213 protein-coding genes, 2 tRNA genes, 6 pseudogenes and 1 riboswitch (2 of these 222 cut by a window edge) are annotated in these 226745 nt (G+C 64.7%); of the genes and pseudogenes, 96 read left to right on the top strand and 125 right to left on the bottom strand.

What is annotated here, in order from left to right; translation table 11 throughout:
* Positions 1-459: the start of a LysR substrate-binding domain-containing protein gene (locus CRO48_RS01575; RefSeq protein ID WP_097135760.1), read on the bottom strand. 474 nt of this gene lie to the left of the window's left edge; 459 of the gene's 933 nt are visible here — the first part of the coding sequence; the start codon lies at positions 457-459; its stop codon lies beyond the left edge, outside the window.
* Between the two features lie 140 nt (positions 460-599).
* On the opposite strand from CRO48_RS01575, the gene CRO48_RS01570 reads away from it, so the two are divergent.
* Positions 600-797 (top strand): hypothetical protein, encoded by a 198-nt coding sequence (locus CRO48_RS01570; RefSeq protein ID WP_097135758.1) that lies wholly within the window; start codon positions 600-602, stop codon positions 795-797.
* A gap of 94 nt (positions 798-891) precedes the next feature.
* Here CRO48_RS01570 and CRO48_RS01565 read toward each other — a convergent pair whose 3' ends face one another.
* The 3 genes from CRO48_RS01565 to CRO48_RS01555 all read right to left on the bottom strand — a co-directional run bounded on the left by CRO48_RS01565 (position 892) and on the right by CRO48_RS01555 (position 3456).
* Positions 892-1512 carry a glutathione S-transferase family protein gene (locus CRO48_RS01565; RefSeq protein WP_097135756.1) on the bottom strand — a complete coding sequence of 207 codons (621 nt, stop codon included), beginning with the start codon at positions 1510-1512 and terminating at the stop codon, positions 892-894.
* Between the two features lie 218 nt (positions 1513-1730).
* Positions 1731-2120, bottom strand: a complete 390-nt coding sequence (locus CRO48_RS01560) for a VOC family protein (protein WP_097135754.1) — start codon at positions 2118-2120, stop codon at positions 1731-1733.
* A 328-nt stretch (positions 2121-2448) separates the two neighbouring features.
* Positions 2449-3456 (bottom strand): asparaginase, encoded by a 1008-nt coding sequence (locus tag CRO48_RS01555; RefSeq protein WP_097135752.1) that lies wholly within the window; start codon positions 3454-3456, stop codon positions 2449-2451.
* Between the two features lie 84 nt (positions 3457-3540).
* Here CRO48_RS01555 and CRO48_RS01550 point away from each other — a divergent pair, with 84 nt between their 5' ends.
* Together CRO48_RS01550 and CRO48_RS01545 are read left to right on the top strand one after the other, a co-directional pair.
* A complete protein-coding gene (locus tag CRO48_RS01550; protein WP_097135749.1) occupies positions 3541-4278 on the top strand; it encodes a DUF3750 domain-containing protein in 738 nt (245 codons plus the stop codon).
* Positions 4279-4459: 181 nt separating this feature from the next.
* Positions 4460-5881, top strand: a complete 1422-nt coding sequence (locus CRO48_RS01545; protein ID WP_097136062.1) for an MFS transporter — start codon at positions 4460-4462, stop codon at positions 5879-5881.
* Between the two features lie 19 nt (positions 5882-5900).
* Here the strand turns inward: CRO48_RS01545 and CRO48_RS01540 are convergent, their stop codons facing one another.
* On the bottom strand, positions 5901-6902 hold the full coding sequence (locus CRO48_RS01540) for an NAD(P)H-quinone oxidoreductase (protein WP_097135747.1): 1002 nt from the start codon (positions 6900-6902) through the stop codon (positions 5901-5903).
* Positions 6903-7207: 305 nt separating this feature from the next.
* Between CRO48_RS01540 and CRO48_RS01535 the strand changes: the two genes are divergently transcribed.
* Positions 7208-7483: a DUF1344 domain-containing protein gene (locus CRO48_RS01535; RefSeq protein WP_097135745.1), complete on the top strand. Its 276-nt coding sequence runs from the start codon at positions 7208-7210 to the stop codon at positions 7481-7483.
* Between the two features lie 128 nt (positions 7484-7611).
* Here the strand turns inward: CRO48_RS01535 and CRO48_RS01530 are convergent, their stop codons facing one another.
* The 4 genes from CRO48_RS01530 to CRO48_RS01515 all read right to left on the bottom strand — a co-directional run bounded on the left by CRO48_RS01530 (position 7612) and on the right by CRO48_RS01515 (position 11112).
* Positions 7612-9411: a GGDEF domain-containing protein gene (locus CRO48_RS01530; protein WP_097135743.1), complete on the bottom strand. Its 1800-nt coding sequence runs from the start codon at positions 9409-9411 to the stop codon at positions 7612-7614.
* A 117-nt stretch (positions 9412-9528) separates the two neighbouring features.
* Positions 9529-9966, bottom strand: a complete 438-nt coding sequence (locus CRO48_RS01525; protein ID WP_097135741.1) for an EamA family transporter — start codon at positions 9964-9966, stop codon at positions 9529-9531.
* Positions 9963-10349 (bottom strand): fluoride efflux transporter CrcB, encoded by a 387-nt coding sequence (crcB, locus tag CRO48_RS01520; protein ID WP_097135739.1) that lies wholly within the window; start codon positions 10347-10349, stop codon positions 9963-9965. The genes CRO48_RS01525 and crcB overlap by 4 nt, the downstream gene beginning before the upstream one ends.
* A 91-nt stretch (positions 10350-10440) precedes the next feature.
* Positions 10441-10502: riboswitch (Fluoride riboswitch) on the bottom strand.
* A gap of 58 nt (positions 10503-10560) precedes the next feature.
* Positions 10561-11112 (bottom strand): HdeD family acid-resistance protein, encoded by a 552-nt coding sequence (locus CRO48_RS01515; protein WP_097135737.1) that lies wholly within the window; start codon positions 11110-11112, stop codon positions 10561-10563.
* Positions 11113-11261: 149 nt separating this feature from the next.
* Between CRO48_RS01515 and betI the strand changes: the two genes are divergently transcribed.
* The 4 genes from betI to betA all read left to right on the top strand — a co-directional run bounded on the left by betI (position 11262) and on the right by betA (position 16808).
* Positions 11262-11966, top strand: a complete 705-nt coding sequence (betI, locus tag CRO48_RS01510) for a transcriptional regulator BetI (RefSeq protein WP_097135735.1) — start codon at positions 11262-11264, stop codon at positions 11964-11966.
* 57 nt (positions 11967-12023) lie between these two features.
* Positions 12024-13553 carry a choline-sulfatase gene (gene betC, locus CRO48_RS01505; protein WP_097135734.1) on the top strand — a complete coding sequence of 510 codons (1530 nt, stop codon included), beginning with the start codon at positions 12024-12026 and terminating at the stop codon, positions 13551-13553.
* A gap of 1 nt (position 13554) precedes the next feature.
* Positions 13555-15018 (top strand): betaine-aldehyde dehydrogenase, encoded by a 1464-nt coding sequence (gene betB / locus CRO48_RS01500; protein ID WP_097135732.1) that lies wholly within the window; start codon positions 13555-13557, stop codon positions 15016-15018.
* 137 nt (positions 15019-15155) lie between these two features.
* Positions 15156-16808 carry a choline dehydrogenase gene (betA, locus tag CRO48_RS01495; protein ID WP_097135730.1) on the top strand — a complete coding sequence of 551 codons (1653 nt, stop codon included), beginning with the start codon at positions 15156-15158 and terminating at the stop codon, positions 16806-16808.
* Positions 16809-16930: 122 nt separating this feature from the next.
* Here the strand turns inward: betA and CRO48_RS01490 are convergent, their stop codons facing one another.
* Together CRO48_RS01490 and CRO48_RS01485 are read right to left on the bottom strand one after the other, a co-directional pair.
* The gene (locus CRO48_RS01490) at positions 16931-17401 is read right to left on the bottom strand and encodes a DUF6644 family protein (protein ID WP_097135728.1); all 471 of its coding nucleotides are present in this window, start codon (positions 17399-17401) and stop codon (positions 16931-16933) included.
* A gap of 3 nt (positions 17402-17404) precedes the next feature.
* Positions 17405-17788, bottom strand: a complete 384-nt coding sequence (locus CRO48_RS01485; protein ID WP_097135726.1) for a DUF6152 family protein — start codon at positions 17786-17788, stop codon at positions 17405-17407.
* Positions 17789-18086: 298 nt separating this feature from the next.
* Here CRO48_RS01485 and CRO48_RS01480 point away from each other — a divergent pair, with 298 nt between their 5' ends.
* Complete coding sequence (locus CRO48_RS01480; protein ID WP_097135724.1) at positions 18087-19424, top strand: chloride channel protein; 1338 nt, start codon at positions 18087-18089, stop codon at positions 19422-19424.
* 33 nt (positions 19425-19457) lie between these two features.
* On the opposite strand, the gene CRO48_RS01475 is transcribed toward CRO48_RS01480, so the two are convergent.
* From CRO48_RS01475 to CRO48_RS01460, 4 genes are read right to left on the bottom strand one after another with little or no spacing between them, the layout of a single operon-like run.
* Positions 19458-20489, bottom strand: coding sequence for a sulfate/molybdate ABC transporter ATP-binding protein (locus CRO48_RS01475; RefSeq protein WP_097135723.1), 1032 nt, complete (start codon positions 20487-20489; stop codon positions 19458-19460).
* Between the two features lie 44 nt (positions 20490-20533).
* On the bottom strand, positions 20534-21388 hold the full coding sequence (cysW, locus tag CRO48_RS01470) for a sulfate ABC transporter permease subunit CysW (protein WP_097135721.1): 855 nt from the start codon (positions 21386-21388) through the stop codon (positions 20534-20536).
* The gene (gene cysT, locus CRO48_RS01465) at positions 21378-22238 is read right to left on the bottom strand and encodes a sulfate ABC transporter permease subunit CysT (RefSeq protein WP_097135719.1); all 861 of its coding nucleotides are present in this window, start codon (positions 22236-22238) and stop codon (positions 21378-21380) included. The genes cysW and cysT overlap by 11 nt, the downstream gene beginning before the upstream one ends.
* A 38-nt stretch (positions 22239-22276) precedes the next feature.
* Positions 22277-23296 (bottom strand): sulfate ABC transporter substrate-binding protein, encoded by a 1020-nt coding sequence (locus CRO48_RS01460; protein WP_245423380.1) that lies wholly within the window; start codon positions 23294-23296, stop codon positions 22277-22279.
* A gap of 563 nt (positions 23297-23859) precedes the next feature.
* On the opposite strand from CRO48_RS01460, the gene CRO48_RS01455 reads away from it, so the two are divergent.
* The 4 genes from CRO48_RS01455 to CRO48_RS01440 all read left to right on the top strand — a co-directional run bounded on the left by CRO48_RS01455 (position 23860) and on the right by CRO48_RS01440 (position 27572).
* Positions 23860-24609: a phosphoadenylyl-sulfate reductase gene (locus CRO48_RS01455; protein ID WP_097135715.1), complete on the top strand. Its 750-nt coding sequence runs from the start codon at positions 23860-23862 to the stop codon at positions 24607-24609.
* A gap of 40 nt (positions 24610-24649) precedes the next feature.
* Positions 24650-25603, top strand: a complete 954-nt coding sequence (gene cysD / locus CRO48_RS01450) for a sulfate adenylyltransferase subunit CysD (protein ID WP_097135713.1) — start codon at positions 24650-24652, stop codon at positions 25601-25603.
* A gap of 1 nt (position 25604) precedes the next feature.
* Positions 25605-27083 (top strand): sulfate adenylyltransferase subunit CysN, encoded by a 1479-nt coding sequence (cysN, locus tag CRO48_RS01445; protein WP_097135711.1) that lies wholly within the window; start codon positions 25605-25607, stop codon positions 27081-27083.
* A gap of 270 nt (positions 27084-27353) precedes the next feature.
* Positions 27354-27572 (top strand): hypothetical protein, encoded by a 219-nt coding sequence (locus CRO48_RS01440; RefSeq protein WP_097135710.1) that lies wholly within the window; start codon positions 27354-27356, stop codon positions 27570-27572.
* 76 nt (positions 27573-27648) lie between these two features.
* Here CRO48_RS01440 and CRO48_RS01435 read toward each other — a convergent pair whose 3' ends face one another.
* Positions 27649-28728 (bottom strand): D-alanine--D-alanine ligase family protein, encoded by a 1080-nt coding sequence (locus CRO48_RS01435; RefSeq protein WP_097135708.1) that lies wholly within the window; start codon positions 28726-28728, stop codon positions 27649-27651.
* Between the two features lie 350 nt (positions 28729-29078).
* Here CRO48_RS01435 and CRO48_RS01430 point away from each other — a divergent pair, with 350 nt between their 5' ends.
* Positions 29079-29807, top strand: a complete 729-nt coding sequence (locus tag CRO48_RS01430; RefSeq protein ID WP_176526619.1) for a DUF1194 domain-containing protein — start codon at positions 29079-29081, stop codon at positions 29805-29807.
* Positions 29808-30117: 310 nt separating this feature from the next.
* Here the strand turns inward: CRO48_RS01430 and CRO48_RS01425 are convergent, their stop codons facing one another.
* From CRO48_RS01425 to CRO48_RS01415, 3 genes are all read right to left on the bottom strand, one after another.
* Positions 30118-31413: an HlyD family type I secretion periplasmic adaptor subunit gene (locus CRO48_RS01425; protein ID WP_097135704.1), complete on the bottom strand. Its 1296-nt coding sequence runs from the start codon at positions 31411-31413 to the stop codon at positions 30118-30120.
* A gap of 39 nt (positions 31414-31452) precedes the next feature.
* Positions 31453-33192 carry a type I secretion system permease/ATPase gene (locus CRO48_RS01420; RefSeq protein ID WP_245423379.1) on the bottom strand — a complete coding sequence of 580 codons (1740 nt, stop codon included), beginning with the start codon at positions 33190-33192 and terminating at the stop codon, positions 31453-31455.
* A gap of 219 nt (positions 33193-33411) precedes the next feature.
* Positions 33412-33933, bottom strand: coding sequence for an MgtC/SapB family protein (locus CRO48_RS01415; RefSeq protein ID WP_176526618.1), 522 nt, complete (start codon positions 33931-33933; stop codon positions 33412-33414).
* Positions 33934-34111: 178 nt separating this feature from the next.
* Here CRO48_RS01415 and CRO48_RS01410 point away from each other — a divergent pair.
* A tRNA-Pro gene (locus tag CRO48_RS01410) sits at positions 34112-34188 on the top strand.
* Positions 34189-34415: 227 nt separating this feature from the next.
* On the opposite strand, the gene CRO48_RS32030 is transcribed toward CRO48_RS01410, so the two are convergent.
* Positions 34416-34613: a hypothetical protein gene (locus CRO48_RS32030; protein ID WP_176526617.1), complete on the bottom strand. Its 198-nt coding sequence runs from the start codon at positions 34611-34613 to the stop codon at positions 34416-34418.
* Between CRO48_RS32030 and CRO48_RS33225 the strand changes: the two genes are divergently transcribed.
* Both CRO48_RS33225 and CRO48_RS01400 read left to right on the top strand, forming a co-directional pair.
* Positions 34528-36207 carry a choice-of-anchor L domain-containing protein gene (locus tag CRO48_RS33225; RefSeq protein ID WP_097135701.1) on the top strand — a complete coding sequence of 560 codons (1680 nt, stop codon included), beginning with the start codon at positions 34528-34530 and terminating at the stop codon, positions 36205-36207. The two genes, CRO48_RS32030 and CRO48_RS33225, sit on opposite strands and share 86 nt — an antisense overlap.
* A gap of 221 nt (positions 36208-36428) precedes the next feature.
* Positions 36429-36650 (top strand): hypothetical protein, encoded by a 222-nt coding sequence (locus tag CRO48_RS01400; RefSeq protein WP_097135700.1) that lies wholly within the window; start codon positions 36429-36431, stop codon positions 36648-36650.
* Positions 36651-36869: 219 nt separating this feature from the next.
* On the opposite strand, the gene CRO48_RS01395 is transcribed toward CRO48_RS01400, so the two are convergent.
* The 4 genes from CRO48_RS01395 to CRO48_RS01380 all read right to left on the bottom strand — a co-directional run bounded on the left by CRO48_RS01395 (position 36870) and on the right by CRO48_RS01380 (position 39498).
* On the bottom strand, positions 36870-37055 hold the full coding sequence (locus CRO48_RS01395; protein WP_097135698.1) for a hypothetical protein: 186 nt from the start codon (positions 37053-37055) through the stop codon (positions 36870-36872).
* Positions 37056-37182: 127 nt separating this feature from the next.
* Positions 37183-37518, bottom strand: coding sequence for a hypothetical protein (locus CRO48_RS01390; RefSeq protein WP_097135696.1), 336 nt, complete (start codon positions 37516-37518; stop codon positions 37183-37185).
* 188 nt (positions 37519-37706) lie between these two features.
* Complete coding sequence (locus CRO48_RS01385) at positions 37707-38918, bottom strand: DUF3095 domain-containing protein (protein ID WP_097135694.1); 1212 nt, start codon at positions 38916-38918, stop codon at positions 37707-37709.
* A gap of 121 nt (positions 38919-39039) precedes the next feature.
* Positions 39040-39498, bottom strand: coding sequence for a YbaK/EbsC family protein (locus CRO48_RS01380; protein ID WP_097135692.1), 459 nt, complete (start codon positions 39496-39498; stop codon positions 39040-39042).
* Positions 39499-39728: 230 nt separating this feature from the next.
* Between CRO48_RS01380 and CRO48_RS01375 the strand changes: the two genes are divergently transcribed.
* The 3 genes from CRO48_RS01375 (at position 39729) to CRO48_RS01365 (ending at position 41459) form a co-directional block, all read left to right on the top strand.
* Entirely contained in the window at positions 39729-40076 is a 348-nt protein-coding gene (locus CRO48_RS01375) for a hypothetical protein (protein ID WP_097135690.1), read from the top strand.
* Positions 40077-40236: 160 nt separating this feature from the next.
* The gene (locus tag CRO48_RS01370; RefSeq protein ID WP_097135688.1) at positions 40237-40992 is read left to right on the top strand and encodes a class I SAM-dependent methyltransferase; all 756 of its coding nucleotides are present in this window, start codon (positions 40237-40239) and stop codon (positions 40990-40992) included.
* 140 nt (positions 40993-41132) lie between these two features.
* Positions 41133-41459 carry a sunset domain-containing protein gene (locus tag CRO48_RS01365; RefSeq protein ID WP_176526615.1) on the top strand — a complete coding sequence of 109 codons (327 nt, stop codon included), beginning with the start codon at positions 41133-41135 and terminating at the stop codon, positions 41457-41459.
* Positions 41460-42334: 875 nt separating this feature from the next.
* Here CRO48_RS01365 and CRO48_RS01355 read toward each other — a convergent pair.
* Positions 42335-42409 (bottom strand) — tRNA-Gln (locus tag CRO48_RS01355).
* A 177-nt stretch (positions 42410-42586) separates the two neighbouring features.
* Between CRO48_RS01355 and CRO48_RS01350 the strand changes: the two genes are divergently transcribed.
* Entirely contained in the window at positions 42587-42883 is a 297-nt protein-coding gene (locus CRO48_RS01350; RefSeq protein WP_097135682.1) for a cupin domain-containing protein, read from the top strand.
* On the top strand, positions 42880-43803 hold the full coding sequence (locus CRO48_RS01345; protein WP_097135680.1) for an MBL fold metallo-hydrolase: 924 nt from the start codon (positions 42880-42882) through the stop codon (positions 43801-43803). The genes CRO48_RS01350 and CRO48_RS01345 overlap by 4 nt, the downstream gene beginning before the upstream one ends.
* A 76-nt stretch (positions 43804-43879) precedes the next feature.
* Here CRO48_RS01345 and CRO48_RS01340 read toward each other — a convergent pair whose 3' ends face one another.
* Positions 43880-44782: a DUF1499 domain-containing protein gene (locus CRO48_RS01340; protein ID WP_097136059.1), complete on the bottom strand. Its 903-nt coding sequence runs from the start codon at positions 44780-44782 to the stop codon at positions 43880-43882.
* Between the two features lie 215 nt (positions 44783-44997).
* On the opposite strand from CRO48_RS01340, the gene CRO48_RS01335 reads away from it, so the two are divergent.
* Both CRO48_RS01335 and CRO48_RS01330 read left to right on the top strand, forming a co-directional pair.
* The gene (locus CRO48_RS01335; RefSeq protein ID WP_245423378.1) at positions 44998-45396 is read left to right on the top strand and encodes a hypothetical protein; all 399 of its coding nucleotides are present in this window, start codon (positions 44998-45000) and stop codon (positions 45394-45396) included.
* A gap of 114 nt (positions 45397-45510) precedes the next feature.
* On the top strand, positions 45511-45771 hold the full coding sequence (locus tag CRO48_RS01330) for a hypothetical protein (protein WP_097135678.1): 261 nt from the start codon (positions 45511-45513) through the stop codon (positions 45769-45771).
* Positions 45772-45794: 23 nt separating this feature from the next.
* On the opposite strand, the gene ppdK is transcribed toward CRO48_RS01330, so the two are convergent.
* From ppdK to CRO48_RS01305, 5 genes are all read right to left on the bottom strand, one after another.
* Complete coding sequence (ppdK, locus tag CRO48_RS01325) at positions 45795-48479, bottom strand: pyruvate, phosphate dikinase (RefSeq protein WP_097135676.1); 2685 nt, start codon at positions 48477-48479, stop codon at positions 45795-45797.
* Between the two features lie 195 nt (positions 48480-48674).
* A complete protein-coding gene (locus tag CRO48_RS32020) occupies positions 48675-48821 on the bottom strand; it encodes a hypothetical protein (RefSeq protein WP_097135674.1) in 147 nt (48 codons plus the stop codon).
* Positions 48822-48950: 129 nt separating this feature from the next.
* Complete coding sequence (locus tag CRO48_RS01315) at positions 48951-52415, bottom strand: chromosome segregation SMC family protein (protein WP_097135672.1); 3465 nt, start codon at positions 52413-52415, stop codon at positions 48951-48953.
* A gap of 192 nt (positions 52416-52607) precedes the next feature.
* Positions 52608-53417 (bottom strand): DsbA family protein, encoded by an 810-nt coding sequence (locus CRO48_RS01310; RefSeq protein ID WP_097135670.1) that lies wholly within the window; start codon positions 53415-53417, stop codon positions 52608-52610.
* 117 nt (positions 53418-53534) lie between these two features.
* Complete coding sequence (locus tag CRO48_RS01305) at positions 53535-54062, bottom strand: DUF721 domain-containing protein (RefSeq protein ID WP_245423377.1); 528 nt, start codon at positions 54060-54062, stop codon at positions 53535-53537.
* Between the two features lie 100 nt (positions 54063-54162).
* Between CRO48_RS01305 and mutY the strand changes: the two genes are divergently transcribed.
* Together mutY and CRO48_RS01295 are read left to right on the top strand one after the other, a co-directional pair.
* Complete coding sequence (mutY, locus tag CRO48_RS01300; RefSeq protein WP_097135666.1) at positions 54163-55284, top strand: A/G-specific adenine glycosylase; 1122 nt, start codon at positions 54163-54165, stop codon at positions 55282-55284.
* Complete coding sequence (locus CRO48_RS01295) at positions 55281-55895, top strand: HAD family hydrolase (RefSeq protein WP_097135664.1); 615 nt, start codon at positions 55281-55283, stop codon at positions 55893-55895. The genes mutY and CRO48_RS01295 overlap by 4 nt, the downstream gene beginning before the upstream one ends.
* 245 nt (positions 55896-56140) lie before the next feature.
* Here CRO48_RS01295 and CRO48_RS01290 read toward each other — a convergent pair whose 3' ends face one another.
* Both CRO48_RS01290 and CRO48_RS01285 read right to left on the bottom strand, forming a co-directional pair.
* Positions 56141-56329 (bottom strand): hypothetical protein, encoded by a 189-nt coding sequence (locus CRO48_RS01290; RefSeq protein ID WP_097135663.1) that lies wholly within the window; start codon positions 56327-56329, stop codon positions 56141-56143.
* Positions 56330-56622: 293 nt separating this feature from the next.
* Positions 56623-57750, bottom strand: coding sequence for a site-specific DNA-methyltransferase (locus tag CRO48_RS01285; protein WP_097135661.1), 1128 nt, complete (start codon positions 57748-57750; stop codon positions 56623-56625).
* 146 nt (positions 57751-57896) lie between these two features.
* On the opposite strand from CRO48_RS01285, the gene CRO48_RS01280 reads away from it, so the two are divergent.
* The 3 genes and pseudogenes from CRO48_RS01280 to CRO48_RS32755 all read left to right on the top strand — a co-directional run bounded on the left by CRO48_RS01280 (position 57897) and on the right by CRO48_RS32755 (position 58539).
* Positions 57897-58193 carry a nucleotidyltransferase family protein gene (locus CRO48_RS01280; RefSeq protein ID WP_097135659.1) on the top strand — a complete coding sequence of 99 codons (297 nt, stop codon included), beginning with the start codon at positions 57897-57899 and terminating at the stop codon, positions 58191-58193.
* A gap of 32 nt (positions 58194-58225) precedes the next feature.
* A pseudogene (locus CRO48_RS33360) lies at positions 58226-58306 on the top strand (hypothetical protein); the annotation flags it as partial.
* 104 nt (positions 58307-58410) lie between these two features.
* Positions 58411-58539 (top strand): HepT-like ribonuclease domain-containing protein, encoded by a 129-nt coding sequence (locus CRO48_RS32755; protein ID WP_245423376.1) that lies wholly within the window; start codon positions 58411-58413, stop codon positions 58537-58539.
* Between the two features lie 7 nt (positions 58540-58546).
* Here CRO48_RS32755 and CRO48_RS01270 read toward each other — a convergent pair whose 3' ends face one another.
* Complete coding sequence (locus CRO48_RS01270; RefSeq protein WP_097135657.1) at positions 58547-58897, bottom strand: antibiotic biosynthesis monooxygenase family protein; 351 nt, start codon at positions 58895-58897, stop codon at positions 58547-58549.
* Positions 58894-59223: an NIPSNAP family protein gene (locus tag CRO48_RS01265; protein ID WP_097136057.1), complete on the bottom strand. Its 330-nt coding sequence runs from the start codon at positions 59221-59223 to the stop codon at positions 58894-58896. The genes CRO48_RS01270 and CRO48_RS01265 overlap by 4 nt, the downstream gene beginning before the upstream one ends.
* Positions 59224-59299: 76 nt before the next feature.
* On the opposite strand from CRO48_RS01265, the gene CRO48_RS01260 reads away from it, so the two are divergent.
* A complete protein-coding gene (locus CRO48_RS01260) occupies positions 59300-60016 on the top strand; it encodes an ArsR/SmtB family transcription factor (RefSeq protein ID WP_097135655.1) in 717 nt (238 codons plus the stop codon).
* A gap of 24 nt (positions 60017-60040) precedes the next feature.
* Here CRO48_RS01260 and CRO48_RS01255 read toward each other — a convergent pair whose 3' ends face one another.
* From CRO48_RS01255 to CRO48_RS01245, 3 genes are all read right to left on the bottom strand, one after another.
* The gene (locus CRO48_RS01255; protein WP_097135654.1) at positions 60041-60478 is read right to left on the bottom strand and encodes a DUF1284 domain-containing protein; all 438 of its coding nucleotides are present in this window, start codon (positions 60476-60478) and stop codon (positions 60041-60043) included.
* Positions 60475-61059: a biotin transporter BioY gene (locus CRO48_RS01250; protein ID WP_097135652.1), complete on the bottom strand. Its 585-nt coding sequence runs from the start codon at positions 61057-61059 to the stop codon at positions 60475-60477. Before CRO48_RS01250 ends, CRO48_RS01255 begins: the two co-directional genes overlap by 4 nt.
* A 213-nt stretch (positions 61060-61272) precedes the next feature.
* The gene (locus CRO48_RS01245) at positions 61273-61941 is read right to left on the bottom strand and encodes a GntR family transcriptional regulator (protein WP_097135649.1); all 669 of its coding nucleotides are present in this window, start codon (positions 61939-61941) and stop codon (positions 61273-61275) included.
* 172 nt (positions 61942-62113) lie between these two features.
* Here CRO48_RS01245 and CRO48_RS01240 point away from each other — a divergent pair, with 172 nt between their 5' ends.
* Positions 62114-62803, top strand: a complete 690-nt coding sequence (locus CRO48_RS01240; protein ID WP_097135648.1) for an HAD family hydrolase — start codon at positions 62114-62116, stop codon at positions 62801-62803.
* A gap of 179 nt (positions 62804-62982) precedes the next feature.
* On the opposite strand, the gene CRO48_RS01235 is transcribed toward CRO48_RS01240, so the two are convergent.
* The gene (locus CRO48_RS01235) at positions 62983-63531 is read right to left on the bottom strand and encodes a hypothetical protein (RefSeq protein WP_097135646.1); all 549 of its coding nucleotides are present in this window, start codon (positions 63529-63531) and stop codon (positions 62983-62985) included.
* Positions 63532-63888: 357 nt separating this feature from the next.
* Here CRO48_RS01235 and thrC point away from each other — a divergent pair, with 357 nt between their 5' ends.
* The 4 genes from thrC to CRO48_RS01215 all read left to right on the top strand — a co-directional run bounded on the left by thrC (position 63889) and on the right by CRO48_RS01215 (position 70378).
* Positions 63889-65286 carry a threonine synthase gene (gene thrC / locus CRO48_RS01230; protein ID WP_097135644.1) on the top strand — a complete coding sequence of 466 codons (1398 nt, stop codon included), beginning with the start codon at positions 63889-63891 and terminating at the stop codon, positions 65284-65286.
* A 20-nt stretch (positions 65287-65306) separates the two neighbouring features.
* Positions 65307-66602 carry a M16 family metallopeptidase gene (locus CRO48_RS01225; protein WP_097135642.1) on the top strand — a complete coding sequence of 432 codons (1296 nt, stop codon included), beginning with the start codon at positions 65307-65309 and terminating at the stop codon, positions 66600-66602.
* Positions 66603-66807: 205 nt separating this feature from the next.
* A complete protein-coding gene (locus tag CRO48_RS01220) occupies positions 66808-67458 on the top strand; it encodes a GNAT family N-acetyltransferase (protein WP_097135641.1) in 651 nt (216 codons plus the stop codon).
* A gap of 7 nt (positions 67459-67465) precedes the next feature.
* Positions 67466-70378 carry an EAL domain-containing protein gene (locus CRO48_RS01215; RefSeq protein WP_097135639.1) on the top strand — a complete coding sequence of 971 codons (2913 nt, stop codon included), beginning with the start codon at positions 67466-67468 and terminating at the stop codon, positions 70376-70378.
* A gap of 47 nt (positions 70379-70425) precedes the next feature.
* Here CRO48_RS01215 and CRO48_RS01210 read toward each other — a convergent pair whose 3' ends face one another.
* Entirely contained in the window at positions 70426-71487 is a 1062-nt protein-coding gene (locus tag CRO48_RS01210; protein ID WP_097135637.1) for a zinc-binding metallopeptidase family protein, read from the bottom strand.
* Positions 71488-71721: 234 nt separating this feature from the next.
* A complete protein-coding gene (locus CRO48_RS01205) occupies positions 71722-72327 on the bottom strand; it encodes a YqgE/AlgH family protein (protein WP_097135635.1) in 606 nt (201 codons plus the stop codon).
* A 190-nt stretch (positions 72328-72517) separates the two neighbouring features.
* On the opposite strand from CRO48_RS01205, the gene CRO48_RS01200 reads away from it, so the two are divergent.
* The 3 genes from CRO48_RS01200 to CRO48_RS01190 all read left to right on the top strand — a co-directional run bounded on the left by CRO48_RS01200 (position 72518) and on the right by CRO48_RS01190 (position 74495).
* Positions 72518-73345: a protein-disulfide reductase DsbD domain-containing protein gene (locus tag CRO48_RS01200; RefSeq protein WP_176526614.1), complete on the top strand. Its 828-nt coding sequence runs from the start codon at positions 72518-72520 to the stop codon at positions 73343-73345.
* Positions 73346-73412: 67 nt separating this feature from the next.
* Positions 73413-73898: a peroxiredoxin gene (locus CRO48_RS01195; protein ID WP_097135630.1), complete on the top strand. Its 486-nt coding sequence runs from the start codon at positions 73413-73415 to the stop codon at positions 73896-73898.
* A 69-nt stretch (positions 73899-73967) separates the two neighbouring features.
* Entirely contained in the window at positions 73968-74495 is a 528-nt protein-coding gene (locus CRO48_RS01190) for a GrpB family protein (protein WP_097135628.1), read from the top strand.
* Here the strand turns inward: CRO48_RS01190 and rnhA are convergent.
* The 11 genes from rnhA to coxB all read right to left on the bottom strand — a co-directional run bounded on the left by rnhA (position 74482) and on the right by coxB (position 83873).
* Entirely contained in the window at positions 74482-74922 is a 441-nt protein-coding gene (rnhA, locus tag CRO48_RS01185) for a ribonuclease HI (protein ID WP_097135626.1), read from the bottom strand. The genes CRO48_RS01190 and rnhA overlap by 14 nt on opposite strands.
* Positions 74919-75887 (bottom strand): homoserine kinase, encoded by a 969-nt coding sequence (locus tag CRO48_RS01180; protein WP_097135624.1) that lies wholly within the window; start codon positions 75885-75887, stop codon positions 74919-74921. Before CRO48_RS01180 ends, rnhA begins: the two co-directional genes overlap by 4 nt.
* Positions 75888-76025: 138 nt before the next feature.
* Positions 76026-77033: a 4-hydroxy-3-methylbut-2-enyl diphosphate reductase gene (gene ispH, locus CRO48_RS01175; protein ID WP_097135622.1), complete on the bottom strand. Its 1008-nt coding sequence runs from the start codon at positions 77031-77033 to the stop codon at positions 76026-76028.
* Positions 77034-77172: 139 nt separating this feature from the next.
* Positions 77173-77937 (bottom strand): SURF1 family protein, encoded by a 765-nt coding sequence (locus tag CRO48_RS01170; RefSeq protein ID WP_097135620.1) that lies wholly within the window; start codon positions 77935-77937, stop codon positions 77173-77175.
* Entirely contained in the window at positions 77906-78289 is a 384-nt protein-coding gene (locus tag CRO48_RS01165) for a DUF983 domain-containing protein (protein ID WP_097136056.1), read from the bottom strand. Before CRO48_RS01165 ends, CRO48_RS01170 begins: the two co-directional genes overlap by 32 nt.
* Positions 78290-78588: 299 nt before the next feature.
* The gene (locus CRO48_RS01160) at positions 78589-79467 is read right to left on the bottom strand and encodes a cytochrome c oxidase subunit 3 (RefSeq protein ID WP_097135618.1); all 879 of its coding nucleotides are present in this window, start codon (positions 79465-79467) and stop codon (positions 78589-78591) included.
* A gap of 61 nt (positions 79468-79528) precedes the next feature.
* Positions 79529-80134: a cytochrome c oxidase assembly protein gene (locus CRO48_RS01155; protein WP_097135616.1), complete on the bottom strand. Its 606-nt coding sequence runs from the start codon at positions 80132-80134 to the stop codon at positions 79529-79531.
* Positions 80135-80136: 2 nt separating this feature from the next.
* Positions 80137-80277, bottom strand: a complete 141-nt coding sequence (locus CRO48_RS32015) for a hypothetical protein (protein WP_097135614.1) — start codon at positions 80275-80277, stop codon at positions 80137-80139.
* Positions 80277-81221, bottom strand: coding sequence for a heme o synthase (locus CRO48_RS01145; protein WP_097135613.1), 945 nt, complete (start codon positions 81219-81221; stop codon positions 80277-80279). The genes CRO48_RS32015 and CRO48_RS01145 overlap by 1 nt, the downstream gene beginning before the upstream one ends.
* 84 nt (positions 81222-81305) lie before the next feature.
* Entirely contained in the window at positions 81306-82970 is a 1665-nt protein-coding gene (gene ctaD / locus CRO48_RS01140) for a cytochrome c oxidase subunit I (protein WP_097135610.1), read from the bottom strand.
* Between the two features lie 18 nt (positions 82971-82988).
* Positions 82989-83873: a cytochrome c oxidase subunit II gene (gene coxB, locus CRO48_RS01135; RefSeq protein WP_097135608.1), complete on the bottom strand. Its 885-nt coding sequence runs from the start codon at positions 83871-83873 to the stop codon at positions 82989-82991.
* Positions 83874-84266: 393 nt separating this feature from the next.
* On the opposite strand from coxB, the gene CRO48_RS01130 reads away from it, so the two are divergent.
* Entirely contained in the window at positions 84267-84800 is a 534-nt protein-coding gene (locus CRO48_RS01130; RefSeq protein WP_176526613.1) for an invasion associated locus B family protein, read from the top strand.
* A gap of 357 nt (positions 84801-85157) precedes the next feature.
* Here CRO48_RS01130 and CRO48_RS01125 read toward each other — a convergent pair whose 3' ends face one another.
* Entirely contained in the window at positions 85158-86195 is a 1038-nt protein-coding gene (locus tag CRO48_RS01125) for an aldo/keto reductase (protein WP_097136053.1), read from the bottom strand.
* Positions 86196-86321: 126 nt separating this feature from the next.
* Here CRO48_RS01125 and CRO48_RS01120 point away from each other — a divergent pair, with 126 nt between their 5' ends.
* The 3 genes from CRO48_RS01120 (at position 86322) to CRO48_RS01110 (ending at position 89585) form a co-directional block, all read left to right on the top strand.
* Positions 86322-86876, top strand: a complete 555-nt coding sequence (locus CRO48_RS01120; RefSeq protein ID WP_097135606.1) for a TetR/AcrR family transcriptional regulator — start codon at positions 86322-86324, stop codon at positions 86874-86876.
* Positions 86877-87012: 136 nt separating this feature from the next.
* Positions 87013-88428: a metalloprotease TldD gene (gene tldD, locus CRO48_RS01115; RefSeq protein WP_097135604.1), complete on the top strand. Its 1416-nt coding sequence runs from the start codon at positions 87013-87015 to the stop codon at positions 88426-88428.
* Positions 88429-88529: 101 nt separating this feature from the next.
* Positions 88530-89585 (top strand): polysaccharide deacetylase family protein, encoded by a 1056-nt coding sequence (locus tag CRO48_RS01110; RefSeq protein WP_097135602.1) that lies wholly within the window; start codon positions 88530-88532, stop codon positions 89583-89585.
* 277 nt (positions 89586-89862) lie between these two features.
* Here the strand turns inward: CRO48_RS01110 and CRO48_RS01105 are convergent, their stop codons facing one another.
* The 3 genes from CRO48_RS01105 to pdxH form a co-directional block, all read right to left on the bottom strand.
* Positions 89863-90360: a hypothetical protein gene (locus CRO48_RS01105; protein WP_097135600.1), complete on the bottom strand. Its 498-nt coding sequence runs from the start codon at positions 90358-90360 to the stop codon at positions 89863-89865.
* Positions 90361-90545: 185 nt separating this feature from the next.
* The gene (locus CRO48_RS01100) at positions 90546-91736 is read right to left on the bottom strand and encodes a DUF937 domain-containing protein (protein WP_097135598.1); all 1191 of its coding nucleotides are present in this window, start codon (positions 91734-91736) and stop codon (positions 90546-90548) included.
* Between the two features lie 269 nt (positions 91737-92005).
* A complete protein-coding gene (pdxH, locus tag CRO48_RS01095) occupies positions 92006-92635 on the bottom strand; it encodes a pyridoxamine 5'-phosphate oxidase (RefSeq protein WP_097135596.1) in 630 nt (209 codons plus the stop codon).
* A 92-nt stretch (positions 92636-92727) separates the two neighbouring features.
* On the opposite strand from pdxH, the gene CRO48_RS01090 reads away from it, so the two are divergent.
* From CRO48_RS01090 to CRO48_RS01075, 4 genes are all read left to right on the top strand, one after another.
* Complete coding sequence (locus tag CRO48_RS01090; protein ID WP_097135594.1) at positions 92728-93135, top strand: RT0821/Lpp0805 family surface protein; 408 nt, start codon at positions 92728-92730, stop codon at positions 93133-93135.
* A 185-nt stretch (positions 93136-93320) separates the two neighbouring features.
* Positions 93321-94421: a DnaJ C-terminal domain-containing protein gene (locus tag CRO48_RS01085; protein WP_097136052.1), complete on the top strand. Its 1101-nt coding sequence runs from the start codon at positions 93321-93323 to the stop codon at positions 94419-94421.
* Positions 94422-94542: 121 nt separating this feature from the next.
* Positions 94543-95361: an enoyl-ACP reductase FabI gene (gene fabI / locus CRO48_RS01080; RefSeq protein ID WP_097135591.1), complete on the top strand. Its 819-nt coding sequence runs from the start codon at positions 94543-94545 to the stop codon at positions 95359-95361.
* A 23-nt stretch (positions 95362-95384) separates the two neighbouring features.
* Positions 95385-95966 (top strand): histidine phosphatase family protein, encoded by a 582-nt coding sequence (locus CRO48_RS01075; RefSeq protein ID WP_097135589.1) that lies wholly within the window; start codon positions 95385-95387, stop codon positions 95964-95966.
* Between the two features lie 87 nt (positions 95967-96053).
* Here the strand turns inward: CRO48_RS01075 and CRO48_RS01070 are convergent, their stop codons facing one another.
* On the bottom strand, positions 96054-96314 hold the full coding sequence (locus tag CRO48_RS01070) for a DUF1344 domain-containing protein (protein WP_097135587.1): 261 nt from the start codon (positions 96312-96314) through the stop codon (positions 96054-96056).
* 337 nt (positions 96315-96651) lie between these two features.
* Between CRO48_RS01070 and CRO48_RS01065 the strand changes: the two genes are divergently transcribed.
* The 3 genes from CRO48_RS01065 to CRO48_RS01055 all read left to right on the top strand — a co-directional run bounded on the left by CRO48_RS01065 (position 96652) and on the right by CRO48_RS01055 (position 102646).
* The gene (locus tag CRO48_RS01065; RefSeq protein WP_097135585.1) at positions 96652-100158 is read left to right on the top strand and encodes a bifunctional diguanylate cyclase/phosphodiesterase; all 3507 of its coding nucleotides are present in this window, start codon (positions 96652-96654) and stop codon (positions 100156-100158) included.
* Positions 100159-100308: 150 nt separating this feature from the next.
* Positions 100309-101406 (top strand): chorismate synthase, encoded by a 1098-nt coding sequence (gene aroC, locus CRO48_RS01060; protein ID WP_097135583.1) that lies wholly within the window; start codon positions 100309-100311, stop codon positions 101404-101406.
* A 118-nt stretch (positions 101407-101524) separates the two neighbouring features.
* Positions 101525-102646 carry a hypothetical protein gene (locus tag CRO48_RS01055; protein WP_097135581.1) on the top strand — a complete coding sequence of 374 codons (1122 nt, stop codon included), beginning with the start codon at positions 101525-101527 and terminating at the stop codon, positions 102644-102646.
* 7 nt (positions 102647-102653) lie between these two features.
* Here CRO48_RS01055 and CRO48_RS01050 read toward each other — a convergent pair whose 3' ends face one another.
* Positions 102654-103847 carry a winged helix-turn-helix domain-containing protein gene (locus tag CRO48_RS01050; RefSeq protein ID WP_097136051.1) on the bottom strand — a complete coding sequence of 398 codons (1194 nt, stop codon included), beginning with the start codon at positions 103845-103847 and terminating at the stop codon, positions 102654-102656.
* Positions 103848-103948: 101 nt separating this feature from the next.
* Between CRO48_RS01050 and CRO48_RS01045 the strand changes: the two genes are divergently transcribed.
* The 8 genes from CRO48_RS01045 (at position 103949) to dxs (ending at position 111166) form a co-directional block, all read left to right on the top strand.
* Positions 103949-104629 (top strand): energy-coupling factor ABC transporter ATP-binding protein, encoded by a 681-nt coding sequence (locus CRO48_RS01045; RefSeq protein ID WP_097135579.1) that lies wholly within the window; start codon positions 103949-103951, stop codon positions 104627-104629.
* Entirely contained in the window at positions 104623-105228 is a 606-nt protein-coding gene (locus CRO48_RS01040) for an energy-coupling factor transporter transmembrane component T family protein (protein WP_097135578.1), read from the top strand. The genes CRO48_RS01045 and CRO48_RS01040 overlap by 7 nt, the downstream gene beginning before the upstream one ends.
* Before the next feature lie 41 nt (positions 105229-105269).
* The gene (locus CRO48_RS01035) at positions 105270-105833 is read left to right on the top strand and encodes a biotin transporter BioY (RefSeq protein WP_097135576.1); all 564 of its coding nucleotides are present in this window, start codon (positions 105270-105272) and stop codon (positions 105831-105833) included.
* A 131-nt stretch (positions 105834-105964) separates the two neighbouring features.
* Positions 105965-106891: a histone deacetylase family protein gene (locus tag CRO48_RS01030; RefSeq protein WP_097135574.1), complete on the top strand. Its 927-nt coding sequence runs from the start codon at positions 105965-105967 to the stop codon at positions 106889-106891.
* 2 nt (positions 106892-106893) lie between these two features.
* Entirely contained in the window at positions 106894-107148 is a 255-nt protein-coding gene (locus tag CRO48_RS01025) for an exodeoxyribonuclease VII small subunit (RefSeq protein WP_097135572.1), read from the top strand.
* A 466-nt stretch (positions 107149-107614) separates the two neighbouring features.
* Positions 107615-108007 carry a winged helix-turn-helix transcriptional regulator gene (locus tag CRO48_RS01020; RefSeq protein ID WP_097135570.1) on the top strand — a complete coding sequence of 131 codons (393 nt, stop codon included), beginning with the start codon at positions 107615-107617 and terminating at the stop codon, positions 108005-108007.
* A 91-nt stretch (positions 108008-108098) separates the two neighbouring features.
* On the top strand, positions 108099-109022 hold the full coding sequence (locus CRO48_RS01015; protein WP_097135567.1) for a pirin family protein: 924 nt from the start codon (positions 108099-108101) through the stop codon (positions 109020-109022).
* A 224-nt stretch (positions 109023-109246) separates the two neighbouring features.
* Positions 109247-111166: a 1-deoxy-D-xylulose-5-phosphate synthase gene (gene dxs / locus CRO48_RS01010; RefSeq protein WP_176526612.1), complete on the top strand. Its 1920-nt coding sequence runs from the start codon at positions 109247-109249 to the stop codon at positions 111164-111166.
* A 322-nt stretch (positions 111167-111488) separates the two neighbouring features.
* Here dxs and CRO48_RS01005 read toward each other — a convergent pair.
* Positions 111489-113276: pseudogene (locus CRO48_RS01005) on the bottom strand (methyl-accepting chemotaxis protein); the annotation flags it as partial.
* 272 nt (positions 113277-113548) lie between these two features.
* Here CRO48_RS01005 and CRO48_RS01000 point away from each other — a divergent pair.
* The gene (locus tag CRO48_RS01000; RefSeq protein ID WP_097135561.1) at positions 113549-114304 is read left to right on the top strand and encodes a TlyA family RNA methyltransferase; all 756 of its coding nucleotides are present in this window, start codon (positions 113549-113551) and stop codon (positions 114302-114304) included.
* Positions 114301-115551 (top strand): class I SAM-dependent RNA methyltransferase, encoded by a 1251-nt coding sequence (locus CRO48_RS00995; RefSeq protein WP_097135559.1) that lies wholly within the window; start codon positions 114301-114303, stop codon positions 115549-115551. Before CRO48_RS01000 ends, CRO48_RS00995 begins: the two co-directional genes overlap by 4 nt.
* 18 nt (positions 115552-115569) lie before the next feature.
* Here the strand turns inward: CRO48_RS00995 and CRO48_RS00990 are convergent, their stop codons facing one another.
* The 3 genes and pseudogenes from CRO48_RS00990 to CRO48_RS32750 form a co-directional block, all read right to left on the bottom strand.
* Complete coding sequence (locus CRO48_RS00990; RefSeq protein ID WP_097135557.1) at positions 115570-116319, bottom strand: crotonase/enoyl-CoA hydratase family protein; 750 nt, start codon at positions 116317-116319, stop codon at positions 115570-115572.
* 107 nt (positions 116320-116426) lie between these two features.
* A complete protein-coding gene (locus CRO48_RS00985) occupies positions 116427-118208 on the bottom strand; it encodes an acyl-CoA dehydrogenase (protein ID WP_097135554.1) in 1782 nt (593 codons plus the stop codon).
* Positions 118209-118281: 73 nt separating this feature from the next.
* Positions 118282-118434, bottom strand: a pseudogene (locus CRO48_RS32750) (glycoside hydrolase family 25 protein); the annotation flags it as partial.
* Between CRO48_RS32750 and CRO48_RS00975 the strand changes: the two are divergent.
* Together CRO48_RS00975 and CRO48_RS00970 are read left to right on the top strand one after the other, a co-directional pair.
* Positions 118430-119881, top strand: a pseudogene (locus CRO48_RS00975) (arylsulfatase); the annotation flags it as partial. The pseudogenes CRO48_RS32750 and CRO48_RS00975 overlap by 5 nt on opposite strands.
* 145 nt (positions 119882-120026) lie before the next feature.
* On the top strand, positions 120027-120635 hold the full coding sequence (locus tag CRO48_RS00970; RefSeq protein WP_245423375.1) for a DUF6656 family protein: 609 nt from the start codon (positions 120027-120029) through the stop codon (positions 120633-120635).
* 124 nt (positions 120636-120759) lie between these two features.
* Here CRO48_RS00970 and CRO48_RS00965 read toward each other — a convergent pair whose 3' ends face one another.
* Positions 120760-121422: a peroxiredoxin gene (locus tag CRO48_RS00965; protein ID WP_097135550.1), complete on the bottom strand. Its 663-nt coding sequence runs from the start codon at positions 121420-121422 to the stop codon at positions 120760-120762.
* Positions 121423-121575: 153 nt separating this feature from the next.
* On the bottom strand, positions 121576-122640 hold the full coding sequence (locus CRO48_RS00960; protein WP_176526611.1) for a GGDEF domain-containing protein: 1065 nt from the start codon (positions 122638-122640) through the stop codon (positions 121576-121578).
* Positions 122641-122827: 187 nt separating this feature from the next.
* On the opposite strand from CRO48_RS00960, the gene CRO48_RS00955 reads away from it, so the two are divergent.
* Positions 122828-123802, top strand: coding sequence for an L-threonylcarbamoyladenylate synthase (locus CRO48_RS00955; RefSeq protein ID WP_097135546.1), 975 nt, complete (start codon positions 122828-122830; stop codon positions 123800-123802).
* Between the two features lie 2 nt (positions 123803-123804).
* Positions 123805-125241, top strand: coding sequence for an FAD-binding oxidoreductase (locus tag CRO48_RS00950; RefSeq protein WP_097135544.1), 1437 nt, complete (start codon positions 123805-123807; stop codon positions 125239-125241).
* Between the two features lie 38 nt (positions 125242-125279).
* Here the strand turns inward: CRO48_RS00950 and CRO48_RS00945 are convergent, their stop codons facing one another.
* A complete protein-coding gene (locus CRO48_RS00945; protein WP_097135542.1) occupies positions 125280-127589 on the bottom strand; it encodes a DUF1217 domain-containing protein in 2310 nt (769 codons plus the stop codon).
* 293 nt (positions 127590-127882) lie between these two features.
* Here CRO48_RS00945 and CRO48_RS00940 point away from each other — a divergent pair, with 293 nt between their 5' ends.
* Positions 127883-128449 (top strand): DUF6101 family protein, encoded by a 567-nt coding sequence (locus CRO48_RS00940; RefSeq protein WP_097135540.1) that lies wholly within the window; start codon positions 127883-127885, stop codon positions 128447-128449.
* Between the two features lie 72 nt (positions 128450-128521).
* Here the strand turns inward: CRO48_RS00940 and ubiA are convergent, their stop codons facing one another.
* Positions 128522-129475 carry a 4-hydroxybenzoate octaprenyltransferase gene (gene ubiA, locus CRO48_RS00935; RefSeq protein ID WP_097135537.1) on the bottom strand — a complete coding sequence of 318 codons (954 nt, stop codon included), beginning with the start codon at positions 129473-129475 and terminating at the stop codon, positions 128522-128524.
* Positions 129476-129532: 57 nt separating this feature from the next.
* The gene (locus tag CRO48_RS00930; protein WP_407071878.1) at positions 129533-130342 is read right to left on the bottom strand and encodes a MipA/OmpV family protein; all 810 of its coding nucleotides are present in this window, start codon (positions 130340-130342) and stop codon (positions 129533-129535) included.
* A gap of 197 nt (positions 130343-130539) precedes the next feature.
* On the opposite strand from CRO48_RS00930, the gene CRO48_RS00925 reads away from it, so the two are divergent.
* The 3 genes from CRO48_RS00925 (at position 130540) to CRO48_RS00915 (ending at position 132846) form a co-directional block, all read left to right on the top strand.
* Complete coding sequence (locus CRO48_RS00925) at positions 130540-130749, top strand: hypothetical protein (RefSeq protein WP_097135533.1); 210 nt, start codon at positions 130540-130542, stop codon at positions 130747-130749.
* Positions 130750-130911: 162 nt separating this feature from the next.
* Positions 130912-132183: a phosphoribosylamine--glycine ligase gene (purD, locus tag CRO48_RS00920; protein WP_097135531.1), complete on the top strand. Its 1272-nt coding sequence runs from the start codon at positions 130912-130914 to the stop codon at positions 132181-132183.
* 192 nt (positions 132184-132375) lie between these two features.
* The gene (locus CRO48_RS00915) at positions 132376-132846 is read left to right on the top strand and encodes a plant virulence effector HPE1-like domain-containing protein (RefSeq protein ID WP_097135529.1); all 471 of its coding nucleotides are present in this window, start codon (positions 132376-132378) and stop codon (positions 132844-132846) included.
* A 106-nt stretch (positions 132847-132952) separates the two neighbouring features.
* On the opposite strand, the gene CRO48_RS00910 is transcribed toward CRO48_RS00915, so the two are convergent.
* The 4 genes from CRO48_RS00910 to CRO48_RS00895 all read right to left on the bottom strand — a co-directional run bounded on the left by CRO48_RS00910 (position 132953) and on the right by CRO48_RS00895 (position 138828).
* Positions 132953-133459 (bottom strand): DUF523 domain-containing protein, encoded by a 507-nt coding sequence (locus tag CRO48_RS00910; protein WP_097135527.1) that lies wholly within the window; start codon positions 133457-133459, stop codon positions 132953-132955.
* A gap of 434 nt (positions 133460-133893) precedes the next feature.
* Positions 133894-136188: a glycine--tRNA ligase subunit beta gene (glyS, locus tag CRO48_RS00905; RefSeq protein WP_097135525.1), complete on the bottom strand. Its 2295-nt coding sequence runs from the start codon at positions 136186-136188 to the stop codon at positions 133894-133896.
* Between the two features lie 133 nt (positions 136189-136321).
* A complete protein-coding gene (locus CRO48_RS00900) occupies positions 136322-138265 on the bottom strand; it encodes a DUF2207 domain-containing protein (RefSeq protein ID WP_097135522.1) in 1944 nt (647 codons plus the stop codon).
* Between the two features lie 14 nt (positions 138266-138279).
* The gene (locus CRO48_RS00895) at positions 138280-138828 is read right to left on the bottom strand and encodes a LemA family protein (protein ID WP_097135520.1); all 549 of its coding nucleotides are present in this window, start codon (positions 138826-138828) and stop codon (positions 138280-138282) included.
* 507 nt (positions 138829-139335) lie between these two features.
* On the opposite strand from CRO48_RS00895, the gene CRO48_RS32010 reads away from it, so the two are divergent.
* Positions 139336-140184 (top strand): FkbM family methyltransferase, encoded by an 849-nt coding sequence (locus CRO48_RS32010; RefSeq protein WP_176526610.1) that lies wholly within the window; start codon positions 139336-139338, stop codon positions 140182-140184.
* A gap of 36 nt (positions 140185-140220) precedes the next feature.
* Here CRO48_RS32010 and CRO48_RS00885 read toward each other — a convergent pair whose 3' ends face one another.
* From CRO48_RS00885 to CRO48_RS00860, 6 genes are all read right to left on the bottom strand, one after another.
* Positions 140221-141177 carry a glycine--tRNA ligase subunit alpha gene (locus tag CRO48_RS00885; RefSeq protein WP_097135516.1) on the bottom strand — a complete coding sequence of 319 codons (957 nt, stop codon included), beginning with the start codon at positions 141175-141177 and terminating at the stop codon, positions 140221-140223.
* A gap of 258 nt (positions 141178-141435) precedes the next feature.
* Positions 141436-142503, bottom strand: coding sequence for a dTDP-glucose 4,6-dehydratase (locus CRO48_RS00880; RefSeq protein ID WP_097135515.1), 1068 nt, complete (start codon positions 142501-142503; stop codon positions 141436-141438).
* A gap of 364 nt (positions 142504-142867) precedes the next feature.
* Positions 142868-143059: a hypothetical protein gene (locus tag CRO48_RS00875; protein ID WP_097135513.1), complete on the bottom strand. Its 192-nt coding sequence runs from the start codon at positions 143057-143059 to the stop codon at positions 142868-142870.
* 17 nt (positions 143060-143076) lie between these two features.
* Positions 143077-143949 carry a S49 family peptidase gene (locus CRO48_RS00870; protein ID WP_097136049.1) on the bottom strand — a complete coding sequence of 291 codons (873 nt, stop codon included), beginning with the start codon at positions 143947-143949 and terminating at the stop codon, positions 143077-143079.
* A 126-nt stretch (positions 143950-144075) separates the two neighbouring features.
* Positions 144076-144879, bottom strand: a complete 804-nt coding sequence (locus CRO48_RS00865; protein ID WP_245423374.1) for a tRNA1(Val) (adenine(37)-N6)-methyltransferase — start codon at positions 144877-144879, stop codon at positions 144076-144078.
* Positions 144876-145097 (bottom strand): putative signal transducing protein, encoded by a 222-nt coding sequence (locus CRO48_RS00860; RefSeq protein ID WP_097135509.1) that lies wholly within the window; start codon positions 145095-145097, stop codon positions 144876-144878. Before CRO48_RS00860 ends, CRO48_RS00865 begins: the two co-directional genes overlap by 4 nt.
* A 104-nt stretch (positions 145098-145201) precedes the next feature.
* Here CRO48_RS00860 and CRO48_RS00855 point away from each other — a divergent pair, with 104 nt between their 5' ends.
* From CRO48_RS00855 to moaB, 4 genes are all read left to right on the top strand, one after another.
* On the top strand, positions 145202-146218 hold the full coding sequence (locus tag CRO48_RS00855) for a polyprenyl synthetase family protein (protein WP_097135507.1): 1017 nt from the start codon (positions 145202-145204) through the stop codon (positions 146216-146218).
* Between the two features lie 154 nt (positions 146219-146372).
* Positions 146373-148217, top strand: a complete 1845-nt coding sequence (locus CRO48_RS00850) for a tetratricopeptide repeat protein (RefSeq protein ID WP_097135505.1) — start codon at positions 146373-146375, stop codon at positions 148215-148217.
* Positions 148218-148224: 7 nt separating this feature from the next.
* Complete coding sequence (locus CRO48_RS00845) at positions 148225-149175, top strand: 4-(cytidine 5'-diphospho)-2-C-methyl-D-erythritol kinase (RefSeq protein WP_097135503.1); 951 nt, start codon at positions 148225-148227, stop codon at positions 149173-149175.
* Complete coding sequence (moaB, locus tag CRO48_RS00840; protein WP_097135501.1) at positions 149165-149704, top strand: molybdenum cofactor biosynthesis protein B; 540 nt, start codon at positions 149165-149167, stop codon at positions 149702-149704. The genes CRO48_RS00845 and moaB overlap by 11 nt, the downstream gene beginning before the upstream one ends.
* A gap of 27 nt (positions 149705-149731) precedes the next feature.
* On the opposite strand, the gene CRO48_RS00835 is transcribed toward moaB, so the two are convergent.
* A complete protein-coding gene (locus CRO48_RS00835; RefSeq protein ID WP_097135499.1) occupies positions 149732-150256 on the bottom strand; it encodes a glycosyltransferase family protein in 525 nt (174 codons plus the stop codon).
* Positions 150257-150445: 189 nt separating this feature from the next.
* Between CRO48_RS00835 and CRO48_RS00830 the strand changes: the two genes are divergently transcribed.
* Positions 150446-151603 (top strand): PA0069 family radical SAM protein, encoded by a 1158-nt coding sequence (locus tag CRO48_RS00830; RefSeq protein WP_097135496.1) that lies wholly within the window; start codon positions 150446-150448, stop codon positions 151601-151603.
* Between the two features lie 330 nt (positions 151604-151933).
* On the top strand, positions 151934-152593 hold the full coding sequence (locus CRO48_RS00825) for a ribonuclease HII (protein ID WP_097135495.1): 660 nt from the start codon (positions 151934-151936) through the stop codon (positions 152591-152593).
* Positions 152594-153238: 645 nt separating this feature from the next.
* Here the strand turns inward: CRO48_RS00825 and CRO48_RS00820 are convergent.
* The 12 genes from CRO48_RS00820 to CRO48_RS00765 all read right to left on the bottom strand — a co-directional run bounded on the left by CRO48_RS00820 (position 153239) and on the right by CRO48_RS00765 (position 164627).
* A complete protein-coding gene (locus CRO48_RS00820) occupies positions 153239-153724 on the bottom strand; it encodes a F0F1 ATP synthase subunit B (RefSeq protein WP_097135493.1) in 486 nt (161 codons plus the stop codon).
* A gap of 10 nt (positions 153725-153734) precedes the next feature.
* Positions 153735-154394, bottom strand: coding sequence for a F0F1 ATP synthase subunit B (locus CRO48_RS00815; RefSeq protein ID WP_097135491.1), 660 nt, complete (start codon positions 154392-154394; stop codon positions 153735-153737).
* A 77-nt stretch (positions 154395-154471) separates the two neighbouring features.
* Positions 154472-154699: a F0F1 ATP synthase subunit C gene (locus CRO48_RS00810; protein WP_097135489.1), complete on the bottom strand. Its 228-nt coding sequence runs from the start codon at positions 154697-154699 to the stop codon at positions 154472-154474.
* A 65-nt stretch (positions 154700-154764) separates the two neighbouring features.
* Entirely contained in the window at positions 154765-155517 is a 753-nt protein-coding gene (locus tag CRO48_RS00805; protein ID WP_097135487.1) for a F0F1 ATP synthase subunit A, read from the bottom strand.
* A 56-nt stretch (positions 155518-155573) separates the two neighbouring features.
* Positions 155574-155948: an AtpZ/AtpI family protein gene (locus tag CRO48_RS00800; protein WP_097135484.1), complete on the bottom strand. Its 375-nt coding sequence runs from the start codon at positions 155946-155948 to the stop codon at positions 155574-155576.
* 290 nt (positions 155949-156238) lie between these two features.
* Positions 156239-157399: a cell wall hydrolase gene (locus CRO48_RS00795; protein WP_097135482.1), complete on the bottom strand. Its 1161-nt coding sequence runs from the start codon at positions 157397-157399 to the stop codon at positions 156239-156241.
* A gap of 280 nt (positions 157400-157679) precedes the next feature.
* Complete coding sequence (locus tag CRO48_RS00790) at positions 157680-159581, bottom strand: potassium transporter Kup (protein ID WP_097135480.1); 1902 nt, start codon at positions 159579-159581, stop codon at positions 157680-157682.
* 15 nt (positions 159582-159596) lie between these two features.
* A complete protein-coding gene (locus CRO48_RS00785) occupies positions 159597-160580 on the bottom strand; it encodes a magnesium transporter CorA family protein (RefSeq protein ID WP_097135478.1) in 984 nt (327 codons plus the stop codon).
* A gap of 139 nt (positions 160581-160719) precedes the next feature.
* Positions 160720-161892, bottom strand: a complete 1173-nt coding sequence (gene apbC / locus CRO48_RS00780) for an iron-sulfur cluster carrier protein ApbC (protein ID WP_097135477.1) — start codon at positions 161890-161892, stop codon at positions 160720-160722.
* Between the two features lie 126 nt (positions 161893-162018).
* Complete coding sequence (locus tag CRO48_RS00775; RefSeq protein ID WP_097135475.1) at positions 162019-162771, bottom strand: helix-turn-helix transcriptional regulator; 753 nt, start codon at positions 162769-162771, stop codon at positions 162019-162021.
* Between the two features lie 67 nt (positions 162772-162838).
* Positions 162839-163576: a helix-turn-helix transcriptional regulator gene (locus CRO48_RS00770; protein WP_245423373.1), complete on the bottom strand. Its 738-nt coding sequence runs from the start codon at positions 163574-163576 to the stop codon at positions 162839-162841.
* Between the two features lie 253 nt (positions 163577-163829).
* Positions 163830-164627 (bottom strand): IclR family transcriptional regulator, encoded by a 798-nt coding sequence (locus CRO48_RS00765; protein ID WP_097135473.1) that lies wholly within the window; start codon positions 164625-164627, stop codon positions 163830-163832.
* Positions 164628-164741: 114 nt separating this feature from the next.
* On the opposite strand from CRO48_RS00765, the gene CRO48_RS00760 reads away from it, so the two are divergent.
* The 5 genes from CRO48_RS00760 to CRO48_RS00740 all read left to right on the top strand — a co-directional run bounded on the left by CRO48_RS00760 (position 164742) and on the right by CRO48_RS00740 (position 168816).
* Positions 164742-165512 carry an SDR family NAD(P)-dependent oxidoreductase gene (locus CRO48_RS00760; protein ID WP_097135470.1) on the top strand — a complete coding sequence of 257 codons (771 nt, stop codon included), beginning with the start codon at positions 164742-164744 and terminating at the stop codon, positions 165510-165512.
* Complete coding sequence (locus CRO48_RS00755) at positions 165512-166426, top strand: 2-dehydro-3-deoxygalactonokinase (protein ID WP_097135469.1); 915 nt, start codon at positions 165512-165514, stop codon at positions 166424-166426. The genes CRO48_RS00760 and CRO48_RS00755 overlap by 1 nt, the downstream gene beginning before the upstream one ends.
* 34 nt (positions 166427-166460) lie before the next feature.
* Positions 166461-167099 carry a 2-dehydro-3-deoxy-6-phosphogalactonate aldolase gene (locus CRO48_RS00750; protein WP_097135467.1) on the top strand — a complete coding sequence of 213 codons (639 nt, stop codon included), beginning with the start codon at positions 166461-166463 and terminating at the stop codon, positions 167097-167099.
* On the top strand, positions 167096-167980 hold the full coding sequence (locus CRO48_RS00745) for an SMP-30/gluconolactonase/LRE family protein (RefSeq protein WP_097135465.1): 885 nt from the start codon (positions 167096-167098) through the stop codon (positions 167978-167980). Before CRO48_RS00750 ends, CRO48_RS00745 begins: the two co-directional genes overlap by 4 nt.
* 206 nt (positions 167981-168186) lie before the next feature.
* Positions 168187-168816, top strand: a complete 630-nt coding sequence (locus tag CRO48_RS00740) for a PRC-barrel domain-containing protein (RefSeq protein ID WP_097135462.1) — start codon at positions 168187-168189, stop codon at positions 168814-168816.
* Positions 168817-168888: 72 nt separating this feature from the next.
* Here CRO48_RS00740 and CRO48_RS00735 read toward each other — a convergent pair whose 3' ends face one another.
* Positions 168889-170937 carry an NADH:flavin oxidoreductase gene (locus CRO48_RS00735; protein WP_097135460.1) on the bottom strand — a complete coding sequence of 683 codons (2049 nt, stop codon included), beginning with the start codon at positions 170935-170937 and terminating at the stop codon, positions 168889-168891.
* A gap of 27 nt (positions 170938-170964) precedes the next feature.
* Positions 170965-172515, bottom strand: a complete 1551-nt coding sequence (locus tag CRO48_RS00730; protein WP_097136046.1) for a trimethylamine methyltransferase family protein — start codon at positions 172513-172515, stop codon at positions 170965-170967.
* Positions 172516-172603: 88 nt separating this feature from the next.
* Between CRO48_RS00730 and CRO48_RS00725 the strand changes: the two genes are divergently transcribed.
* Positions 172604-173551 (top strand): LysR substrate-binding domain-containing protein, encoded by a 948-nt coding sequence (locus tag CRO48_RS00725; protein WP_097135458.1) that lies wholly within the window; start codon positions 172604-172606, stop codon positions 173549-173551.
* On the opposite strand, the gene CRO48_RS00720 is transcribed toward CRO48_RS00725, so the two are convergent.
* The 3 genes from CRO48_RS00720 to CRO48_RS00710 all read right to left on the bottom strand — a co-directional run bounded on the left by CRO48_RS00720 (position 173538) and on the right by CRO48_RS00710 (position 177200).
* The gene (locus tag CRO48_RS00720; RefSeq protein ID WP_245423372.1) at positions 173538-173873 is read right to left on the bottom strand and encodes a PilZ domain-containing protein; all 336 of its coding nucleotides are present in this window, start codon (positions 173871-173873) and stop codon (positions 173538-173540) included. The genes CRO48_RS00725 and CRO48_RS00720 overlap by 14 nt on opposite strands.
* Positions 173874-173983: 110 nt before the next feature.
* On the bottom strand, positions 173984-175342 hold the full coding sequence (locus CRO48_RS00715; protein ID WP_097135456.1) for a putative bifunctional diguanylate cyclase/phosphodiesterase: 1359 nt from the start codon (positions 175340-175342) through the stop codon (positions 173984-173986).
* Between the two features lie 127 nt (positions 175343-175469).
* Positions 175470-177200, bottom strand: coding sequence for a response regulator (locus CRO48_RS00710; RefSeq protein ID WP_097135455.1), 1731 nt, complete (start codon positions 177198-177200; stop codon positions 175470-175472).
* A gap of 288 nt (positions 177201-177488) precedes the next feature.
* Between CRO48_RS00710 and mutL the strand changes: the two genes are divergently transcribed.
* Positions 177489-179324: a DNA mismatch repair endonuclease MutL gene (gene mutL, locus CRO48_RS00705; protein ID WP_097135453.1), complete on the top strand. Its 1836-nt coding sequence runs from the start codon at positions 177489-177491 to the stop codon at positions 179322-179324.
* A 157-nt stretch (positions 179325-179481) separates the two neighbouring features.
* Positions 179482-179700 carry a DUF2093 domain-containing protein gene (locus tag CRO48_RS00700; protein WP_097135451.1) on the top strand — a complete coding sequence of 73 codons (219 nt, stop codon included), beginning with the start codon at positions 179482-179484 and terminating at the stop codon, positions 179698-179700.
* 70 nt (positions 179701-179770) lie between these two features.
* On the opposite strand, the gene lpxK is transcribed toward CRO48_RS00700, so the two are convergent.
* The 6 genes from lpxK to CRO48_RS00670 form a co-directional block, all read right to left on the bottom strand.
* Positions 179771-180811, bottom strand: a complete 1041-nt coding sequence (gene lpxK / locus CRO48_RS00695; protein ID WP_097135449.1) for a tetraacyldisaccharide 4'-kinase — start codon at positions 180809-180811, stop codon at positions 179771-179773.
* A gap of 119 nt (positions 180812-180930) precedes the next feature.
* On the bottom strand, positions 180931-181668 hold the full coding sequence (locus tag CRO48_RS00690; protein WP_097136041.1) for an HAD family hydrolase: 738 nt from the start codon (positions 181666-181668) through the stop codon (positions 180931-180933).
* 14 nt (positions 181669-181682) lie between these two features.
* Positions 181683-182993: a lipid IV(A) 3-deoxy-D-manno-octulosonic acid transferase gene (gene waaA, locus CRO48_RS00685; RefSeq protein ID WP_097135446.1), complete on the bottom strand. Its 1311-nt coding sequence runs from the start codon at positions 182991-182993 to the stop codon at positions 181683-181685.
* Between the two features lie 102 nt (positions 182994-183095).
* Positions 183096-183332 carry a DUF4170 domain-containing protein gene (locus tag CRO48_RS00680; protein WP_097135444.1) on the bottom strand — a complete coding sequence of 79 codons (237 nt, stop codon included), beginning with the start codon at positions 183330-183332 and terminating at the stop codon, positions 183096-183098.
* A 58-nt stretch (positions 183333-183390) separates the two neighbouring features.
* Positions 183391-184209 (bottom strand): 3'(2'),5'-bisphosphate nucleotidase CysQ, encoded by an 819-nt coding sequence (locus CRO48_RS00675; RefSeq protein WP_097135442.1) that lies wholly within the window; start codon positions 184207-184209, stop codon positions 183391-183393.
* 131 nt (positions 184210-184340) lie between these two features.
* Positions 184341-185687, bottom strand: coding sequence for a TldD/PmbA family protein (locus tag CRO48_RS00670; protein WP_097135440.1), 1347 nt, complete (start codon positions 185685-185687; stop codon positions 184341-184343).
* 112 nt (positions 185688-185799) lie between these two features.
* Here CRO48_RS00670 and CRO48_RS00665 point away from each other — a divergent pair, with 112 nt between their 5' ends.
* On the top strand, positions 185800-187638 hold the full coding sequence (locus CRO48_RS00665) for a monovalent cation:proton antiporter-2 (CPA2) family protein (protein WP_097135438.1): 1839 nt from the start codon (positions 185800-185802) through the stop codon (positions 187636-187638).
* A gap of 24 nt (positions 187639-187662) precedes the next feature.
* Here CRO48_RS00665 and CRO48_RS00660 read toward each other — a convergent pair whose 3' ends face one another.
* The 3 genes from CRO48_RS00660 to CRO48_RS00650 form a co-directional block, all read right to left on the bottom strand.
* Complete coding sequence (locus CRO48_RS00660) at positions 187663-188541, bottom strand: patatin-like phospholipase family protein (protein ID WP_097135436.1); 879 nt, start codon at positions 188539-188541, stop codon at positions 187663-187665.
* 82 nt (positions 188542-188623) lie between these two features.
* On the bottom strand, positions 188624-189184 hold the full coding sequence (gene rsmD, locus CRO48_RS00655) for a 16S rRNA (guanine(966)-N(2))-methyltransferase RsmD (protein ID WP_097135435.1): 561 nt from the start codon (positions 189182-189184) through the stop codon (positions 188624-188626).
* A gap of 3 nt (positions 189185-189187) precedes the next feature.
* Positions 189188-191173, bottom strand: a complete 1986-nt coding sequence (locus CRO48_RS00650) for a pseudouridine synthase (protein WP_097135433.1) — start codon at positions 191171-191173, stop codon at positions 189188-189190.
* A gap of 73 nt (positions 191174-191246) precedes the next feature.
* Here CRO48_RS00650 and CRO48_RS00645 point away from each other — a divergent pair, with 73 nt between their 5' ends.
* Positions 191247-191699: a nucleoside deaminase gene (locus tag CRO48_RS00645; RefSeq protein WP_245423371.1), complete on the top strand. Its 453-nt coding sequence runs from the start codon at positions 191247-191249 to the stop codon at positions 191697-191699.
* A 71-nt stretch (positions 191700-191770) separates the two neighbouring features.
* Here CRO48_RS00645 and CRO48_RS00640 read toward each other — a convergent pair whose 3' ends face one another.
* The 9 genes from CRO48_RS00640 to CRO48_RS00605 all read right to left on the bottom strand — a co-directional run bounded on the left by CRO48_RS00640 (position 191771) and on the right by CRO48_RS00605 (position 201224).
* Entirely contained in the window at positions 191771-192544 is a 774-nt protein-coding gene (locus tag CRO48_RS00640) for a GGDEF domain-containing protein (protein WP_097135431.1), read from the bottom strand.
* A 105-nt stretch (positions 192545-192649) separates the two neighbouring features.
* Positions 192650-193132, bottom strand: coding sequence for a GNAT family N-acetyltransferase (locus CRO48_RS00635; RefSeq protein WP_097135428.1), 483 nt, complete (start codon positions 193130-193132; stop codon positions 192650-192652).
* Between the two features lie 5 nt (positions 193133-193137).
* A complete protein-coding gene (locus CRO48_RS00630) occupies positions 193138-193752 on the bottom strand; it encodes a hypothetical protein (RefSeq protein ID WP_097135426.1) in 615 nt (204 codons plus the stop codon).
* A complete protein-coding gene (locus CRO48_RS32005) occupies positions 193743-193901 on the bottom strand; it encodes a hypothetical protein (RefSeq protein WP_176526609.1) in 159 nt (52 codons plus the stop codon). The genes CRO48_RS00630 and CRO48_RS32005 overlap by 10 nt, the downstream gene beginning before the upstream one ends.
* A gap of 22 nt (positions 193902-193923) precedes the next feature.
* Positions 193924-196839, bottom strand: a complete 2916-nt coding sequence (gene ileS / locus CRO48_RS00625; protein WP_097135423.1) for an isoleucine--tRNA ligase — start codon at positions 196837-196839, stop codon at positions 193924-193926.
* Positions 196840-197079: 240 nt separating this feature from the next.
* A complete protein-coding gene (locus tag CRO48_RS00620) occupies positions 197080-198060 on the bottom strand; it encodes a bifunctional riboflavin kinase/FAD synthetase (RefSeq protein WP_097135422.1) in 981 nt (326 codons plus the stop codon).
* A gap of 17 nt (positions 198061-198077) precedes the next feature.
* Positions 198078-198926: a TIGR01459 family HAD-type hydrolase gene (locus CRO48_RS00615; protein WP_097135420.1), complete on the bottom strand. Its 849-nt coding sequence runs from the start codon at positions 198924-198926 to the stop codon at positions 198078-198080.
* Between the two features lie 92 nt (positions 198927-199018).
* A complete protein-coding gene (gene chrA / locus CRO48_RS00610) occupies positions 199019-200455 on the bottom strand; it encodes a chromate efflux transporter (protein ID WP_097135418.1) in 1437 nt (478 codons plus the stop codon).
* Positions 200391-201224, bottom strand: a complete 834-nt coding sequence (locus tag CRO48_RS00605; protein ID WP_097135416.1) for a chromate resistance protein ChrB domain-containing protein — start codon at positions 201222-201224, stop codon at positions 200391-200393. The genes chrA and CRO48_RS00605 overlap by 65 nt, the downstream gene beginning before the upstream one ends.
* 266 nt (positions 201225-201490) lie before the next feature.
* Between CRO48_RS00605 and groES the strand changes: the two genes are divergently transcribed.
* The 3 genes from groES (at position 201491) to CRO48_RS00590 (ending at position 204385) form a co-directional block, all read left to right on the top strand.
* Positions 201491-201787 (top strand): co-chaperone GroES, encoded by a 297-nt coding sequence (gene groES, locus CRO48_RS00600; protein WP_097135412.1) that lies wholly within the window; start codon positions 201491-201493, stop codon positions 201785-201787.
* A gap of 59 nt (positions 201788-201846) precedes the next feature.
* Positions 201847-203484, top strand: coding sequence for a chaperonin GroEL (gene groL, locus CRO48_RS00595; RefSeq protein ID WP_097135410.1), 1638 nt, complete (start codon positions 201847-201849; stop codon positions 203482-203484).
* A gap of 454 nt (positions 203485-203938) precedes the next feature.
* Positions 203939-204385 carry a hypothetical protein gene (locus tag CRO48_RS00590; RefSeq protein WP_097136037.1) on the top strand — a complete coding sequence of 149 codons (447 nt, stop codon included), beginning with the start codon at positions 203939-203941 and terminating at the stop codon, positions 204383-204385.
* Between the two features lie 57 nt (positions 204386-204442).
* Here the strand turns inward: CRO48_RS00590 and CRO48_RS00585 are convergent, their stop codons facing one another.
* The 6 genes from CRO48_RS00585 to hisS form a co-directional block, all read right to left on the bottom strand.
* Positions 204443-207223, bottom strand: a complete 2781-nt coding sequence (locus CRO48_RS00585) for a bifunctional diguanylate cyclase/phosphodiesterase (RefSeq protein WP_097135408.1) — start codon at positions 207221-207223, stop codon at positions 204443-204445.
* Between the two features lie 151 nt (positions 207224-207374).
* Positions 207375-208592: an NAD(P)/FAD-dependent oxidoreductase gene (locus tag CRO48_RS00580; protein WP_097135406.1), complete on the bottom strand. Its 1218-nt coding sequence runs from the start codon at positions 208590-208592 to the stop codon at positions 207375-207377.
* Positions 208593-208689: 97 nt separating this feature from the next.
* A complete protein-coding gene (locus CRO48_RS00575; protein WP_097136035.1) occupies positions 208690-209397 on the bottom strand; it encodes a glutathione S-transferase family protein in 708 nt (235 codons plus the stop codon).
* A gap of 243 nt (positions 209398-209640) precedes the next feature.
* Positions 209641-210336, bottom strand: a complete 696-nt coding sequence (hisG, locus tag CRO48_RS00570) for an ATP phosphoribosyltransferase (RefSeq protein ID WP_097135404.1) — start codon at positions 210334-210336, stop codon at positions 209641-209643.
* The gene (locus CRO48_RS00565; RefSeq protein WP_097135402.1) at positions 210333-211463 is read right to left on the bottom strand and encodes an ATP phosphoribosyltransferase regulatory subunit; all 1131 of its coding nucleotides are present in this window, start codon (positions 211461-211463) and stop codon (positions 210333-210335) included. Before CRO48_RS00565 ends, hisG begins: the two co-directional genes overlap by 4 nt.
* A 184-nt stretch (positions 211464-211647) precedes the next feature.
* On the bottom strand, positions 211648-213168 hold the full coding sequence (gene hisS / locus CRO48_RS00560; protein WP_097135400.1) for a histidine--tRNA ligase: 1521 nt from the start codon (positions 213166-213168) through the stop codon (positions 211648-211650).
* Between the two features lie 162 nt (positions 213169-213330).
* On the opposite strand from hisS, the gene CRO48_RS00555 reads away from it, so the two are divergent.
* Positions 213331-213690 carry a hypothetical protein gene (locus tag CRO48_RS00555; protein ID WP_097135398.1) on the top strand — a complete coding sequence of 120 codons (360 nt, stop codon included), beginning with the start codon at positions 213331-213333 and terminating at the stop codon, positions 213688-213690.
* A 66-nt stretch (positions 213691-213756) separates the two neighbouring features.
* Positions 213757-214149: a CopM family metallochaperone gene (copM, locus tag CRO48_RS00550; RefSeq protein ID WP_097135396.1), complete on the top strand. Its 393-nt coding sequence runs from the start codon at positions 213757-213759 to the stop codon at positions 214147-214149.
* A gap of 59 nt (positions 214150-214208) precedes the next feature.
* Here copM and CRO48_RS32630 read toward each other — a convergent pair whose 3' ends face one another.
* Together CRO48_RS32630 and CRO48_RS00540 are read right to left on the bottom strand one after the other, a co-directional pair.
* Positions 214209-214352 carry a hypothetical protein gene (locus tag CRO48_RS32630; RefSeq protein ID WP_210201967.1) on the bottom strand — a complete coding sequence of 48 codons (144 nt, stop codon included), beginning with the start codon at positions 214350-214352 and terminating at the stop codon, positions 214209-214211.
* Between the two features lie 277 nt (positions 214353-214629).
* On the bottom strand, positions 214630-215280 hold the full coding sequence (locus tag CRO48_RS00540) for a DNA-3-methyladenine glycosylase I (RefSeq protein ID WP_097136033.1): 651 nt from the start codon (positions 215278-215280) through the stop codon (positions 214630-214632).
* A 251-nt stretch (positions 215281-215531) separates the two neighbouring features.
* On the opposite strand from CRO48_RS00540, the pseudogene CRO48_RS33620 reads away from it, so the two are divergent.
* The 3 genes and pseudogenes from CRO48_RS33620 to CRO48_RS00530 form a co-directional block, all read left to right on the top strand.
* Positions 215532-215769, top strand: a pseudogene (locus CRO48_RS33620) (L,D-transpeptidase); the annotation flags it as partial.
* A 65-nt stretch (positions 215770-215834) separates the two neighbouring features.
* Positions 215835-216287: pseudogene (locus CRO48_RS33615) on the top strand (L,D-transpeptidase); the annotation flags it as partial.
* 191 nt (positions 216288-216478) lie between these two features.
* Positions 216479-217186 carry a L,D-transpeptidase gene (locus CRO48_RS00530; RefSeq protein ID WP_097135392.1) on the top strand — a complete coding sequence of 236 codons (708 nt, stop codon included), beginning with the start codon at positions 216479-216481 and terminating at the stop codon, positions 217184-217186.
* 161 nt (positions 217187-217347) lie between these two features.
* Here the strand turns inward: CRO48_RS00530 and glcF are convergent, their stop codons facing one another.
* The 3 genes from glcF to CRO48_RS00515 are packed head-to-tail and all read right to left on the bottom strand — an operon-like array spanning position 217348 to position 221290.
* Positions 217348-218646, bottom strand: a complete 1299-nt coding sequence (gene glcF, locus CRO48_RS00525) for a glycolate oxidase subunit GlcF (protein WP_097135390.1) — start codon at positions 218644-218646, stop codon at positions 217348-217350.
* Positions 218646-219857, bottom strand: coding sequence for an FAD-binding protein (locus tag CRO48_RS00520; protein WP_097135388.1), 1212 nt, complete (start codon positions 219855-219857; stop codon positions 218646-218648). Before CRO48_RS00520 ends, glcF begins: the two co-directional genes overlap by 1 nt.
* Complete coding sequence (locus CRO48_RS00515) at positions 219854-221290, bottom strand: FAD-linked oxidase C-terminal domain-containing protein (protein WP_097135386.1); 1437 nt, start codon at positions 221288-221290, stop codon at positions 219854-219856. The genes CRO48_RS00520 and CRO48_RS00515 overlap by 4 nt, the downstream gene beginning before the upstream one ends.
* A gap of 108 nt (positions 221291-221398) precedes the next feature.
* Between CRO48_RS00515 and CRO48_RS00510 the strand changes: the two genes are divergently transcribed.
* On the top strand, positions 221399-222310 hold the full coding sequence (locus CRO48_RS00510; protein ID WP_097135383.1) for a LysR family transcriptional regulator: 912 nt from the start codon (positions 221399-221401) through the stop codon (positions 222308-222310).
* A gap of 27 nt (positions 222311-222337) precedes the next feature.
* On the opposite strand, the gene CRO48_RS00505 is transcribed toward CRO48_RS00510, so the two are convergent.
* Entirely contained in the window at positions 222338-223615 is a 1278-nt protein-coding gene (locus CRO48_RS00505; protein WP_097135381.1) for a DUF3422 family protein, read from the bottom strand.
* A gap of 142 nt (positions 223616-223757) precedes the next feature.
* Between CRO48_RS00505 and CRO48_RS00500 the strand changes: the two genes are divergently transcribed.
* The 3 genes from CRO48_RS00500 to CRO48_RS00490 all read left to right on the top strand — a co-directional run.
* Complete coding sequence (locus tag CRO48_RS00500; protein ID WP_097135378.1) at positions 223758-224567, top strand: FadR/GntR family transcriptional regulator; 810 nt, start codon at positions 223758-223760, stop codon at positions 224565-224567.
* 135 nt (positions 224568-224702) lie between these two features.
* Positions 224703-225224 (top strand): NUDIX hydrolase, encoded by a 522-nt coding sequence (locus CRO48_RS00495; RefSeq protein ID WP_407071877.1) that lies wholly within the window; start codon positions 224703-224705, stop codon positions 225222-225224.
* Positions 225225-225288: 64 nt separating this feature from the next.
* Positions 225289-226745, top strand: the 5' portion of a protein-coding gene (locus CRO48_RS00490) for an inorganic phosphate transporter (protein WP_097135376.1). 52 nt of this gene lie beyond the right edge of the window; 1457 of the gene's 1509 nt are visible here — the first part of the coding sequence; its start codon is at positions 225289-225291; the stop codon falls past the right edge of the window.

Genomic DNA, 226745 nt, shown 5'->3' with positions numbered 1-226745 from the left:
CGGCCAGGTTCCGGGGCCGATGCGAATGCCAAGATCGACATCGGAGCCGGCGAGATCCGCAAGCGTCGTGGTCGATTCGATCCGCAGGCTGATTTCGGGATGGCGCGCGCTGAACTGGTGGATGCGGTGGATCAGCCAGCGCGAGGCAAGGATCGGTGCGACCGAAATGACGAGAATGGTGTCGTCGCGATGGCGCACGCTGCCGACCGCTTCGGAGAGTTCGCGAAAACCGGCGTTCAGCTTGCGAAGGAACGGTTCGCCGGCGCGCGAGGGCCGCAGGCCGCGTGGCGTGCGCTCGAATATGCTGCGTCCAAGCTGGGTTTCCGCCTTGATCACCTGCTGGCTGACGGCGCCGATGGTCACGCCCAGTTCCTCGGCCGCCGCCTGCAGCGACCCCAGCCGCCCGACCGCCTCGAGGGCACGCAATCCATTCAACTGAACGACATTCAGGCTCTTCATATAGTTTTTCTATAATAGCTCGCTGATCTCCTCAATTGTATTCGCCGGCATCCCGGCGCAATTTCCATTCACAGATTGCTCATTATCCATTGCTTCTTCCGAGAAGCAGACGGCGGCGCAGCGGCGCCGCAGGAGGATCGATGTTCAAGTTTTTCTTGAGCCACGCCGATCGTGCGGGAAATGAAGCGGGGGGCGGCGACGCCGAACCCGGCTGGATCCGCGACCCGCTTTCCCATCCCGATATCGCCGCGATGGACGAACGGCAGCGCGCGGACCTGCCGTTCCAGGGCGTTGCACGGACGCGGCCCCTCGGCGGCAAGGCAGCGCAAGCAACATGACGCTACCGCGGGATCGGCTCGCTGATGCCTGTTCAGGCCCGCCTTCCGGCGGCTTTTGGAGTCAAACGGAGCCGCCTTCCTTTCGCGGAACCGGTCAGGCCTCGGCGCGCTCCAGTGCCCGCTTGACGGCCGGACGCTCGAGCATGCGGGCGCGATGCTCCGCCACCTTCGGAAACAGCGCCGGATCGACACCGTCGCCCTTCAGCCACCCGCCGACCGTGAAAAGATAGGGATCGGCGACGGAATAGGCGGCGCCCATCACCCAGGGACCGGCCAGCATCGCCTCCTCGATCAGACGAAAGCATTCGGCCATGTTCTGCGGCACCTTCGCCTTCATCGTCTCGATTGCAGCCGGGTCGTCCGACCAGCGCGCGCCGCGACGGCTGTGGGCATGGGCGACGTGGACGGTAGAGCAAAGGTAGGAGTTGAACGCCTGCATGCGGGCAAAGGCGAAGGCGTCGTCGAGAGGCGCCAGCCGTCCGCCGGGCGTGATCTGGGCGACATAGGCAAGGATCGCCGGCGTCTCGGTCAGAACACCGCGATCGGTCACAAGCGCCGGCACGCGGCCCTTCGGGTTTATCGCCAGATAGGCCGGCGACCGTTGTTCGGAACTTGCGAAGTCCACCCCGCGCACCTCGAACTGCAGGCCGCTTTCTTCCAGCGCGATGAGCGAGGCCAGCGCGCATGTCTTCGGGGCGATGTGCAGGGTGAGCATGGGATTTCCTCCGGAATCGATTTCACTGCGATACAGCAGACCGCATCACGCCCGGCCTGACAAGCAAGGCCAGGCCCGCGGGGTGACGAAAAGTTCAAAACTGCGGCAGGGATGCCGTTCCGGCGGAGCGAGGCGCGGCATATGCGCCTCGCTCCAGGGTTGCCTCGCAGGGCGCCTCAATCCAGCACCCGCGCACGTGCGCGCTTGCTCCTGCGCGCTTACGCCTGCGCCATGTGCATCATTTCCCAGACGTGGCCATTGATGTCCTGGAAGCTGCAGCCGTACATGGGTCCGAATTCGAGGTTCGGCTTCCACGCGCGCGCACCGGCGGCAAGCGCCTTCGCCTTGAAGTCGTCCACTTCGGCACGGCTTTCGGCGGACAGGCAGGTCAGTACCTGCGTATCCTTCTCCGGATCGCCGACGGCGCCGTTGACGAATTCGCCGAACCTGCTCTCCTCCATCAGCATGACGAAGATGTTGTCGGAGACGACCATGCAGGCCGCCTGCTCGTCGCTGAACTGCTCGTTGAAGGTGAAACCGAGTGCAGCGAAGAAGCGCCGGGTGGCGGCCATTTCCTTGACAGGCAGGTTAACGAAGATCATGCGCATTCGGATTCTCCCTTTTGGATCCGCGGCCGCGTCTGCGGCCGCCCGATGCGACAAGGACGCAACCGTGGAGCGAGTTCCGACATTGGCCTTGGAAAAATGTCGGCGTTGCGCGATCTGGGGAAGTTCCCATGAGATCCGGCTCACCGGATTGCCGCGGTACACGACAAGTTGGGCCTCTCCCCTCATCCGCCCTGCCGGGCACCTTCTCCCCGCAAGCGGGGCGAAGGTCGGGGTGAGGGGCGAACATACAACGCCTATTGCACCGGACTTCACCACGGGGTTGTTTTTCGACGTTGTTCCATGTCGAAGCGATGCCGATCCGAATGCGTCAGGGGGCAAGCGGCCCCGTCACCCTGATGTCGCCGACGTGCATGCCGTTCCAGTTGTGCATCGCCCGGTTGGCCTGGCTCAGCAAGGCGTCGCGCACCGCTTCGTCATGGTCAAAGAAGCGGGCAAGCGTCGCTGCGACCATCGCCTCGGCAGCGCGCGTTGCGCCGTCCTCGCATTTCAGCGCGATGGCAACGCCTTTTTCGGGAACCGCCGCGCAGAACACGCCTTCCGCGCCGGTCTTGGCGAAGATGCGCCCCGGTGCTGTCTGCATCAGGCGGGTGCAGGCGCGCCCGGTACCAGCGACGTAGAAGGGTTCGCCCATGCAGGCCTCGATCAGCCGCCTGGCGGCACGGGCGCGCACGGGCTCCAGCCCCGTCCCCGTCGCCATCTTTGCAAAACCATGGGCAAGCTTGCGCAGCGGCACCGCATAGGTGGGGATCGAGCAGCCGTCGATGCCGCAGTCGTCATGCGAGAGCAAAGCCCCCGTCAGGCTCTCCATGACAGCGCGGATTTCCGCCTGGATCGGGTGGTCATAGCCGACGTAGCCCTTCACATCGGTGCCCGTGTGGCAGGCGGTGCAGACGAAGCCCGCGTGCTTGCCCGAGCAGTTGTTGTGAAGCGCGGTCGGGCGTTCCATCGCCCGCGCCTGTCGGATCAAAACCGGCTGGTCGAAGGCCCAATGGGCGCCGCATTCCAGCGCGCCCGCATCGCGGCCGGCGGCCGCAAGCATGCTTGCTGCAAGCGCCGCATGCTCCGGCTCGCCGCTGTGCGAGGCGCAGGCAAGCGCCAGTTCCCGGTTGCCGAAGCCATAGGCGTCCGCCGCGCCGCTTTCCACCAAGGGCAGCGCCTGCATCGCCTTGCAGGCGGAGCGGGGGAATGTGGCCGCGTCGACGTCACCGCTTGAGAGGATCACCTCACCGTCGCCATCGACGGCAACGACCATGCCGCGATGGCGGCTTTCCACGCGGTTTCCACGCGTCACTTCGACTATTACGGGATGTTCCATGCCATACGCCCTCAAATCTCCAAGATCGCTTGCGGTATTACCCCAGACTGTGTCTGAAATCAGCAACATACGGAGAAGAGCCGGATGAAAGTCGGCAGGAAGGTCCTGATCCTGTTTCTCGCGATCTACCTGATGCCGGCGCTGGCCAGCGCGGGTTACTGGTACCTTCTGGACCGGCCGGCCTCATGGCGGGAGGCGAACTGGTCTTCGGCCGGCATCCTGCCGGCGCCGGCGACGGAACCGCGCGCGACGGTCCACATCTTTTCGGCTGCGACCGGAGGCATGAAAGGCGCCTTTGCCAGCCATGCGTGGATCGTCACAAAGGCCGCGAACGCCTCCGCGTACGAACGCTACGACAAGGTCGGCTGGGGCAGCCCGGTGCGCCGCAACGGCTATCCCGCCGACGCCTTCTGGTATTCCAACCGGCCGCGTGTGGTCGTCTCGCTTGCGGGCGAGGAAGCGGCAAGGCTGATCCCCAAGATCGAGGCTGCGATAGCCGCCTACCCTTACGCGCAGCCGGGCGGCTACCGCATGTGGCCGGGTCCGAACTCGAACACCTTCGTGGCGCATGTGCTGAAGAGCGTGCCGGAACTGGGCGCGGTTCTGCCGCCGGAAGCCGTCGGGCGTGACTTCCTGCCATGGGGCACCTTTTTCGAACTCGCGCCCGATGGCCGCGATTTCCACGTGAGCCTGGTCGGCCTGGTCGGATTTTCCGCGGGCGTTCGCAGCGGCCTCGAATTCCATCTCGCCGGCCTCGTTGCCGGGATCGACGTCGCCCGACCGGGCCTGAAGATCCCGGCGCTCGGGCGCGTGGGCATCTGAGCCCGCGCCCCGTCGCCGCTCAAGGAAAAAGCTGCGATAGCTTCCGCAATGGCAAAGCCGCGTGCGGCGGGTGTCGAGAAACTAGGCAGCGCGCCGTCAATTTCCGGCTGCCGCGAAAGCTTGCCCTTTCGGGCCGGCGGGAAATGTGATCCAGTCGCCCCTTTCCAGAATCGATGCCCGCATGACACACACCGTCCAGCACTCCGACGCGCCGCCGCGCCTTTCAGCGCTTTTCCGTTCCGATAACCTGTTCCCGACGCTGATGCTCGGGGGCGGTATCGCCCTGCATGCGATCGAAACCTACATCACGGCCACCCTGATGCCGTCGATCGTGCGCGACATCGGCGGGCTTGCGCTGTTTGCCTGGGCGACGACGCTCTATGTCGCCGCATCGGTCATCGGGTCGATCTTCGTGGCGGTGCGTCCGGCAAGCGTCACCCTCAATCGCTGCTACGTGGCGGGCGCCGCCCTGTTCGGGCTCGGCAGCCTGATCTGCGCCATTGCGCCGGTCATTGGTGTCGTACTGCTCGGCCGCACCGTGCAGGGGCTCGGCGCCGGCCTTTTGGTGGCGCTCGGCTACTCCTTCATCCGCTTCGTCTATCCCGAGCCGCTCTGGCGAAAGGCGACGACGCTCTATGCGGCGATCTGGGGCGTTTCGACGCTGCTCGGACCTTCCATCGGCGGCATTTTTGCCAATGGCGGCGCCTGGCGCGAAGCCTTCCTGATGCTGGTCCCGATTTCCCTGCTGATGGCCTACATGGCGCCGAGGCGGCTGCCGCCGGGCGAGGACCGTGAAAGTGCTCCTCCCGCCCCGTTCACCCAGATCGCACTGGTGCTGGGCTCCGTGCTCCTGGTCTCCTTTGCCGGCTCGGTAGACGAAGTGGCGCTGCGGGCGGGACTGGCGGGACTCGCCGCTGTCGCGATCGCCGGCATGCTGGCGGTCGAACGGCGCTCCCAGGTGCTGCTCCTGCCGGCGCGGACGGCCAGCCTTTCCTCACCGCTCGGACGCATCTACGCGATCATGGTGCTCCTGATGGTCACCCTGACCTCGGACGTCTACATTCCCTATTTCCTGCAGGAACTGCATGGACTCGACCCGCTGGCGTCCGGATACCTGGTCGCAGTCGTCGCGCTCGGATGGACCACGGCGGCGTTCCTGACTTCCGGGCTGAGCGGGCGGAATGCGATCCGTTCCATAATCGGTGGCACCATCATCGAGGCCGCCTCCACCGGCGCGATGGTGTTCCTGCTCGCGCGGCACAATCCCGAAAGCAGCATTTTGCAGCTCGCCCCGCTGACGGTCGCGATCTTCGGCATGGGATTCGGAGTCGGCATGGGCTGGGCGCATCTGGTGACGCTCGTGCTGCGGCTGGCGCCGGACGACGAGAAGGACAAGGCATCGGCTGCGATCACGACCATGCAGTCGATCGGCAGCGCCTTCGGCGCCGCGCTTTCGGGGGTGCTGGCCAACAGCTTCGGCCTGCTTGACCCCGGTGGCGTCGCCGGCAGCATATCGGCGGCCACGTGGCTCTTCGGCCTGCTGGCGCTGCCGGCTCTGCTGGCCTTCCTGCTTGCGGCAAGCCTGCGCAAGGAGATCTGCTAAGACCGCTCTCCTGCTGTGCTCAATCGAAGGTGATCACGACCTTGCCGATATGATCGCCGTGCTCCAGCATCCGGTGCGCGTCAGCGATTTTCGTGTAGGGCAGCACCGCCTGGACGACCGGCGCGACACGGCCGGAATCAAGCAGGGGCCACGCCTTTTCCAGAAGCTCGTCGCGGATCTGCCGCTTTTCGTCTGCAGTGCGCGGGCGAAGGGTGGAGCCCATCACGCGCAGGCGCTTCAACAGGATCGGCCCAAGATTGACCTTGTCAGCAAAAGCGCCGCCGAGGAAGGCGATGATGGAAAGCCGGCCATCCTGCGCCAGGGATTTCAGATTGCGGTCGAAATAGGCAGCGCCAACCATGTCGAGGATGATGTCCACGCCGCGCCTGCCGGTCTCCTCTGCGATCACCGCGCAAAAGTCCTCATTGCGGTAGTTGATGGCGCGCGACGCGCCGAGGCCGACGCAGGCTTCGCATTTCTCGGTGGTTCCGGCCGTGGCGAAGACCTTCGCGCCGAAAGCCGTGGCCAGCTGGATCGCCGTCGTGCCGATGCCGCTCGTGCCGCCGTGCACCAGCACCGTGTCGCCCGCCTTCAGCCCCGCCATCATGAAGAGATTGGCCCAGACGGTGAAGAACGTCTCCGGCAGGGCTGCCGCCTTGACCGCATCGTAGCCCTTGGGAAAACGCAGGGCCTGGGTCGCCGGCACCGCGCAATACTGCGCGTACCCCCCGCCATTGACGAGCGCACAGACCTTGTCGCCGATCGAAAATCCACTGGCGCCGGGACCAAGGCCCACCACCTCGCCCGCGACCTCCAGCCCTAGGACGGGGCTGGCGCCGGGCGGTGGCGGATAGTCGCCCTTGCGCTGCATGAGGTCGGGACGGTTGATGCCGGCGGCTTCCACCCGCACCAGAATGTCGCCTGCGCGCGGCAGCGGCAGCGGCCCCTGAGCGACCAGAAGATTTTCCACGCCGCCAGGCTCGCTCACGTCGATGAAGGACATGGTTTCGGGCAGCGTCATGGCAGTCTCCTCGTATAGGGTGCGGGCTGTTTTGCGCCCGGCTGTTGCCTAACCATAGCGGAAAGCCTTCCGTCGAAACATTAAATTTGCTTCATCAGGAAGCCTGCCACAATTTGCCACAAATCATTGAAAACATGTGATTTCATGGGGTTGCATAATTACCTATCTTTAATTTGAAGTGGCGCTTGCGCGGCCTTAACGTTCAGGTCGAAGTCGGGAAGCACCGGCGGCCGTGGCCGTGACGCGACGCCTTCCGGACGGCTTCCGAAATGAGGCCCCACAAGGGCCTAACCAGGACTAGTCTCATGCGTGTTCTTCTCTCCAACCTCGCAATCGTCAGCGCTCTGTCTGCGCCGGGCATCGCCTTCGCAGCGGCGGAGACCGTGACCGGGACCGTGAAAACCTACAGCCCGTTGGCAATGACGCCGACGCTGTCGGACGGCACCGCCTACATGCTGCCGAAGGGTTTCAAGGATCCGGGCCTGAAGGCCGGCGAGAAGGTATCGATCTCCTACGACATGGTCGGGAAAAAGCACGAAGCCAAGACTGTGAAGATCCTGCAGCAACCTCAGCAGTCTTGAGCGGTCTGCCCCGACCCAACAACAGCCGCTCAGGATAGGCCGACCAGCTCTGTGTGTACAGCTGGCGGTCGAAAGGGGGCGGATCCGTGGCCGGGTCCGCCCTCCCCTTTTTACCGGCGGCCGCTTCATCAGGCGGCCTCGCGCATCTCTACCGAACACAGCACGACGCCGTTGGCACTAAGCTTGGCCTGGCTCTTGAGCGTTGCGATGCGGGCGCTGATCTGCTGGGGATCGGCGACGAGATCCCCTTCGCCTACGACGAGAACGACCGCCGAGCAGCGCATCAGCGGAAAGTTGCGGGCATTGCCGTCGCGGTCATGCCCCCTGATACCTTCTGCCTGCAGATCCTCCGGCGCATAAAGCTGGCGGGCCTCGCGGGTGAAATCGCCCAGAAGCCGCTGCAGCAGTTGCTCCACCGCGGCGACGTCGCGCCCCGAGATGCCGGCGAAGAAATCATCCCCGCCGAGATGGCCGATGAACACGTCGTCGCCGATGAAGTGGCGGCGCAGCAGCGAGGCGAACAGAAGAATCGCGCGATCCCCCATCTGGAAGCCGTAATGATCGTTGAAGGGTTTGAAGTTGTCGAAGTCGAAGTAGCAGAAGCAGCGCAGTTGGTCGCCGTCCAGCGCCCGGTCCTGCAGATACTCATGGATCGAGCGGTTGCCGAGCAGGCCGGTGAGCGGGTTCTGGTCCTCCGCCGCCTTCAGTTGCTTCTCGCTGATGATCTTGAGCAGCGACGAGGCACTCAGGATGCCGGCATAGCGCATGTTTTCCGTCAGGATCACGCATTCGCTGCCGCCCATGTCGGCGAAGATGTTCAGAAGCTGCTCGGCCGGCGTCTCCAGGTCGGCGACCGGAGCCATCTTGGCGAAATGCGAGAGGCTCTTCTGGTACAGCCTGTTCTTCAGGAGGTCGCGGCCGAAGGGATGATAGCTCAGCTCGCGAACATGATACTCGTGCAGGATGCCGCGCGGCTCGTCGTTGGCGTTCAGGACGGGGAAGAAGGTGCGCTTCGGATCCTTGCGGAACAACTCGAACACGGACTCCAGGCTGTCGGCCTCGTGTACGGCCGGGAGGTGCTCGATCTGGCGGCGGATGAGGATGCTGTCGAGCGACGGCGAATTGCGCCGCCCGGCGGCAGCCCGTGCAATGGGCGTATAGACCGGCTGCAACGCCGACATGTCCGTCTGCGGACGGGAGATGTACCAGCCCTGCACGAGATCGCAGCCAGCATCACGGCAGGCGACGAATTCCGCCTCCGTCTCCACGCCCTCGGCAATCACCCGGATGCCGAGCACATGGGAGACGTTGACCATGTTCTTGACCAGATGGCGCTTGCGGGCATCCGCCTCCAGGCCGGAGATGAAGTGCCGATCGATCTTCAGGTAGTCGATCGGATGATCGCAGAGCACCTTCATGCCGCTGTGGCCGGCGCCGAAATCGTCGACGGCCAGCTTGAACCCTTCCTGGCGCAGCCGCGCCATCAGCACCCCGAAATCCGGCACATCGCTGTGATCGAAGCGCTCGGAGATCTCGAAGCAGATGGACGAGGCAGGGATGCCGGCGCGCTTGAGGTGGCTCGACAGGCGCTCCACGATATCGCCCGCCTGCGTGATAAGGCGGGAGTCGAGGTTGACGAACAGGGTCCGGCTGGCGAAGTCGGGCAGTGTCGCGAAGGCCGCCAGCGCACGGCTGGTGACCATGTGCTCCAGCGCAAGCAACTGCCCCGCCTCGTGGGCACGGTCGAGAAGATGGAGCGGCGAGGAAAAGCCAAGCCGCTCGTGCCCACGCATGAGCGACTCGTAGCCGAAGACCGCGCCGGAGGCCGTTTCCACGATCGGCTGGAAGGCCGTTTCCACGACCAGCTTGGCGAGGGTCACGATCTGATCGTCGCCGAACCGGCGAAGGGTAAGCATATCGGCGGACATTGCTGACTCCGGACAAGAATTGCCGGAAGCATGTTTGTCGATCCTGAAAATTCCGTTTCCCGAATGTGACAGTTTCTTGAAACTTCAACGACTGCAAGCACTTACATGACGATTTCATCATATTCTCATGGTCAGCATCACCGCACCTGTGGCGATGAGCCCGACGGCGAGCCAGTGCATCGCCGACAGGCGCTCGCCAAGGAAGATCGCGGCGAAGGCGGCGACGAGAACGACGCTCAGCTTGTCGACGGGGGCAACCTGCGAGGCGTTGCCGAGCTTGAGCGCGCGGAAATAGCAAAGCCAGGATGCACCGGTGGCGAGGCCGGACAGGATCAGGAACAGCCAGCTCCTGGGCGTCACCGTCGATGGCGCCTGCCAGCCACCGCTCAGCGACAGCATGAAGGCGATCGCGCAAAGGATGACGATGGTGCGGATGAAGGTAGCGAAATCCGAGCCGACGCCCTCGATGCCGACCTTGGCGAAGACTGCCGTGAGTGCGGCGAAGATGGCCGAGCCGACGGCCCAGAACTGCCAGGACAAAAGCAGCGTCTTCACGCCAGCGCCACCGGGAACAGCCGCGCCAGGAACAGGCCGGCAACGACGGCGATCAGCGACAGGACGACGCTTGCGACGACATAGGCGACCGCCATGGCGAGATTGCCGCGCTCCCACAGCAGCGTCGCATCCAGCGCGAAGGCCGAGAAGGTGGTGAAGCCCCCGAGAACACCGGTGGTGAGCAGCAGCCGGATCTCCTGCGGCAGATGGCCACGAAAGGCGAAATAACCGGCAACCAGGCCCATCGCCATGCAGCCGACAACGTTGACGGCCAGCGTTCCGACCGGAAAGCCGGTGCCGAAAAGGCGTGCGGCGAGAACGTTCACGCCATGGCGGCCCGCGCCACCGATGCCTGCACCGAGAAATACGATGAGAAAGTTCATTTGCGTTACCTTATCCACGATGGGGCGGTAACGGAAAACACCCGCGGCCGGCTGCGGACGCAAACCTGCCGCAGGCAACCTTCCGGTCCGCCTTCTGGCAGGAGCTATCAGCCGTTATGGCGGTTGTCGGGGAGCTCCATCCCCATCACACGCGCTCTTCCTATCGCGGAAGCGGCGGCGCTGTCAAACGGCAGCACCGCCATCCCATGCGTCACGCCTTGCGCAGCGCCAGGCCGAAGCCGATCAGCGCCCAGCCCTGCATGGCAAGGTCGAAGGCTAGGAACAGGCCGAGCAGCCACAGGCTGTTGACCGGCCAGCCGATCAGGAAGACCAGGCCCGCGAGTGCGGTGACGATGCCGCCCGCCAGCAGCCAGCCCCAGCCGGCGTCCGGCCGGGTGCGCATTGCCACCCAGATGCGGAACAGGCCGGATACGATCAGCGCCCAGGCCATGAGCAGCGTCAGCACCTTGGCGGTGAGTTGAGGATTGACGAAGGCAAGTACGCCGGCGGCGAGATAGAGCAGCGCGCTCAGCACCCAGTAGATCGTGTCCTTCCATGCCTTCACCTGGAAGGCATGGGCGAGATAGACGGCGCCGCCGATGATCATCAGCATGCCGACATAGTAGACGGTGACGACGGTGGCCCACAGAAGGTTGCCGGCGGCGATGAAGCCGAAGACGAGAAGCGCAAGGCCGAGCGCGACGAACCAGCCCCACTTGCCCCGCACTTCGGACAGGCGCGGTATCGATGATTGAACAGCCATAACAACCCCCAATAGCTGATACAAAGCCATTTGATAGTATCATGAAATCGACAGTTGTCATTCGTGTGAACGACATGATTTCGTTTCGATTTTTTTATTGATTGATGAGTCAATTAAAAATACTGTCTCCTTCGAAGGAGAGACTGGATTTGCCCAAGGTCGGAATGGAGCCGGTGCGCCGCAAGGCGCTTCTCGACGCGACGCTGAAGGCGCTCGGCGACCACGGTTCGCCGGCCGTCACCATGTCGGAGATCGCAAGGCATGCGGGCGTTTCGCCGGCGCTGGCGCATCACTACTTCGGCTCCAAGGAACAGCTGCTGGTCGCCACAATCCGGAATCTTCTCAGGCAGTTGCGAGATGATGTGGTGAAGGCGATTCAGCACGCTCACACGCCGCGCGAACGGCTTTCCGCCGTCATCCGCACCAGCTTTCACGCCGATCAGTTCGCCCCGGAGACGATCGCCGCGTGGCTCGCCTTCTATGCCGATGCGCAGCGATCCGAGGAGACGCGGCGGCTGCTCGTGCTCTATGCGCGACGCCTGCGCTCCAACCTCGTCGCCAGCCTCGCGGCCCTGTGTCCGCGCGAGCACGCGATCCGCATCGCCGAGGGAGCTGCCGCCCTGATCGACGGGCTCTACATTCGCCAGGGCCTGCGCGCCGTCCCGATCAGCGCCGAGGCTTCGATCGCGCTGACGGAAGACTATCTCACTGCGCAATTGCGGGTGTTCGCGGACGTTCCCGTTATCGCGGCCGCCCCTCATCCGCCTGCCGGCACCTTCTCCCCACAGGCGGGGAGAAGGACAGATGCGGCGCCCATCCCCGTCCCCTCTGCCCGCCTGCGAGGAGAGGGATAGAGTGAGGGGCAACCCCACCTTCGCCACCATCGCCCTCGCCTCAAGGAACAGCATCCCGTGACCGCCAGAAAGCCGAACATCCTGATCATCATGGTCGACCAGCTGAACGGAAAGCTCTTTCCGGACGGGCCGGCGGACTGGTTGCATGCGCCGCACATCAAAGCGCTTTCGAAGCGCTCGGCGCGGTTTGCCAACAACTACACCTCCTCGCCGCTCTGCGCGCCCGCCCGCGCCTCGTTCATGGCCGGCCAGCTGCCGAGCCGCACCCAGGTCTATGACAACGCCGCCGAATACGCCTCCTCGATCCCGACCTTTGCCCACCACCTGCGCCGCGCCGGCTACTACACGGCGCTGTCAGGCAAGATGCACTTCGTCGGCCCGGACCAGTTGCACGGCTTCGAGGAGCGGCTGACCACCGACATCTACCCGGCCGACTTCGGCTGGACGCCGGACTACCGCAAGCCGGGCGAACGCATCGACTGGTGGTACCACAACATGGGGTCGGTGACGGGCGCCGGCGTCGCCGAAATCACCAACCAGATGGAATATGACGACGAGGTCGCCTTCCTCGCCAACCAGAAGCTCTACCATCTCGCGCGCGAGAACGACGACCAGGGTCGCCGCCCCTGGTGCGTGACGGTGTCCTTCACCCATCCGCATGATCCTTACGTGGCGCGTAGAAAGTTCTGGGACCTCTACGAAGGCTGCGAGCACCTTCAGCCCGAGGTCGGCATGCTGGAGAAGCAGGACCCGCATTCTGAGCGCATCCTGCATTCCTGCGACTATGCGAGCTTCGGCATCACCGACGAAAACGTCCGCCGCTCGCGCCGGGCCTATTTCGCCAACATTTCCTATCTCGACGAGAAGGTCGGCGAGCTGGTCGACACGCTGAGCCGCACGCGGATGCTGGACGACACGCTGATCCTGTTCTGCTCCGACCACGGCGACATGCTGGGCGAGCGCGGGCTGTGGTTCAAGATGAACTTCTTCGAGGGCTCTGCGCGGGTGCCGCTGATGATCGCCGGCCCCGGCGTCGCCCCTGGCCTGCACCTGAGCCCCGTCTCCAACCTCGACGTGACGCCGACGCTCTGCGATCTCGCCGGGATCTCGATGGACGAGGTGATGCCGTGGACGGACGGCGAAAGCCTGGTGCCCGTCATCAACGGCGGGGAGCGCACGACGCCGGTGCTGATGGAATATGCGGCCGAGGCCTCCTATGCGCCGATCGTCGGCATCCGCGAGGGCAAGTGGAAATACGTCCACTGCGAGCTGGACCCGGAACAGCTCTACGACCTCGATGCCGATCCGCTGGAACTGAACAATCTCGCGACATCCGACAATCCCGTCATCCGGGCGACGCTGGAGGCGTTCCGGCAGATGCGCGAAGCGCGCTGGGACATGGCGGCCTTCGATGCGGCGGTGCGCGAGAGCCAGGCGCGGCGCTGGGTCGTCTACGAGGCGCTGCGCAACGGCGCCTATTATCCCTGGGACCACCAGCCGCTGCAGAAGGCCTCCGAGCGCTACATGCGCAACCACATGAACCTCGACAACCTCGAGGAATCCAAACGCTACCCGAGGGGAGAATGAGATGAGAGCCCAACCGAAAGCCTCCCACTTCATCGACGGCGAATACGTCGAGGACACCGCCGGCACGCCGTTCGAGAGCATCTATCCCGCCACCGGCGAGGTGATTGCGAAGCTCCATGCGGCAACGCCGGCGATCGTCGAGAAGGCGATTGCGGCAGCCAAGCGCGCGCAGCCGGAATGGGCGGCGATGAGCCCGACGGCGCGCGGCCGCATCCTGAAGCGTGCCGCCGAGATCATGCGGGAGAGAAACCGCGAGCTTTCCGAACTGGAAACGCTCGACACCGGCAAGCCGATCCAGGAGACGATCGTCGCCGACCCGACCTCGGGCGCCGACAGCTTCGAATTCTTCGGCGGCATCGCCGCTGCGGGCCTCAACGGCGACTATATTCCGCTGGGCCAGGATTTCGCCTTCACCAAGCGGGTGCCGCTCGGCGTCTGCGTCGGCATCGGCGCCTGGAACTATCCCCAGCAGATCGCCTGCTGGAAGGGCGCGCCGGCGCTGGTCTGCGGCAATGCCATGGTCTTCAAGCCCTCGGAAAACACGCCGCTCGGCGCCTTGAAGATCGCGGAAATACTCATCGAAGCAGGCCTGCCGAAGGGTCTCTACAACGTCATCCAGGGCGACCGCTCGACCGGGCCGCTGCTCGTCAACCACCCTGACGTCGCCAAGGTCTCGCTGACCGGCTCCGTTCCGACCGGCAAGAAGGTGGCGGGTGCCGCGGCTTCCGAACTCAAGCACGTGACGATGGAGCTCGGCGGCAAGTCGCCGCTGATCGTCTTCGACGATGCCGATCTCGAAAGCGCGATCGGCGGGGCGATGCTCGGCAACTTCTATTCGACCGGCCAGGTCTGCTCGAACGGCACGCGCGTCTTCGTGCAGAAGGGCATCAAGCAGAAATTCCTGTCGCGGCTGAAGGAGCGCACGGAAAGGATCGTCATCGGCGAGCCGATGGACGAGGCGACGCAACTCGGCCCGATGGTGTCGAAGGCACAGCGCGACAAGGTGCTGGACTACATCGGCAAGGGCAAGGCGGAGGGCGCGACGCTGCTCACCGGCGGCGGTATCCCGAACCATGTTCCCGGCGAGGGCTATTACATCCAGCCAACCGTGTTCTCCGACGTCACCGACGACATGACAATCGCGCGCGAGGAGATCTTCGGGCCTGTCATGTGCGTGCTCGACTTCGAGCATGAGGACGAAGTGATCGCCCGCGGCAACGCCACCGAATTCGGCCTTTCCGGCGGCGTCTTCACATCAGACATCACCCGCGCGCACCGCGTCGTCGACCAGCTGGAGGCCGGCACGCTGTGGATCAACACCTACAATCTCTGCCCGGTGGAAATCCCCTTCGGCGGCTCCAAGCAATCCGGCTTCGGCCGCGAGAACTCGCTGGCGGCGATCGAGCACTATTCGGAGCTGAAGACGGTGTACGTGTCGATGGGGCCGGTGGAAGCGCCATATTGAAACAGGTCCGTTCGGACCATTCAACCCGCCCCTTACCCTAACCCTCTCCCCGCAAGCGCGGAGAGGGGACGTGGCACACGGGGCGCCCAAATGCCGGCAGGCGGATGAGGGGCAACGAGGGAAAGAAGAGACAGGCAATGCAACAGGCAGATTTCATCATCATCGGGTCCGGCTCGGCCGGCTCGGCGCTGGCCTATCGTCTCTCCGAGGACGGCAGGAACACGGTCCTAGTGCTGGAATATGGCGGGTCGGATTTCGGGCCGTTCATCCAGATGCCGGCAGCACTCGCCTGGCCGATGAGCATGAAACGCTACAACTGGGGCTACCTCTCCGAGCCCGAGCCCAACCTCAACAACCGGCGCATCACCGCACCGCGCGGCAAGGTCATCGGCGGATCGTCCTCGATCAACGGCATGGTCTATGTGCGCGGCAGTGCTGCGGACTACAGCGAATGGGAAGAGCTCGGCGCGCGCGGCTGGGGCTATGCCGACGTCCTGCCCTACTTCAAGCGGATGGAGCATTCGCATGGCGGCGAAGAGGGCTGGCGCGGCACCGACGGGCCGCTGCATGTGCGGCGCGGCAGCTTCAGGAACCCGCTGTTCAAGGCCTTCGTCGAAGCGGGGGCGCAGGCGGGCTTCGAACTAACCGACGACTACAACGGCTCCAAGCAGGAGGGCTTCGGCCTGATGGAGCAGACGGTCCACAACGGAAGGCGCTGGTCGGCCGCCTCCGCCTACCTGAAGCCGGCGCTCAAGCGTCCGAACGTCGAGCTGGTGCGCTGCTATGCGCGGCGGGTCGTGATCGAGAACGGCCGTGCGGTGGGCGTCGAGATCGAGCGCGGCGGCAAGGTCGAGGTGGTCAGGGCCAACCGCGAGGTGATCGTCTCGGCGTCGGCCTTCAACTCGCCGAAGCTTTTGATGCTGTCGGGCATCGGCCCGGCGCAGCACCTGCAGGACATGGGTATCGACGTGAAGGTGGACCGGCCCGGCGTCGGCGCCAACCTGCAGGACCACATGGAGTTCTATTTCCAGCAGGTCTCCACCAAGCCGGTCTCGCTCTATTCCTGGCTGCCCTGGTTCTGGCAGGGGGTAGCGGGCGCGCAGTGGCTGTTGACCAAATCCGGCCTCGGCGTGTCGAACCAGTTCGAATCCTGCGCCTTCGTGCGCTCGGCGCCCGGCGTGAAGCAGCCCGACATCCAGTATCACTTCCTGCCCGTCGCCATCTCCTACGACGGCAAGGCGGCGGCGAAGAGCCACGGCTTTCAGGTGCATGTCGGCTACAACCATTCCAAATCGCGCGGGACGGTGACGCTGCGCTCGCCCGAGGTGAAGGACGATCCGGTCATCCGCTTCAACTACATGAGCCACCCCGAGGACTGGGAGAAGTTCCGCCATTGCGTGCGACTGACGCGCGAGATCTTCGGCCAGAAGGCGTTCGATCCCTATCGCGGCCCGGAGATCCAGCCCGGCGAGGATGTGCAGAGCGACGACCAGATCGACGCCTTCCTGCGCGAGCACCTGGAGAGCGCCTACCATCCCTGCGGCACCTGCCGGATGGGCGACCGCAACGATCCGCTGGCGGTGGTCGATCCCGAAACCCGGGTGATCGGCGTGGACGGGCTGCGCGTCGCAGACAGTTCGATCTTCCCGCACGTCACTTATGGCAACCTCAACGGCCCCTCGATCATGACCGGCGAGAAGGCAGCCGATCATATCCTCGGCAAGCAGCCCCTGCCCCGCTCCAACCAGGAGCCGTGGATTAACCCGCGCTGGGAAACGAGCGACCGGTAAGCTGGGACGGCCGATGTGGGGTGGCGTCGGCGCGGGTGCGGGCGGTCATTGGTGATCTTCTTCGCACTTGAGCCGACCGGTGGGGATCGCGCGCTCCCCTTCTCAACAAAAGCGATGGCGGCTCAAAGAAATCCGATCCAGCGTCCGGCGACGACGGCTGCGATCCAGACGAGAAGCGAGGTTGCGGCTGCAAGGCGGAGCGCCGGTCCGGGGGCGGCGCCGGCCAGAACCGCCCTCCAACCCGCGCCGCGGTGGACGGCGGCGACGTTGGCGAGCCCGAGCGCGATCAGGCCCAGCTTGGCGAGGAAAGCCGGATTGCCGGCATATTCCGCGGGGCGGACCGAAAAGAGACAGAGGCCGGTGACGATTGCAAGGGCGAGACCGGCAGCCGCGACGCGCGACAGGTAGGATGCGACCGACGCGAGAGGGACTTTCGGGGCGAAGCCCAGCAGCCGCAGGTCCAGCGCGAGGATCGCCCCGAACAGGGCGCCGATCGACAGGATATGGGCGGCATTGACGAAGAGATAGAGCGTCGCCGAAGCCTTGAGCGCTCCTGCCAGCTTCGAGGTTGCGATCCAGTCCAGCGCCTCCATGCGCTAGTTGGTCCGGATCCGCTCCGGGTAGATGTCGAACACCTTGCCGTTGACGGTGATGCGCACCGCCTTCATCCGCTTCTCGTTCTGGTCGAGCGACCGGTTGCCGAGGATGACGACCTCGTCGCCCGGCTTGGCGGAGCCCTCGACGAAGCCCGCGCGCTGGGTCTGGCGCGGATTGCCGAGCTCGATCTTCCACAGGCCGTCGCTTGCCGTCTCGACCTGAAGCGATGGATGCGGCGGGGCGATCGTCACCGTGCGGACAATTCCGGTCAATTCGGACTGCTCCTCCTCGGCCCAGGTCCAGCCGTGATGAGCAAGGGCGGCGGTCGCGGCAAACGCCATGATGGCGGCCGTCGCGGCAAGCATGCCGATCGATTTTCGCATGACGCATTCCTTCCGTTTCGGTGGCAGTTGAAAACGAAGGTAGCGTACGCGTCCGCAAAGGCGAGACGGATCACCATTGCTTGAACGCAAGGCGTGATACCAACCTCGGCCGATATTGACCGATCGCGCCGGCGTGGTGAAGCGTCGTCGGCCACTGGAATCCCTGTGGTCAATCAGCGTCCACCGGAGGCCGCATGCCAATCGGCGATCCAGCCTTATAGCGGAGGAAGGCCGGAGCGGAATCATCGCGAAGGACATTTGCGGTTGCACTGCCGGCCCCAGATGTGACATTTGCGGGATGCGTCCGCTTTATACCAAATCCAAGATCCTCAGACGCTCACGTGCGCTAAGAGGATCGCGCGATCAATGGAAGCTTCGACTGGTGTTCTGGATTGGAGCAGTCTCCACCGGCCTCATCAGCGTGCTGTTTGCGAAGATGGCCGATGCAGCACAGCATCTGTTCCATGGCATGCGTGGCGTCGAAGGCTGGGGTTATCTCATGCCGCTGCTCGTCACGCCGGCCGGTTTCATGGCCTGCTGCTATGTCGCGCTCAAGTTCTTTCCTGGCGCGCAGGGCAGCGGCATTCCACAGGCGATCGCGGCGCGCCACCTGGAGGATATGGAGGATCGGACACGGCTCCTCTCCCTGAGAATTGCGATCGGCAAGATCCTCCTGACAGTGGCCGGGCTCATGAGTGGCGCCTCCATCGGGCGAGAGGGACCGACGGTCCAGGTGGGCGCCGCCATCATGATGCAGGCAGCCCGCTGGGGCGGTATCGCCCATGCCCGCGGGCTGATCCTAGCCGGATCCGCCGCAGGGATCGCGGCCGCCTTCAACACGCCAATGGCCGGCATCGTCTTTGCAATCGAGGAGATGAGCCGCAGCTACCAGTCGCGCGCCAATGGCCTTGTGCTGACGACAGTCATACTTTCGGGACTGGCGGCCATGGGGCTGGTCGGCAGCTATACCTATTTCGGCGAGACCGACGAAGTCGCCAGAACGGCGGCGGACTGGTCGATGGTGGCGACTTGCGGCATCGTCGGCGGGGCGCTCGGAGCGGCCTTCAGTGCCCTCGCCCTGCACCTGACCCTGCGAATCCGGCGATGGACGCAGCCGGCAAGGCTCCGCCGTTCACTGCTCCTTGCGGGCTGCTGCGGCCTTTTCGTGGCCGTGGTCGGCATCCTCTCCGGCGGCGAAACCTTTGGAACTGGCTACGAACAGGCACGCGCCGCCCTGGAGGGAGCGCCGGCTTCGCCACTCTACTTCGCCGAGAAGCTGGCCGTCACCTTTGCATCTATGATGTCGGGCATACCTGGTGGGATCTTTGCCCCATCGCTTTCGGTCGGCGCCGGCTTCGGCAGCACTCTGGCGCTCATGCTTGGCGCGAATGTCGGCCTCGGAGCGCTCCTGGGGATGGCCGGCTATTTCGCTGGCGTCGTCCAGGCGCCGATGACGGCCTTCGTCATCATTCTCGAGATGACCGGCAACCACGACAACGTCATCGCCTTGATGACCGCCTCGATGCTGGGCTACCTCACCTCGCGGCTGATTTCCCGCGAGCCCCTCTATCACGGTTTGTCGCGAAATTTTATCGCCGAAGCGATCCGCACGCGGCGGGCACAGCAGCGCGCGTAGGCAACGGCTCGCACCGTCGACCCTGTCCGGCCGTCAGTAGAACAACTTCCAGCGCGTCGGGCGGAACGACAGGACCGAGCCGTTCGAGGCGGCCGCGTCCAGCGGGACCTCGATCTCGACATGACAGGGCTGATCCGACGAGCCGAGTTCCACCTCGGCGATGCGCGTGCCGGCAAGGCGGCGGCTGGAAGTAACCGGCCCGGTGAAACAAGGCCCCTCCTGCGCTAGCGACACGTCCTGCGGGCGGAAGAACAGCCGTGCGGCACCGTCGCGCTGGGCCGAGAGACCGGTCGGCGCGCCGTGGAAAAACACCGCGCCGCCTTCCACCGTCACCGGCAGGTTGGCGCTCTCGCCGATGAAGGAGAAAACGAAGGGCGAGTTCGGCCGGTCATAGACATCGTCGGACGAACCGACCTGCTCGATCTTGCCCTGGCTCATCACCACGACGCGGTCGGCGAGTTCCAGCGCCTCTTCCTGGTCGTGGGTGACGAATACGGTCGTATGGCCGGTCCGGTCGTGGAACTCGCGCAGCCAGCGGCGCAGTTCCTTGCGCACCTTGGCGTCGAGGGCGCCGAATGGCTCGTCGAGCAGCAGCACCCTCGGCTCGATCGCCATGGCGCGGGCGAGTGCCACGCGCTGGCGCTGGCCGCCGGAGAGCTGGTTGGGGAAACGCTTCTCCAGGCCTGACAGCTGCACCATGTCCAGCAGTTCCAGAGCCCGGCGCCGGATCTCGGCTTTCGGCGGGCGCTGGGCCTTCGGCCGGACGGTGAGCCCGAAGGCGACGTTCTCGGCCACCGTCATATGCCGGAACAGGGCATAGTGCTGGAACACGAAACCGACATTGCGCTCCTGCACGGATTTGTAGGAGGCGTCCTCGTTGCCGAAGAAGATGCGGCCCTGGGTCGGCTGCTCCAGGCCGGCGATCAGGCGCAGCAGCGTGGTCTTGCCGGAACCGGACGGCCCGAGCAGCGCGATCAACTCCCCGGACTTGATGTCCAGCGAGACGTCGTGCAGCGCCGGGTAGAGATCGAATTCCTTGCGGATCTTTTCAACGCGAATTTCCATATACGGTCAGCTCTTCCCAGTGTCTTGTCGGTCGTTGTTTCTTGTCAGTGCTTCTGGCCGGCCGACAGTTCGGAACCGTACCGGGTCTCAAGGATCGTGCGCAGCACCAGCGTCAGAAGCGCCAGCAGGGCCAGCAGCGAGGCGACGCCGAATGCACCGACGACATTGTAGTCGTTGTAGAGGATCTCGACGTGCAGCGGCATGGTGTTGGTCAGGCCGCGAATGTGGCCGGAGACCACGGATACGGCGCCGAACTCGCCCATGGCGCGGGCGTTGCAGAGCAGGACCCCGTAGAGCAGCGCCCATTTGATGTTGGGCAGGGTCACGTACCAGAAGGCCTGCCAGCCATTGGCGCCCAGCGAAATCGCGGCCTCCTCGTCGCCTGTGCCCTGGTCCTGCATCAGCGGGATCAGCTCGCGCGCCACGAACGGGAACGTGACGAAGATCGTCGCCAGCACGATGCCGGGAACGGCAAAGACCACCTGGACGCCATAGGATTTCAGGAACGGGCCGAGGAACGAATTGGCGCCGAAGAGAAGTACGTAGACCAGCCCGGAGATGACCGGAGAGACCGAGAACGGCAGGTCGATCAGCGTGATCAGGAAGGCCTTGCCGCGGAACTCGAACTTCGCGATCGCCCAGGAGGCGGCGATGCCGAACAAGAGGTTGGCCGGCACGGCGATGGCCGCCACCAGCAGCGTCAGCCTGATGGCCGAGACGGCGTCCGGCTCCTGCAAGGCGGCGACATATTCGCCCCAGCCCTTGCCGAAAGCCTCCTTGAAGACGATCAAAAGCGGCGTCAACACGAACAGCGCCAGGAAGGCGAGCACGATGAAGATCAGCGTCCAGCGAACGGGCACACTTTCGCTGATCGGGTTCTTGAAGGCCCTACTGCTCATAGCCGAACCTCCGCCTGCTCCAGGCCTGGATGACGTTGATGAGGAGAAGCATGAGGAAGGAGATGATCAGCATGATGGTCGCGATCGCCGTCGCCGATCCATAGTCGAACTCCTCGAGGCGGATCACGATCAGAAGCGGGGCGATTTCCGAAACGAAGGGAATGTTGCCCGCGATGAAGATGACGGAGCCGTATTCGCCGATGCCGCGGGCGAGCGCCAGCGCGAAACCGGTGAGGATCGCCGGTACGAGACCGGGCAGGATGACGCGGAAGATGGTCTGGAAGCGGTTGGCGCCGAGCGAGGCGGCCGCTTCCTCGACCTCCCTGCTGATTTCCTGCATCACCGGCTGGACGGTGCGGACCACGAAGGGAAGACCGATCGCGATCAGCGCGATGACGATGCCGATCGGCGTATAGGCGACCTTGATGCCGAGCGGCGTCAGAAAGCTGCCGATCAGCCCGTTCGGCGCATAGAGCGCCGTGAGCGCGATGCCGGCGACGGCAGTCGGGATCGCGAAGGGAAGATCGACGATGGCATCGACGACCCGGCGGCCGGGAAAGTCATAGCGCACCAGCACCCAGGCCGTGATGACGCCGAAAACGACGTTCACCACCGCTGCGATCAGCGCCGTGGAAAAGGAGACCTTCAGCGCTCCGAGCGTGCGGGCGTCGGTGATCAGGCGGAAGAAGTCGAACCAGCCAAGGGCTGCGGAGCGCCAGCCGAGTGCAGCCAGCGGAATGAGAATGATGAGCGTCAGGTAGGCCAGCGTAAACCCGAGCGTCAGTCCGAATCCCGGAATGACGCTCGGATTTTTCCAGTGCCACCGCGCAGCGCTGCGGGCGGATATCATGTGATGTCAGTTCCCCTCGGTATCAGTTCACCTGGGCATCAGTTCCCGGGCTTGTAGACCTGGTCGAAGATGCCGCCGTCACCGAAGAATTCCGGCTGCGCTTTCTTCCATCCGCCAAAGGCCTCGATCGTCACGAGTTCAAGCTTCGGAAACTTCTCAAGCAGCTTCTGATCGACGACGGACGGATCCGACGGGCGATAGAAGTTCTTGGCCGCCAGATTCTGACCTTCCTTGCTATAAAGATACTCGAGATAGGCATTTGCAAGCTTTTCCGTTCCCTTGGCTTCGGCGTTGCCCTTGACGAGCGCGACCGGAGGCTCGGCATAGATCGACAGCGTGGGGGCGACGATATCGAACTCGTCGGGGCCAAGTTCCTCCAGCGCCAGCCAGGCTTCGTTCTCCCAGGCAAGCAGCACGTCGCCGATGCCGCGCTCGACGAAGGTGGTCGTCGATCCGCGGGCACCGGTGTCGAGAACCGGCACGTGCTTGAAGAGCGTGGTGACGTATTCGGCCACCTTGACCTTGTCGCCGCCGAACTGCTTGTCGGCCCAGGCCCAGGCGGCCAGGAAGTTCCACCGCGCGCCGCCGGAGGTCTTCGGGTTGGGGGTGATCACCTCGACGTCGTCCTTGATCAGGTCGCCCCAATCCTTGATCCCCTTGGGATTACCCTTTCGAACGAGGAAGACGATCGTGGACGAATAGGGCGTGGACTTGTTCGGCAGCAGCGTGCGCCAGTTTTCCGGGATCTTGTTGGTGTGCTCGACGATCGCGTCGATATCGGCCTCGAGCGCCAGCGTCACCACATCGGCCTCGAGACCGTCGATGACGGCGCGCGCCTGCTTGCCGGAGCCGCCATGCGACTGCTGGATCGTGACGTCCTCGCCGGTCTCTGCCTTCCAGTGTGCGGCAAACGCGGCATTGTATTGCTTGTAGAGTTCACGGGTCGGATCGTAGGACACATTGAGCAGCGTCGTCTGCGCCCAGGCGCCCGAAACACTGCCGACCGCAAGGCCGACACCGAGCAGGGCCGCACTTACCCTATTGGAAAAAATAGACATTTGCCACTCCCTCATAGCTTTGATGAATAAACTCTATCTAGTTAGTAGAATTAGTCAACATTGAAGGCGAACTTCGCAAGAGTCGTTCCCTGCAGCGCGCGGGAAGGCAAAACCGTTCCCAGCGAACAGGCGCAGGCGACATGCTTCTGCCGGGAAAACCCCGGCCGGGAGAATGCCGCGGGCACCTCAACGAGCGCCGGCAGCGGTCCATTGTGCATAGTTTCGGCGCGTCTGGAAGGCTTCCACGCCGACGCTTGCGGGTCACCCATTCAACCGCGCACGCGGAAAAGAATGCATCGCCGACCGCGGCGCAGCGAGAGGGCAGACGCCCGCGGGCGACACACACGCGACTGGCGGAGCCGCCGGGCGCAAGGCAGTCGTGCCTGCTGCCAGCTCTGCCGCCAGCTTGAATTCCCGCTTGCGCGTGAGAGCGGCAGGATTTCTGCCGCAGGCGCGAGATGGAGAGATATTTGCTCCGAGCCGAAAGGAATGGAAATCCGTTTTTCTGTCCGGCTGCAAAGGCGCCTGCGATAATCCGGGCAACTTTGGACAGGGCCTTTCCCATGACTGCAGTGACGGAACATAGCGCCGCAAAGACGCTCAACGAACAACTCGGCGAACGCGATCTCGCCGCCCGGCTGGCGCTGGTTGCAAGCCTCGGCGGACGCGCGGTCTTCACCACCAGCCTCGGCATCGAGGATCAGGTCATCACTGCGGCGATCGGCCTGAACCGGCTGCCGATCGACGTGGCCACTCTGGAGACCGGCCGGCTTTTCAAGGAGACGGTGGACCTCATCGACGAGACCGAGGAACGCTTCGGCATCGAGATCACCCGCTTCCATCCGCAGAAGGACGATCTCGACGAATTCATCGCCAGGTACGGCCTGAACGGCTTCTACGAGAGCGTCGAAGCGAGACATGCCTGTTGTGGCGCGCGCAAGCTGAAGCCGCTTGCGCGCGCACTCGAAGGGGCATCCTTCTGGATCACCGGCCTGCGCCGCGGCCAGTCCGGCAACCGGGCAGACACGCCCTTTGCCGAGTACGACGCCGAGCGCAACCTGATCAAGGTGAACCCCCTTGCCGACTGGGACCTCGAGACGATCAACGCCTACGTGGCCGACAACGCCGTGCCGGTGAACCCGCTGCACGCGCGCGGCTACCCGTCGATCGGCTGCGAACCCTGCACCCGCGCCATCAAGCCGGGCGAGCCCGAGCGCGCCGGCCGCTGGTGGTGGGAAAACGACGAGAAGCGCGAATGCGGTCTCCACGTTCCCGAAGCCGCCATACCTTCGCTCAATTCCAGTTCTCTTTGAGGCCGATCGGCCGCACGAATTCTTCCGGAGATAATAACGAATGTCCGACAACCGCAACGAGGCGGAAGCCAGGAGCACAGCGGCTTCGAAGCCGCCGCTCGACCCGCACCTGAAGGCGCTCGAAAACGAGGCCATCCACATCTTCCGCGAGGTCGCCGCCGAATTCGAACGGCCGGTGATGCTCTATTCGATCGGCAAGGACTCATCCGTCCTGCTGCACCTCGCCCGGAAGGCCTTCCATCCCGGCCGCGTCCCCTTCCCGCTGCTGCACGTCAACACGGGCTGGAAGTTTGCCGAGATGATCGCCTTCCGCGACGAGATCGTGAAGCGCTACGACCTCGACCTGATCGAGCACGTCAACCCGCGCGGTGCTGCCGAGAACGTCACCCCGTTTACGCACGGCTCAGCGCGCTATACCGACATCATGAAGACGGAAGCGCTGCGCCAGGCGCTCGATGCCGGCAAGTATGACGCGGCCTTCGGCGGCGCGCGCCGCGACGAGGAAGCCTCCCGCGCCAAGGAACGCATTTACTCGTTCCGCACGCCCGACCACCGCTGGGACCCGCGCAACCAGCGCCCGGAGCTGTGGAACATCTACAACGGCATGATCAACCGCGGCGAAAGCGTGCGCGCCTTCCCGCTGTCGAACTGGACCGAGGTCGACATCTGGCGCTACATCCAGGCCGAGAACATCCCGATCGTACCGCTCTACTTCGCCGAGAAGCGCCCATACATCGAGCGCGACGGCATGATGATCCTGGCCGAGGACCCGCGGCTGGAGCTTCTGCCCGGCGAGACGAAGCAAGAAGGGCTGATCCGCTTCCGCACGCTCGGCTGCTTCCCGCTGACCGGTGCGATTCGCTCCACCGCGACCACGCTGGACGACATCATTTCGGAGCTCGAGACGGCCACCGTCTCCGAGCGCCAGGGCCGCGCGATCGACCGCGACCAGTCCGGCTCCATGGAAAAGAAGAAGCGCGAAGGGTATTTCTGAGATGACCGCATCCGCCACCGCAACCGTTGCCGCCTTTCCGGCCGTCGAGACCGAACGCGCATCGCGCGATTCGCGCCCCTTGCGGCTGATCACCTGCGGCAGCGTCGACGACGGCAAGTCGACCCTGATCGGCCGCCTGCTCTGGGACACCAAGGCCGTCAAGGAAGACCAGGCCGCGACGCTTCAGCGCGATTCCTCCGGCAAGCAGAACGACCTCGGCCTGCCCGATTTCGCGCTGCTTCTCGACGGCCTGCAGGCCGAGCGCGAGCAGGGCATCACCATCGACGTCGCCTATCGCTACTTCTCGACCGACCGTCGCTCGTTCATCGTCGCCGACACGCCCGGCCACGAGCAGTATACCCGCAACATGGCGACCGGTGCGTCTACCGCCGACCTCGCCGTGCTTTTGGTCGATGCCCGCACCGGGATCCTCGAGCAGACGCGGCGGCACGCCACGATCGCGACGCTCATGGGCATCCGCCAGTTCGTGCTGGCCGTCAACAAGATCGACCTGACGGGCTACGACCGCGCCCGCTTCGAGGAGATCAGCCACGAGTTCAAGGAACTGGCGCTGTCGCTCGGCGTCAAGCAGATCACCGCGATCCCGGTCTCCGCACTGAAGGGCGAGAATGTCGTCTATGACGGCCGCGCCTCGATGCCGTGGTACGAGGGCCCGACGCTGGTGGAAACGCTGGAGAAGGCAACCGTCCGCTCCAATCAGACGGTCGGCTTCCGGCTGCCGGTGCAGCGCGTCTCCCGTCCCGGCGAGAGCTTCCGCGGCTACCAGGGCACGGTCGCCGGCGGCGCTGTGAAGCCCGGCGACAGCGTCGTCGTGCTGCCGTCCGGCATGGTCGCCAACGTCAAGCAGATCGTCACCTTCGATCTCGTGCGCAACGCCGCCGTCGCCGGCGATGCCATTACGCTGGTGCTCGACCGGCAGGTGGACGTTTCGCGCGGCGACATGATCGTCTCGATCGACAGCCAGCCGATGACCGGCCGCAAGTTCGACGCCCAGATCGTGGCGATGCAGCCTGAGGGCATCGAGCCGGGCAAGCGCTACTGGCTGAAAAGCGGCAGCCGCCGCCAGCGCGTCACCGTCGCGCCGGCAAGCCAGCTCGATCTGAAGAGCGGCAAGTGGAACGCGGCCGAAGCCCTGCCGATGAACGCGATCGGCAAGGTGGCGCTGACCTTCGACGAGCAGGCGATCTTCGACACCTACGAGCAGAACCGCACCACCGGTGCCTTCATCCTGATCGACCCGGATACGCACAACACGATCGCCGGCGGCATGATCACCGGCCGGCACTCCGAACTGGGCGGCATTCACAAGGGCGATGAGCGGGTGATCCTGTCGCTGCCCGCCGATCTCGCCGACAAGCTGATGGCGACCGAGATCTTTGCCAGCCGCCGTCACGACGCCGAGGTGCGCCACACCAACGCCGGCCGCGCGGCGGAACTTCTGGCCGACCTCGACGAGTGATCTCGGACCAGTCCAGTCGACAGACAAAAGGGGCCCTCGCGGCCCCTTTGCATTTCCGCCCACCTGCGGCGGGCGCGCTCCCCCGTGACATCCGGATCGAAGAAATAGGCGGGCATTTCGTGCAGAGGACCGGCCACAAGCGCTTCGCGATCTTTCCGATTGGCCCCTGACGCATTAGGTCTGCGATTCTACGCATGTCGTTACCGCCAGACCGCCGCGCGGTTCTGCGCGACATGCTCCGGCATTCAAGGCGAGGAAACAGGTGGCAGCATGAGTGAGGACAAACCGGACATCGCCACCCTTCTGAAGGCGATGGCCGAAAGCCCGCGGCGCGACAACAGCACCTATCACAAGGCGATTGCCGAAGCGCGGCAAGCCTTCGAGGACGCCGAAGCGGCCCTGGGCGGGCCGCTGCAGGTGAAGACAAAGACGAAGTTGACCCGCAAGGGCCGCTACGTGGTGAAGTGGACCTTCAGCCGCGCGGACTGAGCGCGCACGCGCCGTTGCGGCTTGCACCGGCAAGGACAGAATTGCCGGAGCAGGCCTCGCCCCGCGAGCACCGTGCTTATGCGGCCGACGTGGCCGCGCGCGCCAGCCCGTGCGCCACCAGCCGGTCTATCAGTTCGGCATAGCCGACCCCGCTTGCTTCCATCGCCTTGGGATACATGCTGATATTGGTGAAGCCGGGGATGGTGTTCACCTCGTTGACGAGGAAGCCGCCGTCCGCCTTGACGAAGAAATCCACGCGCGCCATGCCATCGCAACCGACCGCGCGGAAGGCCCTTGCCGCCATCTCGCGCAGCGCCTTTTCGATGTCGCCGGGCAAATCGGCCGGAACGTTCAGCGCGGCACCGTCCGCGTCGATGTATTTCGCGTCATAGGTATAGAAGCCGTGGCTTGCCGCGGGCACGATCTCGCCGGGGCGGGAGACGAACAGACCGCCCCGCTCGTCCTCCAGAACGCTGCATTCAATCTCCCGGCCGCGGATGAACTCCTCCACCAGCAACTTTGGATCGTGCCGGAAGCCCTCGGCGAGGGCTGTCTCATATTGGGCTTCGCTTTCGACCTTGCTGACGCCGACGGACGACCCCTGCCGGGCGGGCTTGACGAAGATCGGAAGGCCGAGCGTTCGCTGGAGCTCCGCGAAGGTCGGGGTCTGCCCCTGAAAGATCGTGACGGAACGTGCGGCAGGCACGCCCGCCTCGTTCATCAGCCGTTTGGCGATGTCCTTGTCGAGCGCCACAGCAGAACCGAGGATACCGCAACCGACCAGCGGAACGCGCGCCACCTCCGCCAGCCCCTGCACCGAGCCGTCCTCGCCGTAAAGGCCGTGCAGGACGGGAAACAGGATATCGGCCTTCGGCAGTTCCGTGGCAGGCCCGGCGGCGGGTATCGCCAGCATCCGCCCTCGCCCGCCGGGCAGCAGGCAGACCTCGGTGCCGCCGGCAGGCTTTACCAGTTCGCCGTTCGCAAAGCTGCTGAGCAACCATTGCCCGTCGCGGGTGACGAACACCGGCACCGCGTCGTACCGCGCCGGATCCAGCGCACGCATGACATTGGTGGCGGAAAGCACCGACACGTCATGTTCCGACGAGCGCCCGCCGAAGAGCACCACGATGCGCAGTCTGGTTGTCGTTCCGGTCATTCTTGTCCCCCCATGGGTTAAAATCGGTCTCCGCCGCCAGGACGCCGGCGCGATCGGATCCGGTCAGTCTGCCGCTTCGTTTGCGTGTATACGAAAAGCACCCGATGTCTCCAAGCCGATCCGCTCCGGCATCGGATCGATTTGGGGCGAAATTATGCAGCATCCTGAAAGCGTTAAGGCTATCGCCCGAAAATATCGGGTCGGCGCTGCAGTCTGTCGCCAAAGGAGCGAAAGGGCTTTCACGTCCCCATCTCGAAAAAGAGCCACAAGCGCAGGCAATCTATATTTGCATATGCTAATATTCACGCACAGTATCGCTGACACGGACGAACTTTTCGGGGGGACTGGCTTTGAGGGCACCCTTCGCGCACCTGCCTGCGCTGGGCTGCGCGCTGCTCCTGTCGGCAGCCGCGCCAATTTCCCGCGCCGGGTCTTGCATCGATCTCGCTCTGGTGCTCGCCGTTGACGGATCGGGGAGCATCTCGGATGCAGAGTTCGCCTTCCAGCAAGGCGCGATCTCGGCCGCACTCCGCGCGCCGGACGTCCGGCGGGCAATGCAGGAAGCCGGCGTCGTGGCGATTGGCGCAGTTTTCTGGGGCGACGGCGAATTTCCGGTTCAGGTATTGGGCTGGGATGTGGTGGTGCGCGGGAATGGCGCGGAAGCGCTGGCGAGCCGGATCGAGAACACGCCGCGGCTGGTGTTCGGCAATACCGATATCGGCAATGGACTATGGTCAGCGCTCGACATGCTGTCCGCACCCAACATGTGCGCGGTCCGCAGAGTGGTCAACGTCTCGGGCGACGGCATGGAGTCGATCACCCGGAAAAGACGACGGGTCGCTTCCCTTCCAGCTGCACGCGAGCGGGCAAGAACAATGGGTGTCACTGTCAACGCGCTAACCGTCTCTGACGACGTGCCGGACCTTGCGTCCTACTATGCCGCGTCCGTCATTGCCGGCAGGGGAGCGTTCGTCATGGATGTCCGCAGCAACGGCGATTTCGCCGCTGCCATCAAGCGAAAGCTCATCCGGGAGGTATCGCCACAGTCCGTTGCCTCGCTAGGGCATGGCGGCCGGTAGCGACTGAGGCCCCGCCGCGGTGTTCCGCCGTTAAGGCGCATGCCGACCGAAAATGAGTGCGGGGGCATGCGCATATCGGCCTGCCTCTATCAGAAATAGAAGTACCAGAGCAGGAGAACGATAAAAAGCGGAACGCCCATCAGCCACAGGATCAGTGCACGGACCATCATTTCCTCCATCTGCAAAAATGCCGTTGCTTGGAGAATGTCCGGCCAGCGCCTTTGTTCCGTCCCGCGACCCCGCTTCAACGAGAAAGCCCCGCGACATGGTCGCGGGGCTATTCCGATCTGCGGCCGCGGCCGGGCGCGGACTACCGCTCCCGGAAGGCCTTGGCGAAATAGTCGCCGAGCGGCTTGATCAGATACTCCAGCGGCGAGCGCTCGGAGGTCTGGATGAAGGTCTCCACCGGCATGCCGGGGATGACGTGGTTGTCGCCAAGCTTCAGCATCTCGCCAGAATCGGGCTTGATTTCAGCCTGATAGTAGGTCGCGCCGGTCCGCTGGTCCTGCAGGACGTCTGCGGCAACCTTGGTGACATGGCCAAAGATTTCCGGCGTCGAGCGGTGGTCAAAGGCACCGAAGCGGATATGGGCCACCTGGCCGACATGGACCTGGTCGATCTGCGTCGGCGAGATCTGCGTCTTGATGACGAGGTCGTTTTCCTGCGGAATGATGTAGAGCAGCGGATCGGCCGGCTTGATGACCGACTTCAGCGCATGCACCTGCATGCCGAGGATGACGCCCGGAACCGGCGCGGTGATGTCCATGCGGCTCAGCGTTTCCAGCTTGGCGGTGCGGTTTTCCTTGAGCTCGGCGATCTTCGCCTCGATCTCGCGCAACGAGGTGGTCGCCTCCTCGCGCATGTCGGAATCGATGTTGAGGATGGCGAGCTCGATTTCGGCGACCTTGCCGGCGTTTTCCGCGATGCTGGACTTCGCCTGGCTGATCGTGCCGGCGATATCGGCTTCCTCGCGCTGCAGCTGCAGCACGCGGCTGGCATTGGTCAGCGACTTCTGGAGGAGCTTGTTCTGGGCTTCGAGTTCCTGCTCGATCAGTTTCAGCTGCGTCTCCAGAGCGGCGATGCGGCTGTCCAGGCCTTCGTTCTGCTTGGCGATCTGCTTCTTCTTCTCGCCGAGCTGGCCGATCTTCTTCTCGCGGGTTTCCCGGCGCGCTTCCATCAGGCGCGTCTGCCCCTCGACGATCTCCTGGACCTCGGGGTCGGTCTTCGCCCGTTCGATCAGTTCGGGATCGAAGCGGATTTCCGTCTTCTCGTCCTGCTCGGCCATCAGGCGCGCGGCCGTGCCCATGAGGCTGAACAGCTGGCTTTCGATGACGGCGAGTTCCGACCGGTCGAACGTGTCGTCGAGGCGCATCAGCACGTCGCCGGCATTGACCTTGTCGCCTTCCTGCACGTTGATCTTGCCGACGACGCCGCCGGTCAGGTGCTGCACGACCTGGCGGTTGCTCGCCACTTCGATGATGCCGCTGGCGACGACCGCGCCGTTGATCCGGGTCAGGGCCGCCCACGCCCCCATGCCGCCCAGCAGCAGGAAGACCGTGGAATAGCCTATGAGAGCATAGCTCCGACCGCTCCATTTCTTGTTCATGGTGTCGAGTTCCTGTTCTGTGTCGCGCCTTGAAGCGTCTTACTTGTTGCTGCCGCCGGTGCCGGTGCCCTGAACGACCTGGGCATGATTGCGAAGATGCGCGCGCAGGACTTCATCGCGCGGGCCGAATGCCAGGCGCTGGCCGTTTTCGAGGATCAGGATCAGATCGCATTCCTCAATCGCGGCCGGACGATGCGCCATGATGACGACGGACTTGCCTTCCGCCTTCAGGTTGCGGATGGCGAGGTTGACCGCCAGCGAGCCTTCGGCGTCGAGGTTGGAGTTCGGCTCGTCCAGAACCACCAGAACCGGATCGCCATAGAGGGCGCGCGCAAGGCCGATGCGCTGCTTCTGGCCGCCTGAGAGGCGGGCTCCGGTTGCCGGCAGGCGCGTGTCGTAGCCATCCGGGAGGCGGAGGATCATGTCGTGCGCGCCGGCCTTCTTGGCCGCGGCCACCACCTTTTCGGCGTCCGGGTTGATCTCCATGCGGGCAATGTTCTCGGCAACCGTGCCTTCGAACAGGACGACGTCCTGCGGCAGGTAGCCGACATGCTCGGCAAGGCCGTCATAGCCATACTGTTCGAGCGAGGCGCCGTCGAGACGGGCATTGCCGCCGGCCGGCGGCCAGATGCCCGTCAGGATGCGGGCGAGCGTCGACTTGCCCGACGCGCTCTGGCCGATGACGCCGAGCGCTTGCCCCGGGCCGAGCTCAAGGCTGAGCATGCGCAGCGTCGCGACCTTTTCGCCCGGCGGGATCGCCGTCACCTGATTGACCTCAAGGATCGCGCGCGGCTTGGGCAGCGCGGTGCGGCCTTCTTCTTCCGGCACCTTGGCCAGGAGATCGGAGAGCTGCCTCCAGCCCTGGAAGGCGCGCTGGACCAGCGCCCACTGGCCGATGGCGCCTTCGATCGGGGCGAGCGCACGGCCGATGATGATCGAGCTTGCGATCATCGCGCCGGCGGTGATCTGGTTCTGCAGCACGAGATAGGCGCCGAGCGCCAGGATCGCCGACTGCAGGAAGACGCGGAACGTCTTGGAGGAAATGGCGTAGAAGCCGTTGCTGTCGCTGTAGCGGATATTGGCCTCGAGCGCGCGATCGCGGAGCATCTGCCAGCGGTGGCCGACGGAGCGGCGCATGCCGAGCGCGCGGACCGTATCGCTCTCCTTCTGCAGCGTCTGGGTCATCTCGTCGCTCTGGCGGCCCGACACCATGGCGCGCTCCTGGTCGCCCTTGGTGCCATTCTGGTTTAGCCAGGTCAGCGTGATGAGGATCACTCCGCCGGCAACGCCGAGCAGGCCCATCCACGGATGGAACATGAAGATCACGAACAGGAAGAACGGCGTCCAGGGGATGTCGAACACGGTGAAGACGGCGGGCGAGGACAGCACCTTCTGGATCGCGTCGAGGTCGCGCATGCCCGTCAGCGTCGAAATCCCGCGCGAATGCAGGGTCGTGCGATCGAGCACGGCGTTGAACACGCGCTTGTCGAAGCGCGCCTGGAACTTCGCTCCGACGCGGGCGGCCAGGCGGCTGCGGATATGGTCGAGCACGCCCATGATGGCGAACAGGCCGACGATAAGGCCGGTGAGCGCCACCAGCGTCGCCTCCGAGCGCGAGGCCAGCACCCGGTCGTAGATCTGGAGCATGAACAACGGCCCGGTCAGGACCAGCAGGTTGACGAAGAAGCTGAAGAGCCCCATCGCCCAGAAGGCTTGCTTGCTATCCTTCAGCGCGGCGCGCAACTCGTCCGCACCGCCATTGCCAGCAGAAATTGCCACGGTCTGTCCTCTTCACCGATTTTCGGTTTCGTAACAAATACGAAAAACCCGCCACAAGGTCCGCACTTTTAGCGCGCGGACGCGGCAGGCATGTCGCCTCAAAGTTAAAGACGATATACGACCCGTTCTATTCGCAAATCAATAGTACAAAATGGCAGCAAATGGACATTTTAGCGACATCTAAAGCAAAATTCTACCATGTCGTTCAATCCGGGGCGACTAAACCTGCTGCCCCCGCCGCTCCCCGTCTTCCCCGGCAGTTGCGTTCGCCTCGTCCGGTTTCGGTTCGCGCTCGGCCCTGCCCTCCCCGGCAGAGAGGCGCCCGAGCAGGTTGAGGACGATGAGGCATGCCATTGCAGAAAACGCAGCGATGGCCCAGTAGCCGAGCCCCACCGACAGGCCCACCGCGCCGGAGAGCCACATGCTCGCCCCGGTGGTGAGGTTGCGGACCTTGCCGCCCGAGAAGATGATCATTCCGGCCGCCAGGAAGGCAACGCCGGATGTGACCGCCTCCACCACGCGCAGCGGATCGATGCGCACCTCCGACTGCCCCAGATGAGGAAGATGAACCATCTCGATGGAAATGACGGCAAAGACCGCAGCAGCCAGGCTGACGAGGATATGCGTCCGCAGGCCGGCGGGATGATTGCGGTATTCCCGTTCGAACCCGATCAAAGCCCCCAGAACAGCCGCGCCGAGAAGCCTGGCGAGGATAACTGCCAGCGGAAGCTCGGTCGGCATGAAGATATCGTGGAGGACCTGTTGCATAGAGCAAGGAACGCGCCGCCGCCGGCGAAGTTCCGTCCACTGCGCGCGGCCACGCCAGCGCCATCCTGTGGACGATTGCCGGCGTTGCATTTTTTTGCTTTTTTCCGCTTGTGGAAAGGAAATGCCTGTTCTATACGGACGCCGCTGGTCACGGAGTGTAGCGCAGCCTGGTAGCGCACCTCGTTCGGGACGAGGGGGTCGAGTGTTCGAATCACTCCACTCCGACCAGATTTTTGCTTTCCCGAAGCAGGCACAGCCAACCGTACCTTCCCGCTATTAAGTATCAACATGCTCGCTCTCGGCGCCGCAAATGCGCAATTGCCATGCGTCGCCTCATGGCTATGCGCCGGCATATAACGCCAGCCATTGAAACTTCTCCGCCTCGATCGGTTTTGTTGCTTGACACCCTAAACCCTGCATTGCAATTGTTCTTCGGGCTGCACTTAAGCAGCTTTTCACTTTAGGGGCAGGGTGAGCATGTCTATTACTGCAAAAAGTTTTGATGAACTTGAAGCATCTGGATTTGGTTCGTCATATGACGCAATAGCTGAGTCCCTTGTCGCCACGATGTTTGGCGGATCAAGCGGAATATCGAATGTTGTCTTTGCAGGTTCGGGCGGCGCTGCGTTCTCCGTCGAGAATTTCTCGGTCAACGGCGCGTTTTCCAGTAAAGGCGGAATCCTGATTTCATCCGGCGGACTGCCCGGAGATTCCAATACTAGCGGCAGCCATACCGTGGCCAACGGCACGGATGGCGACGCGGACCTCACCGCGGTTGCGAAAGATGCCTTTCCCAATGCAGGATCAACGCGCGACGCCGTTACGCTTTCCTTCGACTACACCAACAACAACCCGACCATCGACACGCTGCAATTCTCGTTTGTGTTCGGATCGGACGAATTCCCGGAGTGGTCGGATTCGTCATACGTCGACGTGGCGGCCGTCTTCGTCAACGGCAACAACGAAGCACTGTTCAACAATGCCGCCGACCAGCCGCTGAGCGTTACGGGCAAGAACCTCGACCTCGGCAACTTCATCGACAATACAGCCGGCGGCTATGACATCCAATGGGACGGGTTCAGCAAGGTCCTGACCGTGCGGGCCGCGATCAAGCAGGGCGTCAATAATATCAAGATCGGAATCGCCGACACCGGCGACAGCAACTATGACTCCGGCCTCTACATCACCGGCGTCAAGCTCAGCGGTGACGGGGGAACGGGCGGCGGCACGCTTGTCGTCGTCGATGCACCCGACGGTGGCGGCACCGTTGAAGGCACGATTGCGCCGGAAGAGATCAATCTCGGTGCCGGAAAGTTCAACGTCAACGGATCGGCAGCCAATCTGAACGGCGACGTCGTGACCGGCTTCAACAAGGGCGACACGCTTGTCCTGCAGGATGTGAAGCTGTCGAAGAAGGACATCAAGGTCTCCTACGGCTCCCTCATCCTGGACATCGACACCAACGCCGATGGCAAATCGGATACCAAGATCACCTTGGCGGGAGACTTCAAAGGCAAGAATGTCGACGTCAGCACTTCCGGCAAGAACAGCACGATCGTGGTTGTCGACGCAGCCACCAACGGCAATGACAAGCTGGACGGCACGGCCGGCAAAGATACGCTGAAGGGCCTCGGCGGCAACGACGTCATCAAGGGGCTGGGCGGTAGCGACAAGCTGTATGGCGGCAGCGGCAAGGACAAGCTCTACGGCAATGCCGGCAACGACACGCTCTACGGTGGCAGCGGCGACGACAGGCTTTACGGCGGCAGCGGCGACGACAAGCTCTACGGCGGCAGCGGCAACGACCGGTTTGAAGGCGGCGGCGGCAAGGACCTCCTCAGCGGCGGCACCGGCAAGGACAAACTCTACGGCGGCGGCGGCAACGACACACTCTATGGCGGCAAGGGGGCCGATGCGCTCTATGGCGGCAAGGGCAAGGACGTGTTCGTGTTCAAGGCGCTGTCGGACTCCACGGTGAAGAGTTCCGGCCGCGACAAGATTGTCGACTTCTCCGGCGAAGATCGCATCAACCTCAAGGCAATCGACGCAGACAAGAAAGTCTCAGGCAACCAGTCGTTCGACTTTATCGGCAACGAGAAGTTCCACGGCGAGGCCGGCGAGCTGCGCTATGGGAAAAAGGGCGGCGACACCTTCGTCTACGCAGACGTCAACGGCGACAAGAAGGCCGATTTTGCCTTGCAGATCGACAAACTTGTCGACCTGGACAAGGGAGATTTCCTGCTCTGAGCAGGGCTCTGCAGCCTGAAACGAGACATAGGGGGGGGGGCAACGCCTCCCCTTTTCGTTGCCAAACGCCACGCCGAGAGGGCGAAGCCGTTCGGGGACGGTGCCCCCTGCCTGCGCCTATGGCCCCTTTCCCGGCTGTATCTTCGGTGACATCTCACCCGATCCGTGCCGTGCAATTTGTTCCCGTACATCGACGCAACCTGCATCAAGGGGACAAGAACGTGAAGTTTGTGAAGTTCGTACGCGCCAAGGACGGCGCCGATGCCTATATCAATCCTGAAAAAGTCGCGATGGTGACAGTCGTCAACGGCGTGACAATGATACGCACCACCGCTGGCGGCGAGTATGCCAGCGTGGCCGTCCAGGGCGACGTCGCAGTCGTGGCCATGCACCTGCAGATGGCCAATTCGCGCGAACGGGCACTCGACAAACTCGCGCAATAGAGATCCCGGCGCAGTGCCGCGCTCATTGACTGTTGGCCAATGAGGACTTTCCACATGCTGCGCGCGAAGATGGCGGTGCGCCGCCCGGCTCTCCGGTGCAGCGGCAAGCGATCGGGCTTGAGGCGCGGAACTGCAGATATGCCCGGGATTGCGGAGGCTGAAGGTGGACGCTCGCCTGCCCTGACGGAGCGCGCGCCCACCGAAGAATTGTTGCAGCGGCTACTGCTGTGCCAGCTTCTGCAGATCCTGGCGGGTGATTACGGTCGTTTTTCCATCCTCGCCGGACGTCCGGCGAAACCGGAAATCGGCAATCTCCGGCAGGTTGAGCGCCTGCCTGACCGTGATCAGGCCAAGCGGTACGCGTCCGCCGACGACAGCGGCCGACACTTCGATCAGTTGTTGCAAGTTTCTTCCTCCCTGTTGTGCAGGCGGATATGCCCGAGTTTAGGGGCAAATTGATGGCGACGGGCAGACGTCTCGATCACATTGCTGCCCGCCGTGCGACTTTTGGACGGCGCATGCCAGAATGCGCCTACTCGCCAAAATCGGGAACATAGATGCATTGCGTCCGGCCGCGGGGGCTGAAATCGCCGAGCCCCGCGCAGCGGTGGAAGTGCCCGTCCGGCGAGTGCTTCACCGGCCAGCTGTTGTACTTGATGATCTCGCCGGTCGTGCGGATCCGCCAGCCCTTCTTCGTCGCAGTGATCTCACTGTCCGGGACCGGCCTGCAATCGACGCCCGAACAGCACTCGATGTCATAGAAGGAATGAGCGAGCGCGGGCCGCGCGGCCCCTCCCGCAATCGGCGCGGTTCCCGCGATCAAGATGAAGAGCGGAGAACAAAGCCTGGAATTGCCTGCAATACGCATGCGCCGCCCTCCCCATAGACCGATGAACGCATTCACGCATTCACGCATATTAGAATGCGTGCAGAAAAGGGCGAGATCGGGCCGGCTGAGCGATCGGGACGCGAATTATTCGCGCCAGGAACGGCTGCGGCGCGCAGTTCGTCCCAAAAAGGAGGCGCCGGCAGCAACTGCCAGGCGCGCGCCGTCTTTCAGCCGGCTGCCGGGGCGCCTGACGGAATGGCGTCCGCCCCCTTGAGCTTTGCAGCCGCGATAGCATAGCCGCCCGCGGCACCGTCAATGAAATGAACGTGGTCCCGGCTCAGCGGGGTCGGCACGATGCAGGTCATCAGCGCCGAATCCTGACGGTGCAGGCCGTAGCGGCAGACGCCGGCGGCGCGGGCCTCTTCCAGCCGCGCCTCGATTTGCGAAAGCCGCGCCGGCTCGATGTCCAGCGTCATCTTCAGGCCGTCGTCGAACTTGCGGAAGTCGGAGTTGGCAACGATGTCGTTCCTGTAGCGCCGCGGATCGAACCGGCCGAGACTGAGGCCGAACGCGGTGAGCGCATGCATCAGAACGAACTGCAGCACGACGAAGGCCTTGTGCCGGAGACGCTGCCCCCTCGGCACCGCCGCCCGCGCCTCGGTATCGAGCGAGACGGCGTTCAGCCGAAACTGCAGGCCCTCCACCTCGACGGGATGCCCCTCCCCCTTCTGCCGCGAGGCTATCGCCACGACATCGGCTATCAGAGTGCGGAAGTCGTCTTCGCTGGCGCCGGGGACAGGAACCGCGATGATCGAGACGATTTCGCCATGCCGTGCCGCTATCGGGTTCCAGCGGCAGGAAAGACCGGCAAGGTTAGGCCGGGTGCCGGGCGGCGCCAACGGGTTGGTCTCCAGCCCCTCCTTCATCCGCCGCTCCGCCCAGGCGGCCCCGCCACCGGCGAACATGGCGTAGGAAACAAGCTCGTTTACGGCATAGCGGGCGACGAGCACGTCCTGTCCGGCAGCGCGGGCCGCCGATACCGGAACCGCCGCACCGCGCATCTCGAAGCCGAGCTCGTCGCGCGCCCAGCGCTGGACGGCGGACAGCGCCTGCCGCGCGGTTCCGGCCCTGGACGGCGGAACGGCGACGAGGGCGCCGTCGCCGCCAAAGACAAAGGGCAGGTCGTGCCGGCCGATGGCGTTGAGGACACCGGAGATGACGCTGGCGCCGGCCATGTTGACGGCCTTGTATCGACCGGCCTCGATCGCGGCGGTGGAATCGACGATATCGGCGAGCACCAGCACCCAGCCATCGGGAAGCGGATGATAGTTGCGCACATCGGCGACGCCCTCGAAGTCCCCGAAGCCGGAGAGATCGCGAAAGAAGTCGTCGCCGTCGTCGTGGATGCCAGCGTCCTGGATGCCGTCGTCATGGGTCATGGGCCGGAGTGTACCATATACGCGTCGCGTTTTTCGGCTTGCTCGCCCGGAAGATGGCGCGTGCCGAACCGCGACGATCGGATCACGGAGGTGTTCCTGAAACCGCTACTGGTTGAAACCGTTACTGGCAGACGTCGACCCAGGTGCCGCCGACGAGTTCGACCATGCGTTCGGTGGGGATGCGGACGGCAGCGTTGGTGGCGCCGGCGGCCGGCACGATCTCCTCGAACGCCTTGAGCGAGACGTCGCAATAGACGGGGATATCCGAGGGCAGGCCGAAGGGGCACACGCCGCCGACCGGGTGGCTCGTCACCGCCACCACCTGCTCGGCATCGAGCATGCGCGCCTTGCCGCCGAAGCGGTCCTTGAATTTGCGGTTGTCCAGGCGGGCCGTCCCGCTCGCCACGATCAGCATCGGCTCCTCGCCGACGCGCAGGCAGATGGTCTTGGCGATCTGCTCGGGCGCCACGCCGTGGGCGGCGGCGGCAAGCGTGACGGTGGCCGAGCTTTCCTCGGTCTGAAGGATTTCGATGTCGGGCGCGTGGGCCGCAAAGAAGGTACGGACGGATTCGAGGGTCATGGCCGGTATCGTTACCGACCGCTTCGGGCTTAGGCAAGCAAGCGCCCGCCTGTGGCCGGCCCTCCAGCGCCCATGAACGCGGCGGTTGCGTCAAAGTGTTGCAAATCGGCCAAACCGGCAGACGCGATTCGCCTAACAACTGCCGCCAGCCGAAGAAGCGATTCCCCTCGCCGCAGCCCTACGCTAGAGCACGAAGCCGGTTCGCCCGCACAACGCCCAAGGATTTGGTCATGAACTTCCGCTTCGCCCTTTTGGCAGGCCTCGCGCTTGCCGTCACCGGATGCACCTCCGTCGCCCCCACCGTGGCGACCTCCCCGCTGGAAAACCGCTGGATCGGCCGCACCGCCGGCGAGTTCTTCGCAGCCTACGGCCCACCGGTGAACGACATCGCCGCTTCCGACGGCACCACGCTCTATACCTGGCGCGGCGGCTTCATCAACCGGCGGGCATGCCAGGTGGAACTTGCGGTGAACGCCGACTACAAGATCCGCAAGATCCGCCCGGTCGTCGACCGCAAGGATCCGAATGGCGGCCCCTCGCACTGCGAAAAGGTGCTGGACGCAGCCCCCAAGGCCTGACGAATGCCAGGGCCGGAGCCCCGCTCCGGCCTTTTCTTTTCCCATCCGGCGTTCACGCTCCAGGCGCGCTGTTGCGCCAGAGCCGGTCGCATCAGAGCCAACCAAGCGAGAGCCGGCCGCGCCAGAGCCAGCCAAGCGAGAGCCAGCCAGGAGAGATCGCATGCCCGCCTTCGACCGCCTCTTCGACGACGCCGCCTTCGCCGGCTTCTACGACCTCGACAACGGCTGGGGCGACGATCTCGAATATTGCGCAGGCCTCGCCCGGGACGCGACATCGGTGCTCGATCTCGGTTGCGGCACCGGCGCGCTCGCGACCTCCCTCGGCCCAACCCGCCGGGTGACGGGCGTCGATCCGGCCGCAGCCATGCTGGACATCGCCCGTGCCAGGGCCGGTGCGCAATCGATTCGCTTCATCGAGGGCGACGCGCGCACGATCCGGCTCGGAGAAACCTTCGATCTGGTGGTGATGACCGGCCACGCCTTCCAGGTGTTCCTCACCGAAGACGACCAGCGCGCCGCCCTCCGCACGATCGCAGCGCATCTTGCCCCCGAAGGCCGCTTCGTCTTCGACACGCGCAACCCGGCGGCCCGCGAATGGCTGGAATGGGTGCCTGAAGCCTCGTTGCGCGTCCTCGACGATCCCCGCTTCGGCAAGGTGCGCGCCTGGAACGACGTGACGCACGACGAAAGCACCGGCATCGTCTCCTACGAGACCCACTACCTTGCCGAGGCTGGCGGCGAGCATCTCTCGACCACCTCGAGCATCCTGTTCACCGACAAGGCGAAGATCGAGGCGATGCTTTTGGAATGCGGCCTGCGCGCCGAACGCTTCGCAGGCGACTGGCAGGGCGGCGAATGGACGCCCGACGCCAGCGAGATCATCCCGATCGGCACGCTTGCCGCGGCTACGGTCTGACCACGACGGCGTCTCCGTGACGGATCGCGATCATCTTTCGTTAAAATTTTAGAATATCATTTCATTCTGCAATAAGCGCTTTTCTTAAGCCGCCGGCAACGTCTCAAGCGCGATGATCGGCCAATGCTGGAGGGCGTATGATGCACCCGAAATTTGCCGAGCATAGGCAGGGCGACCGCCGTCGCAACCTGCCGCTTGTATCAGCCATTCCCGGCCTGATGCTGGTCGGGGCGGTTTTCGTCGCTTTCGACACGTTGAGCGACGCAGGACTGGTCGCCGCCTTCCGCGCGGCGGTGCAGAACTGCCAGATCAAGGGCAATGTCGACCTCGTCGACGGCGCACGCACCTACTACCTGCCGGGCGAAGACCGCTACAACGCGATCCGCATCCACCCCGCCGAAGGCGAGCGCTGGTTCTGCAGCGAGGAACAGGCGGTGGCCGCAGGGTGGCGGAAGGCAGGGCGGTAGGGGTTCGCGGGGATTTGCGAGGTCGCGCATGCCCCTCGATTTGCTCGCCTATCGGGCATCGCAGGTCGCATCGTCCCCAGTGCCATCACAGACCATACCCGGTATCTGGGCTGCTGTCGGACGGTTAGTGTCGTCGTCATTGCCATCTGGTATCAACGAGCCACCAGCCTGAAGTCGTTGGAAGTCGCGCTGAAAGTCGTCACGGTTCTTTTGAACTTGCGCATCGTCACGCGCCCTTTCATCTGCATCCTCCTGCGCCCTGATCTGGTCCCGCTGGGCTTGCCTCAAGGCGTCGCGATCCTTGTCAGCGGCACGGGTTGATGCTGCCGTGTCCATGCATCGGGCCATCGCCGATGAACCGGCTTGGAAGCCCATCCCGGCGCAACGTTGTTGATCGGCTGACATGTCCCGTGCGCGCTGCTCATCCGCAGAGACGCAGCCTGAAAGCGACATTACCCAACACGTCAGAACGATGCCCCGAGCCGCCACGCTCCCTCTCATTTCTCCACTGCCCCACATCAGAACCATCTCCCCAACTCCCCACGGTGCGATGCCTCCATCGGCAGTTGTACAGCTTATGAAGCTTTGGAAATCTCAGCAAGAGCGTAGCCCTTCAGCCCTGCCCCCGTGGACGATTGCCACGGGTGAAAGGACGATATCCAGGGCCGTAGGTTCGAGCGTTCATTCGGAACCACATTTGGCACATCCGTGCGCCACGGCGTGCCGGGCGAGACGAGAGGCTAAGCTACGCCAGTCGCCATCAAGGGAAGCTTGTCGATCAATGCCGGTGAAAGCCCACGTGCATCATCCGAAAGGATGTAAACTTAGAACACTCTAACGCGATAGAATTGGTTTAAATATAGAGAACAGAAAAGTGGCTGGGGCGCCAGGATTCGAACCTGGGAATGCCGGTACCAAAAACCGGTGCCTTACCGCTTGGCGACGCCCCACCATGGCGAAGCAGGCGCTGCCTGCCGCCGGACGCCGCCTGACTAGCAAAGCTTGACGCGCGTCACAATCTCTAAGTTCGACCAAGGGGAAGTTTTCTTGTGCGCTGTGGGCGGGCTTCATGCTAGGTCTTGCGGCACCTTTCGAGCGAATTCCGACGACAGACGACAAGAGTGACGATGAGCCAGTTCCGCGCCCGCCCGCCCGCCATTCCCACCACGCTGCTCGATGACGAGGTAGTGCGCATCATCCGCTGGGATTTCGAGCCGGGCGCCGATACCGGCGTGCATACCCATGGCCTCGGCTATGTGGTGGTGCCGATGACGGACTGCCAGTTCCTGATCGAGGAGGAAGGCGGAAGCCGCACGGTGGACATTGCCCGCGGCGCGGCTTACAGGCGCGAGGCGGGAACCACGCACAACGTCGTCAACCGCGGCAGCGAATTCATGTCCTTCGTCGAGATCGAGTACAAGTGAGCACGGACGACGATCGCGAGCCGGATTTCGAACGCGCCTTCGAGCCTACCTACGGCGTCGCCGTGCCGGCGGCAGACGGCGTGCAGCGGATCACGGTCAACAACCCCTCCCCCTTCACCTTCCATGGCACCAACAGCTACATCGTCGGCGGCCGGTCCGTGGCCGTGATCGATCCGGGGCCAGAGGACGAGGCGCATTTCCAGGCGCTTATGGCCGCCCTTGCCGGGCGCGAGGTGTCGCACATCTTCGTCAGCCATACCCATCGCGACCATTCACCGCTTGCCGGGCGCCTGAAGGCGCACACGGGGGCTGTTGTCGTTGCCGAAGGGCCGCACCGGGCGGCGCGGCCGCTGCATGCGGGCGAGGCCAATCCGTTTGCCGAAAGCTCGGACACGGCTTTCGAGCCCGACATCGCCATCGGCGACGGCGATGTGATCGAGGGCGACGGCTGGCGGCTTACGGCGCTGCATACCCCCGGCCATACCGCCAACCATGCGGCCTTCGCGCTGGAGGGGACCGGCATTCTCTTCTCCGCCGACCACGTCATGGCCTGGGCGACCTCGATCGTGGCGCCGCCCGACGGTGCGATGCGCGACTACATGGCCTCGCTTGAAAAGCTGCTTCTGCGCGACGACCGGCTGTACCTGCCCGGCCACGGCGGCCCGGTGATCGAGCCTTCCGCCTTCCTGCGCGGGCTTCGCACGCACCGGCGCATGCGCGAGCGCGCCGTTCTGGCCCGCATCCGGGCCGGCGACCGGCTGATCCCAGACATGGTCAAGGTGATCTACGCCTCCACCGATCCGCGCCTGCATGGGGCAGCGGCCCTTTCCGTGCTGGCGCACCTGGAGGACCTGGTGGAACGCGGAGAGGTGGCAACGGACGGCCCGCCGTCTTTGCACGGGGTATACCAACCCGGATAGACGGGTCTTGCATGCACTTGGCGGCGCGGGCGTGCGATGTCGGGCCACGCCCATCGAGCTGGAAGGCGGGCTTTGCTCAGTCGCCGGCGATGCCAAGGAGCTCCGCATCGAGCGCCTTGAGGTAACGTTCGGCAAAGGCTGCGCCGAGGCCGAGGTCGTGCGGGCCGTAGCGCGAGGCTGCGCGGATGTCGACCAGCGCCGTCTCCTCCTCCTCGCGCAGGCGAATCGACACGTCGAAGCGGAAGCCGAAGACGAAGGTTCGCCACTGGCCCTGCAGCAACACATCGTTCGGCCCGCCGATCGGAGGCAGCAGGCCATTCTCCAGCGGGCGCGCGGAGGGAACGGGCACCACGGCAATGACGCTGCCGCCCGGCTTTTCGGCGTCCGGCTTGACCACGAGGTCCTCGAGGTCGGCGACCACGTTTTCCAGCCCGCTCTCCTCGGTGAAGACGATGCCCTGCTCGGCAGCCACCTTGCGCACGCCCTGCAGGACGCGGTCGAGCGCGCCTTCGTAGCGGCGGCCGGTCAGCCCCGGATAGGCAGCGGCCTGGATCTCGCGGTCCTGCAGCGTTACCGGCGGGCGGGGAAGGAAGTCCTGGTTGGCGATCGGCACCTTCAGCCACGGCGGCGAGGAGAAGGGATCGGTGGTGACGTCATAGATCTTCGGCCGCGTCAGATAGGCCTGTGCGCCGTAGCCGGCGACGCCGAGCGGCAGTGCGGCGAGCAGCAGCGCCGCGAAGGCAGCCTTTCCGCCGCGCGCGCCGACGCGCCACAGGCGGACGAATCCGACCACGGCAAGAATGACGGCGACGAAGGCGAAGGCCGCGCCGATGCCGGAGAGCAGCAGAAAATGCGGCGTCGTCAGCGGGCCGAACCGATGCGACAGCGCAGCTGCGAGAAAGAGCAGCAGCCCGAAGGACGCCAGCCGGCGCGCCCAGTGTGCGGAATGGGAATAGGGCCGCTCATATCGAATGACCATCGCCATCTGGCCGAACCTCGCTGCTCTCCTGCCGGCGCGCAGCCGGTATGCGCGCCGTTTGTACAGAAGACAGGCTCTCCGCCGCAACGTCAATCCGCAAGCGGCGATCGGCCGTGGAGGACGGCGCGCCGGCTGCGAATTGGCTTGCGTGCCGCAAAAATGACACGCTCGTTAACGAACTATCGCATGGGCGGGATATCAAGGAGAGTCACCCCATGATTTCGACATCGACGAGCGTTGCGCATGCACAGCCCCTCGCATTGCTGCCTCCGCCCGTGAGCGAGCCCGCGCTGCCGCTGGAACTGATCGAACTCGAACTTTCGCTGGACGGCTTTGCCAGCGAACCCGACGGCTTCTCCGATGCCGTTCGCCGCGCCGCAAAGACACTCGACGGCGAATACCTGTTCGACCTGCCGGCTTCCGGCCTTGCCAAGGACTGCCAGCGCATCGCCGCCCTGCGCATCCCCGAGGCAGGCGGATCGGGGCTGAAGATCGTGTTCGCCCTGCTCGACGACAGCGGAACCGGCATTCGCGTCGAGGACCCCGGCGAACAGACGAGCGGCCTCAAGAACTTCGCCGATTCCTTCGTCAGCGTGCTGGAACGGATGCAGTAGGCTTCCGGCCACAACTTACCGACGACAAGCTTCCGGGCACTGCCTTGCGGGTATGCCTCGCGCCGCTATATCTTCGTCGAAGCGATTCGAATATCGGTTGCGATGGAGGGTCTCATGCGTGCGCCGTTCCTGTTTGCGTTAGGCGTCGCAGGCGTTCTGCTCGCCGGTTGCCAGACGGTGACGCCGGAGCAGAGGCGCGCCGCCGACGAGCGGCAATGCCTGAGCTACGGCTTCAAGCGCGGCACCAACGCCTTTGCCACCTGCCTGCAGCGTATCGATCTCAATCGCGATGCCGACCGCCGGGCCTTCCTCTATAGCGATGTGGGCTGGTACGGCCCCGGCCCCTACCGCGGCCGCTACGGGCCGGGCTGGTAGGCCCGCTGCCCGGGGCAACAGCATCACAAGGTTACCTTGGATCTCCGGCGCCCTTCGAAGGCCGCCTGCGCGGCTGCAAGACGCGCGATCGGCACGCGGAAGGGCGAGCAGGAGACGTAGTCCAGCCCGGCGTCCTCGCAGAAATGGATCGATGCCGGATCGCCGCCGTGCTCACCGCAGATGCCGAGCTTGAGGTCGTTGCGCGTCCGCCGCCCGCGTTCGGCGGCGATCTGGATCAGTTCACCGACGCCATCGAAGTCGAGCTGGACGAAGGGATCGCGCTCGACGATGCCCTTCTGGATATAGGTCGACAGGAAGGATGAGGCGTCGTCTCGCGAGATTCCGAAGGTCGTCTGGGTCAGGTCGTTGGTGCCGAACGAGAAGAATTCGGCGGATTCGGCAATCACATGCGCCCGAAGCGCCGCACGCGGCAACTCTATCATCGTGCCGACGAGGTAGTCGATCTTCACGCCGGCCTCGGCGATCACCTCTTTCGCCACCGCTTCGATGCGCGCCTTGACGTAGTCCAGCTCGGCCTTGAGGCCGACGAGCGGCACCATGATTTCCGGCACGACGGGGGCACCCGTGTCCTTCGCCGCCTGGCAGGCGGCCTCGAAGATCGCGCGCGCCTGCATCTCGGCGATCTCGGGATAGGAGATGGCCAATCGGCAGCCGCGATGTCCGAGCATCGGGTTGAATTCGTGCAGGGCGTCGACGCGCTGGCGAAGATCCGTCGGGTCGAAGGACAGGCTGGCGGCAACCTCGGCGATCTCCTCGTCGGTCTTCGGCAGAAACTCGTGCAGGGGCGGATCGAGCAGGCGGATGGTGACGGGCAGCCCGTGCATGATCTCGAAAAGCTCGACAAAATCAGAACGCTGCATCGGCAGGAGCTTTGCAAGGGCCGCCCGCCGCCCGGCCTCGTCGCCGGCCAGGATCATCTCGCGCATGACATTGATGCGCCCGTCCTCGAAGAACATGTGTTCGGTGCGGCAGAGGCCAATCCCTTCGGCACCGAAGGACCGCGCGGCACGGGCATCGGCCGGCGTCTCGGCATTGGTGCGCACCTTCATACGCCGCGTCGCATCGGCCCACTCCATGATGCGGCCGAAATCGCCTGAAAGCTCCGGCTGCAGCATCGGGATCGAGCCCTTCAGCACCTGTCCGGACGAGCCGTCGATGGTGATGATATCGCCCTTCTTCAGGGTCACGCCCTGGGCGATCAGCAGTTCGTTGCGAAGATCGACCCGCAAGGTGCCAGCGCCGGAGACGCAAGGGGTGCCCATGCCGCGGGCGACGACCGCGGCGTGGCTCGTCATGCCGCCCCGCGTCGTCAGGATGCCTTCGGCGGCGTGCATGCCGTGAATGTCCTCCGGGCTGGTCTCAACCCGCACAAGGATCGCCTTGCGGCCCTCATCCTCGGCACGAACCGCCTCCTCGGACGTGAACACGATCTCGCCCGTGGCGGCACCCGGCGACGCGGGCAGGCCTGCGCCGATGACGTCGCGACGGGCGCGCGGATCGATCGTCGGATGGAGAAGCTGGTCCAGCGAGGCCGGGTCGATCCGGGCGACGGCTTCTTCGCGGCTGATCAGCCCCTCGTCGGCCATTTCGACGGCGATCTTCAGCGCGGCCTTTGCCGTACGTTTGCCCGAGCGGGTCTGCAGCATCCAAAGCTTGCCGCGCTCGATGGTGAATTCGAGGTCCTGCATGTCGCGATAGTGCGTCTCGAGCCGGTCGCAGATGCTCCTGAATTCCGAAAAGGCTTCGGGCATCAGCTTTTCCAGCGACGGCCGGTCGGAGCCGGAGCCGATGCGGGCGGCCTCGGTGATGTTCTGCGGCGTGCGGATGCCGGCGACGACATCCTCGCCCTGGGCGTTGACGAGAAACTCGCCGTAGAGCGCGTTCTCGCCGGTCGAGGGATTGCGGGTGAAGGCAACGCCGGTGGCAGACGAATTGCCGAGATTGCCGAACACCATGGCCTGCACGTTGACCGCCGTGCCCCATTCGGCCGGGATGTTGTGCAGATTGCGGTAGGTGATGGCACGGGCGTTCATCCAGCTGGAAAAGACCGCGCCGACGGCGCCCCAGAGCTGGATTTCGGGATCCTGCGGAAAAGTCTCGCCGAGCTCCTGCTCGATCGTCTCCTTGTAGCGCGCGATGACATGCTGCCACTCGACGGCCGAAAGCTCTGTGTCCTGCTCGTGGCCGAGCCGGGACTTCTCGTCCTCCAGGATTTCTTCGAAGACCTCGTGGTCGAGCCCCATGACGACGTCGCCGTACATCTGGATGAAGCGACGATAGCTGTCCCAGGCAAAGCGCGCGTCGCCCGCATCGTGGCCGAGCGCCTGCACGGTCTCGTCGTTGAGGCCGAGGTTCAGGACCGTATCCATCATGCCGGGCATGGAGGCGCGCGCGCCGGAGCGAACGGACAGAAGCAGCGGTCTCTCGTTATGGCCGAAGGTGCGGCCCGTCAGCTTCTCCATGCGGCGCAAACCGGCACGGACCTCCTCCTTCAGGCTCTCCGGGACGGTGTGGCCGTTCTGGTAGTAATGGGTGCAGGCGCTGGTGACGATCGTCAGGCCCGGGGGAACCGGGAGGCCCAGATTGCACATCTCGGCCAGGTTGGCCCCCTTGCCGCCCAAAAGGTCACGGTCGGCCGCACTCCCTTCGGCGCTTCCCCCGCCAAAGGTGTAAACCCACTTCGTCATTGCTGTTCTCCACCCGAAACAGTCCTGTGTGACAGATTTACAGCATATGGCACGGGTTGGGAACGGAACGATAGAAGGAAAATGCTGCGCCGCACAATTTACGGCACTTGCGAGCGCCGGGCGCCTTTGCACCGGCGCCGATTGGCGGATTTGGGCATCGCAGCCGTGGCGATGCCCGGGAAGCGCCGCTAGCCGTCAGTTTTCCTCGACCGACAGGCCGTCCTTGCCGATCTGGATCTCGACTCCGTCCGGCTTCTTCTCTTCCTGATAGGCATAGTAGGAAAAACCTGCGACCACCACGACGAGTGCGCCGATGATCATATAGAGAGCGTTCCTGTTCATCAATATCCCCTTCCTGTTCGGCCTCAACGGCCGGCCCGTAGAGAATGCGGAAGTCGGGGTTTGGTTCCGATCAATTTCGCACCTGCGAGATATAGATTTCGCATTCATCGAGGACGCGGACGATGCGCCTCAGACCGCTTCGCGCAACTGTTCTGCCGTCTGCAGGTCCACCGAAACGAGTTGGGAGACCCCCTGCTCACCCATGGTGACGCCGAAAAGGCGGTTCATGCGAGCCATGGTGATCGGGTTATGGGTGATGATGACGAAGCGGGTCTCGGTGGAAGCGGCCATCTCGTCCATCAGGTTGCAGTAGCGCTCGACATTGTGGTCGTCGAGCGGCGCGTCCACCTCGTCCAGCACGCAGATTGGCGCGGGATTGGTGAGGAAGACGGCGAAGATCAGCGCCATTGCCGTCAGCGCCTGCTCGCCGCCAGAAAGCAGCGTCATGGTCTGCGGTTTCTTGCCCGGCGGGCGGGCGAGGATTTCCAGGCCGGCGTCGAGCGGATCCTCGCTTTCGATCAGTTGCAGCTCGGCCGTGCCGCCGCCGAAGAGGTGGGTGAACAGCCGCTGGAACTGGGCGTTGACGATGTCGAAGGCCGCAAGCAGGCGCTCGCGCCCCTCGCGGTTCAGGCTCTGGATCGCCGTGCGCAGCTTGCGGATCGCCTCGATGATGTCCTCGCGCTCGGTGACGATCGCCTGCAGCTTATCCGAAAGCTCCTTCTGTTCTTCGTCCGCGCGCAGGTTCACCGCCCCCAGCCGCTCGCGTTCGACCTTCAGCCGATCCAGCTCGATCTCCCGCTGGCGCGGATCGGGCAGCGGACGGTCGGCGGGATGTTCGGCGAGCTTCAGCGCCTCGTGAGGGGCGCAATGCAGCGCCTCGCGGATGCGCGCCTCGCCGTCGAGCCGGCGTTCGCGCGCCGACACCAGCCGCTCCTCCGCGCGGCCGCGCTGCTCGCGTGATTCGGCAAGCTGCGACAGCGCGGTCGTCGCCACCCGGTCGGCCTCGCGCTGGCGGTTATCGGCCTCCTGCAATTCGTCGGCGGCAGCGCGCCGGGCCTCCTCGGCACGGGCAAGTTCGCTCATCAGCGCGCGCCGCTTCTCCTCGATCTCGTCGGGCGCCTCGGCGATGCGCTCGGCCTCGTCCTGCGCCTCCGCCTCGCGCTCGCGCAGCTGGGAGATGTGGCGCTCGGCATTGGCGGCGCGGCTTTGCCATGTCTCGCGTTCGCCCGAGATCGCAGCCAGCCGGCGCCGGCGCTCCGCCATTTCGCGGGCCAGGCCGTCGTGAAAGGCGCGCGCCTCGGCGAGCGTCGCGCGGTCAGTCGCAACAGCGGCTGACTGCAGGCTCAGCCGGAGCTCCAGTTCCGAGACGTCGGGGGCGTCTTCCAGCGCGCCACGCGCCTCCTCAAGGGTTTCCGCCGCTTCATCGACCTGGGTATCGAGCTGCGTCTTCGTCTCCGCCAGCACGGCGCGGCGGCGGATCAGGTCGCCGGACGCGCGTTCGGCCGAATCCAGCGCGTCACGTGCTTCGGCGAGCTTGCGGGCAGCGAGCCGCTGAACCTCGCGGGCATCCTGCTGCCGCTGGCCCGTGGCCCTGATCGCCGCAGCAGCGGCGGCAAGGGCGGCCTCGGCGGCCGCAAGCGCGGCTTGCGCCTCGTCGCGTTCGCTTTCGAGCTCCCGAAGACGGTTTTTCTGCGCCAGCCGCAGGGCGGCGGCACTCGGCGCATCGGCGCCCGTTACATGCCCGTCCCAGCGGAAGACCGCGCCCTCGCGCGTCACCAGCCGCTGGCCGGGCTTGAGGCTTTGGAGAAGAGACAGCGCCTGCCCCTCGTCCACAACGACGCCGATCTGACGCAGGCGGCGGGTCAGCACCTCCGGCGCGCGGACATGGGAGAGTAGCGGCACGGTGCCCTCCGGCAGGGGCGCATCGTCCGCCCCCTCGCCAGCAAAGCGCCAGTGGGCGGCGGCGGCAGTATCGGCCGGCGAATCGAGATCGTCGCCAAGGGCTGCACCGAGTGCCGTCTCGAAGCCCTTGTCGACCTGCACGTCCTCCACGACCGGGGCTGTGGAACCTCCGGCGGCACCGGCCTCCAGCATGCGGCGGATCGTGCGCATTTCGGTCTCTACGGCATTGGCCTGCCCGCGCGCCGTCTCGACGGGGCCGCGCAACTCCACTTCCGCGCCGCGCGCCTCTTCCAGCACTTCTTCGGCTTCGGCCAGCCGCTCGCCGGCCTCCTCCAGCGCCGCCTCGGCCGACTGCACCTCCTCGCGCTTCCGCTCGGGGTCGGGCAAGGCGGCGATGCGTTCGTCCAGCGCGGAGATCTCGGCTTCGAGATTGACCAGCTGCTGGGTCAGCCGCGCCTGGCGGTCGGCGAGGTCGCGGATCGTCTTTTCCAACTGGTTGCGCACCGCCTGCGCCTCGGCGCGCTCCGCGGTGATCTCGCCCAGCGCCTGCTCGCTGCCCGACAGGCGTTCGGCCGCCTCGTCCATCGCCTCGCGCGCGGCAGCGGCGCGGTCGTCGGCCTCGCCGAGAATATCGCCGATTTCCTGCTCCTCGGCCGAAAGCCGCTCCAGCACCTGCGCGTTGTCAGCGACCATCGCTTCCTCGCGGGCGATGTCCTCGGCAAGCTGAGCCAGCCGCCTTGCCAGCTCGTCGCGGCGGCGCAGCAGGCGGCCGGCGTCTTCTTCGAGCTGCGAGCGGGCGATCTGCAGCCGCTGCAACGCAGCGGCGAGCCTTGCCTCGTTCTCCCGCAGTTCCGGCAGCTTCAGGCTGGCGATGGCCTGTGCCCTGGCCGCCTCCATCTGCGCCTGCGCGCGTTCGGCGACCAGCGAGGTCGCCTGGTTCAGCTGGCTCTCCGCCTCGCCTTCCGCCTCCTTGGCCTGCGCCCAACGAATGTGCAGGAGCATCGCTTCGTGGCGGCGGATATCGGCGGACAGGGCCTTGAACCGGTTTGCCTGGCGCGACTGGCGCTTCAGGCTTTCGATCTGGCTTTCAATCTGCGAGGTGACGTCGTCGAGCCGCTCGAGATTGCTTTCGGCGGCGCGCAGGCGAAGCTCGGCCTCGTGGCGGCGGGAATGCAGGCCGGAAATGCCTGCCGCTTCTTCGAGCAACTGCCGGCGGGCCTGGGGCTTTGCCTGGATCAGCTCGCCAATGCGCCCCTGCCCGACCATGGATGGCGAGCGGGCGCCGGTGGAGGCGTCGGCGAACAGCAGTTGCACGTCCTTGGCGCGCGCCTCCTTGCCGTTGATGCGGTAGACCGAGCCCTGCTCGCGCTCGATACGGCGCGACACCTGGATCTCGTCGGCATCGTTGAAGGCGGCAGGCGCCGTGCGGTCGAAATTGTCGAGGTAGAGACCGACCTCGGCGGTGTTGCGCGCCGGGCGGTTGCCGGAGCCGGAGAAGATCACGTCGTCCATGCCGGACGCGCGCATGTTCTTGTAGGAGTTCTCCCCCATCACCCAGCGCAGCGCCTCGACGAGGTTCGACTTGCCGCAGCCGTTTGGCCCGACGACGCCGGTCAGGCCGCGCTCGATGACAAACTCGGTCGGCTCGACGAAGGTCTTGAAACCCTGGAGGCGAAGCTTGGTGAACTTCATGGGGCATGCCCCCTCTTCGCCCCATCGGGGAAAAGGTGGCGCGAAGAGCCTGACGAAGGGGGAAACCTAGTGGCGGAAGCCCCCCTCATCGTCTGGCTTCGCACCGGCACTCCTCCCAGATAGAGGGAGGGGGCCGCCAGAACGGCAGGCGCGCGACTTCCGCCGGCGCCCGCGATGATTGTGGCGACGGGATCAGAGCTTGCTGTCGATAAGGGCCGACATGACGTCAACCGACATTTCTCCGGAATAGCGCTGGCCGTTGACGATGAAGGTCGGCGTGGCCGCGATGCCGAATTCCTTGGCGCCGCGCTCGCGGACCGCGTTCACATCATCGAGAAGTTTCTGGTTCGTCAAGCAGGCTTCGAAGCTCTGCTGTGTAAAACCAGCCAGTTTCGACATCTGCAGCAGCGCTTCACGGCCGTTTTCGGCCGCGGCCCACTGTTCCTGCTGCTTGAACAGCATGGAGATCATCGGGAAATACTGCTCGGCCGGAGCACAACGGGCCAGCATGAAGGCGGCCGCAGCGCGCGGATCGAACGGGAATTCCCGCAAGATGAAGCGCACCTTGCCGCTGTCGACATACTTTGTCTTGATGGCCTCGAAGGTGTCGTTGTGGAAGCGGGCGCAATGCGGGCAGGTCATCGACATGTATTCGACGATCGTGACCGGGGCGTTCGCCTCGCCGATCGCCATTTCCGGCAGCGGGCCGGGCTCGAGAACCTTTGCCATGTCGACGTCGCCTTCCGACGGCGGGACTTCGGCCTTTGCCGGCGTCGACTGCGTCGTCTCGGGGGAGACCGCCGGCGCCTGTGCCACCTCGGTGGACATGGCCGCGGGCTCGGCCGGCTTTGAGGCTGCGCTGTCCGTGGTCACCTGCTGGCTATCGGGCGCCGCAGCCGTCTCCTTCTTCTCGTCGCTGCAGGCCGCGAGCGTGACGGCAAGCGCCGCGACGGCGACGCCGCTCGTAAGACGCTTCAAAAGGCTCATTTCGGGAAGGGACATGGTCTCTCCTGTGGGGACAAAGTAAAAATCTTCCGTTCGCCCGGATATACCGGCTTCATGTCGCTAACAAGCGGCACCAACACTGCAATCTTCAAACAAATGTGACCGGCTGATGTTTCAGCGACGCGGCTGGCCGTTGCGGCCAAGCACGGCCGTGCCCAGCCGTTTCAGCGCGGCCTTCAGCGCATCGCCCTCGATACCCTCCACCAGCTCCTCCAGGTGACGCGCGGCCTCGCCGGTCAACGGACGTGGCGGACGACGGCGGCGCACAGGCGGCGAGACCGGCTTCTGCACGATCCTGATCTGGCGGATCGCCGGAAAGCCGAAGAAGCCGTTGACGCGCTGGATCAGTTCGCCCTGCTGATGGGAGAGGAACAGGGCGCGCGAGCCTTCGCAGGCAATCGTCAGCACTCCGGGCTGGTGCCCGCCGTCCTCGCCTGCCATCTCGGAGGCACGCCTGGGCCAGGCGATCTTTTCCGGCCGGCTGCAATCGGCAAAGGCAGCGCCGGCGATCTCGTCCCAGGAGCCGAGCAGCATCGTGTTGATGCCGGCGCGCCTGGCAAGCACGGGATCGATCAGACGGTTGGCGACTTCGCTGATCTGAAGAGCGCCCCGGCGGGGGGAACGGGAATTCACTTTTCGCATGCTCCTTGCGGAAAACATTCCTCTCTTCCGACAATTACGCCTTGAAGAAAAGAGATTGCTTGGCCAGTTATACGCTTCCTCATCGCATCCAGGCAAATTCATGACGAAAGCGCACATCGCCGCAGACCCGACCAGCCGGATCCTTGGCTGGTACGACCGGCACCACCGCGATCTACCGTGGCGGATCTCGCCACCGATGGCCGCGCGGGGCGAACGCGCCGATCCCTACCGGGTGTGGCTGTCCGAAGTCATGCTGCAGCAGACCACAGTGCAAGCGGTAAAATCGTACTTCGCTTTGTTCACCGCCAAATGGCCGACGGTGACCGACCTTGCCGAGGCGGAAACCGAAGAGGTCATGAAGGCCTGGGCCGGCCTCGGCTACTATGCCAGGGCCCGGAACCTGAAGAAATGCGCAGAGACCGTGGCCTTCACGCATGGCGGGCGGTTTCCCGATACCGAGGACGGCCTGAAGCAACTGCCGGGCGTCGGCGACTACACGGCCGCCGCCATCGCCGCAATCGCCTTCGACCGGCAGGCTGCCGTGCTCGACGGCAATGTGGAACGCGTCATTTCCCGCCTGCATGCGATCGACGCTCCCCTGCCCGGCTCGAAGGGGATGATGCGCGGTCTCGTCGCGGCGATGACGCCGGCAAGGAGACCGGGCGACTTCGCCCAGGCGATGATGGACCTGGGCGCCACCATCTGCACGCCGAAGCGGCCGGCCTGCGTGCTCTGTCCGCTCAACGACGCCTGCGTGGCACCTGTGAGCGACGATCCGCAGCGCTTCCCGGTGAAGGCGGCGAAGAAGGAGAAGCCGGTCAGGCTCGGTGCCGCATTCGTCGCCACCGACGAGACAGGCGCCGTCTTTCTCAGGAAGCGCCCCGGCCATGGCCTGCTTGGCGGCATGACCGAGATACCGAACACGGACTGGACGGCACGGCAGGACGGGGCGACGGGTGCCGATGCAGCACCCTTCGCCGCCGCCTGGCAGAACTGCGGCACCGTCGTCCATGTGTTCACGCATTTCGAGTTGCGCCTGACAGTCTTCCGCTCCACCGTCAGCCGGACGGCGGCGACCGGGCCCGGATGGTGGGAGCCGGAGGAAACGCTCGACGGCGAGGCGCTGCCAAGCGTCATGAAGAAGGCGATCAAACAGGCTATGCCGGAGGCCTTCCGGCCGCGGCCCCGCACAACAGAAATCGAAAAGGCGCATACCCCATGACCATCGAAATCCGACACATCGTCTTCGACATCGGCCGCGTGCTGATCCACTACGATCCCCACATCCCCTACAGCCGGCTGATCCCGGACGACGCGGAGCGCAACTGGTTCTTCGCCAATGTGTGCACGCACGACTGGAACCTCGAGCAGGACCGCGGCCGCAGCTGGGACGATGCGGAGGCGCAGTTGATCGAACAGTATCCCGATCACGAGGAACGGATTCGCGCCTTCCGCAGGCACTGGCAGGAAATGGTGTCGCATGCCTATGTGGAGAGCGTGGCGATCATGGAGACACTGGTTGGCGACGGCCGCGACGTGACGATGCTGACCAATTTCGCCGCCGACACGTTCAGGGAGGCGCGCAAGCTCTATCCGTTCCTCGACCTGCCGCGTGGTGTCACGGTTTCCGGGGAGATCGGCCTGATCAAGCCCGACCTTGCCATTTACGAGAAGCATGCCCGCGACTTCGGCCTGGAACCGGCGCACACCCTCTTCATCGACGATGCCGAAAAGAACGTCGAGGGAGCGCGGGCGGCCGGCTGGAATGCCGTGCTCTTTACCGATGCGGAGAAGCTCAAGAGCGACCTCGCGGCGCACGGCGTGGCGCTCTAGACGGAAGCTGTGCAAGACCTGAACAAAGTGAAACGCCCGGGGCCGTTGCCGGCTCCGGGCGTTCGCGCCTTTCCGGGACTGAAGGTACGAAACCGGAAAAGCAGAATTCTTTCGTCAGTCAGTCTCTTTGCGACGCCGACGGCTTGCCCTCACCATAGGGGGCGCTGGTTAACAGCGCTTGAAGAAGGCCTGCCCTTTCTGGCGCTTCGCCAATATTAACAAACGCTTGCATAAGGCAACCGCGTTCAGCAACGAGACCTGTTGTTGGGGCGGACGAGGTTCATCTGCAGTTCGTGAGCGGAAGCGTAGCGGCCGAGGATCCTGATGAGCCGCTTTTCTTCGGTACGGCTCACGCCCGACTTGCGGCAGTACTCCGAAACCTCCCAGACATGCTTGGGGTTCCGCTCCAGCTTGCTGATGTCGATATGCCTCATGATCGCCTCCCGCTCAGGTAAAACGCAATATGATGCCCCTTGTTCCACCGGTTGTTGAATTCTTCTTGTCCGGTTGTCTTCCTCCCGACATGCGAAGGAACATTTTGCTCACAGCATCGGGGCTTTGTCCACGCCTGACTGCGGCCTTGATGCCTGGCCCAACTGCCGCAACCTCCGGCGCAGGGAGCACCGGAGGCCACGACAGGAGGTATTGGCTTGCGCGTCCTTCAACCTTCACGGTCTGCGAAAGACGCCTGTTCGAACGGGGTCGGCAGCGGCTGGGGCCGGGCGTCTCAATCGAGCCTTGCCATGTCGGAGCGCACGACCGCGCGCAGCGCGTCGATCGGCTTGAGTTCGCTGCCCTCGGCATAGTGCCAGAAGGTCCAGCCGTTGCAGGCGTCGAGGCCCTGCACCTTGGCGCCGACGCGATGGATGGAGCCGGCGTCTGATCCCGACGCGATGGTGCCGTCCGCGCGAACGATGGCGCTGTGGCGGCGCTTCTGGTCGGTGAGCACGGTGCCCGGCGCGATCAGGCCGCTCTCGATCAGCGTATTGAAGGCGACACGCGGTTCAGCCTTCTTGCCGCTCATCACCGTCAGGGTCTGGCTGCCGAGCGGCTGGACCGAATTGATACGCGCCAGTGCGGCATCGATATAGTCCTGCTCGCGCTCGATGCCGACGAAATGGCGCCCCAGTCGCTTGGCGACCGCACCAGTGGTGCCGGAACCGAAGAAGGGATCGAGCACGATGTCGCCGGGCCTGGTGGAGGCCATGATGACGCGGGCGAGCAGCGCTTCCGGCTTCTGCGTCGGATGTACCTTCTTGCCGTCGGCGTCCTTCAGGCGCTCGCCGCCCGAGCAGATCGGAAACAGCCAATCGGACCGCATCTGCACGTCGTCGTTGGCGGCCTTCATGGCGTCGTAGTTGAAGGTGTAGCCCTTGGCCTTGGCATCGCGGCTCGCCCAGATCATCGTCTCGTGCGCGTTCTGGAAACGCCGGCCCTTGAAGTTCGGCATGGGGTTGGTCTTGCGCCATACGACGTCGTTGAGGATCCAGAAGTTCAGGTCCTGCAGCGTGGCGCCGACGCGGAAGATGTTGTGATAGGAGCCGATGACCCAGATCGTGCCGTTCGGCTTGAGCACGCGGCGGCAGGCGAGCAGCCAGGCGCGGGTGAAGGCATCGTAGGCCTCGAAGGAGGCGAACTGATCCCATTCGTCGTCGACCGCATCGACGAGGCTCTGGTCCGGCCGGTGCAGCGTGCCGCCGAGCTGAAGGTTGTAGGGCGGATCGGCGAAGATGACGTCGACCGACTGATCCGGAAGCGCTTCCAGGGCGGAAACGCAATCTCCCCGGATGATCGTGTCGATCCAGCCATTGGGGCGGACCGAACGGGCTTCGGCAAGCGAAAGGACGTGGGACATGGAATACTCGCTGATACGCTTACTCGGATACGAACTTGCTGGCCCTTATGGTTACCGAAGATGGTTACCGAAGGGTGAAGGCGGAGAGGCTCAGCGGCAAATAATCTCCGAATGGAGAAGAAAGGACCGATGCGGTAAAGGACAGCATGAAGAAGAGCGAAGCGATCGAACATCTGCAGAAAAACGCCGACGCGATCCGCGCATTCGGCGCCACCTCGGTCTATTTGTTCGGTTCGGTGACACGCGACGAAGCCGACGACGATAGCGACATCGACCTTTTCATCGATTATGACCCGCGCGCCCTTTTCTCCCTCATCGATCTCGCGAGCATTAAGCTCCTCCTCGAAGACGAGCTGTCAGTCGAGGTGGATGTGACAACGCGCGACAGCCTGCATCCGCGCCTCAAGGCGACGATCGAAAAATCGGCGATCCGGGTTTTCTGATGCCGTGAGACATCGGCGTGATCCTGTCGGAAATGCTGGAGACGATCGCTTTGATCGAGACGGCGCTGGCGGGAAAAACGCGTGAAGATCTCGCCAGGAACGACATACTGCGCCTTGCGATCCAGCGAGCAATCGAAATCATCTCGGAAGCCAGCCGGCACATTCCCGATGTGCTGTTGCTCAGGCTCCCGACGTTCCCTGGCGATCGATCCGCGCCATGGGCAATATCCTCAGACATGAATATCACCGAATTGCCGACGACGTCCTATGGAACGTCGTCGTCCGCGATCTTCCGCACCTGAAGGACGCGCTTCTGGCCCTTCAAGCGTCTTTGGACGGCACGTAAGGGCCCCTCATGCGGCATCGTGCACCCGTGCGCTGTCCTCCGGCACCTCGTCGCGCTCGAACATGCCGTAGTCCCTGATCACTGAGACGACGCGCAGGCGGTAGTCGGAGAAGACGCCGTGGCGGCCGGCCTGCTGCGCGCTCCTGTGCTCGGCGGTGTTGCGCCATGTCCTGACGGCTTCCTCGTCCCGCCAGAACGATAGCGACAGGATCTTGCCGGGCACGGACAGGCTTTCGAAACGCTCGATCGAGACGAAGCCGTCGATCGCCTGGAGCCGGTCGCTAAGCCTTGCGGCGAGGTTCAGATAGACGTCGCGCCGGCCGGTTGCGGGGACCACCTCGAAGATGACCGCGATCATGGCGTCACCGCCTGAGCATGCGGCAGGGAAACGTTCCTGAGAAAGATCCGGTCTTCCTTAAGGATGAAGCGTTTATCCCTTGCGAAGGCATAATTCTCCGCACCGAGCGGGTCGGCGGCCAGACGCGCGCGATAGGCCTCGTAAGCGGCAAGGCTCTCGACGCTGTAGACCCCATAGGCGGTCGTGGCCGATCCCTCATGGGGCGCGAAATAGCCGATCAGATGTGCGCCGTTGCGCGGGATCGCCTGCCCCCAGTTGCGGGCATATTCGGCGAACGCCTCCTTGCCGAACGGGTCGATCTCGTAGCGGATGAAACAGGTGAGCATCTTTGGGTTCCTCGACATTTGCGATGTCTCCTGATGCCATGTTGCGCAGCGGCGATGCTTCGATTATCGTCGAAGTATGAAAGAAGGACCGGACATAGCCCAGATCGGCGCGCTGATCGGCGATCCCGCGCGCGCCAACATGCTGAGCGCACTGATGGGGGGCCGGGCGCTGACGGCGACCGAGCTTGCAGGTGCTGCCGGAATCACGCTGCAGACGGCGAGCTCGCACCTCTCAAAGCTCGAAGCCGGCGGCCTCGTTGGCCAGCGAAAGCAGGGACGGCATCGCTATTTCGCGCTCCTGGACGACGAGGTCGGCCTGCTGCTCGAAGGGCTGATGGGCTTTGCCGCCAGTCGCGGTTTCCTGCGCGCGCGCCCCGGACCGAAGGACCCGGCGCTGCGCAAGGCGCGGGTCTGCTACAACCATCTCGCCGGGGATTTCGGGGTGCGGATGCTGGACCGCATGGTCGCGGACGGGCACGTCGCGATCGACGGAGACGAAGCATCCCTGACGAAGAGCGGCGAAGAACGGATGCGGCAGCTCGGAATAGACATGGATGCGCTGCACGACCAGCGCCGGCCCGTCTGCCGGACCTGCCTGGACTGGAGTGAGCGACGCTCGCATCTGGCCGGCTCGCTGGGCGAGGCGCTGCTCTCCCGCTTCATCGACAGGGGCTGGGCAAGGCGCAGCAACGAAAGCCGCGCGATCCATTTCACGCGGGCCGGCGAGCGCGCCTTCTGCGACCTGTTTCCCCTGCCCGAGCCCCTGCCCGCCCCTCTGTCCCACGGGGAATGAAGCTTCGGCGGCTGGCTGCGTGCGTCATCGACCGGCGGCCGGGGCACGCCCCACCTGCACGCCGGGATAACCTTCGGCGGCGACGCGCGAACAGAGATCCGACCATTCGCATCCCGCGCAGGCCGAGCGCATCGCCTCTCCGCGGAACGCGGCACGGAGGCGATCGAGCAAGATCTCGTCCGGCATGAGGACGGTGCCGGCCTCGACCGGCCGACCGGTCAATTGTGCGACGGCCGCGGCGGCCAGCCGGTCGCGCTCGATCACGCTTTCGTCGTAGCAATGCGCGTCGCCGCAGAGCAGCGGCGCGCAGATGTCGTCGGGCCCGTGCACCAGCTCGATCGCTTCGCCCGCCGTCAGCCGGCGGGCGATCTGCCTGTAGTTCTCCACGAAGGCGGGGCTGTAGCCCTTGCCGACGAAGGTGAGCATGCAGAGCAGGTGGTGGGCGCGCAGCCGGACAGTCACGGCGTGTCGATCTGCTTGCCGGCGAGCGCCTTGAGAAGGGCGGCGGCAAGCGCCGACTTCAGCACCGCGCCGAGGATGAAGGGCACGACGCCCAGCATCAGCGCCTTTTCGGTGCCGATCAGCGTGGCGAGCCATGCGCCGCCGAGAACGAGGCAGAAGATGTTGGCCGCGAAATGCGCGGCGAAGCTGCGCACGAGGCGGGCGCCTGTCCAGCCGCGCTCGGCAAGCCAGCCGACCATCGCCGCCATCAGCGGAAAGGCGACAAGATAGCCCGCCGTCGGCCCGGCGAAGGGAGCGATGCCGCCCGCGCCGCCCGCAAGAACCGGAAGGCCGACCATCGCCTCGCCGAGCCAGGCAAGGACCGTCACCGTGCCTAGGCGCCAGCCGTAGAGCGCGCCGATCATGGTGACGGCGAAGGTCTGCATGGTGATCGGCACCGGCACCATCGGCACGCTGATGCGCGAGGCCAAGGCGAGCACCAGAGTGCCCGCGAGCACGAAGGCGATACGAAGCGGCAGCGAGCGCGCACCCAGGCGCAGGGGATCGAATCCGGACGGGCCGGCGACGGCGAATTGAAACATGAAGGGGCCTCCAGTTGGCGTTTATAGATAACGTGAAAAATTATCTATAATCCTATCCTTGGAGAGATTACTTCGGCGCGTCAAGACCCAGAATGGAGCGAACTATAGCTCATTGCCCACGGAGAAGCGGGATAAATTATAGTTAAATCAATAACTTAATGATGGCAAAAAATTATAGATAATTTCAGGAGGGCAGGCATTGAGCCGGCAGGATCAACCGACGATCGAGAAGATCTCGCGCGTTTCGCCGCTCTCGTTGCGCACCGGCGTCCGGCCGATCCACTGGACGTGACGGCCGAGGATGGCGGCGGCCTCGTCGCCGTTGCCGCCGCGCAGAGCGGCGAGGATGGCGCGATGATCGTGATCGGTGCGCGGCTGCCAGCTCGATCGCCAGGCGGAAAAGAGGAAACGGGCGCTTGCGGCATGCAGGTCGTCGATCGACGCCAGCAGCCTTGGCATCGCGCATGGCTCCAGGATCAGACGGTGGAAGGCGCGGTTGGCCTCCTCCCAGGAGCGGACGTCGGAGGCGCAGTCGGCCGTCGCAGTGGCCGTCTCCGCCTTGTCGAGGACCGCTGGCGTCAGGTTCGGAACCGCATGCCGCAGCGCAAGAACCTCAAGCGCCGCACGCATTTCCGCCACCTCGCGCACCTCCCTGAGGTCGAAGGAGGCGACACGGACGCCGCGGCGCGGCTCGCTGACGGCAAGCCCCTGCGCCTCTAGCCGGCGGAACGCCTCGCGCACGGGAACGTGGCTGGCGCCGAACTCTTCGGCGACATGATCCTGGCGCAGACGGGCGCCGGGCGACAAGGCTCCGGAGATGATCCTCTCGGCGAGGACGCGGCTGATGCGGCTTGCGAGCGTGTCGTCTTGGGTGTTTGCCATGCGCCACTGATAGAAGGCTCTTCCTGCGGTGTCGAGCGCGCTTGTCGGCGGCCCCAAGGTTGAGCTTTGCGTCGGCATCGTATAAAGGCCAGCACGACCCGGTCGCGCCGCCGAGCTTCGAGACGGCGCCTCACGCCCCTTGCCGGGGGCGCCTCCCAAAAGGACAGAATTCATGGACGGCTTCGACCTCATCATCTTCGATTGCGACGGCGTGCTGGTTGATTCCGAAATCATCGCCGCCGAAGTCGAATCCCGCCTGCTGACCGAGGCCGGCTATCCGATCGGCGTGGAGGAGATGGGCGAGCGCTTTGCCGGCATGACCTGGCAGAACATCCTGCTCACGGTCGAGCGCGAAGCTTCGATCCCGCTGTCCGCCTCGCTGCTCGACAAGTCGGAGAAGCTGCTGGACGACCGGCTTGCTCGGGAGGTCAAGGTGATCGACGGGGTGAAGTTCGCCCTGTCGCGGCTGCGCCGCCCCTATTGCATCTGCTCGAACTCGGCATCGCATCGGCTGGAACTGATGCTGAACAGGGTCGGGCTCAAGGAGATCTTCGCGCCGCACATCTATTCGGCCAAGGATCTCGGGCCCGATCGCGTCAAGCCGAAGCCGGACATCTTCCTGCACGGCGCCAAGCAGTTCGGCGCCGATCCGGCCCGGACCCTGGTGATCGAGGATTCGGTGCACGGCATAAACGGAGCGCGCGCCGCCGGCATGCGCGTCGTCGGCTTCACCGGCGCCTCGCACACCTATCCCTCGCATGCGGACCGGCTGACGGACGCAGGCGCGGAAACGGTCATTTCGCGGATGATCGACCTGCCGGGCGTCATCGCCGCGCTGGCGGAATGGCAGGAAGCGATCTGACGGCCGAAAGGCGTCTTTTGAAGCCGCGCTTTTAAGGAGCGCCTGGCGCCCCCGCGCGGCTGCCCGTCGCCTTCAAAGTGGCGTTCAAATCGATAGCACGCACGCAATCATGCCAGTCACGACCGCGCCGCGCCTCCAAATGCGCGGCGGTCATGTTATGAGCCACCGATGACACAGGCTTACTTCGTGTTGTAGGGGCCTTCGTCGAAGCCGACGTAGATCTTGGCGTAGGAGCCGGCGCCGCCGGGGATGACGATGTTGGCTTCCGTGAACACGAATTGCGCCGTGCCTTCGGCCGGGATCGTCACGCTGAACTTGTTGAGGTTCGAGTAGAGCGTGTTCTCACCGTCAGAGGCTGCAACGCGGATCGGCAGGGTGACGGCGCCAGGATTGCCGGCCGGGCCCGAGACGATGCGGCCCTGGGCGAGCACGGTCACCTTCAGTTCGTTCGCCGTCTGCACGCACTGTCGCGTGGTGGCCGCCAGCGTCGCCTGGTAGATCAGCTTCTGCGGATCGTCCTTCGCGCCCTTGGCATAGGTGCGGTGCACGGCGGTGCCCTCGCGCAGATAGACCTGGGGGCAGGCGCCCTGGATCACCGCCGGCTGCTGCGAGGCTGCCTGTTGTCCGGACGAAACGCCGAGGTCGGTGGTCTTGTCTGTCTGGTTGCATCCCGTGACGATTGCGAGCAAAGAAACGCCCAGAAGGCGGCGGCCGATCTTACCAATCACGTGTCTCTCACCCCTGCATTCGGACTTCGTGCGCCCGCTTCAACTTATAAAAAACGGGCCTTTCGAGACCCTCGCGGATGCTCTATAGCAGCGGTGCGGCAAAAAATCGATTGTCCAAAAACGACCTTCCACTTTTTGCTGTATCCGTTCGCATGAGAGGCTTGCGCCTTCATGCCCGGCACGCCGACGGGCCCGCGCAGCCTCGTCACGCTCCGCAATGCGCGGCCGACGCCGCGACCGAACAGGAAGGAAGTTTCGTGAACGCAGACGCACACCGCGCCGGCCTCCCGCCTCCGACCGCTCCTTCGCACACGTCCACCGTACACTTTCAGGCCGTACAAATTCAGGAATGATCACGTGAAGTACATTTCGACGCGGGGCGAGGCCCCTACCCTCGGTTTCTGCGACGCGCTGCTTGCCGGCCTTGCGAGCGACGGCGGCCTCTACGTCCCCAAGGAATGGCCCTCGTTCTCGAAAAAGCAGATCCGGGCGATGCGCGGCATGACCTATCAGCAGGTCGCCTTCACCGTGCTGTCGCCGTTCGTCAACGGCGAGATCGACGACAAGACGCTCAAGGCCATGATCGACGAGGCCTATGCCACCTTCCGCCATCCGGCCGTGGCGCCGCTGGTGCAGACGGGCGCCGACACGTTCATCCTTGAACTGTTCCACGGCACCACGCTCGCCTTCAAGGACGTGGCGATGCAGCTTCTCGCACGCCTGATGGACCACGTGCTGGCGGAGCGCGGACAGCGCGCAACGATCGTCGGCGCGACCTCGGGCGATACCGGCGGGGCTGCGATCGACGCCTTTGCCGGGCGCGAGCGCACCGACATCTTCATCCTGTTCCCGCACGGAAAGGTCTCGCCGGTCCAGCAGCGGCAGATGACGACGTCGAGTGCTGCGAACGTGCATGCGATTGCGGTGAAGGGCAATTTCGACGACTGCCAGGACCTCGTCAAGGCCATGTTCAACGACAAGGGCTTCCGCGAGAAGATGCAGCTTTCCGGCGTCAACTCGATCAACTGGGCGCGCATCATGGCCCAGATCGTCTACTACTTCACGAGCGCCGTGGCGCTCGGCGGGCCGGATCGCAAGATCTCGTTCACGGTCCCGACCGGCAATTTCGGCGACATCTTCGCCGGCTTCGTCGCCAAGCGCATGGGGCTGCCGGTCGACAGGCTGGTGATCGCCACCAACGACAACGACATCCTTGCCCGCACGCTCAAGACCGGGCGCTACGAGATGCGCGGCGTCGTGGCGACCACCTCGCCGTCGATGGACATCCAGATCTCCTCCAACTTCGAACGGCTGCTGTTCGAAGCCTGCGGCCGCGATCCGGCGGCGATCCGCACCTTGATGGCCGGGCTGAAGCAGTCCGGCGCCTTCGAGATCGAGGAGAAGGCCCTGAAGGCGATCCGCAAGGAATTCCGTGCCGGCCGCGCCACCCAGAAGCAGGTGGCAAAGACGATCGCCGAAACCCTTGAAAAGACAGGCTATCTACTCGATCCGCACACCGCCACCGGCGTCTTCGTCGCGGCCAAGAACGCCCGTCCGGCAAGCCCTATGGTGACGCTCGCGACCGCCCATCCAGCGAAATTCCCCGCCGCGGTAAAATCGGCGAGCGGTATTGACCCGGCGCTTCCGTCGTGGCTTGCTGACATGATGCAAAGGGAGGAGCGGTTCGAAATCCTGGATCCGGAACTTGCCACCGTGGAAGCCTTCATCGGCCAACACTCCCGCATTCGGGGTTAGCGATCGCGGAAAGTCGGAAAATGAGAGTTGAGTGCACCAGGCTGCCGTCGGGTCTGACGGTCGTCACCGAGAACATGCCGCATCTGGAGAGCGTCGCGCTCGGCGTGTGGATCAAGTCCGGCTCCCGAAACGAGACGCCGGAAGAGCACGGGATTGCCCATCTGCTCGAACACATGGCCTTCAAGGGCACGGCACGCCGGTCGGCCCGGCAGATCGCCGAGGAGATCGAAAACGTCGGTGGCGAAGTCAACGCCGCCACCTCCACCGAAACGACGTCCTACTATGCCCGCGTGCTCAAGGACCACGTCCCTCTCGCCACCGACATTCTCGCGGACATACTGACGGAGTCCGCCTTCGACGAGGAAGAGCTGGTTCGCGAGAAGCAGGTGATCCTGCAGGAGATCGGCGCTGCCAACGACACGCCGGACGACGTCATCTTCGACAAGTTCTCCGAGGTCGCCTATCGCGACCAGACGATCGGCCGGGCGATCCTCGGCACGCCGGAATCGCTGATGTCGTTCGCGCCTCAGCAAATCCGCGGCTATCTCGGCCGCAACTATACGACCGACCGCATGTTCGTGGTGGCGGCCGGTGCCGTCGATCACGACAACTTCGTTGCCGACGTGGAGAAGCGTTTTTCCACGCTGCCGCAGACTCCATCCGCCACGCCCGTCCTCGAGACCGCCCACTATACCGGCGGCGACGTGCGCGAGACGCGCGACCTGATGGATGCGCAGGTGCTGCTCGGCTTCGAGGGCAAGGCCTACCATGCCCGCGACTTCTACTGTTCGCAGATCCTTGCCAACATCCTGGGTGGCGGCATGTCCTCGCGGCTGTTCCAGGAAGTGCGCGAGCATCGCGGGCTCTGCTATTCCGTCTATGCCTTCCACTGGGGTTTCTCCGATACCGGCATCTTCGGCATCCACGCCGCGACCGGCGGCGAGAACCTGCCGGAACTGGTGCCTGTCATCATCGAGGAACTGCGCAAGTCCGCCGACCGGATCGACCAGCAGGAGATCGACCGGGCACGGGCGCAGATCCGCGCACAGCTTCTGATGGGGCAGGAAAGCCCGGCGGCCCGCGCCGGCCAGATCGCGCGGCAGATGATGCTCTATGGCCGCCCTATCCCGAACGATGAACTGATGGAGCGGCTTGAGAGCATCACCGTCTCGCGGCTGACCGATCTCGCCGGCCGCCTGTTCTTCGACACCAAGCCCACCCTGTCTGCCATCGGACCGCTGGAGCATCTCGCTGCGGCCGGCGACATCGTCAGCGCCCTGTCGCGCGGCGAGGCGCCCCAGCGCGCAGCGAGCTAAAGGGCATCGCGATCGCCTTCGCCCGCGATCGCCGGCAGCGCGCCGCATCGTCGGTGGAGGCGATGCCTGCCTGCGCCGTGCAGCGCCATGATGCGGCCCGAAACATCCGGTTTGACGGGATTGCCGGCGTTGTCCTAGTGTCATTCTGTTAAGGCTGGCGCAGCCAGGCCGGCATCGGCGCATTCGCCGCAACGGAGAGACATGCATGGCACGGTCGGTATTTCGGTTCCTGTCGCGGCAGTCCGACACCGTGGTGCTCGAAGGCGGCGCGCATATGCTGCGGCTGCCGCGCTTCTCCGACTATCGGCAATGGTACCAGCTTCGCTCCGAAAGCCGCCAGTTCCTCGAGCCCTGGGAGCCGACATGGCGGAGCGACGAACTCTCTGAGAGCGCCTACCGCGCGCGCGTGGTGCGCAACGAGCAGGAATTCGCCAGCGGCCAGGCCTTGCCGCTGTTCCTCTTTCTCAAGGAAGAGCAGCGCCTGCTTGGCGGCATGACGATCGGCTACATCCGGCGCGGGGCGGCGCAATGCTGCATGATCGGCTACTGGATGGGCGAGCGCCATGCCGGCCGCGGCCACATGCTTTCCGCCGTCCGGCTGGCCATCCCCTACATCTTTTCAGAGCTTCAGTTGCACCGTGTCGAGGCAGCCTGTATTCCTGAGAACACGAGGAGCATCCGCCTCCTTGAAAAGGCCGGCTTTCAGCGCGAAGGCTACCTGAGAGAATATCTGAAGATAAACGGGGAGTGGCGCGACCATCTGATGTATTCGCTGCTGGCAGGGGACAGAAGCCAGCAGCCGATGCAGGTCACGCCGGAGAGAGGGCTGCAAGACCCCCAGGCGACAGGAAATTAACGCTTCGATGACATTCCGATCCGTGCCGTCACTGCTGTTCGTCAGCCGGGCGCTGGCCCTTATCCTACTGACGGCGCTCTCGCTTGTCGGGCCGCTTGCCACGAGCGCACGGGCCGTCGAGCCGGTGCAGATCTCCCGTGACGACACCGCACTCGACATCACGGCGACGACGGAGATCTACACCGGTCGCGGCGAGGCCTTCCAGGTCTCCACGGCACCCGGCACGGACGGCATCGTGCGCCGCATCGAGGTGCGCGCTGCCAATCCGAACCATGAAGGCGACTGGGCAGTCTTTGCCTTGACCAACGTCTCCGACGAACAGATCGACCGCGTCATCGTCGCACCGCATTTCCGGCTGGTGGGATCGAAGATCATCTGGCCCGACCTCGGCTCGCAGCGCATCCTCTCGATTACGCCGAGCGAGGGCTTCGCGCTCGACCGGCAGCCGAGCGACGAGGCGGATGTGTTCCGGATCACGCTCAACCCGGGTTCGGTCGTCACCTTCGTGGCCGAGCTTGCGACGCCGGACCTGCCGCAAATGTATCTGTGGGAGCCTGACGCCTACAAGGACACCGTCAACGCGTTCACGCTCTACCGCGGCATCGTGCTCGGCATCGCAGGCCTTCTGGCCGTGTTCCTGACGATCCTGTTCGTGGTGAAGGGAACGTCTATGCTGCCGGCGACGGCCGCACTCGCCTGGGCGGTTCTGGGCTACATCTGCGTCGATTTCGGGTTCCTGTCCAAGCTGATAAGCGTGACTGCGGGTGACGAGCGCATATGGCGCGCGGGAACGGAAGTGTCGCTTTCGGTCGGCCTCGTGGTCTTCCTGTTCACCTACCTGAACCTCAACCGCTGGCATGCGCACCTGTCCTATGCGACGCTGGCCTGGATCCTGGGCCTCGGCCTCTTGTTCGGGGTGGCCGTCTACGACCCGCCGATTGCCTCGGGCATCGCCCGCATCTCCTTTGCACTGACGGCTTCGGCCGGCATCGTCTTGATCGCCTATCTCGGCTTCAAGCGCTACGACCGGGCGATTCTGCTGGTACCCGCCTGGGCGCTGATCCTCGTCTGGCTGTTCGGCGCCTGGATGACGGTGACGGGCAGGCTCGACAACGACATCATCCAGCCCGCGCTCGGCGGCGGTCTGGTGCTGATCGTGCTTCTGATCGGCTTCACCGTGATGCAGCACGCCTTTACCGGCGGCGCCTACCAGCAGGGCCTGTTCTCCGATCTGGAGCGGCAGTCGCTGGCGCTCACCGGCTCGGGCGACACGGTCTGGGACTGGGACGTGGCGCGCGACCGCGTTGTCACAATCCCCGACATTTCGGCGCAGCTCGGGCTTTCGCCGGGCGTCATGCACGGGCCGGCGCGCAACTGGCTGCCGCGCCTGCACCCGGACGACCGGGACCGGTTCCGAGCCACGCTCGACGTTCTCCTGGAGCATCGCCGTGGCCGCCTGAACCACCAGTTCCGCGTCCGCGCAGAGGACGGCCACTACCACTGGCTGGCGATCCGTGCCCGGCCGGTTCTCGGCTCCAACGGCGAGATCATCCGCTGCGTCGGCACGATCGTCGATATCACCGAGCAGCGCAACTCGGTGGACCGGCTGCTGCAGGACGCGCTGCACGACAACCTTACCGGCCTGCCGAACCGCCAGGTCTTCCTCGACCGGCTACAGGCCATGCTCTCGATCGCCGGATCCGGCGAGACGGTTCGGCCGACGGTGCTGGCGATCGACATCGATCGCTACAAGCAGGTCAACGACGCGCTCGGCATCGCAGCCGGGGACAACATCCTCGTCGCCCTTTCCCGGCGCCTGCGCCGCCTCCTGAAGCCGCAGGACACGCTTTCGCGGCTTTCCGGCGACCAGTTCGGCCTGATCCTGCTCTCCGAGCGCGATCCGGCCAAGGTCGCCGACTTCGCCGACGCGGTCAGCAAGGCGATCACCGTGCCGATCAACTTCGCCAACCGCGAGATCATCCTGACGGCATCGATCGGGCTCGTCTCCTGGCTCGACCCGCAGCAGGATGCCGCCAGCCTGCTCAACGACGCAGAGCTGGCCATGTACCGCGCGAAGAAGGCCGGGGGAAATCGCGTCGAACCGTTCCGCCCCGCCTTCCGCACCATGGGCACCGACCGGCTGCAGCTCGAAACGGATCTGCGCCGCGCCATCGAACGCAAGGAACTGTCGCTCGTCTACCAGCCGATCGTGCGGCTTGCGGACGCGGAGATCGCCGGCTTCGAGGCACTGATGCGCTGGGAGCACCCCAAGCGCGGCAGCATTTCGCCCGAAGAGTTCATCCCGATCGCCGAACAATCCGACCTGATCAGCCAACTCGGCGCGTTTGCCTTCGACAAGGCGGCAAGCGACCTGATGGACTGGCAGCTACAGACCGGCGACCTGCCGATCTTCGTCTCGGTGAACCTCTCAAGCGCCCAGCTTCTCAACAACGAACTCTACAACGACGTGCGCGCGGTGCTTTCCAAGACCCGCTGCGAGCCGCACAAGCTGAAGTTCGAGCTGACCGAATCTGTGGTGATGGAGAATGCCGAGCAGGCGCGGCTGGTGCTCAACAAGCTGCGCGAGGCGGGCCTCGGGCTGTCGCTTGACGACTTCGGCACCGGCTATTCCTCGCTTGCCTACCTCACCCGCTTCCCCTTCGACACGATCAAGATCGACAAGGCACTGGTGCGAGACAGCTCCGACAAGCGGACGGTGCTGCTCCGCTCCGTCATCTCGATGGCGCGCGAGATGGAAATGCAGGTCGTCGCCGAAGGTATCGAGACCGAAGAGGATGCGATCGAACTCGGGCGCATGGGCTGCGAATACGGCCAGAGCTACCTCTTCGGCCCGCCGATCAACTACGATTCCGTGCTGCGTCTGCTGAAGGAACGATTTCCCCTGATGAAGCGGGCGTGACGGGCCGCCGAGCCTCCGTCCTCACGCCTGCCGTCACACCTCCCCCGTCACCCCCGTGCCTTTGCCACCAGGCTGCGGACAAGTTCCAGCTTCTCGACCACCGCGGGCGACAGCACGAACGGATAGCTGTCCGGCTGCCCCATGGAACGCTGGATCTCGTTGATGGCGACGCTGAGCGGCACCCATGAGACGACCAGCCGCTCCGCACTTCGGACGCGGTAGGGATCGAAGGTCACGTCCGCTTCCAGTTCCTCGTGCCCCCCTGGATCGGTGTTGAGGCCGAAGGCACGTGCCGTCTCCAGCGTATCGACGATGTGGACGTAATGCGCCCAGCATTCGGCAAAATCCTCGGCCGGATGGGCGCTCGCATAGGGGCTGATAAAATTCTGCTCCCAATCGGCCGGGGGGCCTTCGCGATAATGCCGCTGAAGTGCTGCGCCGTAGTCCTCGCTCTCGTCGCCGAAGACGGCGCGGCAACGGGCGAGATCCTCCTCGTCCGCGACCAGCCGCCCCCAGTAGAAATGCCCCACCTCATGGCGGAGATGACCGAGAAGAGATCGATAACGCTCATCCATCGCGACACGGACGGCCTCGCGCACGTCGTCGTCCGCCTCCGCCGCCCGGAGGCTGATCTGGCCGTCCTTGTGGCCGGTCATCGCCGGAACGAGATTGCCGTTCGCGTCCAGTTCGTCGGCAAGGAAGTCGAAGACGAGACCTTTTTCCGGCTGCTCCTCCCGGGTCGGATGCGGCAGGTTCCAGCGAAGGATCGAATAGAAGAGATGCTGCTGCGCAGCCGCTATGCGCCGCCAGCGCTGCAGGCCCACCGGATCGGTGGTCGGCACGATGCGGTTGTGCATGCAGGCGAGGCAGAAGGACCGTTCGCTTCCCTCCGGCACCAGCCAGTTGCACACGTCAATCGCGGCGTTGTCGCACAGGCGCCTGCGCACGCCCGGTTTGCCCGCGACCTCGAAGCTGCCGTCCTCGACCGGGACAAGCGCGTGCAGAAGCATGTCCGACGTGTCGAAGCCGAGCCGCGCGCCGCAGCGAACGCACTGGCGGTTGCGGAAATGGAGGGTCTGACCGCATGTATCGCACTGAAAGAGCCGCATAGGGGTCTCCATCGGCAGGCCGGATGCCGCGCTGTGAGGATTGCTGCCTCTCAACGCGCCTGTCCGGCATCTGTTCCCGCACGATCTTCTATCCGCCCCATTCGACCTACCATCCCAGCGGCACCGCGTCCGAACGGTCTCGGCGAGAGGGCTCGCGACACATGTCGGCGGTGCATCTGATGCATGCGCGTGCACCGGGCGGGCGGCGGCCCACCCGCGTTCGGGCAACGGGTATCAGGCGTGGCCGGCTTCCATCGAGAGCATGGCGGGGGTGACCCCCATGGAGGCAAGGGCGCGGTCGTACTTCTCGCCGATCGGCGTATCGAAGATCAGCTCGTCGAAGGCCGGGCAGGTCAGCCAGCCGTTGGAGGCAATCTCGTTTTCCAGCTGTCCCGCACCCCAGCCGGCATAGCCAAGCATCAGCAGGCCGCGCCGCGGACCCTCGCCGCGCGAAATGGCGCGGACGATATCGAGGGTGGCCGTCAGGCTGATGTCGTCGCTGACGGGGATGCTGGATTCGGAACTATAGTCGTCGGAGTGCAGGACGAAACCGCGGCCGCTTTCGACCGGACCGCCGCAGCGGATCGGGAAGTCGATCGTGCGCGTCGGGAGGCGGATCAGTTCATCCTCTTCGACCAGTTGCAGATGCAGCAGCACGTCGGAAAAGCTCATCTGCTGGGGCCGGTTGATGATGAAGCCCATCGCTCCATCGTCGGAATGGGCGCAGATATAGACCACCGTACGTTCGAAATTCTTGTCGAGCATTCCCGGCATGGCGATCAGGAATTGACCGTCAAGGAAGCCCCGTTCACGTCTGTTCTTCAGGACCGACATCGCCATAATTCAAACAGCCTATCAATTCGCGGCGAAATGAAAAGCGACTTCTAGACGCCGCGACGCTTTTGTTCGATGCTCGGCGAGCACCCTTCTCCATGAACTGGGCCGGCGAATGCGACATTCAAGAGAATATGATCGGGAATTGCCGGAAATTGATGGAATCTCGCTCCGAGCGACGTTACATGCACATCTTATGAAACGCTTTCGTTTGCTCCTTTCCGGTCTCTGCGCCCTTGCCCTGTCGCCGGGGATCGCAGCGGCTGCGAGTTCGCCGTGGTTCGAAACGCAGGGCGGCGGCGTCCGGCTGGTGGTGCTGCCCGAGGAGCCAGACGGTGCGATCCCGGCCCTGCTCGACATCAAGCTCGAACCCGGTTGGAAAACCTACTGGCGCGATCCGGGGGAAAGCGGCATATCACCGTCGATCACGTTTTCGGAGGAGTCCGGGCTGACGCTGCAGTCGGTCGGCTTTCCGGTGCCCAAGCAGTTCGACGACGGTTTCACGCGCTACGCCGGTTACGATCGCTCTGTCGCCCTGCCGCTGACGCTGCGGCGCACCGGCGCGCCCGCCGACGGCGGCGACATTTCCGCCTCCATCTTTCTGGGCGTGTGCAAGAACATCTGCATTCCCGTCCAGGCCGACCTGTCGGTCGACGTCACGGCGGCGACGACGACCGACCCGGTCGAAAGGGCGATCGTCACCGCTGCGATCGCAGCGCTGCCGGCCGCTCCCTCCCCCGGCTTCACAGTCACCGATGCGCACTGGAACAAGGCGGGCGATGCGCTGATGGTGTCGTTTACCGCCCCCGAACCGACGACGGAGCGGCCGCTGCAGGTCTTCGTCTCCGGCCCGCCTGGCTTCCAGTTCGACACGTCTGCCACGCCGGTTAGGGCGGGCGATGCCTATCAGATCGAGGTGCCGCTGCGCTACCGGCCGAAATCGGCGAACCTCGCCGAAGCCGATTTCCTGTTCACCGCCGCGAGCGGCGGCAAGACGCTGGAAATGCAACTTGCCATCGATTGAGCGCGGCCTATATTCCGCGGCGACCGCCGTGCGCCCGCACGGACGTTTAAAGCCAAGGAGAACGATCGTGACGATTGCCGTAGGAGACAGACTGCCCGACCTGAAGCTCAAGGAACGCACCCCGGACGGCCCGGCGGACGTTTCCACCGGCGACCTGTTTAGCGGCAAGCGCGTCGTCCTCTTTGCCGTTCCCGGCGCGTTTACGCCGACCTGCTCGCTGAACCACCTGCCGGGATATCTCGAAAATCGTGACGCGATCCTCGCCAAGGGCGTGGACGACATCATCGTCGTCGCCGTCAACGACCATCACGTCATGGGCGCCTGGGCGAATTCCACGGGCGCAGCCGGCAAGCTGCGCTTCATCGCCGACTGGGACGCCGCCTTCACCAAGGCGCTCGGCCTCGACGCCGACCTCTCCGCAGGCGGCCTCGGCGTGCGCTCCAAGCGCTATTCGATGCTGGTCGAGGACGGCGTGGTCAAGACGCTCAACGTCGAGGAAAGCCCCGGCCAGGCGACCGTCTCGGCCGCCGCTGCAATGATCGGCCAGCTCTGAGGGCAAAGCCACATGGAAATGCCCGGCCGGCGGGCATTTCCAGCTTGACTGCGCAGGGAAAGCAAAGCCGTGGCAACTTTGGTTGAAATCGTCTCATATGACGCTTCTTGGCCACAGCACTTCCAGGAAATCGCGAACGAGCTTCGTCAAAGCCTCGGCGCCAATGTCATCGTGATCGACCATGTGGGCAGTACCGCAGTCCCGGGCTTGGCTGCAAAGCCCGTGATCGATATCGACGTGACCCTCCCAGACATGCGCGCAATTGATGCGGCGAGCGCCGCACTCGTTGGCCTGGGCTACGAAGCGCGCGGCAACCGCTATGACGACGATGTCTGGGCCTTCATGCGGCGATCCGGCACGCCACAGCAACGGATCTACCTGTGTCCACCGGGAAACCAGACACACGCGCGGCGTCTGGCATTTCGCAATCATTTGCGGCTGCATGCGGAAGCCGCGGCAGCCTATGCGAGATTGAAGCACGAACTGGCTGAGAAATTTCCTTACGACGGTGACGCCTACACCGCCGCGAAAACCGAGTTCATCGCGTGTCTCCTCGGCAAGGCTTACGCGGAAGGTTTTCCCCTCACCGCCTCTTGAACGGCTCCATCCCCATGCGCGCCAGCTCGTCGGCGCGCTCGTTTTCGGGATGGCCGGCGTGGCCCTTGACCCAGTGCAGCGTCACCTTGTGGCGGCGGCGGGCCTCGTCCAGGGCCTGCCAGAGCTCACCGTTCTTCACCGGCTTCCGGTCGGCGGTCTTCCAGCCGTTCTTCTTCCAGCCGTGGATCCACTTCTCGATGCCGTCCATGACGTATTTCGAGTCCGTGTAGAGGTCGACCTCGCAGGGCGCCTTCAACGCGTCCAGCGCCGAAATGGCCGCAAGCAGTTCCATGCGGTTGTTGGTCGTCTGCGGCTCGCCGCCGGAAAGTTCCTTCTCGACCTCGCCATAGCGCAGCACCGCGCCCCAGCCGCCGGGACCCGGATTGCCCGAGCAGGCGCCGTCGGTAAAAATGTCCACATGCTTCATCGATGCACCAGGCCGTATTCTTCCGCCGATTTCACCTGGCGATGGAAGCGCAGCTTCTTCAGGTATTCGAGCGGGTCCTTCTTGACGACCAGCGCGCCGGGCGGCGTCTCCAGCCAGTCGTAAAGCCGCGTCAGGAAGAAGCGCAGCGCCGAGCCGCGCGCCAGTAGCGGCAGCGACTTCAGTTCCGCCCCGTTCAGCGGGCGCACCTGCTCGTAGCCGTCCAGAAGCGCCATGCCCTTGGTCATGTTGAACGAGCCGTCCTTCTCGAAGCACCAGGCATTGATGCAGACGGAAACGTCGTAGGCATAGGTGTCGTTGCAGGCGAAATAGAAATCGATCAGGCCCGACAGCTGGTCGCCGATGAAGAAGACGTTGTCGGGGAAGAGGTCGGCATGGATGACGCCATGCGGCAGCGTCTTCGGCCAGTGGCTTTCGAGGTAGGCCAGTTCGTCGGCGATCTCTTCCTGCAGGCCGGCCTCGACCTCGTCGGCGCGGGCTGCAGACTTGTCCCACAGCGGTCGCCAGCCATCGACCGAAAGGGCGTTCTTGCGGGTGAGCTGGAAGCCCGCGCCTGCGACGTGCATCTCGGCCAGCGCACGGCCGACCTCGCGGCAGTGCTTCGCCGCCGGCTTGCGCAGCCACGTGCCTTCCAGAAAGGTGATCATGGCGGCCGGGCGGCCGGAAAGCTCGCCCAGCAGCTCCCCGTCCTTGCGCGACAGGGGCAGCGGGCAGTTCAGGCCGCGGTCGGCCAGATGATGCATCAGGCCCAGGAAGAACGGCAGGTCCTTCGGATCGACGCGCTTCTCATAGAGCGTCAGGATGAAGGCGCCCTTCGTTGTGTGCAGGAGGAAATTGGAATTCTCGACCCCCTCGGCAATGCCCTTGTAGGAAAGCAGCGTCCCGGCCTCGTAGTTGGTCAGGAAGCGGGCGAGGTCGTCTTCGGTGATATCGGTATAGACTGCCAAATCTCTAGCTCACGCTTGAAGGCCATGCACGGACGCGATCTTTCAGAATCGTTTCCCGCGCTTCGGATCTTGATACTACGCACATGCTTTCGCGCAAAATCGCAACGCACTTTTACGCGACGTGCGTGACGGCCAATTCTATTCCCCGTTGACGAAGGCCATGTCGGCCGGCGTCAGCTCGATGTTGCGCAGTTCGCGGTTCACAAGGAAGTTCTCCGTCTCCTCCACGGTGTCAGCCAGTTCAACCGTCGTGTCGTAGCGGGCGCGGAACGCCTCGATGATTTCGTCGACGATGACCTCCGGCGCCGAGGCGCCCGCCGACAGCCCGACGGTACGAATTTCGTCGAGTGCACTCCAGTCGATCTCGGCGGCGCGCTGCACGAGCAGCGACTTTTTCGCCCCTGCCCTGAGCGCCACCTCGACGAGCCGCTTGGAATTGGAGGAATTCGGCGCGCCGACGACGAGGAACAGGTCACAGCCGGGTGCCGCCTGCTTGACCGCTTCCTGGCGGTTGGTGGTGGCGTAGCAGATCGAATCGGCCGCCGGTGCGGTCAGGTTTGGGAACCGCTCCTTCAGGCGCGCGATGACGCCAGCGGTATCGTCCACCGAAAGCGTCGTCTGCGTCACGAAGCCGAGGTTGTCGGGATCGGCGGGAACATAGGCATCGGCATCCTCGATGGTCTCGACTAGCGAGACAGAGCCTTCCGGCAGTTGCCCCATGGTGCCGATCACCTCGGGATGGCCGGCATGGCCGATCAGAACGACGTGGCGACCGAGCCTCTGGTGGCGCATGGCCTGCTTGTGGACCTTGGAGACCAGCGGACATGTGGCATCGAGATAGAACAGGTTGCGGGCGACTGCGTCCTCCGGCACCGATTTCGGCACGCCGTGGGCGGAGAAGACGACCGGCTGGGCGCGATGCTCCTCGGGGATCTCGTCCAGTTCCTCAACGAAGATCGCCCCCTTGGCCTCGAGCCCTTCCACGACGTAGCGATTGTGCACGATCTCGTGGCGGACATAAACCGGCGCGCCATAGGCCTTCAGCGCCAGGACGACGATCTGGATCGCCCGGTCGACGCCTGCGCAGAAACCGCGCGGGCCGCAGAGGCGGATCGTCAGGGGAGAAAGGGCAGTGGAAGAAGCCATGTTCAGGATGTCACCGGTGTCCAGTTCATTTGGGCGCTTTTAGGCGTGCCCGCCAGTCGCCTGATCGCAATTTTGCGAAGTCACCGGCATTTATCACAAATCGGCGTCGATGAAAGCGCCAACCGGCGGCCGGGCAGGCTCAACGCCGCGAGCGCCAGATATACAGGCCGCTGACACCGACCAACGCCAGCGCCAGCCCGTACCACGTCATCGCATATTGCAGGTGGTTGTTCGGCAGGTCGAACTGGGTGACACCGCCGATCGGCAGGCCGCCGGGATTGGGGGCGGCGCCGGCATCGACGAAGAACGGCACCAGTGCTTCGGGCGCGATACCGTCGCTCGAGGCCATCGCCGAAAGATCCTTCCAGTAGAAGATGTTCTTGGCCAGATCATTGTCGGGGACGAGCGCGGACGGCTTGCCGGCAAGGCTGTCGCGCGCAAGGCCGCTGATCGCCTGAACGCCTTCGACCTCGCCTTCCCGTCGCGTCTGCGGCTCCTTCCTGTCGAAGGGCACGAAGCCGCGGTTGACGAAGACGAAGCGCCCGTCCGCCATCTGCAGCGGCGTATAGACGTGATAGCCGGACTGACCGTTGAAGGTTGCGAGGAAGTGCCGCTCGCGGCCGTGGTCAAAAACGCCCGTGACTGTGACGGGCCGGTACTCGATATCGCCCCCTTCCCGCTTCACCTGCTCGATCGCCTCGATCGCGACGGGTGTGGCATGGCGCCGCTCGGTCATGTCGGCGAGAAGTCTCTCCTTCCAGGCAAGCCGCTGCATCTGCCAGGTGCCGAGGGACAGAAGGACGGCAAGGCAGGCGACCAGCGCGCAGCCTGCGAGCACCGCCCTGCCGCGTCCACCCTTTATCGCCGCCCGTTCAGCCACGGTCGATTTCCCCGGGACGGGCATTGTTGCGGTATTGCAGCGCGACCAGCACGCCCTTGAGCATCCGCGTCAGTGCAAGGCCGAGCCCGATCGCAAGCGGGATCCACAGCAGGAAGTGCAGCCACATCGGCGGACTGAAGCTCACTTCCATCCAGAGAGCTGCACCGACGACAAGGAAGCCCACGATCAGAAGCACGAAGACGACCGGGCCGTCGCCGGCCTCGGCAAAGGCATAATCCAGCCCGCAGGCGGCACAGCGCGGCTTCAGCTTGAGGTAGCCGTCGAACAGCTTGCCCTGCCCGCAGCGGGGGCAATGGCCGCACAGGCCCGTCGAAAACGGATCAACCGGCGGGTACAGGGCCTTGTCTTCGCTCATCATCGCACTCCGTCCACGCGACCGGTCGCGCTAAAGCGCGTCGCGATCTTTCAGATTCGCTTGTGGCGCTTTAGGCCTTCGTCATTTCGCATGCCTTTGTCCCGATACCGGTTCCAACTTTCGGGAGACATGCTTTAGCCCAGCCTGACGCCATGCACGTTCAAAATGCAAGGGCACGGCGCGGTCTCTGCGTCCTGCGCAGAGGCTTTGCCTGTCCGATCGCACGGAGACCGGCAAAGCCATTCCCAAATGAAAACGGCCGCATCTCTGCGGCCGTCTTCGGTATTGCTTGCGGCAGATCACATATGGGCGACCGGCGCACCCCAGCCACCCCAGATGTAGATGGAGAAGAAGAGGAACAGCCAGACGACGTCGACGAAGTGCCAGTACCAGGCGGCAGCTTCCAGGCCGAAATGCTGCTGCGGCGTGAAGGCGCCGCGGGCGGCGCGGATCAGGCAGACCAGCAGGAAGATCGTGCCGACCAGAACGTGGAAGCCGTGGAAGCCAGTGGCCATGAAGAAGGTCGCGCCGTAGATGGAATCCTTGAACGCGAAGGGAGCGTGAGCGTACTCATAGGCCTGCACGAAGGAGAACAGGACGCCAAGCAGAACGGTCAGGGTCAGGCCATTGATGAGGCCCTTGCGGTCGTTGTGCAGGATGGCGTGGTGCGCCCAGGTGACGCAGGTGCCCGACAGAAGCAGGATGATGGTGTTGTAGAGCGGGAGGTGCCAGGGATCGAGAACCTCGATGCCCTTCGGCGGCCAGACGCCGCCGGTGTGTTCGACACGGGTTGCCTGGATCGCCTCGCCCGGGAAAAGGCTGGCGTCGAAGAAAGCCCAGAACCAGGCGACGAAGAACATCACCTCGGAGGCGATGAACATGATCATGCCGTAGCGCAGGTGCAGCGAAACCACGCGGGTGTGGTGACCCTCGTCGCCTTCCTTGATCGTATCCGCCCACCAGCCGTACATCGCATAAAGCGTGATCACGAGGCCGATGAGGAGGATCCAGGGATTTGCCATCTCGATGCCGAACAGCTTCAACGAGCTGCCGGCGTGATAGCGCATGTAGACGATGCCGCCGATGGCGAGCACGAATGCACCGACCGAGGACAAGAGTGGCCAGGGGCTCGGATCGATGATGTGGTAGTCGTGATTCTTCTGGTGCGCTTGCGCCATGTCAGTGATCCCCGAATGTCTCCCGTTGACGTCCTCCGGCAGGCCGAAAAACGCGTGTCTCCTAAAGTTTTTTCGAAGCCTCGCCCCCTGCATCGGATGCCGAAGCCACCGGCTTCGTCTTCTCGTGCGGGAAGAAGGTGTAGGAAAGCGTGATCGTATGAACGTTCTTCGTCTCGACCGCATCGACGATCGCCGGATCGATGAAGAACAGGACCGGCATCTCCATTTCCTCGCCCGGCTGCAGCGTCGTCTCGGTAAAGCAGAAGCACTGGACCTTGTTGAAATAGGCACCGGTCGCCGCCGGGGTGACGTTGAACGTCGCCTGGCCGGTGGTCTCGAAGCTGGCGTCGTTGCGCGCCCTGTAGTTCACCAGCACCGTCTCGCCGATCCTGAGCTCGATCTCGCGCTGGACGGGCTGGAAGCTCCAGGGCAGGCCCGGCGCCGTGTTGGCATCGAAGCGGACCTTGATCTTCTTGTCGAGGATGACCGAGGAGGCCTGTTCGACGCGCTGCGTGGTGCCGCCGTAGCCGGTGACCTTGCAGAACATCTCGTAGAGCGGAACGGCCGCATAGGCCATGCCGAGCATGGCGATGACGAAGGTGAGGCACACGGTCACGATCGTGCCGTTGCCGAGCTTTCCTTCGTTTCCGGCTCCACTCGTGCTCATCGTCAGCCTGCAATCCCGCCGGCGATCTTCACCAGCGTGATGATGTAGAACATGACGACCAGCACCGCGAGCACAACGGCCAGTGCGACGTTGCGCCCACGCCGGGACTTCTTCTGCTTTTCGCTGAGGCTGACCGTTTCCATTACAGGCTCCATCCTGCCGCCATCACGGCATGGTCGATCATCAGGCCGGAGAAGATGGCGAAGAGGTAGAATATCGAATAGGCGAAGAGCTTCTTGGCCGGCACCATGACGCGGTCGCTTTCCGGCATGCGCAGCACGCCGACGGAATAGGCGACGAAGACGAGACCCATCACGGCCGCGAAGATGCCGTAGGCGATACTGGCAAAGCCAAGACAGCTCGGCACCACGGAAATGACCGCCGTCAGAACGGCGTAGATCAGGATCTGCTGCTTGGTCGTCTTCTCACCCGCCACGTTCGGCAGCATGGGCACGCCGACGTCGGCGTAGTCCTTCATCTTGAAGAGCGCCAGCGCCCAGAAGTGAGCCGGCGTCCAGAGGAAGGTGATCAGGAACAGCACGATGCTTTCGATCGAGACGCCGCCGGTCACGCAGGCCCAGCCGATCATCGGCGGGAACGCGCCGGCAGCACCGCCGATGACGATGTTTTGCGGCGTCGAGCGCTTCAGCCACATCGTGTAGATGACGGCGTAAAAGAAGATCGTGAAGGCCAGAAGCCCGGCCGAGAGCCAGTTGACCGCAAGCCCCAGGATCGCAACCGAGAAGGCCGACAGCGTCAGCCCGAAGGCCAGCGCCTCGCGCGGCTTGACGCGGCCGGAAGGAATGGGACGCTTTGCGGTGCGCGACATGACGGCGTCGATGTCGGCGTCGTACCACATGTTCAGCGCGCCGGACGCACCTGCGCCGACGGCGATGCAGAGGATGGCGATGGCCCCGATGATCGGGTTGATGTGGCCGGGCGCCAGCACCAGCCCGGCAAAGGCGGTAAAGACGACCAGCGACATGACGCGCGGCTTGAGAAGCTCGAAGTAATCGCGCGCAGTCGCCTCGGAGAGGAGCGTATCCCCGCCGTCCGCAGCCGCTTCGTGATGATCGATGATTGCCATATCGTCTGTCGCTCGCTTGGCCGGCTCATCCGGCCCTTGATATGAGAGGCCGCCAGACCGGCGGCCTCCATGTTCGAATGGATCTTACTTGATCCTCGGCAGCTGTTCCCACTGGTGGAACGGCGGCGGCGAAGAGAGCTGCCATTCCAGCGTGTTCGCACCTTCCCCCCAGGGGTTGTCGCCGGCGACGCGCTTCCTTGCGAAGGCCTCGAAGACGCCGAAGAGGAAGATCAGCACGGCGACGCCCGAGATATAGGAGCCGTAGGAGGATACAGCATTCCAGCCTGCGAATGCATCCGGATAGTCAATGTAGCGGCGCGGCATGCCGGCCAGACCCAGGAAGTGCTGCGGGAAGAATACGAGGTTCACGCCTATGAACATGACCCAGAAGTGCAGCTTGCCGAGGAACTCGGAATACATGTAGCCGCTCATCTTCGGGAACCAGTAGTACCAGGCAGCGAAGATCGCGAAGACGGCGCCGAGCGACAGCACGTAGTGGAAGTGGGCAACCACATAGTAGGTGTCGTGCAGCGCGCGGTCGAGGCCGGCGTTGGCAAGCTGGACGCCCGTGACGCCGCCGACGGTGAACAGGAAGATGAAACCGATCGCCCAGACCATCGGCGTCGTGAAGCGGATCGAACCGCCCCACATCGTCGCGATCCAGGAGAAGATCTTGATCCCCGTCGGAATCGCGATGACCATCGTGGCGAAGACGAAGTAGCGCTGCGTGTCGAGCGACAGGCCGACCGTGTACATGTGGTGCGCCCACACGATGAAGCCGACGGCGCCGATCGCGACCATGGCGTAAGCCATGCCGAGGTAACCGAAGATCGGCTTCTTCGAGAAGGTCGAGACGATGTGGCTGATAATGCCGAAGCCCGGCAGGATCAGAATGTATACTTCGGGGTGACCGAAGAACCAGAACAGGTGCTGGAACAGGATCGGGTCGCCGCCGCCGTCGGGCGCGAAGAAGGTCGTGCCGAAGTTGCGGTCGGTCAGGAGCATGGTGATCGCACCTGCGAGAACAGGCAGCGAAAGCAGCAGCAGGAACGCGGTGATCAGCACCGACCAAGCAAACAGCGGCATCTTGTGCAGGGTCATGCCTGGCGCGCGCATGTTCAGGATCGTGGTGATGAAGTTGATCGCGCCAAGGATCGACGAGGCGCCGGCGATGTGCAGGCCGAGGATGGCGAAATCCATCGCCGGGCCGGGCTGGCCGGAAGTCGACAGCGGCGGGTAGATCGTCCAGCCGCCGCCCGAACCGTAGGCGCCCGCCGGACCTTCGACGAACATCGACAGGAACACGAGGAGGAAGGCCGGAATGATCAGCCAGAACGAGATGTTGTTCATCCGCGGGAAGGCCATGTCCGGCGCGCCGATCATGATCGGCACCATCCAGTTGGCAAAGCCGCCGATCAGCGCCGGCATGACCATGAAGAAGATCATGATGAGGGCATGCGCCGTGGTGAACACATTGAACATGTGCTTGCCGCCGTCGATGGCTGCATCGCCCTCAAAGCCGTAGACCATGGCGGCCAGGCCGTGGAAGATCTGGATGCCGGGCTCCTGCAGCTCGGCACGCATGGCGACCGAGAGCGCACCGCCGACGATGCCGGCGAAGATCGCGAAGATCAGGTAGAGCGTTCCGATGTCCTTGTGGTTCGTCGAGAGGAACCAGCGGACGAAGAACGAGGGCTTGTGGTCGTGATGACCGTGGTGGTCATCGTGGGCAGCTGTTGTTCCGGCCATTGAGGCTCTCCCTTGGAATTACTGCGCGGCGTTCTGGGCGACGTCGACGGATTTCCGTTCGCCGTCGATGGACGCTACCAGAGCCTTGTTGGCCTCACCGATATTGGTCGCAGCTGCGGCAAGCCAGGTGTCGAACTTGTCCTGCGAGACGACGCGAACAGCGATCGGCATATAGGCATGGTCCTTGCCGCACAGCTCGGAACACTGGCCGTAGAAGAGGCCTTCACGCTCGGCTTTGAACCAGGTCTCGTTCATGCGACCCGGCACGGCGTCGATCTTCACGCCGAAGGAGGGCATCGCAAAGGCGTGGATCACGTCTGCGCCGGTGACGAGGAGACGGACATGCTTGCCGACGGGAACGACGACTTCGTTGTCGACGGCGAGCAGGCGCGGATAGACGGCCTTGTCTTCCTTGCCGAGAGAAGCGCGGTCGGCATCGTGCAGCATCAGGCTGTCGAAGGAAAGCGGGTTTTCGCCGACCTGGTACTCATAGCCCCAGTACCACTGAAAGCCGGTTGCCTTGATCGTCAGTTCGGGCTCCTCGGTGGGAGCAAGCTGCTTCGTCAGGAGCTGGAAGGAGGGAACTGCAAGGAGGAGCAGGATCACTACCGGACCGATCGTCCAGATGACTTCGATGGCCGTGTTGTGGCTCATCCTTGAAGGAACCGGATTCGCTCCCTCGCGGAACTTCACGACGACGATGATCAGGAGGAGAAGAACAAACAGCGTGATCGGAACGATGAACCACAGGGTGTACTGTTCGAACCAGCGGATCTCTTCCATGATCGAGGTTGCCGCGGGCTGCAATCCCTTCTGCCAATCGACCGGCTGGTCTGCGAAGGCGCCCGAAGCAAACAGCAGACAGCATACCGCCGTCAGCGCTGCAAAAGCCTTGTTAATCACAACATATCTCCCCAAAGCGTTTGATAGGGATCAAACGATTGCCGCAGAATCCCTGCTATGCTGACTGCTTAAAATCACAGTTTCCGGTTTGCCGCAACAGCCACGAACCGTTGCTCATGCGGCATTTTTGCGCAAAGACAAGTCTCGGCGGGACATAGCCAAACTTTCGTCCAACTCTTTGTAAACGCGAACGCGCGAACGCCGGCCGGCAATCTCGGAGCAATGCTGCGGCGGGCGCGGTCAGAATATTCGGCCACTGAACCACGCGATCGCGACGTTTCGTCCCGGCGGTCCAATTTCCGCCGTATAAACTGGAAAAGACGGCGAAGGGCTTTTCATTTCAACGTTCGCTATTCAAGAATGGCGCGTGTGATTCGAGATTTCGAGGTTTTCATGAGTTCCCGCTCTCCTTCGCGCCTGGCCAGGATGATCCGCGCGCTGGCGGCGCTCGCCATCGCAGCGACCAGCACCCCTGCCCTGTCGCAGTCCCAGCAGCAGCCGGGCACCGTGAAGGCGAACCACGGCGCCTGGTCGATTGTCTGCGACCAGCCTGCAGGCGCTTCGAGCGAACAGTGCGCGCTGATGCAGAATGTGATCGCCGAGGACCGCCCGGAAGTCGGGCTGTCGGTGGTGATCCTCAAGACCGCCGACCGCAAGGCAAAGATCCTGCGCGTGCTTGCCCCGCTCGGCGTCCTGTTGCCCAACGGGCTTGGACTGAATGTCGACGGCAAGGATATCGGCCGCGCCTACTTCGTGCGCTGCTTCTCCGACGGCTGCTACGCCGAGGTGGTGCTTGAGGACGAACTGCTCAAGACCTTCCGCTCCGGCGCCACCGCCACCTTCATCGTCTTCCAGACCCCGGAAGAAGGCATCGGCATCCCGGTCGACCTCAAGGGCTTCGGCGAAGGCTACGACGCGCTGCCGTAAGCGGCTGGGAACAGCCGTCCCCACCGAAAGCCGGCTTCCTGTGCACAAGCTTTCGGCAAGACGTCGATATGACGCCCCCCCAACTCCCCGTCATCCCGGACCTGATCCGGGATCCAGCGGCGGCGCATCTGCGGAGCGGGAAATGCTATATCGCGCAAGGACTTGCGCGACTGGATGCCGGCTCGGGGCCGGCATGACGGAGAGGCAGCAGGGGGCGACGGCGGTGCCCGCAAGGCGAGATGAGGTTGCGAGCGCAATGGACGTGCTGCCGGCAATGCGAGCCGCAGAGGCAACAGCCCGGCCTTTGCCACACCTCATCCCTCACCCCTAACCCCTCGCCCCTCACAACACCTTACTTCACCGAACGGGCGTCGCCGGCCAGTCGATCAGCTCCGGCCTGGAGCCGGCAAGCACGCCGCTTGACTTGGAGACGACATCGAAGGGGAAGCCGAGAACGATGTCGCTTGCGGCATCCAGCCTGCCGATCTGCTCCTCAGTCAGGCGCACATCGAGTGCCGCCAGGTTGTCCGCCAGTTGTTCGGGGGTGCGCGGACCGATGATCGGCAGCGTCGCCCCCTTGGCGAGCACCCAGGCGATCGCCACCTGTCCGGCGGGCAGGCCCGTCTCCGCGGCAATGGCCAGAACCGCATCGACCGTGGCGGTCTTGCGTTCATCGCTCTCGGCATGGATGACGGCGCCCAGCCCCTGTGCCCTGCCCTGCTCGCCCTTGCGGTACTTGCCTGTCAAAAGCCCGCCGCCGAGCGGCGACCAGCTGACCGTGCCGAGCCCGAAGGCGGCGGCCATCGGCAGAAGTTCGCGTTCGACGGAACGCTCGACCAGGCTGTATTCCACCTGCAGCGCCGAAACGGGCGCCCAGCCGCGCAACTCGGCAAGCGTTGCTGCCGTAGCAACCCGCCAGGCGGGGAAATCAGAAAAGCCGGAATAGAGAATCTTGCCGGAACGGACGAGATCATCCAGCCCGCGCACGATCTCGTCGATCGGGGTGACGTCGTCGGGCATATGCACCCAGAGAAGATCGATGCGATCGGTGTTCAACCGCTTGAGGCTGGCCTCGACGGACTGCACCATCGCCTTGCGGCTGTTGCCGGTGCGCTGAAGACCGGCGCCGTAGCTGTCGCCGAGCGAAAACTTGCTGGCAAGCACGACGTCGTCGCGGTCGGCGGCGACGAATTCCCCCGTCAGCGTTTCGGACTGGCCGAACTGGTACTGGTCGGCGGTATCGATGAAATTGCCGCCGGCCGCGCGGTAGCCGTCGTAGATGGCTCTGGCCGTCTCCCGGTCGGCGCCGTAGCCCCAGCCGGTGCCGAAATTGCCGGTGCCCAGCGCCAGCTGCGAAACGCGAAGGCCGGTGCGGCCGAAGATCCGATAGCGCATGCTCATATCCGAATTTCCTTCTGGTCGGTGAACTGACGATCGATTTTTAAATGACGACCGTCATGTGTTGAATATAAATGACGACCGTCATATAATCTGTCAAGCACAATCTCGGAGGAAGACGAAATGCGGCCGACCAAGGAGCAGGCGAAGGAAAACCGGAAGCGCATTCTCGATGCGGCCGCACGGCTGTTTCGCGAGAACGGAATCCATGCCGTCGGCGTCGACGCGGTGATGAGCGGCGCAGGACTGACGCATGGCGGCTTCTACGGCCACTTCAAGTCGAAGGGCGACCTGGCCGAGCAGGCCCTGTCCGATGCTATGCGGAAGAGCCTCGATGCCGAGCCCGAGACGCTGACGCTCTCGCAGTTCGCCGGGACCTATCTGTCCGCTGAGCATCGCGAGCATGCCGGCGCGGGCTGCGCGATCGCCGCGCTTGGGCCGGAAATGGCGCGGTTGCCGGAGAAGGAGCGGCAGGCCGCAACCGACTATGTCCGCACCCGGATCACCCGGCTGCAGGAACTGCAAGAGAGGCAGGGGAATGCGCCGGACCGCCGGAAGGCGATAACCGACCTCTCCAGCCTGATCGGCGCCCTGGTCATGGCCCGCCTCGTCAACGATCCCGCATTGTCGGACGAAATCATGGAAAGCGTGCGAAGCGAGGTGGCGGGCAGCCTATAAGCCCGGCGAAGCCCCGTCGCTTGCCCCGGCCGGGGGGAGCCTCTACATAAGCTGGCAACCCGCTTCAGCGCGCCGGCACCGCATTCATGCGAACCGCGCGGCGCGACGCTTGATATCTGTACACCAGGAGCCGCCCATGAACACCGACCTGACCTCACTGTTCGATGCCGACGAGGCAACGGTTCGCGCGGTGCTGGCGGAAACGCTGAAGAACGCCGACGACGGCGAGCTCTATCTGGAGCATGCGCAGGCGGAATCGCTGACCTTCGACAACGGGCGCCTGAAGGGCGGCAGCTTCAACACGGACCAGGGCTTCGGACTGCGCGCCGTCGCCGGCGAGGCGGTGGGCTATGCCCATTCCGGCGAGATGTCGCTTGCCGCGCTGAAGCGGGCGGCGGATGCTGCAGGCGCCGTTGCGCGCGGATATGCCGGCACCTATTCCGCAGCACCCCAGGGAACCAACCGCCGGCTCTACGGCCCGGAAAATCCGATCGGCAGCCCCGGCTTCGAAGAGAAGGTGACGCTGCTGCAGGAGATCGACGCCTACCTGCGCGGCAAGGACGCGAAGGTGCGGCAGGTCTCCGCCTCGATCGCCGCAAGCTGGCAGGTGGTCAACATCCTGCGCGCCGACGGCCACAGGGTCACCGACATCCGTCCCATGACCCGCCTGAACATTTCCGTCGTCGTCGGCGAAGGCGACCGGCAGGAAACGGGGTCGTTCGGCATGGGAGGCCGGCGCGGCTTCGGCGAATTCCTCACCACCGAAAGCTGGAAGAAGGGCGCCGACGAGGCATTGCGCCAGGCACTCGTGAACCTCAGCGCGATCGAGGCACCGGCCGGCACGATGGACGTGGTGCTCTCTTCCGGCTGGCCGGGCGTGATGCTGCACGAGGCGGTCGGCCATGGACTGGAGGGAGACTTCAACCGCAAGAAGACCTCGGCGTTTTCGGGCCTGCTCGGCGAGCAGGTGGCGGCCAAGGGCGTCACCGTGGTCGACGACGGCACGATCGAAAGCCGCCGCGGCTCGCTTACGGTGGACGACGAAGGCACGCCCTCGGGCTACAACGTCCTGATCGAGGACGGAAAGCTCGTCGGCTACATGCAGGACCGGCAGAACGCGCGCCTGATGGGCATGCAGGCGACCGGCAACGGCCGCCGCCAGTCCTACGCGCATGTGCCGATGCCACGTATGACCAACACCTACATGCTGTCCGGTGACAAGACGCCCGACGAAATCATCGCTTCGGTGAAGAACGGCATCTACGCCGTCTCCTTCGGCGGCGGCCAGGTGGACATCACCTCCGGCAAGTTCGTCTTCGGCTGCACCGAGGCCTATCTGATCGAGGACGGCAAGATCGGAGCCCCGGTCAAGGGCGCGATGATCATCGGCAACGGGCCCGACGCGATGCGGCGCGTGACCATGGTCGGCAACGATTCGAAACTCGACACGGGGATCGGCATGTGCGGCAAGGCCGGCCAGAGCGTTCCCGTCGGCGTCGGCCAGCCGCATCTGCGCATGGACCAGATCACCGTCGGCGGCACCAAGGCCTGATCGCTGCGCGCGGGTGCGACATGCCGCAGAGGTTCGTTAACCGCACGGATACCATGACGCGCCCATAAAGGCGGCAGGAAGAACCGCCAACCGGAGCGCAAATGCCGACATTGAAAAATGTTATGCGCCGCAGCCTGAAGCATGCGGCCATCACCGGCGGACTGGAACTGTCCAATCTCGCCGGGCGTGCCGGCCTGATGACATCCGCGCGCGGGCGCGGCGCCATATTCACCCTGCACCACGTGCGGCCGAAGACGGTCCACGATTTCGACCCCAATGCTCATCTGGAGATCACGCCGGAATTCCTCGACGAGACGATCCGGCTGCTTGAAAGCGAGGGCTACCAGTTCGTGGCCCTGCACCACATGGCCGCCCGCATGGCGATCGCACGGCCCGAGGAACGCTTCGCCGCCTTCACGCTCGACGACGGCTACCGCAACAATGCGGTGCATGCGCAGCCGATCTTCACCGAGCATCGCGTGCCCTTCACCGTCTTCGTCACCGGCGGCTTTGCCTGCCGGACGCACAGCATCTGGTGGGAGACGCTGACGGAACTGCTGCGCGCGCTGCCACATGTCGAATTCGACTTCGGCTCCGGCCTCGTCACGCTGCCGCTTGCCACGACCTGGCAGAAGGACGCCGCCTTTACGCGCTTTGCCGCCTTCATCCAGACGGCCGACGAGATGACCGCCGTCGCCGCCCTCGACAAGCTGGCAAAACAGCACGGGATCGATCCGCTCCTGATAACCGAACGGCTGATCATGCGCGAACCGGAACTGAAGAGCCTGGCTCTTAACCCGCTCGCCACGCTCGGCGCCCACACGATCAGCCACCGCGCGCTGGCGCGGCTGGAAGAGAACGAGGCACGCGAGGAAATGCAGGCGTCGGCCGAGCGGATCCAGTGCCTGACCGGCGTGCGCCCCGTCGCCTTCGCCTATCCGTACGGCTTCAGCCCCACCGTCACCGCACGCGAACACCGCCTCGCCGTGGAAGCCGGCTTCGACCTCGCGGTGACGACTGTGCCCGGCACGCTTGACGCGCGCAGCTTCGACCAGCCGATGGCGTTGCCGCGCATCTCCGTGAACGGCCTCTACCAGAAGCGCAAGTATGTGTCCGCGCTGGCATCTGGCATCCCGTTCCGGCTGATGCGCCGATAGGACAGCTCCGGCGAAGGACGCCACAGTACGCGACAATTGTACATTTTCCCCTCACCCCGGCCCTCTCCCCGCAAGCGGTGAGAGGGAGATGGAATGCGTTTTCCGCTTGTCACCTTCTCCCCGCCTGCGGGGAGAAGGTGCCCGGCAGGGCGGATGAGGGGGAGAGCGAAAGCGGTCGCGTAACATGGAAGGGTACAGAAGCACGCTTCCAAACCGCGTGCAGAACGCATCCGTTCCCCTTCTGCCGAACCGGTCGCCCCGCGAGACCGGACAGCCCTCAGGCGACCTTCAGCGCGCTGGAGATTTCCGCCACGGTCGCCTTCTCCGCATCACTCACCGAGGTGCCGCCAAAGCCGAGGAAGCCCCCTTCCTTGGCCGCCTCGGCAACGCTCTGGCTGATTTGCAGCAGCCAGCCCTTGAAGGCGGCCGCATCCGACGGCGCCTTGGCCTCGACAATCTCGGCGGCCTCGCGCACCGTATCGATGCAACGCGCCTTTATCTCCTCGGGCTTGGCGCCCTTCAACCGCGCCTCCAGCCCCTCGCGCGCGACTTTCCGCCCCTCGGAGCTCTCGAAACCCTCGACGATCGCCGTCGTCAGCGATGTCGTATCCGTGCCTCCCTTGCCCTGCAGCAGCGTCCGGCTGCTGGCCATGCCCTCCTTGAGCATTCCCCAGAGGCCGCTCGGTTCGGCAGCCGTCACCGCGATGCCCGCGGCCATGACGCCCTGCAGCAGGACACTCCATTCCTCGGGCGTGAATGTCGATTTGTCAGCCATGCTGAAATCTCCCGGTCTGGTTGGTTTTCGCTTTTTTGTTCGCGGCGTTTGCGCGGCCGCGGCGGCGCGGCGCGCGACGGGACCGTCTGCCTATGAGAGTACGGCGTGGTGCGGGCGGCGCATCTCACCTATCGGTGATTGCGCCGCCCGAATGCGAGCCCCGCTCGGACGCTCTCATGCGCGGCTCAGGTCACGAGTGCCGCCAGTTTGGGGCGCAGGGCGTCGATCGCCGGCTTGAGTATGTCGGAGACACCGGGGATCGCCAGGACCTTGTCAAAAAGCCCATTGAGCGTGTCGATCGACGGCTTGGCGAGCGCGGCAAGGGACGCCTTCTGCTCGGCGGAGAGCTGTCCGAGCATGCCGCTGACCTTGTCGATCGCATCGGTGGCGGTCTGGACCTGGGGCAATGCGCTCTGGGCCGTTGCCGCATCCGTCACGCCGCCAAGCGCCGTCTGCAGGCTGGCAAGCGTATCGGTGACCTGCTTGCCGACATCGACCCCGCCGACGACGAGGCCACCGGCCGGCGCCGGTGTGGCGGCGGGCGTTTCGGCCTGTGTCTGCGGTTGCGGCTCGGCAGGCGCCGGCTGGGTTTCGGTCTGCGCCGGTGCTGTCGGTTCGGGGGCGGTTTCGGCCGTCTGCTGTGCCGGCCGGCCGAACAGATAGTAGAGGATGGCAAGCAGAGCCAGAGCCCCGATCAGCCAGTAGAGCCAGTTGCTGCCGCGGTTGGCGGTGGCGGCGGCGGCGGACGACGTCTGCCGAGCGGCCGACGTGGCGGACGCTGCGGCACGCGCGGCAGCATCGCTGCCGGCACTTGCCGCAGAGCGCGCCGTTCCACCGAGCGAGCCGAGAAGCCCCGAGCTTGCCAGCATGTCCTTGAGCCCTGGCGGCAGGGCGGCAGCGATGTTGTCCTTCTCGCTCGCCAACAGACCGGCAATGCCGCTGGCGCTGGTATCGGAGCCCATCTTTTTGGCGATGCCGCCAAGAACCAGCGGCGCCAGCATGCCGAGCAGCGAACTCCCGCCATTTGCGCCGAGGCCGGAATAGTTTCCGACCGCATTGGCAAGCACGTTGCTGTTGCCGCCGAAGATCGACGAGAGCAGCTGCGTCCCGGTCTGGGCCAGCGAACCGGGATTGCCGCCCGAAAGCAGGCCACCGAGATTGTCGAGCACGCCGCTCTGTTGGCGGGCGGCATCGGCGATCTTCTCGGCGCCGCCCGGCTGGGTGGCGGTGCCCGCGAGCCCGGCGAGAACGGCCGGAACCGCCGCCGCAACGCCGCGCTGGACCTTGTCGACATCGAGCCCGAGCGCCGCCGCAAGTCGCGCGATCGTGTCGGGCGTCAGAAACTGCATGAGATAGGAAACAAGATTGCTGGCCATAGAACTCTCCTCCGCGTCAATGCCTTGGATTCAGTCTCGCCCGTATGCGTTGCACGACTTTGCGTGAACGAAACCCGCACACTCGGCCCCGTGTAGGACCGTGGGTCGTAATCGCCTGCCTGCTTGTCCGGAAATATATCACACCAATTGGAGTTGTATACTGCGCGCGCTTTTCGCGGGCGGTACTCGGAGGCGGTTTCTGCCGGCGCCGCGATCGTTTGAGGGCCGAAGAACAGCAAGATGGCGGCCAAGGCGGCCGCCATATCGTATCAGGGGTACATACGGACCTTTTCCCAGCCCCCCTCGCCCTCCGGTCCGGCCGGACGGCGGAACTCCATGCGGTCATGCAGCCGGAAGGCGCGATCGTGCCAGAATTCGATCGACACCGGCTTGATGCGGAAGCCGGACCAGTATGACGGGCGCGGAATTTCGCCGATCGCATAACGGGCAGTGTACTCGGCCACAGCCTTCTCGAGCGCAAAACGGCCTTCCAGGGGCCTTGACTGTTTGGATGCCCAGGCGCCGATGCGGCTGCCGCGCGGACGGGAGGCATAATAGATGTCCGCCTCCTCGTCCGAGACGACTTCGACGGGACCGCGCACGCGGACCTGCCGACGGAGCGATTTCCAGTGGAAACACATTGCCGCCTTGCCCGCGCTCAGGATCTCCTGGCCTTTCTGACTTTCGAAATTGGTGTAGAAGACGAATCCGCGTTCATCGAATCCCTTCAAGAGCACCATGCGCACATTCGGCAATCCAGAGGCGTCCACCGTGGCCAGCGCCACCGCGTTGGGATCGTTCGGCTCGCTCTTGCCGGCATCTTCCAGCCACTTTCCGAAAAGCGAAAAGGGCTCGCTTTCCTCGGTGAAGTCACCGGTTGTTAACTCAATCTCGCTCATATTTGAATCCAATGCCGATCTTCGTCCCGTTGGGGCGTGCAGGAGTTGAAGTCATAGCAAAGTCGCCACGGGAGACAACGATATTCTGGACGATGACGCCGCGGCTTGCCGCCGTGGCGCTGTGCGTCCTGCCGCTTGCGGGCTGCATGGCCGGCGGCCTCGATCTCGCCTCCGACATGCAGGTGGACAGGTCCGTGAAGACCAGCGCCGTGCCGGGCGAGCGTACGGACAACACCTCGGACGCCGCCACGGTGCGCAACGCCGTTTCCTCCGCCGACCTGACGCGCAATGCCGGCAACCCGATCCCCTGGGCAAATGCCGTGTCCGGCAGTGCCGGCGTCGTGACCGGCGTCGCCGAACGTAGCGACGATGCCGGACGGACCTGCCGCGACTTCACCACGACGCTGCATTCCTATACCGGGATTTCGAATTATGACGGCCGCGCTTGCGTGGGTGGCGACGGAACCTGGTCGCTGACGCGCTTCGACCGCCAGGGATAGGGCCGTTTCAGAGGCTCGGGACCGGCCTGATAACGCCTTGTACACCTTATGCGATTCTGCTTCCTCCGCGTGTAACCATCAGTTAGGAGGTTGCCGGCATCATCGATCCCCGCGGGCTCTGCAGCGAGTCCGGCCGAAGACCGGAGCAGCAAGGCTCCCACAAGGGACGAGACGGGCTGATGTTGATGCGTGATCCTTACAGGGTGCTGGGCGTGCGGCGCGATGCCGAACAGGAAGAGATCAAGGCTGCCTGGCGCACGCTTGCCAAGGCCGTCCACCCCGACCAGAATCAGGACGACCCGTTCGCCAACATCCGCTTCACCGAAGCGGGCCGCGCCTACGAGCTCCTGCGCGATCCGGACAAACGCAGCAAATATGACCGCGCGCACCGCGACGCCGAGGTCCGCCGCGAGATGGAACTGCGCCGCATGGAACAGATGCGCCGCCAGCAGAGCGCGCGCAAGACACAGCCCGACCCTGCCCCGAACGCGAGCGAGACGGCCGAAGACATGGTCTCGCGCATCTTCGGCGTGGATGCCCGCCAGCAGTCGCCGGCATCCGGTGCGGCCGCCGCCCCCGGCACCACCGCACAGCCGTCGGCCGGGACTGGAGCCGTGACGGGGGCCGGCACGGCAGAAAGATCCGCATCGCCCAAGGCTCAGCCGGCCACCTCCGCCGACGAGACCCCCTACGCGCCCGCTCCGGCGCGCCGCACGATTGTCGCTGCCGATATCATTTCCGGCCTCATGCGCCGGATCCGTGGCACCCGTCCGGCGGTCGAAAAGGCACCCGATCTCGCCTGCGACCTGACGGTATCGGTCACGGACCTCGTCAAACAGGCGAAAATGACGCTCGAGGTCGAGGGCGAATCGCTGAAGGTGCCGCTCACTGCGGGCACGACCGAAGGAACGGTCATCCGCCTGCGCGACCAGGGTCATCGCATCAACGACCTCAAGCGTGGTGACGCCGTCGTGACCATCCGCGTCGCGCCGGGCGCGTTCCGGGTGGACGGTTTCGACCTGCGCACGCCGCTGCCGGTGACGATCGAGGATGCCGTACTCGGCTGCGAGACCACCGTGATGGGACCGGCCGACGAACCGCTGCCGGTCACAGTCCCCGCCTGGTCGAGTTCGGACCACATCATCAGGATCGAGGGCCAGGGCCTTGTGGATGCGCAAGGAAAACGCGGAGATCTACTCGTCGAAGTCCGTCTTCTTCTATGGGAGAGGCCCGACGACAAGATGATAGATCTCATGCGCAGCCTGCGTGAGGGGCTCTATTTGTGAAGTTTCGGTGAATACGCACCCATTGTTACGCGCGCTAACAGTTCCTGAACCCGGTGTGCTTGAACCCGCAGGCGGCCTATGCCATAGGCTCAAATCGAATTAAATCTGCAAGGGACATTCCATGGTTCAGGTATCCGGTCTGATGAGCGGCAAGCGCGGCGTCATTATGGGCGTTGCGAACAACCGGTCTATCGCTTGGGGTATCGCCAAGGCCGTTCGTGCCCAGGGGGCGGAAATCGCCCTCACCTACCAGGGCGACGCTCTGAAGAAGCGTGTCGAGCCGCTCGCGGCTGAACTTGGCGGCGTACTGGCCGGGCATTGCGACGTCAGCGACGAGGCATCCATCGACGCGGTCTTCGACAACATCGAGAAGATGTGGGGCAAGATCGACTTCATCGTGCACGCGATCGGCTTTTCCGACAAGGACGAGCTGACCGGCCGCTACGTCGACACGACGCCCGAAAACTTCGCCAAGACGATGCAGATCTCGGTCTATTCGTTCACCTCGGTGGCGCGCCGCGCCGAAAAGCTGATGACGGACGGCGGCTCTATGCTGACGCTGACCTACTACGGCGCCGAGAAGGTCATGCCGAACTACAACGTCATGGGCGTCGCCAAGGCGGCGCTCGAGGCGAGCGTGAAGTATCTGGCGGTCGACCTCGGCCCGAAGAACATCCGCGTCAACGCCATCTCGGCCGGCCCGATCAAGACGCTGGCCGCGTCCGGCATCGGCGACTTCCGCTACATCCTGAAGTGGAACGAGTACAACGCGCCGCTGCGCCGGACCGTGACCATCGAAGACGTGGGCGACGTGGGGCTTTACATGCTTTCGGACCTCTCGCGCTCGGTTACCGGCGAAGTCCATCACGCCGACAGCGGCTATCATGTCGTCGGCATGAAGGCCGTCGACGCCCCCGACATCTCGGTCATCAAGGACTGAGCATCCGGCTCCGGAGCGCAAACGTGCTTGTCTACATGATCCGACACGGCCAGACGGACTGGAACGCGGAAGGCCGCCTGCAGGGTCAGAAGGACATCCCCCTGAATGACACCGGACGCCAGCAGGCGTCCGGCAACGGCCTTGCCCTGAAAAGGATCCTCGGCGAAACCGCCGCGGACTTCGACTATGTCGCAAGCCCGCTCGGGCGCACGCGCGAGACGATGGAGCTTGTGCGGGCGGCCATGGACCTCGATCCCCTCGCCTACCGCACCGACGAACGGCTGGTGGAGGTCTCCTTCGGCGACTGGGAAGGCTTCACGATCTCTGAGCTGAAGCAGACGGTGCGCGACAAGGTGAAGGCCAGGGCGCGCTCGAAGTGGGATTTCATTCCGCCCGGAGAAAACGCCGAAAGCTACGAGATCCTGTCGTGGCGCGTCGGCTCGTGGTTTAACAACATCGAGCGCCCGACGGTCTGCGTCAGCCATGGCGGCGTGTTCAGAGCGCTGTTCAAGTTCAGCGGCATGCCCGTGAGTGACGCGGCCAATGCCCCCGTACACCAGGACCGCATCCTGCGGATCGACGGCAAAGGCGCAGCCTGGATCTGAGTACGGGCCCGGCGCGCCGGAACGCATGCGGGACCCTAACGGCGTCGCCGACGCTGCGGCCGCGCCGGACGACGCAATTTTCAGTTGTTACTGAATGATTTCCAGATCGTCGATGACGCGATTGCCTTCGACCTCGGTGTAGAACACCAGCACCTTCACGCCGGGTGCGAGCCCCTCGAAGTTGAACTCCTCGGGCGCCTGATACTTCTTGCCGTCGTCGAGCGACAGGCTGAGGCCCGTGGTATCGACCTTGGTGATGACCGCCTCTACGTCGGCACTTTCGGCATGGGCCGTCAGCGGCGCCAAGATACTCGCCGCGGCCAGAAGCGCGGCAACGATGAATCGCATCTTGAACCCACCTTTCCATGGAATCGTGTTCTTTTCAGTCACGCTTGATGCCCCTCGAATATGGCGAAATTCGCCCCCGCGCCGTTCCCCTGGTAACTGGATGCCCCGAACGATGCGCCCTAGCAAGGCTCCGCGCGCGCCATCCCGAACAATTTCAGCAGCATGGGCAAAAACCGGCGCCGAATCCCGGCAAGCCATCAATTCAATTTTAATCGCCCCCTCATAACGTGCAGTTGAAACGAGGGGATAACAGCGAGTGCGGGTTGCCAGTCTAGCACGAGGGATCAGAATCGCCGGGGCGTGGGCAAAACCCTCGCTGCTGCCCGCTGCAATCGCCGTGACGGTCGTCCTTGTCGCCGGACACGCCTACGAAAGGCAGAACGAGCGCCTCTACCGCAGCGACCTGCGGGCCAGGGTCGCAAGCGAGCTTACCCTGGTCAGCGCGCGGCTGGAAGGCGAGATCGGCAAGAGCGTGACGGCGCTCCGCGGCATCGCAAACCTGTTCTCCAGCGAACCTGTGCAGGCCAGCGACCAGTTCAATGTCTTTGCCCGCAAACTGCTGGTGCAGAACGTCCAGTTCCGCAGGCTGGCGATCGCCCCCGACGGGGTCGTCGACCAGATATTCCCCTTGCGTGACAACGAACGATATCTCGGCGCCGACCTCAACCGCTTCCAGTCGTTCCGCAGGCCGGCGGAGGCCAGCCGCGCATTCGGCCATCCGCTGATGCTCGGCCCGATGCACCTGCCCGATCGCAGCCGCGCCTTCAACCTGGTGATCCCGATTTCCGGCACCGCAAGGGGCGCCTTCGCGTTCTGGGGTTACATCGAGGGGGTGCTGGACGAGCGCCGGCTGTACCTGGACGCGGGCCTGATCAGTTCCAGGGACGGCGATGCAAGCATCCACTGGCGCGGCAGCTCGAACCTGCGCCTTTCCATCCGCGACATCAGCTTTCCAGCCGCCATCGAGGATCCGTTCTTCGGCGACCCCGCGATCTTCGATGGGGAGGCGGTGCGTCGCACGGTCGAGTTTCCCGGTGGAAAATGGGAACTGGCGGCAGTGCCGGCGAAGGGCTGGGAGCGTCCGCACGAGGACGTGGCCTATATCCGCATCATGACGGCCGGCGCGGCACTTGCGATCATCATACCGATCTTCCTGACCGGCGGTCTCGTCAGCGAGCGGCACCGCCATCTTGCCGGGCTACGCGCCCGGGAGACGGAGATCCATTCGCTGTCGCAGCGGCTCAACCTTGCGCTGCAAGCCTCGAAAACAGGCACCTGGGAGGTCGCGGTCGGCGACCGGCAACGCATCTGGGACCGGCAGATGTACGCGCTGCACGGCCTGCCGGCCGACACGCCGCTCTCCAACGACACATGGACGTCGGTCGTGCATCCGGACGACCGCGCCGCGTCGAGCGCCGCTTTCGAAAGAGCGATGGAGGGTGAGACGGGCTACTGGCTGCAATATCGCGTCGTCCTGCCCGACGGGAGCATCCGCCATATCCGCAACGTCGGCTCGCGCATGACGATGGACGGCGTCGAAAAGCTGACCGGCGTCAGCTGGGACGTGACCGAGGACGTGCAACTGAACGCGCGGCTTCAAGCCGCGAAAGAACGCGCCGACCGGCAGAACGACACGCTTCTGAAGACCACGCAGCGCCTCGAGCTGGCTCTGGACGCCTATCAATGCGGCCTCTGGGAGGCGGATCTTGAAAGCGGGCTGACGCGCTGGGACGACCGCATGTTCCAGCTCTATGGCGTCGACAACACCGGCGAGCCGATCACCCACGACATATGGCTCAACGCCCTTCACCCCGACGACCGCGCACATGCGGAGGCCACCGCGAAGAACACGATCGAAAGCGGCGCCCCCTATCTGCGAAAATCGAGGGTGGTCCATCCCGACGGCACGATTCGCCACCTGCAGTCGGTCGGCAAGCTGCATGTGGAGGCCGACGGCCGCCGCAAGCTGGTCGGACTGGCCTTCGACATCACCGATGACGTGGAGATGAACGAGCAGCTGAGGTCCGCCAAGACCCAGGCGGACCAGCAGAACGCCGAACTCGAGATGGCCCTGCGCGTCCTTTCGGAGCGCGAACAGGAACTTGAGGCGACGACGCGGCGGCTGGACCTGGCGCTCGATTCGTATCAATGCGGCCTGTGGGAGGCGGACCTTGATCGCGGCGGGGCCTATTGGGACGAGCGCATGCACCAGCTCTACGGGCTGGTCTATGTCGATGGAATGGTAACGGAGCGGGACTGGCTCGGCGCGATCCATCCCGATGACCGCCAGCCGACCATCGACAACGTCAACAACTGCATCGCCCGTGAATGGCCCTACGTGCAGCAGGCGCGGATCGTTCTTGCGGAGGGACCGATCCGCCACGTGCGTTCCGTCGGCAAGATCCATCGCGCGCCCGACGGCACCAGGAAGCTTGTCGGAATCGCGTTCGACGTGACCGACGACGTGCGCATGACCGAACGGCTGAGGGCTGCGAAGGAAATCGCCGACGCCAAGAATGCGGAACTGGAACAGGCCAAGATCCGCATCGAGCACAACGCGCTACACGATCCGCTGACGGGCCTTGGCAACCGCAGGCTGCTCGACGACCAGCTGAATGCGCTGGCGACCCGCAGCAGCGAGGAAGAGGTCAGCCTCGGCATCCTCCACATCGACCTCGACCGTTTCAAGCAGATCAACGACACGCTCGGGCATGCCGCAGGCGATGCGCTTCTCGTCCACGCCGCCAAGGTGCTGCGCAACTCGGTGCGCCCGGGCGACCTCGTGGCGCGAATTGGCGGCGACGAGTTCGTCGTCGTGACCGACAGCAACAACAGCGCCGACCTCGCCGCGCTATCCAACCGCATCATCGAACTGATGCGCCAGCCCGTCGACTACAACGGGCACATGTGCCGCTTCGGCGTCAGCATCGGGATCGCGGTGGGCGGCGGCAGAGACCTGGATACCCGCAAGCTTCTCGTCAATGCCGACATCGCGCTCTACCGGGCGAAGGCGCAGGGCCGCAACCGTCACGAATTCTTCAATGCCGTCCTCGAAGCGGTGATCATCCGCAACAAGCGGACGGCCGACGATATCCTGACGGGCATCGAGAACAACGAGTTCGTCCCCTACTATCAGCCGCAGATCTGTGCCCGCACGCTCGAACTTGTCGGCGCGGAGGCCCTGATCCGCTGGCGGCATCCACAGAAGGGCCTGCTTGTTCCCGGACATTTCCTGGAAATCGCCGAGGACCTCAACGTCACCGCGACGCTGGACCGCATCATGCTGGAGAAGGCGCTGACGGATTGCAGCGTCTGGGCGGCGCGCGGCTTCACCATGCCGAAGATTTCGGTCAACGTTTCGGCAAAGCGGCTTCGCGACGAGACGCTGGTCGATAGCCTCGCGGGCCTGTCGATCGCGCCTGGCCAGCTTTCCTTCGAGTTGGTGGAAGCCATCTTCCTCGATGACGCCGACGACCTGGTACAGACCAACATCGAGCGCATCAAGGATCTCGGCATCGACATCGAGATCGACGATTTCGGCACCGGTCACACCTCGATCGTGAGCCTCCTGAAGCTGCGGCCGAAGCGGCTGAAGATCGACCGCCAGCTCGTCGCGCCGATCCTGAACTCGCGCCACGAGCAGGCGCTGGTGCGTTCCATCATCGAGATCGGTCGCTCGCTCGGCATCTCCGTCGTGGCGGAAGGGGTGGAAACCATGGCGCATGCGGAAATGCTCAGCGCGCTCGGCTGCGACCTGCTGCAGGGCTACGCCTTCTCCCGCCCGCTTGCGCGCGATGCTTTCCTCGACTACGCCATCGAGAAGCGGTGGCGATCGGCTTCCTGAGCAGGCGTCCGGTCGCAATCAGGGCCCGCCATCGGCGCGCTTCAAGCGAAAAGACTTCAACTTTTCCGCAATCGGTTCTATGAGTGCGCCCGAACAGAGCGGAACGCGGGCGCTCCCGCGGACCGGTACGAGGCGTTCCGGCAGGGTTTCATGTCACACAATACATTCGGTCAACTTTTCCGCGTCACCACGTGGGGCGAAAGCCACGGACCGGCACTGGGCTGCGTCGTCGACGGCTGCCCGCCCGGCCTGCGCTTCACGCTTTCCGAAATCCAGGCCTGGCTCGACAAGCGCAAGCCCGGCCAATCACGCTTCGTCACGCAGCGGCGCGAGGACGACCTGGTGCGCGTCCTCTCCGGCGTCATGTTCGACGAGGACGGCGTGACCATGACGACGACCGGCACGCCCATCTCGATGATGATCGAGAACACCGACCAGCGTTCCAAGGACTATTCGGAGATCGCCAAGCGCTATCGCCCGGGACATGCCGATTTTACCTACGACGTGAAGTACGGCATCCGCGACTATCGCGGTGGCGGGCGCTCCTCGGCACGCGAGACGGCCGCGCGCGTCGCAGCCGGCGGTATCGCGCGCAAGGTCGTTCCGGGCCTTAACGTTCGGGCGGCCCTCGTCCAGATCGGCAAGCACCGCATCAACCGCGACAACTGGGACTGGAGCGTGGTCGATACCAACCCGTTCTTCGCCCCGGACCCGGACATCGTCCCGGTATGGGAAGACTACCTCGACGCGATCCGCAAGGCGGGGTCCTCCGTCGGTGCCGTCATCGAAGTGGTGGCCGAGGGCGTGCCGGCGGGCATCGGCGCGCCGATCTACGCCAAGCTCGACCAGGACATTGCCGCCAACCTCATGTCCATCAATGCGGTCAAGGGCGTGGAGATCGGCAACGGCTTCGGCGCAGCGGAAATCACCGGCGAGGAAAACGCCGACGAGATGCGCATCGGCCCGGACGGCCAGCCGGTGTTCCTCTCGAACCACGCCGGCGGCATTCTGGGTGGAATCGCCACCGGCCAGCCGGTGATCGCGCGCTTCGCCATCAAGCCCACCTCCTCCATCCTGACCGAGCGCCGCTCGATCGACAGCGACGGCAAAGAGGTGGACGTCCGCACCAAGGGCCGGCACGATCCGTGCGTCGGCATCCGCGCCGTGCCGATCGGCGAGGCGATGGTGGCATGCGCGATTGCGGACCACTATCTGAGGGACCGCGGCCAGACCGGCCGGCTGAAGTAAAAGCAGAACAGCATTCCTCCAGCGTGCGCAAACGCGGTTCAGCCACAATCCGCCGATATGGCGGCCCCGCCGAGGGCGGATACCGGCATGAACGTCAACCGTGGAACGTAGAGGCTGCATGAAGCAACACGAGCAATTGCGACTGGTGATGCATATCGGTCCCCACAAGACCGCGACCACCTATATGCAGGCGAACTTCCACCACAATGCCGAGGACCTGCAGCGGCGGGGCTGGCTCTATCCGGTGGTCGGCGAACGTGTCGCTACCGCCCACCATGACCTGTCCGACAACGAAGGCCAGTTCCTGCGGCGGAAGGGAAAGGCCTTCGAGGATTTTCTCAAGGTGATCCGCAAGGCGGATCGCGAAGGGCTGAACGTGCTTCTGTCGTCGGAAGGCTTCCGCCGCTGGAAGAAGGAGCATTTCGAGGCGATCCGCGAGATCATCGGCGAACGGCGGCTGCACGTCGTCTATGCGCTGCGCGACCCGCTCGACACGCTCTATTCCTTCTGGGCGCAGAAGGCGAGCATGGGACCTGCACCGAGCCTGCCGGCCTGGATCGCGCGACCGCTGAAGAACCCCTCGCGGGCGACCTACCTCAACCCCCTACGGGAGATCGGGCCGGTAATGGAACTGCCGGGCATCGACTACACCGTGCTGCTCTTCGAAGAGATCCGCCGCCGCAAGCTGGATATCTACGCCTATTTCCTCCAGACCGTGCTCGACATCCAGGACATGAAGGCGACCAGGCCGCCGGCAAACGAACGCCTGCCGATCGAGCTGACCGAATTCATCCGCATGCTGGCCAAGGACAGCGGCTTTCCGACGGGGCGCGGCAACAGCCGCAAGGCGCTGCATATCGGCCAGGTGATACGCTTCCTTTTCACCCCGGAGGAAAAGACGCGGATTGTCGCGACGATCGCTGAAAACGCCGCTGGCGCCCGGCGGACGCTGACGCTGCCGCGCGAGACCCGACACTTCCGAAACACAGAGAGGCGGCTGGTCTCAACGCTCGGGTCGCGCATGCATCCCCTGCCCGAGAGCGGCAACATCTTCGTGCAGACGCCGGCGACCTACACCTACTATGACGAGGACGAACTGCGCCAGGTCCCGGCCGTGCGGGAACTGCTGCAATCGGCCATGCGCAAGACGCGCAAGACCTATCCCCCGCTTGCGGCGATGAACATCGGCAAGCGCATGCTGGTGAATTGGCGCAAGATCCGCAAGCACGTCCGCTTCTGAGCCGGTTTCAGTCGCCCAGCCAGCCGTCGAGATAACGGACGCGCTCGACGCCTGTGAAACGGGAAAGGCGCGCCAGTTCCGCCTCCAGCCTCTCCAGCCGGCCGGACGTCGCCTTGACCTTTGGCTCCAGCCAGAGCCTGCGGACGACGAGCTCGCCGGCCTTGCGATCCGCCTTCATGTCGATGCGCCCGACCAGCCGGTCGCCTTCCAAAAGCGGAAAGACGTAGTAGCCGTACTGGCGCTTCGGCTCCGGCACGAAGACCTCGATGCGATAGAAGAAGCCGAACAGCCGTTCCGTCCGGTTGCGGTCCCGGATCAGCGGATCGAACGGCGACAGCACCCGCAACCGGGCCGGCGCCTCCGGTGCCTTCCGTGCCAGTTCGTCGAAGCCTGCAAAGGCAAAGGACTGCCTTGGCCGGCCACCATCCAGCGGCTCGATGCGGACTTCGCACAATTCAGGCCTGCGCGCATCGATCCATGCCTTTGCTTCGTCCGGCGAAACGAGGTCCCAGAAGGCTGCGATCTCGCCATGCGTCGCAAATCCCAGGCGCAGCAGCGCGCTGCGGCAGGCCCAGTCGACGAAGGCGTCGTGATCCACCTCCGGCTCGTGGTGGCGGCCGGGCAGAACCCTTTCGGCCAGATCGTAGACCTTCTGGAAATTCTCGCGGCGCGCGATCGCAACCTTGCCGGTACGCCAGAGATACTCCAGCGCCGTCTTGCTGGGATGCCAGTTCCACCAGCCGCCGGATTCGTGCTCGGCCGCCTTCAGCTCGCGCGACATCACAGCACCCCCTTCGGCGATCCGCCGGTAGGTTTCCTCGAAGCTGGAATCGAACCCTTCCCCCTGCCAGCGGCGCCAGCGATCGAGGATCGCCGCGTGCTCGCGGCGGAACTTGTGCTTCCAATAGGGATAGAAGGCGCTCGGAATGATAGAGGCGTCGTGCGTCCAGTTCTCGAACAGTTCGCCGTCCTTCTCCAGAAGATCGGCAAGATGCTCGCGGCGGTAGGTCTGGTTGCGCGAGAACAGGATCTGGTGGTGCGCGCGTTCGACGGTGGCGATGCTGTCCACCTGGACGAAGCCGATGTCCTGGATCAGCTGCAACAGGCCGTCCTTGCCGAGCAGGCGACCGGGCGGCCCGCTGAGGCCCTGCTTTGACAGGAAGATGCGCCGGGCATCCGCGTTCTTCAGAAGAATCGTCATGGGCGCATGATAGGCATATATTCCCACGCCTTCCAACCCGGTTTCCTTTGCGGGGCGAACCGGCTATAGCCGCCTCACCTTACCGGTTGGGGAGTGCCAATTTGGAGATCGTCTTCAGCGACGCGTCGGTCAGTTTCGCCGGGCGAACTGCGCTGCATCCGCTGTCCCTGACGCTTTTTGAACGACGCATCGGCATCATCGGCCTGAACGGCTCCGGCAAGACGACGTTCGCGCGGCTGATCAACGGGCTGGTGCGCCCGACGACCGGCCGCGTCACCATCGGCGGCCTTGACACCGTCGCCGACGAGGAGGCGGCGCGCGGCCGGGCCGGGTTCATCTTCCAGAACCCGCAGCATCAGATGATCCTGCCGGTGCTGGCGGAGGACATCGCGTTCGGGCTGAAGAACCGCGGCCTTTCGGCCACCGAGATCGCCGGCAGGACGGAAGCGGTGCTGCAGCGCTTCGGCATCCCGCATCTCGCCCGTCGGCGCATCCACGAACTGTCGGGCGGGGAAACCCAGCTCGCCGCCATCGCAAGCGTGATGGTGACGGGCCCGGACGTGCTGATCCTCGACGAACCGACCAACCAGCTGGACCTGAAGAACCGCCGCCTCATCGAGAAGACCGTGGCCGACCTTCCCGAACAGGCAATCGTCATCACGCACGACCTGGGTCTGCTGGACAGCTTCGATCGCGTGCTGCTGTTTCATCAGGGCAGGCTTGCCGCCGACGCCCCTCCCGAGGACGCCATTTCGCGCTACCGGGAGATCGCCGCATGCTGACCGGGCTCGACATCGAGGGCACGACGCTTTTGCACCGGACGTCGGCGCGGCTGAAGCTGATCGTGCTTTTCGCCGTGGCAGCCGGCCTTTTTGCCGTCTCCAACGTGTGGCTCCTAGTCGCCTTTGCGATCATTGCCGCCGGGCTCTACGCCTCGACCGGCATAGGACTGCGCGAGGCGTTTCGGCGCGTACGCTTCGTCCTCTTCACCGTGCTTCTGGTGGCCCTGGCGAACTATCTGTTTCACTCGCTTTCGGACGCGCTGGCCGTCCTTTTCCGCCTTGGCACGCTGGTTCTCCTGGCAGCGGCGGTGACGGCGACCACCACCGTTTCGGCCTTCATGGACGAAATTGCCGTGCTGCTGCGCCCGCTGGAACGGCTTGGACTGCTGCGGGCTGCCGATGTGAGCCTTGCCGTCGGGCTGGTGCTGCGCTTTGCACCGGAGATCCTGGCACGGTACGGCGACATCCGCGAGGCGCATCGCGCACGCGGCCTGCGCGCGCGGCCGCTCGGTGTACTCGTGCCGCTTGTCATCCTCACCCTCAAGGACGCCGATACGATCGCGATGGCGATTGACGCCCGCGGCTTTCGGCGGCAATAACCTCGATAACGCCAACACTGAGACAGGCAGCAGGCACCTCCATGAGCACCAGAGACATCGTCCTCGTCGCGCTGTTCGCAGCCATCATTGTCGTGCTCGGCATGCTGCCGCCGATCACCTTCGGCTTCATTCCCGTGCCGATCACAGCGCAGTCGCTCGGCGTGATGCTGGCGGGATGCATCCTCGGCGCCAAGCGCGGCGCGGCCGCCTGCCTGCTCGTCGTTCTTCTGGTCGCGATCGGCCTGCCAGTGCTGTCGGGCGGTCGGGGCGGACTTGCCGTCTTTGCCGGGCCTACCGCCGGCTATCTCGTCGGCTGGATTGCCGGCGCCTTCGTCACCGGGCTGATCGCCGAGCGGCTTGTGCGCGACAGCCAGACGGAGTTCATGCAGTTCGCGAGCTTCTTCCTCGCAGCCGTCGTCGGCGGCATCGGCGTCGTCTACCTGCTCGGCATCGCATGGCTGTCCTTCATGAGCGGCAAGGCATTTGTCGAGACCGCGATCGCTTCGCTCGTGTTCATCCCGGGCGACCTGATCAAGGCAGTCGTGGCGATGCTGGCGGCGCGCGCGGTCCAGGCGGGATATCCGCTACTGCCGATCAGGACCTGAGTTCTCAAGACGCAACCGGCCCACGTATCGTCCGCGCGAACAGATGGTGACGGACCGGCGGCTGTTGAAAAACAGCGCGTTGGAACCCATTTCCCGTGGACCCTGCCCGTGACAGAAGGTAGCGTCGAACCATGACGACGATCCTCTTCGAGAACCCGATCTTCCTTGAGCACAAGACCCCCGAAGGCCACCCGGAGCGACCGGACAGGCTGCGGGCGCTGAACCTTGCGCTCGAGCACGAGCGGTTTCAGCCGCTCGTGCGGCGAGAGGCCCAAAAGGCAAACGAGGATTTCGTTCTGCTTGCGCATCCCGAAAGCCACCTGCGCAGCGTGATGGCCGAGATACCCGAGGAAGGGATCAACCAGTTCGAGGCCGACACCTATGCCAGTCCCGCCAGCCTGCAGGCGGCGCTGACCGGCGTCGGCGGCGCAATCGCCGCCGTGGACGCCGTCTTTGCCGGCGAGGCTGACAACGTCTTCGTCGCCTCGCGCCCGCCGGGCCATCACGCCGAGAAGACGAAAGCCATGGGTTTCTGCTTCTTCAACAATGCCGCGATCGCCGCCCGGCACGCGCAACGGGCGCACGGCGTGGAGCGCATCGCAATCATCGACTGGGACGTCCATCACGGCAACGGCACCCAGGACATCTTCTTCGACGACCCGTCGGTGCTGTTCTGCTCGACGCACCAGATGCCGCTCTATCCTGGCACCGGCGCAAAGGACGAGACCGGCGCCGGCAACATCGTGAACGCGCCGCTGTCGCCCGAAACCGGAAGCGATCATTTCCGCGAAGCCTTCAGAAGCCGGGTGCTGCCGCGGGTGACTGACTTCCGCCCGGACCTGATCATCATCTCGGCCGGCTTCGATGCCCACCACCGCGACCCCCTCGCCCAGCTTCACCTCGTGGCCGACGATTTCGACTGGGCCACGGCAAAGCTGATGGAGGTGGCGGAGCGCTCCGCCTCAAACCGGGTGGTCAGCCTGTTGGAAGGCGGCTACGACCTGCAGGGGCTGGCCGAATCGGCCGCCACGCACATCCACCGGCTGATGAGAGGATAATCATGACAACGTTGACGACCGCCGCGGACGTTTCCGCCCTTTCCTTCGAACAGGCCGTGGAGGAGCTGGAGAAGATCGTGGCCGCGCTGGAGCGCGGCGACGTCGCCCTCGACAAATCGATCGAGATCTACGAACGGGGCGAAGCGCTGAAGAAGCACTGCGAGAAGCTGCTGGGCGCTGCCGAAAATCGAATCGAGAAGATCAGGCTCGACCGCGCCGGAGCGCCGCAGGGCGTCGAGCCGCTCGACAACGGCTGACTGCCGTAAGGCCGCCGCTCACGGCAAAGGTCACGCATTCGTGACATTCCCGGTATTCGCCGGAAAGTCCCCCGCAACACCCGCCAACCCGGCCGTCGGACGCCGGGTTTTCAGTGTCGTTTCGGGCCACTTTTCCCGGACACACAGAATTGTCACGATCAGCCTTGGGGTCGCCCAAGTTTGCAAAATGATATCTAGGGTGTTGATTTTTTCACCGGATCATATCAAGTAGCCCCCATATATGGAGCTACCTCAATAAATGGGGCACTCGTATATTAGTGCCGTCCCTCCCACGGCACGCGACGCAATGGCAATCACAGGCGGCAGACGGCTCATGGAACGACGAGCGGAAAAAGCGGACGGCAGGGAACTTCCTCCCCCCCTGCCCCGCCAACACCCGCACTGGAGCGTTCAGCCGGCAAGCCCAGCCGCTCAGATTGCCCAAGTCAAAAAGCAAGGCCATAAGATGCTAAGTCATTCCCAAACTCCCGAATACCGACAGACCGTCACCGGCGGCAGCCGTGAAATCCTCGACCGCGTGGGCGACAAGTGGTCGCTCTCTGTCATCGGCGCGCTCCGCGCGGGGCCGCTGCGTTTCAACGAACTGAAGAAGCAGGTCACCGGCATCTCCCAGCGCATGCTGACCCTGACCCTGCGCTATCTGGAACGTGACGGGCTCGTTACCCGCACGATGTTTGCCACCATCCCGCCGCGCGTCGATTATGCACTGACACCGCTCGGCTTCAAATTGATGAAGCCGGTCTGCGAGCTCGTCGAATGGGTTCAGGAAAACAGTGCCGAGATCGAGGCGGCGCAGAGGTCGTTCGACGAGCAGACGGTCCCCGTCCCGCTGACCTGAACAGTCCGTTCACAACAGCTGGCCGGCAAATTCCTTGCAAGCCTGCACGGCCTCCTGTTCACTGCCTGAAACCAAGGACAGGAGGCGAGACATGAGCTTTTTCCCCGGACCGGACCCCGTTGCAGGCGATTCCGCCGCCTGCAACGCGCTCGAAAACCTGATCATCCCGCGCACCAGCGACCTCGGCGGCTTCGAGGTCCGGCGTGCGCTGCCGACCGCCAAGCGCCGCCTCGTCGGCCCGTTCATCTTTTTCGACCGCATGGGACCGGCGCTGTTTCGTGCCGGTGACGCGATCGACGTGCGCCCCCACCCGCATATCGGCCTTTCGACCGTCACCTACCTCTTCGACGGCGAGATCAAGCATCGCGACAGCCTGGGAACGGAAATGGTGATCCGTCCCGGCGACCTGAACCTGATGACGGCCGGACGCGGCATCGTCCATTCCGAACGCTCGCCCGAGAACGTTCGCGGGCATCCGCACGGCCTTTCCGGCCTGCAGACCTGGCTGGCCCTGCCAGACGGGCAGGAGGAGGTCGATCCCGCCTTCGTCCATGCGACGCGGGACAAGCTCCCCGTCTTCGAGGACAACGGCATCAGCGGGCGCGTGATCATCGGCCACTACGAGGGCCACCGCTCGCCGGTCAAAGTGGCGACCGACACGCTCTACACCGATTTGACGCTGAGCCCCGGCGCGAGCGCTCCGCTTGCAGCCGACTGGGAAGAGCGCGCAGTCTACGTGCTCTCCGGCGAACTCGACGTCGCCGGCGACCTCTTTGGCCCTGACCGGCTGCTGGTCTTCCGTCCCGGTGACGCGATAACGCTCAAGGCGGGCGCGGAAGGCTGTCACGTCGCCCTGTTCGGCGGGGCGGCACTGGGCTCGAAGCGCTATATCTGGTGGAACTTCGTGTCGTCCTCTAAGGAGCGGATCGAACAGGCGAAGGAAGAGTGGCGTACGGGCCGCTTCGACATCGTCCCCGGCGACGAGGAAGAATTCATTCCGCTGCCGGAAAACTGAGCCTGGGGATAAGCCTGGGGATGGTGCTTTGCCCCGACAATGCCTACTTGTCACGTCAGGAGACACCGAATGCGACGCATGCCACGGTTTCCTTGACCAGAATGGCGAACTATTCTGGCGTAAAGGTTGCAAACAGCGCCGCATTCGGCAATGACAGATAACGAGAGGATTTCGGCTGCGCCCGAATGAGGCCCAGCCGCCTATCCGCAAACAGCGCATCAAGAGTGAGACAATTGCCAGCCACGCCCCTGCTCGACCAGGTCAACATCCCGGCGGATCTGAAGAAGGTGGACGACAGCGCCCTGCCGCAGCTCGCAGCCGAGCTCCGCAGCGAGATGGTCGATGCCGTCTCGATGACCGGCGGCCACCTGGGGGCCGGTCTCGGCGTCGTGGAATTGACGATTGCCATTCACAAGGTCTTCAATACGCCGCATGACCGGCTGATCTTCGATGTCGGGCATCAATGCTACCCGCACAAGATCCTGACCGGGCGGCGCGACCGCATCCGCACGCTCAGGCAGGAAGACGGCCTCTCCGGCTTCACGCGGCGCGCCGAAAGCGAATACGACCCCTTCGGCGCCGCCCATTCCTCGACCTCGATCTCCGCCGGCCTCGGCATGGCGGTCGCCTCTGAGCTTTCAGGTACGCAGCGCAACGTGATCGCGGTGATCGGCGACGGGGCGATGTCGGCCGGCATGGCCTATGAGGCGCTGAACAATGCCGGCGCGCTCGATGCGCGCCTGATCGTCATCCTCAACGACAACGACATGTCGATCGCCCCGCCGACGGGCGCGATGAGCGCCTATCTGGCGCGGCTCGCCTCGGGCCGCACCTACATGGGCTTCCGCGAACTCGGCAAGAAGATGACGGCCTATCTCGGCAAGTCCGTCGACCGGGCAATCACGCGGGCGGTAGAGCATGCCCGCGGCTACGTGACCGGCGGCACGCTGTTCGAGGAGATGGGCTTCTACCATATCGGCCCGATCGACGGCCATTCGTTCGACCACCTGCTGCCGGTGCTGCGCAATGTGCGCGAGAACGCCAAGGGCCCCGTCCTGATCCACGTGGTCACGCAGAAGGGCAAGGGCTATCCCCCGGCGGAAGCCGCCGCCGACAAATATCACGGCGTCAACAAGTTCGACGTCATCACCGGCGCCCAGGCGAAGGTGAAGCCGAACGCGCCCTCCTATACCGCTGTCTTTGCGGACGCGCTGATCGAGGAGGCCGCCCACGACGACAAGATCATCGGCATCACCGCCGCGATGCCGAACGGCACCGGCCTGGACAAGTTCGGCGGCATCTACCCGAGCCGTCTGTTCGACGTCGGCATTGCCGAGCAGCACGCCGTGACGTTTGCCGCCGGTCTTGCCGCCGAAGGCTACAAGCCGTTTGCCGCACTCTACTCGACGTTCCTGCAGCGCGCCTACGACCAGGTGGTGCATGACGTCGCCATACAGGGCCTGCCGGTGCGCTTTCCGATCGACCGGGCGGGTTTCGTGGGCGCGGACGGGCCGACGCATGCCGGCGCGTTCGACACGACCTATCTCGCCTCGCTGCCCGGCTTCGTCGTGATGGCAGCGGCTGACGAGGCCGAACTGAAGCACATGGTGCGCACAGCCGCAGCCTATGACGAAGGCCCGATCTCGTTCCGCTATCCGCGCGGCGAAGGCGTCGGCGTCGACCTGCCGGCACGCGGCGAAGTCCTTGCGATCGGCAAGGGACGCGTCGTCAAGCAGGGCTCGAAGGTGGCACTGCTCTCGTTCGGAACGCGGCTTTCGGAATGTCTGCTCGCGGCCGAGGATCTCGATGCGGCGGGACTGTCGACGACGGTGGCCGATGCCCGCTTCGCAAAGCCGCTCGATCAGGACCTGATCCGCCAGCTTGCCAGACACCACGAGGTGCTGATCACAATCGAAGAGGGCGCCGTCGGCGGTTTCGCCAGCCACGTGCTGCAGTTCCTCGCCCATGAGGGCCTGCTGGAGAGCGGGCTCAAGGTGCGGCCGCTGATCCTGCCCGACACCTGGATGGAACAGGCCAAGCCCGAGGCGATGTATGCCAAGTCGGGCCTCGACCGCGCCGGCATCGTTTCGGCCGTTTTCAAGGCGCTCGGCCAGAAGGATCTCGGCGTCGGCGCCGCCGGCTGATCCCGCCGAAAATTCACCTGCATGGCCAGGGCGGAAGAGCATACACTGCCGCCTTTTCGGGATCAGTTCCGCCTCGGGGCTGCGCCTTTACCGGCTGGCCGGGGCCCGGGATCAGGAACACGATCAGGATCAGCGTTGGGGATAGAAGTCCTTGGCCTTCATTTCGAAGGTCGTCGGGGCGTTCTTCGTCAAGCCCTCCGCACGCCGGCCGCGGACATCCAAGCAGCGCATGTGTTCGGACGCCGCGCGCTCTTGTCAGCGCGCGGCGTCAAGATCAGGCAGCGCGCCTCTGGGCAGGGCGGGCGTCTGCGGCACCATCGCGCGCGTTGCCGAGCTTGAATTGGCTCAGCAGGGCGTTCAGCGCGGCCGCTTCCTGCGCCAGGCTGTGGCTTGCGGCTGTCTGCTGCTCCACCATCGCGGCGTTCTGCTGCGTACCCTGGTCCATGGTGTTCACGGCGGTGCTGATCTCGTGCAGGCCGGTGGCCTGTTCGCGCGTGGCGACGACGATGGCCGCGACGTGGCGATTGATCTCCTGCACTTCGCCGACGATCGCCTCGAGCGCCTTGCCGGTCTCCTCGACCAGCTCGACGCCGGAGTGGACCTGCTGACCGGATGTCGTGATCAGCGCCTTGATCTCCTTGGCGGCGTTGCCGGAGCGCTGTGCGAGTTCGCGGACCTCCTGGGCAACGACGGCAAAGCCCTTGCCGGCCTCGCCGGCCCGTGCGGCTTCCACCCCGGCATTGAGCGCCAGCAGGTTCGTCTGGAACGCGATATCCTCGATGACGCCGATGATGTTGGAGATCTCTCCCGACGAGCGCTCGATGGCATGCATCGCGGACACGGCGTTGCGGACGATCTCGCCGGAGCGCTCCGCACCCTTGCGGGTATGCTCGACGAGGCGGCCTGCCTCTTCTGCGCCCTTGGCGGAGTCGCGGACCGTCGCGGTCACCTCTTCGAGTGCCGCCGCGGTCTCCTCGACGGAAGCGGCCTGCTGCTCGGTGCGCCGCGCCAGGTCGTTGGCCGCCGAAAGGATTTCCGAGGCTCCGGCATTGATTGCCGCCGCATTATTGCCGACCGACCGAAGCGCGCCGCGCAATTTGTCGAGCGAGGCGTTGAAGTCCAGCCGCAGGCGGTCGAGATGCGCGGCGAAAGGGGTGTGGATACGATAGCCGACATCGCCATCGGCAAGGCCGGCAAGCCCTGCGGCGAGCGCTTCGACGGCGGTACCGAGTTCGGCTGCTTCCTGCTTCTTCTGCGCGTCGGCATCGAGGCGCTGGCGCTCGGCATCGCCGCGCATGCGCTCGGTTTCACCGGCAAGCCTAAGCTTCTCCACGGCAGCCTGCTTGAAGATCAGGACCGCATTGGCCATGCGCCCCACTTCATCCTTCCGGTCGAGCGCGGGCACTGCGACATCGTTGTCTCCGCCCGCAAGCCTGTCCATCGCCGCCGTCATGCCGATGATCGGCCGGACGATCGCCCGCGACAGAAGCCAGGCGAGCAGCACGGCAATCGCGATCGCGGCGAGCATGCCGACGATGAGCGTGAGCGACAGATCGGCGTTGGCCCGGGCCTGCTGTTCGACCTGCTGCGCGGACCACTTGCCAGCCTGCTCCTTGACGGTGGCGGCGGCGGAGCGGAAAACGTCCAGCTGCCCCTTCGACGTGTTACGCCCGATTTCGATGATCTCTGCGATCGGCGCCTCGGTGGTCTTGCGCGCCTCGAGCTGCGGCAGGGCGAGTTGCGTGTGGAAGACGTCGGCTGCGGCCTGCATCGCTTCGATCGACTTCAGCATGTCCGGCTGGCCGGCCGCGATCTGCTTTGCCTCCTCGATGTTCTTCAGCATCTTTTCGCGGTTGGCGAAGACGTCGCCATAGGTGCTGTCGCTGCGGAAGAGCAGGAAGCCGCGCTGGTTGACCGCCTGCTCCAGCATCGCCTGCAAGGCGGCATCGATGACATTGACGAGACGTTCGGCGCGCAGCTGGCTTTCGGAGGCGAGTTGCGACGTGCGCGCCTTGGCATAGACTATGCCGGATACGGCGAGAAAAACGAGGATCAACCCCGCAAACGTGACGCTGAGCTTTGCGCTCAGCGAAATATTCCTGGACGACATTGCAAACTCCTGCGGGCCGGGCGCACGCGCGCATGGGAGGATGTGGCTGCGAGCGGCGTCATAATGCTGGGACATGATCGGGAGGCGTGGCGCGGGCGCAGTCATGGCGCACGGGAGACATCGCCAGTCTCCAAAATCGCCGTATTTGTAAGAATTTCACATAAAGACTTTATGAATTATCGACTCCCGCAAATGCATTGCCGCGGACGCCTCACCCGGATATTCCGCGGAAATCGCCTTGCCATGGACGCGACGACGCGCCATGAGAGGCCATGTCCGACCAGAGCCCATCATCACAGCGCCTCGACCATTTGCTGGTCACGCGCGGCCTTTTCGAAAGCCGCTCGCGTGCGCGCGACGCGATCGCGCGCGGCACGGTGACGGTGGACGGGCGGACGGTGAAGAAGGCCGGCACGGTCGTGGACGCCCGCGCGGAGATCGGGCTCGACGACCCCGCGCGCGCCTACGTCTCACGCGCGGCATTGAAACTGGTCGCAGCGCTCGATCATTTCGGCCTGGATCCCGCCGGGAAGACCTGCCTGGACATCGGCGCCTCGACGGGCGGCTTCACGCAGGTTCTGCTATCCCGCGGCGCCGCCCACGTCGTCGCCGTCGATGTCGGCCACGGCCAGCTGCATCCGCGGCTGGCCGACGATCCGCGCGTCACCAGTCTCGAGGGCCTCAATGCCCGCGTCCTGGGCGCGAACGATCTGGGCGGCCGCACGATCGATGGCGTCGTCTCCGACGTCTCCTTCATCTCGCTGAAGCTCGCCTTGCCGCCGGCGCTGACGCTCGCCCGCCCCGGCGCCTTCTGCGTGCTTCTGGTCAAGCCGCAGTTCGAGGCCGGGCGGGATGCGATCGGCAAGGGCGGGCTTCTCCGGGACCCCGCGTCGGGACCGGCGATCGCCGACGAACTGCAGCGCTGGCTGCGCGACGACATGGGCTGGGAGAGCCTCGGTATTATCCCTTCGCCCATTGCCGGCGGCGACGGCAACCAGGAATTTCTTCTCGCAGGATTGAAAGCATGAGCACGGAAACGGTGACGATCGGCAGGCTTGGCAGCGGCGGGGACGGCATCGCCCCAGGACCGGACGGCCCGATCTATGTGCCCTTCACGCTGCCCGGAGAGACGGTGGCGATCGCCCGGGTGAAAAACCAGGGAACGGTGATCTCCACCTCGGTCGCCTCGGCGGACAGAATAGCGCCCGCCTGCCACCATTTCGGGCCGGAGGGCCGGAACGGCACCTGCGGCGGCTGCTCGCTCCAGCATGCCTCGGACACGCTCTACCGCGAATTCAAGCGCGGCATCGTCGCAGACGCGCTGAAGGCGAAAGGCCTGTCTGCGACCGTAGCCCCCCTCATCCCCTGCGCGCCGGGCGAACGCCGACGCGTCGTCTTCACCGTGCGCAAGACCGAAAAGGGCATGCTGCTCGGCTTCAACCAGGCCGGCAGCCATCACATCGTCGACATCGACCGATGTCCCGTCGCAAGCCCCGGCATCGTCTCGCGGCTGGATGTGCTGCGCGCGCTGGCCGCAGCCATTGCGACCGATAGCCAGGGTTTCAGGCTGACCGTCCTGGAAACGTTGTCCGGGCTCGACATCGCCTTCGAGGGCGTTCGCAAGGTGGGAGACAAGCAGCGGCGCGCGGTGACGGAATGCGTGCTTGCGCTGCGCGGCATCGCCCGCGTCTCCAGCGACGCGGAGGTGCTGATCGAGCCGCAGAAGCCGCAGCTCGACTTCGGCGGCGTGCTCGTCGCACCGCCTCCCGGCGGGTTCACCCAGGCGACAAAGGAAGCGGAGGATGCCATGGCGGCCCTCGTGCTCGGACATGTCGGCAAGGCCAAGCGTGTGGCCGATCTCTTTTCCGGCTCCGGTACCTTCGCGCTCAGGATGGCGCGCGGCGCGCGCGTCCATGCCGTGGAAGGCGACGACAGGGCCTTGAAGGCGCTCGACCATGCGGCCCGTCACGCGCAGGGGCTGAAACCGGTCACGGTGGAAAAGCGCGACCTGTTCCGCCGACCGCTGATGGCCTCGGAGCTGAAAGCTTTCGATGCGGTCGTCTTCGACCCGCCGCGGGCCGGCGCCGAGGATCAGTGTCGCGAACTGGCCCGTTCGGGCGTGAAGAAGATCGCAGCCGTCTCCTGCAATCCGGTAACGCTCGCCCGCGATCTCGCGATCCTCGTTGCCGGGGGCTACCGGATCACGGGCGTTACGCCGATCGACCAGTTTCTATGGTCGCCCCATGTCGAGGCGGTGGCGACGCTGGAGAAATGAGCTGCCGCACGCACCGTGCTACTTTTTCGCCATGAAGGCCTCGAAGGCGGCGCGGGCCTCGGCGCTGCGCAGGCGCACGGCAAAATGGTGCGCCTCCTCGTCGATACGCCCGGCGATATCCTCGCGGTTGCCACGCAGCAGTTCGCGCGACGTGCGCAAGGCCTCCGGCGGCTTGCTCGCCAGACGGCTTGCAAGTTCCATCGCCTCGGCCTCGACCGCCTCGCTCACCTTCCAGATCAGGCCGGCCTCCCTTGCCTGTTCGGCGGAGAAGCCTTCGCCTGCGACGAGCAGCGCAAAGGCGCGCTGATGCCCCATCAGCCGTGGCGCGATCAGGCTGGAGGCGGCTTCAGGAACCAGAGCCAGATCGACGAACGGCGCCTTGAAGATCGAGGCGGGCGAAGCAATCGTCAGGTCGCAATGCATGTGGATGGTCGTGCCGATGCCGATCGCAATCCCGTCGACCCCGGAAACGAGCGGCTTGTTGTGCGCCGTCAGCGCATGCAGGAAGTCCACGACCTCTCGCCCCATCGTTCCCCCCATGGCGAAGGCGAGGAAGTCCGCCATGTCGTTGCCGGCGGAAAAGCAGCCCGCGCTGCCGAGCAGAAGGGTGGCGCGCACGGCCGGGTCGACATCGCCGGCGCGCAGCGCTTCCGTCATCATCCGGTACATGTCGCGCGTGATGGCGTTCTTCTTTTCCGGGCGGTTCAGCCTGATCACCTGCACGCCGGGCGCGGCCTGCGGACGTTCGACGAGGATATGATCGCTCATGTTGTTTCTTTCCTCCCAGGGCAGCGTCCGTGCCCGTCCGTTCGTTCCGTGGTGTCGCCGGCAGGCCCTGCCGCGCCGCGGTCACATTCGTCCGCGCAAACGTGGCGCTAGTCGAGCAGGGTTCGTGCCGCCGCGATGCTTGCGGCACCCGTTACGACACGATCCTTGAGGGCAGCGGTTTCCGCGATGATGTTTTCCGCAGTGAAACGGCAGAGCGCGATCCGCTCGTGCTTGCGGCCGTCGCCTGCCTCCGCCAGCGCCGCCTTGGCGAGATAGGCCCCGGTCAGCGCAAGGCCGAAGAGCCGCTGATAGGGCGTCGCGCCGGCGAGCGCATCCGCCTGCCGGCCTTCCGCAAGCGCGGTTGAAAGCCAGTCCGTTGCGGCCTGCAGGTCGTCCAGCGTGGACGCCAGACGCGCTGCGGTTTCGCCAAAGGCCGTATCGTTCGAGGCGCCGACCGATTCTGCGATCCCGCGCAATTCGGCGACGAGTCCGGCCATCTGGGCGCCGTCGGAGAGCGGCAGCTTTCGCGTGACCAGATCGATCGCCTGGATACCGTTGGTGCCCTCGTAGATCGGGGCGATACGCGCGTCGCGGTAGAGGCGTGCGGCCCCCGTCTCCTCGATGAAGCCCATGCCGCCATGGACCTGCACGCCGAGGGAGGCGACGTCCACGCCGACGTCGGTGGCGAAGCTCTTGGCGACCGGCGTCAGCAGGCTGGCGCGCTCCGCCCAGTGGCGGGCCTCGTCGCCCGCAGTCGCATGCGACATGTCCACGGCATGGGCGCAGGCATAGGTGATGGCGCGTGCGCCCTGCGTGAGCGCCTTCATGGTCAGCAGCATGCGGGCGACGTCGGGATGCTCGACGATCGGGCTCATGCCCGGTCCCTGCCAGCCTGGCGCCCTGCCCTGCGTGCGTTGCCTTGCATAGGCGAGCGCCTTCTGCGTCGCAGCCTCGGCGATCGCCACACCCTGCATGCCGACGGCCAGGCGGGCATTATTCATCATTGTGAACATGCAGGCGAGCCCCTTGTTCTCCTCGCCTATCAGCCAACCGACCGCGCCCGGCTCCTCGCCGAACCTGCCGTCGCCATAGATCATCGTGCAGGTGGGAGAGCCGTGAATGCCGAGCTTGTGTTCCAGCGAGTGGCAGAAGACGTCGTTGCGGGCACCGGGCGATCCGTCTGCCTCGACGAGGAATTTCGGAACCAGGAACAGCGAGATGCCGCGCGTGCCGGCCGGCGCGTCCGGCAGGCGCGCCAGGACGAGGTGGACGATGTTGTCGGTGAAATCGTGCTCGCCATAGGTGATGAAGATCTTCTGGCCGAAGATGCGGTAGGTGCCGTCGTCCCGACGTTCGGCGCGCGTCTTCATCACCCCGAGGTCCGAGCCGGCATGCGGTTCGGTGAGGTTCATCGAGCCCATCCACTCGCCCGACACCATCTTCGGCAGGTAGACCTCCTTCAGGCGAGCGGAGCCATGGGCGCTCAGCGCCTCGACCGCACCGATCGTCAGCGTCGGGCCGATCGCAAAGGCCATGGAACCGCTGTTCCACATCTCCATGGTCGCCACATGCAGCATATGCGGCAGCCCCTGCCCGCCGTGTTCCGGCGATGCGGTCAGCGAATTCCAGCCGCCTTCCGCCCAGGCGCGGTAGAGCGCCGGCCAGCCCGGCGGCGTCGTCACCGCGGCATCCTTCAACGTCGCGCCCTGCCGGTCGCCAATCTCGGCCAAAGGCGCGATCTCGTCGCTCGCGAAGCGGCCGGCTTCGCTGAGGATCGCATCGACGAGGTCGTCCGAGAGGTCGCCGAAGCGGCCTTCCGCCAATCCGGCGCCCAGACCCGCCACATGGCGGAGCGTGAAAGCGATCTCCTCGACCGGAGCCTTGTACATGTGTTCCCTCCTCGATCCTGCCATGCAGCCGCGCCGATCAGGATGGGCGATGGCGCCTGCCGATGCAACGCGCAGCGAAGTTTTCCCAGTTGCCGAGCGGAAAGACGTTTCGGATGCCGGGCTTGTAGCGGGCGTACCATAGCGGCAGGCGCGACAGGATGCGGTACTTGTGCCGGTTGGCCGCGATATGCTTGGCGGTCGCGTGGTTCGTGTAGAGCATCTGGAACATCTCCGCCAACAGCCGCGGCATGATGGGCTACAGGACCCCCAACATCGACCGGATCGCCGAAGAGGGCCTGTCGTTTACCGACTATTACGGCCAGCAGAGTTGCACCGCGGGCCGCGCCGCCTTCCTCGGCGGCAACGTGCCGGTGCGTACGGGGATGACCAAGGTCGGCCTGCCCGGCGCGCCGCAGGGCTGGCAGAAGACCGACGTGACGGTGGCGACGGTGCTGAAGGCCCAGGGCTACGCGACCGGGCAGTTCGGCAAGAACCACCAGGGCGACCGTGACGAACACCTGCCGACGATGCACGGCTTCGATGAGTTCCTCGGCAACCTCTACCACCTCAATGCAGAGGAGGAGCCGGAGAACCGCGACTATCCGCGCGACCGGGTCATGCCCAGCGGCAGGACCTTCCTCGAGCAGTTCGGCCCGCGCGGCGTGCTCCACAGCTGGGCCAATCCCGACGGCACGCAGAAGATCGAGAACACCGGGCCGCTGACGAAGAAGCGCATGGAGACGATCGACGAGGAGACGCTCGCCGCCGCCAAGGACTTCATCACCCGGCAGAACCAGGCCGGCAAACCATTCTTCTGCTGGTGGAACGGCACGCGCATGCACTTCCGCACCCATGTGAAGGAACAGAACAAGGGGATCTCCGGCCCGAGCGGCGACGAATACCACGACGGCATGGTGGAGCACGACATGCATGTCGGCGAGCTCTTGAAGCTACTCGACGACCTCGGCATCGCGCAGGACACGGTGGTGCTCTACTCAACTGACAACGGCCCACACTACAACACTTGGCCCGATGCCGGCACGACGCCGTTCCGCAGCGAGAAGAACTCCAACTGGGAAGGCGCCTACCGCGTGCCGGCCTTCGCCCGCTGGCCGGGCCGCTTCCCGGCGGGGGAGACGCTCAACGGCATCGTCGCGCACGAGGACTGGCTGCCGACCTTCGCCGCGATCGCCGGCGAGCCGGACATCAAGACGAAACTCGCCAACACCGTCGAGCTCAACGGCCGCAGCTACCGTAACTACATCGACGGCTACAATCAGCTGGACTATCTCGGCGGAAAGGTTGACCAGTCGCCACGACACGAATTCTGGTACGTCAACGATGACGGACAGATCGTGGCGGCGCGCTACGACGACTGGAAGGCTGTGTTCCTGGAAAACCGTGGCGAGGCCTTCGGCGTATGGCGCGAGCCGTTCACCGAACTGCGGGTGCCGCTACTGTTCAATCTCAGGCGCGATCCGTTCGAGAAGGCCCAGCACAATTCCAACACCTACAACGACTGGTTCCTCGACCGGGTCTTCATCATCGTGCCGATCCAGGGCCTGGCCGCGCAGTTCCTGCAGACGATGAAGGACTATCCGCCGAGCCAGTCGCCGGGGTCGTTCAACCTCAGCAAGATCGAGGCGCAGTTGCGGGGGGCCGGGGGCGACTGACGGCCCGCCGGCTTTCGGGTCCGGTCGCCGGTGGCGGCCGGGTTCCGGGGCCGGCATTTTCCTCACCTGCGCGGCGACGTAAGGCGGGCGTTAACCATAAGCGGGCACTATCCGGACACGACTGTCATGCTTCCGGAGCCCCGCTGTGCTGCCCAACCCCGCACCAAAGTTCAGATACTACGACGCCGTCGCCTACAAGCGCTCGCAGCGCGGGGCCGCGGCCTATACCGACTATCTGCGGACGGGAAAGCTGGAGCGGCGCGCCTGGAGCGAGCCGGAAAAGCGCTATCTCACCTATCGCGAGGTCGCCGAGCACACGGGCAGGAAGCTGGAGCAGGCCGGCACAGTCACGCACGAGCGGATCAACGGATTTCACCGGTCAATCCGCTTTCCCAAGCTGATCTTCCACCGCACGCTCGCCTCCATGCCGCATCTCGGCTACTGCCACGTCACCGTCTCGAACACCCGCCTGCCCCAGCACGAAGACGTGCAGTGGTCCTTCTACATGGCGAATTTCTACTCGGAGATCGGCGAAGGCGAGCGCTTCTTCCGCGCGATCAGCCCCAGGTACCGGCGCATGTATTTCGCCATAGCGATCCACCCTTCGGAAACGGAGGGCCGGCTTGAGATCGACCGCACGGTCGGCGAAGACGGCATCCTCTTCCATACGCACGATCCCGAAGACGCGATGCGCAACGTGCTCCTTCTCGGTGCCCGCACCGAGGAGTTGCGCAAGATCATCCGCGCGATCTGAAAATCAGCATCTTCGCCGCATGCGATGCCGCGTCGCACGACTGCGGCGCCCCTGGTACGGCATGCCCGAATTGAAGCAGCCCGGGGCGAATGCCTGGCCGCTCGAAGTTCCCGTCAGGCGGGCGTCAGGAACCCGGCTGCGGTACGATGCGGATATAGGGCTTCGGCGCGTGCCAACCGTCCGGATACTGCTTGCGGGCGTCGTCGTCGGACACGGAACCGGCGATGATGACGTCGTCGCCGCTCTGCCAGTTGACCGGGGTTGCGACCTTGTGCCTGGCGGTCAGTTGCAGGCTGTCGATCACGCGCAGGACCTCGTCGAAATTGCGCCCTGTCGTCATGGGGTAGACGAGGATCAGCTTGATCTTCTTGTCGGGGCCGACCACGAAGACGTTGCGCACCGTCTGGTTGTCTGCGGGCGTGCGGACGGTCGGGTCACCGGAGACGGACGCCGGCAGCATGCCGTAGAGCTTGGAGACGGTGTAGTCTACGTCGGCGATCATGGGGAAATTGGGGGCATGGCCCTGCGTTTCCTCGATATCGCTGGCCCACCCGGCATGTCGGTCGAGCGGATCGACCGACAGGCCGATGATCTTGACGCCACGCCTGTCGAACTCGGGCTTGATCCTGGCCATGTAGCCGAGCTCGGTGGTGCAAACCGGCGTGAAATCCTTCGGATGCGAGAACAGCACTGCCCAGGAGTCGCCGATCCAGTCGTGGAACTGGATGGGACCATCCGTCGTCTCCGCTTTGAAATCCGGCGCCACGTCGTTGATAGCAAGTGTCATGGCAGCTCTCCTGTTGTTCGAGAGAAAATCGTCGGTCAAAAAAAACCGGGCCAGTTTGCACCAATCATCTTTGCAGGCAAGGCCAAAGTAGGCGCCCCGCGGGCCGCTTCCCGCGGCACCCGTCTGATGCCGATCGAAAACGCGAATTCCGCCTCAGCCGGCCCGGTAGATCATCCAGTCCTTGCCTTCGCCGGCAACGTCGTTGCCACGATGGACGACGGTGCGGTTACCGCCAGCGGATTGCGCCTGCTGAAGTGCCTTCTCCGCCAGATTGACGAAGTCGAAGGCATTGCCGGCGGCGTCGGAAAGGCAAACCCCGGCAGAAAACGTCAGCGAGCCGAGATTGCGCATCGTCTCGGGATGCTTGAGCGGGGCTGCGGCAAAGGCGGCGCGAAGCAGCGTCAGCAGGCGAACCAGCTCGCTTTCGTCCGACGTATGGAACAGAAAGCCGAAACGAAATCCGTCGAACCGGCAGACCACGTCGCTGGCCGGCGCCGCGCGCTTGATAAGCGCGCCGTAGTGGCGGACCAGATAGCCGTTCAACGCATCCACCTGCCCCTGCGAGAAGCGCTTGCCGACGTCGATCTCGATGACGGCAAGCCCGCAGGAGAGAGGAAGATCGGCATTGGCGTAGACCTTCGCCACGGCCTTGTTGAAGGCGCGGCGATTGCCGAGGCCGGTGGCGGCGTCGCTAAACTTGGTGGCCTCGAAATCGGCGAGATCGCGCTGGATCGCATCCACGTTTTCCGACTGCGCGGCGACCTTCGCCTCCATCTCGGCATTGCGGCTGGCCTGTCGCTCCGTTGCCTGGCGCAGCCGCTCGATCGAGCTGCCAAGCGCGGAGGCCGGGGCCTCGCTGTCGGCGAAGATCGCCTGCGAGGCCTCGCCGATGAGGCGGCCGTAGTCGCTCAACGAAACCCGCTCCTGCTCCAGCAGGGTCATGAAATTCGTCATCTCGTCGCGCACGGCACCGGCGGAGCGCTGGAGCACGCTTTCCTCGTGATGGTGCGGCAGATATTTCCGGCCGAGTTCGTCGAGTGCGGCTTGCGTCTTGAACTTGCCGAGCGCGATGAACTCGCGGACGAGCTCGGGATTGGCGCCCGCATAGGCCTCGTAGACCAGCTCATAATTGCGCGGCAGCCCGTCGATCCCCATCTGCTGCATGGCGGCAGCGATGCGCAAGGCGATGTCGTTCGTAGACGATTTCTTATGATTCATGGAAACAGCCCCATCCCACAACGGCCCATTGCTATCATCCATCCGTTACGAAGCATCTAACAAGGCGCGCATAGTGGGCGAAAATCGCCAATCCGACACGCAATGCGTGCAGGCATGTTTGTGGCTTGGCATCCGGTCGCCAAAGGCGGTAAAGCGAGGGCCGGCCAACGAACGAGAAACGGACGAGATGGCAGAGGTCATCGACACAATCACGCATCCCGAGGAAGCCATCCGCCGCGCCTGCGCGGTGCTTTCACGCGGGCTACCGGTGGCGATCCCCACAGAGACCGTCTACGGGCTTTCGGCGGATGCGACCAATCCCGAAGCGATCGGCCGCATCTACGAGACGAAGGGGCGGCCGCGGTTCAATCCGCTCATCTGCCACATGGCGGATCTTGAGATGGCCGAGCGGCACGCGGTCTTCGATCCGATCTCGCGGAAGATTGCCGAAACCTTCTGGCCGGGACCGCTGACGCTGGTACTGCCGGTACGCGCGGACACGCCGATCCACCCACTGGCGCGCGCCGGGCTCGATACGGTCGGCATCCGCGTGCCGACGGGCATCGCCGGCCGGCTGCTTGCGGCCTTCGACCGCCCGCTCGCAGCCCCCAGCGCCAACACCTCGGGGAGGATCAGCCCGACCAGTGCCGAACACGTCAATGCCGACCTGGGCGAGAAGATCGAACTGATCCTCGATGCGGGGCCGTCCAGCGTCGGGCTGGAATCGACCATCCTGAAAGTCGTCGACGGCGCGATTCACCTGCTGCGTCCCGGCGGGCTGAACGTGGCCGATGTCGAGGCGCTGACGGGGCTTGCCGTCATCCGGCCGGCGAGCGCGGGCGCGACGATCGAGGCGCCGGGCATGCTCGCCTCGCACTATGCGCCTTCGGCAGGGGTACGGCTGAATGCCACCGACGTGGCAGCCGGGGAGGCACTGATCCGCTTCGGCGGCACGCCCCTTCCCGGAGAGGACAAGGCGGCAATCGTGCTGGACCTGAGCCCGGGCGGCGACCTGCGCGAGGCAGCAGCCAATCTTTTCGGCCACATGCAGAAGGCGGACGCCACCGGCGCGCGCTGCATCGCCTTTTCTCCGGTGCCCGCCACCGGGCTCGGCGAGGCCATCAACGACCGTCTCGAACGCGCTGCGGCGCCAAGGAATTGACCATGCCAACCACCGCGCTCTCCCCCGACCTCGTCTCAAGGTTTGCGGCGATCACCGGCGAGGCCCATGCTCTGACCGACGCTGCCGCCGTTTCCCCCTATCTGGTGGAATCGCGCGGGCTCTACCACGGCACGACGCCGCTGGTGCTGCGTCCGGGAAGCGTCGCCGAGGTTTCGGAAATCCTAAGGCTCGCCAGCGAGACGAAAACCGCGATCGTGCCGCAGGGTGGTAATACAGGCCATGTCGCCGGGCAGATCCCGCGCGAGGGCCGGGCGGATGTGGTGCTGTCGCTTTCCCGCCTCAACCGCATCCGCGACGTCGATCCCGTGGGCAACGTGATCGTCGCCGATGCGGGGTGCGTGCTAGCCAATATTCAGGAGGCGGCCGAGGCGGTCGACCGGCTCTTTCCGCTGTCGCTCGGCTCGGAGGGAAGCTGCCAGATCGGCGGTAACCTCTCCAGCAATGCCGGCGGCACCGCCGTTCTGGCCTATGGCAACGCGCGCCAGCTTTGCCTCGGCCTCGAAGTCGTATTGCCGACCGGGGAGATCTGGGACGGCCTGCGCCGCCTGAAGAAGGACAATACCGGATATGATCTGCGCGACCTCTTCATCGGCGCGGAAGGCACGCTCGGCGTCATTACCGGGGCGGTGCTGAAGCTCGTTCCCCGCCCCGCCGGCCACGAGGTCGCCTTTGCGGGATTGCGTTCGGTCGCCGACGCGCTTTCGCTCTTCGACAAGGCGTCGCAGCGCTGCGGTGCGGCGCTGACCGGCTTCGAGCTGATGCCGCGCATCGGCGTCGACTTCACGACGCGCCACATCCCCGGCGTGCGCGACCCGCTGTCGGCCCGCTACGAGTGGTACGCGCTGATCGACGTCTCGACGTCGGACAGCCCCGAAAGCGCCCGCCGCATGGTGGAAACACTGCTCGCCGAGGCGATCGGGCAGGATCTGGTGCAGGATGCAGTGATCGCGACCAGCGAGGAGCAGCGGCGTGCCCTGTGGCACATGCGCGAGAGCATGTCGCCGGCGCAGAAGCCGGAGGGCGGATCGATCAAGCACGACGTTTCCGTGCCGGTCTCCAGCATCCCGGCCTTCATGGCCGAAGCGGACGCCGCCGTCACCGCGCTGATCCCGGGAGCGAGGATCTGCTCTTTCGGCCACATGGGCGACGGCAACATCCACTACAACATCTCCCAGCCCGTCGGCGCCGACAAGCAGGCGTTTCTCGACCGCTGGCGCGAGGTCAACGCCATCGTGCACGCGATTGTGCTGCGCTTCGGCGGTTCGATCTCGGCAGAGCACGGCATCGGCCAGCTGAAGCGGGACGAGCTGGCCGAGGTCCGCGCGCCGATCGAAATCGACCTGATGCGCCGGATCAAGCTCGCCTTCGATCCGGCCGGCATCATGAACCCCGACAAGGTGCTGCGCGCCGGGCCTTAGGATCAAAATCCAGAGAAGTGCCGCGCGGCGACGTCCGATCAGGCGCCGCCGGTCCTCAATTGCGCCATCGAAAGCAGCGTGTCGGCGCTGATGCCCGCCGACGAACCGCCCGCAAGGATCGACACGGCAGCCGACGTCTCGACATTGTTCTCCACGTCGAACAGCACGGCGAACTTGACGATCATCTTCTGGACCTTTTCCGGATCCTGCAGATCCTCCAGGTCGAGGTAACGCTCGATCATCTCCGCCTGAGCATCGATGTCGGCGCCGCCGATATCGTCTGAAATGCCGTAGGTGATCTTGAACACCTCGTAGAGCGCATCGTCGGCGAGGATGTCGTAGGGGCTGGAGATCGTTCGCGCGGACCGCTCGAAATAGAGCGCCAGGCGAACGCCGGCATTGTCCTCGCCGGCCTCCGTCTCCATGGCCTGACGAACATAGTAGTCGAGCGTCTGATAGATGCCGCGGTCGGTCTGGACACCGGCCTTGTTGGCGTGCTCGACATTGCCGTCGGCGTCGAAGTTGAAGGAGGCGACGATACTGCGATAGCTGCGGTTGGCCTGCTGGTTGACGAAGCTGTCAGGGTCGTCGAGATCGGACGCGAAGATTTCCTCCATGAAGCCTTCCGGAACGGTCGTCGGATCGATGGCATTGGCCTCCAGCACGAAATTGACAAGCCGTGAGTCTGCGAGGAATTCCTTAAGGGAAGAGATCTTCTGCATCTCCGCGGCGTAGTACGATGCCTCTTCTGTCGCCTTTTCCTTGTCGTCAGCCGTTCCAAATCGGGATTTCTCGATGACATAGGCCTTCGAGACGATCTGGATCTCCGCCTCGCTTTGGGCCATCAGCGGCACATCGATATTGCCGGCGTCGTCGAAATTGAACGCCTTTGCCAGCTCGAGATAGCGGCTGTCCTTCAACTGATACACGTAGCTTCTCGGATCGTTCAGGTCGCTGAGCAGTACGTTCTTGATCTTCCAGGCGCTCTCGGTGGAAGGATCGAGCCCGAACGCCTGCAGCGCCAGCTTGTAGACGCTCGTGCTCGACATGAACTCCTTGACGTTGGTCACGTCACCGATCGCCGTCTTGTACTCGGAAATGAGCTTGGCGTCGGCGGCATCGTCCACGTCGTTGTAGTGGATCATGTAGCGGCGGTTGACCGAGGCGGTCTGGTCGGCCGTCTGCGCCACGTCGCCATCGGCCAGCGTGCCGTCGGCCTGGAAGTTGAACGCCTTGGCGAGTGCCACGTAACGCTCGTCACCCTTGCCGATCGTATAGATGTAGCTGTCCGGATCATCGGGGTCGCTGGTGAGGATGTTCTTGATCGTGGCATCGACGATCGTGTAGCCGGTCAGTTCGTAGGCCACCTTGATGTAGTTCATCACGCGGCTGTCGCTCAAAAGCTCCGTGACCGTCGTGGCCGTCGCCACCGCCTCCTCGAAATGTGCCTTGTTGAGCAGGGCGGCAGCCGAAGTCACGCGCGTATCCTGGAGCACGTATGCCTCGTTCGTGGCGGCCTTCTGCTCTGCCGTCTGGGCCAGGGTGCCGGCGGGCAACGTGCCGTCGGTGCTGAAGTTGTAGGCGGCAGCCAGCGCCAGATAGTTCGCGGCGCGGTTGATGGAGGATGTCCAGCTGGAGATTGACGCGTTGAGGGCCGCTTTTTCCGCGCTTGTCAGCGACGTGTTCTGCAACTGTGTCTTGGCGTCGGCGATATTGGCCTCGTACTGCGCGATGGCCGGCAGGAAGGTCTGGTTGGCGTAGCTGTCCGGGTCGTCCAGATCGCTGGTCAACGTATTGCGAAGCGTCTCGTAAGAATAGTTGCTGGAGTCGATTCTGAAGGCGGTGAAGAGATAGTCGCGCATGCGGTCGTTGCGCAGCATCTGATCGACGTTGGTGACGCTGTCGATCATGATATTATAGTAGCGCGTCTCTTCCTGCTGGGCGGAACCGGCGCCGTTCACATTGGCGGTGTAGAGACCTATCAAGGCGTCCATCTGGGCATCGGACTGCGCGACCGCGGTCTCAGCCTGAAACGAGAACGACTGGGCGAAAGTGCGGTACCGCGTATCCGTCAGCATGTTGACGAAGCTGTTGTCGTCGGTCAGGTCGCTTTCGAGCACCTTGCGCATGAAGGCCTTGGCATAGGCCATGTCCTCCAGCCCGTAGGCCTTCATCGCGTAATTGTAGAGGCGGTAGTCGTCGAGGAATTCGTCGACGGTCGAGACCTTGCCGATGTTCTCCCTGTAGTAGGCCGCCTCGCGCGCATTGTAGTTTTCCTGAGAAACGCGATTAAGCGAGGTCAGGAGGTCCTTGGTGATGAGGTTGTAGCTCGTATAGGTCGAAAGCATCGATTGACTATTCCCTTTGGACCGGGGCGGCGGCCGCGCAAAAGCGCGCATGGAATGCGCACTCTCGCATTGTGGGGAACCAGCCTTGTCCGGAGCTTTCGGCAAAACGCGTTCACCAATCGGAAACCCTCGAAATCCGGCATTTGATAACCATCCGGTGGGGCAAAGCTTTCTTAACCGCGATTTTTAAGCCGGGCGGAACGTGCGGCCCCTAATCTTCACGCCATAGAGGACGCAAAGTCCCGAAGAGAAGACGGGAAACCGGCTCTCAAGGAAGACAAGGGTGAAAGACAATGCTGAACACCGTTACCAAGCCGGCATGGGCCGGAAGCACACTGCGGCTCGATCCGAAGCGTTTTCCGCAACAGACAAGCTACGCGCTGCGCAACGAGACGGGTGACGTGACGATCACGCTCGACGAACGTGGCGCGGTGCTGCGCAAGATCCTTCCCTCCAGCGGCCTGCCGCTTTCGATCGCCTTGCCGGCGCGCGCCTTCAAGGGTGTCGCCGCCCGCGCAATCGACCACGGCAATGGCCAAGTCACCGTGACGCTCGAGCTTCATCACGACGATCCGGATCTGTGCATCCCGCTTCTCGTCGCCCACGACCTGTGCGACATCGCCGCCGACTGGCGCAGCTGGGCCGAAGCCTATCGGATCCCTATGCTGATGGTCGAAGCCGATGGCGTCGCCCGGCCGCTCGAGATGCACCTCGGCGCCATTCCCGCCCGCCCCGCGCGGCAGCGCCGCCGCCACTCCTACTTCGTCGACCGCAGGCCGCGCTTCCTGGTGCGCCGCTCGACCGGCGACCTGGGACTGAAGATGAAGATCAACGGCACCGAGATCATCGCGCGCCGCTAAGGTGATGCGTCACTCCATGCAGAAGGCCGCCCGGTGGGCGGCCTTCTGCATGTGCGGCTTGGATAAATGAGCTCAGACGAACGCCAGCGCGGCGAGCAGGCCGAGAAAGACGACCAGACCGACGATGTTGTTGAACTTGAACAGCGCCAGGCACTGGTCGGGGTCATCGATGTCGATGGTGATGATCTGCCAGAGCAGCAGGGCTGCGGCCAGAAGCAGGCCGACATAGGCGAGAATGCCGACGCCGGCGAGCGCATAGGAAACGCCGATCAAGAACACGGTCAGGCCGTAGAGCGCGACCAGCCACGGGCGGGTCCGATCGCCAAAGAGGCGCGCGGTCGAGCGCACGCCGATCAGCGCGTCGTCCTCCTTGTCCTGATGGGCGTAGATCGTGTCGTACCCGATCGTCCAGGCGACGGCGGCGACATAGAGCGCCACGGCCGCCAGGGAGACGTTGCCGAACTGCGCGGACCATCCCATCAGCGCGCCCCACGAAAACGCCAGGCCGAGGAAGAACTGGGGCCAGTCGGTGAAGCGCTTGGCGAAAGGATAGACCGCCACGATCGCCAACGAAGCGATGCCGAGCCCCACCGAGAACAGGTTGAACTGCAGTAGCACCAGAAGTCCCACGAGCGCCTGCAGCACGATGAACAGCTTGGCCTGTCCGCGCGTCACCCGTCCCGAAGGCAGCGGGCGCGAGCGCGTGCGCGCCACAGCCTTGTCGATCTCGTGGTCGACCAGATCGTTGTAGGTGCAGCCGGCGCCGCGCATGGCAATCGACCCGACGATGAAAAGCAGCAGGTGCCAGAGGAACTCCGAGGCGGAATAGGCCGCACCTGTCCGCGCCACGTTGGCGGCAAGTGCGGCCGACCACAGGCACGGCCACATCAGCAGTTGCCACCCGATCGGCCGGTCCCACCGGGCAAGCTGCGCATAGGGCCACAGCGATCGCGGCAGGACACGATAGACCCAATTGTTGGAGGGCGCATCGATGACGCGCCCGGAATCGGAAGGATTGGTGCTCATGCGTCTAGTTCGCAGCCCGTCCGGCCGCGGTCAAGCACCGATGCGCAGCTCTTGCCGTTACGGCAGGGTGAAGCCGAACCTGTAGGTCGCCCCGACGCCGACGAGGAACTGGTTGCGGTCGCCGCGCTCGCGCACGAGGCTGGAATCTCCGGCCGGTCCGGTGAGGCGCGAATATTCGGCAAAGACGCTCGTGGCGATCTTGTCGGTCGTCTGCCAGTTGACCGCGCCGCCGACGCCGACGGACTGCACGCCGCCGCCAGGATCGTACTGCGACAGGCCCGATGCCGCCGACTCCTCCGCGTTGACGCCGTAGTAGGCGTCCATGTAGTCGCTCGACGCGAGCGAAAGGCGCGGGCCGCCTGACACGCGCACGCCCGGAACGACGTCCATGAAGGCATCGGCGGCGATATCGGCGACGAGGCCGGTGTGGCTGCGGATGCCCTGGCGGACTTCTGCGCGCAGGCGTAGCCAGTCAGCCGGGTAGACCTCGGCAAAACCGCCGAGCTCCACCCCGAATTCGATGTCGTTCAGCCCCTCAAGGTCGGACGAGGTGTCGTCGTCGCGCGGCAGGATCAGCTTGCCCGCAACGCCGGCGCGCACGGCACCGGTATCGTAGAGCGAGAACGACGCACTATCATTGCGCGAGGTGAAGCGGGTGACGTTGCCGGCTCTGCCGAGCGAGATCAGCGGCGACGCCTGAAGCAAATAGTCGCTCGATCCATTGTAGCGGGGTGCCACGAAACCTTCCGCGCCGAGTGTCAGGTACCAATCGCCGGACCACCAGTGCTCCCTTTCGCCGGCCTGCGCGAAAGCGGGCGCTGCAAGGGCAAGAGCAACGGACAGGGCAAGGAACTTGGGCATACGCACGATGAAGCCTCGGAATACCAATACCTGAAGGAGGATATCGCATGGTGCGATTCCATCGATGATTGCGGACACTAGCCCGGTTTGGTTACCGGCGCACTAACCAAATTGGCACGGATCGGCGCCATCCGCGGCAAAAAGGCATGGAACCTATTGCCGCCCGCCGCATTCCCGCTTCGGTTCCCATCAGGAGTAACTTCATGAACGCCAGCATGATGGAATTAAAGGTGAATGCCATCCGGTGCGACGTTGGCCTCAGCGTTGCGGAGAAGATCATGCGGCTGGAGCGCCTGCGAAACGCCGCATTCGCCATCCGTTCAACCGACGGGGCGGGCCGGCATGCGATCGAGTACGGCTGGTGCCAGGACGTGCATCTCGTCGAAATCGAACTGAAAAAGCTCTCCGCCTGACCGGGCTTGCGACCGGCCATTCCCCATCAGACGTAAGCGTCTCTCTCCGGTCATCCCCGTATTTGCCGCAGCTTATGCTGCGACCGGTCCCCGCTGCCCTTGACCTTTGCCGCCTGCCCGCTTAACCCGCGGGCAGACGCGGATTTGCAGGGGATTATGGCTATGAAGGTTCTGTTGATCGGTTCGGGCGGGCGCGAGCACGCATTGGCCTGGAAGCTGGCCAAGTCGCCGCGGCTGACGAAGCTCTTCGCCGCGCCGGGCAATCCCGGCATGGCCGAATGCGCAACGCTCGTCGCCCTCGACGTCGACGACCACGCCGCCGTATCCGCCTTCTGCCGCGACAACGGCGTGACCTTCGTCGTCGTCGGCCCGGAGGCACCGCTGGTGGCGGGCATCGCCGACCGGCTGCGCGCCGACGGCCTGGAGGTCTTCGGCCCCTCGGCTGCGGCAGCCCAGTTGGAAGGCTCCAAGGGCTTCACCAAGGATCTCTGCGCCAAATACGACATCCCGACCGGTGCCTACCGCCGCTTCACCGATGCCGCCGCAGCCAAGGCCTATGTCCAGGCCGAGGGCGCGCCGATCGTCATCAAGGCCGACGGCCTTGCCGCCGGCAAGGGCGTGACCGTGGCGATGGCGCTCCCCGAGGCGCTTGCCGCCATCGACGACTGTTTCGACGGCGCATTCGGCGCGGCGGGTGCCGAGGTGGTGGTCGAGGCCTTCCTCGACGGCGAGGAGGCAAGCTTCTTCTGCCTGTGCGACGGCACCAACGCCCTGCCGCTCGCATCCGCCCAGGATCACAAACGCGTCGGCGACGGCGATACCGGCCCCAACACCGGCGGCATGGGTGCCTATTCCCCCGCCCCTGTGATGACGCCGGAAATGGTCGAGCGCACGATGAAGGAGATCATCGAGCCGACGATCCGCGGCATGGCCGCCGACGGCCATCCCTTCAGCGGCGTTCTCTTCGCCGGACTGATGATCACGGAAAAGGGGCCTGAACTGATCGAATACAACGTCCGCTTCGGCGATCCGGAGTGCCAGGTCCTGATGATGCGGCTTCAAAGCGACCTTTTGGCGCTGCTGCATGCGGCTGCGACCGGCACGCTCGACCAGGTCAACGCCAGCTGGAAGGACGAAACGGCGCTGACCGTGGTACTGGCCTCGAAGGGCTATCCCGCCTCATACGACAAGAACACGCCGATCGACTTCATTCCCGCCGACGGGGACGCCACCAAGGTGTTTCATGCCGGCACAGCCCTGAAGGACGGCAAGCTGGTCGCGACCGGCGGCCGTGTCCTCAACGCCACCGCCGTCGCACCGACGGTGGCCGATGCCCAGGCCGCCGCCTATGCACTGGCAGACGCGGTGAAATGGGACAACGGCTTCTGCCGCCGCGATATCGGCTGGCGGGCCGTGGCGCGCGAAAAGGCTTGAGCCGATTTCGCATTAATCGGCCCAAATCAACGGTATCATTCAATTTTTACCAATTCTCCTGACCGGAACGTAACGGAAAGCGCATATTCTTTCCGTCGCTCTGCTGCATGAGGCCGAAATTCCGGCGATGTCGGAACCGGCCGCGTGCAGCCCCACGTTTCACTGCGCCGCTGGCGCGATGGAGAACCGACGATGCGCAGCCTCTTGCCGATCCTTGCCTGTGCGCTTGCCGCGACGCCTGCGACTGCTTCCTCGATCCAGCCGGTAACAGGCGGCGACAAGGGCCAGGGCAGTGTCGCCACCGTCTCCTGCGCCCAATGCCCGCCGCTGAAGGAAAAGGAAAAGAGCCACTCCTACGTGGTGCCCGAGATCGAGCCCGGCACGCAGAAGGTCGAGATCCGCGAAGTCGACGGCGAGCGGAAGATCTTCCGCAGCGAGGCATGGCTCGGCGGCTCGCCGGTGCTCTTCGTCAGCAAGGCGCCGGAAGTTCCGGTGGATACGGCCGAAATGCCGAACGATGATGCCGAGACGGTGGATACGGCCGCAACGACCGGCGCTGTCGAAAGCGAGGCTGCGCGGCTTGCGGTGACCGCCTCGGCGAGCGCTCCGCCCCCCTCCTCACGCGAGCTTGATGCTTCCGCGTTTGAACTTCGCCTCGATTGATCCCATATTAGTGCGGTTCCCTGCCCCATCGGTCCCTCCAGGCCGGTCGGGTCTCCGTCTCAGGACGGATGTCTTGCGCCCCTGACGAGAAGCAGGGGCGCAAGTACTATTTGGGACCCGCTTCCTCATCCTCCAGCGCCTTTACCAGACGGTCGATCTCGGCATGCGAGAAGACCGAAATGCCGTGGCGGCGCAGATAGGCGGCCGTCACCCCCTCACCCTGATGGCGCGTACCGGAAAAGCTGCCGTCATAGAGAAACCCTGACCCGCAGGACGGGCTGCCGTCGATCAGAAGCGCATGGCGGCAACCATTCGCCCGGGCAACGTCCAGCGCCCGCCGCGCGCCTTCGATAAATCCTTGCGAGACGTCGCGGCCGGAAGGCTCCACGACGCGCGCGCTGCCGTCCAGAACATCGCGGCCGTCGAGCGCGCGCTCGATTTCAGCGGGCGGACGCGGCACCGAGAAGCCGCCGGCAAGCTCGGGACAGAACACGACGAGCCGCCCCTCCTCACGCCAGCGCGTCACCGCTTCATGGAGAAGCGGCTTCGCCGAACCGTTGTAGCGAACCGGCTGGCCCATCAGGCAGGCGCTGATCAGGATCTTGCCGGTCACGCGACGCCTCCCCTTTCCTTTTGCCCCGTCATCGGAGCGAATCTGACGAATCCGGTTACAGTACACGACGACAAGAGGCGATTTTGCGAGACAATCGAGGATCCTGACCTAGATCGTCGTCGTAATTCAAGAGGCTACCCACTTCCGTCTTCCCGGCCTTAAGCCGGGAACCAGCGCGATCATGTCTTTGATCGCACGCGGTTCTTCACGCCTTGCGGACGCAAGACGGCTGGATTCCGGCTCGAGGCCGGAATGACGGAAGCGGGAGATATCATACTCATGCAACACGCACCGTAATCGGCTCACCAAACCGCTCCAAGTGCTTGGTATGCCGCATTGTCCCACGCCGAAGCGATACCGCTTCGGCCAATCATTGCCTTTGACGGAAGCCGCGCACGGCTTGCCGCCGATTTTGCGGCTCTCGGCCCGCTGTCTTAGCCGGCGATCTTGGAGAAATCCGCGACCGTGCCGGTTGCCGAGCGGATCGCGGCCAGCAGCGCCAGCCGGTTTGCCCGGATCGCCGCGTCCTCGTCGTTGACGAGCACGTCGTCGAAAAACGTGTCGACGGGGCTGCGCAGCTTCGACAGCGCCTCCATGGCCGAGCGGAAATCTTCCTTTTCGACCGCACCGGCGGCGTCGCGGGTTGCGACCACAATGGCGTCGTGCAGGTCCTTCTCGGCTGCCCCCCTGAAAAGATCGGCGGAGACGCCGTCGGCGACGACGGTCCCCTTCTTCTCTTCCGCGGCGAGCAGCTGCGTCGCACGCTTGGTGCCGGCCAGAAGGTTCTTGCCGTCCTCCGAGGTGATGAACGCCGTCAGCGCCTCGACGCGGCGGGCGACCATCAGCAGGTCGTCGGCATCTTCCGTCAGCACCGCATCGATCAGGTCGTGGCGGGCGCCGAGATCGCGCAGGTAGACCTTCAGGCGGTCGTGGAAGAAGGAGAGGAGGTCGGCATCTTTTGCAGACAGATCATCGGCCCATTGATGTCTATTTTCCAGCACCATTGACTTCAGTGCCTGGTACGATTCAGTAAGTACACCATCGCTGCCGATTGTTTCGGCGAGTTGATTAGCTGACGCGAAGACCTGTTTTGTTTGTCCACCGAAGCTCGAACGGAAATGCGAAAGAAACGCTGCTCCCCAGAAAGAGCGCAGCGGCAAACGGATACCCTTCTCCAACAGTATCCGCACCACGCCAAGCGCCGCACGGCGTAGCGCATAGGGGTCTTTGGAACCGGTCGGCTTCTCATTGATCACCCAGAAACCAGTCAGCGTGTCCAACTTGTCGGCAAGTGCAACAGTCAACCCAATAGCGTCCTCCGGTAGGCGATCGGATGGCCCGTTCGGCTTCCAGTGATCCTCTATCGCGGCGGCGACGGACGCGTGTTCGCCCTGCAGGAGCGCATATTTGCGGCCCATGATGCCCTGCAGTTCGGGAAACTCGCCGACGGCTTCGGTGCGCAGGTCGGCCTTGGCCAGCACAACGGCGCGATCGACAAGCGCCGGATCGGCGCCGGTGGCTCTGGCAAGCTCTGCCGCGAGCGCCCGGATGCGCTGCACGCGCTCACCCTGCGTGCCGAGCTTGGCGTGGAATGTGACGTTCAGCGCGTCGAGCTTGGCCATGCGCTGGTCGAGCGGCTTCTTCAGGTCGAGGCCGAACTTTTCCGCCGAAGCCTTCAGCGTGTCGAGGTCCGGCAGGTCGCCCTGGTCGCGCGTCCAGAAGTGCCGGGCGTCGGACAGGCGTGCACGCACGACCTTGCCGTTGCCGTGGACGATCTCCTTGCCGCCGTCCTTCGCCTCGATATTCGAGACAAGGATGAAATGGTTCGAAAGCCCCTCACCCCCTACCGGGCGTGTGACGAAGCATTTCTGGTTGGTCTTGATCGTCAGGCGGATGATTTCCGCCGGGATCGCCAGGAATTCCTCCTCGAACGTGCCCATCAGCACCTGCGGCCATTCGACGAGACCGGAGACCTCTTCGAGCAGTCCCTCGTCCTCGACCAGTTCCAGCCCGTTGGCAAAGGCGATGTTGGCGGCGTCGGTGGCGATGATCTGCTTGCGGCGCTCGGCGTCGAGGATCACCTTGGCCTTCTCCAAGGCCGCAGCGTAATCGTCGAAGCGACGGACGGTGATGGCTTCGGGCGCGTGGAAGCGGTGGCCGTAGGTGACGTTCGAGGCGGTGATGCCGTCGACCTCGAAAGGCACGACGCGCGTCTCCTCGGTCTCGGAACCGAACAGGCAGACGATCGACTGCAGCGGACGCACCCAGCGCAGCGCGCCGGGCCGTGCCGACGCTGCACCCGAGCGCATCGGCTTCGGCCAGGGGAAGTTGCGGATGATGCCGGGCATCGCGTCAGCGATGATCTCTTCGGCGATACGACCCGGCTTAACGATGTGGGCTACGTAGAAATCGCCCTTCTTCGGATCGGAGACGACTTGCGCCTGCGAGACGTCGGACAGGCCGGCCTTGCGCAGGAAGCCGGCGACCGCCTGCTCCGGCGCCTTGGTCGAGGGACCCTTGATCTCCTCTCGGCTGTCGGCGGACCGGGCGTTCAGACCGCGGATATCCAGCGTCAGCCGCCGCGGCGTCCAGTATTCGCGTACGCCGTCGTAGTTCAGGCCCGCCTCGACCAGCGCATCGGTGACGAGCTTCCTCAGGTCGCCTGCCGCCTTGCGCTGCAAGCGGGCGGGAATTTCCTCGGAACGGAGCTCAAGCAGAAGATCGGGCATGGGATGCTTTTCTGGCAGATCGTTGGACTGCGGCGGACTTAGCAAGCCCGACGGCAAAAGTCATCCGTGCATCGGCGGAAAAGTCGCTCTTCAGGCGGCCTCGTGGACAAGACTGCGTTCGCAAGGGAGCTGGCTACCATCCCCCGCCGCCGCCACCGCCGCCACCACCGCCGGAGAAGCCGCCGCCGCCGGAACTGCCGGAGAAGCCGGAGGAGGAGCTTTTGGGCGGCGGCGGAAGCGAGGCGGCAAGCGTATCGGCCATGGAGCCGGCGAAGCCGCCCATGCGATCGGAGAAGCTGCCGGTACCAAAGCCGTCGCCTCCATACCAGGCGGGGTGATAGCTTGCGGCGGCAGCACCGGCAGCAGCCGTGGCAAGCCACAGGCGGAACGTGTCCGTCCAGGGCTTTTCGACGCCGAGGGCCACCGCATAGGGCAGAAGCCGCTCATAGTGGCTCGGCGACATCTCCGGCGCGCCCGCCATGTTCATCCGCTCCTTTTCGGCAAGCGTGAGATACTGGCGCAGCCCCTCTATGCCGTCCATCATCCGCCGTCCTATCGGGGTCGGCGCGCCCATCAGGAAATAGAACAAGAGGTTGAGAAGCAGGATCCCGCCGACGGCGGCAAGCACCGGCAAAAGCCCGTCATGCAGGCCGTTCACGACGAAGCCCGCGAGGACGGAGCCGAAAATGCTGATGAAGACGAAGCCGAAGAACGCGATCATCATGACCGACATGATGCGCTGGCCGAGGCTTCTGGCATTGGTCAGCGCCTTGCCGAAATTGACGGCGAAGACGGAAAGGAAGAAGGCGACAGCGACGGGGATCACCACCAGCGCAATACCTTCCTCGGGAAGGTTGCCGAAGACCAGCATGGCGCCAAGGCAGAGTACCGACAGCGCCACGCCGCCTGCGACGTATCCCCAGTTGGCGATGTAGTATTTGCCGCGGTGCTCGGCTTCCATCGCATTGCGGAACTGGCTGCCGAGCGTCTGGACGCGCTTGCCGTTCGCCTTGTCGATGACGAGGCTTTCGCCGCCGGCGTTGACCGCCTTCAAAAGCACGCTCTCGCCGGTCGGCAGCTTTTCTTCCAGCGCCTTCCCGGTGGGCGTGACCACGATCGAATTCTTCAGGTCGGCAAGGGTGACGTAGCCCTTGACCGCGAGGTTGAGAAGTGCTGCGGACAGCGCCGTCCAGCCGGCGCCGCCAAAACCCTTGTTGTCAACGTAGTTCAAAAGCGCCGGCGAGGCCTTTTCCGGCGGGTCCCAGCGCGGTACGACCACGCCGCGCGGCGGATCGCGCCCGGCCACCAGCCAGGAGCGCAGGTAATACAACGCGACGAGCACCAATCCGCCAAGGCCGATCAGCCCGCCGGCATTGTCCTTGAGGAACCAGATCCGTTCCTGCGCTGCGGTCGGACGGTCGATGCTGCCCGGCGGCAGTTTCACCCCGATCGTCAGCCCCTCATGGGCGCCAAGGCCGCTCGTCGTGACGAACTCGGCCCGGTTGCCGGACGCCGTTGCCCGCGCCGCCTTGCCCCGGTCGCCATAGGCGCCGGTGAAATAGGTCAGTTCCACGGGGACAACGCCGTCCGGCAGGGTGACGGTCGCCGAGGCGCGGCGGATCGGGAAGGCCCATTCGGTGCCGGTGACGTTCCAGAACAGTTCGTCGTGATCGTCGAAGAAGCGGATCTGGCGATCGGTGCGGTAGGTCAGCTCGTAGGTGTGCGGCCCCGCATCGAGCAGCACGTCGGAAGAGCCGACATAGATGCGGATCCCGCTGTTTTCCCGCTCGGTGCTGTAGGGTTCGTCACGGCCGTCGCGGCGCACGGCCACGATCTCGAAGCCGACCTGGCGGCTGCGTCCCTCCTCGTCGACGAAGGTCAGCGGAAAGTCGCGGAAGATACCGCGGCGGATGCGGTTGCCCTCGGCATTGACCGCGATCGTCTCCGTCACGGTCATTTCACCGTCCTTCGCCACCGCGATGTCGGCATGGTAGGAGGAAATGAATTCCGCAGCGCGTACGGCACCGGCGACGCCGATCGCAAGGGCGAAGAGGACCAGGGCCGCGATCCGGGACATCGATCTGCTCCGCTTCAGAACTTTACCGTGGGAACGGTGCGGTCGGCCGGGTTGTCGATCTCGAAATAGGGCGCCTTGGCGAAGGAGAACGCGCTGGCCAGGAAGTTGGAGGGGAAGCTCTCCACCTTCACGTTCAGGTCGCGCGCCGCGCCGTTATAGTAGCGGCGCGACATCTGGATCTCGTCCTCTACAGTCTGGAGCGACTGCTGCAACTCGCTGAAGTTCTGGTTCGCCTTCAGGTCGGGATAGGCTTCGGCCAGCGCCAGCAGCCTGCCGAGCGCCTGGCCGAGCATGCCCTCGGCGACGGCGCGTCCCTGCACGTCGCCGGTCGGCACCGCCTGCGCCCTGTTGCGCAGCTCGACCACCTGCTCCAGCGTTTCCCGCTCGTGCTTGGCATAGCCTTTCACGGTCTCGATCAGGTTGGGGATGAGATCGGCGCGGCGCTTCAATTGCACGTCGATGCCCGACCACGCCTCCTCCTTGACCTGCCTCGCCTTCACCAGACCGTTGTAGAGAATGATCGCGTAGAGCGCGACCACCACTGCGATTGCCAGACCGATCATCCTGTCCCCCTTGAACGCACGATGCGTTGCGACATTAGCGCACAACCCTGCAAACCAAAATCCGCTCGAACAAAGAAATGCGCGCAGATTCAAAGTCTTCAACCGGGCGCAACGCTCGCATCCGCACGAGCCCAGACGTCCTCCGTTCTTTCTGCGTTGTTGCCCAGTGCTTTCAGAACCCGGGCGCTCCGGCCGAGGCTTCGACGATGCCGGCGCGGCCGGGCGGCTGCCGCGTCCGGGGAGCCCGGCGCCTCATTCGCCAAAAGAGGTAAGCACCTTACTCCAAATGAATTTCTTCCCTTAAAACAAAGATATAGATTGCCTCCAGCCGACATACGCGCGGATCGGACGAACCACCTGCGCTTGACCGAGGCGGTCGCTCGCAATAGCGTTCGGGCGACGAATGGGGGTCCCCCAATGACAGGCTTTGCGAGCATTCGGCGTACCTATGTTGAAAATGGATCGGCGGCCGTCATTTCAAAGGGCCTGCAACGTGTCCATGAAGTCATGTCCGCGACCTGGGCCGCCTCCCATGCCCATCGCATCGACATAGACGGCCTGGCGCTGAAGGTCAGGGTGCAACACCAAACCACCGGACTGCTCGGCTGGAAGCCCGACTGGAAGACCAGCCTGATCGGCTTCATGCTCGGCGCGCGCGGCGGTCCGTTCGTCGATATCGGCGCCAATGTCGGACAGACCCTGCTGGATTATCTGGCGGCCCCACGAAAGCAAGGATACATCGCCTTCGAGCCGATGCACGCCTGCCTGGAGCAACTGCACCGTCTCGTGGACGATAACCGGCTGGCTGATTGCACGGTCGTGCCGTGCGCGCTTTCGGACGGAAACATGCTGCTCGATATCTACCGCCACCACGAGAAATCGGCCGACCCGGGCGCAACGACAGTCTGCGGCCTGCGACCGGATCGCAACGTCGTCGCCGACCTGATCCCCTCCTATCGTTTCGACGATATCCGCGGGCGGATCCGTCCGACAGGCGCCATCGGGGTGATCAAGATCGACGTGGAAGGTGCCGAACTGCCGGTCATCCGCGGCATGGAAAGAACCATCCGCGCCGATCGCCCGTGGATCCTGTGCGAGGTGCTCGACCGCGACGCCTTGGCTGACGCCGAAGTGCACAATGCGCGGGCGGAGGAGCTGAGGGATACGATGCACGATCTCGGTTACGCGATCCTGCGCATCCAAAAATCGAAGGACCAGACGAGGGTCATCGGGCTGGAACCCATTTCAAAGTTTCCAGCCCGGGTGTACGACGAGGCTTACTGCGACGAGTGCGATTATCTGTTTGTCCCAGCAGACCAGACAGAGGCCGCAAGGGCCGCCATCTTGCCGCACTGATCGCGGCTTTCGCCTGCATGTCAGGCATTCACTGCCTCAAGCCGCCTTCTCGACCCAGTTCACGCCGCCGGCGTCGGTCAGCAGGAAGGCTTCGCCGCAGGCCTTGGCGAGCGTGCGCACACGCAGGATGTAGCTCTGACGTTCGGTGACCGAGATCACGCCGCGGGCATCGAGCAGGTTGAAGACGTGGGAGGCCTTGATGCACTGGTCGTAGGCCGGCATCACGCACCTGTGATAGGCGTGGGTGTCGCCGGGAGCGCCGGCGGCCAGGAGCGCAAGGCACTCCTTCTCCGCGTCGATGAAGTGGCGATGCAGCATCTCGGTGTTGGCGTATTCGAAGTTGTGGCGGGAGTATTCCTGTTCGGCCTGCAGGAAGACGTCGCCATAGGTGATCTTCTCGTCGCCTTCGCGGCCGTTGAAGTTCAGGTCGTAGACGTTGTCGACGCCCTGCACGTACATGGCAAGACGCTCCAGGCCATAGGTCAGCTCGCCGGCAACTGGCGCGCATTCGATGCCGCAGACCTGCTGGAAATAGGTGAACTGCGACACTTCCATGCCATCGCACCAGCATTCCCAGCCCAGCCCCCAGGCCCCAAGCGTCGGGCTCTCCCAGTCGTCCTCGACGAAGCGCACGTCATGCAGCAGCGGGTCGAGGCCGATCGCGGCGAGCGAGCCGAGATAGAGCTCCTGCAGGTTCGAGGGGTTCGGCTTCAGGATCACCTGGTACTGGTAATAGTGCTGCAGGCGGTTCGGGTTTTCGCCGTAGCGCCCGTCGGACGGGCGGCGAGACGGCTGGACATAGGCCGCCTTCCACGGCCGCGGCCCGAGCGCGCGAAGCGTGGTGGCCGGATGGAAGGTGCCGGCGCCAACTTCCATGTCGTAGGGCTGCAGCACCGCGCAACCCTTGTCCGCCCAGTAGTTGTGGAGGGTCAGGATCAGCCCCTGGAAGGAGCGGGTCGGGTGCATGTGATCGGGCATGGCGGCAGCAGTCATCGGTCCGGTCCGGATGGGAATTTCGATTGCGCGGACTGGTGCCACGGCACAGACGCAGGGTCAAGGGGCACGCTCAGCGTCAGGGGCAGGCCCAGGGACAGGCGCAGGGGCAGGCTCGGGGGCAGCTCAGGGGGGCGGACGCGGAGGATGGCAAGGGACGAGGTTGCGGCGGTACCCGCTGAAGCGGGATGGCTTGCCGCAGCAGCTCCGCGTCCGCTGTGCCGCCCGAGTGCCGACCCTGTGCCGCCCTGTGCCGCCTCAATGACGCTCCAGCGACCGGAAGAGACCGGAGCCGGCCGGCTGTATCGCGACGTTCGGCCTGCCCGGCACGAGATCGGGCACAGAGCGGAAGACCGTGCGGGACGCCGGCGACAAGCGGGCGCGGTACCAGCCGGCGAGATGCTTCAGTTCGCCGCGCAGCGAAGCCTCCGGCCGCCAGCCGAGCGCGGTTATCGCAACGGTTGAGACCGGCGCTCGATCGACGTTTGCGGCGCGGCCGCGGTCGAAGGTGACGCCCGCCACCGGTTCGGGAACGGCATCCAGGACCATGCGCGCCACGTCGAGCACGGAATAGCTCTCCGCAGCCGAGACGTTGTAGATGCCGCTCCTCTGCCCGCGGGTGATGACGGTGCGCAGCGCAGTGCACAGGTCGGAGACGGCGAGGAACGAGCGGCGCTGGTTGCCGTTGCCGTGAATGGAAAGCGGCTTTCCGACGGCGGCGAGCTCGAGGAAGCGCGGCACCAGCTTCTCGGCGTTCTGGCGTGTGCCGACGACATTGACAGGCCGCAGTATACGGATATCGAGACCGTGGACATGGCGCAGGCCGGAGAGCAGCATTTCCGCGGCTGCCTTGGAGGCGCCGAGCGGATTGTCCGGCTGCATCGCGCTCGCCTCGGACGGCATCTGGCCGGCAGAGCCGTAGACCTCGGCCGTGCTGAGGTGAACGATCAGCGGCACATTCCAGCGCGCGGCCGCTTCGGCCAGAACCTGCGTGCCGATGGCGTTGGAAAGGCTGGCCCGCTCCGGCGCCACCATAGCCCGGTCGGCATGGCTCTCGCCGGCTGCGTGAATGACGAGCTCGGCGCCGCGCAGCACATCGGAAACCAGGTCGAGGTTGCCGACGTCGCCCTGCCGCAGCGTGACGCGGCCGCTTCGCATGGCGCCGTCGAGGTTCGCCATGTTGGCCGCGTAGGTGAACGCGTCAAGCACGCGGATCTCGGCGCCCGGGCACGCGTCCAGCAGGTCGTCCACCACATGCGAGCCGATGAACCCTGCACCGCCGGTGACGACGATGGTGCGGAGGCCGGCGAGTTCGAGCGAAGCCATGGAAATCTGCCTTACCGTTCGATGCAATCAGGAATGGCAGATTTGGCTGGCCCGGAGACCATGCGCAATGCGCGCGGCGCACCCGGAGGGCCTTTATGTGGCGTTAACCTTACCTCGGCTGGTTAACGTGCCAATGCGGCACGTTACCGGCCTGAAAGTTCCGGAAACGGGACGGGTTGGGGACGGTTCATTGCCGAGCTGCGGCAGGCCGGAAGCCTCCTCCTATCCCCCGGCCATCGCCCCCACAAGGGGAGAAAGACGCCTCGCACGCGCCTGCCGATCTGCGCCTTCCGCAGAGAGCGGGTCAAGGCCGTCCCCTCGGGCAAGTGTGGGGAGGAGATCTTTCGGAACACGTTTTGTGCGGCTACTCGTCTTCGCGCCGGACGCGATATTCGCCGGTCTTGGGATCCTTGACCAGCGTGCCCATCGCGCCGGTCTGGCGCTCCTTCTCGACGTCACGGCGTTTTTTCGACAGGCGCTGTGCGTCGGCAACGAACTTGCGGTAGCCGAACCAGGCGACTGCGACCACCAGGAGCAGGAATATCATCTGCGCCATGTTTCCTCCCCCTTTTCTTACCGGCCGAAGCGCGCCCAGAGCGCCTTTTCCTCGACCGCCTCGGCAAGCGCGCCCACACCTGCTGCGCCGGCGCGCTCCGCGGCGGAAGCGAGCATACCAGCACCGACGCCGGGCGTCTTGCGGCCGAACAGTCCGCGTGCCGGAGAAATCAGCTGGAGCTTGGCATTCGCGCCGAAGCGGCGGCGGATCTCGCCGCGCATGTCCGCAAGGCCATCGATCAATCCCAGCGCCAGGCCGCGCTGCCCAGTCCAGAACAGACCGGAAAACAGATCCGGATCGTTGGCAAGCCGCGAGCCGCGCCGCTCCTTTACCATGTTGATGAACACGTCGTGGATCTCGACCTGCAGCGACTTCAGATACTCGATATCGGAATCCCGCTCGGGCCGGAACGGGTCCAGGATGACCTTGTTCTCGCCGGCCGTGTAGACCCGCCGTTCGACGCCGATCTTCTTCAGGAGCTCCGGAAAGCCGAAGCCGCCGGAAACCACGCCGATGGAACCGACGATCGAGGTGGGATCGGCGAAGATCTCATCGCCGGCAAGCGCGATCATGTAGCCGCCCGAGGCCGCAACGTCCTCGACGAAGACCAGCACACGCTTGTTCTTCTCGGCGGCGAGATCGCGGATGCGCTGGAAGATCAGCCGCGACTGCACCGGCGAACCGCCGGGAGAATTGATGGAGATGGCGACGGCGGGAGCCTGTTTGTCCGAGAAGGCCTTGTCGAGAACCGGCGCCACGCTCGCCAGGTTGAGCGCCGGGCGAAACTGGCCGCCGCCAGCCATGATCGCGCCCTGCAGCCGCACGACCGGGATCGTGATGCCCTCCTTGCGGAACCGCTTCGGCATCAACTTCCTCAAAAAACCGGCCATGTCGCTCATCAGTCTCCCATGAATGCTTCAACGCCAGATGTATGCACGCTGCCATAAAACGCAATGGCGTCACGATAAAATCGAGCGGCAGCAAAATCCAACGGGCAGCACGCGACAGAGGCAGGATCAGCGCCTGCGCGCACCTGCAAGCCGCGGATAGGCAGCCCGGCCGTTGTTGAGATCGTCGACAGTTGTGGAGAAGCGATGGCCCTCGGCCTCATGCATGATCAGCGGCGCACGCAATGCGAGCCTTGCCCGCGAGCCCTTGATCGCCGTGACCAAAATGCGCACCGCGCTCTCGCCGGCCCGGGGATGCAGCCCCGTGATCTCGATGCCGCCGAAGCGTTTGCCGCAGGCATCGACGATCTCGGCGATCGATTCCGGCCGAGCGATGAGCGACAGCTGCCCGCCGGGACGCATGATCGCGCCGGCGGTGCGGATCCACTGGTCGAACATGCCGTTTTCCATCGCATGCGCCTCGGCCTTCAGCGCATCCGGCGTGCGCCGATCGGCGGCGGCGTTGAAGGGCGGGTTCATGATGACGTGATCGTGAACTTCGTCCTGAAGGCCGGCGGCAAGCCGCGCGCGCCCCGTCAGCGCCACGTCCGCCTCGATGACCTCCACGCGCGCCCGCAGATCGGCGTTTTCCGCAAGCGCCAGGCTCTTGCGTGCATAGTCGGCCATGATCGGCGAGCGCTCGACCAGGACGACGCGCGCGCCTGCCAGGCGGGAAGCGACGGCAAGCCCCGCCGCACCGGCGCCCGCACCGAGATCGGCAACGCTGATTGCCCCCTCGCCTCCCACCAGCGACGCCAGCAGCATGGCATCCATTCCCGAACGGTGACCCCCGCCCCTGGGCTGCACGAGATGGAAGCGGCCGCGGTGGAAGGCGTCGATCGTCTCTCCCGCACCCTCTTGCCCTGCCGTCACGCGCGCAGCTCCGCGCCCAGTCCCGCGTCGGTCAGGATGCGCCTTGCCTCGTCGGCACGTTCCTCTTCCACCAGCAACCGGCGAGGCAGCATGCCGAGCGAGCCTTCGAGGACGCTCATGCCCTGGTCCGCCACGAGGCATTGGATGCCGGCATCCTTCATCAGGCTCTCGGCAAAGGAGAGCAGGACCACGTCGTTCGTCCGGATCAGTTCGATCATTCGTTTTCCCGTCTAATTTTAGGCCTGCGGGACAATTCGCCTCTTGCTCCGGCAGGCACCCCTTTCTATTGTCCCGCCACAGAAAAGAACAGGAGTCCGCACACTTGGGCGTCGTGATACCGCTTGACGAGGGCAAAAACAAACTGGCGTCGGTGAAGCCGCTTGTCGATCTGACAAAGGCGGACATGGAGCGCGTCAACCAGCTGATCCTGTCGAAGGCCGGCTCCGACGTCCAGATGATCCCGGAAGTGGCGAACCACCTGATCTCCTCGGGCGGCAAGCGCCTGCGGCCGATGCTGACGCTGGCTTCGGCCTCCATGTTCGGCTACGAGGGCGACCACCATATCAAGCTCGCCACCAGCGTCGAGTTCATGCACACGGCGACGCTTTTGCACGACGACGTCGTCGACGAGAGCGACCTTCGCCGTGGCAAATCGACCGCACGGATGATCTGGGGTAACCAGGCGAGCGTGCTCGTGGGCGACTTCCTGCTTGGCCAGGCGTTCAAGATGATGGTCGAGGTCGGCTCGCTGGAGGCGCTCGACGTCCTTTCCTCCGCAGCCACCGTGATCGCCGAGGGCGAGGTGCTGCAGCTTTCCGTCGCCAAGAACATGGAGACGACGGAGGACGACTATCTCGAGGTCATCCGCGCCAAGACGGCGGCCCTTTTCGCCGCTGCGGCCGAAGTCGGCCCGATCGTCGCCAACACCAGCCGGGCGGAGCGGAACGCGCTGAAGTCCTACGGCATGAACCTCGGGCTGGCATTCCAGCTCGTGGACGACGCGCTCGACTACGGCGGCAAGGCGGCAGACCTCGGAAAGAACGTCGGCGACGACTTCCGCGAGGGCAAGATCACCCTGCCCGTCATTCTCGCCTGGCGGCGCGGGACGGCGGAAGACCGTGCCTTCTGGCGCAAGGCGATCGAGGGCGGGGAAAGCGACGACAATAACCTGGAGCACGCGCTCGGCCTGATCACACGCTACGGCGGCCTGTCCGACACGATCGCGCGCGCGCAGCACTACGGCACGATCGCCCGCGACGCGCTGGCACCGCTACCGCCCAGCGCATGGAAATCGGCGCTCCTGGAAGTCATCTACTTCTGCATCGCGCGCGTCAGCTGATCGCGAAAACTTGCCCGGCGGCTGCGGAGGAATTTCTTGCCGCACCGCGCCAAAAAAGCCATTCTCTGCGACCATGAGTCCAAGTTCAACTGGACAGATCGTGACGTACCGCAGGCGCCCGCGCCTGCCTGTCACATTAGCGAAAGGCATCTTGATGCGGCACTCCCTGATCACCCGGCTTCTTTCGAGCGCTGCCGTCGTGGCCGGCATCGCCCTCGCAGGGCTTCCGGCCGCCAAGGCTGAAGACACGCCGGCCGCCGCAGCGGAGGAGACCGTCAAGTTCGATCCGCAGAGCGTCAACAGTTTCTCCGGCGCCTTCCTTGCGGCCCGCACCGCCGACGTCGACAAGGACTACGAGACCGCGATCGCCCTCTACCGCATCACGCTGCAATACGACCCGACGAACACCGAGGTCAAAGAGCGGCTGATGATCACGCTTCTTTTGAACGGCGATTTCGAAGAAGGCGTGAAGCTTGCCCAGGCGTTGAAAGACGATCCGGCCGTCGAGCGCATCACGACTGTCGTGCGCGGCATGGACGCGATCCGCAAGCGCGAGTACCGCACCGCCCAGAAGATACTCGTCTACTCCGGCCCGAACGACCTGGACCGCATGATGAACGGGCTGCTGGTCGCCTGGGCGAAGTTCGGCGACGGCAAGACGAAGGAAGCACTCGCAGCCATTTCGGACATGGAAGGGCCGGACTGGTTCGCGATCTTCAAGAACTACAGTGCCGGTGCGATCGCCGCGGCAGCAGGCGACCGCGACACCGCCCGCAAGCGCCTCAACGACGCCATTCTCGACCGTAACGGCGGCGCAGCCGCGCCCGATACCTTCATGCGCGCCGTCATGGCGCTGGCGAGGCTCGAGGCGCGCGAAGGCAACAAGCAGAAGGCGCTGGACGCCATCTCCGTCGGCGAGAACCTGGTTTCCAGCTATGCGCCTCTGAAGGCGCTGCGCGAAAGCATCGAACGGGGCGACAAGCAGGAGCAGCAGGTGCGCACGGCAGCGCAAGGTGCTGCCTCTGTCCTCTTCTCGATCGGCGGCGCGCTCAACCGCGAGGGCGCGGAAGACATCGTATCGCTCTACCTGCAGGTTTCGCGTGCGCTCGATCCGGAAAGCGCCGACACGCTGGTGCTGCTCGGCGGCCTTGCCGAAAGCCAGGAGAAGCCCGATCTCGCGATCGAGTTCTACCGCCAGGTGCCCGAGAACTCGCCGATGCGCCGCCTCTCCGAGCTGCAGCTCGGCCTGCAGCTGGCCGATCTCGGCAAGGTGGACGAGGCCAAGACGCACCTAAAGGAACTGATCGAGGCCGACCCGAAGGACATGCGCAGCTATCTCGCCTATGGCAGCGTGCTTTCTGACGCCAAGGAATACAAGGAAATGGGCGAGGTCTACGACCGCGCCGTCGACCAGATGGGCAACGTTCCCAACAAGTCGCAGTGGACGATCTATTTCCAGCGCGGCATCGCCTACGAGCGCCAGAAGAAATGGGAGCAGGCCGAGCCGAACTTCCGCAAGGCGCTGGACCTCAATCCCGACCAGCCGCAGGTCCTGAACTATCTCGGCTATTCCTGGGTCGACATGAACGTCAACCTCGACGAAGGCCTGGAGATGATCCGCAAGGCCGTCAGCATCAAGCCTGACGACGGCTATATCGTCGATTCGCTCGGATGGGCCTACTACCGCCTCGGCCAGTACGAAGACGCGGTGACGGAGCTGGAGCGCGCAGCCGAATTGCGCGCCGGCGACCCGACGATCAACGATCACCTGGGCGACGCCTACTGGCGCGTCGGCCGCAAGCTCGAGGCGACGTTCCAATGGAACCGCGCGCTCGGCCTGAAGCCGGAAGAGGCGGAAATCCCGAAGATCAAGGCGAAGATCGAGAACGGCCTGCCCGAGGAGAATCCGGCCCAGCCGGCCGCCGCGCAGGCCATCGAGAACAAGGAGCCTGTAAAGACCCCTTCCCTCGACGTGACCGAGCCGGAAAAGAAGTCCTGATCCGTCCATGTGCGAACCGGAAGGCATTGCCGGCTTCGTCCTGACGGAGCCGGCGCCGGCCAAGATCAATCTGGCATTGCACGTGACAGGCCAGCGCGAAGACGGCTATCATCTGCTGGACATGCTGGTGACATTCACCGCGTTCGGCGACCGGATCGCGGTCTCGCCGGCGCAAGCCGATCATTTCACCCTGTCCGGCCGGTTCTCGCAATCGCTTGAAGGCGAAGGCGCGAACAATCTGGTCATCAAGGCACGCGACAGGCTCCGCGAGTTGCTTTTGCAAAGAGGAGCATCCGCCCCGCCGGTGCATCTGCACCTGGAAAAGAACCTCCCGATCGCCTCCGGCGTCGGCGGTGGCTCGGCGGATGCGGCGGCGGCGTTGCGCGCGCTTCTCAATCTCTGGAACGGCGCGCTTCCCTGTCACGACTTGGCCGATCACGACCTCGCAGATCTCGACCTTGCAGATCTGGCGCTCGGTCTTGGCGCCGACGTGCCGATGTGCCTTGTCGCACGCCCCCTGATCGCACGGGGTGTCGGCGAGGCGATCGAACTGCGCGCCGATCTTCCCGCCTTCCCGATGGTGCTCGTCAACCCGCTTCTGGGTGTTTCGACGCCCGAGACCTTCCGGCGGCTTGCGCAAAAGGACAATCCGCGGCTGAAGGTGCCGAAGGCGGGCACCGGCAAACCGTGCTGGCTTGCGGCCATGCAGGGCATGCGCAATGATCTCGAAACGCCGGCAATCTCGCTTGTCCCCGAGATCGCATCGGTGAAGCGGGCGCTTGCCGCCACCGGTGCAGGACTTGTGCGGATGTCGGGCTCGGGGGCAACCTGCTTCGGCATCTACAATACGACGCAGGCGGCTCAGCAGGCCGCAGGCGCGCTTGCGAAGATGCAGCCGAACTGGTTCGTGGTCGCCACGACAAGCCTTGGCGCGGAGGAACTCGACGATGCGACTTGACGAGAAACGTCCGTTCATTCCCCTTTCGATCGCCGTGCTCACCGTGTCCGACACGCGCACGCCCGCCGACGACCGCTCCGGCGACACTTTGGTCGACCGGCTGGAGAAGTCCGGCCACAGGCTCGGCGCGCGGGCGATCGTACCGGACGACAAGGATGCGATCCGCAGCCAGGTCAAAAGCTGGACAATGGACAAGAGCATCGACGTGGTCATCACCACCGGTGGCACCGGCTTCACCGGGCGCGATGTCACGCCGGAGGCACTCGAGCCGCTGTTCGAAAAGCGGATGGACGGCTTTTCGGAAGTGTTCCATCGCATTTCCTACGACAAGATCGGCACTTCGACCATCCAATCGCGCGCAACGGGCGGCGTGGCCAACGCCACCTTCATCTTCGTGCTGCCCGGGTCTCCCGGCGCTTGCCGCGACGCCTGGGACGGCATTCTCGCAGCCCAGCTCGACTATCGGCACATGCCCTGCAATTTCGTCGAGATCATGCCGCGGCTAGACGAGCACCTGAAGCGCAAATAGGCCCTCGCCGGCACGGCAGGTGTGTCGTCAGAGTTCCCGCATGGCCCGGATCGCCCAGGCCGGCACGATCTCCGCCACCAGCCTTCTGGCGCGGACGCCCGCGGCCATCTGGTCGAGCCGCATCCCCTTGCGGGCGATCGTGCTCGCCTGCCGCTTGGAGACGAGCAGGCCCTGCTCCAGCGCCGGCCGCGGCGAAATCAGGCGCTTCAGCAGTGGCCGCCTGTGGCTGCGCGAACCGGCAAAGCGGGCTGGCCCCTTGCTGATTGCGACATGCTCTGCAACCGCGTCCACCCAGCCGTTGAGCGGTCGCGCTCCGGGTTCCAGCAGCAGCAGCCAGTCGCCGCGGGCAGTGCGCACGATCTCGGTCATGTCCCATTCAGTCAGGAAACGGCAACCGGCAGCATCGGCGATCTCGTGTGAGCCATCCCGGGAACCGTGATCCAGCACGACCACGTCGCGCACGATGCCCTCGACTGCGCCTGCGACCAGCGCGGCGAGCGTCTGGGCCAGTTCGGGCTCGTTGTCCCGGCATTCGATGATCACGGTCAGCATGGTTGACCAATATCGCATTGTGCACTGCGGCGCCACTGCCGAGAACGCAAAGGTTGCAGCGAAGCGAGCAATTCGGCAGCCCATCTCCGATACCACCGAAATGCCTTTTTGTTCTTGCAATGTTCTCATTCGGCTGCTAGGAATAAAATCATTGGAAGGGGCAGCCAAAGCCCCTGACGGAGAAACCCGATGACAGAGTTGTCCAGTCTGAAGCAGGGCGCGCTTGCGCCCGGCAATGCGGTCGATATTGCCGAAGCGCTGATGGTGAAGGGCGGCCTGCGGATCGACATCGATCGCCGGCGCGGCCGCGGCGCGGGCCTCAACATGTCCGGCCGGTTCGAACCGCAGGTGCGCGAGAGCTTCGACGACGGCTGGGAGACGCTGGAAGACCTGCCGCCGTTCAAGACCGAAGTCCAGGTGGAGAAGCCGCGCAGCATCATCACCCGCAACGAATCGCCCGACATTCCATTCGACCGCTCGATCAATCCGTACCGCGGCTGCGAGCACGGCTGCATCTACTGTTTCGCTCGCCCGACCCACGCCTTCATGGGACTTTCGGCCGGCATCGATTTCGAGGCGAGGCTCTTTGCCAAGCCCGATGCCCCGCGGCTGCTGGAACGCGAATTGTCGAAGCCGGGCTATCGTCCGCGGGTCATTGCGATCGGGACGAATACCGACCCCTACCAGCCGATCGAAAAGGAGTGGCGCGTGATGCGGCAGATCCTGGAGGTGCTGGAAGGTGCCAACCATCCCGTGTCCATTGTCACCAAGTCGGCGCTGATCATGCGGGACATCGACATCCTTTCGCGCATGGCCGCCAAGGGGCTCGCCTGGGTGGGACTGTCGGTGACAACGCTCGACCGCAAGCTCGCGCGCAGCATGGAACCGCGTGCGGCGACCCCTCCGCGACGGCTGGAGGCGATGCGGGCGCTTTCGGAGGCCGGCGTTCCCGTCAGCGTCATGGTCGCGCCCATCATCCCCGGGCTGAACGACCACGAGGTCGAGCGGATCCTCGATTCAGGCAAGGCTGCGGGCGCGCAGGAGGCGAGCTACGTGCTGCTGCGCCTGCCGCTGGAGGTCAGCCCCCTGTTTCGCGACTGGCTGCTGCGCGAATATCCCGACCGGTATCGCCACGTGATGTCGCTGGTGCGCTCCATGCGCGGCGGCAAGGACTACGACGCCGAATTCGGCAAACGGATGAAGGGCGCCGGTCCTTATGCCTGGCAGATCGCCCGGCGGTTCGAACTGGCGACGAAACGGCTCAAGCTGAACCGCACGCGGCGAAGCCTGTCCACAGACCTGTTCGTACCGCCCTCTGGCAGCGGCGTGCAGCTGTCGCTGCTGTAGCTGCCGCCTGCCGCCCGTGCCTGCCGAACGCGCCTGCCCCCTGCCGCCGGAAGTGTTGGATACAGGCAGTGACAGACGCGGTCGGGTTGGTGTGACGGCGCCATGACGGCGGCTTCGCGCAGTTGGCTTCCGGCGCCTGCCCGCTCTGCCTCCGCCTCTGTTCGGGGTGGAGGCGCGGCGAGCGCGAACAAGGACACGTCGTCGCCGTCAGAAGACGGATGACGCTACGAGCTTTCGACATTGCCTGTCCCCCGCGCAATGTCGAAGTTCCCCGGTCATTGCCGCACCGGGGACTTGCAGGGAATCGGCCGGTCGTGCGAGGGTCGCCGCATGCCACGCCGTGCGACCGCCGATTCCCCCCTTCTCTTCGACCTTCCGGTCGGACCCGACTTCTCGATGGAATCGGCTGCCCGCAGAGCCGGGCAGTGGCCGGTCGCCGGCGCCGACGAGGCGGGCCGAGGTCCGCTGGCCGGTCCGGTGGTGGCCGCCGCCGTGATCCTCGACCCGGACCGCATTCCCGATGGCCTGCACGATTCCAAGCAGCTGACGGCTGCCAGGCGCGAAGCACTTTTTTCGCAAATCCTTGCGACGGCCATGGTGTCGGTCGCCTCCAGCGGCGCACGCCGGATCGACCGGACGGACATCCGCAAGGCAAGCCTCGATGCGATGCGCCGTGCGGTCTTCGGCCTGCACGCACGCCCCATGCTTGTCCTTACCGATGGCCTCGACGTGCCGCCGGGATTGCGCTGCGAGGGGCGCGCCGTCGTCAAGGGCGACGCGCGGGTTCTGACGATCGCCGCCGCATCGATCGTCGCCAAGGTCGTGCGCGACCGGATGATGGCCTGCGCCGACAACACCTATCCCGGCTACGGCTTCGGCACCCATGCGGGCTACGGAACGGAGCGCCACCGCGAAGCCATCGGCAGCCTCGGCCCCTGCGCCCTTCACCGCCTGTCATTCCGACCCTTCCGGCCGGAGGCGCTCGACTGACACCGGCTGCGACCTTCAGCAATCCACGCGCCAGTCGGGCTATCGGGACTGTATGTCGCGATCATTCCGATCCACTCCAGCCTCAAGTCTGCGCTTTTGCGCACGGCAACTTCCGCGCCGTTTGCCGGACACACTAGTGGATCGCGCCCTACGGCATGATCCGTCCTGAACCGACGTTGCTTCGGCGGGATTGCTCGAGGGTCAGCACCCAATCAGGATGGGATTCGATGACAGCAAGCAAGCGCCAGGCCCTGTGGCCTTCCGAGTATTGCTCGCATTCAGGCAGCCCATCCCCGTCCTTCGGGCCGGCCCCTATTGCGGGTGCGGGTGTCCAAAGGGTCTAAAGATGATCGGCATTTCCTGCACCGTCTCACCTGCTCAGACGCAATTTGGGGCGCGCAGAACACCCATCCTGATTGCGTTTTTGCCCTTGGCGGATCAGCGGTTCGGTTTGGCTGATGGATACCGAGGTGGGCCGAGGCGCTGCGACAACGGTGTGCGGAGGGGCCCTAAGGAGGGCACAGGCACGATGTGGAGCAGCGTCAAGCCGCCGTCCCCCTCAAGTTCGCGCTACCCCTGCAAACGCATAAAAAAAGGCCGGATCGCTCCGGCCTTCTCGTATGTGATCTGTCGCTTCGGCAGTAATCAGTTCAGGCGTGCCTTCACTGCCGTCAGTGCGTCGTCGAACAGCTTCTTGCCGGCGGCGGCGTCGGTCTTGGCGGCGATCACCGTCTCGGCGGCGCCGATGGCGAGATCGACGGCCGCGGCGCGGACGGCGTTGATGGCGTCGGTTTCAGCCTGCTTGATCTTCTGCTCCGACAGAGCCGTGCGGCGCACGACGTATTCTTCCGTCTTCTGCTTGGCTTCGGCCGTCAGCGCCTCTGCTTCCCGCTGGGCGACCGCGACGATCGATGCAGCTTCGGCTTCGGCTTCCTTGCGCTTGCGCTGGTACTCGGCCAGCAGGCTCTGCGCCTCCTCGCGCAGGCGCTTGGCCTCCGCGAGATCTTTGGTGATCTTGTCGGCGCGCTGGTCGAGGGCCTTGCCCATCATGCCCGGCACCTTGAGATAGACGATCAGGGCCAGGAACAGGACGAGGCCGACGAAGGCGTAGAAAGTTGCGTCAAATGCCATGATCCGCTCCTTACTTCCCTGCAGCCTTGACCGCAGCCGATATCTCGGCCTTGGTCGTCTTGCTGCCGAGCAGCTGTTCGACGACGGCCGAGGCCGTCTCTTCGGCGATTGCGCCGACATCGGCGAGCGCCTTGTCCTTGATCCCGGCGATACGGGTCTCGGCGGCAGCGATCTTGCCGTTCAGGCTTTCTTCGATCTTCTGGCGTTCGGCGTCAGCCTTGGCCTTGGCGGCTTCGCGCGCCTCGTTGGCGATGGCGTTGCCCTTGGTACGGGCGTCCGCCAGTTCCTTTTCATAGGTCGAGATCGCGTCGTCGGCTTCTTTCTTCAGGCGAGACGCCTCGTCCAGATCCTGAGCGATCCGGTCATGGCGGGTCTCGAGGATCGAACCGATGCGCGGCACGATGACCTTGGCCATGATCAGGTAGAAAATACCGAAGGTGATCGCCAGCCACAGAAGCTGGGAGGCAAACGTCGAAGAATCGAAGGGCGGGAATACGCCGCTTCCATGCTCCTCACCGTGAGCGACCCCGGTTTCGGTGTGCATCTCGCCAGCCGGTGCGGTGGCGCCATGGGCATCACCTGCCGGAGCGGCATCGTGCGTCTCCGTTGTGGTCTCGGCCTGAGCGATCTTGAATGGGATTGACTCGGCCTTGGCCGCGGTCGCAGACATGCTCACCTCCAGGTGCACTCAAATATCAAGCGGACCACGGCCTTCGTTCAGGCCGTGGTCCGGTCTTCCACCCGTTATCAGACGGCGAAGAGCAGCAGCAGAGCGATGAGCAGCGAGAAGATGCCCAGAGCTTCCGTAACGGCGAAGCCGAATACGAGGCGGCCGAACTGGCCGTCAGCAGCAGACGGGTTGCGCAGGGCGCCGGCAAGGTAGTTGCCGAAGATGTTGCCGAGGCCGAGAGCCGTGCCGGCCATGCCAAAGCATGCGAGACCTGCGCCGATGTACTTTGCTGCTTCCGCTTCCATGATGAACTCCTTCGAATGGGTTGTTGCGGCTTGGACTGGTGCGGAACGCACCAACGACTTTATCCTTAGTGGCTGCCCGGATGGATCGCGTCATTGAGGTACATGCACGTCAGTACCGCAAAGACATAGGCCTGCAGGAATGCCACGAGGAACTCGAGACCGGTCAGGGCGACCGTCATGATGAGGGGCAGAACAGCGCCGCCGACACCGAGCGCGCCAAGGGCTCCGAGCGAGGCAACAAAGCCTGCGAACACCTTGAGCGTAATGTGGCCCGCCAGCATGTTGGCGAACAGACGGACGGAGAGGCTGATCGGGCGCGACAGGAACGAGATGATCTCGATCGCGACGACGAGCGGCAGAAGCGCGCCGGGAACGCCATGGGGCACGAAGAGCTTCAAGAAGCCCAGGCCGTGCTTGTAGAAACCGTAGATGATGACCGTCCCGATGACGAGGAGGGCAAGGGCGAAGGTGACGATGATCTGGCTGGTGACGGTGAAGAAGTAGGGCACCATGCCGAGAAGGTTCGCCGTCAGGATGAACATGAACAGCGAGAAGACCATCGGGAAGAACTTCATGCCATGGCTGCCAGCGCCTTCGCGCAGCATCGAGGCGATGAATTCGTAGGACATTTCGGAGACGGACTGCATGCGGGTCGGCACGATGCCGCGCTGCGACGTCGTCAGATAGAGGAACCCGGCCGCAGCGGCGGCGGAAGCCACCATGAACAGCGAAGCGTTGGTAAAGGAGAAGTCGATTCCGCCAATTTCGATCGGAACAATCTTGTTGACCAGAAACTGATGGGTCGGATCGTTTGCCACCGCTTTTCTCTCTCGTTTGCCGCCCGCCGGGCGGAATTCCTCAAAACGGACGGCGCCTACGCTCCGTCCTTCTTCGTTTCGCTGCCCGCATCCCTGCCGGCCACTCTGTCGACCGGGTGGGGCGATGCCACCATTCCGGCCGAACGCATCACATTCAACACGCCGGCGCAGAAGCCGAGCATCAACAGCACGATCATCCCCCAAGGGGCCGTGCCCACGAACCGGTCCAAAAGGTAGCCGAGGAAGGCGCCGACGATCACTGCCGCGATGAATTCGCTGGAGAGCTTCATGGCGACCGCATAGCCCTTTCGGCTTTCGGCTGCCTTTTCCTCCGCGGCGTCACCTACCGTATCCTCTGCGCGCTTCTTTGCGAGTTCCGCATCGAGGCGCTGCAACCTCTCTTCAAGACTACCCTTTCGGCTGCCCTTCACGGCGCTTCCCTCCCGGTTCCGCTGGACGCCCGCGCCCTAATGCGGACATATTCACCGCTAGGTATTAAGCCAGCTTCAGGCCCGATTGAAGTCGGCCGCAACATAGTTTTAGGGGCTTGCATAGTCAAGGCGGGGCGAAGCTTTGACCATCGCGAAAATAAATCAACAAATTCAATGCATTACAGAGATTTCAACGAATCCGGCCGACCGGCGGCACGGAATCGGTGACGCCGCGCCCGATTGCCGCAGCCGGACTCATACCAATCATCGGCGACAGGACCCCGTTGGCATCATATCCAGCCGCCGCCGTAGGTGCGGTAGAAGATGTGCTTGCCGATCTTGGCCACGCGCTTCATCGTCGGTCCCCAGTTCGGCCGGACATAGGTGGCGTGATAGTGGGTCGAGGATCCGATCTCCGGTAGCCAGATCTTGCCCGCGGTCACCGCCATGGCGATCTCCTTGGCGGTCTTCCAGTGCCAGGGCGCCAGCACGATGTCGGGGATGCCGTCACAGGTGAACGAGAACTGGCACCCCGTCCGCAGCTTCTCACCCTGATAGACGACGTTGCAGATGGTATCCGGATAGGCCGGGTTGCGCACACGATTGAGGATGACCTGAGCCACGGCAGCCTGGCCTTTCAGCGATTCCCCGCGCGCCTCGAAGTAGATACCGGTCGCCAGGCACTTCTGTTCGGCCTCGGTGAAGACGGTGGGCGGCAGAACGGCTGCGGCCCAGGCGTGATCTTCGGGAGCGATGCTCGGGACGAAGCGGCCATCGGCGTCGTCCTTCTTCGTCAGGATCGAATCGAACGGCGACACGCGGGCATAATCCGGCTGCGCCGGTGCATAGGCGGTGGCTAGAACGTCGGCGCGGTCGTTGGTGATCAGGCCGGCCAGCACGGCGGGAATGCCCGGATCGGCGACGGCCGGCTTCCTGCGATAGAACGCCGTCGCGATCTCGATCTCCTTGCCCTTGATCTGGGGTGCGGCGAATCGCATCTGCTCGTCGCCGTCGAAATCAGGATCGAGCAGCGAGGCCTGGCGGTCGAGCACCGAGCCCGCGGTGAAGGCCTTGGGCGGTGCGACCGGCGTCACCGCGACGATGCGCCCCTTCTTCTGGCCGCGCGTCACGCGCTCTTCGTCCGGAATACCGCCCTCCCCCTTGCGGGCGTTCAGCAGCGAAGCCGCCTCCCCGTCCGGCAACTGCAGGCCTGCGCCTCCGGCGAGAGCGCCGGTCGTGATCGGGTCGTTGAACGCAATATCGACGGCGTGGATGGCACCGGCAGGCGAGCGTGTCATGACGAGCTGCTGGTTGCCGCCCTTGCGGTTGACGCCGGAGACGAAGGTGGCGAGGTCCGAGTGGCCGACATCGGCGGCGGAACCTGCATAAAGGGCGATCCCGATGGCCAGGGGAGCACGCCATCCACGGCGCTGCAGCACCTGCCTGATCATTCCAACGCGACTGTTACGCACCGATACACTCCGACAACGCAGCCGAGCGGGATCGCCGTCCCCCGGGTTGCGAGGGCACGCGGCCTGCTGGCGATAAAACTTGCTGAAGCCGACCCGGAAGCGGGCGAGTCCGGCCTGTTCGTTGCCAGAGAATGAAGAATTAACCTTGATGGACGGTTAACGCCGGCGCACACGAACCTGCAAGGCCGGCGCATCCGCCACCGCACCGTTCACATCGGCGCGAGGACGACGTGAAAACCCCATGCAAGCCGGGCGGGCGTCAGATGATGACCTGAGAGCCCAGCTCGACCACGCGATTCGTCGGAAGGCGGAAATAGTCGGAGGGGTCGATGGCGGCGTTGGCCATGGCGATATAGAGCCGGTCCTGCCAATAGGGCATGCCGGAGTGCCGATCGGGCACGAGCTTGCGGCGGCCGAGATAGAACGACGTCGACATGATGTCGAACTTCACGCCGGACTTCCGGAACAGACCAAGCGCCTGGGAGACGTTCTGCGTCTCCATGAAACCGAAGCGGACCTGAATGCGGGCAAAGCGGTCGGACAGGCGCTCCACGCTGCAGCGTTCGGCGGGTGCGACCTTCGGGGTGTTGGTCGACGTGATGGTGAGGATGAAGTTCTGCTCGTGCAGCACGCGGTTGTGCTTGATGTTGTGCAACAGAGCGGCGGGCGCCGATTCGGGGTCGCTCGTCAGGAAGATCGCCGTGCCGGAGACGGAGACCGGCGCGTGCGCGCTCTTTCTCTCGATGGATTTCACGAAGGCCTCCAGCGGCACTTCGATGTGACGCGTCTTCTCGCGAAGCAGTGCGGTGCCGCGCACCCATGTCCACATCAGAAGCATGCAGAGCGACGCGATGAGGATGGGCACGTATCCGCCGTCGTGGATCTTCAACAGGTTTGCGCCGAGAAAGGTCAGCTCCAGCAGGAACAGCGGCAGAAGAACCATGACCGCGGTCGAGGCCTTCCAGCGCCAACGCATGCGCAGGAACTCGAAGGCCAGCACGGTGGTCACGACCATGGCGCCGGTGACCGAGATACCGTAGGCCGTCGCCAGCCCCTCGGACGAGCCAAACAGGAAGACGAGCAGCATCACGCCGAAGAGAAGGATGGCGTTGACGGCCGGCAGATAGATCTGCCCCGTCTGCGTCTCGGACGTGTGGAAGATCTCCATGCGCGGCAGGAAGCCGAGGTGGATCGCCTGGCGGGTGATGGAGAACGCGCCCGTGATGACCGCCTGGCTGGCGATGATGGTTGCGGCCGTGGCTAGGATGACGACCGGCAGCAGCATCCATTGCGGAAACAGCAGGAAGAACGGATTGTCGATTGCCTCGGGGTGCTTCAGCACGAGCGCGCCCTGCCCCAGATAGTTGAGCGTCAGCGCCGGGAACACGAGACAGAACCACGCCCACTGGATCGGCCGCCGGCCGAAATGGCCGAGGTCGGCATAGAGCGCTTCGGCGCCCGTCACCGTCAGGAACACGGCGCCGAGAACCACGAAGCCGAGATAGCCGTCACTATAGAGGAAGTTGACGGCATAGAGCGGGTTGAAGGCTGCAAGGATCGTGAAGTCGTCGCGCAGATGTACCGCACCGGCGACGGCCATGACGATGAACCAGAGTGCTGTAATCGGCCCGAAGAATTTGGAAACCGCGTGGGTCCCCCAGGACTGGACAGCAAACAGTATCACCAGGATAACGACGGAGATCGGCACCACGTAATCCGACAGCGTCGGCGTGACGAGCTTCAGGCCCTCCACGGCGGAGAGAACCGAAAGTGCCGGGGTGATCATCGCATCACCGATGAAGAGCGCAGCGCCTGCGATCCCCATGAAGAACAGGATCGCCCTGTGGCCGTTCGCCGTCTTCATCAACAACGCCAGCAGCGAAAGCGTGCCGCCCTCGCCCTGGTTGTCGGCGCGCAGGAGGAAAAGCACATATTTCAGGGTGACGATGATCGTCAGCGCCCAGATGACGAGCGAGATCAGGCCGACCACCTCGCCCCAGGTGACGCCGTCGTGGGAGATCGGGCGCAGCGCCTCGCGGAATGCGTAGAGCGGGCTCGTACCGATGTCGCCGTAGACAACCCCGACCGACCCCAGTGCGAGGGCAAAGAGCGCGCGTGCACGGCTGCTTCCGGCTGCGGCATGTGCTTGCGGATGCGACATGGTTGCGAACAGGCTCTAGAGCCAGCCTTTCCAGCGAAAAAAGAGGAAGGGTATCACGGCAGACACCACCATTGCGCCCAACGCCAAGGGGTAGCCGTAGCCTACGTGGAGCTCCGGCATGATGTCGAAGTTCATACCATAAACCGAGGCGATCAGCGTCGGGGGCAGCAGCACCACGGACGCGATCGAAAAGATCTTGATGATCTGGTTCTGCTCCAGATTGATCAGGCCGAGCGAGGCATCGAGCAGGAACGAGATGTTGCTGGCGATAAAATTCGCGTGTTCCGAAAGCGACTGGATATCGCGCGACACCGTGCGGCACAACTCCCGGCTCTCGCGATCGGGCTGCAGGACCTGGCTGGCGTAGAGGAACGTCATCAGCCGCGACAGGGACATAAGGCTGTCGCGGGTCTTGGCGAGGAGGCGATGCAGGGCGGAGACCGCGATCAGCCGGTCCTCGAGATAACGGGGCGGCCTGCGGCTGAGGTGGCGTCGGTCGCCGAAGACCTCCAGAGACAGCGTGTCGGCTTTGGTCACCGAGGTCTCCAGAATCTCGGCGGTGCGGTCGACGATCGTCTCCATGAGGCGCGTGATCATGACCGTGCCGGAGCGGCAGCCGCCGGTGATACGCGGCATCGCCGCCCGGAAGAGTTCGAACGCGCGCGGTTCGGCGTAACGGATCGTCAGCAGGCAGTGATCGGTGAGGATAAAGGCGACATCGGTCAATTCCGGCTGTTCACTGTCGGCCTTGTAGACGAGCGAGGCGGTCATGTAGACCGCGTCGTCTTGTGTATAGAGGCGGCTCGAGGGCTCGATATCCTTCAGCTCGTCGCGGGTCGGAACGTCGATGCCGACCAGTTTCTCGACGAACGCGTCCTCCTCATTGGTGGGCGACAGGAGATCGACCCAGACGACGCCCGGAGGAACCGAGGCGACATCCGCCATCATCTCGGGCGTCAGAAGCAGCGCTTCCCCGTTCGAACGATAGACGGTAATCAATTGCGGGTGGCTCCGAGGAAGACCAACGCTCACCTTTGCCTTGTCTGGCCGCGCTCAGGACGGCGCGACGGAAGGGCATATTGCGCGGCGCAACATCAAAATCAAGCCCCGCCTCATTGCTGCCATCTTCCGGCGGCGCTCATTCGAAAACGATCGAGGGCGCCGTGCGGCCACCTGCCGCCTCGCGGGCCTTGAGCCCTTCCCACACACGCGCGGCGATCTCGCGATAGGTTTTGGCCGCTGCCCCTTCCGGATTGGAGACGACGACGGGCGTGCCGGCATCCGAAGTCTCGCGAATGTCCATCGTCAGCGGCACCTCGCCAAGGAAGGGCACGCCGATCCTTTCGGCTTCCTTGCGCGCGCCGCCGTGGCCGAAGATATCGTAGCGATTTCCCGTGTCGGGGGCGATGAAGTAGCTCATGTTCTCGACGATGCCGAGCACCGGCACTTCGACCTTGTTGAACATGTTCAGCCCCTTGCGGGCGTCGATCAGCGCCAGGTCCTGCGGCGTGGAGACGATCACCGCGCCGGCGAGCGGAACCTGCTGTGCCATGGTCAGCTGGGCATCGCCGGTGCCGGGCGGCATGTCGACGACGAGCACGTCGAGTTCGCCCCAGGCCACTTCCCGCAGCATCTGCATGAGCGCCGACTGGATCATCGGCCCGCGCCAGATCATCGCCACTTCCTCATCGACGAGAAAGCCCATCGACATGACCTTGATGCCGTAGTTCTCCATCGGCTTGATGATACGATTCTCGATCTGCTGCGGACGTCCCGAAATCTTCAGGAGTCGCGGCATCGAGGGTCCGTAGATATCGGCATCGAGGATGCCCACCCGCAGGCCGTTCGCCTTCAGCGCCAATGCGAGGTTTACGGCTGTGGTCGACTTCCCCACCCCGCCCTTGCCCGAGGCGACCGCCACGATCGCAGCCACGCCGGGAACGCCGGTCTTGGCACGAGGAGCCTGCGGGGCAGCGGGCGCGTGCGCGTGGCCGGCGTGCGAATGTGCGGCGGGGGACGGAGACGGCGGGCGGGAAACCGGCTGGGATGCCGCGCCTGCCTTCTTGTCCGCCGTCAGCGCCACCATGGCGGCCTTGACGCCCGGAATGTCGCGCACGACCCGCTCGGCGGCCGCCCGCATCGGATCGAGCTCCTTGGCACGTTCGGCTGGAACGGTGATCGAGAAATAGACCTTGCCGTCGGAGATGAAAACGTCGGAGACCATGCCGAGGTCGACGATATTGCCTTCCATGTCCGGACCGCGAACCGTCCGAAGCCTATCCAGTACCTGGTCCTTGGAAACGTCAGCCATGTCTGCCTCGCCTGAATGAATTGGCGCGTTGATAGCGCATTCATCGCGCGAGCGGAACGCCTTTCGGTCAGAAGCCTGGCCTCTCGGCAAAGATGTCGTGACGGTTCAACCCGCGATGATGGCGGGTCAGGTGATCAGGCCGCGCCGCATCGCCTTGACGACCGCCTGCGTGCGATTGACCGCCTCCAGCTTGCGGGTCACCTGGTTCAGGTAGTGATTGACGGTATGTTCGGAAAGGCCGAGGATCTCGGCAATCTCGAGGCTCGTCTTGCCCGCCGCGGTCCAGCTGAGGCATTCCACCTCTCGGTCGGTGAGGCTGACCTGCCCCGTCTTCCACGCCGCGCCAATCTCCGCCAGGCGGTTGAAGACCTGGATCGAGATCATCTGCAGCAGCATGCGGCTCTCGAAGCTGATCGACGGCTCCTCGCCGCACCAGACGACGACGCCCCGGTTACCGAGCGCATCGTGGACCGGAAAGAAATGCCCCGTCAGCACACCATGATGCCGCATCATTTCGGCAAGCTCAGCGATCGGCTTTTCCTTTTGCGCGGTATCCTCGACCCATTTCGCCAGTTCGTAGGAGAAGGACACGGTCGTGGTGCGCAGCTTGCGGATGCTCGGACTGCGACGGACCATGTTGAACGCGTCGTACTTGGCAATGAGTTCGGCGGGCCAGTTGCTGACGATGGAGTGCGGCGAGAGCTTGTCCGCCTCAAATCCCGGCAGCGAGAACGCAATGAAGTATTTGAGCGAGAACTGTTCGCCTGTCCGGCGAAGAAAGCGGACGATATCGAACTGCGTCTCCAGCGCGGCAATTTCAGCGCTCACATCCCGCTGCCCGCCCCGTCCCGTCTCGTCCAGCGTCATCTCGCCCCGCATTCATGCGCTCCGTTCTTGCGCAGGCTGTCCTGCATTTCATTTCCCGTCCCGTGCGCCGCCTGCATCGTCATTGCAGGATGCCGGCACGCATCGCCTTGGCGACCGCCTGCACGCGATTGACGGCATCGAGCTTGCGCGTCGCCCGGTTGAGGTAGTGGTTCACGGTATACTCGGACAGCCCGAGGATGCCGGATATCTCCACGCTGGTCTTGCCGGCCGATACCCAGGACAGGCATTCGATTTCGCGCTGGGAAAGCGCGATCGGCCGGCGTCCATCGAGCCTGCAATCGAGAACCGTGGTGAAAGCGAGGTTGGCAATGGCGTTCAGTTCGGCCATTTCCAGATGTGTCAAGGCCGGGCGCTCTCCCCCGAACGCCAGCGCGCCCCGCTGCCCGAGCGGATTATGGGCCGGGAAATAGGCACCACGCGGCAGGCCGAATCGTCCGAAGAGAGAATTGGCGACCTGGGATTTCCCGTCCAGACGGACCGAGTTGATCGCGACCGCGTCGTAGCAGAACGGGATCGTGCTGATACGCAGGCGCCCGATGACGGGGCTGCCGTGGACGAGCCCCTCCCGGTCGTAGCCTTCCAGCATCTCGACGGGCCAGTTCGTCATCAGCACGAACGGCGCGATTTCGGTCGAGGCGGATGGGGGAAGGTTGATGAGCAGATAGCCGATGAGACCATAGTCGGCGGTCAGATCGCGCAGCAGCATCGCCACATCGTCCTCGCGCTCCACCTCGGCAAACCGCCGCGCCCAGCGCGGAGGCGTCTTTGGTGCGATCGCGAGAAACTGTTCACTCATTCCGTTTCTTTCCGAAGCGAACGACGGCGCGCGCAGTCCATGCACGGCAGAAGCAACTGACACCCTGAACCTATTTTCCGAGACTATGCTCCACGGGACGCCACTCGCACAACTCTACAAGACCGAAGCACCCAGAAATGTTCACTTGAATCGGAAGCTAACGGTGCCCTTCGCCTCCGTCCAGCGTCATTTTCTAATTTACGGTAAAATGGTTGCACGGAACAATCCTGGCGGGTGTATCGAATTGCAACGATCAGGTGCCGCCGGGTCCGAGCCGCGCTGCCAGCTCGTCGGTGACGGACTGCGCGGCACGCCGCACCTGCGGGGCCCAGTCCGCCAGTGCGCTGCCGACGCGGTAGGCAGGCCCCGTCACCGATATGCCGCCGACAAGGGAATGCCCGGCATCGACGATCGGTGCGGCGACGCAGCAAATCCCCGCCTCGTGCTCCTCGCGGTCGAAGGCATGGCCGGCACTGCGGATCGCCGCAAGCTCCGCCTCGAGGGCGTCCCTGTCGGTGATCGTCTGAGGAGTGAAGCGCCGCAGCTCCGCGCCATCGAGCAGCGGTCCGAGCATGTCGGCCGGCAGTGCCGCAAGTGCCGCCTTGCCGATCCCGGTGCAATAGGCCGGCGAGGCGCGACCGATCTGCGAGGCCATGCGAACGGCTTGGCGGCTTTCGACCTTGTCGAGATAGATGATCTCGGCACCCTTCAGAATGCCCAGATGGACGGTCTCCCCCGTCAGTTCATGCAGGGCCTGGAGATGGGGAGCGGCGAAACGGCGCAGGTCACTGCGCATCCAGGTCCGGGATGCCAGCTTGAGCAGGCGCAGGCCCGGCTCATAGCAGTGGTCGGCGTTGAGCTCCAGCAACCCCTCCTCGACCAGATGGCTGAGCTGCCGGTGGAGCGTGCCGCGAGGCTGTCCCGCGCGCCCGAAGATATCGGTGAAGCGCATCGGCCGTTCGGCCATCGCAACGAGCTCCAGCACCGCGACTGCCTTGCCGAGCGTGCCGGTGTTCGAGTTGGAGGCCCCGATGCCGTCCCGTTCCTCCATCGCCTCCGCCGCTCCTTTGCTTGACAAGACCATGCGCCTGCCGATAATTCCACATAATCAAATTATGTTCCACATATTGGAAAAAATGGCAACACAAGCCGATGGGAGGGCTTCATGTCCGTGAGCGTTGCGTCCTATCCGGACCTGAGGGATCGGGGTGTTCTGATTTCCGGCGGCGGGTCGGGAATCGGCGCGGCACTGGTCGAGGCCTTTTCCCATCAGGGAGCGCGCGTCGTCTTCGTCGACATCGCAGACGGGCCGAGCGATGCGCTCGTGCAGCGGCTGTCCGAAGGGGTGGCGCACAAGCCCATCTACCTCAAGGCCGACGTGCGCGACATCGAGGCCTACCAGGCGACGATCGCCCTTGCAATCAAGGCGATCGGGCCGATCCGCGTGCTGGTCAACAATGCCGCGCGCGACGACCGGCACGACCTTTCGGGGGTGACGCCCGACTACTGGGACGAAAGCCAGGCGGTCAACTTGCGCCATCATTTCTTCGCAGTCCAGTCGGTGGCGCAGTCGATGCGCGACGCCGGCGGCGGCTCGATCATCAATTTCTCCTCGATCGCCTTCAAGCTGAACATGGGAGAATTTCCGGCCTATGCCACCGCCAAGGCCGGCATCGTCGGCATGACGAAGTCGCTCGCCGGCAGGCTCGGCCCCGACAATATCCGCGTCAACGCGGTCCTGCCCGGCATGGTACTGACCGAGCGTCAGACCAGCCTCTGGCTCGACGAGACGGCGATAGAGGCGATGACAGCGAAGCAGTGCCTGAAGCGGGCGCTGATGCCCGAAGACATCGTCGGACCCTGCCTTTTCCTGGCGTCGGACGCATCGCGCGGCATGACGGCACAATCCATGATCATCGACGGAGGAGTTCTCTGATGGCAAGGCCAGCCTATGTCGCTATCGACTGGGGCACGACAAGTTTCCGGCTCTGGCTTGTCGGCGACGACGGCAGCGTCCTTGGGGAGCGGCGCAGCGGCGAAGGCATGACCACGGCTGCAACGACTGGCTTTGCAAGCGTGCTTGCAAGCCACCTCGAGGCCGTTTCCGCCCCTTCCGGCCTGCCGGTCATCGTCTGCGGCATGGCCGGCGCCAAGCAGGGCTGGGTCGAGGCCGGCTATCTCGACGTTCCGAGCCCGCTCTCCGCGATCCCCTCGGCCGCCGTCAAGGTGCCGGATGCGACTGCCGACATCCGCATCCTTCCGGGTCTCGCCAGACGCGATGCGGCCCATCCCGACGTCATGCGCGGAGAGGAAACGCAGCTTCTGGGCGCCGTCGACGGCCTTACGGGCAAGGCGCTGGTCTGCATGCCGGGCACGCACAGCAAATGGGTGGAGGTCGCGGACGGCTCCGTCACGCGCTTTTCGACCTACATGACCGGCGAACTGTTCCACGCGATCGGCAGGCATACGATCCTCAGCCATTCCATCGCCGATGCGCAAGCTTTCGACGGGACGAACGCCGCCTTCCGTCAAGCGGTGACCGACGCCATCCGCAATCCTGCGCTTGCGACCAATCTGCTCTTCGGGGTGCGCTCCGGGATGCTGTTGCACGGCATTGCGGCGACCGATGCGAAGGCGCGCCTGTCCGGCATCCTGATCGGACTGGAGATCGCCGGCGCTCTGGACGAGGCGCCCCCCGGCACACCCGTCACGCTCGTTGCGTCGGGCGCACTCGGCGCGCTTTATGAAAGCGCACTGGATACCGCCGGCGTCGAACCCGTCGTCATCGATGCCGATACCGCTGTGCGTGCCGGCCTCGCCGTCGCCGCCCGGACCATCTGGCCCGGCTGAAGATCTCACATATGCCCCAACAGAAGGCAGCCCCATGACCCGCATCCCCTTTCCCAAGATGAAATATCCGCTGATCGCGATCCTGCGCGGCCTGAAGCCCGCCGAGACCGAGGGCGTCGTCGGCGCCCTGATCGAGGAAGGCTTCACCGCGATCGAGATCCCGCTGAACTCCCCCGACCCGTTCCGCTCGATCGAGATCGCCGCGAAGATGGCGCCGGCCGGCTGCCTGATCGGTGCGGGAACGGTGCTTTCGACGGAGCAGGTGAACGCGCTCGAAGCCGCTGGAGGCCGTCTGATGGTCAGCCCCAACGTCGAGCCGGACGTCATCTCGCTTGCAGCGGCGAAGGGCATGGTGACGATGCCGGGCGTCTTCACGCCGACCGAGGCGCTGGCCGCCGCGCGCGCCGGCGCCACCGGGCTCAAGTTCTTCCCGGCTAGCGTGCTCGGTCCGTCGGGCATCCAGGCGATCCGCGCCGTCCTGCCGCCGGAACTCATCATCGCCGCCGTCGGCGGCGTGTCGGAGACCAACTTCGCCGACTATGCGAAGATCGGCGTCAACAGCTTCGGCCTCGGATCCAGCCTCTACAAGCCGGGCATGACAGCCGCCGACGTCGCCGCCCGCGCCCGCATCACCCTCGAAGCCTATGACAGGGTCTACAGGGGTGCCGCATGAGCGAAGCGCAGCCTTTCAACGGCAGCTTTCTCTGCCGGGTCAACAGCGAGCTGGGCGAAGGACCGAGCTACGATCCTGCGACCGATACCGCGTGGTGGTTCGACATCAAGGGCCGGAAGCTGCACGAACTGCATCTCGGCTCGGCGACAAAGCGCGTGCACGACCTGCCCTTCATGGGCAGCGTCTTCGCCGTCATCGATCCCGACCGCCAGTTGATCGTATCGGACGAGGGCCTGTTCGTGCGGGATGTGGCCAGCGGAAGGCTGCAGCTTCTGTGCGTGCTTGAAGACAACCCGGCGAACCGCTCCAACGACGGCCGCATCCACCAGAGCGGTTCGCTGTGGATCGGCACGATGGGGCGTTCGGCTGAGAAGGGCGCGGGCGCGATCTATCATGTGGCCGGCACGACCGTGACCCGCCTCTTTGCCAATGTGAGCATCCCAAACGGCATCTGCTTTTCTCCCGACGGGGCGACGGCCTACTTCGCCGACAGCGACGTCAACCACCTCATGCGCGTTGCCGTCGATCCGGCGACCGGGCTTCCGACCGGCGAGCCGGTGATTCTCTGCGACGAGACGAATGCGCCCGGCGGCATCGACGGATCGGTCTGCGATGCGGACGGGCTGATCTGGAACGCACGCTGGGGAGCAGGCGCCGTGGAGGTCTATCGTGCGGACGGCAGGAAGGTTGCCCGCTACGCCGTCCCGATGACGCAGCCGAGCTGCCCCGCCTTCATCGGCGCCAGGGCCGAACGCCTGCTGGTCACCTCCGCCCATCAGGATCTCGACGATGCCGCGCGTGCCGCCGATCCGCATGCGGGACGAACGCTGGATCTCGGCATCACCGTCAGGGGCCGGTTCGAACCGGCGTTCCGCCTGTAGTATCGACTTGAATACAAAGCCACATTGCAGCCCCGGATTGTCGTCCGGGGCTGTTTTTGTTCGAAAATCACCTCTCCTGCCGCGTGATTTTTTTTGCGGAACCATTCCGGATTGCACGAGTTCTTTAAGCATCAGCCGGTGCGGACGGACAGCCAGAAACAGGATCCGCCGCTCCTTTACGCAAAGCAAAGAAAGGCAGGTTCGACATGACCAACAAGCTTCTCAATTCCGTAGCCGCTGGTGCCATTTTCCTCGGCGCCGCCATTGCTCCCGCAGCCTATGCGCAGGAAACGACGCAGCCGCAGACCGCTCCGTCGATGACCGACCCCGCAGCGCCGGCAACGGGCGCGGACCAGATGAAGCCGATGGACGGCATGGATAATGCCCAGACCACCACCCCGTCCACCGACCCGGCCGTGAATACCGCAGCAACGACTGACACCTATCTGACCGAGCAGGCAACCGACCAGATCAGCGCCAACACCTATATCGGCCAGTCGGTCTACAATTCCGCCGATGAAAGCATCGGCACGATCAACGACCTGATCATGGAGAAAGATGGCGGCGTTGCCGCAGCCGTGATCGGTGTTGGCGGCTTCCTCGGCATCGGCGAAAAGTGGGTTGCCGTTCCGTTCAATAACATCGCGGTCAGCCGGACCCCGGACAGCGACGACGTCAAGCTGACCACGACCGAGACCTCGGAAAGCCTGCAGGCCGCACCGGAATTCAAGACGCTGTCGCAGAAGGTCGCCGAAAGCGAGAAGGTCGACACCTCGACGACTTCGTCGACCACGGCCCCGGCAGCCCCCGCTCCGGCAACGGAACCCGCCAACTAAGCGGTTGATCGGAGCCGAAGTGGCCCGGTGGCGCGAAAGCGCTGCCGGGCTTTTCTCATCCAAGCCTGTTGGTCAGAAGAGGACACCGTAGCGCAGGGCGTCGTAGATCCCGGCGTGAATATTCCGGCTGTGAACGGCATCGCCGATGCGCAGCAGATCGAAGGTCCCCTCCGAATTGCGCGTTTCGATCGGGTTTTCCCTGCGGATCAGCGCCTTGTAGTCCACCGCGCCCAAGTTGCGCGAAAGCGGCTTCAACTCCAGATACAGATCGGCCATCGGCATCGTGCCGTGCTCGACCACCACCTGGGCAACGCGCCGCTCCGTGCGGGCGGTATCGGAGTAGTCGGAGCCGAGCGTGGCGACGAGCGCGTTGCCGTCGCGGCGGACGGACTTCAGGCGGGTGTTGATCGTCACACGCACATTCTTCTCGGCGAAGGCCTTGGCATAGGGAACGTGGTTCATGCCGCCGATCTCCGGCGCGAAGTAGCGTTCCGGCGAAACGACTTCGAGCTCGACGCCGGCATTGGCGATCAGTTCGGCCGCCGTCATGCCGGAGTGCGAGCCGGCATCGTCGAACAGAAGCACCGGCCCGTCCGGCTTGACCGCCCCGGCGATGATGTCCCAGCTGGAAACCACCAGCTCGTCGCCGGCCTCCAGTTCCGGATTCTGGGCGATGCCGCCGGTCGCGACGACGACCAGATCGGGATTGCGCGACAGGACCTCGTCGCCATCGGCAAAGACGTTATAGTGCACCGGCACGCCCAGGCGTTCCAGCTCTGAAAGCCGCCAGTCGACGATGCCGATCATCTCCTTGCGTCGCGGATTGCGGGCGGCAAGCAGGATCTGCCCGCCGGCCTGGCCCGTCGCCTCCAGCACCTCGACGACGTGGCCGCGTTCGGCCAGCACGCGCGCCGCCTCCAGACCCGCCGGGCCTGCGCCGACCACGATGGCCTTGCGGACCGGCCCCGTGGTCCTGGAAATGACGTGCGGGACGATCGCCTCGCGGCCCGTCGCCGCATTGTGAATACAGAGCGCGCCACCGCCTTCGTAGATGCGATCCAGGCAGTAGGTGGCACCGACGCAGGGCCTGATCTGCGCTTCGCGGCCCTGCTCGATCTTCCGGACGATGTGCGGATCGGCGATGTGGGCGCGGGTCATGCCGACCATGTCGAGCTTGCCTTCGGCGATCGCGTGGCGGGCGGTGGCGACGTCGGCAATGCGCGCGGCGTGGAAGACCGGAAACTTGGTGGCGGCACGCACCTCGCCTGCAAAATCGAGATGGGGCGACGCGGCCATGCCCTGAATGGGGATCACGTTGTTCAGGTGGGCATCATGATCGATATGCCCCCTGATGATGTTGAGGAAATCGACCTTGCCGGAGGCGACCAGCTGTTGCGCGATCTCGATCCCGTCTTCCTTCGAAAGCCCGATATCCCAGGCCTCGTCAGCGACCATGCGGATGCCGACGATAAAATCGGGACCGACCGCCTTGCGCACGGCGTCGACGACCATGTTCGAGAAGCGGGTGCGGTTTTCAAGCGAACCGCCATACTCGTCCTCGCGCCGGTTGGTGGCCGGCGACCAGAAGCTGTCGAGGAGGTGGCCATAGGCCTCGATCTCGATGCCGTCGAGGCCGGCAGCCTGCATGCGCTGGGCGGCTGCGGCATAGTCGCCGACGATGCGCTCGATGTCCCACTCCTCGATTTCCTTCGGGAAGGCGCGGTGGGCGGGCTCGCGCAGGGGGGAGGCGGAAAGAACCGGCAGCCAGTCACCCTTGTTCCAGCTGGTGCGCCGGCCGAGATGAGTCAACTGAATCATCACGGCCGTGCCATGCTCGTGACAGTCGTCGGCGATCTTCTTCATCCAGGGCACGATCTCGTCGGAATAGGCGTAGAGATTGCCGAAAGCGGGCGGAGAATCCTGCGACACCAGCGCCGACCCCGCCGTCATCGTCAGCGCGATCCCGCCCTTCGCCTTTTCCACATGGTAGAGCCGATAGCGGTCCTTCGGCATTCCGTCTTCCGAATAGGCCGGCTCATGCGCGGTCGACATGATGCGGTTTCTCAGCGTCAGGTGCCTCAACTGGTAAGGCTGCAGCAGCGGGTCTTTCGAATGCGTCATTTTCCTGTTGTCCTTCAGGACCGTTGATCAATACCACGCGTCGGCCATGGCGGCCTTCTTGCGGGTGACATAGTCGCAGAGCGCCTCGTCGACCGCCTCGTCCAGCGGCGGCGCTTCGTATTCGGCCAGCGTCTTTTTCCAGGCGGCGTTGGCCCGCGTCGCCATGTCGGTGGATCCTCCCTCCTCGCTCCATTTTTCGAACGGCTCGTTGTCCGACAGGGCCGAATCCCAAAACGCGGTCTGGTAGTTGCGCATCGTATGATCGCAGCCGAGGAAATGGCTTCCCGGGCCGACCTGCAGGAACGCGTCCATCGCCAGTGTGTTGTCGTCCACCGTGACGCCGGCGAGATAGGAATGCAACGCCCCGCACAGGTCCGCATCCATCACGAACTTCTCGTAGGACATCGACAGGAGACCATCGAGGAAGCCGGCCGAATGCAGGATGAAATTGGCGCCGCAGTGGACGGCCGAGAGCATCGACATCAGCCCTTCCTGCATCGCCTGCCCGTCCGGCAGCTTGGAATTGGAGAAGTTGCCGGCGCAGCGCAGCGGCAGGTTCAGCCGGCGGGCGAGCTGGCCGACGACCATGGAACCGATCGCCGGCTCGGGCGTGCCGAAAGTGGGCGAGCCGGACCTGAGCGACATCGACGACAGGAAGTTGCCGAAGATCACCGGGGCGCCCTTGCGCTCCAGCTGCGTCAGCGCACAGCCCGCGAGCGTCTCCGCATAGGATTGCGCGATCGCGCCGGCATTGGTCACCGGCCCCATGGCGCCGCCGAGAATGAAGGGCACGATCACCGCCGCCTGGTTGGCGCGCGCATAGGCGCGGAGCGACTTCGTCATGGTCCCGTCCCAGACCAGCGGCGAATTGACGTTGACGTTGCCGAGGATGACGCAATTCCGGTCGACGAAATCGGCGCCGAAGAGAATGCGCGCCATGTCGATGGAATCCTCGGCCCGTTCCTCGGCCGTGATCGACCCCATGAAGGCGCGGTCGGAGTATTTGATATGGCTATAGACCATGTCGAGGTGTCGCTTGTTCACCGGCACGTCGACCGGCTCGCAGATGGTGCCGCCGGAGTGGTGCAGCCACGGGCTCGACTGGGCGAGCTTGATGAAGTTCTGGAAGTCCTCCAGCGTGCCGTAGCGTCGCCCCTTGTCCAGGTCCATGACGAAGGGGGAACCATAGGCCGGCGAAAAGACGACGTTCCTGCCGCCGATCCGCACGTTGCGTTCGGGGTTACGCGCATGCTGGGTGAACTCGGCCGGCGCCGTCGACACGATCTCGCGCAGCATGCCCGGCTCGAAGCGGACCAGCACGCCCTCGACCTTCGCGCCGGCGCGTTTCCAGTGCTCCAGCGCCTGTGGATCGTCGCGGAACTCGATGCCGACTTCCGCCAGGATGCGGTCGGCGACCCGCTCGATCTTGACGAGGTTTTCTTCCGACAGCACGTCATAGGTCGGAATGTTGCGCAGGATGTAGGGAATGCCCGTAACCTTCGCCGCTCCATCGCGGCGCGCCGGCCGGCCGGCCCGGGAGCGCCGTGTCGCATTTTCCACCGGAGCCGTCGCCACCATGTCTTCCTCCATAATTTCAGATGAGGCTAAAGGGGAAGAATGCCAGTGTAACGCTGGAAAAAACTTGGGGCTGATATAAGGTAGGTTTATGGAAACGCTACGCCGGCTGTTGCCTTCGGCCGCCAGCCTGATCGTCTTCGAGGCGGCCGGGCGACATCAGAACTTTACCCGGGCCGCAAAGGAACTCGGCATGACCCAGGCCGCCGTCTCCTATGCCATCAGGGGGCTGGAGGAGCAGCTGGGCGTGCCGCTCTTCCACCGGGTGCATCGCGCCGTCGTTCTGACCGATGCCGGCGAGCGCTTTCACACGGAGGTTTGCGTCGGCCTGTCGCGCATCCAGAAGTCGGCCGAGGACATCCGCGCGAAAGGGCGCGAGGTGAATGTCACGCTGGCCGCCTCCACCGCCTTTGCCTCGATGTGGATGCTGCCACGGCTGGCAAAGCTTCGCGAAGACCTGCCGGAGATCGACCTGCGCATCCAGACGAGCGTGCGCGACCTTGATCTCGAGGAGGAGACGATCCCGCTCGGCATCCGCGGCGGCGATCCGGCCGCCTGGCCCCGCTACCATGCAGCACTGCTCGCACCGGAAGTGATCAATGCGGTCGCCAGTACCGCTTTCATCGAGGCGCATGGCATGCCGGCGACGCCGCAGGAGCTCCTGCGCCGCCCGCTGATCCATCTGGAGGAGCCTGTGCGGCAGGCCTGCGACTGGCCCGAATGGTTCGCAAGCGCGGGCCTGCGCTATCCGCCGCAGTCGCGGCGGCTTGCGATCAACGACTATGTTCTGGTGATCCAGGCCGTGCTTGCGGGCGAAGGCATCGCGCTCGGATGGCAACACCTGATCTCGCGGCAGATCGAATCCGGCGCGCTGGTGCCGGTCGGCGGACATGTGCTGGAAACCGGGCTTGCCTTCTACGTCGTGTGGCCCCGGTCGCGGGAGCTGAACAGCCAGGCGCGGCGCGTCCGCGACTGGCTGCTGGAGGAAGGCGGCAGGGATCGCTCGCCGATGGAGCGAGAGTTAGTCAGCGGCGCATGACGGGCTTCACTTCTTCATGGAAGAAGCGGAAATACGAGGAGATCTGCGCAAGCGAATTGGTGTTCAGCTTGTACTGCAGGCCGACGCGGCCGTTGTTGTACCAGCGCACTGTTGCCGTCAGGCGGCCGAGCTCCTCGCTCTCGATCGTGACGATCTGGCCGGGAAGAATCTTGATCGGCTTTTCCATGTCCAGCGCCATGCCGGAGGCCGAAAGATCGACCACGCGGGCGCGGCTGGTTTCATGCATCACCTTCACCGTGGCGAAGATGCGAACTTTGGAACGGTCACTGGCACGGACCGGCATGTCCTTGATCTGCAGCATCGTTGTTCCCCGTTTTAAGATCGGATGACGCTACGTTAGCCGCGACTGATTTATTTCCGCCTAAACCGCTTGGTAAACGCGCGGTATAAGCGCCGGCCTGCGCCTTGCGATCAGGCGATCGCCGCCTCGGGCTCGACACGCAAATAGCGCTCGGAGAGGAAGCGCATGGTCGTCACCGCATCCGCCGGCTTGCCGTAGAAGTAGCCCTGCCCCATGCCGCAGCCGAGCGCCTTCAGCTTCAGCGCCTCGGAGAAATCCTCGATGCCTTCCGCCACGACCTCGAGATCGAGGCCGTCGCACATGGCGACGATTGCCTTGATGATGTGCTCGGACACGCGGTCGTCGGAAATGCGAGAGACAAAGGCGCGGTCGATCTTGACCTTGTCGAACGTGAAGTCACGCAGGCGCCCGAGGCTCGACTGGCCCGTGCCGAAATCGTCCAGCGAGATGCGCACGCCCGCACCGCGCAGTTCGGCGATGATCTTCTGCGCCGTTTCGGCATCCGTCATGACGGCTGTTTCGGTGATCTCGAGTTCCAGGCGGCGCGGATCGAGCCCGACGCGGTTGAGGATGGCAAGCGTCGTCAGGCTCGTCTTCGGATCCATCAACTGGGCGGAGGACAGATTGAATGACAGGAACAGTTCCTTCGGCCACGAAAGTGCGGCTTCCGCCGCCTTGCGCAGCAGGGTTTCCGACAGCGCGTCGATGAAGCCGCGCTCCTCGGCCAGCGGCACGAAGACGGCCGGCGAGACATAGCCCAGATCCGCGTCGCACCAGCGCGCCAGCGCCTCGAAGCCGACGATCATGTCGTCCTTCAGCCGGACGATCGGCTGGAAGTGCACGTCGACCTCATTGGCGATGATCGCATTGCGCAACGCCTGCTCCAGGTGCGTTGCGCGCTTCATCTCCTGCGCGATTTCCTGAGAATAGACGGTGATCTGCCCGCGACCCCGCCGCTTCGAGCGATAGAGGGCGGTATCGGCGCTCTTGAGCAGGTCGGCGAATTCCTCGCCGGCAAAGGGATAGATGGCGAAGCCGAACGACGCCGACAGGCGCACGTTGCGATCGCCCAGGTCGAACGGTGCAGAGAGCACCTCGCGCAGCATCTGCCCCATCTTTTCCGCGCCGTTGCGTTCGAAAACGAGCGGGAACAGGAACGCGAACTCGTCGCCTCCGTGACGGGTGACCATCGCGCCGTCGGGTATGCAGGCCTTCAGGCGATAGGCGACCTGGCAAAGGATCTCGTCGCCCGCCTCGGGACCGAAGAGATCGTTGATCGGCTTGAAGCCGTCGAGATTGGCGATCGCGATTGTGAAAGGCGCGGGATCGTCGGCCCGCTCGGCGGCCACCTGGTGGACCTTGTCACGCAACCGGTAGGTGTTGCCGAGACCGGTCAGGGCATCGGTATAAGCCATGGCGTGCAGGTCGCTCTGGGAAACGTCCGCCGCCGAATACTTACCCGATTTCATCTATGCACTTCCTGATACTGTGACAGGCTTCGCAGGATGGGGCAGGACAATTAAGAAACAGATAGCGACGGCCTTGATTCTCAATCGATTCTGCCCCGAAATATCGGGAGTTGACAGTGCCTGTCCCTCAGGCTGCAACCGAACCCGTCCGACCCGTCACGAATTTGCGGTAGATCTCCTCGATCATGTCGGGACTGACCGGCTTGGTGATGTAGTCGTCCATTCCCGCGTCGAGGCATTTCTGCATGTCTGCGTTGAGCGCCTGCGCGGTGACGGCGACGATAGGCGTGTAGGTACCGAGCGCCTTCTCCGCCTCTCGGATCTCGGCTGCGGCGTCGATGCCGCACTTGAGCGGCATGGAAATGTCCATCAGGATGAGGCGCGGCATATGCTTGCGCCAAAGGGCCACCGCCTCCTCCCCGTTTTCGGCGATGCGGTGCGAGACGCCCATGCCTTCCAGGATCTGCGAAAACACGAACTGGTTGATCTGGTTGTCCTCGGCGACCAGTACCTCGATATCGCCCTGCGCTGACGGCGACAGGCCGTCGAAGTCGGTCGCGATGTGCCAGTCGTCGAACAGGGCCGACGGCGGCACGTCGCGCACATGCGGCTCGCTTCCCTCTGACGCCACCACCTGCTGCTCGAAAAGGGCCGCGAAGAAATCGGCACTGATGCTGTCAGTCGCAAGCCGCTGGACGGGCAGGCCGCAGGTGGCGATCTCCTCGTGGCCGTCGAACGCGTCGTCCAGCAGCACGAGATCGATCGGCACATTGCAGGCCGCTGCCGTTTCGACGAAAGCGCGGAATTCGCCAAGCGAGTGCACCGCGCAGCTGTCGGCGCCGCGCGCCTGCAAATCCGCGACCATCAGCCCTTCGGCGCGGCTCTTGCAGGCGACGACGAGAATGCGCTTGCCGGCGAGATCGCCTCCTCCCTCCGCATCGCAATGCCGAAGGAAAACCCGCTTCTCGGCTTCCACGACGGGATCGACGCAATTTTGCGCCGGGATGAAGTGCGTATCCGCGCGGAGGTCGAACCGGGGAGACGTCGCCGATCCCGCCGGCTCGACGAGATCGGTGAGATCGTCCATGACGGTCACGACGAAGTATTTTTCCGGCATCCCGATGCGATACTTGTGCGTGCTGACATAGAGCGGCCTGCCATCGGCGCGGACGATACGTTCCTCGACACGGGTGGGAATGCCCGTCTTCAGCACCTGCAGGTCCAATTGCTCAACCCGGGCGGCGGTCTGCGCATCGGCAAGATCCCAGATCGTCTTGCCGAGGATCGCATCCGCCTCGAGGCTCGGGACGGCGCGGTAGGCCTTGTTCACGGCCACGTAGACAAGGTTCGCATCCTTGATGATCAGCGGGCTCGGGAGGGCTTCGAGAACCTCTTCCGTCAACGCGATCCGATTGGTGTCGGCGCGCCACTGTTCTTCCTGCCGCTTCTGGTCGGAGACATCCCAGAGCGTCGAAATGTTCCAGCCATTGGGCAGGCGCCTCTTGCGAAACTGGATCCAGCGGTCCTTGCCCAGACGCTCGACCATCTCATGATGCTCGCGCCAATGGGCCGATATCCGCTCGGATATCCATTCCTCGCGATTGACCTTGCGGTGGCGCCGCTCGGAGGAGATGCCATAGCGCAGCCCTGCATCGTAAATAGCGCCCAGAATGTCGCGCAGGCGGGTTCCCGGCACGAGCAGTCCGGCGTCGATGGGCAGGAAGCGCAGCACCTGGCGACTGGCGAAAACGAGGCAGTCGTTCCGGTCATAGACGAACGCCCCCAAACCGAGAAGATCGCAAGCCGCATCAAAAATGTCCGGCTGGATCTTTGTGTCGACGGACGCGCCATCGTTCATTTTATTGCAGGCCCCGCCGCCTCACCACCAGTGCACGAACCATGCTGATTCCGGCAGGAGTGCCTTTGGACGAGAAGAGATCAGCGGTCAGCCACGCTGAAACGTCCACCGGGTCGCCCCGGCAAGCTTGCGGTCATACAAGCGGAACACGACGTTGGCAGCTTTTTATTAAAGTCGAATTAAACAATACACGATGTTTGCATCCTGCAGCCAGCGAAGAGGTGGAGAAGCGCCCGGAGGAGCGCGGTCGCCCTTTCCTTGCAGCGGCGAATCCGGGAAAATGCCGGCATGACGATCCATCAACTGTCCGAAACGCTTATCAACCAGATCGCTGCGGGCGAGGTCATCGAACGGCCAGCGAGCGCTGCCAAGGAACTGATCGAGAATGCGATCGACGCCGGCGCCAGTCGGATCGAGATCGCGACGGCCGGCGGTGGCAAGGCGCTGCTGCGGGTGACCGACAACGGCATCGGCATGTCGCCGCATGATCTGGCGCTTGCGGTCAAGCGGCATTGCACCTCCAAGATCAACGACAGCCTGGACGACGTGCGCACGCTCGGCTTCCGCGGCGAGGCCCTTCCCTCCATCGGTTCGGTGGCGCGGCTGACGATCCAGAGCCGCACCAACGACGCGCCGGAAGGCTCGCAGATTTCGGTGCTCGGCGGCCGGGTCGAGCCGGTGCGGCCGACACCGGCCAACCGCGGGACGGTCGTCGAGGTCAGGGACCTGTTCTTCGCGACGCCGGCGCGCCTGAAGTTCATGAAGAGCGAGAAGGCGGAAGCGGCCGCGATCACCGAGGTCGTGCGCCGGATGGCGATCGCGTTTCCCGCGATCCGCTTCGTGCTGTCCGGCCCGGACCGCTCGACGCTGGAACTCGCCGCCACCGGAGACGACAGGCTCGCGCGCATCGCACAGGTGCTGGGCAAGGACTTCCGCGACAACGCGATTGAGATCGATGCGGAGCGCGAGGGCGTGCGGTTGACCGGATTTGCCGGCGTGCCGACCTTCAACCGCGGCAACAGCCTGCAGCAGTTCGCCTTCGTCAACGGCCGGCCCGTGCAGGACAAGCTGATCTGGTCGGCGCTGCGTGGCGCCTATGCCGAGACCATTCCCGGCGGCCGTTATCCCGTCGCCGTGCTGGAAATCGGAATCGACCCCGAACTCGTCGACGTCAACGTGCATCCGGCCAAGTCGGACGTGCGCTTTCGCGATCCCGGCCTCGTTCGCGGCCTGATCGTTGGCGCGATCCGCCAGGCGCTGGCGCGCGATGGCGACCGGGCGGCGACGACGGGGGCTGCAGGACTGATGCGGGCCTTCCGGCCTGAACCGTTCCGGCCTCCGGCCGCGACCGCTGCGGCCGCCGGCTGGAGCGCGGCGGCATCTCCCTATCGGCCACTCGACATGCAGCCGGCAGAGAGCGGGTTTGCCGAGATGCGGCAGGCGGGCTTCGACATCGGGATCGAGCCGTCCGCGCGGGCCGAGCAGATGCCAGCCCTTGACCCCGGACCGGAGCGGGCACCAGCGCAGGCACCGGCAGCGGAGCGCTATCCGCTCGGCGCCGCGCGCGCCCAGCTGCATGCGAACTACATCGTCGCCCAGACCGAGGACGGCCTCGTCATTGTCGACCAGCATGCGGCGCACGAGCGCCTCGTCTTCGAGACGATGCGCAATGCCCTGCATTCGCGGCCGGTCCCGGCGCAGACGCTGCTGATCCCCGAGATCGTCGATCTGCCGGAGGACGACTGTGACCGCCTGATCGCCCAGGCCGACAATCTGGCAAGGCTCGGGCTCGGCATCGAGCGGTTCGGCCCGGGCGCCATCGCGGTGCGCGAGACGCCGGCGATGCTTGGCGAGATGGATGCGGCCGGCCTGGTGCGGCAGCTCGCAGACGAGCTGGCGGAATGGGATACGGCGAGCGGGCTCGCCAGCCGGCTCGAATATCTGGCGGCGACGATGGCCTGCCATGGTTCGGTGCGTTCCGGACGGCGCATGCGGCCGGAAGAGATGAACGCGCTGCTTCGGCAGATGGAGGCGACGCCGGGCTCGGGCCAGTGCAATCATGGCAGGCCGACCTATATCGAACTCAAGCTCGCCGATATCGAGCGGCTGTTCGGACGAAGCTGAAAATGCTGGAAATTGCCCCTGCGTCGCGATATGGCACACGGAGGGTCGCCGCCTCCCCGGCAGTGCTGCGACCGCATGGCCGCCGTGGCGGAAGATGAACGGATCGCGACGCCCCTTTCCAGCCGCCCGGCGCCGTCGCCAACAGGAGACGCGGACGATGAACCGACTTGAAGGAAACGGAAGCCGCGAGGCGAAGATCCGCTACCTGGATGCCGACTTCCAGATCCTGATGCCCGGATCCTACGTGCTCTGTGCCGTCACCGGCGAGCAGATCCCGCTCGACGAGCTGCGCTACTGGAGCGTCGCACGTCAGGAGGCCTATGTGGATGCAGCCGCGTCATTGAAGGCGGAACTGCAGGCCGGCATTCGGGACTGACGCACCACATCTGCGCCGATCCAAGACGCTCGCCTCGAGCCAGAATTCCAAGGCCTCCGACCGCGCTGCGTCAGCCGGTCTTTTTCTCCTGCAGCCTGCGTTTGCGCGCCGACGCAAGTGCCGCGTCGATGATCTTGTCCGGCGCCCTCGGATCGTCGAAGCGGATTTCGACCTCGATCACCCGGCTCCGTTCCCTCAGTTCGGCCGCGCGCCCATGCTCGCCGGCGAGACGGGCGCTGTCCTTCGCCGTCGTCACGATCGTGTAGTCGTGCGCGTCGGCATGGTCGAGGAGTTCCTCCACCTCGTCTTCGCTCAGATGATGATGGTCCGCAAAGCTGCGCGTCGCGTAGAGGGTGGCGCCCGTCCCCTCGACGGTGCGGAAGAATTTTTCGTTGTCGGCAAGCCCGGACCAGGCCATGACGGCCTTGCCGGCAAGGTCGGAGACATCGAGCGTTGCGAGGAGCGCGGTGTTCACCGGCTTGCCGCGCCGGGCGGCCTGCCGGATCAGGGCGTCGGCTGCGTTGCCGTCGCCGATCACCAGCAGCGACGAGGCCTGGTGCATCTGTTCGGCCAGCGGCGCGCGAACGGGGCCGCTCGGAACCAGATAGCCGTTGCCGATGCCGCGACGGGAATCGACCACCAGCAGCGCATAGTCGAAGACGAGACGGGCACTCTGGAAGCCATCGTCCATGATGATCAGGTCGACACCCTCCTCGACCAATCTCCGGGCGCCGCCGATGCGGCGCCGCGAGATCACCGTCAGGGCTTCCTTCGCGAGAAGCAGCGGCTCGTCGCCGACGTCACGGGCACGGTGCCTTGCGGGATCGACCACCGTGATGACATCGAGCGAGCCGCCATAGCCGCGGCTCAGGAAGCCGGGGCGCAGGCCGCGAGCCTTTGCGGCACGGGCGAGCGCAATGGAGGTTGGCGTTTTGCCGGCGCCGCCGACCGTGAAATTGCCGACGCAAATGATCGGAACCGGCACTGCCGCCCGGCGCGCGCGCCGCATCCGGACACCGGCCACCAGGCCGTAGAGCCTCGAGACCGGCCACAGCGCATAGGCGCGCCAGTCCGGCTTCGTCCACCAGAAAGGTGGCGCTTCAGAAACCATGCCGTCCCCCGATCCGATCCGCCTGCCGGCGGCACACCCCTGACGTCAGAGACCCGCATATCCCCATGCAGGTCATGTCGCCGACAAGAATGCCCGGAAATCGAAGCAATGCAATGGCTTCAGGCCGCAGCACGGCGCGGTGCGCCGCCATCGGGCAGCAGGGCTGGCAGTTCGGTGATGTCGTTGAGGCAATAGTCCGACGCCGCCGACAGCGACTGCCGCGAACCGGTTCCGGTCAGCACCGCCACCGTCAGCCCGGCACCGGCGGTCCGCCCCATGTGCAGGTCGTGATTGTTATCGCCGACCACGGCGATCTCGTGCGGATCGAGGCCGGTCGCTGCACAGAAGCCCAGCACCATGCCCGGCTCGGGCTTGACGCCATAGCCGCTGTCGTAGCCGGCGACATAGTCAAGATACTGCTCGAAACCGAAGCGGCGCGCCGTGTGGCGAATGGACTGCTCGTTGTCGCTGGAGGCAACGCCGAGCCGGTATCCCTTGGCATGGAGGCCAGCGAAGAAGCCGGCGAGGTCGGTCACCGCAACGGCCATGGAGGCCGACTGGGCGAAGAGGCCGTCGAAAAGGACGGAGAGCTCGGCTACCGCCATGGGGGAACCCGCGGCCACCATGCCTTCGGCGATCTCGACGGTGTTGCCCGCCGCCAGAAGCGTATCAGGCGCAACGTGGCCGGTGTCCGGATCCATTCCGCCGGCCAAAAGCAGGCGACGCGCCAGTTCCTCGTCGCCCATGGCGGCAATGCGGGCAAGCTCATGGTTCACCGGCACCCAGCTCTTGGCATAGTCGAGCAGCGTTCCGTCCTTGTCGAACAGGATGCCGGATATGGCGTTCGCCTTCGTCATGCAGCCTCCGTCCGTCATGTTTCGCGCGGATGCAGCCGCGCCTTCACCGTCAGGGGATTGAGGTAGGGTTCCAGGCCACGAAGTGTGTCGGCAAGCGCGCCGCGCATCTCGTGTACCGTATCCTGACCGGCCTCGATCATGCGGCGGCGCATGTCATCATGGGCGAGAAGATAGCCGACGCCCTTCGCCAGCATCTCCACGTCGCGGACCATCTTGGCGCCCCCGTTCTTGGCAAGGCGCTGGTAGCTGTCGCGAAAATTCTGGACGTTCGGTCCGGACAGGACCGCGCAACCGAGCATGGCCGGCTCGATCGGGTTCTGCCCGCCCTCGCCAAGCAGCGAGCGCCCTACAAAGGCGATCTCGGTCATGCGCAGGTAAAGTCCCATCTCGCCGATCGTATCCCCCAGGAAGATGTCGGTGTCTGCGGTCAGCAGATCATTGCGTGTCCGGCGCGCGACCTTCAGTCCCTTGGCGACAAGCGCTTCCTCGATCGCGTCACCGCGTTCGGGATGCCGCGGCACGACGATTGTCAGGAGGCCGGTGCGCTCCTTAAGCATCCGGTGGACGGCGCCGGCAGCGATCTCCTCTCCCTCGAAGGTGGAGATCGCGGCCCAGGTCTTGCGGTCACCAAGCTGGCCGAGATATGCGTCCAACGTGGCCGGATCGTAGGGCGGCGCGTCGGTTTCGACCTTGAGGTTTCCGGTGACCAGCACCGGCAGGGCGCCAAGCGTACGGAAGCGTTCGGCGTCGACATCGGACTGGGCGACGACCAGCGAAAATTTCTCGAACAGGGCGTCGGCGATTGCCGGGCGCTTCTTCCAGCGCGCGAACGAGCGGTCGGACATGCGGCCGTTGACAAGCACCTGTGCGATGTGGCGCGCGCCGAGCTCGATGATCGTCATCGGCCAGATCTCGGATTCGGCCATGACCGCAAGGTCCGGCCGCCAGTGATCGAGGAAACGGCTGATCGTCGGCTTCAGGTCGAGGGGAACATATTGGTGGATCACCGTGTCGCCGAGGCGATCGCGGGCAACGCGGGCCGAGGTCACGGTTCCAGTCGTCAGGATCACGTTGATGCCGCGCCGGCGGACCTCCCGGATCAGCGGCGACACCGCGTTGGTCTCGCCGACGCTCGCCGCATGGAACCAGACCAGCGGACCGGCGGGCCGTTCGACGCTGGCATGACCGAAACGTTCTCGCCGACGGCCGCGCTCCTCCTTGCCCTTCGCCGCGCGGATGGCGAGATAGGGGCGCATGACCGGGTAAAGCCCGAATCCGACCCAGCGATAGGCCGAAAGGGCCACGCGCGCCAGAGCACTGCTCATCGGCGCCACCTGGCAGCAACGGTCCGTCTAGACGACTTCATGAAGGTTTCCGGTCATCGGTTTGCCCACGGCGTCTGGCGACGCCGAAAGGCCGAATGGGCTTCAGACGTTTTCCGGGTCGAGCAGCCGGTGCATGTGTACGATGAAGTAACGCATGTGCGCGTTGTCCACGGTCTGCTGCGCCTTGCCCTTCCAGGCCGCAAGCGCGCTGGCGTAGTCCGGGTAGATGCCGACAATGTCGAGCTTGTCGAGGTCACGGAACTGGACGTCCTTGAGGGTCGTCAGCTCGCCGCCGAATACAAGGTGCAGGCGCTGCCTGTCGTCACCGATCTCAGTCATCTTCGTCTCTCAATAGTGATATTTTTCACACAGGGTTTGCGGCATCCGCGATCAAAGGTCAATGCCCGGAAAGGCCGGTCGTGGAGCTTATCAACCTTCCGAGCCAGTCGCTTCCGGCAGCACACAGGATGCCGTGGCGAACGTCCGGCCGATTGTAGATCAACGGCTGGCCGTCCAGCGTCACGAGGCCGCCGCCGGCATTGGCCAGGATGAGGTCCGCCGCCGCCAGGTCCCAGTCGTGGGAGTTGGTCTTGACCAGCGTCCCGTCGATGCGGCCATCGGCGGCCATTGCGAGGCGATAGGCGAGCGAGGCCACATGCGGCATGCGCTCGACATCGCCGAGCGGCGCCCGGTCGAGCCGCGAGAGCATGTCCTCGGCTGCGGCGAGCCTGAAGACCCGCGCGTCCTGCGGGTTTGCAACGCTGATCTCGGCACCGTTCTTCAGCGCCGGACCGCCGGCAAAGGACGCATAGACCTCGCCGAGCGCGGGCGCGACGAGAACGCCGGCCACCGGGCGCCCGCGGTGGACCACCGCCGCGCTGACGCACCAGACATCCTTCCCGGCGATGAACGAGCGGGTACCGTCGATCGGGTCGATGACGAAAAGGGTTTCGCAGGAGAGACGGGCGGGATCGTCGTCGGTTTCCTCCGACAGCCAGCCGTAATTGGGGCGGGCGGCCAGCAGCATCGCCTTCAGCGTGTCGTTTGCGGCGATATCGGCCGCGCTGACGGGCGAACGGCCCTCGTTCTTCCACCAGACATCCGGCTTCCGGCCGAAGAATTCCATCGCCCTGGCGCCGGCCGCATGCGCGGCGCGCTCCAGGAGGCGCAGGTCATCCTCCCAGTACGATTGGTCTCTTTCGGCGGCCACGTCCATCTGTCGTTTCCTTGCAGCGGAGCGAAGTTGCGGGCTCCACGAAATAAGATGACGCTCGAATAGCGCCAATGAAGGCTTATTCAAGACGAAACGCGCGGATTGGCGCCTGTTTACGCCCTGAGGCGGAAAACCTAGCGTCCGGCCAGCGTCATGCCTTCGATCGCAAGCGTGGGGGCCGCGACGCCGAACTTGCGGTCGATGTCGCTCGCCGGCGTAATGCGCATGAACATGTCGACCAGGTTCGAGGCAATCGTGACTTCCGAGACCGGATAGGCAAGCTCGCCGTTCTCGATCCAGAACCCGGTGGCGCCGCGGCTGTATTCGCCCGTCACCATGTTGACGCCCTGGCCGATCAGCTCCGTCACGTAGAAGCCAGTGCCGACGGAGCGGATCAGCTCCTCGGGCGAAATCCCGCCCGGCTCGAGCGCCAGGTTGGTGCTCGCCGGGCTGACGGACGTGCCGCCGCGCACGCCGCGGCCATTGGTGGAAAGGCCGAGCTCGTTTGCCGTCGATGTCGACAGGAACCAGTGGTTCAGCACGCCGTCCTCGATCATGACAAGGCGCTCGCCGGTGATGCCCTCGCCATCGAAGGGGCGCGAGGAGGAGCCGCGCACCACCAGCGGATCGTCGGTAACGGAAAGACCGGTCTTCAGCACCTGCTTGCCCATCTTGTCGCGCAGGAAGCTCGTCTTGCGTGCAACCGACGCGCCGTTGATCGCACCGGCAATATGGCCGGCGATGCCGCGCGCCATCCGCGGATCGAAGACGACGGTGACGTTTTTCGCCGTCGGCGCCTGGCGCGGGTTCAACCGCTTGACCACGCGCTCGCCGGCGGCCCGGCCGATTTCGGCAGGATCACGCAGGTCGGCGAAATAGAGGCGGCTGTCGAAATCGTAGTCGCGCTCCATCTTCGTCCCCTCGCCGGCGATAACGCTGACGGAGCGGCCGAAACGGCTGGCGCTGTAGGAACCGGAAAAGCCGTGCGAGGTGACGAGCACAAGGCCGCCCATTCCGGCCGACGCACCCGCTCCGCTCGAATTCATGACGCCCGGCACGCCGAGGGCTGCGGCTTCCATTGCCAGCGCCGCCTCGGCCAGGCTGTCGGCGCCGACTTCGGTCGGGTCGTACAATTCGAGATCCGGCCAGCTTTTCGCAAGGCGCTCGGGATCGGCCAGCGAGGCATAGGGATCTTCCGGCGAGGCCTTGGCCATGGCGACGGCACGCTCTGCGAGCTGCTGCAGGTCGAAACCGGGATTGGCGGACACGCTTGCCACTCGCCTGCCGACGAAAACGCGAAGCGAGAAATCGTCGCTCTCGGAGGATTCCGTTCCCTCGACCTTGCCGAGCCGGACGGAAACGGAGCTGGAGCGGCCCCGGACGACCACCGCGTCGGCAGCCTCCGCACCCGCCTTTATGGCACGGTCGATCAGTTCGCCGGCGCGGTCCAGAAGGCTTGCAGAATCGATGGTCTCGGACATGATTTGGCCTTTCATTCCTGCCCCATTTATTGTGCAGTGACGGCGGCATCAAGGGCTGGCCAGTGATTCTCGCCTTCCGCCATCCACATATACCGGAAGGAACCTCTTTCGCATGGCAAACACGCATGCCCTGTTCTCCGAAGCATTGCTACTCCTCGGAGGGGCCGTCCTTGCCGCGCCGATCTTCAAGAGGCTCGGGCTCGGGACGATTCTGGGCTACCTTGCCGCCGGCCTCGTCATCGGCCCGATCCTGAACTATATCCGTGATGGCGAAGAGATCCTGGGGGTCGCCGAACTCGGCATCGTCTTCCTGCTGTTTCTGATCGGGCTGGAACTGCAGCCATCCCGCCTCTGGCAGATGCGCCGGGAAATCTTCGGCCTCGGCTCACTGCAGGTGGTCGCCACAGGCATCACGCTGGCGGCACTCGCTCTGCTTCTCGGCGTCGAGGGGTGGCAGGCCGCGCTGATCATCGGCTTCGGGCTGGCGCTGTCTTCCACCGCGTTTGCGCTGCAGATCCTCGACGAGAAGGGCGAAACCAACACGCGATACGGCCAGCGGTCCTTCTCGCTGCTTCTGTTCCAGGACCTGGCGATCGTGCCGCTGCTGGCCTTGATTCCGCTTCTCGCCAAGCAGGCTCCCGAGGACACCACCTCGGCCTTTCAGGACTTCCTCGTCGCCATCGCCGCGATCCTGTCCATGCTCGTGATCGGCCGCTACGTGCTCAATCCGCTGTTCCAGATCATCGCGCGCACCGGCGCCCGCGAGGCGATGATCGCAGCCGCACTCTTCGTCGTGCTCGGCTCGGCCACGCTCCTGCAGTATGCCGGCCTTTCGATGGCTATGGGCGCGTTCCTGGCCGGCGTCCTGCTGTCTGAATCCTCCTACCGCCATGAACTCGAGGCCGATATCGAGCCCTTCCGCGGTATCCTGCTGGCGCTTTTCTTCATGGCGGTCGGGCTGTCGCTGGACATCGACGTGGTCTTCCGCAACTACCAGATCATCCTCATCGCCGTTCCCGTCCTGATGCTGGTCAAGGCGATCGTGATCTATCTGATATGCCGCCTCGGCCGCTCACCGCACAACGACGCCGTGCGGGTGGCGCTGCTCCTGTTGCAGGGCGGCGAGTTCGGCTTTGTGCTTTTCACGGCGGCGTCGGCTGCCGGCATCTTCTCGTCCGCCGTCGCCTCGCTGCTGGTGGTGATCGTCACCGTCTCCATGGCGCTGACGCCGATCGCCTCGCTGCTTTCGCGCTACCTGATGACGGAGGACGCGCGCGAGGAGATCGAGGAGGATTTCGAGGGCGCCGGCTCGGACGTGCTGATGATCGGCTTTTCCCGCTTCGGCCAGATCGCCTCGCAGATCCTTCTGGCCAGCGGCCGCGACGTGACCGTCATCGACTATTCGGCCGACCGCATCCGGCAGGCCGCGAGCTTCGGCTTCCGGATCTATTTCGGCGACGGCACCCGCAAGGAGGTGCTGCGCACCGCCGGCATCGAGCGCGCCAAGATCGTCGCCGTCTGCACGCACAAGGCTGACATCACCGACAAGATCGTCGATCTCGTGCAGTCGGAATACCCCAATGCGCGGGTTTTCGTGCGCTCCTACGACCGCATCCACACACTGTCGCTCAGGGCGCGCGGCGTCGACTTCGAAGTGCGCGAGACGCTGGAATCCGGTCTTTTGTTCGGCCGCAAGGCGCTCGAAGCGCTCGGCATGAGCGACGAGGAAGCGCTGGCGATCATGAACGACATTCGCCGCCGCGACGAGGCGCGGCTGGTGCTGCAGGCCGCCGAAGGTCTCGCCGCTGGGCGCGACATGCTGCATTCGCGCCCGGTTCGCCCCGTACGGCCGGAACCACTGATCAAGCCCAGGCACACCGAGCAGGTCGAGGAAGACGAGGACGAGGGCGGCATCGGGGCGCTGGCGGCCGGGCGGCCCACCGCCGACTGAGGAGCAGCCGACTGTGGCTCTGCATTATCCCTTTGCGCGTGCGTGACGCTCGAACTGCTCGTCGAGCGCGCGCTTGAGCTCTTCCCGCACGCCCGCGGTATGATCCAGGATTTCCCTCGCCCGCAGGAAATCCAGCACGCGGAAGCGGCCAACCTCGGGGCGCAGGAAGATATCCGGGGCGCCCTGCTTCAACTTCAATGCGATCATCGAACGCATGGTCAACTGGCTGGCGCCGTAAAGGCTGTCGACGCTGTTGGGGATCTGGCCGTCATCGCCGGTCGGCCGGCCGACGACGTCGACGCCGATCGTGATATCCGCCGTCCCTTCCAGATGATCGAAGGGCACCGGATTCCAGAGCCCGCCGTCGATCAGCACGTGCCCGTCGATCCGCACCGGCAGGAAGACCGCCGGGAGTGCTGCGGAGGCGGCGAGTGCGGGATAGAGCGCACCGCTTTCGCAGATGTGCTCGCACTGCTGGTAGAAATCCGAGGTGACGACCTTCAGGGGGATGCGCAGTTCCTCGAAGCGGTCGGGAATGTCGCCATGCAGGAAGGCGCGCAGGATCCGCTCCAGATTGAACTGGCTGACGCGCAGCCCGGATGCCCAGATGTCAGAAAGGGTGGCAGGGCGCAGGCCCCATATCCGGGAAAGCGCCTCGGTCGGCTGCCCCACGGAGGCCAGCGTGTGCTCGCGGATTTCGCGGCCGCTGAGGCCGGCTGCCATCGCTGCCCCCATGAGAGCCCCGATCGAGGCGCCTGCTATCAGCTGCGGACGGATGCCGAGTTCGTCGAGCACTTCGATGACGTGGATGTGCGCCAGACCGCGCGCGCCGCCGCCGCCGAAGGCAATCGATACGGTGGGCGTCGCAGCGGTCGTTGCAGCAGCAGGGATATCGTTCGGCATCGGGCCTCCTCGCATGTCGCAAGCCTTCACGATCGCCATGCCAGCCCCAAGCCCGAACCGCCCCCCCGGGGCGGGCACTGCCTCAGGCAGGCACGTAGCGATAAAAGTGCATTCGCGTGTCGCCGAAGGTGCGGACCTCCAGCATCTCGTAGCCTTCGACCGCTGCCGGCGTAACGTCGGCGCGCTCTTCCAGGATCGCAAGCGCGCCCGGCACCATCCAGCCGCCTTTCGCCGCCGCGTCCATCGCCTTCTCGCCAAGCCCGCGACCGTAGGGCGGATCGGCAAACAAAAGGTCGAACGGCTCCATGGTGCCGACTGCGCCGAGCGCTGTGGCATCCCGGCGGAAGATCTTGGCCTTGCCCTGCAGACCGAAGGTCTCGATGTTGGTGTGGATCAGGCCGCGCCCCTCCACGCCCTGCTCAACGAACAGCACCGCGCGGGCACCGCGCGAAATCGCCTCGAGGCCCACCGCGCCGGTGCCGGCAAACAGGTCGAGGACGCGCGCGCCCTCGAGATGTTCCGCGTAGCCGTGGCCGAGAATGTTGAACAGGCTTTCCCGCGTCCGGTCGGTCGTGGGCCGGATGTCGTCGCTCTTCGGCGTGGCCAGCGCGCGGCCGCGGAAAGTGCCCCCGACAATGCGCACGCTTCAGTTTCCTCGGCCACGCGGCTTGCCGCCGCCCGTGCGTCCCCCACCCGGCTTTCCGCCGGGCTTGCCCCCTGCCCTGCTGCCGCCAGGCTTGCCGCCGAAGGATTTTCCACCGGGCTTGCCACCAGCGGACTTCCCAAAGGAGGGCTTGCCGCCGAAGGACTTGCCGCCCGGCCTGCCACCGAAGCCGCGCTCGCCGTCTCGACCGCCGCCGGACCGGTCATCCGACCGATCGCGGGGTGGGCGGTCGCCGAAGGACCGCTCTGAAGAGAAAGACCTGCCCCGTGACGGACGGTCCTCACGCCCCCCACGATCTTCGCGCGGCGGCCGATCGCCGAAACCGCGGGGACCCCTGTCGCCGCCGAAGCCTCCGCGGCCGCCCTCATCACGCGAACGCTTTTCGGGCTCGCTGGCGCGAATCCAGTCGCCACCGTCCTCGGAACCGAGGACGCGCGCCTTGCGCTCGCCGCGCTCGGCGCCCGGACGGGCGGCAGCGGCGCGACCAGGTGCCTTCTTGCGGTCGGGATCGAACTTGTGGGTCGTCCGGGTAGCCTCGCCGTCGCGGTTGCGGCCGTAGCGCTTCGTCTTCGGCGCACCCTCGGGCCGGGCGCGGGGCTCGCGCTTCGCCGTTTCCTCGCCTTCGGTTACCTGCGCCTTCTTCTCGGCGACGGGACGGGCACCGGGCGCCATCCAGACGTTGGACTTTCGCGGGCGGTTGCCCGGTTCCCGCTTCGGATGGTCGGAGAAGCGGTCATCGTCGCGGCCGCGCCTGTCGCCGCTGTGCCTGTCGCCGCCTCTATTGTCGAAACGGTCGCCGCCGCGGGCATCGCGGCGCGTGTCGAGACGGGCGCGCGCCTTTTCGCGGCGGTCGCCATCCTTCTCGCGGAATTCGCGGCCTTCGCGTTCGCCACGGGCTTCGCGTTCGCCGCGGCCGAACCGCTCGCCCTGCGCGGGCCTATCTTCCTTCTCACCCTGGCCCTGGTCGAACAGCGGCGCCTCGAAGTTCGCCTTGGCTTCATCGATCAGGCGCGGGCCGAGCTGGTCGCGCAGCGTGCGGCCACGGATTTCCTGGGCGTGGCCCTCCGGCAACTCGCCGAGCTGGAACGGACCGTAGGAAATGCGGATCAGGCGGTTCACGTCGAGACCGAGCGCGCCGAGCACGTTCTTGATTTCGCGGTTCTTGCCCTCGCGAAGCCCCATGGTGATCCAGACGTTGGAGCCCTGCACCTTGTCGAGCGTGGCTTCGATGCCGCCATAGAGCACGCCGTCGACGGCGATGCCTTCCTTCAGCTTGTCGAGCGCTTCCTGCTCGATCTTGCCGTGGGCGCGCACGCGGTAGCGGCGCAGCCAGCCGGTGGCCGGCAGTTCGAGCACGCGGGCGAGCCCGCCGTCATTGGTCAGAAGCAGCAGGCCCTCGGTGTTGATGTCGAGGCGGCCGACCGACATGACGCGCGGCAGATCTTCCGGCAGGTGTTCGAACACCGTCGGGCGGCCTTCCGGATCGGCATTGGTCGTCACCAGGCCTGCGGGCTTGTGGTAGAGCCACAGGCGGGTGCGCTCGATGCCGCGGATCGGCTGGCCGTCGACCTCGATCAGGTCGGCGAACGTGGCGTTGAGGACGGGCGTGTCGAGCACGGTGCCGTTCACGCTGACGCGGCCTTCCATGATCATGCGCTCCACGTCGCGGCGCGATGCGACGCCGGCGCGGGCCAGCAGCTTGGAAATGCGTTCGGGTGCGGCCGCGGCATCGGCGGACGCGCGCTCTGCCGGTGCCGGTCGCGCCTTTTCGGGCTTGCCGGTGCCGCCGCGCGCTTCCTTCTTGACGCCGGCCTTTGCGGGGCCGCGTTCGGTCTTGGAGAAGCCGCCGGACTTCGCGCCCGCGGCGAAAGGCTTCTTGCCTCCCGGCTTGCGGTCGCCGTCACGGGGCTTGCGATCACGGTCGAAGGGCTTGGCGCCCGGCCGTTTTGGCTTGTCGTTGGATGTCATTTGTTGTTTGCCTAGCGTTTTGGCGTGTCGTATCAGGTCAGGCCGTCGGGGTTAAGAGGAATTCTGAGCGCGGATGACGAATAGCTTCATGGACGAGGCGCTGATCGAGGCGCGCGCGGCGGCGGAGCGGGGCGAAGTGCCGATCGGCGCCATCGTCGTGATCGACGGCGTCGTCGTCGGAAGAGGCGGCAACCGCACCCGCGAGAACAACGACGTCACCGCCCATGCCGAGATCGAGGCCATCCGACAGGCCTCGGCCGCGCTGGGACAGGAACGCCTGACCGGCGCCGATCTCTATGTGACGCTCGAGCCCTGTACGATGTGCGCCGCTGCGATATCCTTCGCCCGCATCCGCCGTCTCTACTACGGCGCCGAGGACCCGAAGGGCGGCGGCGTCGATCATGGCGCCCGCTTCTATTCCCAGCCGACCTGCCATCATGTGCCCGAAGTCTATTCCGGACTGCAGGAGACGGAGGCGGCAGCGATACTGCGACAATTCTTCAAGAACCGCCGCGAAGAAGATTGAGACGTGTCGGATACCGGCATGCGTTGCGCGCGATCACACGCCCCACGCGCCGCAGACGCCGGCGGACGACCTCAGGCCGCGGCCGAATTCACCTCGCGCCCGTCGATGACGATGCGGTTGCGACCACCGGCCTTGGCGCTGTAGAGATCGGCATCCGCCCGCCGGAAGAGGTCCACGGGCTCGAACGGCCCGTGACCGCAGGCGACGCCGATGCTCACGCTCAACGGCACCGGGCGGTTGTCGGATACGAGAATAGCGCTTGCCACCGAACGGCGGACGCGCTCGGCTACCTGAAGCGCCTGGGCGCGGTCGTGCCCCGGCAAACAGGCGACGAACTCCTCGCCGCCGATCCTGCCCCACCAGCAGCGCTCGCCGATCGCCCGGGATATCGCCGCCCCGATGCGTCTCAGCGCTTCGTCGCCAACGAGGTGGCCAAACGTGTCATTGACATGCTTGAAGTGGTCGGCATCGGCAATCAGGATCGCCACCGGCCCTGCATTGCGCCGGCTTTCCACATCGAGGTTAGCGAAGAACGCACCGCGGTTCAGCCCGCCTGTCAGCGTATCCGTGCGTGCCCTCACCTGCAGGTCGGCATGGAGGTCCTTCAGTTCCGCGTGCGCGCTCTCAAGCTTCACATGCATGAGCGCCAGCGCGTCGCGCTGCCTGGCGATGGTCTCGCTCTGTTGGAACTGCCAGGCGCTGGCAGGACCGGCGATGACGAGCGGGCAAAGGACGCTCATCCAGAAGCCCGGCCCGTCGGGATGCCCGCCGAGCAGCGGCACCAGAAGCAACACGATGCCCACGGAAACGGCCACGGACGCCGCCGTCGCCGCCGCGGCCTTCATGGCTGTCTTTCGGCTGATCCTGACCATGCGAAGAGGGATAGCCGCCGGCGGTTAACGCGAGGTGAGCCGGAGTGTGAAATCTGTCGGCATCTGGCTGACAACAGCTCAGCCGGCGGCAAATTGCTTCAGCTTTTCGCCGGAAAGGCGGTAGCGCGTCCACTCGGTCTGCGGCTCGGCGCCGATCGCCTCGTAGACGCGGATCGCCGGCAAGTTCCAGTCTAGCACGCTCCATTCGAAACGGCCGCACCCCTCCTCGACCGCAACCCTGGCGAGGTGACGCAACAGCATGGTGCCGAGCCCCGCCCGGCGGTGTTCCGGCGTCACGTAGAGATCTTCGAGATAGAGCCCGTTGCGGGCCTGCCAGGTCGAATAGCTGAGGAACCAGACGGCAAAGCCCGCGGGTTCGCCCATATCGGTCTCGCAAATCACCGCGCGGGTGACGGAGCCTGCGCCAAACAGGGAAGCGACAATGGTGTCTACCGTCGCCTCGACCTCGTGCCCGGCCTTTTCATAGACGGCGAGTTCGGTGATGAAACGCAGGATGACGCCCGCATCCGCAGGCGTCGCGTTGCGAATGCGATAGGTCATCGGGCTTAGAACGGCCACCACTTCTTCGTGCCGGAATTGGCCATCTTCGCCTCCTTCTTCCGGCGAATTTCCTTCTTGCGCTCCGGCTCGCCGAGGTCGGCCGCCGCTTCTTCCGGAAGCTTGCGGTATTCGAGCGGCGGATCGCTCAGGTAGCGGCGCTTGTCGCTATAGAGGCCCTGCTGCAGCTTGCGCGCCTCGCGATACTGTTCCTGCTGTTCCTTGGTGGAAAGCTGGCGCATCGTGTTGTTCTGGGTCTGCAGCGGCGAGTTGTAGCCGATCTTGCGCTCGTTCTCGGTCGCCTCCGCCTTCAGGCGCTCGCGCATGTCCTCCGGGCTTTCCACCCACTGCGGATTGTCGGCGGTGGAGGCCAGCGTCTTCTGCGGCTGGATCAGCGTCGCCTCGTCCTTCGGCACGACCAGCGAGCCGCGTGGCTGATAGGCGATCTTCTTGTCGCCGTTCGGCGGCCGGAGCATCACGGCGTTGCCGAGGTCGTCCATCAACTGCTCGCCGCTCGTCTTGTCGGTGCCGTAGGTCGGACCGCCAACGCAACCAGAAAGGACGGCGCAGGCGCCAAGCAGCGCTGCAGCGCCGGCCAGTCGAATTTCTCGCGTCATTGCCATGCAAACCCTTCCCGGCCAAGCCGGTGAATCGCGTCGATGAAGTTCGTCGGATGCCGTGCGGTGACGGAAAAATCCGACGATTTTCGGGCAGGAATACCGGATGAAGCGCTAAAGCGCAATTCATCCGGTAACTTAACCGCCTTGTTCACAACCTTTCGTGATCTCGCCACCTCAGGCGGCGATGCTGAAGCCGATCTCGCGAAGGGCGGCCGCATCGCGCGCCGAGACGTCCGGGTAGTCCGGATCGGAGCCGACATCGGTGGTGATCCGCCATGAACGGGCGCACTTGGCGCCTTCCGCCAGCTTCGGCTCGACAGCCACGCCCGCGACCTCCTGCAGGCGGAAGGCTTCGGCCGGGCCCTCGCCCGAGACCAGCGTGATCCCAGACGTGATGCAGATCTCGGCGAAGTCCTCGCCTTCAAGCGCCGCCATCAGTTCCGCATCGGTGACGTAGACCACGGGGGCTGCCTCCAGCGACGAGCCGATCCGCTTCTCGCGGCGCTCGATCTCGAGCGCGCCGGTGACGACGGTACGCACCGTGCGGATCTTCTCCCACTTCTGTTCGAGCGCGTCGTTCTTACACTCGGCCGCAATTTCCGGGAACTGCTCGAGATGGACCGAGACCGCGTCGGGCTTGCGCGACAGCCAGGCTTCTTCCGTGGTGAACGGCAGCATCGGCGCCAGCCACAGGACGAGGCAGTCGAACAGCTTGCGGATGACGGCGAGCGCCGCACGACGGCGCAGGCTGGACGGTGCGTCGCAGTAGAGCGCGTCCTTGCGGACGTCGAAGTAGAAGGCCGACAGCTCGACGTTGGCGAAGTCGATCAGCGCGCGGGCGATCTTCTTGAAGTCGAAGGCGTCGTAGCCCTCGCGCACGAGCTTATCCAGCTCGGACAGCCGGTGCAGCATCAGCTTTTCCAGCTCCGGCATGTCGGCATAGGCGATCTCCTCGCCCTTGTCGTGGGCGAGCGTGCCGAGCATCCAGCGGATGGTGTTGCGCAGCTTGCGGTAGGCGTCGATGTTGGTCTGGATGATCGTCTTGCCGAGGCGCTGATCTTCCCAGTAGTCGGTGGTCATGACCCACAGGCGCAGGATGTCGGCGCCGGCGTCCTTCATCACGTCCTGCGGCGAGACGACGTTGCCCTTCGACTTCGACATCTTCTCGCCCTTCTCGTCCATCGTGAACCCGTGGGTGACGACGGCGTTGTAGGGCGCGCGGCCGCGCGTTGCGCAGCTTTCCAGCAGCGACGAATGGAACCAGCCGCGATGCTGGTCGGAGCCTTCCAGATAGACGTCGGCCGGCCACTTCAGGTCGGGGCGGTCTTCCAGCGTGAACGTGTGGGTCGAGCCACTGTCGAACCAGACGTCGAGGATGTCCATCACCTGCTGCCACTTGTCGTGGTCATGGTCGTTGCCAAGGAAACGCTCCTTGGCGCCGTCGGCGAACCATGCGTCGGCGCCTTCCTTTTCGAAGGCTTCGAGGATGCGGGCGTTGACGGCGTCATCGACCAGCACGTTGCCGTCCTCGTCGGCGAAGATCGCGATCGGCACGCCCCACGCCCTTTGACGGGACAGAACCCAGTCCGGGCGACCCTCGATCATGGCGCGCAGGCGGTTCTGGCCGGCGGCGGGGACGAAGCGGGTGTCGTCGATGGCAGACAGCGAGCGCGAGCGCAGCGTGGTGCCGTCGCCGAGTTCCTTGTCCATGTAGACGAACCACTGCGGCGTATTGCGGAAGATCACCGGCTTCTTGGAGCGCCAGGAATGCGGATAGGAATGCTTCAGCCGGCCGCGGGCAAACAGCGCATGGCGGGCGATCAGCGCCTTGATGACGCGGTCGTTGGCATCGCCCTTCTTGCCCTTGTCGTCGATGACGCGGGCGGGACCACCCTCGGCGTCGGGGCCGAAACCGGGCGCGTCGAGCGTATAGAAGCCGGCGTCGTCGACCGGGAACGGGATCGCCGACGAGATGCCGCGGGCTTCCAGTTCGCGCGCCTTGTCCATCCAGGCGTCGAAGTCCTCGCGGCCGTGGCTGGGAGCGGTGTGGACGAAGCCGGTGCCGGCATCGTCGGTGACGTGGTCGCCATCGAGCAGCGGCACCTTGAAGTCGTAGCCGCCGCCAAGCCCGTGCAGCGGGTGGGCGCAGGTGATGGCGGCAAGTTCATCGGCCTCGATGTCGCGGACGAAATTGAAGGTCAGCTTGGCCTTGGCGGCGGATTCGTCGGCCAGGCGCTTCGCGAAGATGAGCTTCTCGCCCGGCTGCGGGCCGAAGTCGTTCTCGGCGGTCGCCACCTCATAGAGCCCGTAGGCGTAGCGCGAGGAATAGGCGATCGCGCGGTTGCCGGGGATCGTCCAGGGGGTCGTGGTCCAGATGACGACGAAGGTGCCGGCGAGTGCGTCCGGGCCTTCCTTCACCGGGAACTTCACCCAGATCATGTCGCTCTCGACGTCGGCATACTCGACTTCAGCCTCGGCGAGCGCGGTGCGCTCGACAACCGACCACATGATCGGCTTGGAGCCGCGGTAGAGCTGGCCGCTTTTCGCGATCTTCATCAGTTCGCCGGCGATGCGGGCTTCGGCGTGGAAGTTCATCGTCGTGTAGGGGTTGTCGAAGTCGCCCTCGATGCCGAGGCGCTTGAACTCTTCCGACTGGATCTTGATCCAGCCGGTGGCGAACTCACGGCATTCTTGGCGGAACTCGTTGACCGGGACCTCGTCCTTGTTCTGGCCCTTCTCGCGGTACTTCTCCTCGATCTTCCATTCGATCGGAAGGCCGTGGCAGTCCCAGCCGGGGACGTAATTGGCGTCATAGCCGCGCATCTGGAACGAGCGGTTGATGACGTCCTTCAGGATCTTGTTCAGCGCATGGCCGATATGGATGTTGCCATTGGCATAGGGCGGTCCGTCGTGGAGCACGAACTTCTCGCGGCCGGCGGCAGAGGCGCGCAGCTTCTTGTAGAGGCCCATCTTCTGCCAGCGGGCCACCGTTTCCGGTTCCTTCTGCGGCAGGCCGGCGCGCATCGGGAAATCCGTCTGCGGCAGGTAGAGGGTGGAGGAATAGTCGATCTTCTCGGACGTGTCGGTCATGGCCTGGCTATCGCTTCATCGCGCGGGTGAACGCGCGCACATTAAAGGGGATCTGTCTGTCGGTGACGGCGGAGGCGCGGCATTGCACGCCCAAATACCCGGACCTTCCGGCCTCGCTCAGAGCGCGCGGAAGGCCGGGCCACTAATTCGGGATATGAAAATCAACCTGTGTGGCGCCATGGTGGCGGTTGTTTATGCGCTTTTGCCTGAAAAAGGAAGGGGGCGCGCGCAATCGGGCGATCAGAATGCGAGCTTGGCGTCGATCGCACCCAGAGGACGGATACCGGCCAGAAGCGCCCTCGCCTCTTCGGCGTCGCGCTTCATCTGCACGACCAGCGCGTCCAGCCCGTCGAATTTCAGTTCGTCGCGCAGATGCTCGAAAAAGGTAACGCTACAGATCTCGCCGTAGAGGTCGCCTGCAAAGTCGAAGACGAACGTCTCCAGAAGCGGCGCGCCGTTGCTGTCCACCGTGGGGCGGCGGCCGAAGCTTGCGACCCCGTCATAGAGCGTGCCGTCGGCGCGGCGGAAGCGGACCGCGTAGATGCCGGTGCGCAGGGCGACCTCGGGGGGCAGTTGCATGTTGGCGGTCGGGAAGCCGAGCGTGCGGCCGAGCTGCTTGCCACCGATGACTTCGGCCTCGACGGAATACCGATAGCCGAGCAGTCCGGCCGCTTCCGTGACTTCGCCGTCCGAAAGCAGCGCGCGGATACGGCTGGAGGAAATCACCTCGGCCGCCTCGTCGCGGAAGGCGTCGACCAGGGTCACGCCGAAGCCGTGCTTCTGGCCGGAGGCGATCAGGAACGCGGGGCCGCCCTCGCGGGCATTGCCGAAATGGAAATCGAAGCCGGTGACGACGTGGCCGGCGTGCAGCCACTCCACCAGTACCTGCCGGACAAAATCCGCCGCCGACATCTGCGAGAACTGCCGATTGAAGGGATATTCGATGACCGCCGCAAAGCCCATGCCTTCCAGGATACGCGCCTTCAGCGGAGCCGGCGTGAGACGGAAGACCGGCTGGTCGGGACGGAAGACGGTGCGCGGGTGCGGCTCGAAGGTCAGAAGCAGCGCCGGCACGCCGCGCTCAGTGGCGATATCCAGGGCGCGCTGCAACACGGATTGATGCCCGCGATGCACGCCGTCGAAATTGCCGATCGCGACCACGCCGCCGCGCAGATGCTCCGGGAGCGGCTCCTTCGTCTCGTTGCGATGGAATACGGTCATGGCGTTCGTCCGTCCAGTTATCGCAGGCGCGGCATCCACCACTTCGGCGAAGCCTGCTCGCGCGCCAGGAACGCCTCGAGCTTCACTTCGTCCGTCCTGCCGTCAGCGACATACTCCTGCGCATGGATACCGCCGGATATATAGAGGACGTCAAGCCCGAAGGCTTCGGCGCCGCGGACGTCGGTCGGCATGCCGTCGCCGATCGCGATCACGCGCGACAGATCGAAGGCTCCGCGCACCTCGCGCGCCTCCTCGATCGTCTTTTCGTAGATCGGGCGGTGCGGCTTGCCGGCGATGAGCGAGGTACCGCCCAGTTCGCCGTACAGGTTCGCAAGCGCGCCCGCACAGGGGATCAGCCGGTGCCCGCGCTCGACCACGAGGTCCGGGTTGGCGCAGATGAAGGCAAGGTGGCGGGCGGCAAGCTTTTCCAGCTCGGCCCGGTAGTCCTCGGCCGTTTCCCGCTCGTCGTCGCGGAACCCGGCGCAGACGACGATGCCGGCCTCTTCCGCGGAGACCACCTCGACGCCGAGCCCGTCGAGCAGCGGATGGTCCTTTTCCGCTCCGATGAAATAGATCTTTTCCGGCCCGGACGAGATCAGCGCACGCGTCACGTCACCCGAGGTGACGATGCGATCATAGGCTTCGTCGCGTACGCCGAGGCCGCGGATCTGCACCTTCACGCCCGGATACGGGCGTGGCGAATTCGTAATCAGCACGACCGTCAGGCCGGCGGCACGGGCCGCGGCAAGTGCCTCCGAGGCGCCGGCAAAGGCTTCGACGCCGTTGTGCAGGACGCCCCATACGTCGCACAGCACGACATCGTACCGGTCGGTAATTTCGCTGAAAGAGTGGATGCGCTTGGCCATGCTGATATTCCGATGCTTTTCAGAGCCCGGCTGACATCGCAAAGCCGGAAAGAGAAAACAAGGGCCTCGGCCGAATTTTGCCGGGCCGTGGCCTAAATGACAGCGCTCAGCACAAAACCGGCGACGGCGCATGCCAGCAGCGTATAGACGATGCCGAGCTTGAGGCGGAACAGCAGGAACGCCGCGGCTGCCGTCAACAACAACGCCCACACGTCAAGCGACGACGGGTCGGGCCACGCCATCGAGACCGGACCGGCATTTAGCGTGCCGACCTGCCGGAAGAGGACGTGAAGGCCGAACCAGACTGCCAGATTGAGGATGACGCCGACCACGGCGGCGGAGATCGCGGCGAGCGCGCCCGAGAGGGCCGTATTCGCCCGTAGGCGTTCTACATGGGGAGCGCCGAGGAATATCCAGAGGAAGCAGGGGACGAACGTGACCCACGTCGTCAGGAACGCCCCGAGCAGGCCGGCAACGAGGGGATCGAGGCCACCGGTATCCCGAAAGGCTGCAAGGAAGCCGACGAAGGAGAGTACGAGGACCAGCGGTCCCGGCGTCGTCTCGGCCAGCGCCAGGCCGTCCAGCATCTCGCCGGGCTTCAGCCATTGATAGCTATCGACGGCCTGCTGGGCGACATAGGCCAGCACGGCATAGGCGCCGCCGAATGTCACCACCGCCATCTTGGAGAAGAAGACGCCGATCGCGGCGAAAGCGCCGGGGCCTGAGGGAAGCAGCGGCAGAAGTGCGAAGGGTGCTGCCCAGAGCAGGGCGCCGACAATGATTATACCGAGCGATGCCCCGAGGCTACGCCGCCTGTCAGCAAACGCGTCTCCGATCACAGAGGGCTTGTCTGGCGCATGCGCCCTGTGGCCGGCCGGCGGTTGCAGGAGGTCTGGGGACGACCGCGCGGCAAGGTAGCCGGCGATGCCCGCGACAGCGATAACCAACGGAAACGGCAGTGCCAGAAAGAAGAGGCAGACGAAGGCGAGCGCTGCCAGAAAGCGCGCGAACGGCGTCTTCAGCGCGCGGCCTGCAACCCGGAGCAGCGCCTCGAGGACGATGGCCAGCACCGCAGCCTTCAGGCCGAAGAAGAGATTTGGCAGCCAGTCGGTGCGCTGGAAAAGCGCGTAGGCCGCCGACAGCGCACACATGACGAGAAAACCCGGCAGCACGAACAGCGTTCCCGCGACGATGCCGCCGCGCGTGCCGTGCAGGAGCCAGCCGATATAGGTCGCCAGTTGCTGGGCCTCGGGCCCTGGCAGCAGCATGCAGTAATTCAGCGCATGCAGAAACCGGCTCTCCGAGATCCACCGCCGATCTTCGACCAGTTCCTTGTGCATCAGCGCGATCTGGCCGGCCGGACCGCCGAAGCTCAGGAGACCGATGCGGATCCAGACGCCGAGCGCCTCGCGAAAGGACGGATGCGGCGGCGCCGAAACTTCGGCGCCGCCGGAAAGCGCGGGCTTATCCACGGTCGTCCCTCTTGCGCGGCGTGTGCGAGACCCAGTCGTGCTTTTCGTCGGTGGCATCGCGCGCCCAACGGTAGAGCGCATCATAGACGAGCATGCCCACCTCGAGTTGTTCGAGGTCATCGGCATACGTGCGTGACAAGCCGAGCGAGATCGCAAGCAGACCCGCCGCCTGCGGCGCGAGATCGGGCCGGTTGGTGTCTGCACCACGCACGATCCTGGCAACGTTCTTCAGCGCAGGAAATTCCAGTCCGAATTCATCCACCATCAAGTCGAAACTGCACAGCTCGCCGCGATGGCTCCAGAACACGCCCTCCACATCGAAGGGGGTTGCGGCGAACCGCTCGGCTACCGCCCCCACTTCCGAAGGCGCGACGAAGAGAAATCTTGCCGCGGGATCGACGAACCGCCGGATCAGCCAGGGGCAGGCGATCCGGTCGATCTTCGGACGCGAACGCGTGACCCAGAGCGTGCCGCCGATCGCTCGTTCTTGCGGCAGGCTCTTGACGGGAACGAGCGGCAGGGAAGCCTCCTGCCATGCGGCAAAGCCGCCTTCGAGGATTTCGGCCTGTGCACCGGCTAGACGCAGGAAGGCGGCAACGCCTTCGCTGAGCTTCAGCCCCCGTTGGCAGGCAACGACCACGCAACGATCGCGATAGGCCGCGGCCCAGGCCTCGACATCGGCGTGACCTTTGCGGATTGACGATGGCAACAGGGAGGGCGCGGCGGCGAAATCATCGTCGTCGCGCACATCGATGATAACAGGCGCTTTCGGCGTACCGATCAGTCGCGCGAGTTTGTCCGGAGATATTGCGTTATAGGAGGCCATGATACGTCCCTCTGTGGATATTAAAGGACGCGAAGTTCGGCATGGCGCCTCGTGGGGCATTCGCAAACCCCATGCCACTGTTAAACATAATCCCACCAATCAAGTCAATCGATCGGGGTGACCAACTTTTTTGAGAGCCAATTCTTGACTCCATCCGGACCCAAGCCTATCTCGGAGCCGCTAGCACTCACTAACGACGAGTGCTAACACCCATCCAACGGGTCGGCTCCCGATCCGGAAATGTCATTTGATCGAGGGATTAGACAATGGCAAGCACCAACTTCCGTCCGCTCCACGACCGCGTCGTCGTACGTCGCGTCGAGTCCGAGGAAAAGACCAAGGGCGGCATCATCATTCCGGACACCGCGAAGGAAAAGCCGCAGGAAGGCGAGATCGTCGCTGTCGGCTCCGGCGCCCGTGACGAAAGCGGCAAGATCGTCGCTCTCGACGTCAAGGTCGGCGACCGCGTCCTGTTCGGCAAGTGGTCGGGCACCGAAGTCAAGCTCAACGGCGAAGACCTTCTGATCATGAAGGAAGCCGACATCATGGGCATCATCGGCTGATCCTGCCGATACCTTCTTTTCCGATTTATCGCTGACACCCCTTTCCAGGAGTTCAAGAAATGGCAGCCAAAGAAGTAAAGTTCGGCCGCACCGCGCGCGAAAAGATGCTGCGTGGCGTCGACATCCTCGCTGACGCAGTGAAGGTCACCCTCGGCCCCAAGGGCCGCAACGTCGTCATTGACAAGTCCTTCGGCGCTCCGCGCATCACCAAGGACGGCGTTTCGGTCGCCAAGGAAATCGAACTGGAAGACAAGTTCGAGAACATGGGCGCCCAGATGGTCCGCGAAGTCGCTTCGAAGACCAACGACGTCGCCGGTGACGGCACCACCACCGCAACCGTTCTGGCCCAGGCGATCGTTCGCGAAGGCAACAAGGCCGTTGCGGCCGGCATGAACCCGATGGACCTGAAGCGCGGCATCGACCTCGCTGTCAAGGAAGTCGTCAAGGATCTCCAGGCCAAGGCCAAGAAGATCTCCACTTCGGAAGAAGTTGCGCAGGTCGGCACGATCTCGGCAAATGGCGACAAGCAGGTCGGCCTCGACATTGCCGAAGCCATGCAGAAGGTCGGCAACGAAGGCGTCATCACGGTTGAAGAAGCCAAGACCGCCGAAACCGAGCTCGAAGTCGTCGAAGGCATGCAGTTCGACCGCGGCTACCTGTCGCCCTACTTCGTCACCAACCCGGAAAAGATGGTCGCCGACCTGGAAGACGCTTTCATTCTCCTGCACGAGAAGAAGCTCTCCAACCTCCAGGCGATGCTCCCGGTTCTCGAAGCCGTTGTCCAGACCGGCAAGCCGCTGGTCATCATTGCTGAAGACGTCGAAGGCGAAGCTCTTGCGACGCTCGTCGTCAACAAGCTGCGTGGCGGCCTCAAGATCGCTGCCGTCAAGGCTCCGGGCTTCGGCGACCGCCGTAAGGCCATGCTCGAAGACATCGCCATCCTGACGGGCGGCACGGTGATCTCCGAAGACCTCGGCATCAAGCTCGAAAACGTCACCCTCGACATGCTCGGCCGTGCCAAGAAGGTCTCCATCTCCAAGGAGAACACCACGATCGTCGACGGCGCAGGCCAGAAGGGCGAGATCGAAGGCCGCGTTGCCCAGATCAAGGCTCAGATCGAAGAGACCACCTCCGACTACGACCGCGAGAAGCTCCAGGAGCGCCTGGCCAAGCTCGCTGGCGGCGTTGCCGTCATCCGCGTCGGCGGCTCGACGGAAGTCGAAGTGAAGGAAAAGAAGGACCGCATCGACGACGCGCTGAACGCGACGCGCGCTGCAGTTCAGGAAGGTATCGTACCGGGCGGCGGCGTCGCCCTGCTGCGTGCTTCTTCCCAGCTGAAGGTCAAGGGCGAGAATGCCGACCAGGACGCCGGCATCAACATTGTTCGTCGCGCCCTGCAGGCTCCGGCCCGCCAGATCGCCGAGAACGCAGGTGACGAAGCCTCGATCGTCGTCGGCAAGATCCTCGAGCAGAATGGCGACAACTACGGCTACAACGCCCAGACCGGCGAGTATGGCGACATGATCGCCATGGGTATCGTCGACCCGGTCAAGGTCGTTCGCACCGCACTCCAGGACGCAGCCTCGGTTGCCGGCCTGCTCGTCACCACCGAAGCCATGATCGCCGAGCTGCCGAAGAAGGACGCTCCGGCAATGCCAGGCGGCATGGGCGGCATGGGCATGGACGGCATGATGTAATTGGACGAAAGTCTAAACTGCATGCGGATCGGGCGGCCTTCGGGCCGCCCTTTCTGTTTTTTGCCACCGCCGTCCGGCGCGAAATCACTTAAACCATTACATTTTTTGCCGATGGCCCATTGCCGGTTGCATTCAAGCCGGTATAGAACCTGCAGCGAAGCTGGACTGACGCTGGGGGCATTCTGACGGCACGAGCCAGGACGTGGTTATGACGTCCGAAGATCGGCATGTCCTTTCATATCAGCGGAAGCACATCATTCCGGATGTCGGCACGTGACAAAACAAGGTTCGTTGGCGTTTGCGAGCGAACAATAAAAACAACTGCGCAGACATCGATCGAGTTTGGCTAGACCGGAGAAGCCGCACCTTCCCGGTCAGTCTTTTGGGGGGCGAGGAATGCCGATATCGGCGCACCGGCACGGGGCGCGATGTCGCTGACCGGCTGGGGTTCAACGTGTTCAAAATTGCCAAGACTGCCTTCGTTGCGCCGCTTGTAACGGGAACCATCGCGTTCGATTCACCCGACAACGAACTCCTGACGCAGTACTGCGCCATCGAGCGCTGGACGGGCGACCTCTCTAACGGGCTTTTTCAGCTTGGCGAGCGGGCGGCGCGCATGCACCGGCTGGAGCAGCGCAGCTGCGGCCTGCTCAATCTCGTCCGCTGTTACACCCTGCAGGATCGCAACCATGTGCTGGAGCTCTTCGAGCAGGCGGCCACGGTTTCCTCGTCCTTCTGCTTCTCCACCACCATCGAGATCGACGGCATCCGGCGCCAACCGGTGTTGTGCGTCGGGGAATCGACAGGGCTGGAACAGCGATACGCCGGCGCAATCATCGGCGTCTTCATCTTTCCCCGCTTCCATGTGGAAAACGGGCACGGGATCTCGCCGGCTCAGTAGCGCCTTGTCTCCGCGCCCGGCATCACACAGGTGCCGGAGTGGAAGCGGCTTGGCCTGTCAGGCGGCATCCTTCCGCGCAGTACCCTCGCCTACCGGGCCGGGGCGGCCGAGGAAATAGCCCTGCGCCTCGTCGCAGCCTTCCAGCACCAGGATATCGAGCTGCTCCCTCGTTTCGACGCCCTCCGCCAGCACAGGCACGGAGAGGGTCTGTCCGAGGGCCACGATCGCGCGCAGGATCGCCTTTGCCTGTGCGCTCTGCTCCACCTCGCTCATGAAGCTGCGGTCGAGCTTGATCTTGTCGAAGGGGAACGAGCGCAGCGTTTCCAGCGATGAATAGCCCGTGCCGAAATCGTCAATCGCGATGGTGACGCCGAGCGCCTTGATCTGGCGTAGCGCACGCAGCGCGCGCTCCTTGTCGCCGATGATCGTCGATTCGGTGATCTCCAGCTCCAGCCGGGTCGGGTCCAGACCGGTCTCCTCAAGCACGCGACCGACCAGGCCGGCCACATCCGCATTGGTCAGTTGCACCGGCGAAAGGTTGACCGCGATCCGGTGCGGCTCCTGCCAGCTCGCCGCCTCCCGGCAGGCCTCCCGCAGGACCCATTCGCCGATCGGAAGGATCGCACCGCATTCCTCCGCGATCGGAATGAACTCCGCAGGCGAGACCATGCCCCGATCCGGATGCCGCCAGCGGAGAAGCACCTCCAGGCCGGTGACCGAACCGCTGTCGACAGCCTTCTGGACCTGATAGTGCAGGTAGAGTTCGTCACGCTCGATGGCCAGCCACAGATCCTTGGCGATGCCCCGGCGATCGCGGGCGACTTCGTCCATGGACACTTCGTAATAGCAGACCGTCTGCGTCAGCGCGTCCTTGGCACGATACATCGCCAGATCGGCGTTGTTCAGCAGCACCTCAGGATTGTCCGCGTCCTGCGGATAGATCGCAACACCGAGGCTTGCGCCCGGCTTCAGTTCGTAGCCGTCGATCACGACCTCGGCCTGAAGGCAGCGCTCCAGCCGCTGAATGAAGCCGTTGAGATCGGCGATATCGTCATACCGCTTGCAGGCGGCGAACTCGTCGCCGCCGAAGCGCGCGACGTTCTCATCCGGCCCGAGGCAGGCGCGCATGCGCTCCGCCAGCGTGACCAGCACTTGATCGCCCGCCGCATGTCCACGCGTGTCGTTGATCTCCTTGAACTTGTCGAGGTCAATGCCGATCGTCGCGACCTTTCCGCCCGAACGTCCGGCATGCTCGATGGCCGCCGCCAGGATGTCGTTGAAATGCGCGCGGTTCGGCAGTCCCGTCAGGCCGTCATGCCGGGCCATGTGGGCGATTTGCTCCTCGTTGCGCAGGCGCTCGGAGATGTCCTCGAAGGTGGCGACCCAGCCGCCGTCCGGCAAGGTGCGATACTTGACCTGAACCGACATTCCGCCTGGAAGTGTCTCGACGATCGCGCCGCCGCCCTCGCGGACGATGTTGCGGTGCCGCGCATAGAACTCGGGCGCCTTCAGCAGCCAGACCTCGGGCAGCTCGGAGGCTGCGGAGTGCGCAGCGTCGACAAGCTCGCGGAAGCTGAGGCCGACATTCATGCGGCCTGGCAGGCTCAGGAGTTCGGCGCACCGGTAGTTGGACAGGACCAGCCGCTCCTCGCTGTCGAACAGGCACAGCCCCTGCGACATGTTCTCCAGGGCCAGATCGAGATTCCGGCTGACCTCGGCGATGCGATCGGCGTCGGCTTTCTCCTTCGTCACGTCCTTGGTGATCTTGGCGAAGCCGACAAGGGTGCCGCTCTCATCGTGGATGGCGTCGATGACGACGTTGGCCCAGAAGCGCGATCCATCCTTGCGATAACGCCAGCCCTCGGCTTCGTACTTGCCGTGTTGGCGGGCACTTTCCAGGGCAAAGCCGGGCGCACCGGCCTTGCGATCTTCCTCGCCATAGAACTGCGAAAAATGGCGGCCGACGATCTCGTGCGCCTTGTAGCCCTTGTTGCGTTCGGCGCCGGCATTCCAGTTTGAAACCACGCCCTCCGGATCGAGCATGTAGATGGCGTAGTCGGAGACGCCCTGAACCAGCATTGCGAACTGCCGCATGCTTTCGGTGGCGACCGATTCCGCCTTTCTGGCAAAAACGGCCGCGATCAGCCCGATCGACAGCAGAGACAGGGCGACGAGCGCCATCAGCAGCGCCATCAGATCCGGCGAGAGGATCGCAGTGTCGTCCACTGTCATCGGTCCGGGCACGACGGTCACCGATGCCATGCCCACGAAATGCAGCGAGACCACGCCGAGCGTCATCAGGAGGCCGGCGCCGAGGCGAGCGGCAGCACCCGCTCGACGCTCCAATTGCGCAAACGAAGCGCCGCAGAAGAAAGCGCCCGCCATCAGCGAAGCGGCGATCAGGACCGGATCCCATTCGATTTGTCCCGGCAACTCCAGCGCAGCCATGCCCAGATAGTGCATCGCGCTAATGCCCGCCGCGACAACGATACCACCGGCGACCGCGGCAGTGCTTCCGGAGAGATAGGTGGCCAGAGCCGCGCCGAAGCCGGTCAATGCGATCGCGACCAGAAGCGACACCAGGGTCAGTTCCATGCCATAACCGAAGACCACGCCGGGGTCATAGGCCAGGATCGCGATGAAATGCGTCGTCCAGATGCCGAAGCCGCTGGCAACGCCGGCGACGCACAGCCACAGGGCGCGACCGTTCCCTTCCGCGGATCTGGCACGCTGGATCAGCGAAATGGCGGTGTAGCAGGAGAGAAAACAGACGACAGCAGCAAGAAGAACCAGCCGCAGATCATGTTCCACGGTCAGGCAGGTAACGATGCGCAACATGGGAAGTCCGTTTGAGTGCGATTTGTCCGCACTCAGCCGGAGAAAGCTGAAGAATGCATGAATTGGCGGCCTGCCGGCGCCCCAACGCTCTCACGCAACGTGAAGATGCTTAACATACCTGAAACAGGCGCTCCGCAGGAACAGGGCGGCGTCACAGCGTCAGCGTCTTGAGGTCCGTCGCTGGATCCTCCAGCGCCGTCCGCTCGGGCGTCCGCCCCTGCTCCAGGAGCTTCTTGCCCACCACATAGGCCTTGGCGTCGTTCACCGCGTCGACGGCGATGAACCGCCCCTGGCGGAAATACCACACGGAGACGCTGCCTTCGCGCTGGCCGGGCCGGACGAGCGTGTCGTCGTAGCCCATGCAGAAGCCGGCGATCTGGAGCTTCACATCATACTGGTCCGACCAGAACCAGGGTCTTGGCGCGTAAGGCTCGGTTCCACCGGCGATGACGGCGGCGGCGGCTTCGGCCTGATCGACCGCGTTCTGGACCGACTCCAGCCGCACCCGGTTCCCCTCGAACGGCAGCACCGCGCAATCACCCATGGCAAAGATCGAGGGATCGGAGGTGCGCGCATGCTCATCGACGACGATGCCGTTTGCGACCTCGAGGCCCGCCTCGCGGGCGAGACGGTCGTTCGGCGCGACGCCGATACCGACGATGACGATGTCGGCCGGCAGGACGAACCCGTCGGAAAGCTCCGCGCCCGTCACCCGACCGTCCTCGCCGATCAGCCGGACGAGGCCGGTCTTCTCGCGAATGTCGACACCGCGGGCGATGTGGATCGCCTTGAGGATCGTCGCAGTCGCAGGCGAGGCGACGCGCTGTAGGATGCGGTCGGCCATCTCGATGACCGTAACCTCGAGCCCCCTGCCGCGGGCGACCGCAGCCGCCTCCAGTCCGATATAGCCGCCGCCGACGATCAGCGCCCGGCGCCCTTCCGACATCTCGGTGCCCAGCCGGTCGGCGTCCAGATAGTCGCGAACGGTGTAGACGCCGTCGAGGTCGCCGCCGATTTCGGCCGGGAGGCGGCGGGGGGCTGCGCCGGTGGCAAGGGCCAGAACATCATAGGAAAGCGTCGAGCCGTCGCCGAGCTTCACCGTCTTGGCAGCCCTGTCTATCGAGGTGACCTCGGTGGAAAGCCGCAGTTCGACCTCGTGTTCCGGGTACCAGCTTTCGGAGCGGAAATGCAGGCGGCCGAGATCGGCCTCGCCGAGCAGATATTTCTTGGATAGTGGGGGCCGCTGGTAGGGAGGGGTCGCCTCGGCGCTGACGATCGTGATCGGTCGCGCATCCTTCAGCGCCCGCAGCTTTGCGACCAGGGCAAATGCGGCCTGGCCGCCGCCGACGACTACCAATCTTCCCGTCACGATGATGTTCCTGCCCTCGATGCTTTAGCACAAAGAGGTAGCGCGCCGGGACGGCCCGCGTCAACGCGGATGCGCGCCATCCGGGCGCTTCACTGCGTCACTCCTTGGCGGGAACGTCGATGCCCTTCTGCGAGGCAGGGCGGGCCGTGCAGCGCTCGAGCCAACCCATCACGGCAGGAAAATCGCCGTAACCGAGCACGTCGCGGCCGCCATAGAAGATATCGGCGCCGCGCACCCAGGGAAACAGCGCGATGTCGGCGACCGTATAGGTCTCGCCCATGATCCACTGACGGTCCTGCAGCCGCCCTTCCAGCACGCCGAGCAGGCGCTTGGCCTCGTCGCGGTAGCGCTCCATCGGATAGGAATTGTTGGCGACCTTGTCGGCGGCGAACTTGTAGAAATGGCCGAACTGGCCAAACATCGGCCCGACGCCGCCCATCTGGAACATCACCCAGCACAGCGTTTCGTATTTCTGCGCCGGGTCTGAAGGCACAAGCTTTCCGGTCTTTTCGGCCAGATACCAGAGGATCGCACCTGATTCGAAAAGGCCGATCGGCCTGCCATCCGGGCCGTGCGGGTCGATCAGGGCCGGAATCCGGCCGTTCGGATTGAGGGAGACGAATTCAGGCGACTTCTGCTCGTTGCCCCCGAAATCCACCCGATGCGGCTCGTAGGCAAGACCCAGTTCCTCCAGCGCGATCGAAACCTTCACGCCGTTCGGCGTCGGCAGGGAATAGAGCTGGATGATATCGGGATTTTTCGCGGGCCATTTCTGGGTGATCGGGAAGGCGGACAGATCGGTCACGGGCTGCTCCTGGAAATTGCGATGCAGCATAAATAGGACGCCGAAGGCTGTGGGGAAAGGGGGGACCACGTCCCGACGTGCGGTCAGGAAATGCACACGCCCGTCATGCCGGACTTGATCCGGCATCCAGCGCGCGCAAGTCCTTGCGCGAGAAGAGCATTTCCCGCGCCGCCGACGCGGCGCCGCTGGATGCCGGCTCGGGGCCGGGATGACGGAGGAGGAGGTGCCGTGACGAGACCCGGCTCAGAGCACGCCGCGCACCGCGGCGACGATCTCGGCCACCACCGGATCGCTGTCGTGGCTCTCCTTGCGCGCCCGCACGAGGCACGCCTCGGACTTCAGGATGACGCCGTCGGAGAGGATCTTCAGGTGGTTGGCGCGCAGCGTCGAGCCGGTCGAGGTGATATCGACGATGATGTCGGCCGAACCGGAGGCCGGCGCGCCCTCCGTCGCCCCCAGGCTCTCGACGATGCGGTAGAGCTGGATGCCGTGATTGCCGGAAAAGAACTGCTGCGTCAGCCGCCAGTACTTCGTCGCGATCGTCAACCGGCGACCGTGGCGGGCGCGGAAATCCGCCGCCACGTCGCCGAGGTCGGCCATCGTCTCGACGTCGAGCCAGATTTCCGGCACGGCGACGACGACATCGGCATGACCGAAGCCGAGGCGGGCGCAGAATTCGACGCGTTCATCGGCGCGGGCCAGCCCTTCACGCACCAGATCCTCCCCGGTGACGCCGAAATCGACGGTCCCGTTGCCGATCTCGCGCGAAATCTCCGAAGCCGAGAGGAAGGCGATCTCGATGTCGTCCCGCCCCTCGACGCGGCCGCGATAGGAGCGGTCGTTGCCGACGGTGGCGATGGTGTAGCCGGCGCGCTGGAAGATCGCGGACGCGTCTTCCTTCATCCGGCCCTTGGAGGGAAGCGCGATGGTGACGGTCATGCGCGCGCACCTTCTTCGATTGCGTGTTCGATGCGGTCGAGCCAAAGGGAAAAGCCGACGGCGGGGATGTCGTCGGCGGCCCCCAGCAGCGACATCATCCGGTCGAAGCGGCCGCCGCCGGCGAGCACGCGATGGTCGCCGCGCATGGTGATCTCGAAGACGAGCCCGGTGTAGTAGTCGAGCGGACGGCCGAAGGCTGCCCGCCAGGTGATGTCGGAGAGCTTGACGCCGGCATTGGCAAAGGCGGCCACGCGCGCATCGAAGGCCTGGACCGCGGCGTCGAGCGGCAGGCCGGTGCTTGCCGCAAAGTCGTCGAGCACGCCCGGCGCGTAGCGCAGGCTGACGTTGAGCGACAGGAACTCGCGCAGGATGTCGAGCTTTGCGGCATCGAGCGAGGCTCCCGCCAGGGCCAGCTTGTCCTTCAGGCGGCGGGCGATGTCCTTCGGTGCGCGGCTGGCATTGGTCAGGTAGCCGGTCGCCTGCATCACGCCGTCGATATGGGCGACAAGCGCCTCGTCGTCGCCGGTCTTCACGAGCGCCTCGATCTCGGGGCTGAGGCCCGTGACATGCTCGGGGCTGGCGAGCCGCAGCATCAGCGCCTCGAGCTGCGACTGCTCGCCGAAGGCGCGCACCAGCCGCTTCTGCCACCCGACCGGCAGGCCGAGGGCGGCGACGACCGCCTCGAAGACGGCCTGGTCGCCCATCGTCACCGTCAGCGGCCGCCCCGGCAGCAGCGTCATGAGAACGGACATGGCGTCGGCAACGGCCCGCGCATCGGCGAGCGCGAAGTCGCGCGTGCCGAGATCCTCGATCCCCGCCTGGTAGAATTCGCTGCCGCCCTCGCGGCGCTGGCGGAAGACCTCGCCCAGATAGGCATAGCGCTTCGGCGTGCCGGTCGCCGTCTCGATGTGGCGCAGGCAGACGGGAATGGTGAATTCCGGCCGCAGGCACAGACTCTCACCGGTCTCGCTCTGGGTCAGGAAGATGCGGCGGCGCAGGTCCTCGCCGGCGATATCGAGAAACGGCTCGGCCGGCTGGATGACCGGCGTGTCGACGCGCTCGGTCTCGAGCCTCTCGAAAGCCGCCAGAAGATCGGGCGCGAAGGCCGGGAGATTGATCAGCGGCATGGGATGGCCTCATTCGATGCCGCCACTGCCACCTCGCCCCTCATCCGCCTGCCGGCACCTTCTCCCCGCGCGCGGGGAGAAGGACGGACGCCGCGCCTTCCCCGGCTCCCTCTCCCCGCCTGCGGGCAGAGGGTTAGGGTGAGGGACGGCCTTGGTACTTGGACGCAAGCGGCAGCCATCGCCATCAGCCCCTGCCCGCCCGCTTGCGGTCGTCGGCCTGGTGGGCGAGGATTTCGCGGATCCGCTGGACCATGTCCTCCTCGGAGACGGAAACCTGGGCGACGCGGGCCTCGCGCCAGGTGACGTTGTCCTCGATCTCGCCGGCAAGGCGCTTGCCCTCGATCAGGTCCTTGATCTGGACGACGCCGAGCGCGCGCTCGTCGCCGCCCTGGATGATGGCGATCGGGCAGTTGCGGCGGTCGGCATATTTCAGCTGGTTGCCGAACTTCTTCCAGTTGCCCTGGTACATCTCCGCACGGATGCCGGCGGCGCGCAGCGCCTGGGTGAAGCGCTGGTAGCGGCCCATGCTGTCTGTGTCGCCATCCATGACGGTGACGAGGACGGGGGCCACGACTTCGTCCTCGCCGAGCTTGCCGAGGTTCTTCAAGGCCGTCATCAGGCGGGAGACGCCGATGGAAAATCCCGTGGCCGGCACCGGCTGGCCCATGAAGCGCGAGACCAGCCCGTCATAGCGACCACCGCCGCCGACCGAGCCGAACACGACCTTATCGCCCTTCTCGTTGGTGACGGCGAACTGCAGTTCCGCCTCGAAGACGGGACCGGTGTAATATTCGAGGCCGCGGACGACGGACGGGTCGATCTTGATGCGGCCGCTGTCATAGCCGGCGGAGCCCACGAGATGACCGATCTGGTTCAGCTCCTCGACGCCTTCCGGCCCCTTTGCAGTACCGGCGACGAGCTCTGCGAGCTGGGCAGCACTTTCGGCATAGTCCTTGATGCCGACGAAGAAGAGTACCTTTTCGATCTGGTCGGCACCGAGACCGGCCCCCTTGGTGAAATCGCCGCTCTCGTCCTTGCGGCCTTCGCCGAGCAGAAGCCGCACGCCTTCGGGGCCGAACTTGTCGAGCTTGTCGATGGCACGCAGAACGGTCAGACGCCGGCCGGCATTCTCCTCGCCGCCAAGCCCGATCGCCTCCATGACGCCGTCGAGCACCTTGCGGTTGTTGACCCGGATCACGTAGTCGCCGCGCTTGATGCCCAGCGCCTCCATCGTGTCGGCCATCATCATGCACATCTCGGCATCGGCGGCCACGCCTGCAGCACCGACCGTGTCGGCGTCGAATTGCATGAACTGGCGGAAACGGCCGGGGCCCGGCTTCTCGTTGCGGAAGACGTAGCCGGCGCGGTAGGTGCGATAGGGAAGCTGGATCTCGTTGAAGTTCTCGGCCACATGGCGGGCTAGCGGCGCGGTCAGGTCATAGCGCAGGCTCATCCACTGGTCGTCGTCGTCCGTCAGTGAGAACACGCCCTCGTTCGGGCGGTCGCTGTCGGGCAGGAACTTGCCGAGCGCGTCGGTATACTCGAACAGCGGCGTTTCGACCGGGTCGAAACCGTAGCGCTCGTAGACCTCGCGGATCTTCGCGGTCATCTCGTCCACGGCGCGGATGTCGGCAGCCGTGCGGTCGACGAAGCCGCGCGGCAAGCGGGCCTTCAGTTTCTGCGGTTTCTTCTGCTTTTCGCTCATCGGGACGCCCGGAATTTCTGAGAGTACGTTCGGGTCGCTTCCCTAGCGGATTGGGCCGGATGCGGCAAGGGCGGCGGCCGGTGCGCGGCTCGGAAACGGCCGCATGCGGAAAATCGCGCAGGGGGACTTTTCCTCGCCCGCAAGCCGTCCTAGATCTCGGGCATGAGACGCCTCCTGCTTATCCTCGCCCTCATCGCGGCGGCAATCTCCGGCTGGACGCCGGTGATGGCGGCGTCGCTGCATGTCGCGACCATGGCGAGCGAGCACACCCATCACGCCATGGCCGGTGATCCGGCTGCCCATTCCGGCCATGCCGATCATGACGATCGCGACGATCAGGGCGGCAAGACGCATGGCGGCGTTCATCCGCTTCTCTGCTCGGCCTGCTTTGCCGTCGTCAGCGAAATCGAGAGCGTCCGCCCGGTCTTGCTGCATGAGGACCGCGGGGTGGCGTCCGGTTCGCCGCTGATCGGCGGCGAGATCATGCCGCCGGTGCCCCCGCCCCGCACCTTTCCTCTCTGAAGACGTCACCCCTGCGGAACGCTGTTTGCGCAGACAAGAGACACTGGAATTCAGATAGGACATCACATGCACATCAAACGTCTGGCTCGGGGCACAGCCCTCGCGCTCCTTCTCGCCATGCCCGCCCTCGCGCAGGACCAGTCGAACGGCATGGACCATTCCGCTCACCAGTCGATGGAAACGGGCGCGCCGAAAGGCGATCAGGGGCCGGCGAGCCAGGCCTTCGCACAGGCGAACGCCAGGATGCACGCCGGAATGAATTTCGCGTTCAGCGGCAATGCGGACGTGGATTTCGTGCGCGGCATGATCGCCCATCACCAGGGCGCTATCGACATGGCGCGGGTCGAGCTGGAATATGGAAAGGATCCCGCCATACGCAGGCTCGCCGAAGAGGTGATCCGGGCGCAGCAGGCTGAAATCGAAATGATGAAGACCTGGCTGGAGCAGAACGCCAAGTAAAGCGAAAAAGGAACGGGCCCGGCCGACAGGACCAGGCCCGTTCACCTTTGGTCCGCCGATTATTTTCCCTGGTTCGCTTCGATCGTGCTCGATGCCTCGACAAGCGAGGCCGCAATGACCTTGGCGAGCGTCATGCTGTGCAGTCTGATTTCGATATTGTTGCCGTCGCGCGCGGAACGGATGAGATTGAATCCCTCGCGCAACACTATTTCCTGAGCCTTGCTGCAGGCCCAAGCCTCGATTTCTTGGCCGCTATGCGTCATCGTTTCCCCGTTGGCTAAATCATTTAGCTCTGAACGGTGCACCCCAGGTCCAACGCAGTATTTCCCCCAGTTGAATCAGTCATCTGATCGCCCCGCAACCGGAACGATACATGATTCGCGAAAAAATACACCCGTCACCGCCGCGCCGGGCACGGCGGCGCAATCCTCACGCAAGCTTCATGGGCTCGGAAACAGGGAATCGCTGCCGCGGGTGCCCTCAACCGGCGGCGACAGCGCGGAAGGAGCGGTCGAGATTCCGGCGCAGACTGTCGACCTCCGGCTGGCAGAAGCAGCCGGCGAGATGGTCGTTGACCAGACCCATCGCCTGCATGAAGGCGTAGACGGTGGTCGGGCCGACGAAGGTCCAGCCGCGCTTCTTCAGATCCTTGGAGATGCGCTTGGAGGCCGGCGTGGTCGGATTGGCGATCAGGGTCTCGAAGTCCATCACTGCCGGGCGCTCCGCTGCAGGCGGTTCGTTGTTCCAGAAATACCGCGCGATCGAGCCGAACTCTTCCCGCATTTCCTGGGCGCGGCGGGCATTGTTGATCGTGGAGACGATCTTGCCGCGGTGGCGCACGATCCCGGCGTCGGCAAGGCAGCGGGCGATGTCGTCGTCCCCGAAGGCTGCCACCTTGTCGTAGTCGAAACCCGCAAAGGCCGCGCGAAAGTTCTCCCGCTTGCGCAGGATCGTCAGCCAGGACAGACCGGACTGAAAACCCTCAAGGCAGATTTTCTCGAACAGGCGGAAGTCGTCGGTGACGGGCCTCCCCCACTCCGCGTCGTGATAGCGGCGGTAGTCCTCCAGGTTGCCATGCCATGCACAGCGCTCGCGCCCGTCGTCGCCCGCAACAATCCCTCGTGCCGCCATGTCCCGCTCCATGCGTTTCCTTTTTGTTCCGTTTACCACTCGTCAACCAGATTTGGAAAGGGGACAATAACCCTACCCGGAGGTTTCCGGCATCAGCGGCCTTTTCATGAAGAGGAATTTACCATTCGCTTCCCGCAGGGTGAGAGCATCGCAACCGAGACGCCGTGAAGGCGCGCACTGCTATCCGACATCCGCCGCGCCCCGCGGGCGGCCGTGTCGTCACGCCTGGCGAAAGGTTGAGAGTACGCCCGATGTTGAAAAAATCGCTTCTGATCGCTGCTTGCCTTGGGCTTGCGGCACCGGCCGCCGAGGCCAACGACCGCTATGCGACCCGCCCGCCCGTCGTGGTTAGCCCGGACCTGACAGCGCCCTGGGTCATGCAACTGACCGGACAGGGCGTGCAGCCCGCCGTCACCTCGCGCAGGATCGTCAACCGCCAGCAGGCGCAGCAGCGCCGCATCATGCGCCAGCAGCCGGCGATGGCACCGGCAGCAGCCGGCGGCGTGCAACTGGCGGCCGTCACCGGTGCCCGGCCGATACAGACGCAGCTCGACCCGATGTTCCTGCCGCAGATCGTTGACTACGATACGACGCACAGGCCGGGCACGATCGTCATCGACACCAACAACCGCTTCCTCTACCTGGTGATGGGCGACGGCAAGGCAAAGCGCTACGGCGTTGGCGTCGGCAAGCCGGGCTTCGAGTGGGCCGGCACGCACAAGGTCACCGCCAAGCGCGAATGGCCGAGCTGGACGCCGCCGAAGGAGATGATCACCCGCGAAGCCGCCAAGGGCCACTACCTTCCGGCCTTCATGGAGGGCGGCCCGGAAAACCCGCTCGGCTCGCGGGCCATGTATCTCGGTTCGACGCTCTATCGCATCCACGGCACCAATGCGCCATGGACGATCGGCTACGCGGTCTCTTCCGGCTGCATCCGCATGCGCAACGAGGACGTGATCGACCTCTACGAGCGCGTCAATGTCGGAACGAAGGTGATCGTCATCTGATCGCCGGTTCAACTGCGCGCGTCTTGGAACGGCGGCCCTGGGCCGCCGTTCCAGTGTGCGCGGAGGGCAACACCCTTTTTCTTAGTGGCGCCTCATTGCCTTCACAATGGACCTCTATGGCGCCGGCCGCTTGAATTGCCGGGAGAGTTCGCTAGCCTTCCCGTGAAGTAAGGATCGGAGAGGGTAAAGACATGAGGAAACTCGTCCCAGTGCTGGTCGCGGGCGCTGTTACACTTTGCGCCGTATTGCCGGCGGCAAACGCACACGCTTTCAACGCCAGCCGGCCCGGCGCGGCCGACGCGACGACCGGTGACGTCGTGCAGGTGGCACAGCAGAAGCCGGTGCCGGCAAAATACCACCGCCGCATGGTACGCCTGACGACGGACGAGCGTCCCGGCACCATCATCGTCGATACCAACAACAAGTTCCTCTACCTCGTGGAGAGCAAGAACCGCGCGATCCGCTACGGCATCGGCGTCGGCCGCGAGGGCTTCGGGTGGTCGGGCGTCGTCAAGGTCGGCCGCAAGGCCGAGTGGCCGGGCTGGACGCCGCCGCCGGAAATGATCGTCCGCGAGCGCAAGAAGGGGCGGATCCTGCCGGCCTACATGGAGGGTGGCATCAACAACCCGCTCGGCGCGCGTGCGCTCTACCTCTACAACAAGAACGGCCACGACACGGCGTTCCGCATCCACGGCACGAACGAGCCGTGGTCGATCGGCCTCAACATGTCATCCGGCTGCATCCGCATGATGAACAAGGACGTCGAGCACCTCTACGCCCGCGCCAACGTCGGCGCCAAGGTGATCGTGGTCGGCCCCGGTGGCCGGGAAGGCAAGGTGAGTTTCGACGACCGCGGCGTGGACGTGCTGCGCACGCTGTTCGGCAGCCTCGGCGGATAAGGCTCTCGCGACTTTGGTCGGATCAGATTGCGGGCGCTTCGGCGCCCGTTTTGCTAGGGCGTGCGCCGCGACGAAAAGGCGGGTTCGCCGATCGTCGCGAAGCATCCTTGCAGCACCGTCTCCCGGTGGGGAGAAGATAGACCGGCGGGCGGCCGGTCACCTCACCCCAAAAGCGCCGGCTTTTCCCCGCCATAGGCCCAGTCGAGAAGCTCGATCGTGTGGACGATCGGCACCTCGGTGCCGGTGGCGATCTGGGTGATGCAGCCGATGTTGCCGGTGGCGATCACGTCGGGCTTGGTCGCCTCGAGATTGCGGACCTTGCGGGCCTTCAGCTTCTGCGAAATTTCCGGCTGCAGGATGTTGTAGGTGCCGGCCGAGCCGCAGCAGAGATGCCCCTCCGCAGGATCGCGGACGGTGAAGCCCGCAGCCTTCAGAAGCATCTTCGGCAGCATGGTGATCTTCTGGCCGTGCTGCATGGAGCAGGCGGAGTGATAGGTGACGTTGACGCGCTTCATCTCCTGCTGCGGCAGGTCGAGGGTAGCAAGATACTCCGTCACGTCCTTGGCGAGCGCCGACACGCGCGCCGCCTTCTCCGCGTAGGCCGCATCGTGGCGCAGCATGAAGCCATAGTCCTTGATGGTCGTGCCGCAGCCCGAGGCGGTGATGATGACCGCATCGAGCCCGCCGTTTTCCACCTCGCGCAGCCACACGTCGACATTGCGGCGCGCGGCCTCCAGCGCCTGCTCCTCGCGACCCATGTGGTGGACGAGCGAACCGCAGCAGACTTCGCCGGCGGGTGCAACGACCTCGACGCCGAGGCGCGTCAGGAGGCGGATGGTCGCTTCGTTGATCTCCGGCTTCAGCACCGGCTGGGCGCATCCCGACAGGATCGCCACCCGGCCGCGACGGGCACCGGCTGCCGGGTGCGTCCCGGGGCGCGCACTCGGCGAGGGCCGCGGCACCTTGCGCGGCGCCAGGTCGAGCATGGCGCCGAACGCCTCCAGACCCCTCACTTTCTTCAGGAAGCCGGCAAAGGGCCGGCCAAAGGCTGCGGCATGCAGGGCCATGCGGAAGCGCGCGGGATAGGGCAGAACGGCGGCAAGCACGTTGCGCGTCACGCGGTTCCAGAACGGCCGCCGATAGGTGTTTTCGATATGCATACGCGCGTGATCGACGAGGTGCATGTAGTCGACGCCCGAAGGACAGGTGGTCGCGCAGGACAGGCACGACAGGCAGCGATCGATGTGAGTGACGACCTGCTCGTCCGCCGGGCGGCCGTTTTCCAGCATGTCCTTGATCAGGTAAATGCGCCCGCGCGGGCTGTCGAGCTCGTTGCCGAGCGTCACATAGGTCGGGCAGGTGGCCGTGCAGAACCCGCAATGGACGCATTTGCGCAGGATCTTTTCAGACGTTGCGACATGCGGATCGGCAAGCTGCTCGGCGGTGAAATTGGTCTGCATCAGTACCGCGCCCCGGTCGCGACATTTCCGGCGAAGATCCCGGCCGGATCGAATTTTTCCCTGATCCGCGCATTCAGCGCCTCGATCGCCTCGCCCTGCGGCTGCGTGACCTGCGTCGCCGCCATCACGCCGGCCGAGGCGCGAAGCAGGGTGGCGTGCCCTCCCCCCAGCGCCTTGATGTAGCGGCGAACGAGTTCGGCGTCGGGATCGGATTCCATTCGCAGCCACACCAGGCCGCCCTGCCAGTCATAGAACGCATCGACACCGGTTTCGAGCCGCAGGGCTGCGACCAGTTGGTGGCCCGCGGTCGGGGCGACGGATATGCGCCAGACCGGCCGCGCGGTGCCGTCAGCGAATGCGTGGACGTCGCGGATCTCGCGCCAGAGCTGGGCGGTATCGGCGGGATCCAGCGTGCCGACCGGACCAAAGGAGGCCATCGCGGCCGTCAGTTTCTCGGCCCTTACAGAGACGGAGGCGGAAAGCCCTTCCAGCCGCAGCACGGTGGCGGCACCCCCCGGCAGTCGGCCGCCGAGGAACCGCCCGCGCACGCTTTCAGGCAGATGCGCCGCGCCCGACACCTCCACCGACATCGACATGGCCGTCGCCATGGCGGCGGCCGCCTGTGCATCGTTGAGGTCCGAGATCACGACGGTGAGTGCCGTTTCGGGAACCGGAAGGAGGCGGAAGGTGACCTCCGTCATAAAGGCGAGCGTGCCGAACGAACCCGCCATGAGCTTGGTCAGGTCCAGGCCGGTGACGTTCTTCATCACCCGGCCGCCGGCCTTGACGATCTCGCCGGAGCCGTTGACGAAGCGAACGCCCAGCAGGCTGTCGCGGGCGGCACCGGCGACGAAGCGGCGCGGGCCGGAGGCGTTGGTGGCAAACACGCCGCCGATGGTGGGAATGCCGCCGGTGCCGAGCAGCGCCCGGACGTCCAGCGGCTCGAAACTGAGCATCTGCCGGCATTCAGAAAGTGCGGCCTCGATATCGTCGAGCGGCGTTCCGGATTTCGCCGTCATGGTCATTTCGGCCGGATTGTAGGCGACGATACCCGACAGGCTGGCCGAGGAGAGAATATCGCGGCCGGCACCGCCGGCGGACAGCGTGCGCGTGCCGCCTCCACGGATTTCCAGCGGCGAGGATGCGGCCACGGCTGCACGAATGATCCGGGAGGTGGCCTCCTCGGACAGGGGATCATGGATGACGCTCATGCGGCCGGCCGCCCTTCCAGGGGGAAGACTTTCGAGGGATTGAGGATCCATTGCGGATCGAAGGCCGCGCGCACGGCCATCTGCTGGTTGAGGTCGACCTCGGCATACTGATGCCGCATCAGGTCGCGCTTTTCGATGCCGACGCCGTGCTCGCCGGTCAGGCAGCCACCGGCATCGACGCAGAGTTTGAGGATCTCGTTGCCCGCCTGTTCGGCACGCGCGGCGTCCTCGGGATCGTTGGCGTTGAACAGGATCAGCGGGTGCATGTTGCCGTCGCCGGCGTGGAAGACGTTGGCGACCCGCAGGCCGTGGCGCTCGATGATCTCGGCGGTGCCGCGCAGCACATGCGGCAGCTGGCTCAGCGGCACCGTGCCGTCCATGCAGATATAGTCGGCGATCCGTCCCGTTGCACCGAAGGCGGACTTGCGGCCCTTCCAGATCAGCGCGGCCTGGGTGGCGGACTGGCTCTCCTTGACCACCTTCACGCCGTGTCGCCGGGCGATCTCGATGATCGCCCTGAGCATGTCGTCCATCTCCGTCTCGGAGCCCTCAACCTCGACGATCAAAAGCGCCTCGACGTCGTCGGGGTAGCCGGCGCCTGCGAACGCCTCGCAGATCGCGATCGCAGGCCTGTCCATGAATTCGATCGCAACGGGAATGATGCCCGCGCCGATGATATCGGCCACGCAGGCGCCGGCTTCCTCGGAGCTGTCGAAGCCGAAGAGCACCGGCCGGGCCCCTTCCGGCTTGGCGATCAGCCGGACCGTGGCCTCGGTGACGATGCCGAGCTGACCCTCCGAGCCGCAGACGATGCCGAGCAGGTCGAGGCCGGGCGCATCGAGCGCCTTGCCGCCGAGTTCGATCACGGTGCCGTCGACGAGCACCATCTTCACGCCGAGCAGGTTGTTCGTGGTAACGCCGTATTTCAGGCAGTGGGCGCCGCCGGAGTTCATGCCGATGTTGCCGCCGATCGTGCAGGCGAGCTGCGAGCTCGGATCAGGCGCATAGAAATAGCCGTCGGGCGACACCGCATCGGAGATCGCAAGGTTGGTGACGCCGGCCTGCACCGTGGCGGTTCGGTTGGCAAAGTCGATATCGAGGATGCGCGACATCTTGGAAAGGCCGATCACGACCGCGTCTTCCTGCGGAATGGCACCACCGGCGAGCGAGGTGCCCGCGCCGCGCGGCACCACCGGAATGCCGTAGCGGTGACAGTATTTCATGACAGCCGCCACCTGCGCCGTCGTCTCCGGCAGGGCGACCGCGAGCGGCACACGCCGATAGGACACGAAGGCATCGGTCTCGAAGGGAACGAGCTCGCGCGTCTCGTGTACGAGACAGCCCTCGGGAAGCAGATCGAGCAGGTCGCCGACGATCTCGTCGCGTCGCGCCAGCACCGCTGCCTTAGGCGGCAGAAAGCCGATCTGCTCCATCCCCGACCTCCCGATTGATAGCAAAATGGTATTTTTTCTTTACCACTTTGCGGAGGGGCAGGCAAATGCTAAGCACCTTTTCCACTACGGCGAAAGTGGAGCGCATTTGTGACGGACCTCGGCGACCTCGAAATTTTCTCGCGCGTGGTGACGACCGGCAGCATGTCGGCGGCCGGGCGCGCGCTCGGTCTTTCGCCCGCCGTCATCTCCAAGCGCATCAAGCGGCTGGAGGAGCGGCTCGGCACGCGCCTCTTGCAACGCACCACCCGGCAGATTTCGCTGACGGAAGCCGGTCAGGGCTTCCACCAGCGTATTCTCGGCATCCTTGCCGGCATCGAGGAGGCCGAGGCCTTCGCCTCGGGGCGCGCCGGCGCGATGAAGGGGATGCTGAAGGTTTCGGCGCCCACTTCCTTCGGCCGCCTGCACATCGCGCCACACCTGAAGGGGTTCATGGACGCCAATCCAGAACTGGTCGTCAACCTCCTGCTGACCGACGACTTCTCCGACATCGTCGGCGAAGGGCTGGATCTGGCGATCCGCATTGGTGACCTGCAGGATTCCTCGCTCGTGGCGCGGCGGCTGGCGCCTGTGAGGCGCATCCTCGTCGCTGCTCCCGCGTATCTCGAACGGCACGGCGCGCCGGGCGGCATCGCCGATCTCGGCAGCCACGTCTGCATACCGCCGCACAGCCAGGACGTCTGGCGGCTCGAGGGGCCGGATGGTCCGGTCTCCTATCGTCCGCAGGGATCGCTGATCACCAATTCCAGCGAAGTGGTGCGCGAGGTGGTGATCGCCGGCATGGGGATCGCCCTGCGGTCGACCTGGGATATCGGCGAGGAACTGCGCGACGGCAGGCTCGTGCAGGTGCTGCCGCGATACGAAGGCTCGCGCAACGTCGTGCTCTCGGCAATCTATGCCAGCCGCCAGTTCCTGCCGGCCAAGGTCCGCGTGTTCATCGACTACCTGGCCGACCTCTACGGCCCGACGCCTTACTGGGAGACAGCGACGGACGCACGCTGAGCGCAGGCTCCAAGCGGCGGACCGGGCTCAGTGGGCATCCTCTTCCGCATGCTTGCGCCGGATGGCGCGCACCAGCAGCCACATTCCGATCACCACCACGGGGACCGACAGGCCGGTCAGCGTTTCCGGCTTGATTGGCAGGCCGAGGCCGTGCGCCGCCTTCGCCAGATAGCCGAACAGGCCGACGACGTAGTAAGAGATCGCGGCGACCGACAACCCCTCCACCGTCTGCTGCAGGCGCAGCTGCAGCTTGGCGCGCCGGTCCATCGAATTCAGCAAAGTCGCATTCAGCTGCTCAAGCTCGACGTCGATCCAGCTTCGCAGAAGCGCGGTCGCGCGGGCAAGCTTGCGCGAAAGGTTGGCCTGCCGCTCCTCCACCGACTGGCAGGTGCGCATGGCGGGCGCCAGCCGGCGCTCCAGGAAGAAGCCGAGCGTCTCGTAGCCCGGCGTGGCGACTTCGGCGAGCGTGCGCACGCGTTCCTGGACGATGCCGTAATAGGCGCGGCTGGCGCCAAACCGATAGAGGCTGAGGGCGGCGTTGGCCTCCAGCTCGGCAGCGAGCCGCGTGATCTCGGCCAGCATCGCATCCGCCTCTTCGCGGGCGTGCTGCTTCATGCGCTGGGTGACGGCGGTCAGTCCGTCCTCGATGCGGCGGATTTCCGGCCACAGCGACTGGGCAAGCGGCAGCCCCATCATCGCAAGCGTGCGATAGGTCTCGATGTCCAGCAGGCGCTGGACCAGTGCGCCACGGCCCGCCTCGCTCATGCCCCGGTCGATGACGAGGATCTGCGTCAGCCCATCGCCGTTCTGGCGGAAGTCGGTGACGATGACCGCCTGCCCGTCCTTCACCTCGCTGTAGCAGAGGCTGGTCGGATCGAAGACAGAGATCGCGTCCCGCGTCTGCGGCGTATCCGGGCGGATTTCCAGGCGGATGCCGGAGATCAGCGTGCCGGGCGGCGAAAAGCTGTCGCCGAAGGGATGCACCGGCACCACGTCGCCGAACCGCTCCGGCACCGGGCAATCCCAGAAATAGGTCGAGAACTCGGTGTGCCTCTCCCAGCGCAGCGTGCCCTGTCCCCAGCTCATTGCGTGATGGCTGGCGTCGCGGGCCGGCGGCGACACCCCGCGCGAGCGCGACATGTCCGCCAGAACCGCATGGTCCACCGTCGATCCGCCTTCGGTGAGGAAGGCGAGCTGGAAGATGACGCGCGGCGACGGCACCAGGGTATAGGGCCTTGCGTGTATCTCGCCCAGCGCCTGGGCGCGCTGCGCCGCTGGCGGAAAAGCAAAGCTTCCCTTGGTCATGCCTTATTGTCCCCTCTCGGCATCGTCTGTCGTTTGTTTAGCAAACCGCAATTCGAGAAGGAAACGGCGCTTTGACGCATCCAGAGATATTCCTGCTGGACAAGTTTATTGACCAGTCATTCCCGGCTGCTATCTTTCACGCATGGAGACCTCTTCTGCACGCCACGACCTGGACCTGTTCGCCCGCGTCAGCCACGGCCGCACGGCGGACGAAGTGGTGCGCCAGATCGAGCTATTGCTGCTGGAAGGCGTGCTGCGGGACGGCGACCGGCTGCCCGGCGAACGGGAGCTGTCGCAGCGCTTCGACGTGTCGCGCCCCATCCTGCGCGAGGCGCTTAAGGAACTGGAGACGCGCGGCCTGCTCGTCAGCCATCATGGCGGCGGCACTTACGTTGCCGACATCATCGGCCAGGTCTTTTCGCGCCCGGTCGTCGAGCTGATCGCGCGCCACCAGCGCGCCACCGTCGACTACCTCGAATACCGGCGGGCGCTGGAGGCCATCACGGCGGAACTGGCAGCACAGCGCGCCACCGACATCGACCGGCAGGTGCTCAAGGGCATCGTCGAGGACATGCGCCGTGCCCATGCGAGCGGCCGTTTCGAAGACGAGCTTGCGGCGGACGTCGACTTTCACAACGCCATCGGCGAGGCCGCCCACAACATCATCCTGCTGCACACGCTGCGCTCGTGCTACCGGCTTCTGGAACAGGGCATCTTCTTTCACCGGCACCTGGTCTTCGCCTCCGATCATGCCCGCAGCCAGCTTCTGTCCCAGCACGAAGCGATCTGCGCGGCGATCGTGCGCGGCGATCGTGCCGCCGCCCGGGCCGCCGCGGAGGCCCATATCGACCATATCGGCGAGGCCATCCGCGAGGCGGAGCGCACCGGCGAGTGGCAGCGGATCTCGCAACTGAGGATGCAGCAGCGCAACGCTGCGGGAAAAAGCGAATAGCCCGCGCCGTTTTTTCCCCCTTTTTCCTGTCTATCGCAAATCAGGACTTGAGCGCGGCGTTTACAGGCCCGCAAATGCGCTCATACTTCGGCCATCCTGCTTCAACGAATCAGCCTGACAAACGGCTGGAAGGGAATGAAGAAAAAAGTGAGCTTTGTGCAACGTATCGCCAGCGACGTGCGACTGATGTTCCGGCGGCCCGCGCGCATGCAATATTCAGCGCTCTGCTACCGCTACAAGAAGAAGCGCGGCCAGATCGAAGTGCTGGTCATCACGAGCCGCGACACGGGCCGGTGGGTGATCCCCAAGGGCTGGCCGATGGATGGCAAGCCCGCCTGGGCAGTGGCCGAGCGGGAGGCCTACGAGGAGGCCGGCGTCAAGGGTACCGTCCACCAGGAAGCGATCGGCCATTACATGTACGACAAGGGAATTTCCAAGGGGCTGTCGGTTCCCTGCAAGGTCAACGTCTACGCGCTGGAAGTGGACGACCTGTCCAAGAACTTTCCCGAAAAGGGCCAGCGCAAGCTCGAATGGGTCACCTGCACGGAGGCTGCCGCTCGCGTGGCGGAACCGGGCCTCAAGCAGCTTATCCTCCAGTTCGAGGAAGCCTGGCAGGCGGCGCAGCCGCTCCCCGCCACGAAAAAAGCTTCGGCGTGAACCTTATACGCGTATTGCTCTCGCGGTCCTGAGGCATTAGTGCACCGTGACCTTGGAGCACTCCATGCAGAATTCCCCCAAACGGCTGACAAAACCGACGCTTGACAAGGACCTCGACAAGCTGACGCGTGTCGAGGAGGCGACGCATTTCGTCTCGCGCGGCCTCGTTGCGCCCGGCATCGGGATGATCTTCCTAGCGCTTGCGATGATCATGGCCGGCTCGTACGTCATCGACCAGCCGGGGGCTGCCATCATCGTCGCCGGCGCGGCACTCGCCGCCTACATGGCGATGAACATCGGTGCGAACGACGTCGCGAACAATGTCAGCCCCGCCGTGGGCTCCCGCGCGCTCACCATGGGTGCTGCGCTGGTCATCGCGGCGATCTTCGAGACGCTCGGGGCGATGATCGCGGGGCAAAATGTCGTCGCAACGATTTCGGAAGGCATCATCCCGCCCTCGTCGATGCCGGCGTCGACGCTCATCTGGGCCATGCTGGCCGCATTGCTGGCTGCTGCGGGCTGGATCAACATCGCCACACGCCTGGGCGCACCGATCTCGACGACGCACGCCATCGTCGGCGCCGTCATGGGCGCGGGCATTGCGGCCGCCGGGCCCACTTCGGTCGATTGGGCGCTGATGTCCGGCATCGCCACGAGCTGGGTCGTCTCGCCGCTGCTGGGCGGCATGATCGCCGCGCTGTTCCTCTTCTTCATCAAGGAAACGATCGTCTACCGCGACGACAAGATCGTCGCGGCACGGCGCTGGGTTCCGGTGCTGATCGGCCTGATGACCGGCAGCTTCGCCGCCTATCTCCTGATCAGCCCACTGGCGCACATGACGGATCTCGGCCTTGGCCAATCACTGCTCATCGGCCTTGCCGCCGGCGGGCTCGTCTATGCGGTAAGCATTCCCTACATCGCCCGCCAGTCGATCGGGCTTGAGAACCGCAACCAGTCGCTTCGCACGCTCTTTCGCGTGCCGCTGATCTTTTCCGCCGTCCTGCTCTCCTTCGCCCACGGCGCCAACGACGTTTCGAACGCGATCGGGCCGCTGGCGGCGATCGTTCATGCGACGGACAACCTGCAGGCGGCAAGCGGCGACGGCCTGCCGCGATGGGTGATGCTGATCGGCGCGTTCGGCATCGCCATCGGCCTCTTGCTGTTCGGGCCGAAGCTGATCGACATCGTCGGCAAGGACATCACCAAGCTCAATCCGATGCGGGCCTACTGCGTCGCCCTTTCGGCCGCCGTCACGGTACTCGTCGCAACCGCGCTCGGCATGCCGGTGAGCTCGACGCATGTTGCCGTCGGCTCCGTCTTCGGCGTCGGCTTCTTCCGCGAATGGTACACCTCTCGCTCACGGCGGCGCCTGGACTACATCCGCAAGCGCGGCGGCATGATCGCTGTCGCAAGCGAGGAGCCGGAAGACTACAATCCCGAGGAAACCCGGCGACGCCGCCTGGTGCGCCGGTCGCATTTCATGACCATCATCGCCGCATGGATCATCACGGTGCCGCTGAC

It is taken from the genome of Rhizobium subbaraonis, assembly GCF_900220975.1.
Lineage (GTDB): Bacteria > Pseudomonadota > Alphaproteobacteria > Rhizobiales > Rhizobiaceae > Mycoplana > Mycoplana subbaraonis.
The sequence above is the reverse complement of the archived record's forward strand: the minus strand, read 5'-3'. Positions and strand labels throughout refer to the sequence as shown.

Bases quoted from the DNA above. Each gene is read 5' to 3' on its own strand.
- CRO48_RS01570 (WP_097135758.1), top strand. From the start codon at position 600: ATGTTCAAGTTTTTCTTGAGCCACGCCGATCGTGCGGGAAATGAAGCG.
- CRO48_RS01565 (WP_097135756.1), bottom strand. From the start codon at position 1,512: ATGCTCACCCTGCACATCGCCCCGAAGACATGCGCGCTGGCCTCGCTC.
- CRO48_RS01560 (WP_097135754.1), bottom strand. From the start codon at position 2,120: ATGCGCATGATCTTCGTTAACCTGCCTGTCAAGGAAATGGCCGCCACC.
- CRO48_RS01555 (WP_097135752.1), bottom strand. From the start codon at position 3,456: ATGGAACATCCCGTAATAGTCGAAGTGACGCGTGGAAACCGCGTGGAA.
- CRO48_RS01550 (WP_097135749.1), top strand. From the start codon at position 3,541: ATGAAAGTCGGCAGGAAGGTCCTGATCCTGTTTCTCGCGATCTACCTG.
- CRO48_RS01545 (WP_097136062.1), top strand. From the start codon at position 4,460: ATGACACACACCGTCCAGCACTCCGACGCGCCGCCGCGCCTTTCAGCG.
- CRO48_RS01540 (WP_097135747.1), bottom strand. From the start codon at position 6,902: ATGACGCTGCCCGAAACCATGTCCTTCATCGACGTGAGCGAGCCTGGC.
- CRO48_RS01535 (WP_097135745.1), top strand. From the start codon at position 7,208: ATGCGTGTTCTTCTCTCCAACCTCGCAATCGTCAGCGCTCTGTCTGCG.
- CRO48_RS01530 (WP_097135743.1), bottom strand. From the start codon at position 9,411: ATGTCCGCCGATATGCTTACCCTTCGCCGGTTCGGCGACGATCAGATC.
- crcB (WP_097135739.1), bottom strand. From the start codon at position 10,349: ATGAACTTTCTCATCGTATTTCTCGGTGCAGGCATCGGTGGCGCGGGC.
- CRO48_RS01515 (WP_097135737.1), bottom strand. From the start codon at position 11,112: ATGGCTGTTCAATCATCGATACCGCGCCTGTCCGAAGTGCGGGGCAAG.
- betB (WP_097135732.1), top strand. From the start codon at position 13,555: ATGAGAGCCCAACCGAAAGCCTCCCACTTCATCGACGGCGAATACGTC.
- betA (WP_097135730.1), top strand. From the start codon at position 15,156: ATGCAACAGGCAGATTTCATCATCATCGGGTCCGGCTCGGCCGGCTCG.
- CRO48_RS01490 (WP_097135728.1), bottom strand. From the start codon at position 17,401: ATGGAGGCGCTGGACTGGATCGCAACCTCGAAGCTGGCAGGAGCGCTC.
- CRO48_RS01485 (WP_097135726.1), bottom strand. From the start codon at position 17,788: ATGCGAAAATCGATCGGCATGCTTGCCGCGACGGCCGCCATCATGGCG.
- CRO48_RS01480 (WP_097135724.1), top strand. From the start codon at position 18,087: ATGCGTCCGCTTTATACCAAATCCAAGATCCTCAGACGCTCACGTGCG.
- CRO48_RS01475 (WP_097135723.1), bottom strand. From the start codon at position 20,489: ATGGAAATTCGCGTTGAAAAGATCCGCAAGGAATTCGATCTCTACCCG.
- cysW (WP_097135721.1), bottom strand. From the start codon at position 21,388: ATGAGCAGTAGGGCCTTCAAGAACCCGATCAGCGAAAGTGTGCCCGTT.
- cysT (WP_097135719.1), bottom strand. From the start codon at position 22,238: ATGATATCCGCCCGCAGCGCTGCGCGGTGGCACTGGAAAAATCCGAGC.
- CRO48_RS01460 (WP_245423380.1), bottom strand. From the start codon at position 23,296: ATGTCTATTTTTTCCAATAGGGTAAGTGCGGCCCTGCTCGGTGTCGGC.
- CRO48_RS01455 (WP_097135715.1), top strand. From the start codon at position 23,860: ATGACTGCAGTGACGGAACATAGCGCCGCAAAGACGCTCAACGAACAA.
- cysD (WP_097135713.1), top strand. From the start codon at position 24,650: ATGTCCGACAACCGCAACGAGGCGGAAGCCAGGAGCACAGCGGCTTCG.
- cysN (WP_097135711.1), top strand. From the start codon at position 25,605: ATGACCGCATCCGCCACCGCAACCGTTGCCGCCTTTCCGGCCGTCGAG.
- CRO48_RS01440 (WP_097135710.1), top strand. From the start codon at position 27,354: ATGAGTGAGGACAAACCGGACATCGCCACCCTTCTGAAGGCGATGGCC.
- CRO48_RS01435 (WP_097135708.1), bottom strand. From the start codon at position 28,728: ATGACCGGAACGACAACCAGACTGCGCATCGTGGTGCTCTTCGGCGGG.
- CRO48_RS01425 (WP_097135704.1), bottom strand. From the start codon at position 31,413: ATGAACAAGAAATGGAGCGGTCGGAGCTATGCTCTCATAGGCTATTCC.
- CRO48_RS01415 (WP_176526618.1), bottom strand. From the start codon at position 33,933: ATGCCGACCGAGCTTCCGCTGGCAGTTATCCTCGCCAGGCTTCTCGGC.
- CRO48_RS33225 (WP_097135701.1), top strand. From the start codon at position 34,528: ATGTTTGGCGGATCAAGCGGAATATCGAATGTTGTCTTTGCAGGTTCG.
- CRO48_RS01390 (WP_097135696.1), bottom strand. From the start codon at position 37,518: ATGCGTATTGCAGGCAATTCCAGGCTTTGTTCTCCGCTCTTCATCTTG.
- CRO48_RS01385 (WP_097135694.1), bottom strand. From the start codon at position 38,918: ATGACCCATGACGACGGCATCCAGGACGCTGGCATCCACGACGACGGC.
- CRO48_RS01380 (WP_097135692.1), bottom strand. From the start codon at position 39,498: ATGACCCTCGAATCCGTCCGTACCTTCTTTGCGGCCCACGCGCCCGAC.
- CRO48_RS01375 (WP_097135690.1), top strand. From the start codon at position 39,729: ATGAACTTCCGCTTCGCCCTTTTGGCAGGCCTCGCGCTTGCCGTCACC.
- CRO48_RS01370 (WP_097135688.1), top strand. From the start codon at position 40,237: ATGCCCGCCTTCGACCGCCTCTTCGACGACGCCGCCTTCGCCGGCTTC.
- CRO48_RS01365 (WP_176526615.1), top strand. From the start codon at position 41,133: ATGCACCCGAAATTTGCCGAGCATAGGCAGGGCGACCGCCGTCGCAAC.
- CRO48_RS01350 (WP_097135682.1), top strand. From the start codon at position 42,587: ATGAGCCAGTTCCGCGCCCGCCCGCCCGCCATTCCCACCACGCTGCTC.
- CRO48_RS01340 (WP_097136059.1), bottom strand. From the start codon at position 44,782: ATGGTCATTCGATATGAGCGGCCCTATTCCCATTCCGCACACTGGGCG.
- CRO48_RS01335 (WP_245423378.1), top strand. From the start codon at position 44,998: ATGATTTCGACATCGACGAGCGTTGCGCATGCACAGCCCCTCGCATTG.
- CRO48_RS01330 (WP_097135678.1), top strand. From the start codon at position 45,511: ATGCGTGCGCCGTTCCTGTTTGCGTTAGGCGTCGCAGGCGTTCTGCTC.
- ppdK (WP_097135676.1), bottom strand. From the start codon at position 48,479: ATGACGAAGTGGGTTTACACCTTTGGCGGGGGAAGCGCCGAAGGGAGT.
- CRO48_RS32020 (WP_097135674.1), bottom strand. From the start codon at position 48,821: ATGAACAGGAACGCTCTCTATATGATCATCGGCGCACTCGTCGTGGTG.
- CRO48_RS01315 (WP_097135672.1), bottom strand. From the start codon at position 52,415: ATGAAGTTCACCAAGCTTCGCCTCCAGGGTTTCAAGACCTTCGTCGAG.
- CRO48_RS01310 (WP_097135670.1), bottom strand. From the start codon at position 53,417: ATGTCCCTTCCCGAAATGAGCCTTTTGAAGCGTCTTACGAGCGGCGTC.
- CRO48_RS01305 (WP_245423377.1), bottom strand. From the start codon at position 54,062: ATGCGAAAAGTGAATTCCCGTTCCCCCCGCCGGGGCGCTCTTCAGATC.
- mutY (WP_097135666.1), top strand. From the start codon at position 54,163: ATGACGAAAGCGCACATCGCCGCAGACCCGACCAGCCGGATCCTTGGC.
- CRO48_RS01295 (WP_097135664.1), top strand. From the start codon at position 55,281: ATGACCATCGAAATCCGACACATCGTCTTCGACATCGGCCGCGTGCTG.
- CRO48_RS01290 (WP_097135663.1), bottom strand. From the start codon at position 56,329: ATGAGGCATATCGACATCAGCAAGCTGGAGCGGAACCCCAAGCATGTC.
- CRO48_RS01285 (WP_097135661.1), bottom strand. From the start codon at position 57,750: ATGTCCCACGTCCTTTCGCTTGCCGAAGCCCGTTCGGTCCGCCCCAAT.
- CRO48_RS01280 (WP_097135659.1), top strand. From the start codon at position 57,897: ATGAAGAAGAGCGAAGCGATCGAACATCTGCAGAAAAACGCCGACGCG.
- CRO48_RS32755 (WP_245423376.1), top strand. From the start codon at position 58,411: ATGGGCAATATCCTCAGACATGAATATCACCGAATTGCCGACGACGTC.
- CRO48_RS01270 (WP_097135657.1), bottom strand. From the start codon at position 58,897: ATGATCGCGGTCATCTTCGAGGTGGTCCCCGCAACCGGCCGGCGCGAC.
- CRO48_RS01265 (WP_097136057.1), bottom strand. From the start codon at position 59,223: ATGCTCACCTGTTTCATCCGCTACGAGATCGACCCGTTCGGCAAGGAG.
- CRO48_RS01260 (WP_097135655.1), top strand. From the start codon at position 59,300: ATGAAAGAAGGACCGGACATAGCCCAGATCGGCGCGCTGATCGGCGAT.
- CRO48_RS01250 (WP_097135652.1), bottom strand. From the start codon at position 61,059: ATGTTTCAATTCGCCGTCGCCGGCCCGTCCGGATTCGATCCCCTGCGC.
- CRO48_RS01245 (WP_097135649.1), bottom strand. From the start codon at position 61,941: ATGGCAAACACCCAAGACGACACGCTCGCAAGCCGCATCAGCCGCGTC.
- CRO48_RS01240 (WP_097135648.1), top strand. From the start codon at position 62,114: ATGGACGGCTTCGACCTCATCATCTTCGATTGCGACGGCGTGCTGGTT.
- CRO48_RS01225 (WP_097135642.1), top strand. From the start codon at position 65,307: ATGAGAGTTGAGTGCACCAGGCTGCCGTCGGGTCTGACGGTCGTCACC.
- CRO48_RS01220 (WP_097135641.1), top strand. From the start codon at position 66,808: ATGGCACGGTCGGTATTTCGGTTCCTGTCGCGGCAGTCCGACACCGTG.
- CRO48_RS01215 (WP_097135639.1), top strand. From the start codon at position 67,466: ATGACATTCCGATCCGTGCCGTCACTGCTGTTCGTCAGCCGGGCGCTG.
- CRO48_RS01210 (WP_097135637.1), bottom strand. From the start codon at position 71,487: ATGCGGCTCTTTCAGTGCGATACATGCGGTCAGACCCTCCATTTCCGC.
- CRO48_RS01205 (WP_097135635.1), bottom strand. From the start codon at position 72,327: ATGGCGATGTCGGTCCTGAAGAACAGACGTGAACGGGGCTTCCTTGAC.
- CRO48_RS01200 (WP_176526614.1), top strand. From the start codon at position 72,518: ATGAAACGCTTTCGTTTGCTCCTTTCCGGTCTCTGCGCCCTTGCCCTG.
- rnhA (WP_097135626.1), bottom strand. From the start codon at position 74,922: ATGAAGCATGTGGACATTTTTACCGACGGCGCCTGCTCGGGCAATCCG.
- ispH (WP_097135622.1), bottom strand. From the start codon at position 77,033: ATGGCTTCTTCCACTGCCCTTTCTCCCCTGACGATCCGCCTCTGCGGC.
- CRO48_RS01170 (WP_097135620.1), bottom strand. From the start codon at position 77,937: ATGCCCGTCCCGGGGAAATCGACCGTGGCTGAACGGGCGGCGATAAAG.
- CRO48_RS01165 (WP_097136056.1), bottom strand. From the start codon at position 78,289: ATGAGCGAAGACAAGGCCCTGTACCCGCCGGTTGATCCGTTTTCGACG.
- CRO48_RS01160 (WP_097135618.1), bottom strand. From the start codon at position 79,467: ATGGCGCAAGCGCACCAGAAGAATCACGACTACCACATCATCGATCCG.
- CRO48_RS01155 (WP_097135616.1), bottom strand. From the start codon at position 80,134: ATGAGCACGAGTGGAGCCGGAAACGAAGGAAAGCTCGGCAACGGCACG.
- CRO48_RS32015 (WP_097135614.1), bottom strand. From the start codon at position 80,277: ATGGAAACGGTCAGCCTCAGCGAAAAGCAGAAGAAGTCCCGGCGTGGG.
- CRO48_RS01145 (WP_097135613.1), bottom strand. From the start codon at position 81,221: ATGGCAATCATCGATCATCACGAAGCGGCTGCGGACGGCGGGGATACG.
- ctaD (WP_097135610.1), bottom strand. From the start codon at position 82,970: ATGGCCGGAACAACAGCTGCCCACGATGACCACCACGGTCATCACGAC.
- CRO48_RS01130 (WP_176526613.1), top strand. From the start codon at position 84,267: ATGAGTTCCCGCTCTCCTTCGCGCCTGGCCAGGATGATCCGCGCGCTG.
- CRO48_RS01125 (WP_097136053.1), bottom strand. From the start codon at position 86,195: ATGCGCTATCGGATCTTCGGCCGCACCGGCCTTCGCGTTTCGCAGCTG.
- CRO48_RS01120 (WP_097135606.1), top strand. From the start codon at position 86,322: ATGCGGCCGACCAAGGAGCAGGCGAAGGAAAACCGGAAGCGCATTCTC.
- tldD (WP_097135604.1), top strand. From the start codon at position 87,013: ATGAACACCGACCTGACCTCACTGTTCGATGCCGACGAGGCAACGGTT.
- CRO48_RS01110 (WP_097135602.1), top strand. From the start codon at position 88,530: ATGCCGACATTGAAAAATGTTATGCGCCGCAGCCTGAAGCATGCGGCC.
- CRO48_RS01105 (WP_097135600.1), bottom strand. From the start codon at position 90,360: ATGGCTGACAAATCGACATTCACGCCCGAGGAATGGAGTGTCCTGCTG.
- CRO48_RS01100 (WP_097135598.1), bottom strand. From the start codon at position 91,736: ATGGCCAGCAATCTTGTTTCCTATCTCATGCAGTTTCTGACGCCCGAC.
- pdxH (WP_097135596.1), bottom strand. From the start codon at position 92,635: ATGAGCGAGATTGAGTTAACAACCGGTGACTTCACCGAGGAAAGCGAG.
- CRO48_RS01090 (WP_097135594.1), top strand. From the start codon at position 92,728: ATGACGCCGCGGCTTGCCGCCGTGGCGCTGTGCGTCCTGCCGCTTGCG.
- CRO48_RS01085 (WP_097136052.1), top strand. From the start codon at position 93,321: ATGCGTGATCCTTACAGGGTGCTGGGCGTGCGGCGCGATGCCGAACAG.
- fabI (WP_097135591.1), top strand. From the start codon at position 94,543: ATGGTTCAGGTATCCGGTCTGATGAGCGGCAAGCGCGGCGTCATTATG.
- CRO48_RS01070 (WP_097135587.1), bottom strand. From the start codon at position 96,314: ATGCGATTCATCGTTGCCGCGCTTCTGGCCGCGGCGAGTATCTTGGCG.
- aroC (WP_097135583.1), top strand. From the start codon at position 100,309: ATGTCACACAATACATTCGGTCAACTTTTCCGCGTCACCACGTGGGGC.
- CRO48_RS01055 (WP_097135581.1), top strand. From the start codon at position 101,525: ATGAAGCAACACGAGCAATTGCGACTGGTGATGCATATCGGTCCCCAC.
- CRO48_RS01050 (WP_097136051.1), bottom strand. From the start codon at position 103,847: ATGACGATTCTTCTGAAGAACGCGGATGCCCGGCGCATCTTCCTGTCA.
- CRO48_RS01040 (WP_097135578.1), top strand. From the start codon at position 104,623: ATGCTGACCGGGCTCGACATCGAGGGCACGACGCTTTTGCACCGGACG.
- CRO48_RS01035 (WP_097135576.1), top strand. From the start codon at position 105,270: ATGAGCACCAGAGACATCGTCCTCGTCGCGCTGTTCGCAGCCATCATT.
- CRO48_RS01030 (WP_097135574.1), top strand. From the start codon at position 105,965: ATGACGACGATCCTCTTCGAGAACCCGATCTTCCTTGAGCACAAGACC.
- CRO48_RS01025 (WP_097135572.1), top strand. From the start codon at position 106,894: ATGACAACGTTGACGACCGCCGCGGACGTTTCCGCCCTTTCCTTCGAA.
- CRO48_RS01020 (WP_097135570.1), top strand. From the start codon at position 107,615: ATGCTAAGTCATTCCCAAACTCCCGAATACCGACAGACCGTCACCGGC.
- CRO48_RS01015 (WP_097135567.1), top strand. From the start codon at position 108,099: ATGAGCTTTTTCCCCGGACCGGACCCCGTTGCAGGCGATTCCGCCGCC.
- CRO48_RS01000 (WP_097135561.1), top strand. From the start codon at position 113,549: ATGTCCGACCAGAGCCCATCATCACAGCGCCTCGACCATTTGCTGGTC.
- CRO48_RS00995 (WP_097135559.1), top strand. From the start codon at position 114,301: ATGAGCACGGAAACGGTGACGATCGGCAGGCTTGGCAGCGGCGGGGAC.
- CRO48_RS00990 (WP_097135557.1), bottom strand. From the start codon at position 116,319: ATGAGCGATCATATCCTCGTCGAACGTCCGCAGGCCGCGCCCGGCGTG.
- CRO48_RS00985 (WP_097135554.1), bottom strand. From the start codon at position 118,208: ATGTACAAGGCTCCGGTCGAGGAGATCGCTTTCACGCTCCGCCATGTG.
- CRO48_RS00965 (WP_097135550.1), bottom strand. From the start codon at position 121,422: ATGACACTTGCTATCAACGACGTGGCGCCGGATTTCAAAGCGGAGACG.
- CRO48_RS00960 (WP_176526611.1), bottom strand. From the start codon at position 122,640: ATGAATCATAAGAAATCGTCTACGAACGACATCGCCTTGCGCATCGCT.
- CRO48_RS00955 (WP_097135546.1), top strand. From the start codon at position 122,828: ATGGCAGAGGTCATCGACACAATCACGCATCCCGAGGAAGCCATCCGC.
- CRO48_RS00950 (WP_097135544.1), top strand. From the start codon at position 123,805: ATGCCAACCACCGCGCTCTCCCCCGACCTCGTCTCAAGGTTTGCGGCG.
- CRO48_RS00945 (WP_097135542.1), bottom strand. From the start codon at position 127,589: ATGCTTTCGACCTATACGAGCTACAACCTCATCACCAAGGACCTCCTG.
- CRO48_RS00940 (WP_097135540.1), top strand. From the start codon at position 127,883: ATGCTGAACACCGTTACCAAGCCGGCATGGGCCGGAAGCACACTGCGG.
- ubiA (WP_097135537.1), bottom strand. From the start codon at position 129,475: ATGAGCACCAATCCTTCCGATTCCGGGCGCGTCATCGATGCGCCCTCC.
- CRO48_RS00925 (WP_097135533.1), top strand. From the start codon at position 130,540: ATGAACGCCAGCATGATGGAATTAAAGGTGAATGCCATCCGGTGCGAC.
- purD (WP_097135531.1), top strand. From the start codon at position 130,912: ATGAAGGTTCTGTTGATCGGTTCGGGCGGGCGCGAGCACGCATTGGCC.
- CRO48_RS00915 (WP_097135529.1), top strand. From the start codon at position 132,376: ATGCGCAGCCTCTTGCCGATCCTTGCCTGTGCGCTTGCCGCGACGCCT.
- glyS (WP_097135525.1), bottom strand. From the start codon at position 136,188: ATGCCCGATCTTCTGCTTGAGCTCCGTTCCGAGGAAATTCCCGCCCGC.
- CRO48_RS00900 (WP_097135522.1), bottom strand. From the start codon at position 138,265: ATGTCCCGGATCGCGGCCCTGGTCCTCTTCGCCCTTGCGATCGGCGTC.
- CRO48_RS00895 (WP_097135520.1), bottom strand. From the start codon at position 138,828: ATGATCGGTCTGGCAATCGCAGTGGTGGTCGCGCTCTACGCGATCATT.
- CRO48_RS32010 (WP_176526610.1), top strand. From the start codon at position 139,336: ATGTCCGCGACCTGGGCCGCCTCCCATGCCCATCGCATCGACATAGAC.
- CRO48_RS00885 (WP_097135516.1), bottom strand. From the start codon at position 141,177: ATGACTGCTGCCGCCATGCCCGATCACATGCACCCGACCCGCTCCTTC.
- CRO48_RS00880 (WP_097135515.1), bottom strand. From the start codon at position 142,503: ATGGCTTCGCTCGAACTCGCCGGCCTCCGCACCATCGTCGTCACCGGC.
- CRO48_RS00875 (WP_097135513.1), bottom strand. From the start codon at position 143,059: ATGGCGCAGATGATATTCCTGCTCCTGGTGGTCGCAGTCGCCTGGTTC.
- CRO48_RS00870 (WP_097136049.1), bottom strand. From the start codon at position 143,949: ATGGCCGGTTTTTTGAGGAAGTTGATGCCGAAGCGGTTCCGCAAGGAG.
- CRO48_RS00860 (WP_097135509.1), bottom strand. From the start codon at position 145,097: ATGATCGAACTGATCCGGACGAACGACGTGGTCCTGCTCTCCTTTGCC.
- CRO48_RS00850 (WP_097135505.1), top strand. From the start codon at position 146,373: ATGCGGCACTCCCTGATCACCCGGCTTCTTTCGAGCGCTGCCGTCGTG.
- CRO48_RS00845 (WP_097135503.1), top strand. From the start codon at position 148,225: ATGTGCGAACCGGAAGGCATTGCCGGCTTCGTCCTGACGGAGCCGGCG.
- moaB (WP_097135501.1), top strand. From the start codon at position 149,165: ATGCGACTTGACGAGAAACGTCCGTTCATTCCCCTTTCGATCGCCGTG.
- CRO48_RS00835 (WP_097135499.1), bottom strand. From the start codon at position 150,256: ATGCTGACCGTGATCATCGAATGCCGGGACAACGAGCCCGAACTGGCC.
- CRO48_RS00830 (WP_097135496.1), top strand. From the start codon at position 150,446: ATGACAGAGTTGTCCAGTCTGAAGCAGGGCGCGCTTGCGCCCGGCAAT.
- CRO48_RS00825 (WP_097135495.1), top strand. From the start codon at position 151,934: ATGCCACGCCGTGCGACCGCCGATTCCCCCCTTCTCTTCGACCTTCCG.
- CRO48_RS00820 (WP_097135493.1), bottom strand. From the start codon at position 153,724: ATGGCATTTGACGCAACTTTCTACGCCTTCGTCGGCCTCGTCCTGTTC.
- CRO48_RS00815 (WP_097135491.1), bottom strand. From the start codon at position 154,394: ATGTCTGCGACCGCGGCCAAGGCCGAGTCAATCCCATTCAAGATCGCT.
- CRO48_RS00810 (WP_097135489.1), bottom strand. From the start codon at position 154,699: ATGGAAGCGGAAGCAGCAAAGTACATCGGCGCAGGTCTCGCATGCTTT.
- CRO48_RS00795 (WP_097135482.1), bottom strand. From the start codon at position 157,399: ATGATCAGGCAGGTGCTGCAGCGCCGTGGATGGCGTGCTCCCCTGGCC.
- CRO48_RS00790 (WP_097135480.1), bottom strand. From the start codon at position 159,581: ATGTCGCATCCGCAAGCACATGCCGCAGCCGGAAGCAGCCGTGCACGC.
- apbC (WP_097135477.1), bottom strand. From the start codon at position 161,892: ATGGCTGACGTTTCCAAGGACCAGGTACTGGATAGGCTTCGGACGGTT.
- CRO48_RS00775 (WP_097135475.1), bottom strand. From the start codon at position 162,771: ATGCGGGGCGAGATGACGCTGGACGAGACGGGACGGGGCGGGCAGCGG.
- CRO48_RS00770 (WP_245423373.1), bottom strand. From the start codon at position 163,576: ATGAGTGAACAGTTTCTCGCGATCGCACCAAAGACGCCTCCGCGCTGG.
- CRO48_RS00765 (WP_097135473.1), bottom strand. From the start codon at position 164,627: ATGGAGGAACGGGACGGCATCGGGGCCTCCAACTCGAACACCGGCACG.
- CRO48_RS00760 (WP_097135470.1), top strand. From the start codon at position 164,742: ATGTCCGTGAGCGTTGCGTCCTATCCGGACCTGAGGGATCGGGGTGTT.
- CRO48_RS00755 (WP_097135469.1), top strand. From the start codon at position 165,512: ATGGCAAGGCCAGCCTATGTCGCTATCGACTGGGGCACGACAAGTTTC.
- CRO48_RS00750 (WP_097135467.1), top strand. From the start codon at position 166,461: ATGACCCGCATCCCCTTTCCCAAGATGAAATATCCGCTGATCGCGATC.
- CRO48_RS00745 (WP_097135465.1), top strand. From the start codon at position 167,096: ATGAGCGAAGCGCAGCCTTTCAACGGCAGCTTTCTCTGCCGGGTCAAC.
- CRO48_RS00740 (WP_097135462.1), top strand. From the start codon at position 168,187: ATGACCAACAAGCTTCTCAATTCCGTAGCCGCTGGTGCCATTTTCCTC.
- CRO48_RS00735 (WP_097135460.1), bottom strand. From the start codon at position 170,937: ATGACGCATTCGAAAGACCCGCTGCTGCAGCCTTACCAGTTGAGGCAC.
- CRO48_RS00730 (WP_097136046.1), bottom strand. From the start codon at position 172,515: ATGGTGGCGACGGCTCCGGTGGAAAATGCGACACGGCGCTCCCGGGCC.
- CRO48_RS00725 (WP_097135458.1), top strand. From the start codon at position 172,604: ATGGAAACGCTACGCCGGCTGTTGCCTTCGGCCGCCAGCCTGATCGTC.
- CRO48_RS00720 (WP_245423372.1), bottom strand. From the start codon at position 173,873: ATGCTGCAGATCAAGGACATGCCGGTCCGTGCCAGTGACCGTTCCAAA.
- CRO48_RS00715 (WP_097135456.1), bottom strand. From the start codon at position 175,342: ATGAAATCGGGTAAGTATTCGGCGGCGGACGTTTCCCAGAGCGACCTG.
- CRO48_RS00710 (WP_097135455.1), bottom strand. From the start codon at position 177,200: ATGAACGATGGCGCGTCCGTCGACACAAAGATCCAGCCGGACATTTTT.
- mutL (WP_097135453.1), top strand. From the start codon at position 177,489: ATGACGATCCATCAACTGTCCGAAACGCTTATCAACCAGATCGCTGCG.
- CRO48_RS00700 (WP_097135451.1), top strand. From the start codon at position 179,482: ATGAACCGACTTGAAGGAAACGGAAGCCGCGAGGCGAAGATCCGCTAC.
- lpxK (WP_097135449.1), bottom strand. From the start codon at position 180,811: ATGGTTTCTGAAGCGCCACCTTTCTGGTGGACGAAGCCGGACTGGCGC.
- CRO48_RS00690 (WP_097136041.1), bottom strand. From the start codon at position 181,668: ATGACGAAGGCGAACGCCATATCCGGCATCCTGTTCGACAAGGACGGA.
- waaA (WP_097135446.1), bottom strand. From the start codon at position 182,993: ATGAGCAGTGCTCTGGCGCGCGTGGCCCTTTCGGCCTATCGCTGGGTC.
- CRO48_RS00680 (WP_097135444.1), bottom strand. From the start codon at position 183,332: ATGACTGAGATCGGTGACGACAGGCAGCGCCTGCACCTTGTATTCGGC.
- CRO48_RS00675 (WP_097135442.1), bottom strand. From the start codon at position 184,209: ATGGACGTGGCCGCCGAAAGAGACCAATCGTACTGGGAGGATGACCTG.
- CRO48_RS00670 (WP_097135440.1), bottom strand. From the start codon at position 185,687: ATGTCCGAGACCATCGATTCTGCAAGCCTTCTGGACCGCGCCGGCGAA.
- CRO48_RS00665 (WP_097135438.1), top strand. From the start codon at position 185,800: ATGGCAAACACGCATGCCCTGTTCTCCGAAGCATTGCTACTCCTCGGA.
- CRO48_RS00660 (WP_097135436.1), bottom strand. From the start codon at position 188,541: ATGCCGAACGATATCCCTGCTGCTGCAACGACCGCTGCGACGCCCACC.
- CRO48_RS00650 (WP_097135433.1), bottom strand. From the start codon at position 191,173: ATGACATCCAACGACAAGCCAAAACGGCCGGGCGCCAAGCCCTTCGAC.
- CRO48_RS00645 (WP_245423371.1), top strand. From the start codon at position 191,247: ATGACGAATAGCTTCATGGACGAGGCGCTGATCGAGGCGCGCGCGGCG.
- CRO48_RS00640 (WP_097135431.1), bottom strand. From the start codon at position 192,544: ATGAAGGCCGCGGCGGCGACGGCGGCGTCCGTGGCCGTTTCCGTGGGC.
- CRO48_RS00635 (WP_097135428.1), bottom strand. From the start codon at position 193,132: ATGACCTATCGCATTCGCAACGCGACGCCTGCGGATGCGGGCGTCATC.
- CRO48_RS00630 (WP_097135426.1), bottom strand. From the start codon at position 193,752: ATGGCAATGACGCGAGAAATTCGACTGGCCGGCGCTGCAGCGCTGCTT.
- ileS (WP_097135423.1), bottom strand. From the start codon at position 196,839: ATGACCGACACGTCCGAGAAGATCGACTATTCCTCCACCCTCTACCTG.
- CRO48_RS00620 (WP_097135422.1), bottom strand. From the start codon at position 198,060: ATGACCGTATTCCATCGCAACGAGACGAAGGAGCCGCTCCCGGAGCAT.
- CRO48_RS00615 (WP_097135420.1), bottom strand. From the start codon at position 198,926: ATGGCCAAGCGCATCCACTCTTTCAGCGAAATTACCGACCGGTACGAT.
- chrA (WP_097135418.1), bottom strand. From the start codon at position 200,455: ATGCCACCGACGAAAAGCACGACTGGGTCTCGCACACGCCGCGCAAGA.
- CRO48_RS00605 (WP_097135416.1), bottom strand. From the start codon at position 201,224: ATGGCCTCCTATAACGCAATATCTCCGGACAAACTCGCGCGACTGATC.
- groES (WP_097135412.1), top strand. From the start codon at position 201,491: ATGGCAAGCACCAACTTCCGTCCGCTCCACGACCGCGTCGTCGTACGT.
- groL (WP_097135410.1), top strand. From the start codon at position 201,847: ATGGCAGCCAAAGAAGTAAAGTTCGGCCGCACCGCGCGCGAAAAGATG.
- CRO48_RS00585 (WP_097135408.1), bottom strand. From the start codon at position 207,223: ATGTTGCGCATCGTTACCTGCCTGACCGTGGAACATGATCTGCGGCTG.
- hisG (WP_097135404.1), bottom strand. From the start codon at position 210,336: ATGACCGTCACCATCGCGCTTCCCTCCAAGGGCCGGATGAAGGAAGAC.
- CRO48_RS00565 (WP_097135402.1), bottom strand. From the start codon at position 211,463: ATGCCGCTGATCAATCTCCCGGCCTTCGCGCCCGATCTTCTGGCGGCT.
- hisS (WP_097135400.1), bottom strand. From the start codon at position 213,168: ATGAGCGAAAAGCAGAAGAAACCGCAGAAACTGAAGGCCCGCTTGCCG.
- CRO48_RS00555 (WP_097135398.1), top strand. From the start codon at position 213,331: ATGAGACGCCTCCTGCTTATCCTCGCCCTCATCGCGGCGGCAATCTCC.
- copM (WP_097135396.1), top strand. From the start codon at position 213,757: ATGCACATCAAACGTCTGGCTCGGGGCACAGCCCTCGCGCTCCTTCTC.
- CRO48_RS00540 (WP_097136033.1), bottom strand. From the start codon at position 215,280: ATGGCGGCACGAGGGATTGTTGCGGGCGACGACGGGCGCGAGCGCTGT.
- CRO48_RS00530 (WP_097135392.1), top strand. From the start codon at position 216,479: ATGAGGAAACTCGTCCCAGTGCTGGTCGCGGGCGCTGTTACACTTTGC.
- glcF (WP_097135390.1), bottom strand. From the start codon at position 218,646: ATGCAGACCAATTTCACCGCCGAGCAGCTTGCCGATCCGCATGTCGCA.
- CRO48_RS00520 (WP_097135388.1), bottom strand. From the start codon at position 219,857: ATGAGCGTCATCCATGATCCCCTGTCCGAGGAGGCCACCTCCCGGATC.
- CRO48_RS00515 (WP_097135386.1), bottom strand. From the start codon at position 221,290: ATGGAGCAGATCGGCTTTCTGCCGCCTAAGGCAGCGGTGCTGGCGCGA.
- CRO48_RS00505 (WP_097135381.1), bottom strand. From the start codon at position 223,615: ATGACCAAGGGAAGCTTTGCTTTTCCGCCAGCGGCGCAGCGCGCCCAG.
- CRO48_RS00500 (WP_097135378.1), top strand. From the start codon at position 223,758: ATGGAGACCTCTTCTGCACGCCACGACCTGGACCTGTTCGCCCGCGTC.
- CRO48_RS00495 (WP_407071877.1), top strand. From the start codon at position 224,703: ATGAAGAAAAAAGTGAGCTTTGTGCAACGTATCGCCAGCGACGTGCGA.